The 230,686-nt window shown below is 33.2% G+C and carries 217 protein-coding genes and 4 tRNA genes (1 of these 221 only partly in view); 129 read left to right on the top strand and 92 right to left on the bottom strand.

Translation table 11 applies throughout. The features are described 5' to 3' along the window. From BUA98_RS17900 to BUA98_RS17665, 48 genes are all read left to right on the top strand, one after another. A protein-coding gene (locus BUA98_RS17900) for a glycosyltransferase family 2 protein (protein ID WP_072974768.1) crosses the window boundary here: on the top strand, positions 1-199 show its end. It extends 596 nt beyond the left edge of the window; only the last 199 of its 795 coding nucleotides appear in the window; its start codon lies beyond the left edge, outside the window; the stop codon is at positions 197-199. Positions 200-215: 16 nt separating this feature from the next. Then, positions 216-1,067 carry a glycosyltransferase family protein gene (locus BUA98_RS17895; RefSeq protein ID WP_072974767.1) on the top strand — a complete coding sequence of 284 codons (852 nt, stop codon included), beginning with the start codon at positions 216-218 and terminating at the stop codon, positions 1,065-1,067. 81 nt (positions 1,068-1,148) lie between these two features. Then, positions 1,149-2,315 (top strand): glycosyltransferase family 4 protein, encoded by a 1,167-nt coding sequence (locus BUA98_RS17890; RefSeq protein WP_072974765.1) that lies wholly within the window; start codon positions 1,149-1,151, stop codon positions 2,313-2,315. After that, complete coding sequence (locus BUA98_RS17885) at positions 2,297-2,899, top strand: sugar transferase (protein ID WP_072974764.1); 603 nt, start codon at positions 2,297-2,299, stop codon at positions 2,897-2,899. The genes BUA98_RS17890 and BUA98_RS17885 overlap by 19 nt, the downstream gene beginning before the upstream one ends. 2 nt (positions 2,900-2,901) lie before the next feature. Further along, positions 2,902-3,903 (top strand): ketoacyl-ACP synthase III, encoded by a 1,002-nt coding sequence (locus BUA98_RS17880; RefSeq protein WP_072974762.1) that lies wholly within the window; start codon positions 2,902-2,904, stop codon positions 3,901-3,903. A gap of 4 nt (positions 3,904-3,907) precedes the next feature. Beyond that, complete coding sequence (locus BUA98_RS17875) at positions 3,908-4,138, top strand: acyl carrier protein (RefSeq protein ID WP_072974761.1); 231 nt, start codon at positions 3,908-3,910, stop codon at positions 4,136-4,138. A gap of 1 nt (position 4,139) precedes the next feature. Continuing rightward, positions 4,140-5,192 carry a ketoacyl-ACP synthase III gene (locus BUA98_RS17870; RefSeq protein ID WP_072974759.1) on the top strand — a complete coding sequence of 351 codons (1,053 nt, stop codon included), beginning with the start codon at positions 4,140-4,142 and terminating at the stop codon, positions 5,190-5,192. Between the two features lie 6 nt (positions 5,193-5,198). After that, complete coding sequence (locus BUA98_RS17865) at positions 5,199-6,272, top strand: aromatic ring-hydroxylating oxygenase subunit alpha (protein ID WP_072974758.1); 1,074 nt, start codon at positions 5,199-5,201, stop codon at positions 6,270-6,272. Continuing rightward, complete coding sequence (locus BUA98_RS17860; RefSeq protein WP_072974756.1) at positions 6,269-7,006, top strand: SDR family NAD(P)-dependent oxidoreductase; 738 nt, start codon at positions 6,269-6,271, stop codon at positions 7,004-7,006. Before BUA98_RS17865 ends, BUA98_RS17860 begins: the two co-directional genes overlap by 4 nt. Then, positions 6,984-7,631: a NeuD/PglB/VioB family sugar acetyltransferase gene (locus BUA98_RS17855; protein ID WP_072974755.1), complete on the top strand. Its 648-nt coding sequence runs from the start codon at positions 6,984-6,986 to the stop codon at positions 7,629-7,631. The genes BUA98_RS17860 and BUA98_RS17855 overlap by 23 nt, the downstream gene beginning before the upstream one ends. A 3-nt stretch (positions 7,632-7,634) precedes the next feature. Then, the gene (locus BUA98_RS17850; protein WP_072974753.1) at positions 7,635-8,780 is read left to right on the top strand and encodes a DegT/DnrJ/EryC1/StrS family aminotransferase; all 1,146 of its coding nucleotides are present in this window, start codon (positions 7,635-7,637) and stop codon (positions 8,778-8,780) included. 34 nt (positions 8,781-8,814) lie between these two features. Then, positions 8,815-9,363, top strand: coding sequence for a dTDP-4-dehydrorhamnose 3,5-epimerase (gene rfbC / locus BUA98_RS17845; RefSeq protein ID WP_072974752.1), 549 nt, complete (start codon positions 8,815-8,817; stop codon positions 9,361-9,363). Beyond that, a complete protein-coding gene (gene rfbD, locus BUA98_RS17840) occupies positions 9,363-10,211 on the top strand; it encodes a dTDP-4-dehydrorhamnose reductase (RefSeq protein ID WP_072974750.1) in 849 nt (282 codons plus the stop codon). Before rfbC ends, rfbD begins: the two co-directional genes overlap by 1 nt. Positions 10,212-10,272: 61 nt before the next feature. After that, positions 10,273-11,157: a glucose-1-phosphate thymidylyltransferase RfbA gene (rfbA, locus tag BUA98_RS17835; protein WP_072974749.1), complete on the top strand. Its 885-nt coding sequence runs from the start codon at positions 10,273-10,275 to the stop codon at positions 11,155-11,157. Between the two features lie 84 nt (positions 11,158-11,241). Beyond that, positions 11,242-13,209: a polysaccharide biosynthesis protein gene (locus BUA98_RS17830; RefSeq protein WP_072974747.1), complete on the top strand. Its 1,968-nt coding sequence runs from the start codon at positions 11,242-11,244 to the stop codon at positions 13,207-13,209. A gap of 163 nt (positions 13,210-13,372) precedes the next feature. Further along, positions 13,373-14,239, top strand: a complete 867-nt coding sequence (locus tag BUA98_RS17825; RefSeq protein ID WP_072974745.1) for an ABC transporter permease — start codon at positions 13,373-13,375, stop codon at positions 14,237-14,239. Between the two features lie 41 nt (positions 14,240-14,280). Beyond that, entirely contained in the window at positions 14,281-15,552 is a 1,272-nt protein-coding gene (locus BUA98_RS17820; protein WP_072974744.1) for an ABC transporter ATP-binding protein, read from the top strand. A gap of 6 nt (positions 15,553-15,558) precedes the next feature. Beyond that, positions 15,559-16,254 (top strand): WbqC family protein, encoded by a 696-nt coding sequence (locus BUA98_RS17815; protein ID WP_072974742.1) that lies wholly within the window; start codon positions 15,559-15,561, stop codon positions 16,252-16,254. Then, positions 16,251-16,865, top strand: coding sequence for a class I SAM-dependent methyltransferase (locus tag BUA98_RS17810; RefSeq protein WP_208858000.1), 615 nt, complete (start codon positions 16,251-16,253; stop codon positions 16,863-16,865). The genes BUA98_RS17815 and BUA98_RS17810 overlap by 4 nt, the downstream gene beginning before the upstream one ends. Further along, positions 16,862-17,527, top strand: coding sequence for an acetyltransferase (locus BUA98_RS17805; RefSeq protein WP_072974741.1), 666 nt, complete (start codon positions 16,862-16,864; stop codon positions 17,525-17,527). The genes BUA98_RS17810 and BUA98_RS17805 overlap by 4 nt, the downstream gene beginning before the upstream one ends. Before the next feature lies 1 nt (position 17,528). Further along, complete coding sequence (locus BUA98_RS17800) at positions 17,529-18,449, top strand: glycoside hydrolase family protein (protein ID WP_072974739.1); 921 nt, start codon at positions 17,529-17,531, stop codon at positions 18,447-18,449. Beyond that, the gene (gene rffA / locus BUA98_RS17795; protein ID WP_072975004.1) at positions 18,449-19,582 is read left to right on the top strand and encodes a dTDP-4-amino-4,6-dideoxygalactose transaminase; all 1,134 of its coding nucleotides are present in this window, start codon (positions 18,449-18,451) and stop codon (positions 19,580-19,582) included. Before BUA98_RS17800 ends, rffA begins: the two co-directional genes overlap by 1 nt. A gap of 3 nt (positions 19,583-19,585) precedes the next feature. Further along, the gene (locus BUA98_RS17790) at positions 19,586-20,755 is read left to right on the top strand and encodes a TDP-N-acetylfucosamine:lipid II N-acetylfucosaminyltransferase family protein (protein WP_086065434.1); all 1,170 of its coding nucleotides are present in this window, start codon (positions 19,586-19,588) and stop codon (positions 20,753-20,755) included. Between the two features lie 348 nt (positions 20,756-21,103). Continuing rightward, positions 21,104-22,057, top strand: a complete 954-nt coding sequence (locus BUA98_RS17785) for a glycosyltransferase family 2 protein (RefSeq protein ID WP_072974735.1) — start codon at positions 21,104-21,106, stop codon at positions 22,055-22,057. A 7-nt stretch (positions 22,058-22,064) separates the two neighbouring features. Continuing rightward, positions 22,065-22,937, top strand: coding sequence for a glycosyltransferase family 2 protein (locus BUA98_RS17780; RefSeq protein ID WP_072974733.1), 873 nt, complete (start codon positions 22,065-22,067; stop codon positions 22,935-22,937). 16 nt (positions 22,938-22,953) lie between these two features. Continuing rightward, positions 22,954-23,748 carry a glycosyltransferase gene (locus BUA98_RS17775; RefSeq protein WP_072974731.1) on the top strand — a complete coding sequence of 265 codons (795 nt, stop codon included), beginning with the start codon at positions 22,954-22,956 and terminating at the stop codon, positions 23,746-23,748. Between the two features lie 58 nt (positions 23,749-23,806). Continuing rightward, entirely contained in the window at positions 23,807-24,784 is a 978-nt protein-coding gene (locus BUA98_RS17770; RefSeq protein ID WP_072974729.1) for a glycosyltransferase, read from the top strand. 57 nt (positions 24,785-24,841) lie between these two features. Next, complete coding sequence (locus BUA98_RS17765) at positions 24,842-25,687, top strand: glycosyltransferase family 2 protein (RefSeq protein ID WP_072974728.1); 846 nt, start codon at positions 24,842-24,844, stop codon at positions 25,685-25,687. Between the two features lie 38 nt (positions 25,688-25,725). Further along, the gene (locus tag BUA98_RS17760) at positions 25,726-26,664 is read left to right on the top strand and encodes a glycosyltransferase family 10 domain-containing protein (protein ID WP_072974726.1); all 939 of its coding nucleotides are present in this window, start codon (positions 25,726-25,728) and stop codon (positions 26,662-26,664) included. Between the two features lie 18 nt (positions 26,665-26,682). Further along, complete coding sequence (locus BUA98_RS17755) at positions 26,683-27,537, top strand: glycosyltransferase family 2 protein (RefSeq protein ID WP_072974724.1); 855 nt, start codon at positions 26,683-26,685, stop codon at positions 27,535-27,537. Then, the gene (locus tag BUA98_RS17750; protein ID WP_072974723.1) at positions 27,534-28,295 is read left to right on the top strand and encodes an FkbM family methyltransferase; all 762 of its coding nucleotides are present in this window, start codon (positions 27,534-27,536) and stop codon (positions 28,293-28,295) included. The genes BUA98_RS17755 and BUA98_RS17750 overlap by 4 nt, the downstream gene beginning before the upstream one ends. Then, positions 28,288-29,163 carry a glycosyltransferase family 2 protein gene (locus BUA98_RS17745; protein WP_072974721.1) on the top strand — a complete coding sequence of 292 codons (876 nt, stop codon included), beginning with the start codon at positions 28,288-28,290 and terminating at the stop codon, positions 29,161-29,163. The genes BUA98_RS17750 and BUA98_RS17745 overlap by 8 nt, the downstream gene beginning before the upstream one ends. 2 nt (positions 29,164-29,165) lie before the next feature. Beyond that, positions 29,166-30,185 carry a glycosyltransferase family A protein gene (locus BUA98_RS17740; protein ID WP_072974719.1) on the top strand — a complete coding sequence of 340 codons (1,020 nt, stop codon included), beginning with the start codon at positions 29,166-29,168 and terminating at the stop codon, positions 30,183-30,185. Position 30,186: 1 nt separating this feature from the next. Continuing rightward, entirely contained in the window at positions 30,187-30,819 is a 633-nt protein-coding gene (locus BUA98_RS22560; RefSeq protein ID WP_072974717.1) for a CatB-related O-acetyltransferase, read from the top strand. Positions 30,820-30,890: 71 nt separating this feature from the next. After that, on the top strand, positions 30,891-31,610 hold the full coding sequence (locus BUA98_RS17730) for an FkbM family methyltransferase (RefSeq protein ID WP_072974715.1): 720 nt from the start codon (positions 30,891-30,893) through the stop codon (positions 31,608-31,610). A 158-nt stretch (positions 31,611-31,768) separates the two neighbouring features. Beyond that, positions 31,769-32,428 (top strand): acylneuraminate cytidylyltransferase family protein, encoded by a 660-nt coding sequence (locus tag BUA98_RS17725; RefSeq protein ID WP_072974714.1) that lies wholly within the window; start codon positions 31,769-31,771, stop codon positions 32,426-32,428. A gap of 11 nt (positions 32,429-32,439) precedes the next feature. Beyond that, positions 32,440-33,480: an N-acetylneuraminate synthase family protein gene (locus BUA98_RS17720; RefSeq protein ID WP_072974712.1), complete on the top strand. Its 1,041-nt coding sequence runs from the start codon at positions 32,440-32,442 to the stop codon at positions 33,478-33,480. Further along, positions 33,473-34,609: a UDP-N-acetylglucosamine 2-epimerase gene (neuC, locus tag BUA98_RS17715; protein WP_072974710.1), complete on the top strand. Its 1,137-nt coding sequence runs from the start codon at positions 33,473-33,475 to the stop codon at positions 34,607-34,609. The genes BUA98_RS17720 and neuC overlap by 8 nt, the downstream gene beginning before the upstream one ends. A 33-nt stretch (positions 34,610-34,642) precedes the next feature. Beyond that, positions 34,643-36,076: an MBOAT family O-acyltransferase gene (locus tag BUA98_RS17710; RefSeq protein ID WP_072974709.1), complete on the top strand. Its 1,434-nt coding sequence runs from the start codon at positions 34,643-34,645 to the stop codon at positions 36,074-36,076. After that, on the top strand, positions 36,076-36,957 hold the full coding sequence (locus BUA98_RS17705; protein ID WP_072974707.1) for a hypothetical protein: 882 nt from the start codon (positions 36,076-36,078) through the stop codon (positions 36,955-36,957). Before BUA98_RS17710 ends, BUA98_RS17705 begins: the two co-directional genes overlap by 1 nt. A 6-nt stretch (positions 36,958-36,963) precedes the next feature. Then, positions 36,964-38,340, top strand: a complete 1,377-nt coding sequence (locus BUA98_RS17700) for a hypothetical protein (protein ID WP_072974706.1) — start codon at positions 36,964-36,966, stop codon at positions 38,338-38,340. Positions 38,341-38,344: 4 nt separating this feature from the next. Continuing rightward, positions 38,345-39,490, top strand: a complete 1,146-nt coding sequence (locus tag BUA98_RS17695; protein WP_072975002.1) for a glycosyltransferase family 4 protein — start codon at positions 38,345-38,347, stop codon at positions 39,488-39,490. 46 nt (positions 39,491-39,536) lie between these two features. Then, the gene (locus BUA98_RS17690) at positions 39,537-40,613 is read left to right on the top strand and encodes a glycosyltransferase family 4 protein (RefSeq protein ID WP_072974704.1); all 1,077 of its coding nucleotides are present in this window, start codon (positions 39,537-39,539) and stop codon (positions 40,611-40,613) included. Beyond that, positions 40,613-41,539, top strand: coding sequence for an FkbM family methyltransferase (locus tag BUA98_RS17685; RefSeq protein WP_072974703.1), 927 nt, complete (start codon positions 40,613-40,615; stop codon positions 41,537-41,539). Before BUA98_RS17690 ends, BUA98_RS17685 begins: the two co-directional genes overlap by 1 nt. Further along, the gene (locus BUA98_RS17680; RefSeq protein WP_072974701.1) at positions 41,539-42,654 is read left to right on the top strand and encodes a glycosyltransferase; all 1,116 of its coding nucleotides are present in this window, start codon (positions 41,539-41,541) and stop codon (positions 42,652-42,654) included. Before BUA98_RS17685 ends, BUA98_RS17680 begins: the two co-directional genes overlap by 1 nt. After that, positions 42,651-43,721, top strand: coding sequence for a glycosyltransferase (locus BUA98_RS17675; RefSeq protein WP_072974699.1), 1,071 nt, complete (start codon positions 42,651-42,653; stop codon positions 43,719-43,721). Before BUA98_RS17680 ends, BUA98_RS17675 begins: the two co-directional genes overlap by 4 nt. A 4-nt stretch (positions 43,722-43,725) precedes the next feature. After that, positions 43,726-45,075, top strand: coding sequence for an O-antigen ligase family protein (locus tag BUA98_RS17670; RefSeq protein WP_072974697.1), 1,350 nt, complete (start codon positions 43,726-43,728; stop codon positions 45,073-45,075). A 62-nt stretch (positions 45,076-45,137) separates the two neighbouring features. Then, on the top strand, positions 45,138-46,529 hold the full coding sequence (locus tag BUA98_RS17665; RefSeq protein ID WP_072974696.1) for an exopolysaccharide biosynthesis polyprenyl glycosylphosphotransferase: 1,392 nt from the start codon (positions 45,138-45,140) through the stop codon (positions 46,527-46,529). A gap of 4 nt (positions 46,530-46,533) precedes the next feature. Here BUA98_RS17665 and BUA98_RS17660 read toward each other — a convergent pair whose 3' ends face one another. Further along, positions 46,534-47,670, bottom strand: a complete 1,137-nt coding sequence (locus BUA98_RS17660) for a lipoprotein N-acyltransferase Lnb domain-containing protein (RefSeq protein ID WP_072974694.1) — start codon at positions 47,668-47,670, stop codon at positions 46,534-46,536. A 37-nt stretch (positions 47,671-47,707) separates the two neighbouring features. After that, positions 47,708-48,775: a putative type IX sorting system protein PorV2 gene (locus BUA98_RS17655; protein ID WP_262987439.1), complete on the bottom strand. Its 1,068-nt coding sequence runs from the start codon at positions 48,773-48,775 to the stop codon at positions 47,708-47,710. A gap of 190 nt (positions 48,776-48,965) precedes the next feature. Here BUA98_RS17655 and BUA98_RS17650 point away from each other — a divergent pair, with 190 nt between their 5' ends. Continuing rightward, complete coding sequence (locus BUA98_RS17650; RefSeq protein ID WP_072974690.1) at positions 48,966-49,676, top strand: CDP-alcohol phosphatidyltransferase family protein; 711 nt, start codon at positions 48,966-48,968, stop codon at positions 49,674-49,676. Positions 49,677-49,685: 9 nt separating this feature from the next. Continuing rightward, a complete protein-coding gene (locus BUA98_RS17645) occupies positions 49,686-50,543 on the top strand; it encodes a glycoside hydrolase family 25 protein (RefSeq protein ID WP_072974688.1) in 858 nt (285 codons plus the stop codon). A 39-nt stretch (positions 50,544-50,582) separates the two neighbouring features. Here the strand turns inward: BUA98_RS17645 and BUA98_RS17640 are convergent, their stop codons facing one another. From BUA98_RS17640 to BUA98_RS17620, 5 genes are all read right to left on the bottom strand, one after another. Continuing rightward, entirely contained in the window at positions 50,583-50,804 is a 222-nt protein-coding gene (locus tag BUA98_RS17640; protein WP_072974687.1) for a DUF5808 domain-containing protein, read from the bottom strand. 95 nt (positions 50,805-50,899) lie between these two features. After that, on the bottom strand, positions 50,900-51,640 hold the full coding sequence (gene lptB / locus BUA98_RS17635; RefSeq protein WP_026982881.1) for an LPS export ABC transporter ATP-binding protein: 741 nt from the start codon (positions 51,638-51,640) through the stop codon (positions 50,900-50,902). A 231-nt stretch (positions 51,641-51,871) separates the two neighbouring features. Then, on the bottom strand, positions 51,872-52,225 hold the full coding sequence (locus BUA98_RS17630) for a carboxymuconolactone decarboxylase family protein (protein ID WP_072974685.1): 354 nt from the start codon (positions 52,223-52,225) through the stop codon (positions 51,872-51,874). Further along, positions 52,218-53,033, bottom strand: coding sequence for a twin-arginine translocase subunit TatC (gene tatC / locus BUA98_RS17625; RefSeq protein ID WP_072974683.1), 816 nt, complete (start codon positions 53,031-53,033; stop codon positions 52,218-52,220). The genes BUA98_RS17630 and tatC overlap by 8 nt, the downstream gene beginning before the upstream one ends. Beyond that, positions 53,033-53,998 (bottom strand): KpsF/GutQ family sugar-phosphate isomerase, encoded by a 966-nt coding sequence (locus BUA98_RS17620; protein WP_072974682.1) that lies wholly within the window; start codon positions 53,996-53,998, stop codon positions 53,033-53,035. Before BUA98_RS17620 ends, tatC begins: the two co-directional genes overlap by 1 nt. A gap of 87 nt (positions 53,999-54,085) precedes the next feature. On the opposite strand from BUA98_RS17620, the gene recQ reads away from it, so the two are divergent. Next, entirely contained in the window at positions 54,086-56,281 is a 2,196-nt protein-coding gene (gene recQ, locus BUA98_RS17615; RefSeq protein WP_072974680.1) for a DNA helicase RecQ, read from the top strand. Between the two features lie 129 nt (positions 56,282-56,410). On the opposite strand, the gene BUA98_RS17610 is transcribed toward recQ, so the two are convergent. Further along, the gene (locus BUA98_RS17610; RefSeq protein ID WP_072974678.1) at positions 56,411-56,650 is read right to left on the bottom strand and encodes a hypothetical protein; all 240 of its coding nucleotides are present in this window, start codon (positions 56,648-56,650) and stop codon (positions 56,411-56,413) included. A gap of 449 nt (positions 56,651-57,099) precedes the next feature. On the opposite strand from BUA98_RS17610, the gene BUA98_RS17605 reads away from it, so the two are divergent. Next, positions 57,100-58,659 (top strand): NAD(P)/FAD-dependent oxidoreductase, encoded by a 1,560-nt coding sequence (locus BUA98_RS17605; RefSeq protein ID WP_072974676.1) that lies wholly within the window; start codon positions 57,100-57,102, stop codon positions 58,657-58,659. A 6-nt stretch (positions 58,660-58,665) separates the two neighbouring features. Then, a complete protein-coding gene (locus BUA98_RS17600; protein WP_244279225.1) occupies positions 58,666-59,760 on the top strand; it encodes a DUF6630 family protein in 1,095 nt (364 codons plus the stop codon). 135 nt (positions 59,761-59,895) lie between these two features. Here BUA98_RS17600 and BUA98_RS17595 read toward each other — a convergent pair whose 3' ends face one another. The 3 genes from BUA98_RS17595 to BUA98_RS17585 all read right to left on the bottom strand — a co-directional run bounded on the left by BUA98_RS17595 (position 59,896) and on the right by BUA98_RS17585 (position 63,027). After that, complete coding sequence (locus BUA98_RS17595) at positions 59,896-60,855, bottom strand: quinone oxidoreductase family protein (protein ID WP_072974675.1); 960 nt, start codon at positions 60,853-60,855, stop codon at positions 59,896-59,898. 72 nt (positions 60,856-60,927) lie between these two features. Further along, the gene (locus tag BUA98_RS17590) at positions 60,928-61,590 is read right to left on the bottom strand and encodes a hypothetical protein (RefSeq protein ID WP_072974673.1); all 663 of its coding nucleotides are present in this window, start codon (positions 61,588-61,590) and stop codon (positions 60,928-60,930) included. A gap of 27 nt (positions 61,591-61,617) precedes the next feature. After that, positions 61,618-63,027 carry an aminopeptidase P N-terminal domain-containing protein gene (locus BUA98_RS17585; RefSeq protein WP_072974999.1) on the bottom strand — a complete coding sequence of 470 codons (1,410 nt, stop codon included), beginning with the start codon at positions 63,025-63,027 and terminating at the stop codon, positions 61,618-61,620. A 262-nt stretch (positions 63,028-63,289) separates the two neighbouring features. On the opposite strand from BUA98_RS17585, the gene BUA98_RS17580 reads away from it, so the two are divergent. Then, positions 63,290-63,727 carry an META domain-containing protein gene (locus BUA98_RS17580; protein ID WP_072974671.1) on the top strand — a complete coding sequence of 146 codons (438 nt, stop codon included), beginning with the start codon at positions 63,290-63,292 and terminating at the stop codon, positions 63,725-63,727. Positions 63,728-63,789: 62 nt separating this feature from the next. Here BUA98_RS17580 and msrA read toward each other — a convergent pair whose 3' ends face one another. Next, positions 63,790-64,398, bottom strand: coding sequence for a peptide-methionine (S)-S-oxide reductase MsrA (msrA, locus tag BUA98_RS17575; RefSeq protein ID WP_072974669.1), 609 nt, complete (start codon positions 64,396-64,398; stop codon positions 63,790-63,792). Between the two features lie 7 nt (positions 64,399-64,405). Then, positions 64,406-64,960, bottom strand: a complete 555-nt coding sequence (gene msrB / locus BUA98_RS17570) for a peptide-methionine (R)-S-oxide reductase MsrB (protein WP_072974668.1) — start codon at positions 64,958-64,960, stop codon at positions 64,406-64,408. Positions 64,961-65,257: 297 nt separating this feature from the next. Between msrB and idi the strand changes: the two genes are divergently transcribed. The 7 genes from idi (at position 65,258) to BUA98_RS17530 (ending at position 68,359) form a co-directional block, all read left to right on the top strand. Then, the gene (idi, locus tag BUA98_RS17560; RefSeq protein ID WP_072974665.1) at positions 65,258-65,785 is read left to right on the top strand and encodes an isopentenyl-diphosphate Delta-isomerase; all 528 of its coding nucleotides are present in this window, start codon (positions 65,258-65,260) and stop codon (positions 65,783-65,785) included. A 21-nt stretch (positions 65,786-65,806) separates the two neighbouring features. Beyond that, positions 65,807-66,217: a 6-carboxytetrahydropterin synthase gene (locus BUA98_RS17555; protein ID WP_056195575.1), complete on the top strand. Its 411-nt coding sequence runs from the start codon at positions 65,807-65,809 to the stop codon at positions 66,215-66,217. A 3-nt stretch (positions 66,218-66,220) separates the two neighbouring features. Beyond that, entirely contained in the window at positions 66,221-66,679 is a 459-nt protein-coding gene (locus tag BUA98_RS17550) for a peroxiredoxin (RefSeq protein WP_072974663.1), read from the top strand. Between the two features lie 55 nt (positions 66,680-66,734). Then, on the top strand, positions 66,735-67,703 hold the full coding sequence (locus tag BUA98_RS17545; protein ID WP_072974661.1) for a type I phosphomannose isomerase catalytic subunit: 969 nt from the start codon (positions 66,735-66,737) through the stop codon (positions 67,701-67,703). A gap of 57 nt (positions 67,704-67,760) precedes the next feature. Then, on the top strand, positions 67,761-68,027 hold the full coding sequence (locus BUA98_RS17540; RefSeq protein ID WP_026982865.1) for a hypothetical protein: 267 nt from the start codon (positions 67,761-67,763) through the stop codon (positions 68,025-68,027). Between the two features lie 78 nt (positions 68,028-68,105). Beyond that, positions 68,106-68,179: transfer RNA gene (locus BUA98_RS17535), tRNA-Thr, on the top strand. Between the two features lie 106 nt (positions 68,180-68,285). After that, a tRNA-Thr gene (locus BUA98_RS17530) sits at positions 68,286-68,359 on the top strand. 524 nt (positions 68,360-68,883) lie between these two features. Here BUA98_RS17530 and BUA98_RS17525 read toward each other — a convergent pair. The 3 genes from BUA98_RS17525 to htpG form a co-directional block, all read right to left on the bottom strand. Then, positions 68,884-69,600, bottom strand: a complete 717-nt coding sequence (locus BUA98_RS17525) for a DUF4369 domain-containing protein (protein ID WP_072974660.1) — start codon at positions 69,598-69,600, stop codon at positions 68,884-68,886. A 130-nt stretch (positions 69,601-69,730) separates the two neighbouring features. Beyond that, positions 69,731-70,543 carry a hypothetical protein gene (locus tag BUA98_RS17520; protein WP_072974658.1) on the bottom strand — a complete coding sequence of 271 codons (813 nt, stop codon included), beginning with the start codon at positions 70,541-70,543 and terminating at the stop codon, positions 69,731-69,733. A gap of 125 nt (positions 70,544-70,668) precedes the next feature. Then, a complete protein-coding gene (gene htpG / locus BUA98_RS17515; protein WP_072974656.1) occupies positions 70,669-72,552 on the bottom strand; it encodes a molecular chaperone HtpG in 1,884 nt (627 codons plus the stop codon). A gap of 201 nt (positions 72,553-72,753) precedes the next feature. Here htpG and BUA98_RS17510 point away from each other — a divergent pair, with 201 nt between their 5' ends. The 3 genes from BUA98_RS17510 (at position 72,754) to BUA98_RS17500 (ending at position 75,027) form a co-directional block, all read left to right on the top strand. Further along, on the top strand, positions 72,754-73,257 hold the full coding sequence (locus BUA98_RS17510; protein ID WP_072974997.1) for a lipocalin family protein: 504 nt from the start codon (positions 72,754-72,756) through the stop codon (positions 73,255-73,257). Positions 73,258-73,274: 17 nt separating this feature from the next. After that, positions 73,275-73,970: a YiaD family glycine zipper/OmpA-like lipoprotein gene (locus BUA98_RS17505; RefSeq protein WP_072974654.1), complete on the top strand. Its 696-nt coding sequence runs from the start codon at positions 73,275-73,277 to the stop codon at positions 73,968-73,970. Between the two features lie 106 nt (positions 73,971-74,076). Continuing rightward, complete coding sequence (locus BUA98_RS17500) at positions 74,077-75,027, top strand: ABC transporter ATP-binding protein (protein ID WP_072974653.1); 951 nt, start codon at positions 74,077-74,079, stop codon at positions 75,025-75,027. Positions 75,028-75,139: 112 nt separating this feature from the next. Here BUA98_RS17500 and BUA98_RS17495 read toward each other — a convergent pair whose 3' ends face one another. Beyond that, on the bottom strand, positions 75,140-77,551 hold the full coding sequence (locus tag BUA98_RS17495) for a S9 family peptidase (protein ID WP_072974651.1): 2,412 nt from the start codon (positions 77,549-77,551) through the stop codon (positions 75,140-75,142). Positions 77,552-77,813: 262 nt separating this feature from the next. Between BUA98_RS17495 and BUA98_RS17490 the strand changes: the two genes are divergently transcribed. Both BUA98_RS17490 and BUA98_RS17485 read left to right on the top strand, forming a co-directional pair. Beyond that, positions 77,814-78,821, top strand: coding sequence for a 3-oxoacyl-ACP synthase III family protein (locus BUA98_RS17490; RefSeq protein WP_056195595.1), 1,008 nt, complete (start codon positions 77,814-77,816; stop codon positions 78,819-78,821). A gap of 190 nt (positions 78,822-79,011) precedes the next feature. After that, on the top strand, positions 79,012-79,683 hold the full coding sequence (locus tag BUA98_RS17485; protein ID WP_072974650.1) for a copper homeostasis protein CutC: 672 nt from the start codon (positions 79,012-79,014) through the stop codon (positions 79,681-79,683). Positions 79,684-79,762: 79 nt separating this feature from the next. Here the strand turns inward: BUA98_RS17485 and BUA98_RS17480 are convergent, their stop codons facing one another. Further along, complete coding sequence (locus BUA98_RS17480) at positions 79,763-82,180, bottom strand: TonB-dependent receptor (RefSeq protein WP_072974648.1); 2,418 nt, start codon at positions 82,178-82,180, stop codon at positions 79,763-79,765. A gap of 325 nt (positions 82,181-82,505) precedes the next feature. Between BUA98_RS17480 and argS the strand changes: the two genes are divergently transcribed. Both argS and BUA98_RS17470 read left to right on the top strand, forming a co-directional pair. After that, positions 82,506-84,284 (top strand): arginine--tRNA ligase, encoded by a 1,779-nt coding sequence (argS, locus tag BUA98_RS17475; protein WP_072974647.1) that lies wholly within the window; start codon positions 82,506-82,508, stop codon positions 84,282-84,284. 340 nt (positions 84,285-84,624) lie between these two features. Then, positions 84,625-85,335 (top strand): hypothetical protein, encoded by a 711-nt coding sequence (locus BUA98_RS17470; RefSeq protein ID WP_072974645.1) that lies wholly within the window; start codon positions 84,625-84,627, stop codon positions 85,333-85,335. 86 nt (positions 85,336-85,421) lie between these two features. Here BUA98_RS17470 and BUA98_RS17465 read toward each other — a convergent pair whose 3' ends face one another. Then, on the bottom strand, positions 85,422-86,324 hold the full coding sequence (locus tag BUA98_RS17465; RefSeq protein ID WP_072974644.1) for a DUF6607 family protein: 903 nt from the start codon (positions 86,322-86,324) through the stop codon (positions 85,422-85,424). Between the two features lie 105 nt (positions 86,325-86,429). On the opposite strand from BUA98_RS17465, the gene BUA98_RS17460 reads away from it, so the two are divergent. The 11 genes from BUA98_RS17460 (at position 86,430) to BUA98_RS17410 (ending at position 101,500) form a co-directional block, all read left to right on the top strand. After that, positions 86,430-88,580, top strand: coding sequence for a TonB-dependent receptor plug domain-containing protein (locus tag BUA98_RS17460; RefSeq protein ID WP_072974642.1), 2,151 nt, complete (start codon positions 86,430-86,432; stop codon positions 88,578-88,580). A 21-nt stretch (positions 88,581-88,601) separates the two neighbouring features. Beyond that, positions 88,602-90,011, top strand: coding sequence for an HmuY family protein (locus BUA98_RS17455; protein WP_086065431.1), 1,410 nt, complete (start codon positions 88,602-88,604; stop codon positions 90,009-90,011). A gap of 276 nt (positions 90,012-90,287) precedes the next feature. Further along, the gene (locus BUA98_RS17450; protein WP_072974640.1) at positions 90,288-91,772 is read left to right on the top strand and encodes an SGNH/GDSL hydrolase family protein; all 1,485 of its coding nucleotides are present in this window, start codon (positions 90,288-90,290) and stop codon (positions 91,770-91,772) included. A gap of 82 nt (positions 91,773-91,854) precedes the next feature. Further along, positions 91,855-93,186: a GDSL-type esterase/lipase family protein gene (locus BUA98_RS17445; protein WP_244279224.1), complete on the top strand. Its 1,332-nt coding sequence runs from the start codon at positions 91,855-91,857 to the stop codon at positions 93,184-93,186. Position 93,187: 1 nt separating this feature from the next. Beyond that, positions 93,188-94,867: an MBOAT family O-acyltransferase gene (locus tag BUA98_RS17440; RefSeq protein ID WP_072974637.1), complete on the top strand. Its 1,680-nt coding sequence runs from the start codon at positions 93,188-93,190 to the stop codon at positions 94,865-94,867. Positions 94,868-95,119: 252 nt separating this feature from the next. Beyond that, positions 95,120-96,472 (top strand): signal recognition particle protein, encoded by a 1,353-nt coding sequence (gene ffh / locus BUA98_RS17435; RefSeq protein ID WP_042565987.1) that lies wholly within the window; start codon positions 95,120-95,122, stop codon positions 96,470-96,472. Positions 96,473-96,600: 128 nt separating this feature from the next. Further along, complete coding sequence (locus tag BUA98_RS17430; protein WP_072974636.1) at positions 96,601-97,488, top strand: bifunctional 5,10-methylenetetrahydrofolate dehydrogenase/5,10-methenyltetrahydrofolate cyclohydrolase; 888 nt, start codon at positions 96,601-96,603, stop codon at positions 97,486-97,488. Between the two features lie 216 nt (positions 97,489-97,704). Further along, positions 97,705-98,631 carry a magnesium transporter CorA family protein gene (locus BUA98_RS17425; protein ID WP_072974634.1) on the top strand — a complete coding sequence of 309 codons (927 nt, stop codon included), beginning with the start codon at positions 97,705-97,707 and terminating at the stop codon, positions 98,629-98,631. A 487-nt stretch (positions 98,632-99,118) separates the two neighbouring features. After that, positions 99,119-99,757 carry a hypothetical protein gene (locus tag BUA98_RS17420; protein WP_072974632.1) on the top strand — a complete coding sequence of 213 codons (639 nt, stop codon included), beginning with the start codon at positions 99,119-99,121 and terminating at the stop codon, positions 99,755-99,757. A gap of 8 nt (positions 99,758-99,765) precedes the next feature. Beyond that, complete coding sequence (locus BUA98_RS17415; RefSeq protein ID WP_072974630.1) at positions 99,766-100,056, top strand: winged helix-turn-helix domain-containing protein; 291 nt, start codon at positions 99,766-99,768, stop codon at positions 100,054-100,056. 58 nt (positions 100,057-100,114) lie between these two features. Beyond that, on the top strand, positions 100,115-101,500 hold the full coding sequence (locus BUA98_RS17410; protein WP_072974629.1) for a DUF4153 domain-containing protein: 1,386 nt from the start codon (positions 100,115-100,117) through the stop codon (positions 101,498-101,500). 45 nt (positions 101,501-101,545) lie between these two features. On the opposite strand, the gene rluF is transcribed toward BUA98_RS17410, so the two are convergent. From rluF to BUA98_RS17395, 3 genes are all read right to left on the bottom strand, one after another. Continuing rightward, complete coding sequence (gene rluF, locus BUA98_RS17405; RefSeq protein WP_072974627.1) at positions 101,546-102,370, bottom strand: 23S rRNA pseudouridine(2604) synthase RluF; 825 nt, start codon at positions 102,368-102,370, stop codon at positions 101,546-101,548. A 353-nt stretch (positions 102,371-102,723) separates the two neighbouring features. Beyond that, positions 102,724-103,068: an antibiotic biosynthesis monooxygenase family protein gene (locus BUA98_RS17400; protein WP_072974625.1), complete on the bottom strand. Its 345-nt coding sequence runs from the start codon at positions 103,066-103,068 to the stop codon at positions 102,724-102,726. A 14-nt stretch (positions 103,069-103,082) separates the two neighbouring features. Further along, a complete protein-coding gene (locus tag BUA98_RS17395) occupies positions 103,083-104,234 on the bottom strand; it encodes a cytochrome P450 (protein WP_072974623.1) in 1,152 nt (383 codons plus the stop codon). Between the two features lie 73 nt (positions 104,235-104,307). Here BUA98_RS17395 and BUA98_RS17390 point away from each other — a divergent pair, with 73 nt between their 5' ends. Next, positions 104,308-104,988, top strand: a complete 681-nt coding sequence (locus BUA98_RS17390) for an ArsR/SmtB family transcription factor (RefSeq protein WP_072974621.1) — start codon at positions 104,308-104,310, stop codon at positions 104,986-104,988. A 193-nt stretch (positions 104,989-105,181) separates the two neighbouring features. Here the strand turns inward: BUA98_RS17390 and BUA98_RS17385 are convergent, their stop codons facing one another. The 3 genes from BUA98_RS17385 to BUA98_RS17375 form a co-directional block, all read right to left on the bottom strand. Beyond that, complete coding sequence (locus BUA98_RS17385; protein ID WP_072974618.1) at positions 105,182-106,039, bottom strand: alpha/beta fold hydrolase; 858 nt, start codon at positions 106,037-106,039, stop codon at positions 105,182-105,184. Positions 106,040-106,219: 180 nt separating this feature from the next. Further along, complete coding sequence (locus BUA98_RS17380; protein ID WP_072974617.1) at positions 106,220-106,999, bottom strand: zinc ribbon domain-containing protein; 780 nt, start codon at positions 106,997-106,999, stop codon at positions 106,220-106,222. A gap of 3 nt (positions 107,000-107,002) precedes the next feature. Further along, positions 107,003-108,097, bottom strand: coding sequence for a Nif3-like dinuclear metal center hexameric protein (locus BUA98_RS17375; RefSeq protein WP_072974615.1), 1,095 nt, complete (start codon positions 108,095-108,097; stop codon positions 107,003-107,005). 96 nt (positions 108,098-108,193) lie between these two features. Between BUA98_RS17375 and lpxK the strand changes: the two genes are divergently transcribed. Next, on the top strand, positions 108,194-109,216 hold the full coding sequence (gene lpxK, locus BUA98_RS17370; protein WP_072974614.1) for a tetraacyldisaccharide 4'-kinase: 1,023 nt from the start codon (positions 108,194-108,196) through the stop codon (positions 109,214-109,216). Positions 109,217-109,240: 24 nt separating this feature from the next. Here the strand turns inward: lpxK and BUA98_RS17365 are convergent, their stop codons facing one another. The 3 genes from BUA98_RS17365 to lipA form a co-directional block, all read right to left on the bottom strand. Then, on the bottom strand, positions 109,241-111,415 hold the full coding sequence (locus BUA98_RS17365; RefSeq protein WP_072974612.1) for a tetratricopeptide repeat-containing hybrid sensor histidine kinase/response regulator: 2,175 nt from the start codon (positions 111,413-111,415) through the stop codon (positions 109,241-109,243). A gap of 26 nt (positions 111,416-111,441) precedes the next feature. Further along, complete coding sequence (gene gap, locus BUA98_RS17360; protein ID WP_072974993.1) at positions 111,442-112,440, bottom strand: type I glyceraldehyde-3-phosphate dehydrogenase; 999 nt, start codon at positions 112,438-112,440, stop codon at positions 111,442-111,444. A gap of 75 nt (positions 112,441-112,515) precedes the next feature. After that, positions 112,516-113,382 (bottom strand): lipoyl synthase, encoded by an 867-nt coding sequence (lipA, locus tag BUA98_RS17355; protein ID WP_047774095.1) that lies wholly within the window; start codon positions 113,380-113,382, stop codon positions 112,516-112,518. A gap of 329 nt (positions 113,383-113,711) precedes the next feature. Between lipA and BUA98_RS17350 the strand changes: the two genes are divergently transcribed. Next, entirely contained in the window at positions 113,712-114,578 is an 867-nt protein-coding gene (locus BUA98_RS17350) for a M48 family metalloprotease (RefSeq protein ID WP_072974611.1), read from the top strand. Between the two features lie 62 nt (positions 114,579-114,640). Here the strand turns inward: BUA98_RS17350 and BUA98_RS17345 are convergent, their stop codons facing one another. The 12 genes from BUA98_RS17345 to recF all read right to left on the bottom strand — a co-directional run bounded on the left by BUA98_RS17345 (position 114,641) and on the right by recF (position 125,291). Next, on the bottom strand, positions 114,641-115,021 hold the full coding sequence (locus BUA98_RS17345) for a PH domain-containing protein (protein ID WP_072974609.1): 381 nt from the start codon (positions 115,019-115,021) through the stop codon (positions 114,641-114,643). A gap of 167 nt (positions 115,022-115,188) precedes the next feature. Further along, positions 115,189-116,016, bottom strand: coding sequence for an energy transducer TonB (locus BUA98_RS17340; protein ID WP_072974607.1), 828 nt, complete (start codon positions 116,014-116,016; stop codon positions 115,189-115,191). A gap of 154 nt (positions 116,017-116,170) precedes the next feature. Continuing rightward, positions 116,171-116,722, bottom strand: a complete 552-nt coding sequence (locus tag BUA98_RS17335) for an RNA polymerase sigma factor (RefSeq protein ID WP_072974606.1) — start codon at positions 116,720-116,722, stop codon at positions 116,171-116,173. Further along, positions 116,713-117,819: a glycosyltransferase gene (locus BUA98_RS17330; protein ID WP_072974604.1), complete on the bottom strand. Its 1,107-nt coding sequence runs from the start codon at positions 117,817-117,819 to the stop codon at positions 116,713-116,715. The genes BUA98_RS17335 and BUA98_RS17330 overlap by 10 nt, the downstream gene beginning before the upstream one ends. Positions 117,820-117,902: 83 nt before the next feature. Continuing rightward, positions 117,903-118,517, bottom strand: a complete 615-nt coding sequence (locus BUA98_RS17325) for an FMN-binding negative transcriptional regulator (RefSeq protein ID WP_072974602.1) — start codon at positions 118,515-118,517, stop codon at positions 117,903-117,905. Between the two features lie 9 nt (positions 118,518-118,526). Further along, a complete protein-coding gene (locus BUA98_RS17320) occupies positions 118,527-118,985 on the bottom strand; it encodes a GNAT family N-acetyltransferase (protein ID WP_072974600.1) in 459 nt (152 codons plus the stop codon). Positions 118,986-119,059: 74 nt separating this feature from the next. Further along, positions 119,060-120,073 (bottom strand): UDP-N-acetylmuramate dehydrogenase, encoded by a 1,014-nt coding sequence (gene murB / locus BUA98_RS17315; protein ID WP_072974598.1) that lies wholly within the window; start codon positions 120,071-120,073, stop codon positions 119,060-119,062. A 166-nt stretch (positions 120,074-120,239) separates the two neighbouring features. Continuing rightward, positions 120,240-121,340 carry a histidinol-phosphate transaminase gene (gene hisC / locus BUA98_RS17310; RefSeq protein WP_072974596.1) on the bottom strand — a complete coding sequence of 367 codons (1,101 nt, stop codon included), beginning with the start codon at positions 121,338-121,340 and terminating at the stop codon, positions 120,240-120,242. Between the two features lie 163 nt (positions 121,341-121,503). Further along, positions 121,504-122,565 (bottom strand): glycosyltransferase, encoded by a 1,062-nt coding sequence (locus tag BUA98_RS17305; protein WP_072974594.1) that lies wholly within the window; start codon positions 122,563-122,565, stop codon positions 121,504-121,506. A gap of 110 nt (positions 122,566-122,675) precedes the next feature. Continuing rightward, a complete protein-coding gene (locus BUA98_RS17300; protein WP_072974592.1) occupies positions 122,676-123,353 on the bottom strand; it encodes a DUF2461 domain-containing protein in 678 nt (225 codons plus the stop codon). A 10-nt stretch (positions 123,354-123,363) separates the two neighbouring features. After that, positions 123,364-124,062 carry a thioredoxin gene (gene trxA, locus BUA98_RS17295; protein ID WP_072974992.1) on the bottom strand — a complete coding sequence of 233 codons (699 nt, stop codon included), beginning with the start codon at positions 124,060-124,062 and terminating at the stop codon, positions 123,364-123,366. Positions 124,063-124,211: 149 nt separating this feature from the next. Continuing rightward, positions 124,212-125,291: a DNA replication/repair protein RecF gene (recF, locus tag BUA98_RS17290; RefSeq protein ID WP_072974590.1), complete on the bottom strand. Its 1,080-nt coding sequence runs from the start codon at positions 125,289-125,291 to the stop codon at positions 124,212-124,214. 242 nt (positions 125,292-125,533) lie between these two features. Here recF and BUA98_RS17285 point away from each other — a divergent pair, with 242 nt between their 5' ends. The 7 genes from BUA98_RS17285 (at position 125,534) to BUA98_RS17255 (ending at position 132,593) form a co-directional block, all read left to right on the top strand. Further along, on the top strand, positions 125,534-126,313 hold the full coding sequence (locus tag BUA98_RS17285; protein ID WP_072974588.1) for a tetratricopeptide repeat protein: 780 nt from the start codon (positions 125,534-125,536) through the stop codon (positions 126,311-126,313). An 81-nt stretch (positions 126,314-126,394) separates the two neighbouring features. Then, the gene (ribH, locus tag BUA98_RS17280; protein WP_072974587.1) at positions 126,395-126,967 is read left to right on the top strand and encodes a 6,7-dimethyl-8-ribityllumazine synthase; all 573 of its coding nucleotides are present in this window, start codon (positions 126,395-126,397) and stop codon (positions 126,965-126,967) included. 139 nt (positions 126,968-127,106) lie between these two features. Then, positions 127,107-127,790, top strand: a complete 684-nt coding sequence (locus tag BUA98_RS17275; RefSeq protein ID WP_072974585.1) for a DUF6624 domain-containing protein — start codon at positions 127,107-127,109, stop codon at positions 127,788-127,790. A gap of 171 nt (positions 127,791-127,961) precedes the next feature. Beyond that, positions 127,962-129,878 (top strand): DNA mismatch repair endonuclease MutL, encoded by a 1,917-nt coding sequence (mutL, locus tag BUA98_RS17270; RefSeq protein ID WP_072974583.1) that lies wholly within the window; start codon positions 127,962-127,964, stop codon positions 129,876-129,878. Continuing rightward, positions 129,875-130,624: a rhomboid family intramembrane serine protease gene (locus tag BUA98_RS17265; protein ID WP_086065429.1), complete on the top strand. Its 750-nt coding sequence runs from the start codon at positions 129,875-129,877 to the stop codon at positions 130,622-130,624. The genes mutL and BUA98_RS17265 overlap by 4 nt, the downstream gene beginning before the upstream one ends. 43 nt (positions 130,625-130,667) lie before the next feature. Continuing rightward, the gene (locus BUA98_RS17260) at positions 130,668-131,528 is read left to right on the top strand and encodes a rhomboid family protein (RefSeq protein ID WP_072974582.1); all 861 of its coding nucleotides are present in this window, start codon (positions 130,668-130,670) and stop codon (positions 131,526-131,528) included. A gap of 18 nt (positions 131,529-131,546) precedes the next feature. Beyond that, positions 131,547-132,593, top strand: a complete 1,047-nt coding sequence (locus BUA98_RS17255; RefSeq protein WP_072974580.1) for an endonuclease/exonuclease/phosphatase family protein — start codon at positions 131,547-131,549, stop codon at positions 132,591-132,593. Positions 132,594-132,744: 151 nt separating this feature from the next. Here the strand turns inward: BUA98_RS17255 and BUA98_RS17250 are convergent, their stop codons facing one another. After that, on the bottom strand, positions 132,745-133,590 hold the full coding sequence (locus BUA98_RS17250; RefSeq protein ID WP_072974578.1) for an AraC family transcriptional regulator: 846 nt from the start codon (positions 133,588-133,590) through the stop codon (positions 132,745-132,747). Between the two features lie 178 nt (positions 133,591-133,768). Between BUA98_RS17250 and BUA98_RS17245 the strand changes: the two genes are divergently transcribed. The 7 genes from BUA98_RS17245 (at position 133,769) to BUA98_RS17215 (ending at position 146,246) form a co-directional block, all read left to right on the top strand. After that, the gene (locus BUA98_RS17245) at positions 133,769-134,683 is read left to right on the top strand and encodes a dihydrodipicolinate synthase family protein (protein ID WP_072974576.1); all 915 of its coding nucleotides are present in this window, start codon (positions 133,769-133,771) and stop codon (positions 134,681-134,683) included. A 78-nt stretch (positions 134,684-134,761) separates the two neighbouring features. Then, positions 134,762-136,345, top strand: a complete 1,584-nt coding sequence (locus BUA98_RS17240; protein ID WP_072974574.1) for an aldehyde dehydrogenase (NADP(+)) — start codon at positions 134,762-134,764, stop codon at positions 136,343-136,345. Positions 136,346-136,347: 2 nt separating this feature from the next. Then, positions 136,348-137,358 (top strand): 4-hydroxyproline epimerase, encoded by a 1,011-nt coding sequence (locus tag BUA98_RS17235; protein WP_072974572.1) that lies wholly within the window; start codon positions 136,348-136,350, stop codon positions 137,356-137,358. Positions 137,359-137,428: 70 nt separating this feature from the next. Then, a complete protein-coding gene (locus BUA98_RS17230) occupies positions 137,429-138,664 on the top strand; it encodes an NAD(P)/FAD-dependent oxidoreductase (protein ID WP_072974570.1) in 1,236 nt (411 codons plus the stop codon). A gap of 3 nt (positions 138,665-138,667) precedes the next feature. Next, positions 138,668-139,963 carry an aminopeptidase P family protein gene (locus tag BUA98_RS17225; RefSeq protein WP_072974568.1) on the top strand — a complete coding sequence of 432 codons (1,296 nt, stop codon included), beginning with the start codon at positions 138,668-138,670 and terminating at the stop codon, positions 139,961-139,963. Positions 139,964-139,966: 3 nt separating this feature from the next. Further along, on the top strand, positions 139,967-142,129 hold the full coding sequence (locus BUA98_RS17220) for a S9 family peptidase (protein ID WP_072974567.1): 2,163 nt from the start codon (positions 139,967-139,969) through the stop codon (positions 142,127-142,129). Between the two features lie 271 nt (positions 142,130-142,400). Then, positions 142,401-146,246 (top strand): M43 family zinc metalloprotease, encoded by a 3,846-nt coding sequence (locus BUA98_RS17215; RefSeq protein WP_086065425.1) that lies wholly within the window; start codon positions 142,401-142,403, stop codon positions 146,244-146,246. Between the two features lie 75 nt (positions 146,247-146,321). Here the strand turns inward: BUA98_RS17215 and BUA98_RS17210 are convergent, their stop codons facing one another. Continuing rightward, positions 146,322-147,542 (bottom strand): M24 family metallopeptidase, encoded by a 1,221-nt coding sequence (locus BUA98_RS17210; RefSeq protein ID WP_072974564.1) that lies wholly within the window; start codon positions 147,540-147,542, stop codon positions 146,322-146,324. Between the two features lie 245 nt (positions 147,543-147,787). On the opposite strand from BUA98_RS17210, the gene BUA98_RS17205 reads away from it, so the two are divergent. Together BUA98_RS17205 and BUA98_RS17200 are read left to right on the top strand one after the other, a co-directional pair. After that, positions 147,788-149,077: a S28 family serine protease gene (locus tag BUA98_RS17205; RefSeq protein WP_072974562.1), complete on the top strand. Its 1,290-nt coding sequence runs from the start codon at positions 147,788-147,790 to the stop codon at positions 149,075-149,077. A gap of 29 nt (positions 149,078-149,106) precedes the next feature. Further along, positions 149,107-150,315: a glycoside hydrolase family 27 protein gene (locus BUA98_RS17200; protein ID WP_072974560.1), complete on the top strand. Its 1,209-nt coding sequence runs from the start codon at positions 149,107-149,109 to the stop codon at positions 150,313-150,315. A 71-nt stretch (positions 150,316-150,386) separates the two neighbouring features. Here the strand turns inward: BUA98_RS17200 and BUA98_RS17195 are convergent, their stop codons facing one another. From BUA98_RS17195 to BUA98_RS17160, 8 genes are all read right to left on the bottom strand, one after another. Next, positions 150,387-151,001 (bottom strand): WbqC family protein, encoded by a 615-nt coding sequence (locus BUA98_RS17195; protein WP_072974558.1) that lies wholly within the window; start codon positions 150,999-151,001, stop codon positions 150,387-150,389. 88 nt (positions 151,002-151,089) lie between these two features. Then, positions 151,090-152,652: a signal peptidase I gene (gene lepB, locus BUA98_RS17190; protein ID WP_072974557.1), complete on the bottom strand. Its 1,563-nt coding sequence runs from the start codon at positions 152,650-152,652 to the stop codon at positions 151,090-151,092. Positions 152,653-152,719: 67 nt separating this feature from the next. Beyond that, positions 152,720-153,421, bottom strand: coding sequence for a 4-hydroxy-tetrahydrodipicolinate reductase (dapB, locus tag BUA98_RS17185; RefSeq protein ID WP_072974555.1), 702 nt, complete (start codon positions 153,419-153,421; stop codon positions 152,720-152,722). A 41-nt stretch (positions 153,422-153,462) separates the two neighbouring features. Next, positions 153,463-154,023 (bottom strand): DUF5683 domain-containing protein, encoded by a 561-nt coding sequence (locus BUA98_RS17180; RefSeq protein ID WP_072974553.1) that lies wholly within the window; start codon positions 154,021-154,023, stop codon positions 153,463-153,465. Beyond that, on the bottom strand, positions 154,023-154,931 hold the full coding sequence (locus BUA98_RS17175; protein WP_026982802.1) for a ParB/RepB/Spo0J family partition protein: 909 nt from the start codon (positions 154,929-154,931) through the stop codon (positions 154,023-154,025). The genes BUA98_RS17180 and BUA98_RS17175 overlap by 1 nt, the downstream gene beginning before the upstream one ends. 5 nt (positions 154,932-154,936) lie before the next feature. Continuing rightward, on the bottom strand, positions 154,937-155,704 hold the full coding sequence (locus tag BUA98_RS17170; RefSeq protein ID WP_026982801.1) for a ParA family protein: 768 nt from the start codon (positions 155,702-155,704) through the stop codon (positions 154,937-154,939). A gap of 229 nt (positions 155,705-155,933) precedes the next feature. Then, positions 155,934-156,338, bottom strand: coding sequence for a septal ring lytic transglycosylase RlpA family protein (locus BUA98_RS17165; protein ID WP_072974552.1), 405 nt, complete (start codon positions 156,336-156,338; stop codon positions 155,934-155,936). A 509-nt stretch (positions 156,339-156,847) separates the two neighbouring features. Next, positions 156,848-156,922 (bottom strand) — tRNA-Pro (locus tag BUA98_RS17160). A 175-nt stretch (positions 156,923-157,097) separates the two neighbouring features. Between BUA98_RS17160 and trxB the strand changes: the two genes are divergently transcribed. Then, a complete protein-coding gene (trxB, locus tag BUA98_RS17155) occupies positions 157,098-158,045 on the top strand; it encodes a thioredoxin-disulfide reductase (protein ID WP_072974550.1) in 948 nt (315 codons plus the stop codon). 186 nt (positions 158,046-158,231) lie between these two features. Here trxB and BUA98_RS17150 read toward each other — a convergent pair whose 3' ends face one another. The 5 genes from BUA98_RS17150 to BUA98_RS17130 form a co-directional block, all read right to left on the bottom strand. Beyond that, on the bottom strand, positions 158,232-159,065 hold the full coding sequence (locus BUA98_RS17150; protein ID WP_072974988.1) for a GIN domain-containing protein: 834 nt from the start codon (positions 159,063-159,065) through the stop codon (positions 158,232-158,234). 86 nt (positions 159,066-159,151) lie between these two features. After that, the gene (locus tag BUA98_RS17145; protein ID WP_072974548.1) at positions 159,152-159,889 is read right to left on the bottom strand and encodes a head GIN domain-containing protein; all 738 of its coding nucleotides are present in this window, start codon (positions 159,887-159,889) and stop codon (positions 159,152-159,154) included. Between the two features lie 4 nt (positions 159,890-159,893). Then, positions 159,894-161,630: a PspC domain-containing protein gene (locus BUA98_RS17140; protein ID WP_072974546.1), complete on the bottom strand. Its 1,737-nt coding sequence runs from the start codon at positions 161,628-161,630 to the stop codon at positions 159,894-159,896. A gap of 2 nt (positions 161,631-161,632) precedes the next feature. Further along, complete coding sequence (locus tag BUA98_RS17135) at positions 161,633-161,965, bottom strand: PadR family transcriptional regulator (protein WP_017498072.1); 333 nt, start codon at positions 161,963-161,965, stop codon at positions 161,633-161,635. 131 nt (positions 161,966-162,096) lie between these two features. Next, positions 162,097-162,552 (bottom strand): DUF4870 domain-containing protein, encoded by a 456-nt coding sequence (locus tag BUA98_RS17130; protein WP_072974986.1) that lies wholly within the window; start codon positions 162,550-162,552, stop codon positions 162,097-162,099. A 255-nt stretch (positions 162,553-162,807) separates the two neighbouring features. Here BUA98_RS17130 and BUA98_RS17125 point away from each other — a divergent pair, with 255 nt between their 5' ends. Beyond that, a complete protein-coding gene (locus BUA98_RS17125) occupies positions 162,808-163,260 on the top strand; it encodes a DUF4442 domain-containing protein (protein ID WP_072974544.1) in 453 nt (150 codons plus the stop codon). A 68-nt stretch (positions 163,261-163,328) separates the two neighbouring features. Here BUA98_RS17125 and BUA98_RS22415 read toward each other — a convergent pair whose 3' ends face one another. The 4 genes from BUA98_RS22415 to BUA98_RS17110 all read right to left on the bottom strand — a co-directional run bounded on the left by BUA98_RS22415 (position 163,329) and on the right by BUA98_RS17110 (position 167,161). Further along, positions 163,329-163,490, bottom strand: a complete 162-nt coding sequence (locus BUA98_RS22415; protein WP_157849298.1) for a hypothetical protein — start codon at positions 163,488-163,490, stop codon at positions 163,329-163,331. A 235-nt stretch (positions 163,491-163,725) separates the two neighbouring features. After that, positions 163,726-164,148, bottom strand: coding sequence for a hypothetical protein (locus BUA98_RS17120; protein WP_072974542.1), 423 nt, complete (start codon positions 164,146-164,148; stop codon positions 163,726-163,728). Positions 164,149-164,198: 50 nt separating this feature from the next. Further along, positions 164,199-166,391 (bottom strand): multicopper oxidase family protein, encoded by a 2,193-nt coding sequence (locus BUA98_RS17115; protein WP_244279229.1) that lies wholly within the window; start codon positions 166,389-166,391, stop codon positions 164,199-164,201. Positions 166,392-166,447: 56 nt separating this feature from the next. Continuing rightward, complete coding sequence (locus BUA98_RS17110; protein ID WP_072974538.1) at positions 166,448-167,161, bottom strand: heavy-metal-associated domain-containing protein; 714 nt, start codon at positions 167,159-167,161, stop codon at positions 166,448-166,450. A 229-nt stretch (positions 167,162-167,390) separates the two neighbouring features. Here BUA98_RS17110 and BUA98_RS17105 point away from each other — a divergent pair, with 229 nt between their 5' ends. Both BUA98_RS17105 and BUA98_RS17100 read left to right on the top strand, forming a co-directional pair. Next, the gene (locus BUA98_RS17105) at positions 167,391-167,621 is read left to right on the top strand and encodes a DUF2683 family protein (protein ID WP_072974537.1); all 231 of its coding nucleotides are present in this window, start codon (positions 167,391-167,393) and stop codon (positions 167,619-167,621) included. After that, positions 167,597-167,812: a Txe/YoeB family addiction module toxin gene (locus tag BUA98_RS17100; protein ID WP_244279223.1), complete on the top strand. Its 216-nt coding sequence runs from the start codon at positions 167,597-167,599 to the stop codon at positions 167,810-167,812. The genes BUA98_RS17105 and BUA98_RS17100 overlap by 25 nt, the downstream gene beginning before the upstream one ends. Before the next feature lie 108 nt (positions 167,813-167,920). Here BUA98_RS17100 and BUA98_RS17095 read toward each other — a convergent pair whose 3' ends face one another. The 4 genes from BUA98_RS17095 to BUA98_RS17080 all read right to left on the bottom strand — a co-directional run bounded on the left by BUA98_RS17095 (position 167,921) and on the right by BUA98_RS17080 (position 170,407). Next, entirely contained in the window at positions 167,921-168,481 is a 561-nt protein-coding gene (locus BUA98_RS17095; RefSeq protein ID WP_072974536.1) for a helix-turn-helix domain-containing protein, read from the bottom strand. A 2-nt stretch (positions 168,482-168,483) separates the two neighbouring features. After that, the gene (locus tag BUA98_RS17090; protein WP_072974535.1) at positions 168,484-169,011 is read right to left on the bottom strand and encodes a DUF3347 domain-containing protein; all 528 of its coding nucleotides are present in this window, start codon (positions 169,009-169,011) and stop codon (positions 168,484-168,486) included. 118 nt (positions 169,012-169,129) lie between these two features. After that, on the bottom strand, positions 169,130-169,504 hold the full coding sequence (locus tag BUA98_RS17085) for a hypothetical protein (protein WP_072974533.1): 375 nt from the start codon (positions 169,502-169,504) through the stop codon (positions 169,130-169,132). Between the two features lie 69 nt (positions 169,505-169,573). Further along, positions 169,574-170,407: an AraC family transcriptional regulator gene (locus BUA98_RS17080; RefSeq protein WP_072974531.1), complete on the bottom strand. Its 834-nt coding sequence runs from the start codon at positions 170,405-170,407 to the stop codon at positions 169,574-169,576. A 102-nt stretch (positions 170,408-170,509) separates the two neighbouring features. Here BUA98_RS17080 and BUA98_RS17075 point away from each other — a divergent pair, with 102 nt between their 5' ends. The 4 genes from BUA98_RS17075 (at position 170,510) to BUA98_RS17060 (ending at position 178,860) form a co-directional block, all read left to right on the top strand. Then, positions 170,510-171,676 carry an MFS transporter gene (locus BUA98_RS17075; RefSeq protein ID WP_072974529.1) on the top strand — a complete coding sequence of 389 codons (1,167 nt, stop codon included), beginning with the start codon at positions 170,510-170,512 and terminating at the stop codon, positions 171,674-171,676. Between the two features lie 656 nt (positions 171,677-172,332). Beyond that, complete coding sequence (locus BUA98_RS17070; protein ID WP_244279222.1) at positions 172,333-175,485, top strand: SusC/RagA family TonB-linked outer membrane protein; 3,153 nt, start codon at positions 172,333-172,335, stop codon at positions 175,483-175,485. A gap of 16 nt (positions 175,486-175,501) precedes the next feature. Beyond that, positions 175,502-177,298, top strand: coding sequence for a RagB/SusD family nutrient uptake outer membrane protein (locus BUA98_RS17065; protein ID WP_072974525.1), 1,797 nt, complete (start codon positions 175,502-175,504; stop codon positions 177,296-177,298). 8 nt (positions 177,299-177,306) lie between these two features. Continuing rightward, complete coding sequence (locus tag BUA98_RS17060; RefSeq protein WP_072974523.1) at positions 177,307-178,860, top strand: DUF4957 domain-containing protein; 1,554 nt, start codon at positions 177,307-177,309, stop codon at positions 178,858-178,860. Positions 178,861-178,980: 120 nt separating this feature from the next. On the opposite strand, the gene BUA98_RS17055 is transcribed toward BUA98_RS17060, so the two are convergent. The 4 genes from BUA98_RS17055 to BUA98_RS17040 form a co-directional block, all read right to left on the bottom strand. Further along, on the bottom strand, positions 178,981-179,553 hold the full coding sequence (locus tag BUA98_RS17055) for a pentapeptide repeat-containing protein (protein WP_072974521.1): 573 nt from the start codon (positions 179,551-179,553) through the stop codon (positions 178,981-178,983). A 39-nt stretch (positions 179,554-179,592) separates the two neighbouring features. Next, a complete protein-coding gene (locus BUA98_RS17050) occupies positions 179,593-179,793 on the bottom strand; it encodes a hypothetical protein (RefSeq protein WP_072974519.1) in 201 nt (66 codons plus the stop codon). 71 nt (positions 179,794-179,864) lie between these two features. After that, positions 179,865-180,785: a helix-turn-helix domain-containing protein gene (locus tag BUA98_RS17045; RefSeq protein ID WP_072974517.1), complete on the bottom strand. Its 921-nt coding sequence runs from the start codon at positions 180,783-180,785 to the stop codon at positions 179,865-179,867. A gap of 2 nt (positions 180,786-180,787) precedes the next feature. Next, complete coding sequence (locus tag BUA98_RS17040; RefSeq protein WP_072974515.1) at positions 180,788-181,351, bottom strand: DUF6642 family protein; 564 nt, start codon at positions 181,349-181,351, stop codon at positions 180,788-180,790. A gap of 502 nt (positions 181,352-181,853) precedes the next feature. Between BUA98_RS17040 and BUA98_RS17035 the strand changes: the two genes are divergently transcribed. Continuing rightward, positions 181,854-183,113, top strand: coding sequence for a putative DNA modification/repair radical SAM protein (locus BUA98_RS17035; RefSeq protein ID WP_072974513.1), 1,260 nt, complete (start codon positions 181,854-181,856; stop codon positions 183,111-183,113). 5 nt (positions 183,114-183,118) lie between these two features. After that, positions 183,119-183,892: a TIGR03915 family putative DNA repair protein gene (locus BUA98_RS17030; protein ID WP_072974512.1), complete on the top strand. Its 774-nt coding sequence runs from the start codon at positions 183,119-183,121 to the stop codon at positions 183,890-183,892. Between the two features lie 38 nt (positions 183,893-183,930). Here BUA98_RS17030 and BUA98_RS17025 read toward each other — a convergent pair whose 3' ends face one another. The 5 genes from BUA98_RS17025 to BUA98_RS17005 form a co-directional block, all read right to left on the bottom strand. Further along, positions 183,931-184,407, bottom strand: a complete 477-nt coding sequence (locus BUA98_RS17025) for a hypothetical protein (protein WP_072974510.1) — start codon at positions 184,405-184,407, stop codon at positions 183,931-183,933. A gap of 62 nt (positions 184,408-184,469) precedes the next feature. After that, entirely contained in the window at positions 184,470-184,832 is a 363-nt protein-coding gene (locus BUA98_RS17020; RefSeq protein WP_072974509.1) for a nuclear transport factor 2 family protein, read from the bottom strand. 40 nt (positions 184,833-184,872) lie between these two features. After that, the gene (locus BUA98_RS17015; protein WP_072974507.1) at positions 184,873-185,442 is read right to left on the bottom strand and encodes a helix-turn-helix domain-containing protein; all 570 of its coding nucleotides are present in this window, start codon (positions 185,440-185,442) and stop codon (positions 184,873-184,875) included. A gap of 138 nt (positions 185,443-185,580) precedes the next feature. Continuing rightward, positions 185,581-186,801 (bottom strand): DUF763 domain-containing protein, encoded by a 1,221-nt coding sequence (locus BUA98_RS17010; protein WP_072974505.1) that lies wholly within the window; start codon positions 186,799-186,801, stop codon positions 185,581-185,583. Positions 186,802-186,886: 85 nt separating this feature from the next. After that, positions 186,887-187,144 (bottom strand): hypothetical protein, encoded by a 258-nt coding sequence (locus BUA98_RS17005; protein WP_072974503.1) that lies wholly within the window; start codon positions 187,142-187,144, stop codon positions 186,887-186,889. A 384-nt stretch (positions 187,145-187,528) separates the two neighbouring features. Here BUA98_RS17005 and BUA98_RS17000 point away from each other — a divergent pair, with 384 nt between their 5' ends. After that, the gene (locus BUA98_RS17000; protein ID WP_072974501.1) at positions 187,529-188,446 is read left to right on the top strand and encodes an alpha/beta fold hydrolase; all 918 of its coding nucleotides are present in this window, start codon (positions 187,529-187,531) and stop codon (positions 188,444-188,446) included. A gap of 106 nt (positions 188,447-188,552) precedes the next feature. Next, positions 188,553-189,011: a RidA family protein gene (locus BUA98_RS16995; RefSeq protein WP_244279221.1), complete on the top strand. Its 459-nt coding sequence runs from the start codon at positions 188,553-188,555 to the stop codon at positions 189,009-189,011. Positions 189,012-189,284: 273 nt separating this feature from the next. On the opposite strand, the gene BUA98_RS16990 is transcribed toward BUA98_RS16995, so the two are convergent. Continuing rightward, positions 189,285-189,358 (bottom strand) — tRNA-Met (locus BUA98_RS16990). A gap of 153 nt (positions 189,359-189,511) precedes the next feature. On the opposite strand from BUA98_RS16990, the gene BUA98_RS16985 reads away from it, so the two are divergent. Both BUA98_RS16985 and BUA98_RS16980 read left to right on the top strand, forming a co-directional pair. After that, a complete protein-coding gene (locus BUA98_RS16985; RefSeq protein WP_026984135.1) occupies positions 189,512-189,904 on the top strand; it encodes an START-like domain-containing protein in 393 nt (130 codons plus the stop codon). Between the two features lie 55 nt (positions 189,905-189,959). Further along, positions 189,960-190,799: an aminotransferase class IV gene (locus BUA98_RS16980; protein WP_072974497.1), complete on the top strand. Its 840-nt coding sequence runs from the start codon at positions 189,960-189,962 to the stop codon at positions 190,797-190,799. On the opposite strand, the gene BUA98_RS16975 is transcribed toward BUA98_RS16980, so the two are convergent. From BUA98_RS16975 to BUA98_RS16950, 6 genes are all read right to left on the bottom strand, one after another. Then, positions 190,796-191,356: a YqgE/AlgH family protein gene (locus tag BUA98_RS16975; RefSeq protein ID WP_026984133.1), complete on the bottom strand. Its 561-nt coding sequence runs from the start codon at positions 191,354-191,356 to the stop codon at positions 190,796-190,798. The genes BUA98_RS16980 and BUA98_RS16975 overlap by 4 nt on opposite strands. A gap of 128 nt (positions 191,357-191,484) precedes the next feature. After that, positions 191,485-191,757, bottom strand: a complete 273-nt coding sequence (locus BUA98_RS16970; RefSeq protein WP_017498096.1) for an HU family DNA-binding protein — start codon at positions 191,755-191,757, stop codon at positions 191,485-191,487. A gap of 180 nt (positions 191,758-191,937) precedes the next feature. After that, entirely contained in the window at positions 191,938-192,885 is a 948-nt protein-coding gene (gene fmt / locus BUA98_RS16965) for a methionyl-tRNA formyltransferase (RefSeq protein WP_072974496.1), read from the bottom strand. After that, positions 192,885-194,780: a RecQ family ATP-dependent DNA helicase gene (locus BUA98_RS16960; protein ID WP_072974494.1), complete on the bottom strand. Its 1,896-nt coding sequence runs from the start codon at positions 194,778-194,780 to the stop codon at positions 192,885-192,887. Before BUA98_RS16960 ends, fmt begins: the two co-directional genes overlap by 1 nt. 65 nt (positions 194,781-194,845) lie before the next feature. Next, on the bottom strand, positions 194,846-195,379 hold the full coding sequence (locus BUA98_RS16955) for an AAA family ATPase (RefSeq protein ID WP_072974493.1): 534 nt from the start codon (positions 195,377-195,379) through the stop codon (positions 194,846-194,848). Between the two features lie 511 nt (positions 195,380-195,890). Further along, positions 195,891-196,808, bottom strand: a complete 918-nt coding sequence (locus BUA98_RS16950) for an alpha/beta hydrolase family protein (RefSeq protein WP_072974491.1) — start codon at positions 196,806-196,808, stop codon at positions 195,891-195,893. A gap of 332 nt (positions 196,809-197,140) precedes the next feature. Between BUA98_RS16950 and BUA98_RS16945 the strand changes: the two genes are divergently transcribed. The 4 genes from BUA98_RS16945 (at position 197,141) to BUA98_RS16930 (ending at position 200,568) form a co-directional block, all read left to right on the top strand. Continuing rightward, complete coding sequence (locus BUA98_RS16945) at positions 197,141-197,437, top strand: DUF493 family protein (RefSeq protein WP_042567278.1); 297 nt, start codon at positions 197,141-197,143, stop codon at positions 197,435-197,437. A gap of 3 nt (positions 197,438-197,440) precedes the next feature. Further along, positions 197,441-198,163: a DUF4290 domain-containing protein gene (locus tag BUA98_RS16940; RefSeq protein ID WP_056195845.1), complete on the top strand. Its 723-nt coding sequence runs from the start codon at positions 197,441-197,443 to the stop codon at positions 198,161-198,163. Positions 198,164-198,365: 202 nt separating this feature from the next. Continuing rightward, positions 198,366-199,679, top strand: coding sequence for a UDP-N-acetylglucosamine 1-carboxyvinyltransferase (gene murA / locus BUA98_RS16935; RefSeq protein WP_072974489.1), 1,314 nt, complete (start codon positions 198,366-198,368; stop codon positions 199,677-199,679). A gap of 13 nt (positions 199,680-199,692) precedes the next feature. Beyond that, positions 199,693-200,568, top strand: a complete 876-nt coding sequence (locus BUA98_RS16930) for a cation diffusion facilitator family transporter (RefSeq protein ID WP_072974487.1) — start codon at positions 199,693-199,695, stop codon at positions 200,566-200,568. A gap of 140 nt (positions 200,569-200,708) precedes the next feature. On the opposite strand, the gene BUA98_RS16925 is transcribed toward BUA98_RS16930, so the two are convergent. From BUA98_RS16925 to BUA98_RS16915, 3 genes are all read right to left on the bottom strand, one after another. Then, on the bottom strand, positions 200,709-203,198 hold the full coding sequence (locus tag BUA98_RS16925; RefSeq protein WP_072974486.1) for a DUF5686 and carboxypeptidase regulatory-like domain-containing protein: 2,490 nt from the start codon (positions 203,196-203,198) through the stop codon (positions 200,709-200,711). A gap of 157 nt (positions 203,199-203,355) precedes the next feature. Further along, positions 203,356-203,769: a type II 3-dehydroquinate dehydratase gene (aroQ, locus tag BUA98_RS16920; protein WP_072974985.1), complete on the bottom strand. Its 414-nt coding sequence runs from the start codon at positions 203,767-203,769 to the stop codon at positions 203,356-203,358. 131 nt (positions 203,770-203,900) lie between these two features. After that, positions 203,901-204,467, bottom strand: a complete 567-nt coding sequence (locus BUA98_RS16915) for a porin family protein (protein WP_072974484.1) — start codon at positions 204,465-204,467, stop codon at positions 203,901-203,903. 510 nt (positions 204,468-204,977) lie between these two features. On the opposite strand from BUA98_RS16915, the gene BUA98_RS16910 reads away from it, so the two are divergent. From BUA98_RS16910 to BUA98_RS16885, 6 genes are all read left to right on the top strand, one after another. Next, on the top strand, positions 204,978-205,481 hold the full coding sequence (locus tag BUA98_RS16910) for a hypothetical protein (RefSeq protein WP_072974483.1): 504 nt from the start codon (positions 204,978-204,980) through the stop codon (positions 205,479-205,481). Positions 205,482-205,669: 188 nt separating this feature from the next. Continuing rightward, positions 205,670-206,245, top strand: coding sequence for a porin family protein (locus tag BUA98_RS16905; RefSeq protein WP_072974481.1), 576 nt, complete (start codon positions 205,670-205,672; stop codon positions 206,243-206,245). Between the two features lie 182 nt (positions 206,246-206,427). Next, positions 206,428-206,991, top strand: coding sequence for a porin family protein (locus tag BUA98_RS16900; RefSeq protein WP_072974479.1), 564 nt, complete (start codon positions 206,428-206,430; stop codon positions 206,989-206,991). 174 nt (positions 206,992-207,165) lie between these two features. After that, positions 207,166-207,747, top strand: coding sequence for a porin family protein (locus tag BUA98_RS16895; protein ID WP_072974477.1), 582 nt, complete (start codon positions 207,166-207,168; stop codon positions 207,745-207,747). A gap of 102 nt (positions 207,748-207,849) precedes the next feature. Further along, positions 207,850-208,746, top strand: a complete 897-nt coding sequence (gene xerD / locus BUA98_RS16890) for a site-specific tyrosine recombinase XerD (protein WP_072974475.1) — start codon at positions 207,850-207,852, stop codon at positions 208,744-208,746. A 143-nt stretch (positions 208,747-208,889) separates the two neighbouring features. After that, complete coding sequence (locus BUA98_RS16885; protein ID WP_072974474.1) at positions 208,890-210,410, top strand: PAS domain-containing sensor histidine kinase; 1,521 nt, start codon at positions 208,890-208,892, stop codon at positions 210,408-210,410. Between the two features lie 75 nt (positions 210,411-210,485). Here the strand turns inward: BUA98_RS16885 and rny are convergent, their stop codons facing one another. From rny to BUA98_RS16870, 3 genes are all read right to left on the bottom strand, one after another. Then, complete coding sequence (gene rny / locus BUA98_RS16880; protein ID WP_072974472.1) at positions 210,486-212,048, bottom strand: ribonuclease Y; 1,563 nt, start codon at positions 212,046-212,048, stop codon at positions 210,486-210,488. Between the two features lie 208 nt (positions 212,049-212,256). Beyond that, positions 212,257-212,550, bottom strand: a complete 294-nt coding sequence (locus BUA98_RS16875) for a cell division protein ZapA (protein ID WP_026984116.1) — start codon at positions 212,548-212,550, stop codon at positions 212,257-212,259. 6 nt (positions 212,551-212,556) lie between these two features. Then, positions 212,557-212,847 carry a hypothetical protein gene (locus BUA98_RS16870; RefSeq protein WP_072974471.1) on the bottom strand — a complete coding sequence of 97 codons (291 nt, stop codon included), beginning with the start codon at positions 212,845-212,847 and terminating at the stop codon, positions 212,557-212,559. 180 nt (positions 212,848-213,027) lie between these two features. Between BUA98_RS16870 and BUA98_RS16865 the strand changes: the two genes are divergently transcribed. From BUA98_RS16865 to BUA98_RS16855, 3 genes are all read left to right on the top strand, one after another. Further along, positions 213,028-214,707 carry a M23 family metallopeptidase gene (locus tag BUA98_RS16865; RefSeq protein WP_086065420.1) on the top strand — a complete coding sequence of 560 codons (1,680 nt, stop codon included), beginning with the start codon at positions 213,028-213,030 and terminating at the stop codon, positions 214,705-214,707. A gap of 11 nt (positions 214,708-214,718) precedes the next feature. Beyond that, on the top strand, positions 214,719-217,178 hold the full coding sequence (locus BUA98_RS16860) for a TonB-dependent receptor (RefSeq protein WP_072974467.1): 2,460 nt from the start codon (positions 214,719-214,721) through the stop codon (positions 217,176-217,178). Between the two features lie 143 nt (positions 217,179-217,321). Beyond that, the gene (locus BUA98_RS16855) at positions 217,322-218,044 is read left to right on the top strand and encodes a CREC-EF hand family protein (RefSeq protein WP_072974465.1); all 723 of its coding nucleotides are present in this window, start codon (positions 217,322-217,324) and stop codon (positions 218,042-218,044) included. Positions 218,045-218,236: 192 nt separating this feature from the next. Here BUA98_RS16855 and BUA98_RS16850 read toward each other — a convergent pair whose 3' ends face one another. The 5 genes from BUA98_RS16850 to BUA98_RS16830 all read right to left on the bottom strand — a co-directional run bounded on the left by BUA98_RS16850 (position 218,237) and on the right by BUA98_RS16830 (position 224,312). Beyond that, positions 218,237-218,938, bottom strand: a complete 702-nt coding sequence (locus tag BUA98_RS16850; protein ID WP_072974463.1) for a hypothetical protein — start codon at positions 218,936-218,938, stop codon at positions 218,237-218,239. A gap of 120 nt (positions 218,939-219,058) precedes the next feature. Beyond that, entirely contained in the window at positions 219,059-220,888 is a 1,830-nt protein-coding gene (locus BUA98_RS16845) for an ABC transporter ATP-binding protein (protein WP_072974461.1), read from the bottom strand. A gap of 55 nt (positions 220,889-220,943) precedes the next feature. Then, complete coding sequence (locus tag BUA98_RS16840; RefSeq protein WP_072974459.1) at positions 220,944-222,698, bottom strand: phospho-sugar mutase; 1,755 nt, start codon at positions 222,696-222,698, stop codon at positions 220,944-220,946. A 127-nt stretch (positions 222,699-222,825) separates the two neighbouring features. After that, positions 222,826-223,773 carry a glycosyltransferase family 2 protein gene (locus BUA98_RS16835; protein ID WP_072974458.1) on the bottom strand — a complete coding sequence of 316 codons (948 nt, stop codon included), beginning with the start codon at positions 223,771-223,773 and terminating at the stop codon, positions 222,826-222,828. Positions 223,774-223,781: 8 nt separating this feature from the next. Further along, positions 223,782-224,312 (bottom strand): DUF4199 domain-containing protein, encoded by a 531-nt coding sequence (locus BUA98_RS16830; RefSeq protein ID WP_072974456.1) that lies wholly within the window; start codon positions 224,310-224,312, stop codon positions 223,782-223,784. A gap of 247 nt (positions 224,313-224,559) precedes the next feature. Between BUA98_RS16830 and BUA98_RS16820 the strand changes: the two genes are divergently transcribed. From BUA98_RS16820 to BUA98_RS16810, 3 genes are all read left to right on the top strand, one after another. Continuing rightward, positions 224,560-224,814 (top strand): type B 50S ribosomal protein L31, encoded by a 255-nt coding sequence (locus BUA98_RS16820; RefSeq protein WP_029272307.1) that lies wholly within the window; start codon positions 224,560-224,562, stop codon positions 224,812-224,814. Between the two features lie 377 nt (positions 224,815-225,191). Beyond that, positions 225,192-226,367, top strand: a complete 1,176-nt coding sequence (locus tag BUA98_RS16815; RefSeq protein ID WP_072974452.1) for a GlmU family protein — start codon at positions 225,192-225,194, stop codon at positions 226,365-226,367. Positions 226,368-226,670: 303 nt separating this feature from the next. Next, complete coding sequence (locus BUA98_RS16810; protein WP_072974450.1) at positions 226,671-228,305, top strand: ABC-F family ATP-binding cassette domain-containing protein; 1,635 nt, start codon at positions 226,671-226,673, stop codon at positions 228,303-228,305. 75 nt (positions 228,306-228,380) lie between these two features. Here BUA98_RS16810 and BUA98_RS16805 read toward each other — a convergent pair whose 3' ends face one another. After that, positions 228,381-228,665 (bottom strand): GNAT family N-acetyltransferase, encoded by a 285-nt coding sequence (locus BUA98_RS16805; protein ID WP_072974983.1) that lies wholly within the window; start codon positions 228,663-228,665, stop codon positions 228,381-228,383. Between the two features lie 304 nt (positions 228,666-228,969). Here BUA98_RS16805 and BUA98_RS16800 point away from each other — a divergent pair, with 304 nt between their 5' ends. Further along, positions 228,970-229,629 (top strand): alpha/beta hydrolase family protein, encoded by a 660-nt coding sequence (locus BUA98_RS16800; protein WP_072974446.1) that lies wholly within the window; start codon positions 228,970-228,972, stop codon positions 229,627-229,629. A 499-nt stretch (positions 229,630-230,128) separates the two neighbouring features. On the opposite strand, the gene BUA98_RS16795 is transcribed toward BUA98_RS16800, so the two are convergent. After that, entirely contained in the window at positions 230,129-230,644 is a 516-nt protein-coding gene (locus BUA98_RS16795) for a hypothetical protein (RefSeq protein WP_026984100.1), read from the bottom strand. Positions 230,645-230,686: the final 42 nt, after the last annotated feature.

The following is a 230,686-nucleotide window of genomic DNA, read 5'->3' as shown; positions in this document are numbered from 1 at the left end:
AGTGATAATGGAGCATAATAATAATATGAAACATGCGGGTGGACTTTCAAATAAACTTTGGGCTATGGAGAAGGGAGAACTTATGAATATAAAATATATTTACAATAAGGGACAAATAAATTTTGGAGAATTTATTTTTGCATCAGTATTTTCCTTTTTAAAATTTTTAAGAAGAGGAGTTTTTCATAAAAAGATATAAGGAGTTTGTAGAAAATATGGATTTAGTATTAGTAGTTTTATATAAACAGAAAGTTTCTGAGTCAAGTACTTTATTAACATTGATAAATTGTAAAAATCATTTGACCCAAAAGATGTTGTTTGTGTGGGATAATTCACCCAATCCTTTGGATGAACATGAAATAATTTTTCTCGAAAATCAATTTAAAAATTTTAAGTATTTAAATTCTCAGGATAATAGAAGTTTGTCAGAAGTATATAATACAGTTATTAAACAGATAAAATTCAATAAAATTTTTATTTTTGACCAAGATACCTCTTTGACTGATGAATATTTTGAATTGGTGGATTCTTCTGCTTTAAATAATACCGATGTTGGTATTTTTCTTCCTTTTGTAAAAAATAAAAATAGAGTTGTAAGTCCCTTAAGATTTAGTGTGATAAATTTTGACCACTCTAAGATCATAAAAAAAGGGAGGGTTTTAGCTAAAAATAAAACGGCATTTGCAAGTGGTTTATGTATAAAAGAGTGGATCTTTAAGAGGGACAATATTTGGTTTGATCAAAATCTCAGTTTTTATGGAATAGATTATAAATTCATATTAGATTATGGTGATTTTAATAGATATATGTATGTGATTGATTACGAGTTAAAACATAGTTTGTCGTTTACTGAAGAAGAAACAAAGGAGGTTAAAATAAAACGTTTCGACTCAAACATCGCAGCTAGTTTTTATCTGGCAAATGCGCGATTCAATTTTTTCCAAAAAGTAATTATAGTTATCAGATCTCTTTTTGTCTCATTTAAGATGTCATTAAAATATCGGGACTCTATTTTTTTTATGATACTTTTTAAAAATTTAAAATTTTTCGGTAGGTACAATTTATGATAATTATTTAGTCAATAAATAATTTAAAAAAAACATTAGTATTTTATGTTTTACAATATTTGAAAGAAAATTAATAAATAAATGAAATCCATACTTTTTAGAACGGCAACAATTCCGGTATCTTTAAATGTACTTCTTAAAGGACAATTACAGTTTTTAAATGAATATTATGATGTTACAGCTATATCTGGGAAAGATGAATTTCTTGTAGAATTAAAAGAAAGAGAAAAAGTTAGAGTATTTGGTATAGAAATGCAACGGCAGATAGCCCCAATAAAGGATTTGAAATCTTTGTGGAGGTTATATAGATACTTTAAAAAACAAAAACCATTAATTGTGCATTCAATAACTCCTAAGGCTGGACTTTTAACAATGATAGCAGGAAAAATGGCGGGAGTACCTATAAGAATACATACTTTTACGGGGCTTATTTTTCCTTCTCGTAAGGGATTTATGCAAGTATTATTAATTAATATGGATAAATTATTATGTTATTGTGCTACAGATGTTTACCCTGAGGGTAAGGGGGTTAGGAATGATTTAATAAATTACAAAATTACAAATAAACCGTTAGAAGTAATTGGAAATGGTAATGTCAATGGAATAGATGAAAATTATTTTGATCCTAAATTGTATAACTTAGATGAAAAAAATGAGTTGAGAAAAAAACTTGGGATTTTTGAAGATGATTTTGTTTTTATTTTTGTAGGTCGTTTGGTTAGAGATAAAGGTATTAACGAACTTATTGTAGCTTTTTTAAGATTTCAATCTGTTCGTAAAAACGTAAAGCTGCTATTAGTTGGACCTTTCGAAAATGATTTAGACCCTCTAAATATTGAAACTATAAAAGTCATAAAAGAATGCAATACTATTATTACGGTAGGTTTTCAGCAAGATGTACGCCCTTATTTTGCAATTAGTGATGTTCTTGTATTTCCGAGCCATCGTGAGGGTTTCCCAAATGTAGTATTACAAGCTGGAGCAATGGGTCTGCCGTGCATTGTAACTAATATTAATGGTTCTAATGAAATAATAATTGAAGAGGAAAACGGAATAATTATCCCTGTAAAGGATGAGATCGCTATTTTTAATGCAATGACTAAAATATCGACAGACAAAGATTATTATTCCGTATTGGAAACAAATGCACGGAGTATGATTACTTCTCGCTATGAACAAAAAATTGTTTGGAATGCTATTTTAGCACAGTATAAAAGTTTAGAAAAAAAATGTATAAAACTATTTTAAAAAGGATATTTGATTTTGTTTTGACGTTAATAGGTCTATGTCTATTGAGTCCATTATTTATCATTGTAACTATTGGTTTATATTTCGCTAATCAAGGCAAACCTTTTTTCTTTCAAGAGCGTCCAGGATTAAATGGAAGTATTTTTAAAATCATTAAGTTTAAAACTATGAATGACAAAAAAGATTTTCATGGAAATTTATTGTCAGATGCTGAACGATTGACTAAAGTTGGTGTGTTTGTGAGAAAAACATCTCTTGATGAGCTTCCTCAATTAATTAATGTGTTGAAAGGAGATATGAGCTTAATTGGCCCGAGACCCTTATTACCACAATATCTGCCATTATATAGCAATTTTCAAAAGCAACGTCATAATGTTAGACCAGGAATAACTGGCTGGGCACAGGTAAATGGTAGAAATGCAATTTCTTGGGATAAAAAATTTGAGTATGATGTTTGGTACGTAAATAATTTTAGCTTTTTCTTAGATTTTAAAATATTATTTTTGACGATTTTGAAGGTTTTTAAATCGGAGGGAATTAATGCAAAAGATGTTGCAACAACAGAACCTTTTAAAGGAAATTAATTATGGGTGCGATTATTACGGCAATAGAATATGTTTATCCTGAAAATAAAGTTACTAATGAAGATTTAGGAAAAATATTTCCAGATTATGATTTTTCAAAATTTGAAGAAAAAGTTGGTATAAAAAATAGATATTGGGTAGACGAAGAAACTGCTTTCGATTTAGCTCTAAAAGCATGTAAAAAGCTTTTTCAGAAATATGATAAGCAAGAGATAGATTACATCTTATATTGTACACAAAGTCCTGAATACTTTTTACCTACTACAGCATGTATTTTACAAGATAAATTAGGAATTAAAAAAAATATTGGAGCATTAGATTTTAATCTGGGTTGTTCGGGTTATACTTACGGCGTTAGCTTAGCAAAAGGATTAATTAGTTCAGGACAAGTAAAGAATGTCTTGCTAGTAACAGCAGAAACCTACTCAAAATATCTTCATCCAAAAGATAGGTCTAATAGATCAATATTTGGAGATGCTGCAACCGCTACAATAATTTCTTATTCTGAAATAGATGGGATTGGAGAATTCTTATTTGGTACTGATGGTTCAGGTTACGATAAATTAATTGTGAAAAATGGAGCCAGTAGATTTTCTTATAGCCCAGATGCACCAGAAATTGTCTATGGTACAGATAATAGTTATACTGATAACCATTTATATATGAATGGACCAGAAGTATTTAATTTTACAAATGAAGTTGTACCTAATTTCACAAAGGAAATAATCCAGATAAATAGTAAGGATATTGATAATATAGATCAGTTTGTTTTTCATCAGGCAAATGCTTATATGTTGAACTTTATGCGTAAAAGATTAAAAATTGAAAGCGATAAGTTTTTTATAGATTTGGAAGATGGAGGAAATACAGTTTCCTGTACTATTCCTATTGCTTTAAAAAAATATAGTGAATTTATTAATAGTGAATCAACTATAATAATTGTTGGATTTGGTGTCGGACTTTCTTGGTCAGGAGGACTAATAAAAATTAAAAGTAAATTATAAAATTATGAAAAAAGTTGATTTTATTTCAGGATTAGCGGAAGAATTAGAAATTGAAACTACATTGGAAAGTGCAACGAATCTTAAGGATTTAGACGAATGGGATTCTATGGCGGCTATGGTTTTAATTGGTTATGTGTCTAATGAATTTGGAGTAACTCTAAATGCTGATGACTTAAACGAGATAACCACTGTAGAATCTTTGATAGAAAGAATAGGTTTAGATAAATTCAACTAATATGTTTCAGGAATTTCATGGTGTAGCAATCGAAGCAATTAGTGCTTGTGTTCCAAAAAGAAAAATTTCAAATGATTTCTTTGAAGAATTATTATCCCCAAAAGAGCTTAGGGTCTTTGAAAAAACGGTTGGGATCTTTGAAAGACGTTGGGCTGATGACAGTATTACTGCCTCAGACTTAGGTTATGCTGCTGCTTTAAATTTAATTAGACAAAATCAGGTTAGTAAAGAAGAGATTGAATGTCTAATTTTTTTAAGTCAAACACCAGATTATAAAATTCCATTTACATCTAATATTTTACAAGATAAACTAGGTCTGAAAAAAGAAATTTTATGCCTGGATATTAATGCTGGATGTGCGGGATTTATTCAAGGCTTAAGTACGGCATTTTCATTTGCTAAATCTTTAAAAAAAGGAAAAGTGCTTTTTATTGTAGCAGAGACATTGTCTAAAATAATTTCTGTAAAAGATAGAAGTACTGCCATGTTATTTGGAGATGGTGCAGCTGCTGTTATTGTAAGCGCAGGAGATTTAAATAATAACACAACATTTTTAAATTTCTTTTCAGATGGTCATAATGCCAGTGCAATTGAAATACCAGATGGCGGATATCGAAATCAAATCACAGCAGAAAGTCTTAACGCTATAAAAGATGAAAATGGGAACAAAAAAAATAAGCTTAATTTGACAATGAATGGGCCAAAAGTTTTCGATTTTACTCTGAGAGAAATTTCAATTAGTATTGAAGAGTTATTAAAGAAAAGTAATATAGAGAAGAATGAAATTAATTATTTCCTACTTCATCAGTCCAATCAGTTTATAATCAAGCAAATTGCTTCGCAGTTAAAGGTAGAGAAAGAGAAGATGCTTTTAAATATTAATGATTTTGGAAATACTAGTGGAGTTTCTATTCCGCTTTTAATATGTTCTAATAAAACAATATTAAATAATTCTCAAAACATTTTAATGAGCGGATATGGTTCAGGACTAAATTGGGGAAATTTAATTACAAATTTGTCTAAAACAAAAATCTTTGATATAATTGAAATATAACAGCCAATGAAAGCTTTAATAAAGCCAATTGAATATTTTAAAAAAGAAACTTTTGAAAGCGAAAAAGAAAAACTCTTTTCAGAAGTTTGGAATTTTGTAGGTTTTACGTCAGATTTTACTGAATTGAATGATTTTGTTGTTTCTGATGTTTCGGGAGTACCAGTTGTAGTACAAAATTTAAAGGGAAAAATTAGAGCATTTAAAAATGTTTGTTCTCATAGGCATTCACTTATCCAAACTGAAAAAAAAGGAAACAGGCCTTTAATGTGTCCGTATCATGGATGGGCTTATAATGACAAAGGAATTCCTTTTGGTATTCCTAAAAAACCTTTTTTTAATTTTACAAAAGAGGAATTAGAATGTCTTAAACTTCAAGAATATTCTATTGATATTTGTGGTAGTTTGGTATTTTTAAAGGTAAAAGAAGGTAATATTACCTTGCGAGATTATTTAGGAGAAATCTATACTCAAATAGAAGAGATGTCTAATAATTTTGGAAAGCTTATAGATTTAAATCAAATTGAGATTGACTGTAATTGGAAAATTGTAGTAGAAAACACTTTAGAAAGTTATCATGTAGCCTTAATTCATTCAGAAACTTTTCAAAAATTAGGTGCCGAGGGGTTAAATTTCACGTTTAACAAAGATCATTCAATATGGGATGCACCAGTTTTAGTGAAAGAAAATGAAGGAAAACAAGCAAAAGTTCATAAATCCTTTCAAGAAAGGGATTATAAAATTGATGGATATAAACATTTAATAATTTTCCCTAATATTCTCATTTCATCCACATACGGTATTTCCTTTAATTTGTCTCATATAATTCCAATTAGTGAAGAGAAAACCCTTTTTAAAAGTTACGTATTTACGACAAAGAAACAAGATACTAGTGAATCTATAATAGAAAAAGTTTATGAACAAAGCTTAATAGATTTTAACCGAAAAGTTTTTGATGAAGATAAAGTAATTTGTGAGGAAGTTCAGAAAGGAGTTAGGTATTCGTCTTATGATGGAGAATTAAGTGAAGAAGAGCAACGAGTTCTTTTTTTTCAGCAAAAATATAAAATATATCTGGGATGATACAAAATAAAAAAATATTAATTACAGGTGCAACTTCAGGAATTGGTTTAGCTCTTTGTGATTTTTTAATAGGTAAAGATTGCAGTGTCATTGCAATTGGCAGAGAGAAAAGCAAAATAGCTAATCTTATTGCTAAAGGTGGAAATAAATTAAAATTTGTACTATTAGACTTAAACGAGTTCCATAACTATTCTAAAATATTTGATGAAGCTTTAGCAGGTGAAAAATTTGACGGTTTTGTTCATTGTGCAGGAATTGAAGAAACTTTGCCTTTAACCATGTACAATCCTGACAATGTAAAAAGGATATTTGATATCAATGTTTTTTCTGGAATAGAATTATTGAGAAATTTTTCTAAAAAAAAATATTCAAATGACGGAGCAAGCGTTGTTTATTTGTCTTCAGTGATGGGAGAATTGGGGCAACCAGGTAAAATAGGATACTGTGCTACAAAGGCAGCTGTTTTAGGAGTAGTTAAAGCATCAGCGTTAGAATTAGCAAAAAGAAATTTTAGAATCAATGCAATTTCGCCAGGTGTTGTAAACACGCCAATGACAGAGAAATTATTTTCTCAAATTGACGCAGAAAATATTCAACGAATTAAGGACATGCATCCTTTAGGGATTGGTAATGTGGAGGATATTGTTCCCACAATAGCTTTTTTGCTTTCAGATTTTAGTAAATGGATAACAGGTCAAAATATAAAAATTGATGGAGGATACTCAATACAATAATTCGGAACTTATAATTTTGGGAGCTGGAGGATTAGCAAGAGAAGTTGCAAGTTGGTTTAATATTTCTCCAAATAAGAAAGCATCAATAGTAGGATTCATGGATAATAATTTAGATGCATTAAATGGATTTGAGACTAGTCTTAAAATTTTAGGTCAGATCGATTTAACAAAAATAAAAGATCATCAATCTGTGATTTGTGCAATTTCTGACGGAACTGTTAAAGCCAATTTATTCAAAGAATTAAACCAAAGGAACATATCGATTTCCAATTATATTCATGAATCATGTTATATTGGTGAGCGAACAAAATATGGTATTGGTCTGGTATTATTTCCTTATGCGATCATTTCGTGCGACTCCACAATTGGAAATTTTGTATTTATTAATAATGGCTCACAAATAGGACATGATGTTGCAATTGGGAATTTCTCAAGTATTATGGCAAATGTTGATATTGGTGGCGGAGCTCAGATAGGGAATAATGTATTTATTGGTTCAAATGCAGTTATATTGCCAGGCGTAAAAATACCAGATAATACAAGAATTGGAGCTGGTTCTGTAGTTTTAAAATCTTTAAAAACTGAAGGAACATATTTTGGTAATCCAGCAAAAAAAATATTTTAAAAAATGAATAACGCAAAAATATGGTTATCCTCTCCGCATATGGGTGGAACTGAACAAAAATATGTGCAAGAGGCTTTTGAAACAAATTGGATTGCACCTTTAGGCCCAAATGTAAATGGTTTTGAAAAAGATTTAGAAAATTACTTGCAAGAAGAAGTTCAAATTGGTGCACTAAGTTCAGGAACTGCTGCAATTCATTTAGGATTAATTTTGTTGGGAGTTAAAGCTGGCGATGAGGTCATTTGTCAAAGTATGACTTTCTCAGCATCAGCAAACCCAATAATGTACTTAGGGGCAATTCCTGTTTTTGTTGATAGTGAGGCAGATACTTGGAATCTTTGCCCAAAAGCTTTAGAAAATGCAATTATTGACCGAATTTCAAAAGGTAAAAAACCAAAAGTAATTATAGCGGTACATCTTTACGGAATGCCTTATAAAGTGCAAGAAATCAATGCCATCGCTGTAAAATATGACATTCCTGTATTAGAAGATAGTGCAGAAGCTTTGGGAAGTCATTATAAAAATCAGAAATGCGGCACCTTTGGAGAAATTGGAGTTCTTTCATTTAATGGAAATAAAATTATTACTACCTCTGGAGGTGGAGCAATTGTTACAAAAAACAAGGAAACGAAAGATAAAGCAGTTTTTCTTTCTACACAGGCAAGAGATGACGCTCCACATTATCAACATAGTGAAGTTGGGTATAACTATAGAATGAGTAATATTTGTGCAGGTATTGGCCGTGGGCAGATGGAAATTTTAGATTTGCATGTGGAATTAAGACGAGAGATGCATAATTTTTACACAAGTTATTTTGAAGATATTGATGGCATTGCCATTTTAACAGAACCGAATCAAGATTATTATTCTAATCATTGGTTATCCGCAATTACGATAGATCCTGCAAAGACTAATGGGAAGACTACTGAAGGCTTGAGATTAGCTTTTGAAAAAGCTAATATTGAAAGTAGACCATTATGGAAACCAATGCATTTACAGCCTATATTTTCTAAATATCCTTACTATGGAGAGAATATCGCAGAAAAATTATTCGAAAACGGTTTATGTTTGCCTTCAGGTTCTAATCTAACTGATGGTGAAAGAGAAAGAATTAAATTAGTCGTTTATGATTTTTTTAATAAAAGATAAGATAATTCTAAATAGATACAAGGTTTAAAATAATATGAACATAGAAAAAACATTTATAAAAGATTTAGTAGTAGTAGAGCCGACTGTCTTTGGAGATGAAAGAGGTTATTTTTTTGAATCTTACAGTAAAACTAAATTTGAAGATTTAGGAATCGCTATAGATTTCGTGCAAGACAATCAATCTTTTTCTAAAAAAGGAACTCTAAGAGGTTTGCATTATCAAAACCCACCTTTTGCACAAACGAAATTAGTACGTGTTTTAGAAGGTGAAATTATTGATGTTGCAGTAGATTTAAGAAAAGATTCTCCTACTTTTGGAAAGTCATTTAGTGTATTATTGTCGTCCGAAAACAAAAAACAACTTTTGGTACCAAAAGGATTTGCTCACGGCTTTTCAGTTATCAGTGAAACGGCATCGGTAATGTACAAATGCGATCAGTTTTATAATAAAGCTTCTGAAGGTGGAATCAAGTATCACGATCCTTCATTGAATATTGATTGGGGAATGGATTTAAAAGACGCAATTGTTTCTGAAAAGGACCAAATTCTTCCCTTTATTGAAAAATGTAATAGTTTATTTTAGTGAAAAAAATTCTTGTTACAGGTGCGAATGGCCAATTAGGTTCAGAATTAGCAGTTATTGCAACAAACTATCCAAATTATGAATGGATTTTTGCAGATAGAACTCAAATTACTTTAGATGATTTAATATTACTTCGGGTTCAATTAGGTGCTATTAATCCGGACGTGATTTTTAATTGTGGTGCTTACACAGCAGTAGATAAAGCTGAAACGGAAAAAGAATTGGCTTTTGCAATTAATCATTCAGCTGTTGAATTAATTGCAAAATTTGCAGCCCAAAAAAAAGCAAAATTAATTCATATTTCTACAGATTATGTTTTTGATGGATCTTCTTCTGTTTCTTTAAGTGAGGAAGCTATAACAAATCCAATAAATGTTTATGGAGAGAGTAAAAGAGTTGGCGAAATTGCTTGCTTAAAAGAGGACTCAGATTCAATCATTATAAGAACTTCTTGGGTATATAGCAAATTCGGAAATAATTTTGTTAAGACCATGCAGCGGTTAATGCAGGAAAGAGATGAAATAAATGTAGTTAATGATCAGATCGGTTCGCCAACTTATGCAGCAGATCTAGCTAAGGTAATGATGATTATTTTAGAATCTCCAAATTGGATTCCCGGAATTTACAATTATTCAAACGAAGGTGAAATAAGCTGGTATGAATTTGCTAAGGCTATAAAAGAATTTGGAGGATACACTTGTAAGGTTGGAGGAATTCCATCGGCATCTTATCCAACTCCTGCAAAACGCCCGGAGTTTTCATTATTGGATAAGAAAAAAATTAAAACGATTTATAATTTAGATGTTCCGAATTATAAAGAAAGTTTAAAAAAAATGTTTGTAAAATAGAAGTTAAAAATTTTAGATTTCATTTGAAACGGGTGGAATCTAAAATCTAAAATCGAAAAATATGAAAGGAATTATTTTAGCAGGAGGTTCTGGAACACGTTTGCATCCATTAACACTTGCGATGAGTAAACAAATGATGCCCGTCTATGATAAGCCAATGATTTATTATCCGTTATCAACTTTGATGATGTCGGGAATTAATGAAATATTGATTATTTCTACTCCTCATGATTTACCAAATTTTAAAAAATTATTGGGTGATGGTTCTAGTTTAGGATGCAAATTTAGTTATGCAGAACAGGCTATTCCAAATGGGTTGGCACAGGCTTTTGTTATTGGAGACGAGTTCATTGGAAATGATGATGTTGCTTTAATTTTGGGAGATAATATTTTTTTTGGTTCTAATATGCAAGAACTTTTAAAGTCAAATACTAAACCGGAAGGAGGAGTGGTTTTTGCTTATCATGTCTCTGATCCTGAGAGATATGGTGTTGTGGAATTTGATGAAAATCTAAAAGCTATTTCTATTGAAGAAAAACCAAAAGAACCAAAGTCTAATTATGCAGTACCAGGGCTATATTTTTATGATAATTCAGTTGTAGAAATTGCAAAAAATATAAAGCCTAGTGCTCGTGGTGAATACGAAATTACGGATGTTAATAAAGTTTATTTGGAAAAAGGAGCTCTAAAAGTTGGTATTTTAAGCAGAGGAACGGCTTGGTTAGATACAGGAACTTTCAATAGCCTTATGCAGGCGGGCCAATTTGTACAGGTTTTGGAAGAAAGACAAGGATTGAAAGTGGGATGTATCGAAGAAATTGCCTGGAGACAAGGATTTATATCAGATGATCAATTAGAAAACCTTGCATTACCTTTGGTTAAGTCTGGATATGGTTCTTACTTGATTGAATTTTTAAAACAAAAAAGAAAAGGTGTTAAAGTCTAAATTACCAACAGAAATAATTTTTTAATACCTTTAATTTGTATTTTTGTAAGACATACAAATTTTGCAGAATCAAAATCATAAAAATTGAATACAGATAAACAGACCAAAGTAGCCGATTTGTTGCATAATTCATTTTCTCCAAGGAATCTACGGGCACATATTAATAATCTCAGTTATTTGCCTAGGTGGATTATTGTTGCTATTGACATAATGGTTTTGGCATTTTCTTTTACATTTACCTACATGCTTTTTGAAGGCACAGCATTAGGATATATTATTACTTCGCATGATTTCTATTTTGTAGGTAGTTTGTTGATGGTAAACATATTTTTCTTTTGGTTGTTCAGAACGTATTCGGGAATCATTAGACACTCTTCTTATATAGACGCCATAAAATTGTTGTTTTCCCAAATGTCGGTGTTGGTGTTTTTCTTGTTTTTCAATCTTGTTTTTGAATTATATACAGGGCATAAAGCTTTTTTAAATACTGCTCTTTTTATCAATTTGGTTTTATCATTTTGCGGTTTGTTTTTATACCGTGTGATTGTGAAACAAACTTTTGAATTGTATTTTTCAGAAAAAACAAGCACCAAATTAATAAGAACTGTGATTTATGGAACAGATGCTAATGCCATTTCTGTTGCAAATGCATTGAAATTCGAAACTCCGTCCCGATTTAAAATTGTTGGTTTTGTAGATAAAAACAATCAAAATGCGTCTAAGCGAATGCTGGATTTGCCTATTTTGATTTTAAGAAAAAAACTACCTGCCTTAATGCGCTCTGTTGCTGCAGAAGGTGTGATTATTGCTGATAAAAGTTTATCAAAAGAAGAACAATTAATTATAGTTGATCAATGTTTAGAATTTAATTACAGAGTTTATACAGTGCCCTTGATTTCAGATTGGGAAAATCAAAAAGAAATCTCTCAGAAAGTTAAGAACATCCAAATTGAAGATTTACTAGAAAGAAAACCTATAGTTTTAGATAGTAAGTCCATTTCGAAACAATTAAAGGATAAAACAATTTTGATTACCGGAGCCGCTGGATCTATCGGAAGCGAAATAGTAAGACAAGTTCTTGGATTTAACCCTAAAGTTGTCATTATTTTGGATCATGCCGAAACTCCACTACATAATTTATGTTTAGAAACCTACGCAATGGATTCTGAAACGAAGATAGTTGCGGTAGTTGCTGATGTTCGTAGTAAAAAGGCATTAGAAAAAGTCTTTAAAACTTATAACCCGCATGTTGTTTTTCATGCGGCTGCTTACAAACATGTTCCGCTAATGGAAGAAAATCCTTCACAGGCGATTCTGACAAATATAAAAGGGACTAAGAATTTGGCTGACTTATCCTGTAAATACCATGTCAAGAAATTTGTAATGGTTTCGACAGATAAGGCTGTAAACCCTAGTAATGTTATGGGAGCCAGTAAACGTATTGCCGAAAAGTATGTTCAGTCACTTTTCCTGAAAAATCAGCGTGAAAATAACGGAGGTTCAACAAAATTTATTACAACCCGTTTCGGAAATGTATTAGGTTCAAACGGATCTGTAGTTCCGTTGTTTACCAAGCAGATAGCCGAAGGTGGTCCTGTTACGATAACCCATCAGGATATCATTCGTTATTTTATGACTATTCCTGAAGCTTGCCAGCTGGTGTTAGAAGCTGGGGCGATGGGTAACGGAGGGGAAATTTATATCTTTGATATGGGTAAACCGGTACGAATTATCGATTTGGCTAAAAAAATGATCAAATTGGCAGGATTTATTCCAGAGAAAGAGATCAAGATCAAAATTGTAGGCCTAAGACCTGGAGAAAAATTATACGAAGAATTATTAAATGATACTTCTAAAACGTTGCCAACTTATCATAATAAAATTATGATTGCCCAGGAAATTCAGGATGAATATGAAAATCTTCATACGGAGATTGATGAGTTAATTGGCATTGCTGATTTCTATGACAATGACGATATTGTTACTAAAATGAAAAAAATAGTTCCTGAATTTAAAAGTATGAACTCCGCTTTCGAAGTTTTAGATAAATAAAGGATTATATATAATGTAAATAAGAAGTAAAAGGTGTTTTTTTTAAAACGCCTTTTCGCTTTTTTAGGATTTTTTAAGCGACTAAAAATCCTGTTAATTTAGGTGAATCTGATTCTATATTGGAATTAGCAAAACTTACAACTTAATTTGTGAGCAGCATAAAATGAATAATACCGATAATACCAGTGAATGGCTTTTCGAAATAAAGCCAAAAAATAAATTCTTCTCCTTAAATCTGAAAGAGGTTTGGCAGTATAGAGATTTGTTATTCCTTTTTGTAAAACGGGATGTAATTACCGTTTACAAACAAACCGTTTTAGGACCGCTTTGGTACTTAATTCAGCCTTTATTTACTGCGATAACTTTTACAATCATTTTCAATAATGTTGCCGGAATTAATACGGGATCAGTTCCTCCGTTTTTATTTAACCTTGCGGGTATAACGGTATGGAATTATTTTACATCTTGTTTAAATGGTACATCTAATACATTTGCAAGTAATGCGGGTATTTTTGGGAAAGTTTATTTTCCTAGAATAATTACACCACTTTCAGTTGTAATTTCAAATTTGATAAAATTCGGAATTCAATTTTTAATTTTTGTAGCCTTTTATCTTTTTTATAATTTTCAGGGAGCTGACTTAGGTTTAAATAGTTTGGTTTTATTGTTTCCCTTATTAATAATTATGATGGGGATTCTAGGTTTGGGATTAGGAATGCTTATTTCATCTATGGTAACCAAATATCGTGATTTTAGTTATTTGGTTGGATTCGGAGTACAATTATTAATGTACCTTTCCGCAGTCATGTATCCGATGGAATTGATTAAAGCTAAATTGCCAGGTTATGGCTGGCTTGTTGAATATAACCCATTGGCTTACATTATTGAAAGTGCAAGATACATGCTCCTGAATGTGGGCCAGATTTCACTTTTAGGATTAACTTATACGCTGGCTGTTACAATAACCGTTTTTTTTGTTGGCCTTTTGGTTTTTAATAAAACAGAAAAAAGCTTTATAGATACTGTTTAGACTCCAATTTATTTACATAATTTACAACCTGCAATTCAAAATTGAAAAAAGATATTATTTTAAAAGCCGAAAATATTTCTAAACAATACCGTTTAGGACAAGTTGGTACAGGTACATTAAGCCATGATTTAAACAGATGGTGGCATGAAATACGTGGTAAAGAAAATCCCTATTTAAAAATAGGAGATACCAATGACCGCTCTACAAAAGCTACTTCTGAATATGTTTGGGCTTTACAGGATATTAATTTTGAAGTTGAACGCGGAGAAGTTCTGGGAATTATTGGTAAAAACGGTGCAGGAAAATCGACACTTTTAAAAATACTTTCAAAAGTAACGGCGCCAACGACCGGAAGCATCAAGTCTCGAGGACGCATTGCATCACTTCTAGAAGTAGGAACTGGTTTTCATGGTGAAATGACGGGTCGTGAGAACATCTTTTTAAACGGTGCAATTCTAGGAATGACAAAAAAAGAGATTGCCTCTAAAATTGATGAAATTATTGATTTTTCAGGATGTGAGCGATATATAGATACTCCCGTAAAAAGATACAGTAGTGGAATGACTGTACGTTTGGCATTTGCTGTTGCGGCTTTTCTAGAACCTGAAATTTTAGTTATTGATGAGGTTTTAGCAGTGGGTGATGCTGAATTTCAAAAGAAGGCAATTGGTAAAATGCAGGATATTTCGAGAGGCGAAGGAAGAACGGTTTTATTTGTTAGCCATAATATGGCCGCAGTAGAAACATTATGTACTAGAGTAATTAGTATGAATAACGGAAGTATTTTGGGAGACGGTAGCCCTACAAAGATAATATCAGAGTATTTGCAAAGCAGCTCTTTTTCTCAACGTAAAATTAGCTTTGAAAATAGTGAGGAAGCAATTGGAAATGAAAATGTTAAAATCTTGTATGCGGCAATTGAAAACACTTCAGCTTTAGATCCAGATGAAATTATTGATGTGACTTCTACTATTAATTTTAGGTTGAAGATGGTGAATCAAACCAGAGAAGAAAAAATATCTATTGGTTATGATTTGCGAACTATAAAAGGGGATGTTGTTTTTGGTAGTGGTGGAAAATTTAATTGTTGTATTGGAATGACTACTGAAGTAAGTTGTGAAATCCCAGCCAATTTTTTGAATGATGATGTGTATCAAATACATATTTATTTCCATACTAATGGAATGAGTCAGTTATACAGTAATTTAGAATTATTGACTTTTGAGGTTAAAGATGTAAAAAGAGAATCAGGTTATTTAGGAAAAGTTAATGGGATGATCAGACCTTCTTTACCTTGGACTCTCAAGCAATAATTTGAAATGAAAAGAATCGTAATTACTCAATCCAACTATATTCCATGGAAGGGATATTTTGATGCAATAGCGTTGGCAGATGAATTTGTAATTTATGATGATATGCAATTTACTCGAAGAGATTGGAGAAACCGAAATATTATTAAAACTCCTAATGGAAATAAATGGCTAACTATTCCGGTCGAAGTAAAAGGTAAATATTTTCAAAAGATTAATGAGGCTAAAATTTCGGATAAAGATTGGAATAAAAATCACTGGAATATTATAAAGAATAATTATAGTAAATCTCAAAATTTTGCTGATTATAAAGATCTTTTCGAAGAATTGTATCTGAACTGTAATTCAATTTATCTTACAGAGATCAATTATAGGTTTATTGTTGCAATTTGCGAGTTATTACAAATAAAATCAAATATTAGATTTTCATCTGAATTTGAACTAAAAGAAGAGCGTTCAGAGCGTTTGCTGGATATTTGTTTAAACTTAGAAGGAACAGATTATTATTCGGGACCAGCTGCAAAAGCATATATGAATGAGCAGGTTTTTACTGAAGCAGGCGTAAAAGTTCATTATTTCGATTACTCAAATTACCCTGAATATAAGCAATTACACGATCCTTTTGAGCATTATGTGTCTATTTTGGATTTGATTTTCTGCGAAGGAAAAAGTGCTGTTAAATTTTTAAAAATAGCTGAAAAATGAACAAGATACTTAATCAGGTAAGTAATTATTATACATCAAAAATTAAGGAATTCGGTACTGTTCCTCAAGGTGTTGATTGGAATTCGGCGGAAACTCAACAATTAAGATTTGAGGTATTATCAAATTTGATTCCTAAGCAAGAGCATTTTTCGATTCTGGATTTTGGTTGTGGATTCGGTTCTATGTTGGATTACTTTAATGCTAAATATGATTCATTCGAATACATTGGATTTGATGTGGCAGAAGAAATGATTGTAGCCGCACTAAATAAATTTCCTAACCAGGAAAATGCTAAATGGACAACCAGTCTTCCTGTAAAAAAAACAGATTACATTATTGCTAGTGGTATATTTAATGTAAAGCTTGAAAATACAGATGAAGATTGGCTGACTTATATTTTAGAAACATTGCAAAAGATAGATGAAAGTAGTATCAAAGGGTTTTCTTTTAATGTTTTGACTAAATATTCTGATGCTGAATACATGAAAGAATATTTATATTATGCAGATCCTTCTTTCTTGTTTGATTACTGCAAGAAGAATTTTTCAAAAAATGTAGCTTTACTGCACGATTATAATCTATATGAATTTTCAATAATTGTTAGAAAATGAAAACAAAAAAAGTAGTCATATTTGGAACTGGTGATATTGCTCAATTGGCAAAATATTATTTTGATATAGATTCATCATATGAGGTAGTCGGATTTACTGTCGATAGAGATTATTGTTTAAATTCTTCTTTTGAGGACTTACCATTAGTTCCATTCGAAGAAATCGAGAAACATTTTTCTGCTAATGAGTTTGAAATTTTCATAGCTTTAAGTTACGCAAAAATGAACAAACTTAGAGAGACAAAATATTTGAAAGCTAAGGAAATGAATTATAAAATTGCTTCTTATATCAGTTCACATTGTACTTACCTTTCTCAATTTTCTCCAGGTGAAAATGCCTTTATTTTAGAAAATAATACTATTCAGCCTTATGTGAAAATTGGCGATAATGTTACTCTTTGGAGTGGTAATCATATTGGACATCATTCAGTTATTGAAAGCCATAATTTTATTAGTTCTCATGTAGTGATTTCAGGACACTGTGTTGTTGAATCTAATTGTTTTATTGGTGTCAATGCAACTGTTGGACATCAGGTAATAGTAGCCAAAGAAACTCTTGTAGGTGCTGGAGCAATTATCACAAAAAATACAGAAGAAGCCTCAGTATATGTGCCGGCAAGATCAACGAAGCTTGATAAGAAAAGCAATTTAATAAAATTTTAATATGACTCAAAATTGGAAAAAATTAGGTTTGATATTTAATTTGCAAGATTATGAAGAAAAATATAGATATTCCACTTTACCATCTGGATTTTGGTCGTCAGAGCATATTATAAGATTGTTTTTTAGTACTAGAAATGAAAAAAATCAATCAATCCCATACTATGTTGATTATGATTTTTCGAAACAAAAAATAGTAGGTTGTCCTAAAGTTATTAAGATAAATTTGGGCGAATTGGGTACATTTGATGATAGTGGAATTATGCCTTCTTGTATTATATCAAATGGAAAAGAAATTTGGATGTATTATATTGGATGGAACTTGGGTGTTACAGTTCCTTTTCGTAATTCTATTGGTTTAGCTGTCAGTACCGATAATGGGGTTAGTTTTGATAAAAAATTCGATGGTCCGGTCTTGGATCGATCAAAAAAAGAACCGCACTTTGTTGCTTCAAATTGCGTTCTGTTTGATAATAACATCTATAAAATGTGGTACTTAAGCTGTGTAAAATGGAAAATTATTGATAAAGAAGTTAGGCATTACTATCATATTAAATACGCAACATCTAAAGACGGTATTGATTGGGAACGGAATAATGAAATTGCAATAGATTTTAGATATCAAAATGAGTACGCAATTTCTGTTCCTAGAGTAATTAAAGATAAAGATGGTTATAAAATGTGGTATTCTTACAGAGGTGGTGATAAAAGTGAATATTACAGAATTGGATATGCAGAATCCAAAGATGGCAGAAAATGGAATAGAAAAGATGAAATTGTAAATTTGGATGTTTCAGAGACGGGTTGGGATTCTAAGATGGTATGTTATCCATTTATTCTGGATTACAATGGAGATAGATATTTATTGTATAATGGGAATGATTATGGAAAAACTGGATTTGGCCTCGCAATTTTAGAAAAATGATGAAAATAGGATTTAATAAGCCTTATCTAACAGGAAATGAAGCTAAATATATCATCGACGCAGTTTCATCGGGTAAGATATCTGGAAATGGTAAGTATACACAATTGTGTCAGCAATTCTTTGAACAAAAATATGGTTTCGGGAAATGCCTGCTTACAACATCTTGTACAGATGCTCTCGAAATGGCTGCAATTTTAATAAATATTAAGCCTGATGACGAAGTTATAATTCCGTCATACACTTTTGTCTCTACTGCGAATGCTTTTGTATTAAGAGGGGCAAAAATTATTTTTGCAGATTCTAATGAACAAAATCCAAATATAGATACTAGCAAACTCGAGTCTTTAATTACATCTAAGACTAAAGCCATTGTTCCGGTACATTATGCAGGTACTGCCTGTGATATGGATACGATCATGGAATTGGCTAATCGATATAATTTATTTGTAATAGAAGATGCCGCGCAGGCAGTTGATAGTTTTTATACAGGAAAAGACGGAGTAAAAAAAGCTTTAGGATCAATAGGACATTTAGCAGCTTTTTCTTTTCATGAAACTAAAAATATTATATCTGGAGAAGGCGGAATGTTGACCATTAACGATCTGCAATTTGCTAATCGTGCTGAAATTATATGGGAAAAAGGGACAAATCGTTCTGCTTTTTTTAGAGGGGAAATTGATAAATATGGCTGGGTAGATATCGGCTCTTCATTTTTACCATCAGAAATTATTGCTGCTTTTCTTTGGGCGCAAATAGAGCATTTAGAGGAAATTCAGGAAAAAAGAAAACAAATTTGGAATCACTACTATGAGGGATTATTAGAGATTTCATTGAATCAAAATTTTAAACTACCACAAATACCAGATTTTGCGACTAATAATGCGCACATGTTTTATTTGGTTTTCGAATCATTAGACGAAAGAAATAAGTGCATACACAAATTAAAAGAAAACAATACTAATGCTGTTTTTCATTATCTAAGTTTGCATAAAAGTCCCTTTTATGAGGGTAAATATGAAGGGGAAGAATTGTTTTGGGCTAATCATTATTCAGATAGATTATTACGACTGCCGTTCTATTATGAATTAGATACAGATAAAATAGATTTTATTATTGATATACTAAAAAAATGATTTATGAACTACCATATAATGGCTCAGGATAAATTTCTTGATTCTTTCATTGCTGATGTTCATGCTATTGGAGAAGAAAAAAATAATATCTTTTGGTTTAGAGGTGATAAAGGGGAAAATAATTATGTAAAGACTGATAAAGCGGTAGAATATATTGGATATAATGAAATAACTATAAAAGACAAACTCCAATTACTAAGGCCAACAGATAACATTTTTATACATTGGTATGATATGTGGATTGCTAATTTAGTTTTTGATTTGCCTAATAAATTATTTGTAATTTTTTGGGGAGGAGAATTGTACGGAGATCCTTTTTGGTATCATGCAAAATGGATTCATGATAAAGAGACCTATAAAATTGTAAAGAAACAGTCTTATCCTAAAATTGTTTGGCATCTGAACATTCTAAAAACGATTCGTACTATAAAAAGAGTTTTACAATACCCTACTGCTATAAAAAGACAATATGAATGTAAAAAAAAACATGTTGAAAGAATTGATTATATAATTTGTGGAGAACTGAATACTGGTGAAATAGAAAAAGTAAAAGAATTGTATCCAACAATGAAAGCCAAGCATCTTGGTGGGCACTATGATTTGAATTTTGATTTAGCTAATGAATTAGATATTAAGATAGCTACATCAACCCGAATTAAAATTTTATTAGGTAATTCTGCGGCGGAGTCAAATAACCATCTTGAGGCTTTAAAAAAATTAAAACACTTAAAAAATGTTGAGATACATTGTCCATTATCATATGGTTCGGAGTATTATAAAGGAATAGTTATCAAGGCTGGAGAAAGATTTTTTGGCGAAAATTTTCATCCTATAATGGGGTTTATGCAGAGAAAGGAATATGTTGAATTTCTTAACGAGATGGACATACTTTTTATGTATCATAATCGTTCTCAGGCATGGGGGAACATTGCTACTGGTCTGACTTTAGGAAAAGCTGTTTTTCTTAAGGAAAAAAATCCTCTAAAATCTTATATTTCTGCTATCGGCATTAAAGCTTACGAAGCTGACTTAATAAATCAGTTTAATTTAGAATCTGTTATTTTAGAAGAAAGACAAAATTTAAAATCTAATATTGAAAAGTTAAAAGTAAATATATCAAGAGAAGTACGTTTGAATAATCTTAAAAAAATTATGACTGAATATGCGATCTAACGTTTTTTTAAAATTGTAAAATAGAGTGATTCATAATTTGATATAATTTTATTTTCAATCTTAATCGCTAACGACAATAATGGATTTTTTTTAAAGACTGCTATTTCAGTTTTTTGAGTCAGAATTATCAAAATTTGGAGGTAATTATTGATAATGATTGCCAAACTGATGATGCTGTTTTTAAAATGGAAGACCTAATGCAGACGACAGTAGATTTAATTATGATAACTACTTTTTGCATATTCAATTTAAAAAAGTAAATGAATCAAACAATGCTAATTTTATTGTTTTTTTGCAGTCACCAAATTGCGGATAAGTAATTTAAAGAAAAAAATATTAAATGTATATATGAGCCAGCCTTTAATTTCTATAATCATCCCTACTTTCAATCGTGCCAGTTTAATTGGGGAAACTCTGCAAAGTATTCTGGAACAAACTTATGAAGACTGGGAGTGTATTATTGTTGACGATGGTTCTACTGATAATACAAATGAAGTAGTTGAAAAGTATCTGCGAAAAGATGCCAGATTTCAATATCATCATCGGCCTGAAAATAAACCCAAGGGCGCAAATGCCTGCAGGAATTATGGTTTTGATTTAAGTTCTGGAAATTATATAAATTGGTTTGATAGCGATGATATAATGTTGCAAGATAAATTAAGAATTCAATTTGATGCCTTAGCAGAAAGTGATTTTAATTTTTCTGTTTGTCAAACTTTAGTATTTGAGGAAGATGTTTATAATCTTCTTGGTTTAAGACATAAAAACATTCAATCATATAATCCTTTGCTGGATTATATAAAGCATAATATTGCATTTTTAACTCAAGCACCATTATTTAAAACTAAGTTTTTGAAAGATAAAGATTTAAGGTTTAATGAAGAGCTGCAAGCAGCTCAAGAATGGGAATTTTTATGTAAAGTGCTTTATTTTTCTCCGATATATCATACAGAAAATAGACCGTTGGTTTTAATAAGGAAACATACAAATAGTATTACTTATAATGATAATTCGGAATATAGAGAATGGAATTATTATTTAGCGAGAGAAAAGTTTTTTTATTTTTTAAAAACTAAAGATGATTTTCCGTCAAAATCTAAAATTCTTAATTATTTACAGGAATATTTTAAATATTATTTTAGAGCTATTTTACTTAAAAAGAAGTACAAAAAAATTTTCCGTGTTTTTATAAAAACAATAATTCCTTTCAATAGTTTTTATGAAAATATAAGTTTTTTTGCCATCGTATCTACAATTTTACTGACAGGTAAAGGCCATTACAGGTTCAGAAAAATTTTATAGTTTGATTATGATTTTTCCATTAATTTCAATTATAATTCCTACTTATAACAGAGCACATTTAATTAATATAACTTTAGATTCGATACTCGCACAAACCTATCAAAACTGGGAATGTATTATTATTGATGACGGTTCTTCAGATAATACCGCAGAACTGTTACAAAAATATCAAGATTTAGACAGTAGATTTCAATATTACAAAAGACCAGATACCAAAAAAAAAGGCCCAAATTCCTGCAGAAATTTTGGATTCGAAAAAAGCAAGGGAGAATTTATTAATTGGTTCGACAGTGACGATATTCTTTTTGAAGACTCAATAGCTTTGAGAATTGCAAACTTTAATCAGTCTATAGATGGGGTAGTGGCGAAATGTGAAATATTTGATTCGTCTAATGGTTTAAAAATTGCTGAAAACACTATATTGTCAACGGGCAATATGATTAAGGATTATTTTCTAGGAAATATGACTTTTTATGTTTCTGGCCCTATCTGGAGAAGAAGTTTTTTAGAAAAGCAGCAAGAATTATTTGATGAAGAAATTAGATATCTTGATGATTGGGACTTTAATCTCAGAATGCTGTATCAAAGTCCTAATATTAAATTTTTAGACATACCCGTTTTTAGATATAGATTTCATGCCTTTTCTCTTTCAAAGCAAATTGATCATTCTAATATGGAGGAGTTCAAATCTGAATGTCTGGCACGAAACAAACACTTAAAATTAATTCCGAAAGCGGGTTTCAAAAATATTCAAATTAGAAATTTCATAATAAAGAGACATAAGGTATTTTTGAAGGAAGCATTGGTAAAAAAAGATAAAAATAGTTTTTGGTTCTTTTTAAAATTGATAACATTGCAAATAAGGTTTAAGAAATTTTAAAAGGAGAATTAGAAAAATGGATAGTAAGCAAATTCCAAAAGTTATTCATTATTGCTGGTTTGGCGGAAAAAGAAAACCCAAATTAGTTCGGGATTGTATTAAGTCGTGGAGAAAATATTTGCCAGAATATGAAATTATTGAATGGAACGAAACCAATTCAGATTTATCTCATCCATTCGCTAAACAAGCATATCATTTAAAAAAATGGGCTTTTGTTGCAGATTATGTCAGGCTAAAAATACTCTATCAAAATGGGGGAATTTATTTAGATACTGATATGATGCTTTTAAAATCGCTAAATGATTTTCTTAGTAACGAATGTTTTTTTGGCGCCGAAGAGGAAAATATTATAAGCTGTGGGGTTATAGGTACAACTGAGCACAATTACTTTATTGAAAAATGCTTACACAGTTACGAAAATATAAATTTTAGCAGTAAAATTGTTTGGGATGATTTCGTAATAACATTAAAGATCACAGATCTTTTTAGAGTAGTATATGATTTTCAAGAAGATTTTAATAAAATAATAAGCTTTAATAACATCGAAATTTATCCTCCCAATGTTTTTTATCCATTTCCTTTTAAAAATAAAGATGACATTGCAAATTATAAAAACTACATCTGCGATAATAGTTATGCAGTACATTTGTGGGTTGGTTCTTGGAAAATATACAATGAATTTAATTTTTTAAGAAACGGTGAATATCACAAAGGTTTCAAAACAATTTATCAGAAATTTACATTGGAAAACTTGAATTTTAAATATTTTCGAAAAATAGTGTCATCAATCAAAGAATCACTGACAAAATAAAAACCAAATGTTCGATCGTAATCGCATCATTTAATTTAATATAATTAGAATTTATTCAATGCAATTGGAAAAATGTGATATTACCGTTGTAGTGTGTTGCTTTAACAGCGCTGCCAGATTACAGCCCACATTAGAACATTTGGTAAACCAGCGGTTAAAGCCAGAACTTAATTACGAACTTGTACTCGTAGACAATAATTCTACCGATGAAACTTCAGGATTGGCGGCGAATATTTGGAGAAGTTTTAATACCAACATAAATCTGACCGTTGTTCGAGAACCTGTTCCAGGTTTGTCCTATGCTAGGAAAACGGGAGCAGGCGCTGCTAAAGGGAAAATAATTGTTTTTTGTGATGATGATAATTGGCTCGATGAAAATTACCTTCAGATTGCTTTCGATTTTATGAAAAACCATCCAGAAGTTGGTGTTCTAGGAGGGAAAGGAATGGCAGCCAGTAGAATCGAGTTTCCAGATTGGTTTCCGACATATCAGGGAGATTATGCTGTGGGAGTACAGGCTTTAGAAAGTGGTGATATAAGCAGCAGAGGTTATGTATGGGGTTCTGGAATGGTAGTCAGAAGATATGAAATCCTGTCATTGTATAACGCAGGTTTCAGCGGTTCTCTAACCGGCAGAAAAGGATCTGATTTGCAAGCTGGCGATGATTCTGAAATATGTAAATGGTATTTAATAGTGGGGAAATCTTTGTATTATAATGAGCTTCTGGTTTTTAGACATTATATAGAAGCATTTCGTTTGACAATCGAATACAATAAAAAACTAAATCAAGGTTTCTCCCAATCGCATAAAGCTTTGAATCAGTATAATTTTATTATAAATTTGTTGAAAAGAGAAAGATTGCCGTTCTTGAAAATAGGGTCTCTTTTACTGCTATTTTTATTGGAGAAAAACCGTGTGAAAATTGCCTCTCTCTTAGAATTTATAAATAAGACTCCTATCACATTTCATAAACCAACAAGAAAAATATTAAAGTCGAGAAAGGTTTATCTTGAAAATGAAAAACAAATTCAATAAATACATCAGTAAATTTAACCGCATCCATACAAGAAGATTTTAAAATTAAAATATAAAATGAAAACTGTATTATCAATTATTACGATCAATTACAACAACTTGGGCGGTTTAATGACAACAGTTTCAAGTGTTAAAAATCAGACCTGGCAGGGGTTTGAATACATTGTAATCGATGGGGGAAGCAGTGATGGCAGTAAAGAATATCTTGAATCTCAAACTCAGTTTTTGGATATCTGGGTCAGTGAAAAAGATTCTGGGATTTATAACGCAATGAATAAAGGCATTAAATTGGCAAAAGGGGAGTATTTATTATTTTTAAATAGTGGAGATCATTTATTCAATGAAAAAGTTCTAGAACAAAATTTTGATAAACTGAAACAAAAAGATTTAATCTGTTTTAATTTGCAAATGGTTAGAAACGGATTTTCTAAAATTGCAGCTTCGCCTGCAAGCTTATGTTTTTCTGATATATACACCAGCTCTTTGCCACACCCGGCAACTTTTATCAAAAAGGAATTGTTTAGTACTGTAGGACTTTATGATGAGGGTCTAAGAATTGTTTCTGATTGGAAGTTTTTCCTCTTGGCATTATTTAAATTCAATTGCAGCTATCTGAAAATAGACGAAACAATTGCCACTTTTTATCTTGACGGGATAAGTTCAGTAGAAGATTACTCTGAAGAAAGAAAGTTAGTAATGAAAGAATATTTTGATCGATTTATTTTTGATTATGAAGATTTTATCGAAAACAGAAAATTTGTAAATACAAATCGTTTTGCAATGCTAAAGGAAATGGAAAAAACTACTTTTGGCAAAAAATTAGGATCATTGTTTTTAAGAAGTTATGTTATATTATTTTCTAAAAAGAAGCTCAACGATGTCTTAAATTCTAAAAATATATAAGCTGATTTATTTTTTTAACTCATACAATTACAAAGAAAGTGAAAGATATCAGGATTGAGTTCGTCGATTTTTGGCCAGATTTAAGAAAAACAAATAATTACTTTTATAATTTATTATCAGAATATTACAATGTAATAATTGATAGTGAGCATCCGGATCTTGTGTTTTATTCTTGTTTTGGTTATGATCATCTCAAATACAATTGCAAAAGAATTTTTTTTACTGGCGAAAATAAAAAACCAGATTTCTTAGCTTGTGATTTTGCATTTTCTTTTGAATTCAGCGCAAAGAAAAACCATTTGCGAGTGCCGCTTTACCTGTTTTACATCGACGATCATAAAATGATCAACAAGCTTGAAAATTTGCAGACAAAAGAAACATATCAGGAGATCTGGGCAAAAAAAACTAAATTTTGCTGCATGATTGTGTCAAATCCAAGAGCGAGTAAAAGAATTGAATTTTTCCATAAATTATCTGAGATAAAAAAAGTAGATTCGGGAGGAAAAGTTTTAAATAATGTTGGAGGGAGAATAAAGGATAAGATGGAATTTATAAATGATTATAAATTTGTCTTTTCTTTTGAAAATGAAACTCACGAGGGCTACACAACAGAAAAAATTGTAGAACCCATTTTTAAGGATTGTATTCCTATTTATTGGGGGAACAAAAAGGTACATAAAGACTTTAATTCGGACCGATTTCTTAATTACCATGATTTTAATTCCGAAGAAGAATTGATCGAAAAATTAATTCAAATTGATCAAAATTTTGATTTAGGTGTTGAAATGATAGCGCAGCCTGTTTTTTCTAAAGAGAAGCAAGATTGGATTTCAGAAAGAAGAGAGATTTTTGTAGCTATTGATACTGTTTTTAAATCGAAAAAGAAACCAGTTGCAAAAACATATCGAGGAAAATTGTATCGCTTGAAAATAAAATTGACAGGTGCAAAGAGAAGACTAAAAAAGCTTTTAAAATAGTACTTAAATCCTTTATTAATGATTGTCAAAAGCCCCAAAGTTAGTGTTGTAATACCTTGTTATAATGATAAAAATTATATTAAGGAAACAATTCAGTCGATAGTGCGCCAAACTTATCAGAATTTTGAAATTATTATTGTAGACGACGGCTCTGACAACGCAACAAAACAAATTTTACAAACCTTAATTAATGATCGTACTAAAGTAATAACGCAGACAAATAGAGGACCAAGTGCAGCTAGAAATAAAGGTTTTAATGAAGCTGATGGCGATTATATTTTAACAATCGATGCTGATGATACAGCGGAAGAAAATTTTCTTGAAAAAGCAGTAGCTATTTTAAATGAAAATACAGATGTAGGAGCTGTATCAAGCTATTGCAAGGTATTCATTAAAAATCATGAAGTTACTTCCGAGCACAAACCAAACGGAGGAACTTTAAAAGATTTTTTATTTGACAATAATAGCGTTTCATTTGCTTTAATCAGGAAAGAAACCTGGCAAGATGCGGGAGGATATGACGAAGCAATGATTAATGGATTTGAGGATTGGGAATTTTGGATCAGCACAACAAAAAAAGGATGGAAAGTTGAGATGATTCCTGAATTGTTATTCAATTATCGCATGAAAGATAAAAATTCTGTTGATCAAAATGCGAAGCTTAATTATAGAGAATCGAATTTAAATTATATTTATAAAAAACATCAGGACATTTATATAACCCATTTTCCTGAAACAGTAGATTTTTTAACGAATTTGGCGCAACGGCATAAAAGAAATGAAATTAAGTATAAAACATCATTGGATCATAAAATTGGCAGCATAATTTTGTATCCTCTAAGAAAAATCAATGCCATAATAAAAAGAAAATGACACATACAAATTTTACTGGTCGACAAGAATTATATTTTTCACAATATAAACAAGATCAATTTTTAGATAAAGTCTTGTTCAATAAAAAAAAGAATGGTTTTTTTATCGACGTAGGTGCTCATGATGGGGTGACAATTAGTAACTCAATTTTTTTTGAAAAATATAGAAGCTGGAAAGGAATTTGTATCGAGCCTAATCCAATTATATATGATAAACTTGTAAAAAACAGAAGCTCAGTCAATCTAAATGTTTGTATTGGAAATTCTAATGAAACAGTAAAATTTACGCAAGTAGTTGGTTATTCTGAAATGTTAAGTGGCGTGACAAGTAAATATGATGAGCACCATCTGGATAGAATTAATGATGAAATTAGTCAAAATGGAGGCGAAATTAAATCTATCGAGGTACAAATGATCAGGTTAGAATACATTAATGAAATTGAAGAAAAGAAAATTGATTTTATTTCTATTGATACCGAAGGAAACGAATTTGATATTATAAAGTCGATAGATTTTGAGAAAATCTCCGTTAAGGTTTTGGTTATTGAGAACAATTATAAAAATGTTGATTTATTTAATTTTCTTATAAATAATAATTTTATTTTAATTGCAACTTTGCATACTGATGAGGTCTACATCAATAAAAAGGCACTTTCTTTTAATGTTAAGCTTAATTTATTTGTGTGGAATTCTAAAAGGATAACTAACAGATATTGGAAGCGAATTAAAATGAAACTAAAAAAGATACTGCATGGATAGTAATTCTATTTTAGTCACCGCCATCATAACTACTTATAATCGTACTGATTATCTAGAAAAAGCTATTCAATCTGTCGTCAATCAATCTTATTCTAATATTGAAGTTTTAGTGATTGATGACGGTTCTAAAGTCAATGATGCAAAATCTATTTGTGCCAAATTTTTAAGTTGCAATTACATTTATAAGGAAAACGGCGGTTTGTCCTCTACCAGAAATTTCGGAATTAATATAGCCAAAGGAGAGTTCGTTGCTTTTTTAGACGACGATGACTTCTGGGAAAGTTCAAAGATTGAAAAACAAGTAAAAATATTACTTGAAAATCCTGCTATAGACTGTGTACATTCTTCAGCAGCAGTGGTGGATGAAAATGGAAAACTTACAGGAGAGATTATAGGAGCTGCTCAAAATAAAATACACAAACGTTCAGGATATGTTTTTTGGAATGCATTAGGAAGCTGGGTGGTTAAGTCTCCAACACCTCTGATTCGAAAAAAAGTGTTTCAGCCCGACTTAATGTTTGATGAAAATATCAAGGTTGGTGAAGATGTCGATTTTTATCAGCGTATGTTTTACAGACATAAAGTGTTTTATATCAATGAACCATTGGCTTTTTATAGGCAATATGAAGATGAAAATAGACTTTCAGTGCAGCTTGAAAAGTATATTGGCATCGAAAAAAAAATGTATCTCAATTTTATAAAGATGGGAATTAATAACCCATTTATTCTATACAGAATTGCATTGAGATTATTAAAGAGCGCGGAAAAAAAATGGAATCAGGTATTTTTATTAAAGCCGATTTCAATAAGCAAATTCGATTTTTATTTTCGACCAGTTTATTGTTTGAAAAATTATTTTAATACATAAAAATGCGAGTAGGCTTTAATCCAAATAAAGATAAACCCCAGCCACCTAGTGATTTTTATCATCAGGTAATAGTTCCCATTTATATCCCCAATCAAGATGACTATTTTAAAGATAGTTTCAATATATTAAAGTATTGTCTGGAATCTCTTTTTAAAACATGTCACTCAAAAACCTATATAGCTGTGGTAAACAATGGAAGCTGTATCGAGGTTGTCAATTATTTAGATGATATATATCAACAAGGTAAAATTCAAGAACTGATTCATACTTCAGCCATAGGGAAATTAAATGCGATTTTAAAAGGACTTGCCGGGCATAATTTCGATTTAATTACTATTAGCGATGCCGATGTATTGTTTCTTAATGACTGGCAGAAAGAAACTTACACTGTTTTTGAGAATTTTAAAAAGGCAGGTGTAGTTAGTCCAGTTCCTTCTTCAAAAATGTTAAAACAATTCACAGAGAATATTTATTTTGATAATTTCTGTTCTAAACGTTTTAAATTTACTAAAACAAAAGATAAGCAAAGCCTCCAGATGTTTGCTTCCAGTATTGGGAATATAGATTTTTATAAAGATATTCATTTGAATAAAAATTTAACTATTTCTAATGCTGACGATAGTGTAAGTGCTGTAATTGGTGCAGGACATTTTATAGCGACTTACAGAGGCAATTGTTTTGACGGCTTATACAATAGATTTTCATCTTATAGTCTTGGAGGGGATAGTGAGAAGATGCTATTGGATAAACCAGCGGAAGATAAAGGATATTGGAGATTATCAACGGAAGGAAATTATGCCTATCATATGGGAAATGTATATGAAGATTGGATGTTAGAAACATTTTCTGCAATAAACGAAACTAAAACGGAGATTAAAAGGCCAAAAATTTTTAGCAATAAGCACAGTACCTACTTAAGACCTTTTGCAGCGTTTTTTTTTAGCATACTAAAACAAAAAGCAATTTGGACATTATTTTTAAGATATAAAGGATTGACAAAAGAGGAGGCTAAACAGTATTAGTATGAGACAATTTATAAAGAAAGTTTTGTTTTATTTTTTAAATACACCTACAGTATATGAAAAAGTAACCGTGTCAGGATTTTCAAGAGGCCTTCAAAATGTATCTTTCGAAGGAAAAAATGCAGTGCCAGACCGTTGTAATTTTTCAGGAGAAATTAAGATCGGATATGGAACCACTTTAGGCTATAACAACATCCTAAGCGGAAATATTACGATTGGAAAATATTGCCAAATAGGAGGAGATGTTGCAATGCATGCGACAAATCACCCTGTGCACTACTTGACGACATATATTAACGCTAACTTATTTAAGGGAGAATTAAGTAAATTTAAAGAAAAAAATAAAATAAATATAGGGCATGATGTGTGGATCGGACATAATGTTATTATAGTTGGAAATGTGACTGTAGGAAATGGGGCAATTTTAGCAGCGGGAAGCGTAGTGACAAAAGATGTACCTGCTTATAATATAGTTGCAGGAGTTCCCGCTAAACCTATTAATAAAAGATTTGCGGATTCAATCATTCAGGAAATTGAAGAATTGCAGTGGTGGAATCTTCCTGATTCGGAATTAGAGGAAATAAAACCGTTATTCTTTAAGGATTTTCAAAATAAGAATAGTATTTATGAGTAAAACCATCGCCATAATTGTAGCTCGGGAGAAGTTATAACCAAGAGTTTAAAAAATAAAACGAACAAAAAGAAATGAAAAAAATAGCATCGCGAATCTGGAATGCGATAAAGGTGCGAATTATAGCTCCTTTTCGACATAATTATCTTTTAAAAGATAAAAAAATATTGGTTTATTTGGGAGTACATGCGGGTTCTGGATTGGATGAGTTGTTGCCGTTGCATAGCCATTGCTATGGTTTTGAAGCGAATCCCGAATTGTATACAAGGTTGGTTAAGAAATATAAAAAATATAAAAACATTCACATTATTCATGCTGCAGTAACCGATTATAATGGTGTGATATCGTTTAATATCAGTAGTAACAATGGCGCTTCGTCGTCGGTAGGAGATTTCAAGAAGGGATGGATTGATTCAATAAAAATGGTTCGTACGATTGAGGTTCCGGCTATTCGACTATCTGATTTTTTGAAAGAGCATAATATTAATTTTGTCGACACCTATTGTTCTGATATTCAAGGAAGTGATTTGACAGTATTAAAAACGTTAGAGCCACTTCTAAAAGGTAAAAAAATTGGGAGTATTACTTGTGAAACTGCAAAAGATAATTATAAAAATATTTATGAGTTGGGGGATAATAGTGAATCTGGATTTAAAGCATTATTAAGTGAAAACTATTACTTAGCGGCCAAAGGTTGGGGAATATTAAAGGATGGTGAATTTTTTGAGGTTTATGAGAGCTGGTGGGAAATGGATTGTAAGTGGAATTTGAAACCCGATCCGAAAGCGAATTGATTGCTGCAATATCATTAGCATTTAGATTTAATGAAACAACCTTTTAGTTATAATTCCATTGGTCAGTATTACATTAAAGCATTGATCTAAACGCTAATGAAATCACTAATAATGTAAAAGTTTGCGTTTTGTACTAATTTTTGATAAGGATTTTTAAAATGAAAACTATCGCCATAATTCCTGCTCGCGGAGGATCAAAACGTTTTTCTGGAAAAAATGTTAAGTTGTTGGGAGAACTTCCGTTGCTGTCCCATTCCATTTTGTATGCCCAAGCCAATAATGTAATTATTGACGATATTTATGTTTCCACTGATAATGAGGAAATCAAAAAAATAGCAATACACTATGGAGCAAAAGTTATCGATCGTCCTAACTCTATTTCTGGAGATTTCGAGCCGACCGTTTCTGCTTTAAAACATGTATTGCAGTTTGTAGAACCTGACGTTGAAAATGTCGTTTTATTGCAGGCTACAAATCCGCTTCGGCCACAGCACTTATTAAAAGAAGCTTTTGAAATCTATCAAAAAGAAAACTACGAAAGTTTATTTACGGTTTCCCGAAATCATCAAAAATTGGGTAAAATAGCTAATGATAAATTCATTCCGTTCAATTACTCCATTGGTCAAAGAAGCCAAGATTTAGAACCGCTTTTCTTTGAAAACGGATTATTATATATTACAAAATCTTCTTTGATTTTAAATGATATTATTATTTCAGAAAATGCTTTTCCATTCGAAGTAAATCATATTTTTGCACAAGTTGATATCGATACTCCAGACGATTTGGATTATGCGTCATATTTGTATCAAAAGAAATAAATTCCAAAAAAATGAATCCATTTATAGAAATTGCAGGCCGTAAAATTGGTCAGGATTTTCCACCATTAGTTATTGCTGAAATAGGAATTAATCACGAAGGTTCGCTAAAAGTTGCTAAAGAAATGGTTGATGCCGCATATCGGGCAGGAGTTGAGGTTGTAAAGCATCAAACCCACATTGTCGAAGATGAAATGTCAGGAGCTGCAAAAAAAGTAATTCCTGGTAATGCAGATGTTTCCATTTATGAAATTATGGAACGCTGTTCATTAAACGAAACAGATGAATTAGAACTTAAAAATTATGTGGAGAGTAAAGGCATGATTTTTATTTCTACGCCTTTTTCTCGTGCAGCAGCTGAACGATTGAAGAAATTTGACATTCCTGCTTATAAAATTGGTTCTGGCGAGTGCAACAATTATCCATTATTAGAGCACATAGCTTCTTTTGGTAAGCCGGTAATTTTAAGTACAGGCATGAACACGATTGAAAGTGTGCAAAAAGCAATTGCTATTTTTGACAAACATAACATTTCGGTTGCTTTATTGCATACAACTAATTTATATCCAACGCCAATTCATTTGGTTCGCTTTGGAGCAATGCTAGAATTACACGAAGCTTTCCCTGATAAAGTTTTTGGATTAAGCGATCATACCCTAAATAATAATGCTTGTTTAGGTGCAATTGCTCTTGGAGCAAGTATTTTAGAAAGGCATTTCACAGATCATATGCAACGTACCGGTCCGGACATTGTTTGCAGCATGGATGAAAAAGCTTGCACTGAACTTATAATCGCAAGTGCTGAAATTGCTTTGATGCGAGGTGGAACAAAAAAACCAGCACTTGAAGAACAAGTAACAATTGATTTTGCTTTTGCTACAGTTTGCGCCATAAAATCAATTAAAAAGGGAGAACTTTTAGCCATAGAAAATATTTGGGTTAAAAGACCAGGAACCGGGAAAATATTAGCCGAACATTTTAATGATCTATTGGGGAAAGTTGCTTTAAGGGATATTGATAATGACGAGCAATTAGATTTCACAGATTTTGAATAAGTCACAAAAAAAAATAATATTTCTAACAGGTACTCGTGCCGATTTTGGAAAGATAAAATCATTGATCCAAATTCTGGATAATAACCCTGATTTTGAGGTTTTTATTTTTGTTACCGGAATGCACCTGCAGGAACTGTACGGGTACACCTTGATCGAAATTGAACGATGCAATTTTAAAAACCTTTTTAAATTCGAGAATCATACTCATGAAACCACAATGGATTTGACTTTGGCCAAAACTATTGAAGGTTTGTCTAACTATTGCAAAACAGTACAGCCAGATATGATTGTCGTGCATGGTGACAGGGTTGAAACGCTGGCGGGTGCAATTGTAGGATCATTAAACAATATATTGGTTTCGCATATTGAAGGCGGTGAGATTTCAGGAACCGTCGATGAGCTTATTCGTCATAGTGTGAGCAAATTGAGTCATATACATTTTGTATCAAATGAACAGGCTGCAAAAAGACTACTTCAGATGGGTGAAATAAAAGAATCTGTTTTTACCATTGGTTCGCCTGATATTGATATCATGTTTTCAGATAATTTACCAGACTTAGAAACAGTTAAGGAATATTATAAAATTCCATTTGTAGATTACGCTGTGGTAATGTTTCATCCTGTCACAACCGAATTTCAGACAATGAAACAATATGCTGCTGATTTTGTGGATTGTCTGCTAAGAGATAATCATAATTATGTTGTTGTCTTTCCAAATAATGATCTGGGCAGTCAATTTATAATTGATGCTTATCAACAATTGAAAAGTAACGAAAGATTTAGGATCTTCCCATCCTTACGATTTGAGTATTTTTTAATGCTGCTAAAAAACAGTCAGTTTATAATTGGTAACAGTAGCGCCGGAATACGTGAAGCACCTTATTATGGAATTCCAATCATTAATATTGGAACACGTCAGCAAAATAGAGCGATTCATGCTGATATCATTCATAGTAACTATACTAAAAATGGTATTGACGATGCGCTCTCTAAAATCGGGTCGCGTAAAACTCAAAGTTCAGGTGATGATTTTGGAAAAGGTAATAGTGCTGAATTATTTTTAAAATCACTTCAGAAAGACGATATTTGGCAGCTTAATCATCAAAAACAATTTAGAGATTTAGAATAAACGCTTCTCGCCTACAAATACATGTAACTACCTATGTTTTTTAATTCCTTAGCATTTGCTATTTTTTTACCAATCGTTTTTTTTCTGTACTGGTTCGTTTTCAATAAAAACAAAAGCACTCAAAATGCCTTGTTAATTGTTGCCAGTTATTACTTTTATTCTTGTTGGGATTGGAGATTTCTATTTTTGTTAGTTTTCTCAACTTTCTTAGATTATTATACGGGAATTCAAATAGAAAAAGGGAAATCTGAAAGCAGTAGAAAATTTTGGTTTTGGCTAAGTATTATAGTCAATTTAGGTTTTCTGGGCGTTTTTAAATATTACAATTTTTTTGCTTCTTCCTTTTCAGAATTAGTATCCTCTGCTGGATTTAAAGCAAGTCCCATTTTATTGAATGTAATTCTTCCGGTGGGAATTTCCTTTTACACTTTTCACGGATTGTCCTACGTAATTGATATCTACTTTAAAAGAATAAAGGCCGAATATAATTTTGTAGACTATTCTTTGTTTGTAAGTTATTTCCCTTTATTAGTAGCCGGTCCTATTGAAAGGGCGACACATTTATTGCCGGAAATAAAAGTTAAAAGAGAATTTGATTTTGAAAAAGCCAAAGAAGGGATCTGTCAAATTATTTGGGGATTGGTCAAAAAAATAGTTATTGCAGATACTTGTGCGGTTTATGCCAATGCTATTTTTGACAACTATAACACGGTTAATTCAGCTTCATTAATTCTGGGTGCCGTTTATTTTGCTTTTCAAATTTATGGTGATTTTTCAGGATATTCAGATATTGCATTGGGAGTTTCAAAGTTGTTCGGTTTAGATTTATTGCGAAACTTCAATTACCCTTATTTTTCAAGAGATATTGCCGAGTTTTGGCGGCGCTGGCACATTTCGCTTTCTTCATGGTTTCGGGATTATTTGTATATTCCGTTAGGAGGGAGCAAAGGCGGACTTTGGATGAAAGTTAGAAATACTTTTATCATTTTTGTAGTCAGCGGATTTTGGCATGGAGCCAACTGGACCTACATTGTTTGGGGTTTCATAAATGCTGTTTATTTTCTTCCATTGCTATTGTCCAACAGCAACCGAAACAATATGGATGCAATCATACTAAAATTTAATTTTGATTCGGCAAAGGTGATATTTAGTATTTTATATACTTTTTCATTGATTTGTATTGCATGGGTGTTCTTTAGGGCAAAAACGATAACAGATGCAGTATTATATCTGAAACGGATTATTACCAATGGAGAATTTAGTTCCCAGTATTTAGAAAACGAACGCTATAATCATGAGTTACTCCTTTTGATTGCTTTGTTTGTTTTGGTTGAATGGTATAGCCGAGCTAAAATTGAGCCTCTCTCTGGAAGATACAATATATTGAAAATAGCTTTGGCTATAGTAGCTATTATAGCTTTTGGAACTTATTCAGATTATAAAGAATTTATTTATTTTCAGTTTTAATGAAACAGTTTTTAATTTATATAAGTAAAATTATTGTTGTAGTAATTCTAATAGCTATTGCATTAGATGGACTGTTTACAGCTAGTTTTTTTCGGGCTAAAAATCGAGGAAAAGTTGAGGCTGTTTTCAATTCAACGGCTCAAAAATATGACGTTGTTATTTTAGGTTCTTCCCGTGCGAATAATCATTTTGTTGCACAGATGTTTGAGGATAAAGGAATAAAGGCCTTTAATTATGGCATGAGCGGTGGACATTTATTTGAAGCTTCTCTTATGCTGAAATTAATGATTGAGCGAAAATACGAGATGAAAAATGTTATTCTGGAAGCAGACTTAAATCTTGCAAGTGAAGAGCCTTCTGACGGAATTGCTTCAGATTTTCTTCCATTTATACATAACTCAACTATTATAAAAGAACATTTTAAAACAAGGAAAAATTTTGATGATATATATTATATCCCATTTTATAGATATGTCAAATATGAAAATGTAATTGGTTTTAGGGAAGCTTTTCTTTCCGCAATCAATAAAAGAACTAATGCTTTAGATAATTTAGGATATTATCCATTACAAAAACATAAAAATGGCAATATGAAAAATAATATTGTCAATTTAAATCCGATTCCCCGCAATAAATATTATGAGGAAATTAAAAGTATATGTAAAGCTAATAATATTAATTTTATTGCTGTAATGACACCAATGTGTGAGAATGTTGTTGGTATGAATTATTTTGAAAAGGTAAAAAAAGCTTATCCTGAAATTCATAATTATGAGAATGTTGTTGTTGAAGATAAATATTTTGCTTCATGTGGTCATATGACAGATGCAGGATCAAAATTATTTACAGCTAAAATTTTGAATGTTTTTTTTAGAAAATAAGTTTTAATGGAAAAAAATAAGATTTTATTGTTGTTTCCTGATGGAGTTGGAATTAGAAATTATCTGTTTTCTAATGTTTTTCGAAATACAAATTCAAAATTAGTTTTGTTTCATAATTTTGATTTTGAGACTATATCAGCAATTAAACAATGTACTACACTTGAGGATGAAATTACAATTCCCAATTATAAAGAATCTTTTACAGAAAAGTTTTTGCGAGAACTAATTTGCCTTTCCAGACTTTATCATAATCATAATAAAGTTAATAATATAACTTTATTGAGCAATTGGAATTGGAATCAGAAGTCGTTTCCTAAAAATGTTTTTTATAACCTGATTGAAAAAACAGCACCATTTTTTTCTTCTTATAAAAGTATTTTGAAATTGGAGAAAAATTATCAAAAAGCAATCCGTCGAAATTCTTTTTACAAAGAAGTAAGGGATATTTTAGAAAAATCGCAACCAAATATTGTGTTCTGCTCTCATCAAAGGGCATTAAAAGCTGCTTCAATATTTGCCGCAGCGACCGATTTAGGGATTTCAACGTCAACAGTACTATTTTCCTGGGATAATTTGCCAAAAGCCCGACTTGCATTGCGTGCCGATAATTATTTGGTTTGGTCAGAGTATATGAAAAAGGAGTTATTGTTGTATTATCCGGAGATTTCAACAGATTCCATTCATGTTACCGGAACTCCTCAGTTTGAATTTTATGAAGATGAAAAGAATATTATTGATAAAGAAATTTTCTATACAAGATATAATTTAGATCCAGTCAGAAAAATTATTTGTTTTTCTGGTGATGATACTAAAACATCTCCTGACGACCCTCTTTATTTAAGAGATATAGCTGAAGAACTTATAACGAATAATTTACAGAACGAGTATCAAATTTTATTGCGACGTTGCCCAGTAGATTTTTCAGGGAGATTTGATGCTGTTGTAAATGAATATAAAGATCTGATTAAAGAGGCAACTCCATTATGGTATTTTAATACATCAAAGGAATGGAATGCAGTTTATCCTTCAGTTGATGATGTGAAATTGCTTGTAAGTACTGCTTTTTATTGTGATGTAGTTGTAAATGTTGGTTCAACAATGGCCTTTGATTTTGCAATGTTTAGTAAACCTTGTGTGTTTATTAATTATGATCAGCAAAAGAAAATAGAAGATGAATGGTCTGTAAAAACAATTTATCAATTTCAACATTTTAAAAGTATGCCCAATAAAGATGCTGTTATTTGGTTAAACAAAAAAGAGGAGATTGCAGATAAAATTACTATAAAGCCAAATATTAATTCTGAAATGATGGCATGGAAAGATGTAATACTTGGAGACTATAAAAATGCTTCGTCGAAAATGCAGCAATTTTTTAAAATTTAATAAAATGCATATTTGTTTCTTAACAAACGAATTTCCAAAAGAAGGATTTCCACACGGTGGTATAGGTAGCTTTGTAAAAACACTTGCTATTGCATTAGTTAGAAAGAACGTCAAAGTATCAGTTATAGGAATCAATTATACATCAAATAATGAAACTGAAGTTATTGAAGGAGTAAATATTTATCGTTTAAAAAGAAGTACAGTAAAAGGTTTTTCCTGGTATTTCAATTCGAAAGCAATCAATAAAAAAATTGAAGAAATCAATTATAAGGATCGTATAGATATAGTTGAAGCGTCAGAACTTGGTTTGGCTTTTATTCAAAAAATAACTAGCATTAAATATATTATCCGACTTCACGGGGGACATCATTTTTTTTCTGAAAGTGAAAATAGAGGGATTAACAAGTGGAAGGGATTTCAGGAAAAAAAATCATTCAAAAAAAGTGATGGTTTTATTGCCGTTTCAAAATTTGTTAAAGAACATACAGAAAAATATTTAAGCTATAATAATAAACCTATCGTTTATATTAGTAATCTTATTGATACCAATTTTTTTAAACCAGTAGTTGGAAATGAAATAGAAAACAGAATTGTATTTGCGGGAACGGTTTGCGAAAAGAAAGGCGTTCGACAATTGATACAGGCATTTCCTTTGGTAAAGAAAGAATTTCCAAATGCTACATTAGAAATCTATGGTAGAGATTGGTTTTTTCCTGATGGTAGTTCATATATGCAAATGTTGAAAGAGAAAGAATTACCACAGTTAAAGGAACGCGCAAAAGATGTTCATTTTCACGGAAGCGTTTCGTTCGTAAATATTCCCTTAGTATACTCAGAAGCTGAAGTTTGTGTTTTTCCCTCGCATATGGAAACTCAAGGTCTTGTAGCTCCCGAAGCTATGGCTATGGAAAAAGCAGTTGTATTTACAAAATTTGGTCCGGGACCAGAAGCTGTAGAAGAGTATAAAACGGGATTGTTGTGTAATCCTTATAATCCTGAAGATATAGCGAATAAAATTGTTTGGTTTCTTTCACATAAAAATGAAGCCAGGCTGATTAGGAAAAAAGCAAGAGAATTTGTTGTTTCAAAATATAACTTAGAGAATATTGTTTCTTATAATATTGATTTTTATCTGTTTTTGATAAATTAAATTTTGAATTTATGTATGTCAAAAGTCCCCAATTAATTGAGAAAAAATGAAAAATACAATTTTTCTCTCTTTCTCATTAGCAGAAAGTTCTGTTTCAGATTATTTTCTTTTATTGGCTCATGAATTCAATAAGGAGTATAAGGTTGTTATATTTTCAGATGTTAAGAAGAGCGAAAACATTACCCTTTCTAATGATATTATTGTTAAATATTGGCCCTCTGTTCGTCCTACAAAATTGGTTGATGGAATTTTTTTATATCAAAATATAAAAAAATATAAACCAGTTTTAACAGTATCAATTTTTGGCTCAGTAAATATATTTTTAATTGTTGGCTTTTTGTGTGGTGTTAATAAAAGAGTTGCATGGATAAGAACATTAAGTTCCCAGTTTCCTCAAAAGAAGTTATTAATCGTTCGAAAATCCTTAGTTTATAGACTGTCCACTAATCTTATATCAAACTCGCAGGCAACGAAAGATGATGTTGTTCAAAAATTCGGTGTCGCTAAAAATAAAATAAAGGTTTTGCCTAATTCTGTAGCTGATTCTTATGAACGTATAATTTTAGAGGAAACTAAATATAAAACTATTACCTATGTAGGGAGATTGCACAATTCTAAGGGTGTTGATATATTAATAAGGGCATTTTGGGTTGTTCATACTCAATTTCCGGATTTTAAATTAATAATTGTAGGCAATGGAGCAGAAAAGAATAATATTGAAAACTTGGTAAAAGAATTAAGTTTGGAAAAGCATGTTGAATTTAAAGGCAATTTAAGCAAAAGAAAGGTTCTCGAGGTTTTTAAAAATACTTATCTTGCGGTAATTCCAAGTCGTTCAGAAGCATTTGGATATACAGTTATAGAGGCAATGAGCATGAAAACTTTAGTAATTGGTGCTAATAACACTGGGATTGCAGAAATTATCGAAGACTTAAAAACTGGTATGCTTTTTCATACAGGTAACAGTATTGATTTAGCAAAAAAAATTATTCAGGCGATTGATCAACCTTTATTAAGAGAAAAATTAGCGAATGAAGGGTACAAGCATTTTATTCATAATTATGAGCTTAAAAAAGCAATTGAACGTGATTATTCCTATTTTAAATCTTTAATCAATACTTAATGAATAAATTTTCTACTGCTCGAATGGCTTGCAAATATTTGCCCCCTATAGTTTCTCAAATAGTCAGGACAAAAATTATATCAATAGAAGAAGGTGAAAGACTTTCATTAAGCTTTAAAAGAAAAGCCTTCACGGGTGGCTTTTTTATTGGGAATACGGATGATTTCCATGCTTTAAAATTTGGAGTTCACGGTTTTTTTGATTGGAGAAATATAATTCTGGTAAATGAGATTTTTCGATATCAGAAGGGAGATATAATTGAAGTAGGAGCTAATATAGGTACGGAGACTGTTTCCTTGGCTGATATTGCTAAAAAGAATAGTGTAAACGTAATTGCTTTTGAACCAGTTCCCAAAAACTGTGAATTTTTATTTATTCTTAAGAAGGAAAATGATTTTCATAACTTAAGGATCATTAATAAACTTGTGGCAGAACAAAAAGGAGTTTCTTTTTTCAATATTCCAAAAGGTAATAATTCGGGTTCTGGTTATATTTGTTCAGAGAACACAGAGAATAAAGGGGATTCGTTTGAAGTTACTACACTAGATAATGAATTCGAAAAGGATAAAAAATGTACTGTAGTACTTATAGATGTTGAAGGTTTTGAGTACCAGGTCTTGCAAGGTGGTTTAAATTTATTAAAAAAGGATAAACCTTTTTTAATAATAGAGGTCAATAGGAATTATTTGGAAAAAAGGGGTGGAATAAGTATTGAAAAGTTACAATTGTTTTTAACTTCTTTAGATTATATTCCATTCTATATTGACAAATTAGGAATTCATAAAGTTGATATTACTAACTTTTTTGTAAAGAAGAATAAAAATTGGATATGTATTCCAAAAGAAAAAATGCATTTAAAGAAAAAGTTATCTAATTCAATTTTTTTTAATGCATTCAATCCTTTTATAAGTCATAGAATAATATAATGAAAATTGCCATTATAACAAATGTTATACATCAGAAACAGGAAGGGTATTATTATGGGTATGCTCCGTATGTTGGTGAGATAAATATTTGGCTAAAATATGTAGATGAGGTAATTGTCGTTGCGCCCCTGAATAAGGCGACCCCTTCCAGAATTGATATTCCTTATCAAATCGCTAATGTTGATTTTAGAAAGGTTTCTGAATTTAGTTTTACCAATTTTAAAAATAATATAATCTCGATTTTTAAAATTCCAGTAATCTCATGGAAGATTTTTTGTGCGATGAAAACAGTGGGACACATTCATTTAAGATGCCCCGGTAATACAGGTTTGCTAGCTTGCTTTATACAGATTCTCTTTCCAGGTAAGAATAAAACCGCTAAGTATGCTGGAAATTGGGATCCTAAAAGTAAACAGCCATGGACCTATAAGCTGCAAAAATGGATTTTAAACAATACTTTCATTACCCGAAATATGACAGTTTTAGTTTATGGAGAATGGGAAAATCAATCAAAAAACATCAAATCTTTTTTTACAGCAACCTATTCGGAAACGGAGAAAAGAGTAATTGAAAAAACAGATTTCAAATCAATTATAGAATTCATTTTTGTTGGAAGTTTAGTTTCCGGTAAAGATCCAATGTATGCTGTGAAACTAATTCAGAGCTTAATCGAAAAAGGTAAGAATGTGGTTTTAAATCTATATGGAGAAGGGAAAGAAAGAACTGCATTAGAACATTATATTAAAGTAAATCAATTAGAAAATTCTGTTTTTTTACACGGAAATCAAAATAAAGAAGTGCTAAAAAAGGCGTATCAAAAAAGCCATTTTGTAGTATTACCATCTAAAAGCGAAGGATGGCCAAAGGCAATTGCAGAAGGAATGTTTTGGGGCTGTATTCCCGTTGCAACTAAAGTTTCATGTGTTCCCTATATGTTAGATTATGGCAGAAGGGGTGTCTTGTTAGAAATGGATTTGGAAAAAGATATAATTCAACTGGAGAATTTAATTTTAGATAACGACCAGCTCCAGGATAAAATTAAATTAGCTTCAAATTGGTCACAAGGATATACAACAGACCGTTTTGAGGCAGAAATTAAAAAGCTATTAAAATGAGAATTGTTCAAATAATAGATTCTTTAGAAGCAGGCGGTGCTGAACGAATGGCAGTAAATTATGCTAATGCTTTGGCTGAACGAATATCTTTTTCTGGTTTAATAGCAACTCGTAAAGAAGGGCAGTTGGCTTCTCAAATTGATGAAAAAGTTTCTTATTTATTTTTAGAAAAAAAGAAAAAGATTGATTTAAAAGCTGTGCTCAGATTAAGGGAGTATATAAAAAAAAACAAAGTTGAAATTGTTCATGCTCATAGTTCTTCCTTTTTTATTGCCATTTTACTAAAATTAACATTATTTAGAGTGAAAATTCTATGGCATAACCACTATGGAGGCAGGGTTTATGAGTCCAGGAAAGAGAATAGAATTTTAGTTTTTTCTTCTGTTTTTTTTAGTTCAATATTTGCAGTGAATCTGCAATTACAAGAATGGAGCCGGAAAAATTTATTATGTAAAAATGTAATTTTTATTCCCAATTTTACTAGAGAGCGTAAAGAAAAGCTACAAATAACAAAACTTAAAGGGATTGACGGAAAAAGAATTATTTTTCTTGCCAACCTAAAAAATCCTAAGAATCATATTTTGGTTTTAAGAGCATTTACCGATTTAAAATTATACGAAACAGGCTGGAGTCTGCATTTAATAGGAAGAAATTATCTTGATTCTTATTCGGATGAATTAAAAACGTTTATTAAATCCCGTTCGTTAGAAAATCAGATACATTTGTATGGAGAAAAAAGTGATATAAAGTATATCCTGTCGCAAGCTTCTATTGGTGTTCTGGCTTCTACAGAAGAAGGGTTTCCGGTCGCATTATTAGAATATGCACTAGAGAATTTAGCTGTTGTTTCCACTAATGTTGGCTATTGCTCAAAAATCATAAAAAACGAATTTAGTGGTTTATTGTTTGATCCTAAAAATGATTTTGAGTTAAAGTTACAGCTGGAAAAAATAACTCAGGATGGTTATTTAAGAGAAAAAATGGCTAGTAATTTTAAGGCTTCTGTTATAAAAGAATATTCAGAAGAAGAAGTAATGAAAACCTTAATTTCAGCATACAAAAAATAAACGGATGAAGAATATATCATTATCGTATAGCAAGTTAGTTCTGATTCACGCAATTATAGCATTAGTTATTTTTGCAGTGCCATTTTTATCTAAAATTTATGCGTTAGTAATTCCGGTAGTTGGTTTTTCTTTAATCGCTAAGAATAAAAATAAAAATAATGAAGTATTGTATGTTGCTGCCTATCTTGTGGGAGTTGAGGTTTTCTTGCGAATGACAGGAGGGAATTTTAACAATGAATATATAAAAGTTATCGTCATTTTTTTTATGCTGGTAGGGATGTTGTATAGTAATTTTTCTATAAATGCCTTTATTTATGCTTTTTTCTTGATTTTATTAATTCCGGGAATCTATCTTACAAGTACAGTTGCACATTTTGATACTGATATTAAAAAGGCTATAGTATTCAACGTGTCGGGACCTGTTTGTTTGGCAATCTCAGCTATCTACATGTTTAAAAGGAAGATGCCCTTTTCTGATTTACAGAACATTCTTGTAGTAATGGGACTTCCGATCATCACTACAGCGGTATATTTATTTCTCTATAATCCAAGTGTGAAAGAGGTAGTGCGAAATACTCAGTCAAATTTTGAAACTTCAGGGGGGTTTGGGCCAAACCAGGTTTCGACAATTTTAGGATTGGGAATGTTTATCTTTTTTACTCAGTTGGTTTTATTTTCAAAATCAAAAAAAGAAATGCTATTAAACGGCTTTCTCTTGATTTTTGTAAGTTATCGCGCCATAGTTACTTTTTCAAGGGGCGGAGTAATTACAGGAGCTCTAATGATTGTTTGCTTGTTGTTTTTGATGTATTCTTTTTCTAATGTAAAAGGTAAAACTAAGGTAGGCTTAGTATTGTTATTAACAGGATTGGCAACGGTAGGAATTTGGACGTATACCTCCCTACAGACACGTGGCCTTATTGAAAAGCGGTATGCCAATCAGGATGTAAGAGGAAGGGAAAAGAAAGATCGTCTTGGAGGCAGGGAAGCCATTATGGGCGGCGATTATAAATTATTTATGGATAATCCTATTATGGGTGTTGGCGCCGGAATGGGAAAAGAACTACGAAAAGAAAATTTAGGTCATGAGGCCGCAGCACACAATGAAATAACAAGATTATTAGCGGAACATGGTTTATTTGGTATTTTTGGTTTATTAATACTTTTATTAACTCCGCTTTTGCTCTATATAAATAACAGACAACATCTCTATTTTTTATCCTTCTATGTTTTTTGGTTATTAACGATAAATCACGCTGCAATGCGAATCGCTGCTCCTGCATTTGTTTATGCTTTAGCACTACTTTCGGTTCAGGTTAAACTACCTGAAAAAGCAGAAAATTCGGTAGATTAAATTCTTTTTTTTATAATACATTTGCCCCACCCAAAGGCAGTAAAAACAAAAAAAATACCTACATGAAATCAAATAGAAAAATGCATTTCGAAATTTCAGAAAGGAAAATACTTCTTAGAATTTTTGATATTGCTTTTATTTTATCAGCGCTGTTTTTGCTGAATTATTTATTTGAGGTCCAGTATTTCAATTTAGATAGGACCTATTATTTTAGACCATTGATGTTGATTGTCTACCTGACTGTTTTCGGGTCAATTTTCGAAATGTACAATCTACAGGTTGCCAGTAGTCAGTTTCAGATTCTTCGAAGTGTAATTCTTACTGTCACAACTACTGTTTTAGTTTATTTATTTACCCCCATTTTATCACCAGAGTTACCAAAAAAACGTTTGGTTATTCTGGCTTTTTATTTTACTATTCTTGGAGCATTATTAGCCTGGAGATACTTCTATGTGTATTTCCTGGCATCACATCGTTTTTCGCAAAATGTAATTTTAATTTGTGATCAGAATCAGGTTGAAGAATTGGTTTTAGGACTTGAAAATGTCGATCCGCATTATAAAATTTTAGGATTTGTTAATTCCGATTTAATTTCAAATGAAGGAGCAGATTTCTATTATGTAAAAGAAATTAAGAAGAGTGATTTAGAAGTATTTGTGGCCAAAAATAATATTTCTGAAATTGTAATTGCATCGCAAAAAACAGATGGTATAACTGCTGATTTGTATCAACAGTTACTTCACTTATTAGAGTCCGGAAATATTATTCGTGAGTATACACAAGTATATGAAAGTAAAACACAGCGAATCCCGGTGCACTATATTTCAAAAGATTTTTATCGTTTTTTTCCTTTTAGCAGAAGTAATAGTAATAAATTGTATTTGTCATTAATTCGTTTACTTGAGTTTTTACTTTCGTTTACGGGTTTAGTAATTTGCATTTTATTTATCCCTTTAATTTTTATTGGAAATCTTGTAGCTAATAGAGGAAGTTTGTTTTACACCCAAGAAAGAGTGGGGAAACACGGAGTTGTTTTTGAGATTTATAAATTCAGAACAATGACGAAAAACACGGATGTAAATGGCGCATTTGCTTCTTCAAATGATAAAAGGATAACTCCATTTGGTAAATTTATGCGTAAGTCAAGAATAGATGAATTACCTCAGTTTTTCAATATTTTAAAAGGAGATATGGCCGTTATAGGACCAAGACCGGAACGTCCGTACTTTGTGAACGAAATTGCTAAAGTTATGCCTTTTTACGAGACGCGACACGTTATCAAGCCCGGACTTACAGGTTGGGCACAAGTGAATTATTCCTATGGAGAATCAATTGAGGAAAGTTTAATAAAGTTACAATATGACTTATATTATATTAAACATCGAAGCATTTTTCTCGATTTGAGTATTACTTTCAAAACTATTACTACCGTCTTGTTCTACCGCGGACAATAGTTATCTAGATTATAATCGGAATACGTTTTTTGTTTCTGATCACAACTCTTACCAAAACAAAACCACTTGTTATTATCATTGGTAAAACAATTAAGAAGTGCGCTTTGTTGATCAAAAATAAGGTATAAACGATCAAAAAGAGGATATGTAAAACCGCAAATCGATAGGTCCATCTTTTGTTTTTAAGAATTGATAAAAAGATCAAAATCAATAAAAGAGGACTGAATAAAAGCACATTGTAATTCATCGCCAATTCCTGGTGAAAAGAATAAAATCCCACAACCACAAAAAAGATTCCCATTAAAGATAAAATTAAAAGATAGATTTTGTCGACTATTTTATTATGTGCCAGAACTACAAAGGCCAGTATAAAAAGATAAGTGTACACATTATTCCACCACGAAGTTGGCGTTTCTTTCTCAAAAAGTAGTAAAGTTTTACTTTTATTTGCTAAAGGAAGGTTTTTAAAAGTTGTTTTTTCTAAACTATTTTTCAATTCAAAAGGGAGAAATATTTTGGTTCCTAATTGATCAACTTTGGTTCCGAAAATTATGCTGGTGCCCAATTTATCATAAAAATGGCCATCAAAATAAGGGAACAAAATAGAACGATAAGTGATATCAGTATCTCCTTTTTTTGTTATCACATCTCCGTTCAATGTTTTATTGATAATATCAACTACCATAGAGGTACAGTTTTTATCAATGAATTTATAAGTATAATAACGTTCCTCAGAAAGCAAAGTAGTATTTAAGTTGTCAAATAATTTTTGTTTTGATTCTTGTGGGACAAGAAGTTCTTGTTCAAAAACACTTCTTTTTTCATAATTGTATTCATTTATGAAATCTGCAAAGGGGTGAACTACCACAAAATATTGCAAATCGCCTTTCGCAAACTTGGCAACAAAATTGGGCGTCGAAAAATCAAAAGCACCATAATTATAAACTAAATCAATATTGTTTGAAGGATCCGCAACACGGATAGCGGTGTGCCCAAAGTAAGAATAAGTTTCATTGCCCAATCCACAAGTAAGAACACTTACTTTTGCATCTTTTGATAAAGGTAAATTTTGGCTGAAACCAATAAAATTCAGTAATAATAGTAAACTAAAAAGTGTTTTTTTGAAAATGACATTTTTCATGATCTAAAATTTTAAGAAGTTTAATGGTTTGTAAAAATTATCTAAAGATACCTAAATCTACTTTTAAAGAAAAAATATTCGAATATAGCGCTGTACTTTGATTTCCCAAATCAGTTAGCGCGTAATCAACCTGAATACCTTTGTATTTAAATCCTAACCCAATATTCGGCTGAAAATTCACTTTTTCAGTATTATCCAATTGCATCACGTTCTGGAAATTTCCAGCTCCGGCTCTTAAGAAAACCAAATCGGTATATCCAAACTCAAACCCAACTGCAGGATCAATGCTCACTATTTTTGATGAAATAATATCGTTTGTCTGTTCAAAACGTATGTTTAGATTTGTGGCAACCATAAGGCTGTAATCATTATGAAAATCAAATGTTTTTGAAACTCCCAATTGTGCTTTTGGTAAAGTAATTTCAGTGCTTTCAGGCAATTCGTTATTTTCTCCCGGAATAGCATTGGCAATTTTTGCATATTCTTCTTCATCAATATTCCAGATATTATAAGTTGTTGTAATATCACGAAGCATCAATCCAAACTTCCAGTCGTTTCTTTCAAATTGTAAACCAACATCAAAACCAAAACCCCACGAATTGGCAAATTCTCCAATAATTCTTCGGATCACTTTTGCATTAACACCGTATTGAAATCCTTCTACTGGCAATTTTCTTGCGTATGAAAAGGTAAAACCATAATCGGCCGTTGAGAACAATCGAATTCTGTTGTAATCAATATTTCCCTGGCTATCAATTAATTCAGTTGTGTCCATGATATCGTCAACTCCAAAACGAATCATCGAAATCCCCCAGGCACTTCTGTCATCAATGGGGCTTGCGTATCCTATATAATCATACTGGGCAATATTGGCAAAATAATTGGCATGCATTAATGAAATCTGATGGTCTTCAAGATGTGTAAGACCAGCAGGATTCCAGTAAACAGCATTTACGTCATTAGTTGAAGCAACAACCGCACTCGACATTCCTAATGCAGCAGCATCGACACCAATATTCATAAATTCATTCGAATATTTTCGAACAGTTTGTGCATATTGTTGCGTGCAGCTCCAAAATAATAAAAGCAGTAAGGTTTTCTTCAACGTATATTTTTTTGCAGACTGAGGCCTGTTTTAATTTTTATCAAAAATATAATATTTTACCCATCTAATTTATTCCTTTTGAGAAATATTGCGAAACTCAAAATTTCAAATAAAAAACTCTTAAGAAAACGGCTTGTACATGCAGTTATTATACTAAATTTGTTCCTCACCATTATCAAAATTTATAAAGATGAATATTAAAAAACACATTCCTAATTTAATTACATTAATCAATCTTTTCTGCGGTTGTATTGCAGTTGTTTTTATTTCTGAAGCCAATTATGAAATGGCTTTTTATATGGTGTGTTTAGGAATCTTTTTTGATTTTTTTGATGGTTTTTTTGCCCGATTGTTTAAAGTTTCAAGTCCGCTTGGATTACAGTTGGATTCTTTGGCTGATATGGTAACAAGTGGTGTTGCTCCAGGTTATGTCATGTATAGTTTGTTTACAAACAGTGCTCATGAATTGGGAAACAATCCGGCAATTCCGTTTTTAGGATTTATCGTGACTTTAGGTTCTTGTTATAGATTAGCAAATTTCAATATTGACACGCGCCAAACCGATTCATTTATTGGTTTACCAACACCAGCAAATGCATTGTTTATTTTGAGTTTGCCTTTGGTTTTGAAATATTCCGATTCATTAATGATGTTGGAAATTCTAACCAATCAATGGGTTTTACTGGTTATTACTTTATGCAGTGCTTATATTTTGAATGCTGAAATTCCGTTATTCTCTTTAAAAATCAAGAAATTTAGTTTTAAGGAAAATACACTTCAAATTGTGTTTCTGATAGTGTCTGTTTTAATGGTGCTTTTGTTGCATTATATCGCTATTCCGTTAATTATCATTTTTTATGTGTTGTTGTCAGTTGTCAATAATATGTTTTTGAAAAAGTAGTTTATCCGAATGGCAAGAAAAACGACAAGACGAACTTCTTATTCCCGAAAAACGCAACCAACTCGTTCTGCTTTTAGTAGATTGATTCGCTTTATCGTATACTCTTTTTTAGCATTGCTTTTCATTGGAGCTGTTTATCATTATCGCGCAGGATTGGCTTATTACCTCGGATTTAAATCGGATAAAGTTTTAGAGGAAGATGCCGTTGACAAGCATCTTTCTGATGTTCGAAACATTCGGGTTTTGGAGAATCATAAGGGGAAAGTGATTGGAATTGATGTGTCTGAATTTCAGGGAAAGATCGATTGGGAAGAGGTTGAAATTTTAGAAGAAAAATATCCTGTTCAATTTGTATTTATACGTGCTACTGCCGGAAACGATAGGGTAGATGGACAATTCAAAAAGAATTGGGAAGGGGCAAAAGAGAATAAAATAATGCGTGGTGCGTATCATTATTATCGTCCAAACGAAAATTCAATCGAGCAGGCAAATCTTTTTATTAAAACAGTAAAATTGCAAAAAGGAGATTTGCCTCCCGTTTTAGATATTGAAAAATTGCCAAAAAATCAACCTTTAGATAGTTTAAAAAAAGGCTTAAAAAGATGGCTAACTAAAGTAGAAAAGCATTATCAGGTCCGTCCAATAATTTATACAGGAGAAAGCTATTATGACGATTTCTTAAAAGAGGAATTCAGCGAGTATTTGTTTTGGATTGCCAACTACAATTTTTATAGAGAAAAAATCGAAGACGATTGGCTTTTTTGGCAGTTTACAGAGAAAGCTTCGTTACCAGGAGTTAAGCATAGAGTAGATGTAAATATCTATAATGGCGATTTGGAACAATTGCAGTTTATAACTGTTGAGTAGTAAACAGTTGCAGTTTTCAGTTTCTTACTGACTGAAAACTTATTTAAGTTGTGTCAAAGTATAGATGAAGAAAAGAAAAGCAATCGTAATTAAAATTGCTTTTGTATTTCCAAAGTTAATCGTGAATCCAGCCCATTTAAGTCTTTTAGGAACAAACATTCTTTTGTCTTCTTTGTTATAATAAAACATGCCTAGATGCCAATTATTAGGATCGTTGTGCCAGTTGTTGTAATCCTGCTGAGTTGGTTTTTGTGGGGTCATATCAGAGTTTCTGCAAAATATAATTTATAAGATATAAAAGAAAAAAGGTAAAAAGTAATTTACATTTCACTTTTTACCTTTCACATATAACTTTATTAAAATTCAAGTTTCTTTTTACGCAATTCGAAGTTTTGTCCAAGATAAACGCGGCGTACCATTTCGTCTTCAACCAATTCTTCCGGAATTCCGGCTTTCAAAATCCCTCCTTCAAACATTAGGTATGTTTTATCGGTAATTGCCAGGGTTTCCTGAACGTTGTGATCTGTAATTAAGATTCCGATGTTTTTGTTTTTTAATTGCGCTACAATTCTTTGAATGTCTTCAACTGCAACAGGATCAACTCCTGCAAAAGGTTCATCCAATAAAATAAATTTTGGATCTGTTGCCAAGGCACGTGCAATCTCAGTACGACGGCGTTCTCCTCCCGAAAGTAAATCGCCTCGGTTGGTACGAATATGTTCTAAACTGAATTCTTCAATTAAACTTTCCATTTTTGCAATTTGCTCTTCTTTGGAAAGTTTTGTCAATTGTAAAACGCTCAGGATGTTATCTTCAATGCTTAATTTTCTAAAAACCGAAGCTTCCTGTGCCAAATAACCAATTCCTTGCTGTGCACGTTTGTACATAGGATAATCGGTAATGTTCAAATCATCAAGATAAATATTTCCCTGATTTGGTTTTACCAATCCCACAATCATATAAAACGAAGTTGTTTTTCCAGCACCATTCGGACCCAAAAGCCCCACGATTTCTCCTTGATTTACTTCAACAGAAATTCCTTTTACAACACTACGTCCTTTATAGGTTTTGATTAAATTATCGGCTCTTAGCTTCATTTTTTCAATTAGATAATTAGATAATTAGATAATTAGAAAATGAGATAATTGAAAAACTAACTCAAATTCAATTTTAAAATTTATTATAAGGGACAAATTAAAAGTAAAATAATCAACTAGATAAATGAATTAACAAATTATTGCGTTTTCAGAATTATCTACATGACTATTATGGATTAAATAATTAGAGCATTTTTAGGAAATTATCTAATGATCTAATTGGCACATTTTCTAATTCCCGGCCTCTTCTTCTAAAGCTTCCCAAAATTCGTAAGCTCTCCTTAAATGCGGAATTACAATTGTTCCCCCAACCAAAGTTGCGATACCCATTGCTTCCATCATTTCTTCTTTCGTTACACCTTCTTTATGGCTTGTTTCTAAATGATATTTTACGCAGTCATCACAACGTAAAACTGTAGATGCTACTAATCCTAAAAGTTCTTTTGTTTTTACATCAAGAGCTCCCGGAGCATAAGCGTTGGTGTCAAGATTAAAAATTCGCTTTACAATTTTGTTATTGTCAGCTAATAATTTTTCGTTCATTCTAGAACGATAGTCGTTAAATTCTTGAATTAATTCAGACATTTTCTTTTAATTTATTTCGATAAACAACTTTTGAAATCAGGATACTCACTTCGTAAATAAGCAACATTGGTATTGCTACGATAGTCTGGCTTACTACGTCTGGTGGCGTGACGATTGCGGCAATAATCAAAATGATAATCACGGCATACTTCCAATATTTTCTTAAAAAATCAGGAGTTACTAATCCTAATTTAGTTAAGAAATAAATAGCGATCGGCAATTCAAAAAAGATGGCGCTACCCAAAATACTTGTTTTTACCATTCCCATATAAGAGTCCAACGTAAATTGATTCTTCACAACATCACTCACAGAGAAAGTCGCAACGAAATTTACTGACATCGGAATAACAACAAAATAACCAAATAGTACCCCTAAAAAGAAAAGTAGAGAAGAAGCGAATATGAATACCCTCGCATTTTTTCTTTCTTTTTCATATAATGCCGGACTAATGAATTTCCAGATTTCAAATAAAATGTAAGGGAAACTTAAAATGAAACCAGCCAAAATACACATCCAGACAAAAATGTTTACCTGACCTTCCATCTCCGTATTTTGAATAATGAAATTCAGTTCGGTAATACAGATGCTATCCGCAAATCCTAATTGATGTGATAAATCACAAAACCATACGTAAGTAAAAAAACTAGGTCTGGTTGGACCTAAAATGATTTTGTCAAATAAATAATCACTGATAAAATAAGTTACAAATGCCATTATCAGCGTTGCAGTTGTACTTCTAACTAATAACCATCTTAGTTCTTCAAGATGGTCTAAAAATGACATCTCGCCAAGGTTCTTTTTTGCCATTATACGATTCCTTCTTTTAATATGTCATGTAAATGTAATACTCCTTTGTACTCGCCATTGTCAGCAACAATGAGTTGTGTTATTGAAAAATCTTCCATCATATTCAAAGCGTCTACTGCCATGGTTTCGGAAGAGATTAATTTAGGGTTTTTAGACATAATATCTTTTGCCGTTAAGTCTGCAATAGTATCTACGTCGTTTAGCATTCTTCGGATGTCTCCATCGGTAATAATTCCAATAATTTTGCCCTCTTCGATTACGGCAGTAACGCCTAATCTTTTCTCAGAGATTTCAAAAATAGCTTTTTTGATTGAAGTTTCAGGCGTTACCATTGGTTTTAACGAATGTTCAATCATATCTTTCACACGAAGCAATAGTTTTTTTCCTAAAGCACCTCCAGGGTGATAAACGGCAAAATCTTCGGGCTTAAAATCACGCATTTCCATCAAACAAACGGCTAATGCATCACCCATTACAAGTTGTGCTGTTGTGCTGTTTGTTGGAGCAAGATTAATTGGGCAGGCTTCTGTCTCAACAGTGGTGTTTAGGACATAATCAGAACCTTTTGCTAAAGATGAAGTTATGTTTCCTGTAATCGCAATTAAAATGTTTCCGAAACGTTTTAATAATGGGACAAGGACTTTTATTTCAGGACTGTTACCGCTTTTTGAAATGCAAATAATGATATCTTCTTTTTGGATCATTCCTAAGTCGCCATGAATAGCTTCTGAGGCATGCAAAAACATAGATGGCGTTCCGGTTGAGTTAAAAGTGGCAACCATTTTTTGGGCAATGATGGCGCTTTTTCCTATTCCGGTAACGATCAATCGGCCTTTGGTTTCGTAAATGCGTTGAACAGCTTCGTAGAAATTTTCGTCAAGAAAATCAATTAACTTTATAATTGCCTCACTTTCAGATAGTATGGTTTTTTTGGCAATTGCCAATATATTTTCTTTTGAAATCAAAACAGAATATTTAAAATTTGTATGTATAAAAGAAAGTTGTATCTTTATGTGTTGCAAATTTATACAAAATATCCATTAATATAAAGAATGAATTCAAACGAAATTGAAATACACAAGGAATTAAAGAAGTATTTCGGCTTTAGCCAATTTAAGGGCTTGCAGGAGCAAGTCATTACGAGTATTTTAGATAAGAAGAATACTTTTGTAATTATGCCAACCGGCGGTGGAAAGTCTCTTTGTTATCAATTACCCGCTTTAATTCAGGACGGAACAGCCATCGTTGTTTCTCCTTTGATTGCTTTGATGAAAAATCAGGTTGATGCGATTCGAAGCCTTTCTTCAGAAAACGGAATTGCCCATGTACTAAATTCCTCCCTCACCAAAACAGAAATTGCACAAGTTAAAAAAGACATCACTTCTGGTTTAACCAAACTTTTGTATGTAGCGCCGGAATCTTTGACTAAAGAAGAATATGTGGCTTTTTTACAGAGTGTACCTATTTCGTTTGTCGCTATTGATGAAGCGCATTGTATTTCAGAATGGGGTCATGACTTTAGGCCGGAATACCGAAACCTGAAAAACATAATAAAACAATTAGGTCAGGTTCCTATTATTGGACTAACCGCAACTGCAACCCCAAAAGTTCAGGAAGATATTCTGAAAAACCTTGATATGTCTGATGCAAATACTTTCAAAGCATCATTCAACAGACCGAACTTGTACTACGAAGTTCGCACAAAAACGAAAAATATTGAATCGGATATCATTCGATTTATCAAACAACATAAAGGCAAATCCGGAATTATTTATTGCTTAAGCCGTAAAAAAGTCGAGTCCATTGCCGAAGTTTTACAAGTAAACGGAATCAGTGCTGTTCCTTATCATGCAGGTTTAGATGCTAAAACCCGCGCCAAACATCAGGATATGTTTTTGATGGAAGACGTAGATGTGGTAGTAGCAACAATCGCCTTCGGAATGGGAATTGATAAACCAGACGTTCGTTTTGTAATTCACCATGACATTCCAAAATCATTGGAAAGTTATTATCAGGAAACGGGTCGTGCCGGTCGTGATGGAGGAGAAGGACATTGTTTAGCCTATTACTCTTATAAAGATGTAGAAAAGCTGGAGAAATTCATGTCCGGGAAACCAGTTGCTGAACAGGAAATTGGTTTTGCTCTTTTGCAGGAAGTTGTGGCTTACGCCGAAACCTCAATGTCACGAAGAAAGTTCTTACTGCATTATTTTGGTGAAGAATTCGACAGCGAAACCGGAGAAGGTGCAGATATGGATGACAACGTTCGTAATCCGAAAAACAAAATTGAAGCACAAGATCAGGTCGTTAAATTGTTGGAAATCGTTCGTGATACCAAACATATTTACAAGTCAAAAGAAATTGTCTTTACTTTAATAGGTCGTATAAACGCAGTTATTAAAGCACATAAAACAGACACGCAATCTTTTTTTGGTTCAGGCTCCGATCATGATGAAAAATACTGGATGGCGTTGCTTCGACAAGTATTAGTCGCAGGCTATTTATCTAAAGATATTGAAACGTATGGTGTGGTGAAAATCACCAAAGAAGGTTTGAACTTCATAAAAAAACCGGTATCCTTTTTAATGTCTGAAGATCACGAATACAATGAATCTGAAGATGAAGCAATCGTAACAGCATCAAAATCATCAGGAACCGCTGATGAAGTTTTAATGGGAATGTTGCGCGAACTTCGTAAAAAAGTAGCCAAAAAACTTGGAGTACCTCCATTTGTAGTTTTTCAGGATCCTTCGCTTGAAGACATGGCTCTGAAATATCCAATTACCTTAAATGAATTATTCAATATTCACGGTGTTGGAGAAGGAAAAGCTAAGAAATATGGTGGAGAATTCGTTGCCCTAATAAGTCGTTATGTTGAAGATAATGATATTATTCGTCCAGACGATTTAGTTGTAAAATCAACAGGAGTAAATTCGGCCAATAAACTATATATCATTCAAAATATAGATCGAAAGTTATCTTTAAATGATATCGCTTCCGCGAAAGGATTAACGATGGATGCCCTGATTAAAGAAATGGAGCAAATCGTATATTCTGGCACCAAATTGAATATCAAATATTGGGTTGACGATATGTTGGATGATGATCAACAGGAAGAAATCCATGATTATTTCATGGAATCAGAATCAGATAAAATCGAAGATGCATTGAAAGAATTCGATGGCGATTATGATATTGATGAATTAAGGCTGATGAGAATTAAGTTTATAAGCGAGGTCGCGAATTAAAATTTCAATATTTAATCCCGAAGCTTCGGCACCAAATTCCACAAAAGAAACAAAAAGAAAACAGTAAAATATAAATCCAAATTCCAATTACTAGCGATAGTGTGGAATTTGGATTTTTTTATTTGGAATTTAACCTTCAAACACTTCCCCACGATGTGGTTTCAAAGCATCTCTTACTGTAATCATATTTTCTTCGATAACCACCATAAAAGCTGTGGCATGCATGCCGTTTACAATTTTAAAACCCGTAATATTTAGCGGAAGCTTTTCTATAGCGATATATTCTTTCAAATGAATTTCATGATGTTCTGCTGTTTTTGCAGAAGCAGGACCACGGAAATCCCAAATTAATTTTATTTTTCTAGACATTATTTTTTAAGGTGCAAAGGTTTAGAGTTGCAAAGGTACAAAGTCTATTTTGAAAAAAAGGTTCTAAGGTTCTGAGATGCTAAGGTTCTGAGTTTTTTTTTTAGAGATGCACTGCAGTGCGCTTAATTGTTCTTTAAAAGAAATCTTTTTAACCTAAATAATCTATGGCTAAAAATAAATGGTAAAGATTTTAGGAAGAAGAGAAAAGTTGCTAGATAATGAACCGCAAAGTGCGCTAAGATAATTTTACTTTACGCATAGAAACCACATCCCGAAGCTTCGGGACGCAAAGCTAGATTAACACAAAGCTTTGCGAACTTTGTGTTTTTAAAAACATACCTCTAAAAAATCTTAGCGTACTTTGCGGTTAATTATACAAAGTCATTTCAAAATGTTATTTTTGCATGTTCTTTTCATAGATAGAAAAGCTAATTGAAAAATAAAATACAATGCCAAGAGAACTTTTACTTCAGGTAACTCCGGAAATAGCTGCAAACGAATTGTTGCTAAAAGACTATTTGTCTAAACAAATAAAGGTTTCTCCTAAGGAAATTCAACATATTTCTATTTTAAAACGTTCGATTGATGCGCGTCAAAAAGCGATAAAAATTAATTTGAAAGTAATTATTTATTTGCAAGGTGAACCTTTTCAGGAAACTAAAATCGAATTGCCTTCATATAAAGACGTTTCTTCTGCACAGGAAGTTATTGTGGTTGGAGCTGGTCCGGCCGGACTTTTTGCTGCCTTGCAATTAATTGAATTAGGCTTAAAGCCAATTGTAATCGAACGCGGGAAAGATGTTCGAGGACGTCGACGTGACTTAAAAGCAATCAACGTGGATCATTTGGTGAACGAAGATTCTAATTATTGTTTTGGCGAAGGTGGAGCAGGAACATATTCTGATGGAAAATTATATACACGTTCAAAAAAGCGTGGCGATGTTACCAGAATTTTAGAGCTTTTAGTAGCTTTTGGAGCTTCTGAAGATATTTTGGTAGAAGCGCATCCGCATATCGGAACCAACAAATTACCTAAGATCATTGAAGATATCCGAAACAAAATCATCGAATTTGGTGGTCAGGTTTTGTTTGATACGAGAGTGACCGATATTTTAGTAAAAAATAATGAAGTTGAAGGAATCATAACGCAAACCGGAGACAAGATTCTGGCGAATAAATTAATATTAGCGACGGGGCACTCGGCGCGGGATATCTTTGAATTATTAGATAAAAAGAAAATTTTTATAGAAGCAAAACCTTTTGCTTTGGGAGTTCGTGCAGAACATTCTCAGGAATTAATTGACAGTATTCAATACAGTTGTGATTATCGTGGCGAGCACTTACCACCAGCACCCTATTCAATCGTAAAACAAGTTAACGGTCGTGGAATGTACTCTTTTTGTATGTGCCCAGGTGGTGTAATTGCACCTTGCGCTACAAGTCCGGGTGAAGTGGTTACCAACGGCTGGTCGCCATCGAAACGTGATCAGGCAACAGCAAATTCCGGAATTGTAATCGAATTAAAATTGGAAGATTTTAAACCTTTCGAGAAATTTGGTGCTTTGGCCGGAATGGAATTCCAAAAAAGTATTGAACAAAAAGCATGGCATTTGGCGGGAGAAACTCAGAAAGTTCCTGCACAAAGAATGATCGATTTTACTCAAAATAAAGTTTCGGCAGATATCCCGAAAACATCTTATGTTCCGGGAACAACTTCGGTTGAAATGGGGCAGGTTTTTCCTGGATTTCTATCGCAGATTTTGCGTGAAGGTTTTAAGGAATTTGGAAAATCGATGCGTGGTTATTTGACTAACGAAGCGATTTTACACGCTCCGGAAAGCAGAACGTCGTCACCGGTCAGAATTCCGAGAGATCCTATTACTTATGAGCATTTACAAATAAAAGGTTTGTACCCTTGCGGAGAAGGAGCGGGTTACGCGGGCGGAATTATATCAGCTGCTATTGATGGCGAGAAATGTGCATTAATGATTGCTGAAACTTTAAAATAATATATTTTGATAAAAGATTTCTTTTCTAATTTATTCGGTAGAAATAACGATCCAAAATCGATTGTTTCCTTTGATGTTGTTGATTCAATTTATTCTTATCTATATAATGAAGAGAATAGATTAGAGATTAAACTAAAGGGAATCTATGATACGGTTTCGGTGAATTTATATTCGTTTCCAAATTCATTTAATAATGAAGAAGCGCAAAACGGAATTAAGAAAGCGGGATTAAAAAATGCGTATGAAGTTTTAAATGAATTGTATAAAAAGCTCAATATTGGAGCTATTTCAGAAGAGGATATTCAGGCAGAATTAGAATTCGATTATATTCATATTCAGTTTTACACACAGCCAACTCCGGAAATGAAAAAACATTTAAAACATGTTTTGCATAATTTCGTCATTTTCTTTTGTTGTACCAATAGTTTAGAAACCAATGATTTTAGAATTTTGTATAATAATAATTATTTTCTGGATTATGTTGGAGGAATACTTGATACGGAATATATTGATATCAAGGATCCGAAAAATGATGTTCAGAAATTAGGTTTTAAAGAATTTGAAAGAGTGCTGCAAGGTATTTGCCAATATATGCAAATCGAATTACCCGAAGGTATCCAGCTTCCCTCACAAGAGAGTTTATTACCGGAAGAAGTTGATATAAACCAAGGAACTTTTGAAGAATTTATCAAGCTGGTTTCAAGAGGAAATGTTGAAGAAAAATTACTTCAGAAACAAGCTAAAAAGCTTTTGAAGAATTTTAAAAAAGAAGCAAAAGAATATCATAAGATTGTTAAAAATCATTGGAGTTTTTTTGAAAGCATAGATTGCTGGAACAGCGATTGGAAATTTGATCCTGAAGATGCAGAATATTTTATTTCAGAAATGATAGGTGAAGATTTGAATTTCGAATATCCTGAAGAAACCTACAGCCATGACTTGTTTCCCTATATTCAATCGGCTCTGGAAAAACGTGATCTTGAATTAATGACATATGATACACAGGGAGATAATTATTTGTTTTTTGTTGCCAATAAAAATGAGGTTGACAGAATCTTAGAATTGTCTGAATTGACCAAGATTGAGATTAATCAACTATAAGAGATTTTTTTTGCGTGAGGGATAGGAGGAAGCTACCGAAGTAGCCCGGATAGCCCGACACCAATATAAAAAGGGGCGACTAAGCGATGCTATAGTCAGCCCCTTTTTATATTGGTGGCACGCCCAGATTATTATTTACGGAATCAGAATTATTTTTCCGGTACTTTTTCGGCTTTCTAGATAATCATGAGCCAATTTTCCTTCGGATAATTTGAAAGATGTTGGTGTTGAAAGTGTAATTTTTCCTTCAATAATCCAATTGAATAATTGATTGGCCCTTTTGATTCTTTCTTCTTTGGAGTTTAAATAGCTCCATAAATCGCCGCCTGTTAAAGTTTTAGAACCGTCCATCAGCATTCTTGGATCTACAGGTGCCGGATCGCCGCCCGCCATTCCGAAGAAAACGACTTGTCCGCATTCTTTGGTGACTTCGAAACTTTCCATTAAGGTACTTCCGATGCTGTCGTAAGCAACATCAACACCTTTTGGTGCTATTTTGAAAACTTGCGATTTCCAATCGTCATTATAAAGAAAAACATGATCTGCGCCTTGCTCAAAAGCTACTTTTGCTTTTTCTGATGATGAGGTTAAACCAATTACATTGGCGCCTAAAAGCTTGCTGATTTGAGTTAGTGTCTGACCGACTCCACCGGCAACGGCATGAATTAAAACGGTTTCGCCTTTTTGAGTTTTATGGCTGTCTGTTGCTAAATAATGAGCGGTTAAACCTTGGAGTAAAATTGACGCTGCAGTTTCAAAAGATATCGCTTCCGGTAACGGTAAAACGTGATTTATATTTACGGTAACCAACTCTGCATTGGCGAAAGGAACATCGGCGAAAGCCACACGATCACCAATTTTGTATTCGGAATGATTATTGGCATCAACTACGATTCCAGCACCTTCATAACCGGCAATAAAAGGCGGATTTCCTTTTAAGTGGTAATTTCCCTTTCGTCTGTAAACATCGGCAAAATTTAATCCGATGGCTTTCATTTCGACTAAAATCTCATCGCTTTTTAATTGCGGATTTGGAATTTCGATGTATTCTAAAACATCTGAATCTCCAAAAGTAGAGAAGGTAAGTGCTTTCATTTTTTAAAATTTTGAGGGTACAAAGTACGGTAAAATATAATTTACAGTTTGAAACGCCCTCATTAAAGAGTTTTAGTTTTCAGATTGTATTTCGGTGGTTGTGTTTTCAGTATTACAGTTTAAATTATAGAATTTTACAACTTCATAAATATCATCTTTTTTGTATTCTTTGTTGTTTATCTTTTCAACCAGAACCGGACAATCTTTAAAGTATTCTGAAGCTGTTTTTTTGAAATTTTTGCTCAAACTTCCCAGTGAAGTAATTATTGAAACTTCAAATTCCTCTCCATGTGCAATATAATAAATCGTTACAGAATTGGAAACCATATTCATTCCTGAAAAACCATTAAAACCATTATTTGACATCGTCGGACCAAAATTATGGCCCGAAAATTCATTTTTATATAAACTTACTTTTCCCTCTGTAATGACTTTTAACCAAAAAGGAAATCCGTCTTTTTGCTTTTTGTATTTATAAACCTGTAAAACACCATCATTTTCTATTACAATTCGATCAATTATCATAGGATCATAATCGGTGCTTTTTGCTTCATCATCCAATTTGAATTTGATAAAATTATCACCTTTAATTTTTCCTAAGCCGGTTATAGATGTATTGTCATCAAAGTAAATCGTGCATTTTTGTTTTTGCGAATGTGATGTAAAAATAATGCTGAAAAATAGTAGAAACAATAAGAAATACTTGCTTGTTATAATGTTTTTTTTGGATTTCATTTTTGGTTTTGAATACTTTTTTGCTTTTTATATTTTAGGGAATTTCATGTCATTGAAAGTACTTTTTTGTGCTGCCATTTTTTCGACATCTTCCCATTTTCTTGGTGATTCTGCTGATAGATTTTCATAGGAATCTTTTGTAATCGCGATATCATCTTCGATACGAACACCAATGTTCCACCACTTTTTATCACATTTACTATTTGCCGGAATGTAAATTCCTGGCTCAACAGTAAAAACCATATTTTCTTTTAAGTTTCCTCCATAATTTCCTTTGTCATGAACATCTAAACCAAGAAAATGGGAGCAGCCATGCGGGTAATAAAGTCTGACGTCTTTAGGATCTGTAATGATTCCTAATTTTATTAATCCGGCAGCAATTACTTCTTTTGATTTTTTATTTAAATCCTGAAAAGGAGTTCCTTCTTTACAGATTTTAAAAACTTCTTCCTGAGCATCATAAACCAATTGATAAATGGCTTTTTGTTCTTCAGAAAACTTGCCATTTGCAGGAACTGTTCTCGTTACGTCTGCAGAATAACCATGGTATTCAGAACCAACATCCATTAATAATAATTGATTGTCCATTTTTGTACTGTTGTTTTCGCCATAATGCAAAATACAGCCATTTGCGCCAACACCTACAATTGGTGGATAACCTTCGCCTTCGGCACCATATTTTTTGTGAATGTAAGCATGAATTCCATCAGCTTCATTTTCGCTCATATCCGGGCCAACCGCTTTCATAACTTCGTTGTGGGCAACACAGGAAAGTTTAACGGTTTTGCGCATTAATTCCATTTCTTCAGGAGTTTTGATTTCTCGTAGGGAGTTGGTAATTTTTGTAAAAGTTTTTGCTGAAGCTTTATCTTCACTTACAATACCGGCTTTTGTTTTGAAAATCTGAATTAGATTAAATAAATCTGCAGGATCGTAGGTATTGTCTTGAATTCCAGGTGATGATTCGTCAAAAATAATTTCATCAAATTTTTTGAAGTCAATAGCAAAGGCATTAAAATCAGAACCATTATAGGCTTTTGAAAATCCTAATTTAGATTTAGCACCTTCAACTCCTAAACGTCTTCCTGTCCACATTTCTCTGGCAGCATTTTTTTCTCTTACAAAAAGTACTTCGTTGTAAGTTTCGCCAGTTCCCTGATTTTCTTTAAAAATTAGTAAAACGCCATCTGGTTCTTTGTAGCCAGTTAAATAATACATATCAGGATTTTGATGGTAATTGTAGTTAACGTCTTTTGAGAAAACTCTTTCCGGATAGGAAAAAACGACGGCAACCGAATTAGCAGGCATTAAATTTCTAAAAGCTTCGCGTCGGCCTTTGTGAAATTCTTTTGAAAGATAATCTGTTGGAAGGTTTTCTTGTGCCTGAATATGTATCGCACTAAGTAATAAAGTAAACAATAAAAGAAATTGCTTCATTTTGTTTTGGTTTTTTATTGATGATTTTAGTTTTTTGATCATCGCAAATTACAAAAAAAATGCAATCGTATGTTTTTATTTAAATGTTTGGTTTATAGTTTTTTAAGTAAAATGACGTAACTTAGAAATCAGAAATTGGAATTTAATAATGAAATCTTGGGCCTTTTATTAAATATTTAATATTAATAAAACTTGCGGTCAGGCACGAATATTGAGAAGAGAATATTTTGTAAAACAATTTTAATCTTAAAAAGTAAATTTTATGAAAAAATATACAATTGCAGTCGTTTCAGTTTTAACCTTATTACTTACTTCATGTATGGCATCAAAAGAAGCCAAAAGCACCGCCAATATTTATGATACAACCTGGGAATTAGAATACATTTCAGGACCAAGAATTGCTTTTGAAGGATTGTATCCAAATAAAAAACCACAAATTACTTTTGATCAGAAAGAAACAAAAGTTTATGGTAATAATGGATGCAACGGATACAGCGCACCTTACACTCTAAATGGAAAATCTTTAACTTTTGGAGAACCAGGGCCAGCAACGATGATGTTTTGTGAAGGGGGAGGAGAACAACAGTTTTTGCAGCAAATGAAAAAAATAACAAGTTATGCTATTGATAAAGACGGAAAGTTAAATTTGATCGAGGGCGATGTGCCAATGATGAGATTTAAAAAAGTGGCTAAACAATAGTTTTAAATGGACATAAAAGAAAAGGGAAATGAGTTACTTCATTTTCCTTTTTTTATGAGTTTTTATTTCTTTTTGAGTTTGTCTTTAAACACTTTCTCAAATTTCTCTATTTTCGGCTGAATTACCATTTTGCAATACGGCTGATTTTTGTTGTTTGCATAATAATTCTGATGATAATCTTCGGCTTTATAAAACTTTTTAAAAGGTTCTACTTTTGTCACAATCGGGCTGCTGTAGACTTTTGCTTTATTAAGTTCGGCAATAATACTTTGAGCTGCTTTTTTTTGTGCGTCGTTTTTATAAAAAATTACAGATCGATATTGTGTTCCAACATCGGCACCCTGACGGTTTAAAGTTGTCGGATCGTGAACCGTAAAGAATACCTTGAAAATTTCATTGATATCGGTTACGTTTTTATCGTATGTAATCTGAACGACTTCAGCATGACCAGTTTCGCCAGTGCAAACTTCTTCGTAAGTAGGATCAGCAACATTTCCTCCGGAGAAACCGGAAACAACAGATTTTACTCCGTTTAGATCTTCGTAAACCGCTTCAACACACCAGTAACATCCGCCGCCAAGTGTGATCGTTTCTAGGTTTGAGGACTTTTTAGTTTGAGAAAATCCGTTTAAGGATAAAGCAAATAGGCAAATTAGAATCGTATTTTTCATTTTCGTGTTATTTGTTATCAGGAATAAAGTCCAGGGCAATTGAGTTCATGCAATAGCGTTTTCCGGTTGGTTCGGGTCCATCATCAAATAAATGGCCTAAATGCCCACCACAGCGTCCGCATAAAGCTTCAATTCTTTCCATTCCAAGTGAATTATCTTCTTTGTAAACCACGCTCTTTTTATTGTCTTGTTCAAAAAAGCTTGGCCATCCGCAGCTACTGGAAAATTTGGCTCCAGATCTAAAAAGCTTGTTTCCGCACGATGCACAATAGTAAGTTCCTTTTTCATCGGTATTCCAATATTTTCCTGTAAAAGGTCTTTCAGTATCGGCCTCACGCATTACGGCATAAACATCTTCCGGTAGTACTTTTTTCCAATCTGTATTGCTTACATGTAGTACAGTTGTATCAGTATTTGAATAATAAGGATTTCCGGGTTTATTGATTTTGTTTTCCATAACAATAGTTTTTGTGTTTTGCTTTTTTGTTGATTGGCCGCATGCCTGCAAAATAAAAAGCGGAATTAAAAAGCAAAGGCTGAAAAATTTAGTTCTTGTATTCATAATTTTTGAGAGGCTGTAATTTTGTAAGTCAAAGGTACGACGAGAGTTAGTTTAGAAATGTCGGTTAATTTACAATTGAGATTTTTTTAAGTATGTTTTAACTTTTTTTTATTTACGTAAAAGCAGAGCGTGTAGTTTTTTAAGCTTAATTTTAAACGATTTTAAATAATTAGGTGTTTTTAAAGTTCTGAATTGTAAAGACTTGTGAAAATCATGGCTCGTTAAACTTTTCACAATCTTTTTCAGGATTTTCAAGCCATTTCTTTTTTCGTATTTTTGTTTTGTACAAAATGCCATATGATAGAAGAAAACGTAATATTAGTCAATCAAAATGATGAACAAATTGGCTTAATGCCAAAATTGGAAGCGCATGAAAAAGCACTTTTGCACCGTGCATTTTCTGTTTTTATCTTAAACAGTAAAAACGAAGTAATGTTGCAACAGCGTGCTCATCAAAAATACCATTCTCCGTTGCTCTGGACAAACACCTGTTGCAGTCATCAGCGTGAAGGTGAAAGTAACATTGAAGCCGGAAGCCGAAGATTATTTGAAGAAATGGGTTTTAAAACGGAACTGAAAGAACTTTTCCATTTTATATATAAAGCTCCTTTTGATAATGGATTAACGGAGCATGAGCTTGATCATGTTATGATTGGGTATTTTAATGAAAGTCCTGCGATCAATCATGATGAGGTAGAGGACTGGAAATGGATGAAGATTGAAGACATAAAAGATGATATTGAAAAACAGCCCGAAATTTACACCGTTTGGTTCAAAATAATATTTGATGAATTTTATCATTATTTAGAAGACCATAAAATTTAACCAAGACAACCAAAAACCCAAATGAAAGTAACCATATCAAGAAAAGCACATTTTAATGCTGCACATCGATTGCACAGGAAAGATTGGACGTTTGAGAAAAACAATGCTGTTTTTGGAAAATGTAATAACCCCAATTTTCATGGTCATAATTATGGTTTAACAGTTAGTGTTACAGGAAAAATTGACCCAGAAACTGGTTTTGTTTTAGATGTGAAAGTATTAGCGGATATTATACACGAAGAAGTAGAAATACCGTTTGATCACAAAAATCTGAATCTGGATGTTCCGGAATTTCAAGATTTGAATCCAACTGCTGAGAATATTGCAGTTGTGATATGGAATAAAATTAGAAAAAAAATTCATGCCGACTTTGATTTAGAAGTCGTTTTGAATGAAACGGACCGCAATTTTGTAACTTATAAAGGAGAATAATAAATGTCATTAAAAATAGGAGATATAGTTCCGAATTTTACTGCTAAAGATAGTCATGGAGAAGTTTTTGAAAGCCAGAGTTTTTTGGGCCGAAAGCCACTCGTGATCTATTTTTATCCAAAAGATAATACTCCCGGGTGTACTACTGAAGCATGCAGTTTTCGGGATCAATACGAAGATTTCAAGGATTTGGGTGCTGAAGTAATCGGTATTAGTAGTGATAGCGTAAAATCGCATCATAAATTTGCCAAGAAACATGAGTTGCCTTTTATATTGTTATCAGATCCTGATAAAAGACTGAGGCAGCTTTTTGGAGTGCGAAATAATTTATTTGGTCTTTTACCAGGAAGAGTAACGTATATTATAGATAGAAATGGTGTTGTAATTTATGTTTTTGATAGTATGAATGCAGCCAAACACATTGAGAAAGCCTTAGAAACAATTAGAGAATTAGTATTATAATCATAGAATTTGTATTAGTTCAAAAACAATTTAATAAAGAGATTAGCCAATAAAAATGAAACCAAACTTATACCCTTTACAATTCGAACCCATTTTGAAAGACAGAATCTGGGGCGGAGAAAAATTAAAAACCATTCTGAATAAACCAATAGTTTCTAAAATTACCGGTGAAAGCTGGGAATTATCAACAGTTGAAGGCGATGTAAGTGTTGTTGCTAATGGCGTTTTGAAAGGAAAATCATTAATGGATCTTATTGATGAAAAACCAAATGAAATTTTAGGAACAGCAGTTTACAAACGTTTCGGAAAACAATTTCCATTACTTTTTAAATATTTAGATGCCCGTGAAGACCTTTCTATTCAGGTTCATCCAAATGATAAATTGGCAAAAGAACGTCATAATTCTTTTGGTAAAACAGAAATGTGGTATGTAACACAGGCAGATACCGATGCAAGGATTATTGTTGGTTTTAAAGAAAACTCTAGTAAAGAAGAATATTTGAAACATTTAAATGATAAAACTTTAGTTTCGATTTTAGATACTGTAAAAGCAAAAGCTGGAGATGTTTTCTTTTTAGAGACAGGTACGGTTCATGCCATTGGCGCCGGACTAGTTGTGGCCGAAATTCAACAAACTTCAGATATTACGTATCGTTTGTACGATTTTGATCGTAAAGATGCACAAGGAAATACAAGAGAATTACACGTTGATTTGGCTCTTGATGCGATCAATTATAATAAAGTAGATACTCAGAAGAAATACGATACTAAAGTTAATACTTCAAATACGGTTGTAGACTGTCCTTATTTTACCACCAATTTTATACCCTTAGAAAATAAATTAGAAGTTTCTAAAACAGGTGAGTCCTTTACAGTTTATATGTGTATTGAAGGCAGTTTTGAAATTGAATATGATGGCTTTAAACAAACCTATATAAAAGGAGATACGATTTTGATTCCGGCTGAGATAAATGCATTTATTTTGAACGGAAAAGCTTCTATTTTAGAAATTTACATTTCATAGGGCTAAATATAAAGATTATATGTACTTTTGCAGACGCAAATTAAAATAAAAATAAAAATGGCAAACGTTAAAAATTTAAAGAAAGACATCAACTTCGTATTAGGAGATATTATTGAGGCAATTTACTTATTTGAAATGTCTACTACAGGAAATCCTACTCCAGAAACGAATGCTTTGATCGATCAGGCTATTGCTGCTTTCGATACTTTGATCACAAAAGTGAACGCAAAGAACGTTGAAAACAAAAAAGCACACTTCAAACAAATCAATGTTGAATTGGAAGAAACTGCTAATCAATTGATTGCTAAAATCAACGAATTGTAAGCAAAAAAAAGTATAAAAAAGTGCAAATTTATTTTGGTAAAACGAAAAACCGCTTTATATTTGCACCCGTAATGAGTCGCCAGCGTAGCTCAGTTGGCTAGAGCAGCTGATTTGTAATCAGCAGGTCGTGGGTTCGAGTCCCTCCGCCGGCTCAACATAAAACCATCACTTTTTAGTGGTGGTTTTTTATTTAAATTTATTGCAAATTTATTTTGGTAAAAACGAAAAACCGTTTTATATTTGCACCCGTAATGAGTCGCCAGCGTAGCTCAGTTGGCTAGAGCAGCTGATTTGTAATCAGCAGGTCGTGGGTTCGAGTCCCTCCGCCGGCTCAACGTAAAACCATCACTTTTAGTGGTGGTTTTTTTTTGCTCAAAACTTTTGAAAAAATCCCCAAAAATAAAATGGATCAATACATATTGTTGTGGAGAAATATTAAAATGCTGAGTTTATGTTTTTAAAATCAAATAGAAATGCAGGATCTTTTAGAATCAACGCTAGATGTTTTTGGGAAACATTGAAAATTTCATACATCTTAATTATTTTTTAACACAGAGAACACAAAGCTTTTTCGCAGAGTTCACTAATTTTTAAGTTGTATTTACACAATCTAAGTCCGCAAAGCTTTGTGAACTTTGTGTTTTTACTAAACTTAGAATATTTAAAAAAACGCTGTGTTCTCTGTGGTAATTTTTTTTTCTCTCCACAGCTTTTCGTATTGACCCAATAAAATCCCAAATTCCAATTACAGATATATTATTTCTGTGAAGATTGGAATTTGGGATTTTATTTTTGGAATTTCCATCATAAAAAAAAGTCCTGAATATAATTCAGGACTTTTTTTATGGGGTAAAAACTATTTTTGTTCTTGCTTTTTAATGTCAGCAACATATTTGGTTAGCTTTTTTCCGTAAAGAGATTGTGCTACTTTTGGAGTCATTGATTTTTGAATAGTATCAAGAAACTTAATGTTGATGTCGTAAATCTCAGCTAAAGCAATGTAAGGTGCTATTTCGTGATCTTTGTGGTTAATGGCGAAGTTTGTAGCGTACAGGTATTTTCTCTTGATATTAGATTGCTGTTTTGCGTCAATACTATCAACTGCTTTTTGATCTTGTCTTTTAAGTGCTCTAAATTTTGATTCAACCATATTTAGGTTTTCGTCATTAAAACGAGAATTTATCTTTTTGTATTCTTCATATAATTCCTGGTTTTTTGATCCTGTTATTTTAGCACCGTAAATAAAATTATCCAGATTGGTTTCGATATTAATATTTCCAGGTTCTGCAAAAAAGAGAATGTTATTGTCCATTGAGTTACTTACTCCACGATCCAGGAATAAATAAAGCATTTCTGGAGATTCTAATTTGATATCGCGCTCAAAACTTGAGTTTCCGTCGATTTTGACACTGTCTATTGCAACAAGTGAGGTGTCAACAATTCTTTGAATATATAAAGTTCCGTTTTTTAATCCTTTAATGTTTCCTGTGATGTGCAGGTTGTCAGCAGATTCTTTTTTGCTGCATGATGCTAATAGAGCAAGTGCAACAAAGGCAATAATTGATTTTTTCATTGGTTTTTAGATTTTGGTGCAAAATAAAGAAAATAGTTTGAATGTAGTGTTTGGGATTTAAATTTTAATAAAAATAAATCCCAATTTATTTCTAAATTGGGATTGCTGTATTTTTATAAAAATGAGACTTTTACATTGATAAGTTATAGCCCACTCCGCTTTCGTGTGTGTAAGTAAAATTGCTGTCACAATCATTGTTTCCGTAGTCAATAACTCCTTTAAGGAAACCACCTTCTACTTTTAATTTTCCTTTAGAGATATAATCGCATGATTGTTTTTTGACTAATGTTTCCTGAACTGTCAATGTTAACGTTGCTCCTTTGTCTGTTGTAACAGTATGGGTTCCTTCTGTCATTTCATAAACATTATCGGTTAAAACATAAGGAGTGTCAACACCAGCAGTTTGTTTTACTGTATGCATCCCAGAGTTTGTATAAACTCTTCCCTGAAGATCGGTAAATTTTCCGTTAGTAACTTTTCTGCTCCATTGAGGTACAGTTGGAACAGTAGTAGTGTTTGTATACTCAATTGTTCCTTCCAGTTTTATACCATTAATAGAATAATCAATTCTTTCAATAGTTAATTTACTTCCAGTTGTGATAATTGGTCCTGAAAGTGTAATTTTTAGTTTCCCTTTTCTTATAAGTTGGCTATCTGTACAACCTGTTGTCCCATAATCAACTGTAAATATTTTTGGATAAGATTCTCCGGAAACAGTAATTGTAGCGCAAACGCCTGGAACATCTGTAGCTGATTTTGCAGTTGGTGAACTACTGGTTACTAGTAATCCGGTATTGATATCCATTTCGTTCGCTGCATCAATTACAACAGAGGCTCTTACAGCAGTAGTGTCAGTTCCATTGACAATATCATCATTTGAACATGAAACATAAATTAATGCTGTAGCACAAATACTTAAAAGTAAAAAAGCTGTTTTTTTCATAGTAGTTTTAGTTTAAGATTAGATTAAAAAGGCATTCAAATGTAATAAAAAAAATGAATTCCAATAAAAAAATCCTGTGAGTCAGACCCACAGGATTTTAGAAATTATTTTTTTTTGAAAAATCTTTATTTAATCATTTCAAAACTTCTTTTTACAAAAGCAGTTAAATCCTCACCTTTTAATAAGTTTTGAGATAATTTTGCTAAGTCTAAAGCTTGTTTCACCAGATGTTCCTGATGCGTTTTGTCTTCAGTATTAAGGATATTTGTTGCCAAATCAGAATTTGTGTTTACAACCAAATTGTACATTTCGGGCATATTTCCCATCCCAAACATTCCGCCACCGCCTGACTGACTCATTTCTTTCATTCTACGCATAAATTCTGGTTGCGTAATAATAAATGGAGCGGCTTGGCTATCCATAGCTTCTAATTGTACAGAATATGCTTTTGGAATATAAGCTTCTAATGAAGTTTTTAAGGTTTCTTTTTCTTCGTCAGATAATTTAGAAATTGTGTTTTCGTCTTTCTTGATTAAATTATCAATATGATCAGAATCCACGCGAACGAAAGTTAGATCTTTATTATCACCTTCAATTTTTTGAATCAAATGTGAAATAATTGGAGAGTCTAAAAGCAATACTTCGTATCCTTTTTCTTTTGCTGTTTCAATATAAGAGTGTTGTGCATCTTTGTTTCCAGCATAAAGAACTACTAGTTTTCCGTCTTTATCCGTTTGATTTTCTTTTAATTTCTCTTTTAATTCTTCTAAAGTAAAATACGTATCATCAACAGTTGGATACAATACAAATGCACCAGCTTTTTCGTAGAATTTATCTTCAGAAAGCATTCCATACTCTAAAACAATTTTAATATCGTTCCATTTTGCTTCAAAGTCAGCGCGATTTTCATTGAATAAAGCTTTTAGTTTATCGGCAACTTTACGAGTAATGTAGTTTGAGATTTTCTTCACTGCACCATCAGCCTGTAAACCTGAACGGGAAACATTCAACGGAATGTCCGGAGAATCAATCACACCTTTTAACATAGTTAAAAATTCAGGTACAATTCCTTCTACATTGTCTGTAACGTAAACCTGGTTTTGGTACAATTGAATTTTATCTTTCTGAATTTGCATATCTGAACCTAACTTAGGGAAGTATAAAATTCCAGTTAAGTTGAAAGGATAATCTACATTTAAATGGATGTTGAATAACGGTTCTTCAAACTGCATTGGGTATAATTCTCTGTAGAAGTTTTTATAATCTTCCTCAGATAACTCAGATGGCTGTTTTGTCCATGCCGGGTTTGGGTTGTTGATGATGTTATCAATTTCAACAGTTTCATTGATATAGTCTTCAGGAGCATCTTCCGGTTTTGGAAGTGTTTCTGTTTTTGTTCCGAATTTAATCGGAATAGGCATAAACTTATTGTACTTGTTTAATAAACCTGCAATTTTTGAATTTTCTAAAAACTCAAGAGAATCTTCAGCGATATGAAGAATGATTTCAGTACCTCGTGAAGTTTTGTCAGCTGGTTCTAAAGTAAATTCAGGGCTACCGTCACAAGTCCAGTGTGCAGCTGGTTCGTCTTTGTATGATTTTGTAAGGATTTCTACTTTCTCAGCAACCATAAAGGCAGAATAGAAACCAAGACCAAAGTGACCAATAATTCCAGAGTCTTTAGCAGAATCTTTGTATTTATCAAGGAATTCTTCAGCTCCGGAAAAAGCCACCTGATTGATGTATTTTTCTACTTCGTCAGCTGTCATACCTAAACCCTGATCGATAATGTGGATTTTTTTCCCTTCTTTATCAACTTTAATTTCAATTACGGGATTTCCGTATTCAACTTTAGCTTCGCCAATGCTAATAAGGTGTTTTAATTTTAAAGTAGCATCGGTTCCGTTTGAAACCAGCTCACGCAAGAAAATTTCGTGATCACTGTATAAGAACTTTTTGATTAAGGGAAAGATGTTTTCTACTGAAACATTAATTTTACCTGTTGTCATATTTTTTAATTTTTTAGTTTAATGAGATGATTGTCATTCCTTCAAATAGAATACCAATTGTTTTTTGGGTGACAAAATGACCGAAGTGTTAATTTTGAAAGAAAATAATTAGATTTTGGAACTGTTAATATTTCAATGAATCGTATATTTGTGGTACAGTAATTGTTAAACCTGTAAGTATTAACTTAAAAAATGTACAAAATGAAGAAAATTCTTTTCATTTGCATGATCGCCACAATGGTATTCGCGTGTAAATCAGCTTCGTCAACAACAGCTTCAACAGAAGCACCAACGCTTTCGACTAAACTTGACAAGTCGACTCAAGTAGCGCTTAAAGGAAATTGGGTCCTTACTAATGTATCTTACCCGGGTTCAGAGTATATCAAAGTAAATTCATTTGATCTTGCGGATTCTAAATGTTTTATTGGTAGTACCTGGAGTTTTATTTCAAACAATAACAAAGGTACAATGACATTAACAGCCCCAAGTTGTACAGCATTTACTTCTCCAATTGTTTGGAGTATCAATAATCAAGGGCTTTTTGTACTGAAAATTGTTAATCCTGGAACAAAATCAAAAAATGTTAAGGAAGGCTATTTACTAAAAGTTGCAGGTGTAACAGACAACTCTTTTGAGTTAATAGACAACATTAATGTAGGTGGACAAACTAAAGATGTTACTTACCAATTTCAAAGAGCCAATTAATATTAAAATATATACACATGAAAAAGATAACAGTTTTAGGGTTGAGTAGTTTGCTTGTATTAGTTAGTTTTTTTGCAAGCTGCGATTCAGTTAAAAATGCAAATAACACACAAAAAGGAGCCGGAATTGGAGTAGTTGCCGGTGGTCTTATTGGTGGTATTTTAGGAAATAATTTAGGAAAAGGCGGAAACGCTGCTTTAGGTGCTGCAATTGGTGCTGCCGTTGGTGGTGGAACCGGAGCGCTTATTGGAAACAAAATGGATAAACAAGCGCGTGAAATCGATCAGGCTTTACCTGGTGCAGATGTTGAAAGAGTAGGTGAAGGAATTCACTTAACTTTGAATGAAAATGCAGTTCGTTTTGATACAAATAAATCAACTTTGACTACTCAGGCAAAAGCTAATTTAGATAAATTAATCCCTGTATTTACTGAATACGGAGATACGAATATCGAAATTTTTGGTTACACAGATAATACTGGAAAACCAGAATACAATTTGACACTTTCAGGTCAAAGAGCTGCTTCTGTGCAGGCTTATTTAGTTTCAAAAGGATTAAAATCAAGCCGTTTCAAAACTTCAGGTTTAGGAATTGCTGATCCGATTGCAACAAATGATACTGCAGAGGGAAGAACTCAAAACCGTCGTGTTGAATTTGCTATTACAGCAAATGACAAAATGGTAAATGATGCTAAAACTGAAGCTGGTAAATAGTTTTAGAAAGCAATAAAAATTATTAAAAGCTGTTTCTTAATTGAAGCAGCTTTTTTTTTGACTTTAGAATTTAAACATTGTAAATTTGTACTCTCAAATACAACCCATGCTCGACATTCAGAATATTTCATTTTCATATACCGATAAACCTGTTATTAAAGACGTTTCTTTTACTATAAACAAAGGTGAAAACATTGCTATTATTGGCGAAAGTGGCTGCGGAAAAAGTACACTTCTTAAGCTTATGTATGGTTTGTTCGATTTAGATGAAGGCAAAATTTTTTATAATGAAAAACCAATTCTAGGGCCAAAATACAATTTGATTCCCGGAATGCCTTTTATGAAATACCTGGCGCAGGATTTTGATTTGTCGCCATATGAGACGGTTGCAGAAAATGTTGGAAAATTTCTTTCGAATGGTTTTGCTAACATGAAAAAATTGCGTGTTCAGGAATTATTAGAAATGGTCGAAATGGAATCGTTCTCTAATGTAAAAGCTAAATTTTTAAGTGGAGGACAACAACAGCGTGTCGCTTTGGTAAGAGTGTTAGCTTTGGAACCTGAAGTGATTTTACTTGACGAACCGTTTAGTCAAATCGATGCTTTTCGTAAAAATGCTTTACGCCGAAATTTGTTCCGATATTTAAAACAAAAGGGAATTACCTGTATCATTGCAACACACGATAGTACAGATGCATTATCGTTTGCTGATGAGGCGATTGTAATGAGAAATGGAGAAATTATAGTAAAAGATAATCCAACAAAGATTTACGAGGATCCTCAAACTAAATATGTAGCTTCATTATTTGGTGAAGTAAATGAAATACCAACTCATTTGATGCTTGACTATGAAGATGAAACTCATAAAACATTAGTTTATCCACATCAATTAAAAATGCTTTCAGAGTCTAAATTGCCTGTAAAAATCAGACGAACTTATTTTAGAGGAAATCATTTTCTGATTGAGACCGTTTATAAAAGACAATTAATCTTTTTTGAAAGTGAAATCGATCTTCCATTGGAACAGGAAATTTTCTTAGGCTTGAATTATCTTTAAATGAGATAATGTGCCAATTAGATAATTAGATAATTTTCTGGACCCTTAAAATAGCAAACCCGACAGTTTTTTTAAATCTGTCGGGTTTTTTATAACTACGCTAGTAGGTTGTCTAGTTTTTTAAATACTTCTCCAGAAACTGATCTTGTTCCCAAAGTAAGTGTAGAATGTTTTCTTTGGCAACATAACTGTGTGCTTCTTTTGGTAAAATAACCATTCTTGCATTTGCTCCTAAACCTTTTAAAGCCTGAAAATAACGTTCTGTCTGCAAAGTAAAAGTTCCGGGATTATTATCAGCTTCACCGTGAATTAGTAATAGTGGTGTTTTCATTTTGTCCGCATTCATAAAGGGAGACATTGTATTGTAAACTTCCGGAACTTCCCAATAGTTGCGTTGCTCTGTCTGGAATCCAAATGGAGTCAGTGTTCTGTTGTATGCGCCGCTTCTGGCAATTCCACATGCGAAAAGATTAGAATGTGTCAATAAATTTGCCGTCATAAAAGCACCGTAGGAATGTCCTCCAACTGCTACTTTTTTGCGATTAATATATCCTAAAGCATCTACTGCGTCAATTGCAGCGGCTGCGTTATCTACCAATTGAGAAATGAAATTGTCATTTGGTTCTGTTGTTCCTTCTCCAATAATAGGGAAAGCGGCATCGTCTAAAACTACATATCCTTTTGTTACCCAATAAACAAACGATCCATAATAAGGGAAAGTAAATTCATTTGAATTTTGAGTCGATTGTCCTGCACTGTTTTTGTCTTTGTATTCTGCCGGATAAGCCCAGATCAATAACGGTAATTTTTCTTTTTTTACTTTGTCATAACCTGCAGGCAAATATAAAGTTCCGGATAATTCAACTCCGTCTTTACGTTTGTATTTGATTACTTCTTTGCTGACATTTTTAATACTTTCAAACGGATTTTTGAAAGTAGTTATAGGCGTCAGACTGTTTTGTTTTTTGATGTTTCTGAAATAATAATTCGGATATTCATTCTTCGATTGAATCTGAACTAAAACTTTACCTGATTTGAAATCTTCAATTTCTAATAAATCTTCTTTTTTGTCTTTATATGGAGAAGTATAAATGCGTTTTGACTGATATGTTTTTAAATTGAACTGATCAATAAAAGGAAATTGGCCTTCTTTTGTATAACCATCTCCAATACGGTAAGCATTGTCATTCTCGATCGCTAAAACATATTTGTTGTATTCGTTTTTCTTAGTTTCAAAAACACCCGGATCTGAATAAACATCCTGAGAATTTCTGTCCGTAATTACTTTTGGCAGTTGTGCAGGATTTGACGGATTTATAACATACGTTTTAGTGTTACGCGTGTCATACCATTCGTCAGAAACCATTGCAATATTGTCATTCCCCCAAATAATATCGCTGAAACGCTGAGGTGTTTTTACCAGTGAAGTGGCATCGCTTGTAAAAGGAGCGTCCCACAGAAAAACTTCGTCTCTAAAATCAACTTTATTAGCTGGATCTCCTTCGTCTAAAGCTACAGCATAATATAAAGTCGCTGGTTTATCCGTTCTCCATGCCATATCTCTTTTTCCCTTTCTAACGGCCATGAAACCTTTAGGGATAACTTCGTTAAGCGGAACTTCGTTTACCGTTTTAATTTCTTTTCCTCTCGCATCATAAACAATAGTTTTAGAAGGGAATCTGTATAAAGGAACCACATATGAAAATGGTTTTTGAATCGTAGTTAGCATAATAAAATTTCCGTCTGGAGAAATCTTTTCGCCAAAATACATGGCTGCATCTTTAAATAAAGTGGCAGTTCCGCTTAAATTTACTTTGTATAATTCAGATGTAGTGATGTTCTCAAAGTTGATTTCATCATTCTGATTTTTCAGCATATCAGGATAAGTTCTGTTCTGAGATTTTGTTCCGGATGTGTTTGAGATAATCGGTCCGGTTGGTAAATCTTTTTTAGAATCTAATAATGGTTTTCTGTCTTTCGGAAGCATTTTTACCAAAATCGTTTCATTGTCTAAAAACCAGTTAAACGGATTTCCTAAATTAGCGTTTACAGTTGCTTCTGTAAGTTTTGTGGCTTGAGCCGCTGCAACATCTAAAACCCATAGTTCAACACCAGAAGCCGTCGTGTGTGAGAATGCGATTTTTTTATCATTTGGAGACCAGAGAATATTGCTTATTTTAGGATTGGCTGGTAAGCCAGCAACCTGTACTTCTTCTTTGCCACTAACTTTTCGAACTTTTAAATTATTTAAATACGTAACTGTACTTGAAATATTAGTTATAGGATTAATTCTCAAACCTCCCAAACGAAGCTCTTCCTGATTTAAATCGTCCAGTGTTTTGTATGTGCTCCTATACATGAACAGCATGTATTCTTTTTTAGTATCCATTGATACGCTAGGAGCCCTTTCGTAATCAGCTAAATCTAAAATAGATTTCGATGGTTTTTGGTAGGTTAAATTTTCTTGCGCAAAAGCAAAAAAGCCAACATTTAAGAATAATAATAGTGTAACCTTTAATTTCATAATTTGAATTTTAGTGGTTTAAAATGGTATTCAGGATGTTTGACTAAAGTACTTAAATAATGTTACACTAATTTTGGTGTCTTTTAATAGTTTTGAGGTTTTTATGGTAAAAACTGTTTTTTTTATCAATAAAAGGAGATTATCTAATATATAATTAAACTATATTAAATTGCTAATAACGAAAAAAATAGTAATTTGGGCGCTTATGTTTTAAAGTATACGTAAATTTGCAATCCAATTTTTTAACAAACAATAAAAGAATATGTATCATTCAAAAATAGCGGGCTTAGGATATTATGTTCCTTCAAATGTTGTGACCAACGATGATTTGTCTAAATTAATTGATACTAATGACGAATGGATTCAGGAACGTACCGGAATTCAGGAGCGCAGACACATCATTCGTGGAGAGGATACCACAACTTCAATGGGAGTAAAAGCAGCTAAAATTGCGATAGAACGTTCTGGCGTAGCCAAAGAAGATATTGATTTTGTAGTTTTTGCTACATTAAGTCCTGATTACTATTTTCCAGGTCCCGGAGTTTTAGTACAACGCGATTTAGGATTAAGAACAGTTGGAGCATTAGATGTAAGAAACCAATGTTCTGGTTTTGTTTATGCCATTTCTGTTGCAGATCAATACATTAAAACCGGAATGTATAAAAACATTTTGGTAATTGGTTCTGAAGTGCATTCAACCGGATTAGACATGACAACACGCGGACGCGGAGTATCGGTAATTTTTGGAGATGGGGCAGGAGCGGCAGTTTTAAGTCGTGAAGAAGATTTATCAAAAGGTATTTTATCAACGCATTTACATTCAGAAGGGCAACACGCTGAGGAATTAGCTTTGCAGGCACCAGGAATGGGAGCACGTTGGGTAACTGATATTATTGCTGATAATGATCCAAATGATGAAAGTTATTATCCGTATATGAATGGACAATTTGTATTTAAAAATGCAGTGGTTCGTTTTGCAGAGGTAATCAACGAAGGTTTAGAAGCAAACGGTTTACAGGTTTCGGATATTGATATGTTGATTCCGCATCAGGCGAATTTGAGAATCTCACAATTCATTCAGAATAAATTCAAATTAACGGATGATCAGGTTCATAATAATATCCAGAAATACGGAAACACAACCGCAGCGTCTATTCCGATCGCTCTAACAGAAGCTTGGGAACAAGGGAAAATCAAATCTGGCGATACAGTTGTTTTAGCTGCTTTCGGAAGTGGTTTCACTTGGGCGAGTGCTATTATTAAATGGTAAATTAATTCATCTTGCATTATATTTAAAACCTGCTCTGTTAAGAGCGGGTTTTTTTATAATTTAGTGTTGTCTTATTTAGTCTATGTCATTGCAAGGAACGAAGCAATCTTGTTGCTAAGTCTACAAAAAGTAGTGAGGTTGCTTCGTTCCTCGCAATGACAAACTTTGAGAAAATATAATTGAATCAAAAATGAAAAAAAATCAACTCGAAATAGCATGTTTCAATTACGAATCTGCCATAATCGCTCAGGAAGCTGGTGCGGACCGAATCGAATTATGTGATAATATGAAACTTGGCGGAACAACGCCAAATCCAATTTTAGCGGTTAGAGTGCGCGAAAAGTTATCTATAAAAATGCACGTTATTATCAGGCCTCGCGGTGGGAATTTTGTTTACACAGATGATGAGTTTGTCGAAATGAAACAAGATATTAAACAGTTTAAAAAACTAGGAGTAGATGGTTTTGTTTTTGGTATTTTAAAGGAGAACGGAAATGTAAATAAGAGACGCAATAAAGAATTGGTTAATATGGCTCATCCGCTTCCGTGTACCTTTCATCGTGCCTTTGACGTTGTAAAAGATGTCAAAAAATCGCTCAAAGATGTAATTGAATGTGGTTTTGCATCTATTTTGACTTCAGGCCAGGGAATAAATGTTGAAGAAGGGATATTTGATTTGGAAAAAATTCAAAAATGGGCCAAAGATAAAATTGAGATCATGCCCGGTGGAGGTTTAAGATCGTCTAATATTAAATTATTGCAGGACAAATTGGAACCTACTTTTTATCATTCATCGGCCATAACAGACAACTCGGAAACTGCAAATCCTGAAGAAATAAAAGAATTGCGAAACTTTTTATAAAATAGAAAAGCCTGGAGTTGGCATACTCCAGGCTTTTCTTTTCTACAAGAACTATTAAAATCTACTAATAAAAGCGGGATTAAAACATTCCACCACCACCTTGATTAGTGTTATTTTCTCTTTGTTTACGTTGTAAGTTTTTGATTTTTCCGCCACCAAAGTTATAGGTTAAACCTACATATACGGTTTGGCTTTCCCATGAAAACTGTCCTGTTTGCGGATAAGGATAAATACCGTCAAAAGAATATTTCATGGTATTGAAAACGTCATTAAAACGTACACTTATGTTCATCTTGTTGTCTAACAATGTATAGCGTGAACCAATGTCTATTTTGTACATTTCATTTCTTTTTTGTTGAATTTCATCAACTGGACCTCTGAAAAAACCGAATAATAAAAAGCTTAAACGTTTTGTTGGTTTGAAGTTTGAGTTCATACGCGCATTAAATGCAGCTGTTGTAACACTTCTTTGAAGTGGTGAGCTTGTACTTGTTACAGGATCAAATTCAAAAACTACACCTTCTTGCTTAATGCTCGAAAAATCGATAGACGGCTGAATATCCCACCATTTTGTAAGTTTATAATTTAATGAAACATCAAAACCATAAGCACTGTTGTGATCAAAATTTGTGAAACTTAGAATTTGTTTGTATCCTGAAGGATCATTCGGATCCGGACTTAAAGTTCTGCTGATTTGATCATTGATGCTTCTTACAAAAACTCCTGCAGTGACACTTCCTTTTTCAAGTGTTTTAGTGTAATTTACTTCAACAGAATTTGTAAACTGAGGTCTTAATTCAGGATTTCCGTAAGATGTTACTAACGGAGTAGAGAATTCACGAATTGGTTTTGTCTGCTCTAAACTCGGACGGTCAACACGACGACTGTAGCTTAATTGTAGTACATTTTTCTCATTCAGGTTATATGTTAAATAAGCCGATGGATATAAAGTAATATAATCATCATTAAATTTGTCCTGGCCATGATTTAAATTAGCAACAACTTTATAACTCTCAAAACGAGTTCCTACCTGATAGCTGAATTTTTTGAATTTCTGACCAAAAGTTACATAGGCAGAATAAATATCAGTGTCATACGTATAATTAGAAATCCTGTCTTCAGGAGCCACTAAAGGATTTTCAGTATTATAATCGTTATTTGTTCTTGTTATTCTGGCTTCAGCGCCAGCTTCAAGTGTTGTTTTGTCATTTAACGGATTTACATAATCAATGTTTAAAGTACTAAGTTTTCTTTCATCATTAATAAAATCATTATACACAATGTCACTTGATGTATTGTCAGGTTTAGTTGTTTGAGTATCAAAATTTGAATTTTGAATCTCTTTAGTATCACTGTAGTTCCCTTCAAAATCTAAAGTATGTCCTTCCTTTTTAAAGATATGTTTGTAAGCTAAATTGTAAGTTCCGGTTGTACTTGGACCGTGGTATTTAGAATCTTGGTAGATGTTTAAAATGTTTGGATCACCGTTATTGTAATTAATATCTGTTAGTACAATTCCGGTTCCGGTAGATTTATTTTGGTTGGTATAAAATGACAAAGTATTGTTGTCATTGATTAAATAATCCATACCAATTTTATACAGGTAATTATCATTATCATTTGAAATGTCTAATTTTTGATCTACCGGTTGGTCTAGTCGCACAATATGACCTTCATTTTGATAAGTACCAAAATTTTGTCCTGCGTTTCCAAAGAAATTTACTTTTCCGGTTTTATAATTCAAATCTAAAGATTGATTGTATTTTGCTGTTTTTCCAAAAGTGATACCACCGCTATAGCTTCCGTTGAAACCAGTGTTAGCATTTTTGTGTAAAATAATGTTGATGATTCCCGACATTCCTTCCGGATTGTATTTGGCGCTTGGGTTTGTAATCAACTCAATTTTTTTGATAGAAGTTGATGGAATTTGTTTTAACAATTGAGCAGGATCAATATTTGATGGTCTTCCGTCAATTAATACACGTACATTATCGTTTCCACGAAGTGAAAGTTTTCCGTCCTGATCTACGTTTACTGATGGAATGTTACTCATAATATCAGATGCAGAAGCTCCGGCTGTTGTCAAATCTTTACCTACAGTAATTACTTTTCGGTCAATTTTTTGTTCCATTGTTGAACGCTCAGCTACGATATTTACACCTTTAAGCTGAGTAGCTTCTTCTTCAAGAGAAACATTCACGGTTACAGTTTTTTTATTGTCGCTTAAAATTACTGAACCGATGTATTTTCGAAACCCAATATATTGAATCTCGATTGTATAACTTTTTAAAGCTAAATTTTTAATTGTAAAGTCCCCGTTGTCATCTGTGTTTACTCCTGAAACTACTTTTCCGTTGTCTTTAATAGAAACAGTAGCGTAAGAAATAGGCGCGTTATTCGATTTTTCAGAGATTTTTCCAGACACTGTTCCTGTGTTCTGTGCCTGAGCTGTTGCGATTACTCCCAGTAATGCGAACAGAAAGAGTTTTAATTTCATAATAGTACTAGTTGATTATTTTGATTTGATTGATGATGATTGTTTATTTTGTTTTTGTTAGATTTTTTTGGCTTCAAACGAATTCAAAGTTCCTATTAAGACTCTTTTATCATCGATATGTTACAGAATAAAATGAATAAAATATCTTTTTTGTTTTATTAGTTCTGTTTTGTAGGAGATTAGCATTTTAATTTTTTGATAATTTTAACATTCTATTTAAAGTGATTTTTAAGAAATTCTAAGTGTTTTGTTCAATTTTATATGTTTTTCATTTTCTGTAATTGATGAATAAGCAGTATCTTTGCTCACTTTAAAATAAGTTTACATGTCATTATCACAAATTCTTACACCTTCTATACAAAGCGCCATTCAGTCATTATTTGATGTTACTGTTGATAAAATCGAATTTCAAACAACACGAAAAGAGTTTGAAGGCGATATTACAATGGTAATTTTTCCATTGCTGAAAGTGATTAAAAGCAATCCAGTAGAACTTGGAAGTAAAATTGGAAATTATTTAGTTGAAAATGTTTCTGAGGTTGCCCGCTTTAATGTGGTTTCAGGTTTCCTGAACATTGTAATTGCAGACAGTTATTATTTGAATTTCTTTAATGAAATAAAAGACAATACAAAGTTTGGCTATGTAACGCCAAACCCTGAGGATAAAGCTATAATGGTGGAGTATTCTTCACCAAATACAAATAAACCTTTACACTTAGGTCACGTTCGTAATAATTTGTTAGGATATTCTGTGGCAGAAATTATTAAAGCTTCTGGTAAAAAAGTATACAAAACGCAAATCATCAACGATCGTGGAATCCATATTTGTAAATCTATGTTGGCCTGGGAAAAATTTGGAAATGGAGAAACTCCTGAAAGTTCAAATTTAAAAGGTGATAAATTAGTTGGTAAATATTATGTGGAGTTTGATAAAGCTTACAAAGCAGAAATCAGCCAATTGATTGAAACCGGAAAAACGGAAGAAGAAGCAAAAAAACAAGCGCCTATTATTGTTGAAGCACAAGATATGCTTAAAAAATGGGAGGCTGGTGATGAAAAAGTAATAGAGCTTTGGAAAATGATGAACCAATGGGTTTATGATGGTTTTGCTACAACGTACAATAATCTTGGAGTTAATTTTGATCGTTACTATTACGAAAGCAATACCTATTTATTAGGAAAAGATGTCGTTCAAGTTGGTCTTGATAAAGGTGTTTTTGAAAAAGATCCTGACGGTTCAGTTTGGATAGATTTGACAGATGAAGGTTTGGATCGTAAAATCGTATTACGTTCTGACGGAACTGCGGTTTATATGACACAAGATATTGGAACTGCCATTCAACGTGTAAAAGATATGCCAGATGTTGGTGGTATGGTTTATACGGTTGGAAACGAGCAGGATTATCACTTTAAAGTTTTATTCTTAATTCTGAAAAAATTAGGTTTTGACTGGGCTTCAAGCTTATATCATTTATCATACGGAATGGTTGATTTGCCATCAGGAAAAATGAAAAGCCGTGAAGGAACTGTTGTAGATGCTGATGATTTGATGCAGGATATGACCGATACAGCAAAACAAATTTCTGAAGATTTAGGAAAATTAGAAAGTTATTCTGCAGAGGAAAAAGCAAAGTTGTACAAGACAATTGGTCTTGGCGCCTTGAAATACTACATTTTAAAAGTAGATCCTAAAAAACGTATTTTATTTAATCCGGAAGAATCGGTAGATTTTGCTGGAAATACAGGTCCGTTTATTCAATACACATACGCGAGAATTCGATCGATTATCCGTAAAGCTGATTTTGATTTTTCAGCAAAAACAAATACAGAAGAGCTTCACGAAAAAGAAAAAGAATTGGTAAAACAAATCGAACTTTTTCCTGAAGTAATTCAAAATGCAGCACAAAATCATAGTCCGGCTTTGATTGCAAATTATACTTATGATTTGGTAAAAGAATACAATTCATTCTATCAATCGGTGCATATTTTAGGAGAAGTAGATTTAACTAAAAAGATTTTCAGAGTACAGCTTTCGCAAAAAGTTGCCGAAGTTATAAAATCTGCTTTAACATTATTAGGAATAGAAGTTCCGGAGAGAATGTAAACGTTTGAACATAAAAGTAAAGAGCCGATAATTTAATTGTCGGCTCTTTTTTTATATCCTATTATCAGTTGCAGTTAACACATTAACGCATTTATAAAAGAGTAAAAGAAATAAATTATAATGAATTGGTTAAGGATTTGTTAAGCTGAATTTTCTTCTAAAAATATTGGTTTTAGATTTGCAGATGTGAATTTTATACTTATGTTTACAGTAAGAAAATGATTTATAAAAATACCATGATAAGCCATTAAACAAAGGAGATCCCCAGATCTTTTATGCTTTAAATAATCGAGGAAGCTGAAAATCGTAAGAGTAAGCAAAACCAAAAACATGAAAAATAATGATTAAAAAACCTTTTTTAGTATTAGCATTTTTATTTGCGCTAAATACAATGAATGCACAGGAATTAGTTGCACCTTCTTATGGTTTTTCTCACAGTGAAACAGCCTACATCACTTTGGCAGACGGTACAGAAATCAATGGAACAATTAAAGATATTGACCGAGATGAAGGGTTAATAGAATTTATAAAACTACAAGACGGAGCGGGGAAAAAACATAAATTGAAACCGGAAGATATTAAATTCATGTATTTGCCGCCAAGTGGACTTGATAATTTGGGTAAAAAATTAAATTTTGCTTCTGATTTCAAAAAATGGAATGATGAAAAATTAAACCAAACTTATTTAAATGATGGTTATGCCTATTTTGAAACTGCCGATGTAAAGATTAAAAAGAAAAATAGTAAATTGTTAATGCAGTTACTTAATCCATCATTTAGTAAAGAATTTAGAATTTATTGTGATCCTTATGCAAAAAAAACAACTTCATTGGGAGTTGGAGGAGTTAAATTTGTAGGCGGGGATATTAAATCTTTCTATGTAGCAAAAAAGAATGAACCGGCATTTTTACTTAAGAAAAAAGATTACAAAAAAGAATTTGTACCATTATGGAAAAGCTGTGATAAAGTAATCGCAGAAAATCCTGAACCAAAATGGACAGATTTTACAAAACATGTTGTTACTTATTCTGAGTGCGCAGAATCAAAATAATTGTTTTGTAAACTAAAAGATATAGAATAAAAAAAGCCGATAGCATTAAAAACTATCGGCTTTTTTACAACTAACACAAACCATTTTTATTTTACGAACTTGTCGATAATTTTGTCTGTTTCCGCTTTTGAAGCGTCTGGTTTTAGATCAAACAAAAGCGAATACAATGCTTTTCGATCCACTTTAGCTTCTAAGTTTAAGTCTTGGTGTCTGTCAAACAGCGTTTGCCATTTGTCTCGAACATTTTTCCAAAGTGCATTATTTTCCTTCCACCATTTTTGGGCAGCAGCACATTTACTATCCGGAACTTTAGTATAAACATCAAATCCTTTTTCTTGTGCTAACAATACATCTTTTCCACTGTCATCTCTAACCAGTTTGTCATTGTCTTGCTCATGATTCCATCCAGTAGAAGTGATTTCATGAATATTTCTTCTTTTCAAAACGTTATAGTCATTACGTTTTGTTTGCTCTCTTCTTGGTAGAGGAGCATCAGCAACATTAGCCCAGTAATCTTTTCCGTCAACATGTACCCATGTCGATGATCCTTCATATCTCGGACTATCATCTACCTGATATACTTTTTGAGTCCATTGTCCTTTTACCGCTTTCTTATCTAATTTTTGGTATTTCCAGGATGTTCCTTTATTGAATGAATATAAGTCTGTGTTTTCAAAAAGCCAATCTTGTCTCCAGTGTTTAATGATCATATCGTCACTCACAATCAACAAGTGCTGCATTACGATTTTATTTGGTGTGTCTTCCAGTAATTCAACCCATTCCAAAGCAGACTCGTGTTTAGTCTCTGATGGCTTGTAAGTAAGAGTATCTTTTGAATATTGAAAAGTTTCAGTAAAATTAAATTTCACTTCATAACAACCACACATTGATTTGATCGATTTGATGTCTTGTTGTTTTTTATCCTGGCTAAAACCAAGAGTACAAGTCAAAGCCGTTACGGCCGAAAAGAAGAGGCTTTTTGTAATCATAACTTATTGTTTTGTTTTTAAATTTTTTTGCAAATATATAAATTTTATTTAGAACAAATAAAAATAGTTATATATTTGCAGTCTTATTCAGACTCAATAAAAATAATGAAAATTAAAATTACTCTTTTTATAGCCGTTCTTTTTTGCCAAAGTTCTTTTGCACAGCAAGATAGTATAGCATCAAAAGAAAAGCTTTCGGAAGTAGTTGTTACAGGACAATTAGAACCACAATCGATTAAGAAATCGGTATTTAACGTTCGCGTTATTTCAAAAGAAGATATTAAACAATTAGCAGCAAATAATCTTTCAGATGTTCTTAATCAATATCTAAATATTACTGTTCAAAATAGTGGAAGTGACGGTCGTTCGACAGTTTCTATGTTCGGCCTAGATTCGCAATATTTTAAAATATTAGTAGATAACATACCATTAGTAAGTGACACTGGAATGGGAACGAATGTAGATTTAACTCAGGTTAATCTTGATGACGTTGAACGCATTGAGATTATTGAAGGTTCGATGGGAGTTACTCATGGAGCAAATGCTGTTAGCGGTATCTTAAATATTATTACTAAAAAAGGCGGACCTCATAAATGGGATATTAGTGCGACTGTTCAGGAAGAAACAGTGGGTAATGAATATTCGCTTAGTGATAAGGGACGACATATTCAGTCTGCAAAAGTTGGGCATAATTTTAATGATAATTGGTTTATTAATGTTGGCGGCAATCATAATAATTTTGAAGGTTTTTATGATGATAAGCAAGGAAAAGACTATAGCGTAAATGACGGTTTAAGAGGATACAGCTGGCTTCCAAAAGAACAATGGGTTGGAAATGCCACGTTAGGATATCAAAAAACTAATTTTAAGATCTTTTACAAATTTGATTATTATGGAGAAAATGTGGATTATTATAGTCCAATAGCAATTCCTCAGGATAATTATCCTTTTCCGGAAACCTATTTCTCAAGAGATAAACGTTATCTAACAAATCGTTTTTATCACCATTTGAATGCAAACGGAAAACTTTTTTCTAAATTAAATTATAATGTTTCAATGTCACATCAAAAACAGGAAAGAGATGCTGAGTTGTTTGATTATCAGTTAGAAACGAAGGAAGAGTCAAATAATAACAGATTTACCTACCAATCAAAGGAAGTTTTATATTCGACAGGAACATTGAGTAATTTTTTTAACAATAAGAAAGTTGATTTTCAATTGGGATATGAAATTACAAATGAAAATGGTTTTTACAGTGGTGCTGCGGGAACCTTCTTAGATAATGTACTGCAATCTGTAGACGTTAGGAAGAGATTAGAAAATTATGACATTTTTACAGTTGCCGAAATTAGCTTATCAGATAAATTTTCAATTCGCCCAGGACTTCGTTATTCAATTCAAACTGCTTTTAAAGATCAATATGCTAGTTCTTTAGGTGTACGTTATCTTTTCAAAAAAGGATTAGAAGCTAGAGCTTCACTTGGAAAATCTTATCGTACACCAAATTTTGATGAGTTATATACTTATTTCGTTGACTCTAATCATAACGTACAGGGAAATGCGAATTTAGTTCCGGAAAATAGTACTTCATACGAAGTGAGTTTTAAAAGACTCTGCAATTTTAAGTCTGGTGCACAGGTTGCTAATAATGTAGCGGTAACTTTTTTAGACGTTGATGACAGAATCGATATGGTATTGACACAAATTACGCCCTCTAAATACAAGTACATAAATATTAATAAATATAAAATGTGGAATATTTCGACAACTGAACAGTTCGCTTACAAAAACTGGAATTTAAAAATTGGAGCGGCTTTAGTTGGAATTTCACAAAAACTTGATTTGGCAGAATTGAATATTACTTCAGATGATAAATACTTGTATTCGATACAGTTAAATTCTAGTGTTTCGTATAATATTCCTAAATGGAATACACTATTTGCACTTTATTATAAATATAATGGACAGCAACAGCAATTTGCAGCCGGAACTGATGGAAACGGCAATGCTGAATTTTATTTAAACGAAATAAAACCATACAGTTGGATGGATGCTTCGGTTCGAAAAAACTTTTTTAATAATCAATTTGAAGTAACTGTAGGAGCTCGCAACTTGTTTAATGTTACAGATGTACAAATTACACAAGGCGGTGGCGGGTCAACTGGCGGTGCACATGGAGGTGGAGTCTCTGCCATGATGCTTGGCTATGGACGCTCTTATTTTCTTAAACTTACATATAACCTAAATTTTAATTAATATATAAATACCTTAAATACCATGAAAAAGAACTTCGCTTTAATTCTTTCTTTCGTCTTACTAGCTTTTACAGCTTGTAATAGTGACGACGACCAGCACTCAGATGTTGCTGTTGCATTTGCTGAAGCATCATACAATTTGACAAATGACGCTACCCCGGTTCAAATAAAATTCTCTAAAGCAGCTCCTGTTGCAGGAACAATTACTCTTGATATTACTGAAACTGCAGTAGCTTATAATACAGATTATACTACATCTCCTGCAGGAGCTTCAAAAAAAGTAGTTGTGCCGTTTGCACAGGGAGCAACTTCAGTTGAGTTTACTTTTAATAAAATTAAAAACGCAACTGGAACTGAGGTTAAAAATGTAGTTTTTACTATTTCAGGAACTTCTTTAGGAGCTCAAATTTCAGGAAACAAAACAATTCAATTAAATTTTAATGAAGCAGCTTCTTTGGGTACTGCTTTAGCAGCTGAAGTTGGAGGGCCATTACAGCCAAACCAAGTATATGTTGATTTAAGCAGTGGAAAAATGACAACAGCTATTAGAAATTCTTGGGATTTAGGATTTTATTCTGGTACTGATTTTAGAGTAGTATTGAATAGTTCTGTAAAAATGGCAGCTAAACAATTAACAACTATTAATATTGACGAAGTTCAGGTTGCTGATGAGACTATGATTATTTCTCAAGGAACTGGAATCGCTTCTCAAATTGATGATCCAACTGGAGACATTACAAAAACAACTATTGCTGCTGTTTCTGCTACTGATGCTGATAATAAAGTATATTTACTTTACTTAGGTAATAAGCCTGCAGCAACTGCGCCAGTTTTAGGAAAAGAAGGAGCTGTTGGAGGAGATGCGAGAGGATGGAAAAAAATTAGAGTTTTAAGAAGTGGAAGTGATTACAAAGTTCAATATGCTGATATTGCAGCTACTACTCACGAAGAAATAGTAATTTCTAAAAACAGTGCTTATAATTTTACGTTTTTAAGCTTAATTGATAAAAAAGTAGTGAACGTTGAGCCACAAAAAAATCAGTGGGATATTAACTTTACAACGTTTACAAACATTATTCCCGGAGCGACTCCAACTCCATATTTTTACCCAGATTTTGTTAATAGCAACTTGAATGGTAATGCAAAAGCTTATCAGGTTCTTACTTCTGCATTTACGTATGATGCGTTTACTTTAGCAAATGTTGACAATACTAAATTTACTGCAGATCAGAGAAATATTGGGTCAAACTGGAGAGGTACTAGTGTTACTGGTGCTGACGGAATTCCAGTTTCTCAATTTGTTTTAAGAACAGACCGTTTTTTTGTAATTAAAGATCCAGCAGGAAATGTTTATAAATTGAGATTTACAGGTGGTGCAAAAGCTGATTTAGAAAGAGGTCACCCAACATTCCAATATGCGCTTTTAAAGTAATTTAAGATTGAAAAAAATTAAGATTAGAAAGATCGTCTCACTTTAACTTATGGTGCATTGCATCGATATTTAGTTAATTCATTAGCTTTGTTTTTTTTATTTTTTTTGAGAGAGGTTAGATTTATCTAGCCTCTTTTTTTGTTTTTTATTTTAATGTTAAAAAGGGTTGTAAATTAATGTTTAACCCTATCTTTGCACATGTTTTTTTAATATGGAATTAACAGGAAATTTTAATAATTTTTCAGTCGAGGCCATTCTTCAAATTATAAATAATAAGTGAATACAAAATCCTATTTTTTTCAGTCTTTCGCAATTGTCGCACTGGCATTCATCGCCTTTATTGGATTCAAACAAGTTTTACCGAACAAAATCTTTTCGGATAGTAAAATAGATTCTAAAAATGTATTAATCGATAGTATGCTTTTAGAGTCTGTTGCTAATGACTCATTGTCTCTTGAAAACGACAGTATTGCTCAGGCGGAGCAAGAGGAAGCGCAACAGGAAATTGTTTTTGAAAATACAGAAGGAATTGAATTTCCATCAGAAACTTTCGAAAATTATAAAGGATACCAATACCTGGTTTCTTTTTACGAAAAGTTATATCAACTGGAGAAAAATCCACAAGCTAAAGTCCGAATTGCTTATTATGGAGATTCTATGACCGATGGCGATTTAATTGTTCAGGATGTAAGAACAAATTATCAAGAACGTTTTGGTGGAAATGGAGTTGGGTTTGTATCCATCACTTCAGAATCTGCAGCTTCTAGAGGTTCGGTAAAATCGGTTTATTCTAAAAACTGGAAAACACAATCGTATTTAAATGTAAAAAGACCAACAAGTCCTTTTGGCGTAAACGGTCATGTATTTTTTGCAAATGATAAAAACAATCCAACCTGGGTTCAATACGAAGCTGGAACGAATAAATATTCAACGACCTTAGATAATCCGGTATTGTTTTACGGAAAATCAGCCAAAAGAGGAAACGTAAACTTCATCATTGGTAAAGATACACTTCGAAAAAATCTTGTTCCAAATAATTTAGTTAATAGCCTAAAAGTAACTTCGGGAAGTATAAAAGCATTCAAAGCTAATTTTGTGCATGCCGATTCTATTCCGATTTACGGTTTCAATTTTGATAATGGAAGCGGAGTTCACGTAGATAATTTTTCACAAAGAGGAAATTCAGGATTGCCAATTTCAATGTTTGATGCCGATGTAATGAGAGCTTTCAATAACAATCTAAAATATGATTTGATTGTTTTACATTACGGAACTAACGTTTTGAATTATGGAACCAAAAATTATTATTGGTATGAAAAAGGAATGAAAAAAGCCGTGAATAAAATCAGGGAATCTTTTCCGGGAGTTTCTATTCTAATCGTTTCGACTGCTGATAAATCAACAAAATATGATTTAGAAATGAAAACCGATTCGGCTGTTGTTCCTTTAATGAAAGCACAAAAAAGATATGCTTTAGAATCAGAATCCGGATTTGTGAATTTGTATACTTTAATGGGGGGAGACGGATCGATGGTAAAATGGGCTGATGAAACGCCGGCCAGAGCCAATAAAGATTATACGCATTTTAATCAGCGCGGAGCAAAAGCAATCGGAAGATTATTATACGACCAATTAAATAAAGGTTACGAGGAATATAAAATATTGCGCGAAAAACGTGACGCTGTTACCCGTCAGCAAAGAGCCACACGAAAAACAAATACAGACTCGGTTTCTGTAATAAAAGATAGTGTAAATGAATAAACTAATTATTTTCTTTTGTTGTCTTTTTTTATCTGCAAATAATAAAGTGCAAAAGACAGTCCCACTTCCAATAACTAAGCCTATGAGTAGTAAAACTGATACAACCACAGTTGATTCTTTTTCTGACGATAAGATTTATAACGCAAAAGCATTGGAAAGCATTTTTCAGAAATTAAATGAAAATGAAAACCAGAAAAGTCAGAAGATAAATATGGTTCATATTGGTGACTCTCATATTCAGGGTGATTTAATGACCAATGAAATTAGAAAAAACCTGCAGCAACGATTTGGGAATGCAGGACGCGGTTTGGTTTTTCCGTATCAATTGGCTAAAACAAACGGATCTTATAACGAACGTTTTCGTTCGAACAGAACATGGGAAAGTTACCGAAACATTCATCCTCACAAAAATTACCCAGTTGGTTTAAGCGGAATTGGGCTTTGGCGAGATAATGGTGGTTTTGCAGTGGAACTGAATGTGAAAGATCCTGCTTATAAGTTCAATACAATTAAGATTATAACACCGCAAAACCAGAATATGTTTGATTTGGCAACATCATCTCAAACGAATATTATTCAGTCAACAGAGCGAAAAGTAATTACGCATAAAATCAAAAAAGGAGAAGCAATCTCAACTATTGCCGATAAATACAATATTTCGGTGACTGATATTAAGAAAGCAAATGGTTTAAAATCCAATAATATTCGTGCCGGAAGAACATTGAAAATTCCAACGAACGAAACAAAACCAAAAGCAATCAAGAGTTCGGCGTTTGTTTCTTTAGATATAGAATCAGATTCATTTTGTCATTATTATAATTCTGAAAAAGCATTAGATAGAATTTTCCTAATTCCGAATAAAGATGCTTCGAGATTTGAACTAAACGGAATTGTTTTAGAAAAAGATGCGCCGGGAATACTTTATAGCAGTATTGGAGTAAACGGAGCGAAGTTTTCAGATTATAATAAATATCCGTTGTTTTTTGAACAGTTAAAAGCGTTGCATCCCGATGTATTGATTTTTTCGTTAGGAACAAATGAAAGCTACGATCATATGGAAGCTTCGGCTTACATTAAAGAATTGCGCCAGTTTATAAAAAACATAAAGGATCAAAATATTAATGTTCCGATAATTGTGATGACGCCGCCACCTTCTTTTTTAAAAGCAAGAAGACCTAATATTTACGTTCATGATTATGCGAAAAGTATCCTAGGAATTGCAAAAGAAGATGGTTTTGCAGTTTGGGATTTATACGATGAATTTGGCGGAATGGAAGGTGTCCGACAATTAAAAGAAGAAAAATTGATTGGTCCGGACTATGTTCATTATTCCAAAAAAGGATACGAAAAACAAGGAAACTTGTTTACACAGGCGTTTTTAAAAGCATACGATAATTTTAAATTAAAAAATTAAGTTGATTACAATTGATAGCATAAATAATTGGTTTGTTCAAAACTTTGGGGAAGTTACTTTAGAGCAGGCTAAAAGTTGGTTTATTTATAATCCCGACGAAAAATTATTATTTAATACCGGTTTATTCTTAGGGTTATTTCTGGTTTTTTATTTTGTGTATGGTTTTTTACGCAAAACATTTTATTTGAGATTAACATACGTTATTCTATTCTCGCTTTTCTTTTATTATAAGTCAAGCGGAATTTATTTTTTACTTTTATTGCTTTCCTCTGTAGTCGATTATGGTCTAAGTCAGATTATTTACAACACAGTAAAAGACAGTACTAAAAAAGTGTATTTAGTCATAAGTGTCATCCTGAATTTAGGATTGCTCGGATATTTCAAATACATGAACTTTATGATCGTGACCTACAACGATATGTTTAGCGGTCATTTTGCACTTCATAATGTTTTTCTTCCGGTCGGAATTTCATTTTATACTTTTCAGTCGATGAGTTATATTATCGAGATTTATCGTGAAGAAATCAAACCAACAAAAAACTATATTGAATATCTGTTTTTCGTTTCGTTTTTCCCGCAATTAGTTGCCGGACCAATTGTACGCGCAAAAGATTTCCTTCCGCAGATTTATCAAAAATTAAACCTGACAAAACAAGATGTAAACAACGCTTTGTTTTTGATTATTGGTGGATTGATCAAGAAAACAGTAATTTCAAATTACATTTCAATAAACTTTGTAGATCGTGTTTTTGATACGCCGATGAGTTATACATCATTCGAAAATTTAATGGCATCTTACGGATATGCTATTCAAATTTATTGTGACTTTTCAGGATATTCAGATATGGCAATCGGAATCGCTTTATTGTTAGGATTCAAATTACCAGCCAACTTTAGAACGCCTTATAAATCGGTGTCGATTACTGATTTCTGGAGAAGATGGCACATTTCATTATCAACCTGGCTGAAAGATTTCTTGTATATCTCTATTGGAGGAAATCGTCAAGGTTCATTTGCAGGATATTTGTTCCCAAGTTTATTCTTCTTCGGATTATTGCTTTGGGGAATCTCAAATGTAAATGAAAGCTTTATTCCGCTGGCAATTGGTATCGGGTCAATTGTTGTTTTCTGCCTTTCCTTTTTGCTTTCAAAAAAGAAAAACCAAACCTTGGTAACCAATTTCAATTTGTTTACAACAATGCTTTTAGGAGGATTGTGGCACGGAGCCGGGGCACAATTTATTGTTTGGGGAGCACTTCACGGATTAGCATTAGCCGTACATAAAATTTTCATGGAACTTTTTCCTTCCAAAAAAGAAGGACCAAGTTGGTTATGGACATTCTTTTCAATCCTAATGACATTCCATTTTGTAGTTTTCTGCTGGATCTTTTTCCGTGCCAGAGATTTCGAAACAGCCTTACAGGTTATCAACAATATCGGGCAATTAACTTTCGAACCAGAGAATTGGAAAGCAATAGTTTTAGGATACAAAAATGTATTTTTATTAATGTTGTTCGGTTACGTTTGGCATTTCTTGCCAGAAGTTGTTACAGACAAAATGAAATTCGTTTTCGACAGAACTCCATTACTATTAAAAGCCGTAATTCTGGGCTTCGTTTACTGGATCGTATACGCCACAGCAGTAGCAGGGTCACAACCGTTTATCTACTTTCAATTCTAATTATAAGGTTCAAAGGAACAAAGTTGCAGAGGCGCAAAGGTTTTATTCTTTGCGCTTTTTGTTTCTCGCAGATTTAGCAGATATAGCTGATTTTTTCATACTAAATCTAAAAAAATAATCTGCCTAATCTGCTAAATCTGCGAGCAAAAAAACTTCGTGCCTTAGTGCCTTCGTGGCAAAAACTACATACAAATAAAAATTGCCTGAAATATCTAATTAGATTATCTTTGCACTTCAAATAAAGAAAATAGTATGTTTGATAATTTAAGTGATAAGTTAGATAAAGCGTTCCATATATTAAAAGGACACGGTAAAATTACAGAAGTAAACGTTGCCGATACCTTAAAAGAAGTTCGTCGTGCCTTATTAGACGCCGATGTTAACTTTAAAATTGCAAAGGATTTTACAACCAAAGTAAAAGAAAAAGCAATTGGACAGGACGTTTTAACAACGCTTCAGCCAGGACAATTATTGGTGAAGCTGGTAAAAGATGAGTTGACAGAATTAATGGGTGGCGATGTTGCCGGAATTAATCTTTCAGGAACTCCATCTGTGATCTTAATGTCAGGATTGCAAGGTTCTGGTAAAACAACTTTCTCAGGAAAATTAGCCAACTTCTTAAAAACTAAGAAAAATAAAAAACCACTTCTTGTAGCGTGTGATATCTACCGTCCTGCGGCGATTAACCAATTGCATGTTGTGGGAGACCAAATAGGTGTTGAGGTTTACTCAGAACCAGAAAATAAAAATCCTGTTGAAATTGCTCAAAACGCAATCAAACATGCCAAAGCAAACGGTTTCAATGTAGTTATTGTCGATACGGCTGGTCGTTTGGCAGTAGATCAGGAAATGATGGATGAAATTGCTCGTGTTCATAAAGCAATCCAGCCTCAGGAAACTTTGTTTGTTGTGGATGCAATGACAGGACAAGATGCTGTAAACACTGCAAAAGCTTTCAACGATATCCTGAACTTTGATGGAGTTATCTTAACGAAATTAGATGGTGATACTCGTGGTGGAGCTGCAATTTCGATTAAATCGGTTGTAAACAAACCAATCAAATTTGTGGGTACAGGCGAGAAGATGGAAGCAATTGATGTTTTCTATCCAGATCGTATGGCCGAGCGTATCCTTGGTATGGGAGACGTTGTGTCTCTTGTAGAAAGAGCGCAAGAGCAATTTGACGAAGAAGAAGCAAGAAAACTTCAAAAGAAAATCGCTAAAAACGAATTTGGTTTTGATGATTTCTTAACGCAGATTCAGCAAGTAAAGAAAATGGGTAATATGAAAGACTTGGTAGGAATGATACCAGGTGCTTCAAAAGCCATGAAAGATGTAGAAATCGAAGATGATGCTTTCAAACATATTGAAGCAATCATTCACTCGATGACGCCAATCGAAAGAAGCAAACCTGCCATTATCGACGTAAAAAGGAAAGCCAGAATCGCTAAAGGTTCCGGAACCAAAGTCGAGCAAGTAAATCAGTTAATGAAGCAATTCGACCAAATGAGCAAAATGATGAAGATGATGCAAGGTCCGGGCGGAAAAAACCTGATGAAAATGATGGGAGGCATGAAAGGAATGCCAGGCGGTATGCCGAGATAATAAAATTAAAAGTTTCAAGTTTCAGGTTTCAGGTTTTGAAACAGAAATTTGAAACTTTTTTTAATATAGTAAATACGAGTTTCGTTTAACTTGAAACTTTAAACCTGAAACAAAAATAACAAAACACAATGCAACTACTAGACGGTAAAAAAACAGCAGAAGACATTAAAAACGAAATCGCAGCCGAAGTTCAATCCATAAAAGCAGCAGGTGGGAAAGTGCCTCATTTAGCAGCAGTTATTGTGGGGAGCAATGGAGCAAGTTTAACTTACGTAGGAAGTAAAGTAAAATCTTGCCAGCAAATTGGTTTCGATTCAACTCTGGTAGCTTTACCTGAAGATATTACAGAAGAAGCTTTATTAGCTAAAATCAAAGAATTAAACGAAGATGATAATCTTGATGGATATATCGTTCAGTTGCCTTTGCCAAAACATATCGATGAGCAAAAAATTCTTTTAGCAATCGATCCTGATAAAGATGTTGATGGATTCCACCCAACAAACTTTGGAAGAATGGCATTGGAAATGGAAAGTTTCATTCCGGCAACGCCATTCGGAATTATGGAATTGTTAGAGCGTTACAAAGTTGAAACTGCTGGAAAACATACAGTAGTTATCGGAAGAAGTCATATTGTAGGCCGACCAATGAGTATTTTAATGAGTCGTAAAGGAAATCCTGGAGATTCAACAGTTACTTTGACGCACAGCAGAACTAAAAACTTAGCCGAATTCACTAAAAATGCAGATATTATCATTACAGCCTTAGGAGTTCCTGAATTTTTAAAAGGAGATATGGTTAAAGACGGAGTTGTAATTATTGACGTTGGAATTACTCGTGTAGACGATGCATCAAATGCAAAAGGCTACGTTATAAAAGGTGACGTTGATTTTGACGGAGTAAGCAAAAAAGCATCATTCATTACGCCAGTTCCAGGTGGAGTAGGACCAATGACAATTGCAATGTTGTTGAAAAATACACTTTTAGCAAGAAAAATGAGAAGTGCAAAAAACAAATAATTTGTTTCAAATAAGAACAGAAAGCCTATTCGAAAGAGTAGGCTTTCTTCATTTTAATATTTAATTAATAGTTTAAAGTTTCGGGTTTTAAAAATAAAGGATACTTTTGCCACACTTAAAAAAACTTCTCCAAATGGACGATTATTATTCGTTAGTATTTAATTAAAGTGGCTTTTGAAAATTTCAAAATGCCGCAATAAAACCCTGTATTTTGAAATGAAAGTATTTTACACAAACAACAACGGATTACTAGAAATACCAAAATGGATACCAAACTGCTGGATAAATATTGAAGATCCATCAGAAGCAGAAAAACAATATTTACTCGAAGAACTTCAAATTCCCGAAGCATTTTACAATGATATCGAAGATATCGACGAAAGACCTCGTATCGAAATCGAAGACGGCTGGACGCTAATAATCATGCGCGTTCCCATAAAAAGCAATGACATTAAACTTCCTTTTCAGACCATTCCGCTTGGCGTGATTTTTAAAGGTGATATTTGCGTAACAATCACTTTTTACAAAACAGAAATTATTCATGATTTTATGCTGTATTCCAGACGCAAAAACATTCAGGTTAACGATAATCTCGACTGGGTTTTGAGATTACTGCTTTCATCAAGTGTATGGTACTTAAAGTATCTCAAACAAGTCAATCAGAAAATTAAACTAGCAGAAGATAATTTGGAGAAATCCATTAAAAACGAAGAATTGCAGGCTTTGCTTCAAATCGAGAAATGTTTAGTATTCTTTATCACTTCGCTAAAAGCAAACGATGTTTTGTTTCAACGCATTAAAAATCTAAAAGCCTATAAAGCAGATTATGATTTAGATTTGTTAGAAGACGTCGAAATCGAATTAAGTCAGGCGCAGGATACCGCCAATATTTACAGTAATATCCTGACCGGAATGATGGACGCTTATGCGTCGGTAATTTCAAATAATATGAACAACATCATGAAGCAAATGACTTCAATTTCTATTATTTTAATGATCCCGACATTAATCGCCAGTTTATACGGAATGAACGTCCCAAATGGTCTTGAAGAAAGCAAATACGGTATTTGGATTCTCCTATTAGTTTCTGTCGTGTTATCCGCTTTTGGAGTGTTCTTATTTAAAAGAAGAAGATGGTTTTGATCAAAATTTAAAAGTAAAAAATAGAGAAGCCTGTTCGTTTGGACAGGCTTTGTTGTTTTATAATCTGGGCGTGACCGTATTTACAAAAGGCGCTACTTAACAAACCGCTTATGTGCGCCTTTCGCAAATACGGTCGGGCTATCCATGCTACTTCGGTAGCTTATTCCTATCCCTCACGCGAAAATCACGAATCTATCAAATCCCGGAGGGATGACATGTTTATAGATATGAATGAATTTGTTTAGAAAAGCTCCGTAGGAGTGGCATGATTGTAATTGTAAGTAGAACAATATCGCTCCTAATGGAGCTTTTGATTTAGCTACTTGTAAAGGGCTATAAATATGTTGCTCCGCTGGAGCTCATTGAAACAATATATTTTTATAAATTGCTGATTAACAGATGTGTGGATGTTTTAATGAAATAAAATTAATTTTTCGCTTGTCAATTCAAAATAAAATATAACTTTGCAACACAAAGTACTTTACTTATGAATCAGAAGCACCAAGAAGATTTAGCACATATTCGTTCCATGATGGAGCGCTCTTCAAGATTTATATCCCTAAGCGGACTTTCAGGAGTTTTTGCCGGACTTTCGGCCTTAATTGGCGGATTGTATGTGTATCAATTGTTCAAAATAAACGGGGTCGATTATTTTGGTGAAGGAGATTATGAAAGAGGCTATGAAGGAGTATCTACGATTCCATTTAAATTAGTTTCAGAACTGGTAGTAACCGGAATTGTTATTTTGGTTTGCGCATTTGTGTTTGGATTGGCTTTTACAATCAGAAAAAGTAAAAAGTATAATTTACCTATTTGGACATCGGCTACAAAAAAAATGCTTTTTAATCTGGCAATTCCATTAACAGTTGGTGGTGTATTTTGTTTGTCACTTTTATACCATCAAAATTATGGTTTAGTCGCACCGGCAACTTTACTTTTTTACGGATTGGCACTTATAAATGCTGAGAAATACACTTTTTCGGATATCAAATATTTAGGGTATTGTCAATTGTTTTTAGGCTGTGTTTCTCTTTTTTTAATTGGATATGGTTTAGTTTTTTGGATCATTGGATTTGGTATTTTGCATATCTTGTACGGATTAATAATGTTCAGAAAATATAAATAATCCACGCAATGGGAATCATTGATAAATTAAATAAAGATTTTGAAAGCCGCGTCAGATTGGGAATTATGTCCGTTCTGATGGTGAATGAATGGGTAGATTTTACCGAAATGAAAACCCTGTTAAATATTACAGATGGTAATCTGGCCAGTCACGCTTCCGCACTTGAAAAATCAGAATATATTGCAGTAAAGAAGGAGTTTGTTGGCAAAAAGCCAAAAACATCTTATAGTGTCACCGAAAGAGGTCGTTTGGCCTTTAAAGAACACTTGTCGTACCTTGAAAAATTAATGAAATCCTAATAACCAAAATTTTTTGTCTAATTACTTTGTAATACAAAGTACTTTTAAATTTATAATCATGAAAAAACATCACATTATTTTTGCTTGCAGTTTGATTTTTTTACTGCTTTTTTACAAAGAAGATCTAGGCGTTAACCTTGCCGTTTTCGGGCTGGTGTTAACGGGTTTTGTTTGTTATTTCTTTCAGGATCGTTTTTCTGAAAGATCACATTTGATCTTAGTTGTTACATCGGTTTTATCTTGTCTGGCTTTTGCCTGGTATGGAGATTTTGCTTCTTTTCTGGCATTGGCACTATCTGTTCTTTTTTTACAGTTTAAAACGCAGGATCCAAAACTGAAAATAGTTCAGATGTTTCCACTTGTATTTTTAAACGGAATTACTTCATTGGGGCGTGTTCTAATGTTTAAACAATGGCTTCCGGAACAGAAAATCCATAATAACTTTGCCAAGAAATTAGTTGCATTTTTCGTTATTCCAGCTATTTTCTTAGTCTTGTTTTTTATTGTGTATTCTTTCGGAAGTGATCATTTCTCTTCTTTATTTACAGATTACACTTTAGATATCAATCTTGGAAACCTTATAATAATTGGAATTCTGGGTTTCTATATTTCATTTAGTTTCTGGAATTATTGGGTGCCTGAAGTTTGTTATGAAAAAAATGAGCTACTGGATAATGAATTCAGTAATATCGCTGAAGTTAAAAATCAAAATACATTTTCGTTTCTTGATTTAGATTTCGAAAGAAAAAGCGGTGTTATTACGTTGCTATTATTAAATTTAATGCTCTTGGTATTTATTGTAACCTACAATTACGAGCAGTTTTTTGAAGTAGTTGAAAAATCGAAGTTGAGTTCTGATACACACGAAAGAGTAAATTCAGTAATCTTTTCTATCCTGATGGCGGTTGGTGTAATCATGTTTTATTTCAAAGGCGGTTTCAATTTTGACAAACAGGCAGTTTCACTAAAAAAACTGGCTAAACTATGGATTTTTTTAAATGGTGTTTTAATCGTAAGTACGTTTATCAAAAACTCAGAATATGTTTCTTTTTTCGGTTTGACATACAAGCGTCTCGGAGTTTTTGCTTTTTTGATCTTAGCAATTATAGGTTTGGTTTATGCTTTCTTAAAAATTAGAAGACAAAAAACAAATGCTTATTTAGTGAATCAAATGGTTTGGTATTTTTATGGAACTGTTCTTTTGTGCAGTTTTGTAAATTGGGGAAATCTAATTACAAATTATAATATTTCAGTAAATAAAGGAGTTGAACCAAGATTTTTAAGTGATCTGAATTTTAATGACGATGCGCGCCGTAACTATTTTTTAAAAAATAATTTAGACGGAAAAACTACTGAAATTAGAAGAGAAGAAACAATTGAAGATTATCAAAACACTACGTTTTTATCGAAAGCTTTGTATTACGAGTTTTTAAATAAGAAGTAATAAACAATAAAAAAACCGTTCACTGAACGGTTTTTTTTTATCATTTTAATAATCTCCTTTTTTCTTAAATCGCGGATCGTATTTTGAAATAAATTCGGTTCTTCTGGTTGGAGCAGTTTTAGGACTTTCTACTTTTGGTAAACTCGCTTCTTCCGTTTTACTGGATGGCTCAATCAAATGATTTAATTCTTTAATTTCATCATCAGTCAAATCGCGATAACGCCCAACAGGAACATCCAAAGAAATATTAATAATTCGGATACGTTTCAAAGCTGTTACGTCATAACCCAAATATTCACACATTCTACGAATTTGACGGTTTAAACCTTGCGTCAGAATAATTTTGAAAGTGTATTTGCTGATTTGTTCGACTTTACATTTTCTGGTTACAGTATCCAAAATCGGAACGCCATTTCCCATACGCTCAATAAAACGATCTGTGATTGGTTTATTAACGGTGACCGTATATTCTTTTTCGTGATTGTTTCTGGCGCGCAAAATCTTGTTTACGATATCACCATCATTTGTCATAAAAATTAATCCCTCACTGGCTTTATCCAATCTTCCAATCGGGAAAATACGTTTAGGATAATTAATATAATCGACAATATTATTTCGAACCTCTAAGTTGGTGGTACATTCAATTCCAACCGGTTTGTTGAAAGCCAAGTAGACCAATTTTTCGTGCTTTTCCACGATCAATTTCCCGTCGATGCGTACTTCATCATCAGGAGAAACTTTGGTTCCCATTTCCGGCACAACACCATTTATTGTCACGCGTCCTTCTTCAATTAATTTATCGGCCTCACGACGAGAACAATAACCTGTTTCTCCAATAAATTTATTCAGACGTTTTAAATTCTCTTCCATATTGCAAAAGTAGGTAAAATTTAGACTTCTTAGAATTTAGATCTTAAGATTGTTAGACTTCTTAAAATTTTAGATTTTAGATTGTTGGACTTCTTAGAATTTTGGATTTTGATGCAATATAGCTATAGCTCCATCGGAGCATCATATTTATAGATAATTCACAAGTTCAGTAATAAAAGCTCCAGAGGAGCGATACTTTTTATTATCCCAATAGAACATTTCGCCCCAATGGGGCTTGATAATTCGCTTTAATCATTTTCTATAAACATATTGTCCCGCTGGGACTTTCTTTATTTCTATCCTATTTTTTATCAAAACCTTAGACTCTTAGTATCTCAGAACCTCAGAACCTTCTATTTATGAAAACCCGCGCTGTCTTCCGGCGTCTCTTTCCTGTCAAACATCCCATAATCTCTCACAACATGCGCAATTCTTAGATGATAATCTTTAAAAATTTCATTTCGGCCTTTTGCCTGCGCGTGACGATGCATTTCGAGATTTCTCCATTGCTGAATACTTTCTTCGTCTTTCCAAAAAGACAAAGACAAAACCTTTTCGGGATCACTAAAACTCTGAAAACGTTCTATCGAAATAAATCCTTCAATAAGATCCAGTTCTGGTCGCAAATTGGCAGCGATATTTAAATATTCTTCTTTTTTTCCGTCGTTAGGAATAACTTCAAAAATTACAGCTATCATGGTTTTTATTTTAATTATTGGATGGAAATCCAGATTTCTTTTGGTAATCTCGCGTTTATAAGTGGTTCATATTGAAATTGATTTTCCAACAATGAAATGGTTTTTTTGCTTTGAAATAAAAACCACAAAGCTTCCGTTGCCAAATGAATGGAAAAATATTTTGCCAGACACATATGACCGCCAATTCCGAAAGTGAGATTTTCGGTATTATTTATTCGTTCAATATTAAAATTCATTGCATCCTCAAACTTTTGAGGATCTCGATTGGCTGACGCCAGAACAATTAATATCAAATCGCCTTTTTTAATTTGGCTTTCGCCGATGTAAAAGTCATCAGTTGCAATTCGTCTTGTATTATGTATGGGAGGATCAAAACGTAAAGTCTCTATAACTGATTTTTCGATCTCGGTTCTATTTAAAAACGTTTTGTACAGAATAATTTGTAATAAAGAATTACTTAAAATGCCACGGCCAGCATCAAAACTCTGAATGCATAAACCGATAAAATTACTGACAACAATTGGAATAATTTCTTCTTTTGAAAGATGATATTGATTAGAAGTTTTGATCAATAATGACTTGTAAAATGATAATGAAGAGAGATATTTTTCAACTATTAAATAAAGTTTTTCTGAATTTTCATTAATCACTCTCACTTGTTCTTCCGTTTTCTGCGGAAGCATAATTTTGACAATAGATTCTATTTTCTTTGAAATAAAGTCACAATCATTTTCTTCAAAACCATAACTTTTCAAAAGAACAAGAATCGGCAGTTTTTTGCAAACTGAATTAACCCATTCAATTTTTGTGTCAACTAAATCACTTTCGATTAACAATGAAACGATTTCGCTAATATCAACTGATTTCATGTTTGAAAACAGTAGCATAGCAATTTCTTTCGAGATCTCATGTTGAATTCCATTTGATAATCGGGTTAAATTCTCCAGAATTTTTAAAGCGTATTTATTCAGTTTTTGTTCGTTATATGGATTTACGACAGGAATTTGTGTGCTTGTATTTTTAAGAATTTCGACACAATATTCATAAGAGTAAATAGCCCAGGTTTTGTTGGTTTCATCCCAGTAAACAGGATTTTCATCCAACATTGCTTTATAAATGGAATAAGGATTCTGAACGTCTGATTGAAAGAATAAATTGGAGGTCATTGTATTTTGTTTTTGGCAAAGTTATTTAACTTTACAAGTGAATAGTTCAGTCTGTATTTAACTATGAAATAAAATGGAAGATCAGTTTATAAAAACCGCAACTTTAATTGGCGACGCGACCCGTGCCTCAATTTTGTGGAATTTACTCGACGGAAGAGCTTTTACGGCAACCGAATTAGCCGTCGCCGTTGAGACATCGGCACAAAACATCAGCATGCATTTAGGGAAACTTTTAGAGGCCGATTTGATTTCTGTCGAAAAACAAGGCCGTCATAAATATTACAGATTTTCGAATAAAGAAGTTGCCTACGCCGTTGAAGCAATGGTGAATCTTATTCCCAAACCTAAGGTTGCTGTAAAAAAGAAATCGGAAGAATATCCTCCAATAAAATACTGCAGAACTTGTTACGATCATTTAGCAGGAAAAATTGGTGTTGCCTTAGCCGATAGTTTATTGGAACAAAAAATAATTATCGAAGCGAATGGTGTTTTTGAGATTTCTTCCGAAGGAATAAAATGGTTCTCAGAATTTGGAATTAATATAGAAGAAGCCCAAAAACAAAAAAGAATCTTCTTAAAGCCATGCCTGGATTGGAGTGAAAGACGAAATCATATTGCGGGTTCTGTTGGCGCAATGCTTTTAAATAAAATGATAACAGAAGATTGGGTTAGAAGAATTAAAGATTCGAGAGCGGTAACGATAACGGGAAAGGGAGAAAAGGAATTGTTGCGGTATTTTAAAATTGTTGTTTAGACTTCTTAGACTTTTAGATTTATCATAAAGTTTGTCATTCCGAGGAACGAGGAATCCCCGCAAGTAACTCCATCCAGAGAATTATCAATCTTTGTCGAGCTACTCGTGGGGATTCCTCGTTCCTCGGAATGACAATACTGTGGCTGCCTAAATATAATCAAAGAAAAACCTTAGCGTTTTAGTGCCTTCGTGGCTAAGAAACTTCAGCAAACAAAAAGGCAAGAACCTTCTCATACAATTCATCGTCATGCATTCCGTGCCCCAAACCTTTAGTTTCTATAAACTGACTGTTCTTCCAATTACTGGCGATTTTTTTGCCTTCCTCAAAAGCAACAATCTTATCTGAAGTATCGTGTGCAATTAAACCGGAAACATTAAACTCTGAAGCAAATTTTTGTCCGGAGAAATCTTCGAGTTTAAAATTGAAACGTTTCATGAATTTGCTTTCTAAAAGCGAAAACATTTTAGTGTTCAAACTCAACATCGAAATGTAATTGTCAATCAATGTTTTCAAATCAGATGGCGCTCCCAAAATCACCATTTTATTAATGCTGGTATTCGGAAATAAATATTGATGGTAGACACAAGCCGCGCCGCCAATAGAGTGGCCAATAATAATTTCCGGCTTATATTTCTCAACTGCTTTATTGATAAATTCAGCGTAAAGCGGAACATTAAATTCTTTTCCGCTGCTTTGTCCGTGTGCAGGTGCATCAATTGCGATTATCGTGCTGCCAGATTTTTGAAGATGTGGCAAAGTTTTTTTCCAGCGTGAAGCATTGCTTTCCCAACCGTGAACCAGTAGGATTTTAGTTTCGTTTCCTTTCCAGATGTACGTCTGAAAATGATGTTCGTTATGATGAAACGTTTCTGTTTCTGTGTTTTTTAGGATTTTGGGTAAAGTGTCTTTTTGTAATCGTCCAATTCTTGGCTGGCTAAAAAGTGCGTATGAAAGTTCAACCGCTTTTTGCGGGCGCACGTAACTCAGAAAGTTGATATATTGTCCGACTGATTTTAATGTAATGAAACGAATTCCTTTTTTAAGTCCCAAAGCAGATAGATTTATGATAAAAAATATGTTATTCAAAAGTTGGTAAAAAATATTCGCCACGAATTCCACAAATTTAGCACGAATTTTTTACTCTTAGTAATTAAAAATTAGTGAAATTAGTGGAATTCGTGGCGAAAAATTTTAGCAAAAAAAAATCCCGATTAGATCGGGATTTTATATTTAGAATTTAGAGAACAATTGTTCCATTTTTTCTTTTTCTTCTTCAGCTAATGCGCTGTCAACTAAAATTCTTCCAGAGTGCTCATCAGTGATGATTTTCTTTCTTGAAGCAATTTCTACCTGCGTTTGAGGTGGAATTGTAAAGAAGGATCCTGCAGAAGCTCCTCTTTCGATAGATACTACAGCTAAACCATTACGAACACTGCTTCTGATTCTGTTGTAAGCAGCCAATAATCTTTCTTCAATTTGACCTGAAAACTCAGCAGATTTCTCAGATAAGAAGATTTCTTCTTTTTGAGTTTCAGCCATAATTGCATCAAGTTCAGACTTTTTATGTTTTAAATGAGAACTTTTTGCGTCAAGTTTTTCTTTTAAGTTAGAAATAACTTCTTTTTTATGTTCGATAGAAGCTTTCATTTCTTTGATTTGCTTTTCAGCCAATTGAATTTCTAATTCCTGAAATTCAACCTCTTTAGTCAAAGAATTAAATTCTCTGTTATTACGAACTGATTCTTGTTGTTTTGTGTATTTTTTGATAACCTCTTTGTGCTCATCAATAGCATTTTTCTTTGCTTTGATAAGATCTTCAATCACTTCAAGTTCACTTTTCAGTTTCTCTGAACGAGTGCTCAAACCTGCAACTTCATCTTCTAAATCTTCAACTTCTAAAGGAAGTTCTCCTCTTACGTTTCTGATTTCGTCAATTCTAGAGTCAATAAGCTGTAAATCGTATATTGCTCTTAACTTGTCCTCAACACTTAATTCTTTCGTATTCGCCATATTCTATAAGTACTTAACTGGATTTGTATTTTCTTCTGATAAAATGATGGCAAAATTAAGGATTTTTTTTCGAAGATAATCAACAATATAGTTTTTTGTATAGCGTTCGCTCTCAAAATGACCAATATCTGCTAAAAGTAACTTGTTTTCGGCTTCATAAAACTGATGGTATTTTAAATCAGCAGTCAAAAAAGCATCGGCACCAGCCTGAATTGCATTTTTGATAGCAAAACTTCCAGAACCTCCCAAAACGGCAACTTTCTTTATTTTTTTTCCTCTAAAGACCGAATGACGAATTCCATTGGCAATCATTTTATCTTTTACGAAAAGCAAAAAGTCTTTTTCATTCATTGGAGTTTCAAGTTCACCAATCATGCCAAGACCAATATTTTGATGCGAATTTTGAAGCTCGTATATTTCATAGGCTACTTCTTCATAAAGGTGATTGTCAAAAAGAGCTTTTAAGATTCGTGACTGTAAATGTTTTTCAAAAGTAACTTCAATTTTTATTTCTTCAGTTTCGGTTAATTTATGACGCTTGCCAACAACCGGCTTGCTTTTAGAATTGCCTTTGTACGTTCCAATTCCGTTTGAGTTAAAACTGCAATTATCATAATTTCCAATAGTTCCGGCACCGGCATCAAACATTGCCTGACGTACTTTTTGTGCATTTTCAGGCACAGTATAAGTAACTAATTTTTGTATGAAACTTTGCTTCGGAATTAAGATTTTGGTGTTATCCAATCCCAATATGTCGCAGAATATTTTATTAACTCCTGCCGAATGATTGTCAAGAGCAGTATGAACGGCATAAATAGCAATATCATTTTTGATCGCCTTTAAAATGGCACGTTCGACATAATTTTTTCCGGTAATTTTTTTGATTCCGGAAAACAAAATAGGGTGAAAACAAACTACCAAATTGCATTTTTTGGTTATGGCTTCATTAATTACATTCTCTAAAGCATCATGACAAACTAAAACTCCTGAGCTTTCCATTTCTGAATCACCAATTAAAAGTCCAACATTGTCAAAATCTTCGGCGTAAGCCAAAGGAGCCATTTCTTCCAGAACTGCAATTATATCCTTAATTTTCATCTTCTTTTTGTTTCAGGTTTCAAGTTTCAGGTTTTATGTTTTACGATGCGCCTGAAACTTGAAACAAATTAACGAAAAAAATTATACTTTCGTAAAATGAATGTACTTCGAAAAATACTTTTTCCGTTTGCCATTTTATACGGATTCATTACTTCAATTAGAAATTTTCTTTTCGATAGAGGAATTCTGAAATCAACTTCATTTGAAATACCGGTAATCGCCGTTGGAAATTTAAGTGTGGGCGGAACCGGGAAAACACCTCAAATAGAATATCTGATTCGATTATTGTCTAATAAATATAAAGTGGCCACTTTAAGTCGTGGCTATAAGCGTAAATCTGAAGGTTTTGTTCTGGCTGATGGAACTTCAAATGCTGAAATTCTTGGTGATGAACCTTTTCAGTTTTATCAAAAATTTCCAAAAATTCAGGTGGCAGTTGATGCAAACCGTACAAACGGAATAACGCAATTACTTTCTCAAACGGAAAAACCTCAGATAGTTTTACTTGATGATGCTTATCAGCACCGAAAAGTAAAAGCCGGATTTTACATTCTGCTAACTTCTTACGGAGATTTATACGCAGATGATTTTATGTTGCCAACCGGAAATTTGCGCGAAAGCAGAAGCGGAGCGAATCGCGCTAATATTATTGTCGTAACTAAAAGTCCAAAAGATTTATCGGATCAAAAGCAAGAAGAAATTAGATTGAAATTGAACTTAAATTGTTCACAGCAAATCTATTTTACTTTCATCGATTATGATGACGCAATTTATAATAAAGAAGAGAAAATTGTTGTAAACGAAATTAAAACAGAAGGAAAGGTACTTCTTGCCGGAATAGCAAAACCAAAGCCATTTTTTGATTATTTAAAAAATGAAAATGATGAATGTCTTACTTATCCCGATCATCACCATTTTTCGGATTCTGATTTGAATGAGATTCATAACAAAGCAAACGGTAAAAAAATCATAACTACAGAGAAAGATTATGTTCGCCTAAAAGATTCTAAGTTGGTTTCACAATTGTATTATCTTCCTATAAAGAGTACTTTTATCAACCAGCATCAAAATTTTGATGCGACTGTTTTGGAGTATGTTAAAAAGAACTCAGAATCTTAGCAACTTAGTATCTTAGAAGCTTTGTTAATCAAAAAACTTCGCAATTATACTATAGAATTCGTCTGGTACAAATGGTTTTGTAATCACATCGTTCATTCCAAAAGATAAAAGCATCTCCCTGTTTTCATCAAGAGATATAGCGGTTAACGCAATAATTGGGGTGTTTTTGTCAAACTCCCTGATAAGTTTTGTTGCAGTTGTTCCGTTAATGCCAGGTAAATGTACATCCATTAAAACCATATCAAAACGTTTCACTTTTAAAAGCTCAACCGCTTCTTCTCCATTATCCAGAATTTCGCAGAGTATAGCTTTGTTTTCCAGCATTTTTCTGGTAATCATTTGATTGATTTTGTTATCCTCAATCAATAAAATTGATTTGTGTTTTAATTGCTTGTCGCTATATGGTTTGGCTTCTTCAACAACTTCTAAAGGTTCTTTGTTAATGCTGAAATCTAATTTAAATGTAAATGTAGATCCTTTTCCAACTTCACTTTTTAGTTTTATTTCGCCTCCTAAAAGTTCGATTAACTTTTTTACGATGGTAAGACCTAAACCGGTTCCGCCATATTTTCGATTTACTTCTATAGAACCTTGTGAAAAGCTTTCAAATACCGTTTGCAATTTATCTTCTGGAATACCAATTCCTGTATCAACAATTTCAAAATAAACGGTTGCCGTTTCGTCTTCAATGGCGTATAATTTTGCAATTACATTGACGTTTCCATTTTGAGTGAACTTAAGGGCATTGTTGATTAAGTTCAAAATGATTTGAGATAATTTGGTTGGATCTCCAATTAAATTATCCGGAATAGTTTCGTCGATTTCGAGGTTAAAGTAATTTTTATTGGCGGTTGCCAGTTCTTTCAGGGAGCTTTGAATATTAAATAAAAGTTCTTTTAAATTAAAGCTTATGTTTTCGATCTCCACTTTTGTAGAGTCAATTTTATTGATTTCAAGAATTTCGTTGATGAAGGTAGTAAGGTAGTTTCCTGAAAATTTTAGGGATTCCAGATATTTGAGCTGATTTTTTTTCGGGTTGTCTTCAAGTAGTAAATGAGTTATTCCGTTGATTGCGTTCAACGGCGTCCGCAGCTCGTGACTTACTGTGGATAAAAATTCAGATCTGGCTTTTGAAGCTTTTTCGGCTTTATTTTTAGCCAAAATAAGTTCTTTATTTTTTTCTCTTAAAAGTAAATTATTCTGATTTCGAATAATATTGTTTTTATATAAGGCAAGACTTAAGAGCGATAAAATTGAAATCAAAGCAATTGCCAGGATACTAACCAATTTCGAATAGCGATAGGTTTTCAATTGTATCTTTTCCTCGCTTTCACGTTTAAGCGTATTGTTTATTGATTGTGTTTTTTTGAACTTTTCGAACTCATTCAGGTCTAGTTTAGCATTTTTTAACTTAAGGATGTAATTCTCAAGCTGATAATGTTCGTCAAGATAAGAGTAAGCAAGATCAAAGTTTCTGTTTTTTTTATAATATTGGCTTATGGCTAAAATGATCTTTGATTTTTGAACCAGATTATTGGTTTTGATACTATAATCTAAAGCATTCTGGAAATATACCAATGCCGAATCGCTTCTCTTGAGCTGCGTTTCAATCAGGCCTAGCTGATAATAAGAATCTGTTTTGGTTTTGACGATCTTCGGATTGTCCGGTTTTTTTACTATTTGATGGAAAGTTTTTGCTGCAAGGGGCAGATTTTTACTGGCTTTTAAGGCCATTGCTTTTTGGTAATCCAAAATTTCGCCATAGTCAATAAGTTTTAAATGTTTCAGTAGACTATCTGCTTTTTGATAGTAAACATTGGCAACATCATAATTCCCTTTTGCAGTATTACTGGCGCCAATATAATGTAAGGCTAAAATCTTGGTACAGGTTGGTTTGACTTTGTCGAATAAAGAAACGCTCTTATGAAAGTTTATTAAGGCTTCGTCATAATTTTGTTGATTGTAGAAAATTTTACCCAGCTTAAAAGTTTGATTGGCTAAACTTTCACCCTGACCGCTTGTTTGACAGAAATCGATTGATTTTTTGGTATAAAAAACAGCCTGATTGTACTTTTTCTTATTAAGATTTGAGTTTGCTAACTTATTATAATAGGAAATGCTATCTGTATTCTTTTTTTGAGTTTGAGAATACAAAAATGAATTAAAAAAACAAACAAGAATAAGTAGGTGGTATTTCATGTATGGCTATGCTTTTACAATGAATTCTATGTTTTTCTTATCAGTAAAATCAAATCTATTAATCTTGATGAATAACCAATTTCGTTATCGTACCAACCCACAACTTTTACCATTTTGTCAATAACGGAAGTAAGTTGTGCGTCAAACAAACACGAATGCGAATTGCCAATTACATCGACAGAAACAATTGGATCTTCTGTATAATCTAATATTCCTTTTAAATTTGTTTTTGAGGCTTCTTCAAATGCTTTATTAATTTCTTCAATAGTAACAGCGCGTTTTACATTAAATGTAATATCTGTTAATGAACCGTCAGGAACTGGTACGCGAATACCGCAACCGCCGATTTTTTGATGCAATTTAGGAAAAATTTTTGTTAATGCCTTAGCTGCGCCTGTAGTTGTTGGAACAATTGACTGACTAGCACCTCTCGCCCTGCGTAAATCCTTATGTGGCTGGTCATGAAGACTTTGGTCAGTGGTGTAAGAATGTATCGTTGTAATGTATGCTTGCTCGATTCCGCATAATTCTTCAATGATTTTTATCATTGGTGCAGCGTTGTTTGTCGTACAGCTTGCATTCGAAACAATCAATTCACTTCCGTCTAAAATACTATCATTTACTCCTAAAACTACTGTTTTTATTGTATCAACTTCTGATGGGGCCGAAAGAATTACTCTTTTTGCTCCGGCTTCAATATGTGCATTTAACTCTTCGTGCGTTTTATATTTTCCCGTTGATTCTATTACAAAATCGATAGAATGGCTTTTCCAGTCTAAATTTGAAATACTTTTTTCATGAAAAAAGACAAAATGCTTTCCGTCAACAATAATACCTTCTTCATCGTGACTTACTTTAAAAGGTAAAACTCCGTGAATACTGTCGTATTTTATCAAATGCGACATGGTTTTATTATCAGCAATATCATTAATTGCAACTACTTCAATTTCTGGGTGGTTTATAAGAAGGCGAAACAAATTTCTCCCAATTCTTCCAAAACCATTAATAGCAATTCTAGTTTTCAAATGCATTGTTTATTCGGTAAATCGTTTATTTGTTTAACAGGTTTTATGATTAAACAAGTAAAAGATTAAACTATTTTATAAAATATGTTTTTGTGCTTTGTACGAAGAACGAACCAAAGGCCCGCTTTCTACGTGGCGGAAACCTAATTCAAGACCAAATTTTTCATATTTAGCAAATTGATCCGGGGTTATGAATTCTTTTACAGGTAAGTGTTTTTTACTTGGTTGCAGGTATTGACCAATAGTTACAACATCAACATTTGCATTACGCAAATCGGTCATGGTTTGAAAAACTTCTTCTTCAGTTTCACCAAGTCCGAGCATAATACCCGATTTAGTTCTGTTGATTCCTTTTTCTTTTAAGTAACGTAAAACTTCCAGACTACGATCGTATTTTGCCTGAATACGAACTTCACGTGTTAAGCGACGAACGGTTTCGACATTGTGCGAAACTACTTCAGGATTTGCTTCTACAATGCGGTCAATGTTTCTTTCGATCCCTTGAAAATCAGGTATTAAAGTTTCAAGCGTAGTATTTGGGTTCATTCTGCGAATTGCTTTCACAGTTTCAATCCAGATAATTGACCCGCCATCTTTCAGGTCATCCCTGTCAACACTTGTTATTACAGCATGTTTGATGTTCATTATTTTTATAGAACGTGCTACTTTTTCAGGTTCATCCCAATCTACCGTTTCTGGTCTACCGGTTTTTACACCGCAGAATCCACATGAACGTGTACAAACATTTCCTAAAATCATAAAAGTAGCTGTTCCCTCGCCCCAGCATTCTCCCATATTTGGGCAACTTCCTGAGGTGCAAATAGTATTTAAGCTGTATTTATCAACTAAACCACGAAGTTCAGTATATTTTTGTCCAATTGGAAGTTTAACCTTTAACCATTTAGGTTTTCCAGTTGGTATATTTTCAATGACTGTTTCCATATATCAAAATTCAAAGTACAAAGATAAGCATTGTAGTTTATTTGAGGATTTGTTTGTAGTTTAATTTGAAATTGTATTGTTACAATTTTGCGAAACGGTTTTGATGATTATTTTATAAAATTGTTAAAATATTGTTTTTTGAAGATAACATTCGTCCAAAAGGTATTGTTTTTGGTTGTTTATTAGAAGGGAAAGGCTAAATATGCTAGTCCTTTGACTTTTACTCATTTAAAATTTATATCTTTATTTGTTAAAAAATGGACTTAAAAGAAGTGTAAAAAGGAATGTTGTTGTACTACATTTGTTGTTAAATTGAAATAATAAGAAATATGAAAAAGAAATTTATTGTATTGGGAGTTTTATTTGCCGCTTTTGGTTTTACTAAGATCAGTGCGCAAATTAATTTTGGAGACAAAGCGATTGGTGCTGTCCAAAAAGGGGTTACAGGTTTTACATTTAGTAATGCTGATGCTGCTGCATTGTCTAAAGCAGCAGTAGATAAATTGGATACAGAACATGAAATAGCAGCAGCAACAGACGGATACACTTTAAGATTGAATAGAGTATTTGGAAAATACACTGCTGGCGAAGGTTATACGTTAAATTACAAAGTATATAAATTAAAAGAAGTAAACGCATTTGCAACTGCCGATGGTAGTGTTCGTGTATATTCAGGATTAATGGATATTATGGATGATAATGAATTGCTTGCCGTGATTGGTCACGAAATTGGTCACGTTGCAAATCATGATTCGCAAGATGCCATAAAAGCGGCTTACAAAAAAGAAGCTTTAATGGATGCTGCTGCTTCACAATCTACAACAGTGGCTACAGTTACAGATAGTCAGTTGGGGAAAATAGGAAGTGCTATTATTGATAGTAAATTTAGTCGTAAACAAGAAGCGGAAGCTGATTTGTTTGCGTATAATTTCATGAAAAAGAATGGTTACAATGTAAATGCGGAAGAATCTGCTTTTAGGATTTTAGCTAAAATGAGCGAAGGAAGTCAGGCTTCTTTTATTGATCAGATGATGAGCTCACACCCGGATTCAAAACAAAGAGCTGAAGATGCTAAAAAAAGAGCAGAAAAAGATGGTTTATATAAGCCTTATGTACAGCAAAAAATTGTAAATACAGTTCCGGTTCCCGCTAAAAAAGCTACTACAACTAAGAAAACAACGACTAAAAAGAAATAGTCATTCTTTTAGATAAATAAAAACCGACAGAATTTGAATTTGTCGGTTTTTTTATTTTATGATTAACCTAAAACGTGATGTGCTAATACTTTTTGAACATCATAAACATTTACAGATTTAGTAAATTGTTTTACAATACTTGGTTGTACTTCACTTGATACCCAGATTTTTAATTCGGCTTCCAAATCAAAAGTCCCTGCAGTTTCTACACTAAAGCGGGTAATGCTTTTGTAGGCGATCGATTTGTATTCTGTTTTGCTTCCTGTGATACCTTGTACATCAACTAAGATTAATCTTTTATTAGTAAAGATAAAAGTGTCACGGATTAATTTAAAACCCATTTCAATAGATTCATTATCAGTTAAAAGCTGTCCGTAGTTTTTTAGTAAATCTTCCTGGCTTACAGAACCTGCGTTTCCAAGAAGTGCTGAAAATATTCCCATTTTTTAGTTTTTAATTTTAATAAAATGCTTTTCTTTTATGAATGGTAAAAGTAATTAAAATTAAAAAAATGTGAGATTTATTTTGAGGTAAAGCGAAATTTTAATCTTTATAATGGTAAAAAGAGAACATAAAAAAAGCAGAACCTAAATTCTGCTTTTCTTTTTTTTTATTCTACTTCCGTTTTTATTGTTATCGGAAGGTTATATGCTGTTCTCACCGCTTTACCGTTTAGTATTCCAGGAGTCCATTTTGCTTTTATAGATTTCAAAACTCTAATAGCTTCTTTTCCTAAGCCATAACCAGGGTCATTTAGTACCTTTATATCAGTAATTGAACCGTCTCTTTCAATTACGAAAGAAATATATACTTTTAATGTTCTTTCAACATCTAATTCCGGTCTCTGAAAGTTGTTTCCAACATAAGTATAAAACTTCGCCATTCCTCCAGGGAATTCTGGCATTTTGTCTAATACAGCAGAATTTACAGGGTCATTAGTTGGTGGCGCAATTTCTGTACCACTACCACTACTACCAGTTGATGGCAGAGTATTAACTACAGTACCAGTTCCCGCTGAAGTATTGTCAACAACTGCCGTGTTTTCATCATTAGTTGCAATGTTGTCTACAGCCTGATCAGGAGTCACAATAACCGGATTTGATAATTGAGACAGATCGGTTGCTGGAGCAGCTGGTGCACTTTGTTGTGGAGGTGCAATTGGTTCAGGTGTCACTGGTTTAACATAAGGATCAATTGTAACCGGCGTCATTGGATCGGTAAAGGTGGGTGCGGTTTCTATCGGATCAGGTTGTCCTTTAAGTTTATTAATCAACATCGATACGCTTCCAATACCTGCTAAAAATAGCAGTCCCATAAATAGCGCTGTTACTGTGGTTTTTGAATTCTCCTGGCGTAATTGATACGCGCCGTACTCTTTGTTTTTGTTTTCGAAAACAAGGTCGGTCCAAGTGGTTTCGTAGATGTTTGATTTAGACATGATTAATGGATTTTAAGGTTAAGTAACATTAAATCATAAGCGAAAGGTTTTTGGTTTTAGCAACAATGTAGGTGTTGTTGTTTTAGTATGTGAATAATTGATTGTTTTAAGAAAAAATAAGATAATACTTTATTCTTTACCTAAAGATAATAAATTATCTATTACGTTCAATGATTTCAGCTAATAATTTTTTAGCGCGAAGCAGTTTTACTTTTACATTGCTTAAAGGCTCATCAATTTTAAGGGCAATTTCCTGATAGGTCATTTCCTGAAAATAACGTAACTGAATAACTTCCTGATAGTGGGGTTTTAATTCTTTGATGCATAAAAGCAAACGGGATAAGTTTTGCTCTTTAATTAATGCATCTTCAGCAGATGGAGTAGGATCGGCGATGTTGTATGCCTGTTGATCTTCAGAGTCGGTAATTTCGATAAAAAGATTGGTTTTCTTTTTGCGTAATAAATCAATATAGACATTTTTTGCGATTGCAATTAACCAGGTGTTAAATTGAAACTCTGAGTTGTAAGTAGCAATTTTGTCGAAAGCTTTTGAGAAAGTTTCGATTGTAATATCTTCAGCAATGGTTTCGTTTTCAGTACGTTTTAGCATAAAGCCGTACACTTCATTCCAATAAAAATCTAATAAAAAAGTAAAGGCAACCTGATCGCCTTTTTTTGCTTTTTCTATTTTAGAATTTATTTCCAATGTACAGGTTTTGAAAAGAGATTAGTTATAAAGATATTAATTTGTGTGAATATAAGCACTATCTCTACAATTGGAAACCATATTTTAAGATCATTTTCTTTTAATTTTCCGGCAGAAAATCCCATTACAGTCCACGCAACTGTGTAGCGAGTGGCTAATATTGCCAATACAGCGATCCATTGAAACTGGAAAGCCAGCAAAAGAATAACTAATAAAAAGAATAATAATTGTGTGGTATAAAAAAGTCCAAGCTGCATTTTGTCAAAAAACTTGTAGTATTCTGCAGTAGAAACATGTCTTCTTTTTTGCGTGAACCATTCTTTATATGATTCTTTTGGTTTCGAATAAGTAAAACTTTCCGGATTGTACGAAATGGTAGTGTTGCTTTTATTAGCAGCCTGATTAATAAATAAATCATCGTCGCCAGAGCGAACCTGAATATGGTCTATAAAACCGTTAACATTAAAAAACTCTTCTTTTTTGTAAGCTAAATTTCGTCCAACTCCCATATATGGAGCTCCAATTTTAGCCCATGAAAAATATTGTACAGCTGTTAAAACAGTTTCAAAACGGATAATTTTGTTTAATAAAGAACGCTCAATTTTTTCATAACCGCCATATCCTAAAACAATAGTTTTATTCATGGTAAATTGTGAGGTCATTGATGTTATCCATTCTTTTGAAGTTGGATAACAATCAGCATCAGTAAATAAAAGGTATTCTTTTTTAGAAGCTTTGATTCCTAAAGTTAAGGCGTATTTTTTATTTCCCCAGAAAGCTTCATTATTTTGCACTTTTACCAGACGAATATTTGGATATAGGCTTTCAAATTCTTCAAAAACTTCTAAGGTTTCGTCGCTTGATGCATCGTCAATTAATACAATTTCAAAATCAGGGTAATCTTGTTCTGCTAATAACGGAATGAACTTTTTTACATTTTCTTCTTCATTTTTAGCACAGACAATTACAGAAACAGGAAGTTTTTTTTGTGTAATTTCTTGTGGTTTACTGAAAGCAAACTTTCCAAAAATTCCTAAGTAGTAGAAAATTTGAATAAAAACAATAGCAATAAAGAAGTAAAATAAAGTTATAAGCATCTGATTTTAATGTCTTTTAATTTCTGAATCTTGCGCGTGCAAATGTACTTATGAATTCGTAATTTTCAATGGTTAAATCCAATTTACTTTCTGCATTTCGACATTTCTTTTGCAACAGCAATAGCCTGAGGGTTTTCGGTTTTTTCTAATTCCGATATTATATTTTTATAATTATGATCATCACGATTTTGAGAAAGTTTTTTGGTGGCCTGGATCTCATCGATTTCTATTTCAAAGCCAAATATACCTCTCGCTTCACGCATTGTTTTTGCTGATAAATTCTCGACACGAACAGGATTCTCTGAATTAGCTTCGTACTTGTCAACTAGTTTTTTTAGTTGTTCTATTGTAGCTGTTTCATCGACAATTTTGATTCTTCCATAAACATGTACGGCTATATAATTCCATGTTGGTACATTTTCATGATCATACCAGGAAGAAGAAATATAACTATGTGGGCCTGTAAAAATGGCTAAAACCTGATCGTTTTCAGTAAAACCTTGTGCTTGTGGATTTAGTTTCGAAATATGTCCTTGCAGTATCTCTTTTCCATCAGCATTTACTTCAAGTTCTATCGGAATATGAGTAGCACATAATTTTCCGTTAGTCTGATTAATGAGGATTCCAAAACTGTTTTCTTTCAAAAAAGTTCTGATTGATTCAGGATCTTCGTCTTTGTATATTTCAGGTGTATACATTTTATGTTTTTATTTTAAAGATTTTCCAAAACAAATGGCTTCCGGTCGATCCCTATATTTTCCATAATTCGGAATTACTTTATAATCTTGTTTAATGTAAAAATGCGTAGCTTCCTGATTTTTCACTCGTGTTTCTAAAATCAAATCCGAATAGCCAGTGGTTTTAGCTTTGTTTTCTAAAAAGGCTAAAATGGTTTGTCCAATTTTCTTACCTGGATATTTAGAATACATTCGTTTTACCTCTCCAATAGTTTCAGAAATTGGTCTGATCGCTCCACATCCTACAATTTCATTGTCAATTTCGGCAATAGCAAAAACATACTTTGAATTATTGTTTTCCCAATCGGTAAAAGAATTTCTTCCATCACTTCCAAAACGAAGATAAAGATTTGCTGACAATTCTTCGATAATTGGCAGGACTTTTTCATCAGTTGGATTTGCAATTGTTATGGAAATATTTTCTGTCATTTAGAAAAAAGAAAAGTTGATGTTCTTTATAATGAATTGTCTATAATTACTTCGTCCTGGTGGAAGTAAAATGTTTAAATCACATTAACTTCAGCTTCAATATGAATTCCGAAAGTTTCAAAAACAGTCTTTTGCACATCTCTTGAAACTGCTAATATTTCCTGACCCGTTGCATTTCCGTAATTTACTAAAACCAAAGCCTGATTTTTATGAACTCCTGCATCTCCAAAACGTTTTCCTTTAAAACCGGCCTGTTCAATTAACCAACCCGCCGGTACTTTAACTTCAGTTTCAGAAACTTCGTAATATTTCATTTCTGGAAATTTCTGATGGATCTTTTCGAAATCAGATTTTAGTAAAATCGGATTTTTAAAGAAGCTTCCGCTATTACCCAATTCTTTCGGATCTGGTAATTTGCTTTGTCTAATGGCGATTACAGCGTTACTTACGTCTTTTAAAGTTGGAGAAGCCACGTTATTTTTAGCCAATTCAGCGGTAATATCTCCGTATGAAGTATTGATTTTATGATTGCGTTTGGTCAATTTGTAAATTACAGATGTAATGATATATTGATCTTTAACTTCGTTTTTAAAGATGCTTTCACGGTATCCAAAATTACATTCGGTATTGTTGAAGGTCTTGATTTCCTGTGATTCAATATTGATTGCTTCGCATGAAACAAAAGTGTCTTTTATTTCAGTTCCGTAAGCACCAATATTTTGAACTGGCGTTGTGCCAACATTTCCAGGAATCAGTGACATGTTTTCTAATCCACCAAAATTATTGTCAATTGTCCACAATACGAAATCGTGCCAGGTTTCACCAGCCTGACTTTCAACCCAGACATAATCGTCATCTTCTTTAATGATTTCTTTACCTTTTAAATCGATATGAATTACCAGGGCGTCAACATCTTTAGTTAAAAGCATATTGCTTCCTCCGCCTAAAATAAATTTTTTCTCGTTTTTGTGGGCTTCTAAAATTGTTTTCAATTCAGCAACCGAATGTACTGCAACAAATTGTTTGGCTTTGGCTTCAATACCAAAAGTATTGTAGTTTTTTAAAGAAAAATTGGATTGGATTTCCATAAATAAAAGGCTTTTTTTGATCCCGAAGCTTCAGGATAATTCTGAGCTCAAAAGTAAGGATTATAATTTATTTGAACTCCATTTCTGAAAAATAACAGATTAGAGTTTTGTTAAAAAATAACTTGCCTATTACAGTATTTTTCTTTAGCCTTTTTTAGCGTGTTTTTTATTTTAAAGCGGCAATAAACCGTTGCATTTCTTTCATAGTTCCTATCGTAATTCTCGTCCATTTTCCGTTTTCTTCATAAATTTTTGTTCCTTCTATATTATGTTCTTTCAATTGTTTGAAGTAATCTTTTTTATAATTGTCTAAAGAGAAATAAATAAAATTGGAATAGGACGGAATGCAGTTTAAGTTAAGTAGAGTAAGCTGCTCTATCGTATATTTTTTTACTTCTTCATTGGATGTATATACTTGTTGAATGAATTTTTCATCATTTAAAGAGGCTATGGCTGCAGCTGTTGAGACAACACTAATTGCCATATTCTGTGATGATCTGATAGTATCAAGTTCTTCAATAGTAGTAGCATTTGCAATGGCATACCCAACTCGGGCGCCGGCCAAACCGTACATTTTTGAAAAAGTTTTAGTGATAATCAAATTTTTATTCTCGCTTACTAGATTGCTTAAGGATTGTTCTTTTGTAAAATCGATATAAGCCTCATCAACAAATACAATGGCTTTTTTTGTTGCTTCTTTTACAAAAGATTCTAATTCTTGCCTGCTACATATTGTTCCCGTTGGATTGTTAGGATTGCAGATGTAAATCATTTTGGTATCTGAATCGATAGCTTTCAGCATAGCTGATAAGTCGTGCTTTTTGTCTTTAGTTAAAGGAACAGTAATTTTCTTAAGTCCTAGTTTTTCAAAAGGAGCTGTCCAGTAGTCGAAAGTGGTTTCGGCCATAATGAAATTACCTCTTTTTAATGCAGTAAATTGAAGTACTAAATCTAAAATTTCTGTTGAACCAGCTCCTAACAGAATATTATTGTCTGAAACTGTATTCTTTTTGGCAATCTGGGTGATTAATTCTGCCGAAAGATCCCAACCATATCGATTGCTGTTATTAATACTTTTTGCCATTGCAGCACGAGCTAGCGGAGATGGGCCATACGGATTTTCATTTGACCGAAGTGTTATAGGAGAATTGTCTAAGTGAGGTAAAATAGGTTCTTCAAAAGGTTTTCCAAATGCTTCAACGTTATATAATCCTAATGCGATAGTACCTAAACTTATTTGTTTCAGCCAATTTCTTCTATTATTCATCTCTGTTTTAGATTAAATTAAATAATTCCTTTTAGAGTATGTCGTTGAGATAGAATAAAAGTTACGATTAACTCTGTGCTGATTTAACCGCAATGAACGCAAAGAATTACGCAAGGTTAGCAAAGCTTAGCGTTCATGACTTAATTCTTTGCGTTCATTGCGGTTAAGTTTTAAGTGCATTCAATAACTCATGATATTTATCCGCAATAATCTTCATATTAATATCATAATTTGCATTTTCTTCGACAAACTTTCGATTCTCTAAAATGGCATTATTTCGGGATTCACTATTTTCAAAAGACCAGATTAATTCATCTGCTAGTTGTTCATTATCGTCAATTGTAATCAATTGTCCATTCTCGCGATGTTTAATCCAACTTTGATTTCCGGGAATATCTGATACTACCGGATAACAACTGCAGGCCATTGCTTCAAACAAAGATGCCGAAACGCCTTCGGTAATGGGCATGCTGATGTAAATATTCGATTGTTGTAATAATTTAGGTAGTTCTGTATTCGGAATTCTGCCTTTAAAAATTACTTTGTTTTGGATTTGTAATGTTATTGCTAAATTTTTTAAGAATTGCAATCTTGTTCCATCTCCAACAATGGTCAATGTGAAATCTATTCCTTTTTGATGTAAAATAGCAAAAGCTTTCAAAATAGAATCATGACGATATTCTGGTTGTAAAGAACGTGTTACAATCGCCTCAATTTTGGTTGAATTATTAATAGAAGGAGTAAAAAGGGCTAAATCAATTCCTTTTGGGATCACCAAGACTTTGCTCATGTCAACGCCAATCGCTTTCATTGAAATCGTCATTACAGGACCCCAGGCATGAATCAAATCGGCTTTTTTGAAAGCGTGTTTCTGAATGATTTTTTTAAGTGGTAATAAAACAGAACCTTCCGGCCATAAATCAGTTCGGCCTTGTTGAGCAATGGCAATTGGATGCATTCCAGAAATGGCAGCAAGAAAACCGTAACTGGTGGTTCTCTCTGCAATAATCATGTCCGGTTTTTCGCGTCGGATTGTTTTTCGAATAGAAATAGGAGAGAAGGCGTATTCTAAAATACGTTTGATTCGATTTAGTTTTGAATTGTTTGGAGTTTGAAGTTCCCAGGTACAAATTTCAAAATCGCCAAATTCTTTCAACCCTTTCATCCACGTAATAGCATCGGCACGATACGATTCTCCCAGAAAAAGTATTTTCCTTTTTTTCATTCGGTAAACTTAGTAACTATTTGTGAAGCTATTTATATTTTTCCGCCACGAATTCACGAATTATTTTAAGCTAATTCGTGAATTCGTGGCGGAAAATAGGTAGGGATTGGTTAAAATTCATCTGTTTCTAAAGCACGATTGATGAACTCGTTTAATGGTTTCAATGCGATTAATTTCTTGCTCATTTTGGAAACGAAATCTTTTTGAGTCACTTCGCTAATATCATATTTTTGAGTTGCGGTGAAGCTTTTCAATTTTAAAAAGGCAATGGCTGGATGGTCTTTTTCGTAACCACGCGGCATGCTTTTAAGTGAATTAGTTTCGTTTATATCTAAACTTCCAAATTCCTTTTTGAAGTTTTTATCAGCCAAAATAGCTTCTAAATCATCATGAAAAAAAGCAATTTCTTTACGGACTTTTTTCAAATCTGCAGCTTCAGGCGAATAAAATCCGCCGGCAATAAAACTGGCGCCTTTTTCTATGTGGACATAATATCCTGATCGATTGGCTCCTTTAGCCCCGGACGACATCCAAACGCCTAAATGTGCTTTATAAGGTGATTTATCTTTAGAGAATCGAATGTCACGATTGATTCGGAAAGTACAGTTTTTTACCTCTAATAATTCCAAAGAAGGATCGAGCGGTTTCATTGCATCCAGAAAATCACTCACCAATTGATGATAATCTTTTTTGAAAATCTCGTATCGTTTTTTATTGTCCTGAAACCAATCTCTATTGTTGTTCTTTTTTAAATCGTCTAAAAATTGCAATGATTCTTTCGTTAGCATATTCGGGTTTTTATTGCAGTTGTTCTTTTAAGTTTTGTTCAGAAGTAAGGCCTATTATTTTCTTTTGAACTGCCTTGTTCTCGTAAATCAAAATAGTAGGGAGGGAAGTGATATTCATTGTTTCTGCTAAAGTTTTATTTTTATCCACATCAATTCGGACAATTACAACCTTGTCAGCCATTTCTTTTTGCATTTTCAAAATATAGGGTTCCATTTGTTTGCAGGGCCCGCACCATTCGGCATAAAAATCGACTAAAACTTTTTTGTCGGTATTTAATAAATCGTTGAAATCATTCATTGTCATGCCAACCTGAGCTGTGGATGGATTAGACAATCCAGCTTCGCTCCAGTTTAAGAAGCCACCATCTAATTCATAAATTGTAGTAAAACCAAGTTCCTGAAGTTTTGCGGCTGCTTTTTTGCTTCTTCCTCCACTTAAGCAATATACAAAAATAGGTTTTGATTTGTCGTAAGATTCGGCCTTAGCTGCAAAATCATCGCCGTTCCAGTTTATGTTTACAGCATTATCAATATGTTCCGATCCAAATTCTTCGGGAGTTCTAACATCTAAAATTTGAGGGTTTTCAGTTGTTTTGATTTTATCTGCAAATTCTTTCGGTGCAATCGATTCAAAAGGCTTTGTTTTTTGGTTGTTGCAGGAAAATAGCAGAATTGAAACTATAAGCAATAAAATTTTGGGGAATTTCATGATGTTGAATTTTAAAAATAAGGTATTGCTAAAGTAATGATTTTTCATTTTTGAATTTATAAAAGAATGGTAAAATCAATTTTAGGGATGAGGCTTGCAGTTTCAAACATCATGCTTGGAAACTTGAAACTTGAAACCTGAAACAAAATTTATAAATTGAATATCTTATAACTCTGATGCGTCGATTTTACAATTGCTTCGGTACGCTCCGGATGTGTGTCTGAAATAAAAAGCTGCCCGAAAGTTTCACTGTTTACCATTTCGATGATTTTTGAAACCCGGGTTTCGTCCAGTTTGTCAAAAATATCATCAAAAAGTAAAAGTGGTTTTACCCCGCTTTGTTTCTTTAGAAATTCAAATTGAGCCAATTTCAAAGCAATCAAAAAAGATTTCTGCTGCCCTTGAGATCCGAATTTTTTTATAGGATAAGAATCAATTTCAAAAGACAAATCGTCTTTATGAATTCCGACACTTGTGTAATGAAGCGCTCGGTCTTTATTGATATTTTCTTGTAATAACGTCAATAAGTCTTTTTCATATAAATGACTTTCATAAACCAATTGTACAGTTTCTTCAGATCCTGTAATGGCCTGATGATGTACATTAAATATAGGTATAAATTGTTCCAGGAAATCTTTTCGCTTTTCGAAAATAGATTGTCCAAAACTATTTAGCTGCTCATTATATATAGATAAGGTATCATTGTCAAAAGTATGATTGAGTGCAAAATATTTCAAAAGGGCATTTCGCTGTACAATTACTTTTTGATATTGAATAAGCTGATGAAGGTAAGTTGAATCTAATTGCGAAATTACACTGTCCATAAATTTGCGTCGTGTTTCGCTTCCTTCCACAATTAAATCGCGATCTGCCGGAGAAATAATTACTAGCGGAATAAACCCAATATGATCTGAAAATTTATCGTAAGCTTTGCCGTTTCTTTTTAAAACCTTCTTCTGTCCCTTTTTTAAACTGCAGACAATTTGTTCTGTTCTGTCATTTTTTACTATTTCAGCATCAATTACAAAGAACTCTTCTCCGTGTTTAATGTTTTGAACTGCTAACGGATTAAAATAGCTTTTTCCATAGGCTAAATGATAGATTGCATCGAGCACATTAGTCTTACCAATTCCGTTTTTGCCGACAAAACAATTGATCTTGAGGTCAAAATCGAAACTGACTTCAGAGAAATTTTTATAATTGAATAAAGAAATTTTGTTTAAATGCATTTTTTAAGGAACTCTAAGGTAAAATCTGATGTTTTGGAACAGCAAAAATTTGAGGGTGCAAATTATCGAAAATTATTGATATAAAAGGCTTTTGGCGTGTTTCAAGTTGAATTATTTTAGTGCTGAGGAGAAACGACTTAGGGTTTGAAAAAATATTTTTTTTAAAATAGTGATAAAATTGATTTTTTTTGCCTCAGTTTCAATAAAAATTTTATTTTTGCCGTTCACTAAATTAATTTTAAATGGCTACTTACAATAAAAGAGGATATAAAGCACCAAAAGAAAAGGAAGTTAAAGAAGTAACTGAAGAAACACAGGTAATCATTGACGAAAAAGACAGCACAACAGCTGGAGTTTTTTCTAAATTGGATGAAACTGCTTCAAGAACTGAGGATTGGGTTGCTAAAAATCAAAAAATCATTATTGGTTTAGTTGCTGGTATTGCAGTTGCTACTATTGGATATTTGGCTTACCAAAAATTTATTGAAGCTCCTAAGCAAGATGAGGCTGCAAACGAAATGTTTGTTGCTCAACAAAATTTCCAAAAAGCGACTGATGGTGTTGCAAGCGATTCATTATACAAATTAGCTTTGAATGGTTCTGAAGGTAAATTCGGATTCGTGAAAATTGCTGATGAGTATTCTGGAACTGATGCAGGAAACTTAGCAAATTACTATGCTGGTATGGCATATTTGAATACAGGTAAATTTGATGACGCTATTAAATACTTAGGTAACTTTAAATCTGAAGATTTGATTTTAAGTGCTTTAGCTAAAGGTGCTATCGGAGATGCTTACTCTCAAAAAAATCAACAAAAAGAAGCTCTTGACTATTATGTAAAAGCGGCTGAGTCTAATAAAAATGATTTTACAACGCCTCGTTTCTTATTAAAAGCTGGTAAAACTGCTTTAGCTTTAGGTCAAAAAGAAGACGCTTTAAAATATTTAACTGATATTAAAGAAAACTTCGATGCAACTCCAGAAGCAGCTTCTGTTGATGTATTGATTGGATTAGCGCAATAAAAATTTTAGACTTTAGATTTAAGATTGTAGATTTGTATTTAAGAATCTATATTCTAAAATCAAAAATCTAAAATAGTACAGATGGCTACCGAAAATAAAAATTTATCAGAATACGATAAAAACACGATCCCAAATGCGAAAGACTTTCGATTTGGGATTGTTGTTTCTGAATGGAATGAAACCATTACAGAAGGACTATACAATGGCGCTTTTGATGCCTTAGTTGATTGCGATGTACCGGCGCAGCAAATTATTCGTTGGAATGTTCCAGGGAGTTTTGAGCTAATTTATGGTGCAAAGAAAATGTTGCAAACACAAAACGTAGATGCCGTTATTGTAATTGGATGTGTAATCCAGGGAGAAACAAAACACTTTGATTTTGTATGTGAAGGTGTTACGCAGGGAATTAAAGACCTGAATGTTCAGACTGATATTCCGGTTATTTTTTGTGTCTTGACAGATAATAACATGCAGCAATCAATCGATAGAAGCGGAGGAGTTCACGGGAATAAAGGAACCGAAGCGGCAATTGCAGCAATTAAGATGGCGTATATTCGTCAACAGGCTTCAATGTCACATCCTTTTAACCAGCCTTTGTTGAGTTCAGGTGCGCTTCAGATTGAAGAAACACCAATAAAAATCGAGAACGAATAAAACGCAATTTTTTTAAAAATACAAAACCTATACAGTGTAAATAGTATAGGTTTTTTTTTATGCTTTTTTTGGGAATTTGTTAAGTATAAGTTGGTTGAGAAATATATTACATTTGAAATAATGTGTAAATTAAATTTCTATGACAAAACAATTACTTCTTATTGGTTTTATTTTTCTTTCCTGTGTTGGGTATTCTCAGAATGGTATAAATAAGGATTTAAAAATTGAATTAGATTCAATTATGAAATCAGATCAAATTTTAAGAGAATATATAAATTTTGATACAACTGAAGAACGAAAAAAAGAAATTTTAAAAGAAATTGGACATGAAAACGATCCTACTTTTAGAAAGAGGATATGGAAAGTTATGAATGCACAAGATTCTATTAATTTAATTAAAGTTGAAAAAATTATTTCAATTTATGGTTATCCTGGCAAAAGTTTGGTAGGTGAGCCTACTAATGAATCTGCTTTTTATGTTATTCAGCATAGTAAAGAAATAGCAAAATATTTGCCTTTGATAAAGGAAGCGGCCGAAAAAGAAGAAATTTTATTTACAAAATATGCAATGATGCTGGACCGCTCTTTGGTTCAGCAAGGAAAGGAGCAGATTTATGGAACACAAGGGCAAGGAAAGGAAATAACAAACAAGAAAACAGGAAAAAAGGAATTCTTTGATTATATATCGCCAATACAAAATCCTGAAAAAGTCAATAAACGCAGAAAAAAGGCTGGTTTTACGACTACTGTAGAAGAAAATGCAAAAGAAATAGGTATAGAATATAAAGTTTACACCTTAGATGAAATAGCAAAAATTAATTAAATAGAGGAGCAATTGTATACAATCTTTCTGTTTTATAGTGGATTGTGGTTTTTGTTTTTTTTATGACAGCTTAAGTTTAAAAAGCCAACAGAAATTCATTAAATTTGTACACCTTGATTTAGATTTCAAATCAAAAATCTCAAATCTTTAATCTACAATCTAAAATTTTAAATGTCGAGTATAATTCAATTACTTCCTGATCACGTTGCTAATCAAATTGCTGCTGGAGAAGTGGTTCAAAGACCAGCTTCAGTTGTAAAAGAGCTTTTAGAAAATGCTGTTGATGCTGATGCAACCGACATTAAATTAATCATTAAAGATGCCGGAAAATCGTTAGTACAGGTTATTGATAATGGAAAAGGAATGAGTGTGACTGATGCGCGTTTGTGCTTTGAACGTCATGCAACTTCAAAAATTCGTCAGGCAGAAGATTTATTTTCTTTGTGTACAAAAGGTTTTCGTGGAGAGGCTTTGGCTTCTATTGCGGCGATTGCGCATATGGAAATGAAAACCAAACAAGACCAGGAAGAGCTAGGAACGCATATCGTAATTGAAGGAAGTAAATTCGTTTCACAGGAAGTAGCAGTTTTACCAAAAGGAACTTCATTTGCAGTTAAAAATCTGTTTTTTAATATTCCTGCCCGTCGTAACTTCTTAAAGTCAGATACGGTTGAATTTCGTCATGTTATGGATGAATTTCAGCGTGTAGCTTTGGCACATCCCAATATTCATTTTACGTTTTATCATAATGGCAGCGAAATGTACAATTTGCCTGCTGCAGGATATCGTCAGCGCGTTGTTGGAATTTTCTCCGGAAAAACAAATGAGAAATTAGTTCCGGTTAATGAAGATACAGAAATTATAAACGTTCAAGGGTTTGTTTGTAAACCTGAATTTGCTAAGAAAAATAGAGGAGAGCAATTCTTTTTTGTAAACGATCGTTTCATTAAAAGCGGTTATCTGCATCATGCGGTAATGGCAGCTTACGACGGACTTTTAAAAGATGGCTCTCAGCCAAGTTATTTCTTGTATCTGCAAGTTCCGCCAAATACGATTGATATCAACATTCATCCAACTAAAACAGAGATTAAGTTTGATGATGAGCAAGCATTATATGCTATTTTAAGAGCTTCTATTAAACATAGTTTAGGACAGTTTAATGTGGCGCCGGTTTTAGATTTTGATCGTGATGCCAATTTAGATACACCCTATCATTATAAAGATTTAGAGGCCGAAACACCAACAATTCAGGTTGATGGTACTTTTAATCCGTTTACAGATGATAAAACGAATCAGCATTATACGAAATCGGGTTCTTCGGGATCCGGATCTGGTTATAGTTCGGGTTCGTCTTCTTCTTCAGGTTCCTCTTATTCCGGATATTCAAAAAGAGTAGAACCAACCACAAGTTGGGAAAGTTTGTATGTTGGCCTGGATACCGAAAGTGTCGAAAGCTCACCTTTTACTTTTGAAAATGAAGAAGTAACTTCTTCATTGTTTAACGATGATGAGGTAGAAACAGCGCCTCAGAAGACCTATCAAATTCATAAAAAATATATTGTTTCTCCTATAAAATCCGGAATGGTTATCGTTGATCAGCAACGTGCTCACCAACGTATTTTGTACGAACAATTTTTATTGAATATGACGGTAAATCAAGCTTCGAGTCAGCAATTGTTATTTCCGTTGAATTTGTTTTATTCTTCAGATGAAATGACCTTGATCGAGGAATTAAAGCCTTCACTGGAAACAACAGGTTTTGTTTTTGAAGAGGCTCAGACAGATCATATCGTAATTTCGGGAATACCGGTAAATATTACAGAAAGCGAAGTTTCGTTGGTAATTGAACAATTATTAACTGATTTACAGGACGGAATTCCGGCGAGCAGTTACAGTCAGAATGATACTATTGCCAAATCGATGGCTAAAAGTTTAGCGGTTAAAACGGGATCTTATTTAACCGAAAAAGAACAAGATAATTTGGTAAACGGATTGTTTGCCTGTAAAGATCCCAATATTTCACCTTTTCAAAAACCTACTTTCATCACCATGCGTGTTGAAGATATAGATAAAAAGTTTGCCGTATGATGAACATGACTCCAGTTGTAAAACAACTATTAATAATCAATATTATCTTTTTTATTGGTTCTCAGCTTGTGCCGGTTTCTTATGAATATTTGGCAATGTTTTTTCCTGAAAACCCTCATTTTGGAGGTTGGCAGCCTATTACGCATATGTTCATGCATGGCGGGATTATGCATATTGCTTTCAATATGTTTGCTATGGTTTCTTTTGGTTCTGCGCTTGAACATTTTTGGGGTGGTAAAAAATTCTTGTTTTTTTATATTTCCTGTGGTCTGGGTTCAGCACTATTACATACAGTGGTGAATTATTATTCTTTTCAGGATACTTTAAGTGCTTTGATGGCTAATGGTTTTCAGAAAGATGAAATTTTAAAGCTTTTGAGTGAAGGAAAAATAGATACAAGATGGCAGGATGTAGTTTCTGTTTCGCAATTTAGTGCTTTTACTGATGCGTATATGGGAACAGTTGTTGGAGCTTCTGGGGCTATTTATGGTTTGCTGACGGCTTTTGCTTTTATGTTTCCTAATGCTGAATTGGGTATAATGTTTATCCCAATCCCTGTTAAGGCCAAATATTTTGTTCCGGGAATTTTAGCAATAGATTTGTTTTTAGGATTTAGAGGAAGTTCTTTATTTGGAAGTGGAGGTACAGGAATTGCGCATTTTGCGCATATTGGAGGAGCTTTAACTGGATTTTTAATTATGTGGTACTGGAAAAAAAATCAGTTTAATAGTAATCGTTGGAATTAATTTTTAACTTTAATATCGGAAACTAAAAAACAAAGGAAACTTTATGAATATTTTAGATGATTTAAAACTACAATATAAAATAGGAGGAATCGCGCTGCGTGTTATTTACTGGAACATTGCCTGTTTCCTGATTTCATTGTTCTTTTACCAGTTTTCTATCGGTCAGTTTGACTTTCCAAATTGGTTAGAATTATCATCTAGTCCAGATGTGTTTTTATTTAAGCCCTGGACATTTTTAACGTATGCTTTTTTCCATGCATCATTTTTGCATTTGTTGTTTAATATGATGGTTTTGAATTTTTCGAGCCAATTATTTCTAACCTTTTTTACTCAAAAACAATATTTAGGTTTGTATATCTTAAGTGCTATTTTCGCAGGAGTTGTTTTTGCATTGAGTTATTATTTTTTAGGTTATTCCGGATCCATAGTTGGTGCTTCTGCGGCAATTATGGCCATTTTAGTAGCAGCAACGACTTATCAGCCTCTAATGAACGTTCGATTGTTATTAATCGGAAATGTAAAATTGTGGCATATTACAGCTGTAATTTTAATTCTGGATTTAATGCAGCTTCGTTTGGAAAATATGGGCGGCCATATTTCGCATCTAGCCGGTGCTTTATTTGGATTTATTTACATCAAATTGCTTCAAAACGGATCTGATTTGAGTATTGTAATTTCCAGAACACTTGATTTCTTCTCAAATCTATTTAAAAAATCCCCTTCGACCCCATTCAAAAAAGTTCATAAAAATTATCAAAAACCTACAGAAAAAGTGACATCAAGAATTGTTACGAAAGATAAAACGCAACAGCAAATTGATGAAATTTTAGATAAGATTAGCCAGTCTGGTTATGATTGTCTGACAAAAGAAGAAAAAGAGTTTTTATTTAAAGCTGGAAAATAATCCTTTTAGCAACAAAATATGAAAAACCTTTCGTGGTTTAATAAGATAATGTTCTTTTTGAATATAGTGCTGACTGTGCTTACGTTTAGTGTCTATATTTTACCTTTTCTAGCACCTAAGAGCTTTCCGCTTTTATCGGTGCTTACGCTGTTTATGCCAGCTTTTTTTGTGCTGAATGCATTCTTCTTCGTTTATTGGGCCATTCAGTTTAAAAAACGTCTTATTTTGTCTGGGTTAGTTCTCCTGACTGGAATTACATTTATCAGTAAGTTTTACAAATTTTCTGCAAAAGAATACGTTAAAGACGAAAAAGACTTCTCTGTAATGAGTTATAATGTGCGTCTTTTTAATGTTTTTAAATGGCTGGATCGCGATGATATTCCAGAAAATATTAAAACTTTTATTGATGAAAAAGACCCGGATATTTTGTGTATTCAGGAATATTCGAATTCAGCTCATATTGATTTAAAAGTATATCCGCACCGTTATATTTTTATTGATGGAAATCAGATTAAAACAGGCCAGGCTATTTTTTCTAAATTTCCAATCTTGTATCAGGGGAATATCATTTTTCCAAATTCAGATAACAATGTGATTTATGCAGATATAAAACGAGGTAAAGATGTCATTCGTGTTTACAACATGCACTTGCAGTCGATTAAAATTTCACCTGATGTTGCTAAAATCTCTAATGATATTGATAATGTAAATCAGCAAAAATCGCAATTAATTTATACAAGAATTAGTAAAGGATTTAGACAACAGCAAGAACAGGCCGAAATGTTTAAAGAGAATATTAAGCAATGTAAAAACCCGATTATTATTTGTGGCGACATGAATAATAGCCCTTTCTCCTATGTATATCGAAATATAAAAGGGAAGCTAAAAGATACTTTTGAAGAAGCTGGCGGAGGTTTTGGAGCAACTTATAAATTCCGTTATTACCCGGCTCGAATTGATTACATTTTTGCAGACAGCAATATGAAAGTCAAACAATTTGAAAGTTTTTCTGATTTCGAAAACTCGGATCATTATCCAATTATGACGAGACTTTCTATCGAATAAAGTTTTTTTTTAACCGCAAAGAACGCAAGCCCGAAGCCTCGGGATACGCAAAGGTCGCAAAGCTTAATCTATATTTAGCTTTGCGACCTTTGCGATTTTATACTACCCTCAACTTCAAAAAAACCTTGCGTACTTTGCGGTTAAATGAAGCTTACAAGTTTAACTTTCGGTATTGTAATGGAGATTTTTGTTTTAATTCTTTAAACTTCCTGTTGAAATTGGAAATATTATTAAAACCGCATAATTCGGCAATTTCCAGAACAGACAGTTCGCTATTGTTCGCCAATAATTTTGAAGCATGTTCAATTCTGACTTCAATTAAAAACTGAAAAAAAGATTTGTTCGTCCGGACTTTAAAATACCGGCAAAACGCATTTTTAGTCATATTGGCAATAGATGCAATCTCATCTAAATTAATGTTTTTCTGAAAGTTAGTCATAACGTGTTCAAAAACCGTCTGCATTCTTTTCCCTTCATTATCCGTAATTTTTTTGTCATATAAATGATTAGACAAAAGTTCTTTATCATTATTTGAAAGCCATTTTATAATGCCTAAAAACAAAAGAAAGCGTTCGTAATTATCTGCTTTTTTTAATTTTTTAAAGGACTTGGTGATTTTTTTTGGTGCGTTATGAATGATAAAGCCGTTTTTGCTGCTTTCTAAAAAAGGATGGATATTTTTAAAAGTAGTAAGAGCAAAAAAATCTTTTCCAAATGAATTTGTTGTAAAAAATAAGGTAAGCATTATGGATGGCTCATTTTCATGTACTTCACTCCTGAAAACATGTGGTAAATTGCTTCCAATCACAAGTACATCACCTTCACGATAATGGGAGATAGTATCACCGGCAAAAACAGCACCTTCTCCTTTTTCGATAAAACTGATTTGAATTTCTTCGTGTTGATGGAGCTTGTCGTAGAAAACAATTTCTCTATCTTCTTGATATATAAGGGGATCTTCTCCCGATTTTGGGATTTTAAATGGAAAAACTTTCATGGTTGGTTCAGGTTAGTTAGATCAAATATATTTTATTTGCTCAAAAAAATAGCAATATATTAGTTTGTTTTTTGCTTAAATCTAATATATAGGGTAATATAGTATCAGTTTGAGGTAATTTATCAGCCTCCTGCTTTGTTCAATATAAATAATTTTGATTTTAATAAAAATCGATATTATGAGTATTCAATGGAAAGGCGTAATGCCGGCAGTAACCACAAAATTTACTGCAGATGATAAATTAGACTTCAGAATGTTTGAGGTAAATTTAAAAGCACAACTAGAAGCGGGGGTTGAAGGAATCATTCTTGGCGGTACATTGGGAGAAGCCAGTACACTTCTGGAAGAAGAAAAAAGAGAATTAGTAACAAGCACCGTTAGTATGGTTAACAATCAGGTGCCTGTCATAATGAATATTGCGGAACAAACTACCCGAGGAGCAATTTTAGCGGCTAATAAAGCAGAACAAGATGGAGCAAAAGGTTTAATGATGTTGCCTCCAATGCGTTATAATGCTTCTGATTTTGAAACTATTACTTATTTTTCTGAAGTAGCAAAAAATACATCACTTCCTATAATGGTTTACAATAATCCGGTAGATTATAAAATCGAAGTTACGCTTGATATGTTTGAAGAAATTTTAAAATTTGATAATATTCAGGCTGTAAAAGAATCGACAAGAGATATATCGAATGTAACAAGAATGATCAATCGTTTTGGAGATCGTTTAAAAATATTATCAGGAGTTGATACTTTGGCGTTAGAAAGTTTATTAATGGGTTCTCACGGATGGGTTTCAGGTTTGGTTGATGCTTTCCCGAGGGAGACAGTGGCAATTTATAAATTGGCTAAAGCTGGTCAAATCGATGAAGCATTGAAAATATACAGATGGTTTTTACCTTTATTAGAATTAGATATTAATTCGTTTTTGGTTCAAAACATTAAACTTGCTGAAGTAGCAACGGGTATTGGAACAGAACATGTTCGTGCACCTAGATTACCACTACGTGGTTCTGAGAGAGAAAAGGTTTTGGGTATTATCGCAAAAGCTTTAGAATCAAGACCAACATTACCTGATTATAAAAATTTATAGTTGCCAACGAATAGAATTGATTTTGCAAATTTCTTTTTTTAAGAAGTGTGAAGTATTCATTCAAAAACAAAAAATAGTATGATTACAGGAAAAAATTATGTGGGAAGTACACTTAAAGCTGCAGGAGAAAAAACATTTAAAACATTTAATCCGCAGTTAGATAAGGAAAATCCCTGGGTTTTTACAGAAGCTACTCCCGAAGAAATTGAAGAAACTGTTACGTTAGCTAATCGGGCATTTGGAACTTATAGAAATTGTTCCGGTCTTGAGAAAGCTGTTTTTTTAAATGCTATTGCTGATGAAGTTTTAGCTTTAGGAGATAATTTGTTGGTTCAGTATTGTAGCGAATCCGGATTCCCGATGGGAAGAGCAGAAGGAGAACGCGGCAGAATGGTTGGTCAGTTACGTGCGTTTGCCCAAATGCTTGCGGAGGGAAGCTGGGTTCAGGCTACAATTGATACAGCATTACCAGACAGACTTCCGGCTCCAAAAGAAGATTTACGAAAAATATTGGTTCCATTAGGACCTGTTGTAGTCTTTGGATCCAGTAATTTTCCATTTGCCTTTTCAACCGCTGGTGGAGATACTGCTTCGGCCTTAGCTGCGGGTTGTCCTGTAATTGTAAAAAGTCACTCGATGCATGTTGGTACCGGTGAAATGGTTGCTTCAGCAATTCTTAAAGCCGCACAAAAAACAAATATGCCTGAAGGTGTTTTCTCTAATCTTGTTGGGGGCGGAACAACGCTTGGAGCAAGTTTGGTGAAACATCCGTTGGTTAAAGCAGTTGGTTTTACCGGTAGTATCCGTGCCGGAAGAGCTTTGTTTGACCTTGCTTCACAACGGCCTGAGCCTATTCCGGTTTTTGCCGAAATGGGAAGTATAAACCCGGTAGTTTTTTTGCCAGAAGCGCTAAAAACAAACAGTCAGAAATGGGCCACTGCTTATGCAGGATCAATTACTCTTGGTGCCGGTCAGTTTTGTACCAATCCGGGTTTATTAATTGGGATAAAAGGAGCTGAGTTAAATCAGTTTTCATTAGAATTAGCAGAGGCAATCGAAAAGATAGCACCATTTTGTATGTTGCATCCTTCAATGAAAGATAGTTTTGAAGAGGGAGCAGCAACCATGGTTGCCCAAAGTGGAGTTTCTAAAATTGCTGAGTATAAAGGTGAAGCAGCTCCTAATTATGGAGTACAGAAGGTTTTGACCGTTGATGGTAAAACCTTTTTAGAAAATAAAACGTTAAGCCATGAGGTTTTTGGACCCGTTTCTATTCTTGTACAATGCGATGATGAAGAAGAATTACTAAGAATTGTCAGTCAATTAGACGGACAGTTAACAGGTACAATCATTGGAGAAGCAAACGAATTAAAAGAATATAAGGAACTAATCGAAGGAATGCAAAACAGAGTAGGACGTTTGATTTTTAATGGCGTTCCTACCGGAGTTGAAGTTTGTCCATCAATGATTCACGGAGGTCCTTATCCGGCTTCTTCTGATTCCAGATTTACTGCAGTTGGAATTCATGCTGTTTACCGCTGGGTACGACCATTTAGTTATCAAAATTGGCCAAATGAGTTATTGCCGGTGGAATTACAAGATGAAAATCCATTGCAAATTTTAAGAACGTTAAATAATATTCAAACAAAATCTAAGGTATAATAATGTCAAAGAAAACTTTTTTTTGTGTAGATGCACACACTTGCGGAAATCCCGTAAGAGTTGTAGCTGGTGGCGGGCCTAATTTGGAAGGAGCCAATATGAGTGAAAAACGTCAGCATTTTTTAAAAGAATTTGACTGGATCCGTAAAGGATTGATGTTTGAACCTCGCGGTCATGACATGATGAGCGGAAGTATTTTATATCCGCCAAGTAATCCGGACAATGATTTCGGAATTTTATTTATCGAAACATCGGGCTGTCTGCCAATGTGTGGTCACGGAACAATTGGAACCATCACTATCGCAATTGAAGAAGGTTTGATTACTCCCAAACTACCTGGAAAAATAAAAATGGAAGCGCCTGCCGGTTTGGTTAATATTGAATACCAACAAACCGGAGGTAAAGTAGATTGGGTACGTTTGACGAATGTAAAATCGTATCTGGCTGCCGAAGGATTGACAATTGATTGCCCTGAACTGGGACAGATTACTTTTGATGTTGCTTACGGAGGAAATTATTACGCGATCGTAGATCCGCAAGAGAATTTTTCGGGAATTCAGGATTTTACAGCCAGTAAAATTATTCAGTTTAGTCAGGAAGTCCGTAAACGAATCAACGCAAAATATCCGGATTATTTTATCCATCCACAAAATGATACCATTCGTGATGTGAGTCATATGTTATGGACAGGAGAACCTCTTGATCCGACCTCATCTGGAAGAAATGCTGTTTTTTACGGAGATAAAGCGATTGATCGCTCGCCTTGTGGTACTGGAACTTCAGCAAGAATAGCGCAATTACATGCTAAAGGGAAGCTTAAAATGGGTGAAGATTTTATTCACGAAAGTTATATCGGAAGCAAATTTATTGGGCGGGTTGTTGAAGAAACAACTATTGGAGAGATTCCGGCAATTGTTCCGAGTATTCAGGGCTGGGCAAAAGTGTACGGTTACAATACCATTATGATCGACGAATCAGATGATCCGTATGCGCATGGTTTTCAGGTGATTTAAAAACTAATAAAAATTTCAATTCATTGAAGGAGTATAGTACTTCTTCAATGAATTTTTTAATGCTGCAAAAATGAAAAAAGTAAGTATAATTGGTGGAGGTATAATTGGTCTGTGTTCAGCTTATTATCTTGCTAAAGACGGTTTTGAGGTAACCATTTTTGATCAATCGGCAATGGATGATGGTTGTTCGTACGGAAACGCAGGGATGATTGTTCCGTCGCACATCATTCCGTTGGCACAGCCCGGTATGATTGCGCAGGGAATGAAATGGATGTTTGACAGCAAAAGTCCGTTTTATGTAAAACCAAGATTAAACTCTGATTTGATTAAATGGGGACTTCAGTTTTACAAACATGCGAATGAAAAACATGTCGCAAAAGCAATGCCGGCACTTCGTGATTTATCTTTGTTGAGTAAAGAATTATATCAGGATTTTGCCAAGGAAAATAATTCTTTTTTCTACCAAGAAAAAGGACTTTTGATGTTATATAAAACAGAAAAAGTAGGGCATGAAATGTTTCTTGAGGGAAGAGAAGCAGAAAAGTTAGGACTGAAAGTAGATTATCTTTCAGCAGAAGCGGTTGCGAAATTAGAGAAGGGTACTAAAACAAATGTTTTGGGCGGAGTTCATTATACAGGTGATGCCCATTTATATCCACAGAAATTTATGCAATTTATCAAGCAGGAGCTGGCACGATTGAATGTTGAAATCCATTCGGGTACGGCGGTACAGGATTTTGTTTTTTACCAAAATAAAATCACAAAAATTGTAACAAGCAAGGGTACATTTGCGACTGATGAAGTTGTATTAGCTGCAGGTTCGTGGAGTCCTTTATTGGCAAAGAAGCTTGGAATTTCAGTTTCAATTTTACCAGGAAAAGGATATAGTTTTACTTTAAAAGATAAAAACCACAAACCTTCAATTCCTTCTATTTTGTGTGAAGGAAAAGTAGCGGTAACACCTATGAATACTGATATTCGTTTTGGAGGTACCATGGAGATTACGCATACGGGAGATACTCAAATAAATAAAAACAGATTGCAGGGAATTGTGAATAGTATCAATGAATTTTATCCGGAAATGGAAGTTGGGATGCCTGAAACGCAAGAGACGTGGTTTGGATTCAGACCGTGTACACCTTCGGGGATGCCCATAATAAACCGTTCAAAAAAAGTTGTAAATTTGACTTTCGCCACAGGGCACGCCATGATGGGTTTAAGCCTTGCACCGGCAACAGGTAAAATAATTACTGAAATTATTTCAGGAAAAACGACTTCTGTCGATACTAAAATGTTCCAATTATAAAATATGAGATACGATTCGATTCCAGTTTCTTTATTCGAAAATAACCGAAAACGGTTTGTTGAAAAGCTGCAAAACAATAGTTTGGCAATTTTAACATCAAATGATGTGATGCCCAACAATGCTGACGATGTAATGGGGTTTGCACAAAACAACGATTTGTTTTATTTGTGCGGAATTGAACAGGATGAAACTATTTTAGTGCTTTATCCGGATGCCTTTAAAGAAGAAAACCAAGCCATTTTATTTGTAAAAGAAGTTAGTGAACACACTTTAATTTGGGATGGCGATTTTTTGACCAAAGAAAAAGTTTCAGCTATTTCCGGAATTAAAAATGTAAAATGGATTCATGAATTTGAAAAAAACATACAGCTTTTTGCGTTTGAAGCAGATAAGATCTATTTAGGACACAACGAGCATATTAAAAGAGTGACAACCGAAATGAATACACGTCAGGATCGAATGATTCAATGGTGTAAGCAAAAATATCCGTTGCATCAATATGATCGTGTTGCTAAAATCACGAGAGAACTGCGTCCGATAAAATCGGATGAAGAAGTTGCTTTGATTAGAAAAGCGGTTTCGATTAGTGTGAAAGGATTCAAATCGTTATTAAAAGCCGTAAAGCCGGATGTAAAAGAATATGAATTAGAAGCAGAATTAGCATATCAATATATAAAGAATGGGGGCAATCGACATGCTTTCAAACCCATTATAGCTTCTGGTAAAAACGCCTGTGCACTTCATTATAATACCAATGATTCGGTTTGTAAAGAAGGCGAAATGATTTTGATAGATTTTGGTGTTTGTTATGCCAATTATAATTCAGATACCACACGTTGTGTTCCGGTAAACGGAAAATTTTCAGCACGTCAGAAAGAAGTTTATGAATCGGTTTTGCATTGTTTAAAAGAAGGATCTAAGTTTTTGAAACCAGGAATTTTGTCCAAAGATTACGAATTGCAAATGGCAAAACTAATTGAAGCGGAATTGATTAAATTGCGATTAATTAGTCCTGAAGAAATCGCAAATCAGGATCCTCAAAATCCGGCGTATAAAAAATATTTCATGCACGGAACGGCACATCATTTAGGGCTTGATGTTCACGATGTTGGGTTATATTCAAGACCTTTTGAAAAAGGAATGGTGCTAACCTGTGAACCCGGGATTTATATTCGTGAGGAAGGAATTGGATGCCGTCTGGAAAATGATTATTTATTGACTGAGGATGGAAACATCAATTTATCTGAAGAAATGCCAATTGAAATTAAAGATATTGAACACTTATTAAACAACAAATAAACCATGATTAAAAACCGCTTTTTATTACTTCTTTTTATTTGCACAAGTATTTTTGCACAAAAAGACATTGACATTAATGAATTAAAATGGCTGCCAAATTCGCATTCGTTCTGGGTGAATTCAGACGAGAACATTTTGGTTTATGATGTAGATAAATTAAATCAGAACACTACTGTTTTAACTACTAAGCAATTAAAAGATGCCGGTTTCAACGGAGAAGTTGAAGATTTGGTTTGGAATCAAAATAAGACAAAAGTATTGGTATATACCAATTCAAAAACAGTGTGGCGAGCTAAGACTAAAGGAGATTATTGGTTCTTTGATTTAGCAACGGGAAAAGGAAGAAAATTGGGAGCAAACTTAGAAGAATCTTCGTTGATGTTTGCCAAATTCTCCAATGATAATGAAAATGTTGCTTACGTTTCAAAGCATAATATTTATCTGGAAAATCTAACTTCTAGAAAAATAACGCCATTAACAACGGATGGAACGGACAAGGTTATTAACGGAACTTTTGACTGGGTTTACGAAGAAGAGTTGGCGGCAAGAGATGGATTTCGTTGGAGTCCTGACGGAAAAAGTATTGCGTTTTGGCGCGTTGATGCAACAGATACAAAGTTTCATTTAATGATCAATAATACAGATGCTTTGTATCCGTTTGTGGTTCCTGTTGAATATCCTAAAGCAGGCGAAAGACCTTCAGCGGTAAAAATTGGAGTTATTGATGTTGCTTCTGTAAAAACAAATTGGTTAGATATTCCAGGTGAACCTGATAATAATTATTTGGTTCGTATGGAATGGGTTGCTGCTAACGAAGTAATGGTGATTCAGTTGAACAGAAATCAGAATCAGGCTTCAATTTACAATTGCAACGCACAATCAGGAAAAGCAAATTTAATTTATCAGGAAAAATCACCCGAGTGGATTGATGTTTTCGATATTTCTTCGGGAATTTATGATGGTTTTCCATGTCAGTTTGTAGATAACGGAAAAGCTTTCTTGTGGAGTTCTGACGCTGATGGCTGGATGCATGTTTATAAAATTAGCCGTGACGGAAAAAAGAAAGAGCTAATTACAACCGGAAAGTTTGATGCTTATTTTAAAGCGTATAATGACAAAACAAAATCAATCTATTATATCGCAAGTCCAACAGATGCGACACAGCGTTATTTATATGAAACGAATTTGAATTCGAAGAAAACAAAAAGATTGACGCCTGATGCATTTGAAGGAACTAACGAATATGAGTTTTCTACAGACGGATCATATGCTAAACACACCAATTCTAATATTAATCGTATTTTCAATACTCGTCTGGTTTCGCTTTCTGATCATAAAAAAATACTGCCAAAAGAGGCTGATGTTTTTACGGCTCCGAAGCGTGATTTTTCTTTAGAGAAATTTAAGGTAACAACGGTAGACGGTATTGAAATGGATGGGATAATGGCAAAACCATTAGATTTTGACCCATCAAAAAAATATCCATTGTTCTTTTATGTTTATGGAGAGCCAATGTCTACTGTAGCGAATGATATGCCTTATTTTAATGGTTTTATAGATTTGTTAATTCCGAAAGGCTATATTGGAATTGCGTTGGATAACAGAGGAACCCCATCCCTGAAAGGAACAAAATGGAGAAAATCTATTTATAAAAATATCGGAATTATAAATACGCGTGATCAGGCAATGGCAGCAAAAGAAATCTTGAAATGGAACTTTATTGATAGTGACAGAGTTGCCGTACACGGATGGAGTGGTGGTGGAGCTGTGACTTTAAACCTGATGTTTCAATATCCTGAAATATACAAAACCGGAGTAGCCATTTCTGCAGTGACAGATCAGCATTTTTATGATAATATCTATACTGAACGTTATATGGGATTGCCTTCTGAGAATGAAGCAGCTTATGTTCAGGCATCACCAGTAACACATGCTAAGAATTTAAAAGGAAATCTTCTTTATATTCACGGAACAGGTGATGATAATGTACATTATAAAAATGCCGAAGTTTTGATTAATGAGTTAGTTAAATACGACAGAATGTTTAATTTAATGATTTACCCAAATCGTTCTCATAGTATCTACGAAGGAGAAGGTACGAGAGAACATTTGATCAATACTTTTATAAAATTTATTGAAGAAAAAGCGCCTCCGGGAGCTAAATAATACTCTTTAAAAAGAGAATTAAGAGGGAGAATTTCTGCATAAAGAAATTCTCCCTTTTTGTTTTCTTGAATGTCTTTTAATGAGATTGGTTTTTTGTTAAAAAAATATCTCTATTTACTTGTAAATCCTTAGTTAAGGTGTTTGGTTTTTTAGAATTATGTTTTTTTAAGGTTAAAAAGCTGTTAATTATGTATTGTTTTTAAGTAACATAGTATCAATGAAGTAAGGTCTTTCTTGATAATTTTGATGTTAACAAAAAAAACAAACAAACATGAAAATAAAATTACTTATCCTACTATTTTTTACGATAGTAAAAATGAGTGCGCAAGGGCTTCCTTGCCGGACGACAGAAGAAAACGCTAAAGTGTATCGGTCTAACCCGAATTCACTTAAAGAAAAAAAAGAATTTGATGCTTTTACAAAAAAGTTTGCATTGCAGCGTAAAAGTAAGACTTCAAAAGAAGCTGGGGTTACTTACACAATTCCCGTGGTTTTTCATATTTATGGTGATGTTCAAAGTGGAAAAACCGTTACTTACGAAAAGATTGTAAATCATTTAGCTCAATTAAATGATGATTTCAATGGATTAAATGCAGATTATCAAACAGTAGAATCTTTTTTTCAGGCAAGAAGAGGAACATTGAAAGTCGAATTTAAACTAGCCAAAAAAGATCCTAACGGAGGATGCACCACAGGTGTCGTTTTTCATCCTGCTAAAAATGGTTATGGAAATGGAGGTGGTTATGATGATCAAATTGCTGCAGATGCCTGGGATAACACAAAATACATGAACGTGTACATTCAGAATGATTTGTATAACGAGGGCGTTTTCAATAATTCAGGAGTTGCATGGTATCCAAATTCCGATATGACGGCCAATAATACAGCGCGTGTTGTATTTAATGGAGCGTATCTTTATGATAACTCTTATAGCAAAGAATTTTCTGCAACACTAACACATGAGTTTGGTCACTTTATGAACCTGATTCACACTTTTGAAGGTGGGTGTTCCGGAACGGATGAAGTTGATGATACACCAGCTGAAGATGGTTTACACACGCTTGCCTGTACACCTGGAACAAATTGTACCGGAGATAAGGTAAATTTTGAAAATTACATGGGATATAATGGAGCACAGGGTTGTTACAAAATGTACACACAGGGCCAAATCGACAGAATGTTGGCAGCTTTACAACATCCAGCCAGAATTACCCTTTGGCAACCTCAAAATTTAATTGATACTGGTGTAAACGCAATAGAAAGTAGTTTAGTTGCCAATGCAACCACTTTTAAAGAAACGGTTATAAATGACGGAGCATTTGATTCGGCATCAGTAATAACAATTGGCGGAAGCAAAACCTTTGCACTTAGCTCAGGAACGATGACAGCCGGAACTCATTTTACACATACTTTCCCGGCTGGAATTACACCAGTAGTTACCGTGAATACAAACGGACAAGTAACCGTAACACTTTCAGGGAAAGCGACTAATCATGCCGCGGCTCAAAATACAACTGCCGGAATTACCTTTTTACCAGCGGCTTTCACCGGTGGAACTACAGGTTTGTCATGTACAGCTATATTTTTCAATTTGAAATTTACAGATCCATACGGGATATTTTTTGTTGATATGCCAAACGTTAGTATCTCTTCGGCTTTAACATGGAAAGCTTTTGAAATAGCAAAAGGAGATGATACTTCATTTGGAGGATGGCGTTATGTTGCAAATGCACTAAAAATTGAAACATATGGCAAAAAGTTAGTTTGCGAAAGTGGGACAAGAAATATTTCGTTATTAGGACAAAATGTAGCAGTGGGTCCAGCGAGCAACATGACAGCTCCAGGAGCGTATCCTAATCAGTTAGATCTGAGAGCGGCAAGTTATACAGCTTGGGAAGGGAAATCGGGTTATGTAGGTTTTGAATACCAAATTGACGGACAAACTTGTTATGGATGGTTTAAAGTTGATGTTGCAGCAAATGGTGATGCTTTTACAATTTCTGAATATGCTTATAATACACAACCCAATACACCAATTTATACCGGAATGACAGCGAAAACAGCTGTCGTATTATCTGATAGTACTTTGTATGAAACAGATGCAAATGATGGTGGTTTTGCAACAACAAGTACAATTTCATTATCGACAAACAATGGAACATTTACTAAAACCTCAGGAACTTTAACCCCAGGAACTGATTTTACAGTAACGGGAACACCTTCTGGATTAACAACTGTATTAACACTTCAGGGAAATAATAAAGTAGTGGTTTCTTTTACTGGTAAAGCAACAGCAAATACTCCAACAAATGATGCTGCTGTGGTAATCACTTTTAAAGATGCTGCCATTACAGGTGGAATTGCGACATTGGATAGTGTTTCAAAAACAATCAATCTGAAATTTGAAGCGCCTTACGGAGTAGTTTATGTAAACAATCCTGATTATGTTGCTTCGGCTGCACAAACATGGCAGTATTTTGATTTGGCAATTGGAGATAATACGGAGTATGGAGTGTGGCAATATGCAGCTGCAGCTTTAAAAATGGAAACGTATGGTAAACGATTAGTTGGCCAGGCAGGAACCAGAAATATTACCTTAATTAACGAAGGCACAGCAATTGGTGCATCAAGTAACTTTGTAACTCCGGGTGCATATCCTGATCAATTAGATTTGAGAACAGCAACTTACATAGCCTGGGATAATAAAACAGGATATGTAGGATTTGAATATACAAGCAGAGGGCGTACCTGTTACGGCTGGATGCATGTAAAAGTAGAAGCAGGTGGAGTTGGTTATACTGTTTTAGATTTTGCATACAATACAAAACCTAACGAATTAATTCTGGCAGGAACGCAAACTGGTACAACCGTTTTAGCACCAACAAGTTTAACGGCAACTGCTAATAATACAAATTTAGAAGTACAATTAACATGGGTAAATAATGCTGCAAATGCTACAAATATTGTAATTGAGAGAGCAGGTACTGATAATATTTTTACCGAAATAGTAACATTGCCTGGTACAGCATTAACTTATACAAATACAGGTTTAACAGCCGGAAACACTTATAAATATAAAGTTCGTGCAAAAGCAAATACTATTTATTCTGCTTATTCTAATGAAGTTTCTGCAACAATTACCTCAAATTCATCTTATTGTACAACACAGTCAGATAATAAATACGAGTACATTAATTCAGTAACTATTGGAAGTTTTACTAACGCTTCGGGTAAAGATACAGCAGGTTATGCTGATTATACTTCCAAAGTTGTAACCTTAAATCCAAGTTCAGTTACTAATGTAAGTCTGACACCTGGTTTTTCAGGTGATGCTTATTTGGAATATTGGGGAATCTGGATTGATTACAATAAAAACAATGTTTTTGATCCATCAGAAAAAGTTATTGATGGAATTTCTTCAAACGGAACAGCGACGGGTAGTTTTACAGCGCTTGCTTTTACAGGATCAACAAGAATGCGCATTGTGATGAAATATTATTCAAATCCATCTGCTTGCGGAAATATTACTGACGGAGAAGTCGAAGATTACACGGTAGTTTCCGGAACAGTGAGACCACCAAATCCGGTAACATTGGCAACGCCAGCCAATATTGGGAATTCGGGAGTTTATGCTACAGGATTTTATGCTTCATGGAATACCGTTTCAAATGCAACAAGTTATGAAGTGCAATTGAATAATGCAGCAACAGGCTGGACAACCTTTGGAACTTCAACGATTTATTATTTATGGATTCCAAAACAAGGAACGCAAACAGTTTATCAGTTTAGAGTAAGAGCAAAAAATGCCACTGAAATAAGCGACTGGAGTGCGCCTTTGACTATTGATTTACAAAACGGAAGCGCGGGAGCAGATCAGAAGGATTTTACAAAATCATTTTCAATGTATCCAAATCCTGCTTCAGATATAGTGAACTTCAATTTTTCTAATCTGAACACATCTGTTATAAAAATAACAATTTATGATAGTACGGGTGTTGTTGTTGATGTGGTAGAAAACGTAACTTCTTACCCGGTTCATCGCTTAAGAAAAGGATTTTATATAGTAGTTGCTACCGATGGAAGCTTCACTGCAAGTAAAAAGTTATTGGTTAAATAATTATAGTTTGGTTACTATTAAAAAGGGGAAACGATAGCGTTTCCCCTTTTTAATTGACCTAAAATAAAATAAAATTTACGCTACATCAATCCCAAACGGATTGTCAATGCTGTGCATTGGGGTAGTGAACCATTTGGGACCATTTGCTGTCATGTAAAAATGATCTTCATGACGAATTCCAAATTGTCCCGGAATACAAAGCATTGGCTCATTACTTACCACCATTCCTTCTTGTAAAACAGTAGCACTGCCTCTTACTAAATAAGGATGTTCATGGATGTCTAATCCTGTTCCATGACCAACACGATGAGGTAATCCCGGAAGTTCATAATCAGGACTCAATCCACCTTCTGCAATTACTTTTCTGGCTGCGTCATCTACCGAACCGCAAGTTGCTCCTAATTGTGCAGCATCAAAAGCTGCTTTTTGAGCGGCTTTCTCTAAATTCCAAATTTTTATATGGGCTTCCGTTGGTGTCCCATACACATAAGTTCTGGTAATATCAGACAAATAACCTTCTAAGCGACAGCCTGTGTCAATTAATACGATATCATTGTCCTTTAAATCTTGTGGCGTAGTTACACCATGTGGATATTGTGAGTCATCAGCAAATAATACAATACAAAAATAAGAGCCAGAAGAAATTCCAGCCTTAATGTGCGCCTGATTAATAAAGTCAACGACTGTTTCAGCTTTTATTCCGGGATATAAAATACGTGCGGCAGCTCTTTGAACTACCATAGTGATTTCTTTTGCCTGCTGAATAATAGCAATTTCATTCTCTGACTTCTGAATACGGCATCCGGTAGTAATGGGTTGGGCATTTTCAAAATCATAATTTGAATTGGCTTTGGTTATGGCATCAATTAAAAAATAAGCTGCAGATTCATCCAAAGCAATTTTACCGGCATGGATGTTTTTGCTGTGCAATATTTTTCCAAATAAAATAGACGGAGATTCATGTTCTTCCCAGCAATTAATTTTGCCTTCTATTTGCATAAATTTTTTAAAAGTTCCTTCTTCAAATTTCGGAACAATATATTCTAAACTGCCATCTTCAGATAATAGTGCACCAACCATTCTTTCAGAAGCACTCCATTTGGTTCCTGTAAAATAATACAAATTAGTTCCGGCATTAAGATATAAAGATTTAACACCTGTTTCTTTCATAATTGACACTGCTTTCTGAATCCGCGTTTGGTATTCTTCTGGCTGAATGGCTTTTACATTCAGTGTCATGTTTTGTATTTTTTCCAGTTCTGCTTTTGCGGTAGATCCGCCAACTCCAATTGTCATCTTTTTGTTTTTTTAAGTTTATTATATTTCTTTCAGTGAGTAGTTAATCTTAATGTTGAATTAAATGTATTAAAGATTTCAGGATTTATCATGAATTCTTTGGTTTTGGAACAAAATTAAGTCAATATTTTATCATAGTGATATTTTAGCTTAAACTAGGTAAAATAGGATAATTTACAGATAATATAGTATCGGATGGAGAATTCTAATGCCTGTATTTTTAAAAATTCAATTAAACCTTAAAAATGAAAAGAATACAACGCTTACTACTTTTAGCGGTCATCGTCTTGAACCCTTATTATGGTTCAGCGCAGACCGCATCAATTTTATTTCAAAAGCTAACAGAATTATTTCCTAAAGCTGAAATTACTGCCATAGAAAACTTAGAAGGTTATTCAGAATCCTATCAGTTGATTTTAAACGAACCGTTAGATCATAAAAATCATCAGAACGGAAGCTTTAAACATTATATGTATCTGTCTCATCTTGATTTTAATAAACCAATGGTTATCGAAACACATGGTTATAATACAGGAAATACTAGAAGTGAAGTGAGCAAACTATTAAACGCAAATCAAATTGCGGTTGAATATCGCTTTTACGGAAAATCAAGACCGGAACCACTTCCTTGGGAATATTTAACGAACGATCAGGCCATTGCAGATTATCATCATATTGTAATGAAATTAAAACAATTGTATACTGGTAAATGGATATCGACAGGAATTAGTAAAGGAGGAGAAACGGCGCTGATCTATAAATCAAAATATCCAAATGATGTCGATGTGGCAATGCCTTACGTTGCTCCTTTAATTGATTCGACCGAAGATCCAAGAACAATAAACCATACGAGAACTATTGGTACTACAGAATGCAGAGATAAGATTACTGCATTTCAAAGAGCCATTTTAGGAAATAGAGAAGCAGTTTTACAAGAGTTTCAGCACTATGCAACAGCAAATAAAATGAGTTTTACAGAAGTTCCGTATGGCGAAGCTTTAGAATATGCTGTTTTAGAATTTCCTTTTTCTTTTTGGCAATGGGGCGGGCATTGTAATGAAATTCCGCCAGTATCGGCTTCTCCAAAAGAATTGTTTGATTATTTGAATGTTATAGTTGGTCTGAGGACGTACAATGATCAAACCTATTTTAATGATCTGCCATCTTATTATCAGCATTTAAGCGAATTAGGATATTATGGTTTCGACCTTTCACCGGTAGCAGATTTGCTACAAATAGTAAAAAGCACCTCCAATGATCGCTTTGCGCCAAAGGGAGTCGTAATAAGATATAATTCTCAATACATTAAAGACGTTCGGAAATATGTAGAAAATAAAGGAGATAAAATTTTGTACATCTATGGAGGTTACGATACATGGTTTTCTTGTGCACCAAAACCAGGTCCAAAACTGGATGCTCTGAAAATGGTTCTTCCAACAGGAAGTCATAAAACGAGGGTGAAAGATTTTCCTGAAAAGGATAAAGCACTTATCATGGAAACACTTTCCAGATGGTTGGCTGAAAAAAAGAACTAACTAAAACTAAAATAAAAAAAAGGAAGATTATGAAAATTAATAATTGGATACTAACAGGGATAAGTGTTTTTTGTATGACACTTCAAGCGCAAAATAAAGAGAATTTGTTATTGACTCCGCCTATGGGTTGGAATAGCTGGAATACTTTTCATACGGACATTAGTGAGAAAATGGTAATGGAAACGGCAGATATATTAGTGTCATCCGGAATGAAAGATGCGGGTTATATTTATCTTGTTCTTGATGATGGATGGATGGCAATGGAAAGAGATAAAGAAGGAAATTTGGTTCCGGATCCACAAAAATTTCCACGCGGAATGAAGTTTGTTGCTGATTATGTACATTCTAAAGGATTGAAATTCGGAATGTATAATTGCGCCGGAACGATGACCTGTCAAAAATACCCGGGAACTCGCGGATATGAGTATCAGGACGCAAGAAATTATGCGGCATGGGATATTGATTTTTTAAAGTATGACTGGTGTTTTACTACAGGAATTAATGCAAAAGAAGCGTATCAAACTATGAGTAATGCCTTGAAGAAAACGGAAAGGCCAATCGTTTTTAGTATTTGTGAATGGGGTGTAAATAAACCGTGGGAATGGGGAGAAGGTATTGGTCAAATGTGGCGTACAACCGAAGATATTTATCAAATTTTTGATTCGGTTCACGATGAAGGAACGTGGAATTCGTTAAGCGTAATGCATATTGCTGACTTGCAGTCTAATCTTCGTAAATATTCGGGACCTGGTCATTGGAATGATCCCGATATGTTAGAAGTGGGTAATGGTATGACTTATAATGAAGACAAAGCTCATTTTTCGCTATGGAGTATGATGGCAGCTCCGCTTATGGCCGGTAACGATATCAGAAAAATGAGTAAGCAAACGCTTGAAATATTGACTAATAAAGATGTCCTAGCAGTAGATCAGGATTCATTAGGAATTCAGGGTTTTAGATATTTGGATAAAGATGGTTTGCAGGTTTGGTGTAAACCACTTAAAAATGGAGATTGGGCTATTTGCTTTATCAATAGAAAAACAGAATCTAAGGCAATAACTTTTGACTGGAGTAAAGAAAATATTGTTGATGAGATCTATAAATATTCGCTGGATAAAAACGTTTCGTATAACCTTTTTGACGTTTGGAGCAAAAAAAATGCAGGAACAACAGCCAAAGAACTTAAAGCAACATTAGAACCACATGGCGTTTTAATGTATAGACTAAGTAAGTCTTAATTGATTAAAAAAAAGAATTGGGTTAAATTAGTTAAATTGAAAAAGATGCTTTAGACTTTCTGTAAGATTGGCTAAAGTATCTTTTGGTTTTTTAAATAATCCATAGCGAATTTACCTTCATTAAAAAGCAAATCCAAAACACTCAGGTTGTTTATAAAACCATGTTTGTCATCAAAAACTTGTGGATATTTTTCGAAAGAATTCGGGTCTTTTTTACCATTGGCTAAATATCTGAAATCAGAAATGTTTTCTGCTTCCATAAAATATTCGGTTGTTTTGCTGAATTCTAGTTTCATTCTCAAACATTTGGTAAGAATGTCCAAAACTTCCATATTTAAATCCATTAAAAAAGTATGTTTCTTTTCGAAAACAGGTCGAATATCATCTTCAAAGAATTCAAAAAAAGGCGAACTTCTGTAGCCCGCTTCTAAAGATTTAAAATGCTGTTTTTGCCAGTCAAATTCATTTTCAATTAAAACATCTTTTGTTTTTTGATGCAATGTTTTAGAATGTTTAACAGGAATGTTTAATAACTGAATACCGTTTGGACTATAGATATAGGTACGGTTTCTGTTCGTTTGTTTTTGAAAATTATCTTCCATTTCAAAAGTAATATTTTCAGATTGAGCCATAACTGCAAAGTGGCTAATCGATGGAAAATAAGTAGGAAGTAATAACGAATTCATGACTTTTTTGTTTAAACGTTTCAGGTTTCAAGTTTCAGGTTTTGTATGAACTTGAAACTTGAAACCTGAAACTAAAATAACTATTTTTTTATGCTTTATTTTCTTTTCTTTTTCTCCAGAAATATTCCCCAACAAAATAAGCAGCAAGCACCATTAAGAAATATTTGAAGTACGATTGTGGTTGTCCTTCACCATCAACTGTGGTGAAAACTCTGTCCCAACGAATTTTGTTGATTCCTTTTCCATTCGTATCCCAACTCAACCAGATAAATACCGGTTTCCCTACAATATGATCTTCCGGAACATATCCCCAGTAACGACTGTCTTCAGAGTTATGGCGATTATCTCCCATCATCCAATAGTAGTTTTGTTTGAAAGTATATGAATTTGTTTGTTTTCCGTTGATTATAAAATGAGAACCGTCTATTTGCAATGTGTTATGCTCGTAGTTGGTAATGATTTCTTTGTAAAATGGTAATGATTCATTCGTCAAAGCAACTGTTTTTCCAGCTTCAGGAATATAAATTGGACCGTAATTATCTTCGTTCCATTTGTTAATATGAGGGAAAATTCGATCATCGTTACCCGTTGCAATTTCTCTAACTACACCTGTAATACCAGGAATGGTTTTCATGCGTTCTGCATTAGCTTCAGTTAAGGCACCGATAAACAAAGTATCTCTTTTGTTTTGATCTCTAAAACCTCTTACATCTACAAGGTTAACATTAAGCTCTTTTAAAAGCGCTTCAAGATCTATTGGCGTTTTTTCATCTAAAGCTATTTTGTACGAATATTGAGGTTTCGCTCTTTCAGGTAAAACCAATTTTTTTCCATTGATATAAACATAACCATCTTTTATAGATAGGCTGTCTCCAGGAATACCAACGCATCTCTTAACATAATTAGATCTTTTGTCAATTGGTTTAATAACACCAGGTTTTCCTTTTGGTTCGTAAAAGTAATGTACGGTGTCTACTGGCCAGTTAAAAACCACAATATCTGTTCGTTTTATTTTTTCGAAAGCAGGTAATCTGAAATAAGGTAATTGCGGCCAGCTTAAGTATGATTTTCTTTTTGTTAACGGAATAGAGTCATGAACCATTGGTAACGCAACGGTTGTCATCGGTACCCTTGGTCCGTAGTTTAGTTTACTTACGAATAAAAAGTCTCCAATTAATAATGATTTTTCTAATGAAGAAGTTGGAATCGTATAAGGCTGTACTACATAAGTATGAACTAATGTTGCTACGATTATAGCAAAAAGTAATGAGCTTACAGTGTCGGCTGTTTTGTTTTCAGGAGTTAACGATCTGTTGGCGTTGTATTCTAATTTTTGAGTATAATTTACATAGTAAATGTAAAAACCAAGCGTAAAAATACCCACAAAAGTATCTAAAGTTGATTTTTTACTAAAGGTTCTTAAAGTTTCTACCCAAATAACCGGAAACATAATCAGGTTAATAATCGGAATGAAAAGTAATATTGTCCACCAGGTTGGTCGGCCAATAATTTTCATTAAAACTATAGAATTATATACAGGAATAGCAGCCTCCCAACTTTTTCGGCCAGCAGCCTGATACAATTTCCAGGTTCCCAGAAAATGAATAATTTGAACAGCTAAGAAAAAAATGAACCAAAGATATAGTGTCATAATATTTTGTTTAAAGTTTTAAGGTTAAGGTTGATTCGTTGAAGTGACCTTAACCTTTAAATTTATTTTATTTTAAGTTTAAAACATCTTTCATGTTATAGATTCCCTTTTTGCCAGCTAACCATTCAGCAGCAATTACGGCTCCTAAAGCAAAACCTTCACGGTTATGAGCAGTGTGTTTTAATTCGATGCTATCTACAACTGAATCGTATGTTACGGTATGAGTTCCCGGAACATCACCTATTCTCTTTGCTGCAATATGGATTTCATTATTTTTTGCTTCATCCATTGTCCAGTTTGCATAGTTGCTATTTTCAATAACACCTTTAGCTAATGAAATGGCAGTTCCGCTTGGAGCATCTAATTTTTGAGTGTGGTGAATTTCTTCCATTGTCACTTTGTAGGAATCAAACTGTGACATGATTTTAGCTAAATATTCGTTTAGTTCGAAGAAAATATTTACTCCTAAACTAAAGTTTGAACTCGAAATGAATCCACCTTGTTTTTCGTTGCAAAGTGCAACCATTTCATCAAAATGTTCTAACCAGCCAGTCGTTCCTGATACTACAGGTACATTGGCATGAAAACAATTGGAGATATTATCAACGGCAGCAGTAGGAACGCTGAAATCAATTGCGACATCGGCAGTTGAAAGTCCATCAAAAGTATTAGTTTCATCTTTCTTTAAAACTATTTCATGACCTCTTTCTAAAGCAATTCTTTCAATTACTTTACCCATTTTTCCGTATCCTAAAAGTGCAATTTTCATTTTGTGTATTTTTTTGAATTTTAAACAGTAACAAATGCTATTTAAAAGTGGTAATTAAAAGTTAGTCCAACGTTTGGTTTGAAAGTTACATCGGCCGGATAAATTTCCGGGCGTACTGATAATCTTTCATTTACGTTAAACTGAATTAAAGCAGCGTCAACATTGGCATCGATAATGTTCAAGACATAAAAACCAACGACAAATAAGGCTGATAAATCTCTGTTTCGTTGATAGAATTTTTGACCGGCAATAAGCCTGTCATCATCTAAAAATTGGTAATCATCATCATTGTAACCTTCTAATCTTCGTTTGTAGGCGTCACGATAATTATGGTATTTTTTATTATTGTCAATATAAAAATACAAACTGGTACCAATTGCTCCATAAACTAAAGGAATTTTCCAGTATTTTTTGTTGTATGCCTGACCTAAACCTGGTAAAATGGCCGAGTAAAAAGCTGCTTTTGCTGGGGTAAGCGGGTCTATTTCCGGATACTTAGTAGTGTCTTTAACAACCAAAACCGTGTCTTTTTTTGCCTGGGCAAAAAGAGAAACGGTTCCTATAAGAAAGAACAATAGACTTATGGGGACAATTTTATTCACTATCCGTTTATTAATTTTATAATTCTGTCAAAGTCAGCTTGGGAATTGAAAGGAATTGTGATTTTTCCTTTTCCATTGCCAGCGACTTTTATATCAACTTTCGCACCAAAATAATCGTTGAAAGTGTTTTTTTGCGTTTCTTTAACAAGGAAGGAAGACTCTGCTTTTGCCTTTGTTTCTCCTTCTGGCTTTGGTTTTACACCTTCGTGATAATTTTTTACCAAAGCTTCTGTTTCACGAACAGATAAATTTTGACTTACTATTTTTTGATAGATATCCGTCTGAACATCTAAATCTTCAATATTGATGATTGCTCTACCATGTCCCATACTGATAAAACCATCACGAATACCAGTTTGGATAATCGGGTCTAATTTTAAAAGACGTAAATAATTGGCAATTGTAGAACGTTTTTTTCCAACACGTTCGCTCATTTGTTCCTGAGTTAACTGAATTTCATCAATCAAGCGTTGGTAAGATAATGCAATCTCAATTGGATCTAAGTCATGACGTTGAATGTTTTCCACCAAAGCCATAACCAATGACTCATTGTCATTTGCAATACGAATGTAAGCTGGAACATGAGTTAAGCCTACTAAAGTTGAAGCACGCAAACGACGCTCTCCAGAGATTAACTGATATTTATTGAATTCTAATTTTCGAACAGTAATAGGCTGAATCACACCAAGTTCTTTAATAGAAGTGGCTAGCTCACGTAAAGATTCTTCATTAAAATTGCTTCTAGGCTGAAACGGATTTATTTCGATAGCACTTATTTCAAGCTCTATGATATTTCCAACAACTTTGTCAGCATTTTTGTCTTCTACTGATGTAATGTCGTTTTCCGGATCTTTTAATAATGCTGATAATCCTCTTCCTAAGGCTTGTTTTTTAATTGCTTTTGTCATAAAAACTATTTACTGTTTTTCTTTATAATTTCCTGAGCTAAATTGATATAATTAACTGCTCCTTTGCTTGTTGCGTCATAATTAATGATGCTTTCGCCAAAACTTGGAGCTTCACTCAATTTTACATTTCGCTGAATCACGGTGTCAAAAACCATATCGTTGAAGTGTTTTTGAACTTCTTCAACTACCTGATTAGATAAACGTAATCTTGAGTCATACATTGTAAGAAGTAGTCCTTCAATATCAAGATCCGGGTTGTGTATTTTTTGAATACTTTTAATAGTGTTCAATAATTTTCCTAATCCTTCAAGTGCAAAATATTCACATTGAATTGGAATAACTACTGAATCGGCAGCTGTTAAAGCATTCAGGGTTAATAAACCTAAAGAAGGTGCACAGTCAATAATAATAAAATCATATTCGTCTTTAACACTTTCTAATGCTTTTTTAAGCATATATTCTCTATTTTCTTTGTCAACCAATTCGATTTCGATGGCTACAAGGTCAATATGAGCAGGGATCACATCAACATTTGGAGCTGAACATTTCACGATGGTTTCTTTTGGGGTGTGGCTATGTTCAAGTATTTGGTATGTACCAATTTCTACTGATTCTACGTCAATCCCAAGGCCAGAAGTGGCATTTGCTTGAGGATCAGCATCAATCAATAATACTTTCTTTTCTAAAACACCTAATGAGGCCGCAAGATTTACTGATGTAGTAGTCTTTCCAACGCCTCCTTTTTGATTAGCAATCGCAATGATTTTGCCCATTTATTTTCTGAATTTTGAACCGTAAAAATACAATTATTTATGGTTTTTGAAAATCTATTTTGTTAACATTTGCTAAACTTTGGGAAGCCTTTGTTTTGTGCGTGTTTCGAAGATTTTTATTTTTGTAAGAATAAAAAACAGTAACGAAATTTCATTCTGTTTTATCTTTCTTTTTATGTTCAAAGATAGTCTGATTAGAAAAATTGTAATTTCGGGTTAAATGCGTTTTTTAATTTTTTAAAACTTCAATTTTTACTTTCATTGAGCCGCTTCCTTTGTTTGAGGCGATTTTCATAAAAGCTCTTTTAGTAAGATCAATTTCTCTTTTTTTGCTAAAAGGGCCTCTGTCAATAACTTCTACAATAACAGATTTGTCATTTCGTTCGTTTGTGATTCTTAGTTTTGTTCCAAAAGGAAATTTTTTATGAGCGGCAGTTAATTTGTTATTGTTGAATTTTCTACCACTCGCTGTTCTTTTTCCGTTAAATTTATTATTGTAATAGGAAGCGTGTGCGTGAGTCTTGTATAAGGTATATTTTTCAGTTTTTTCTTTAGGTTCTTTAGAAGCTGATTTTTTTTGTGCAAAAGAGAACGTGGAAATAAATAAAATTAGATAGAGCGCTATTTTTTTCATTTAAAAATTTTTCTATTGGGTGCAAAAAAAGCCTATTTGAAAAATATAACCAAACAGATCATGTTATATTTATGCTAAAGAAACGATTTAATAGGGGAGATAATTTGAATTGATGCTATAATTTTTAAGTGTAATAATTAATTGTCAGTATATAATGATTGAATTCTTAGCTAAGAATTGAAATTTTAGAGGTATGCTGAATTAACACTAAATATTGTGGTCAGTATAAAAACATACTCAATAATTATTTTTACCACAGAGAGCACAAGATTTTTATCTACGAGTGCCGAAGAAAACACAGGAAGTTCACAAAGGTTTATATGAAGTTAATAACACAGCTTTGCGAACTTAATAACGGATCCTGCAAACACAGAGGAAAAAAAACTTGGCGTGCTTTGCGGTAAATTTTTTTTGATCCGTTTTCGTGTTGATCCGCTATGCTTGCTAAATTTTTTATTTTAACTTAAAGCAAAAAAAAAAGTCTTTTCAAATAAATGAAAAGACTTTTGTCGGGGTGGCAGGATTCGAACCTGCGGCCTCCTGCTCCCAAAGCAGGCGCGATAACCGGGCTACGCTACACCCCGATGATGTATTGTTGTACTGCCCGTAAGCGGATGCAAATATAGTAATAAATTCTGTTTACAAAAGGAAAATCTCAAAATAAATAAAACTTATTTTGAGATAGTTATTTAGGATTTAATTTGGTGGTAATTTTTTATAATAAAGTTTACATTTGCATCACAAAAAACTACACATATTATGTCAGATACAATAGAAAAAATTAAATGCCTTATTATAGGTTCTGGTCCAGCAGGATATACTGCAGCGATTTATGCAGCCAGAGCAAATATGAATCCAATATTATATCAGGGAATGCAGCCAGGTGGTCAATTGACTACAACAAATGAAGTGGAAAACTTTCCTGGTTATGTTGATGGAGTTACAGGACCGGAAATGATGATTCAGTTGCAGGAACAAGCGAAACGTTTTGGTGCTGATATTCGTGATGGTTGGGCAACTAAAGTTGATTTTTCAGGAGATATTCATAAAGTTTGGATTAATGATAGCATCGAATTACACTGTGAAACAGTTATTATTTCAACAGGTGCTACGGCTAAATATTTAGGATTACCATCAGAACAACATTATTTAAATATGGGTGGAGGAGTTTCTGCCTGTGCTGTTTGCGACGGATTTTTCTACCGCAATCAGGAAGTTGTAATTGTTGGAGCAGGAGATTCTGCTTGTGAAGAAGCACATTACTTATCTAAACTTTGTAAAAAAGTTACGATGTTGGTAAGAAGTGAAAAATTCAGAGCTTCAAAAATTATGGAAGAACGCGTTCGTAAAACAGAGAATATCGAGATTTTAATGAACCACGATACGGTTGAAGTTTTAGGAGATAGTAATGTTGTTCATGCTATTAAAGCCTTAAATAAAACTACTGGTGAAGTTATCGAAATTCCTGCAACAGGATTTTTCGTAGCAATTGGTCACAAACCAAACACAGATATCTTTAAAGATTATATCACACTTGATGAAACGGGTTATATCATCAATACTCCGGGAACATCTAAAACAAATATTGATGGTGTCTTTGTAGCCGGAGATGCTGCTGATCATGTTTACCGTCAGGCAATTACTGCTGCAGGAACAGGTTGTATGGCCGCTCTTGATGCAGAGAGATATTTGGCTTCTAAAGAGTAAACTTTTAGTTTCAGGTTTTCTTTATTTGCTTCGCCAGTTCGGCTAAAGCCTCGGGTCAAGTTTCAAGTTGTTGGAACGGTAGCCAAAGAGTCATAAAATAAAATCCCGTTCACATTTTGGGAACGGGATTTTATTTTTTAGAATTCCACAACTTGAAACAAGAAAGACCTGAAACCTGAAACTTTTTTACTTTATCTTTTTAATCAATTTTGCTTCTTCAGAAAAACGACTAAGTGTAATTGCAGGGCTTCCAAAAAGCGAAAGTTCTGTTTGGTCTCCTGCTGCTAATTTTAGGGTTGTTTCAGCTAAAACACTTCCTTTTGAAGATCCTTCTGCAGTAATATCAGCATCTTTCATGGTGAATTTAATTCCGGTGAAAGTCGAATTGTTATCTAAACGTATCGTTGCTTTTTCAGCGATTCCTTCAAGGGTAGCAGTAGCTTTTTGATATAAATCGCATTGAAATTTGGTTGCTGCTACTAATGATTTTATGGCAGAAGTTTTGCTCAATTGAAGACTAGCGTCATCTGCTTTTAAGTTTATTTCCGATTTTGATTTGTCATCAGCAATTAAACTGAATTTTTTAGCATTTACGTTCAGGAATAATTTTGAAAAATCGAAGCTATTAAAAGTAATATCATCCAACTGAAGTTCCTGAATGGCATAAACAACCGCTTCATTTTTTGTAATAACTTTGTTAAAAGTATTAGTGTAAGTTACACGTACGGTCAGTTTTTTGAAAATGGTACTTTCTTTTGAAGTATATAAACGAAGTGTTTTCTCTCTTAAATCCATTCCGATAATATCATGTAAGTTATCATCGGCTTCAATTTTAATTTCATTTTTTTCTCCTCGTTCCAGATAAACTTCAATATTATCATCGACCTCAAGAGCATCAAAATTTCCTGTTTCTTTTATTGAAGTAGTTACGATTTTAGTTCCTTTTATTTTCTCTCTTTTTTGGGCAAAAGTTAATGTAGTGACTAATAATAATAGGAGTAGGGCTGTACTTTTTTTCATTAATTCTAGATTTGATTTTGACAAATATAAAAAAATCATCCACTTTTGATGAATGATTTCTTTTATATTTAACAGTAAAGTAAGGTTTATCCCTGGTTGATACTTCCTCCTGAATTAGAAGTTTTTTCGATTGATTTAGGAGATCCTTTGTAATTGATGCTTCCTCCACTATTGGCATTCGCTTTCAAACTCACTATAGGGCTAATGTTTATGCTTGCTCCGCTATCTGCATCAGCTTCAATCTCATTGGCTAATAATTTTTCAGCTTCTATATTTGCTGCGCTCGATGCTGAAGATTTTACTTTTAATGCTTTTCCTTCAATTGTAATAGAACCCGCACTGTCTGTATCCAAAGAGATTTCATCAGATTCTATGTTAACATTCATTGTAGCAGCACTTGAAGCATCTAATTTTATATTAGTAGAATGAATGACATTTGTACTTGTTATAGTAGAAGCGCTTGATGCTTCTAATGCATCTATAACAGGCATTTTTACAATTACCTTTTTCTTAGTAACATTATGGAAAGAAGTAAATTCACAGCTAATTACAAGGGTTCCGTTTTCAACAGTTGTTTTAATTTCTTTCTGCAAATTGTCATCAGCTTCAACAATAATTTCAGTTTTATCTGATTGTTCGATTACCACATCAATAGCATTGCTCACTGACACATTTTTAAAATCTCCCTGCACAATTCGTTTTTCAGTCGTAACATTTCCACTTCCTTCAATCGATTTCATGTTAGTAAAATTACATGAAGCGAACAATAATGCGGTAACAGTGGCAATAATGAATTTCGTAATATGAATGATTATTTTTATCATGGCTTTAGTTTATTTTGATTATAACTCCGTTTTTATCAGTGGTTAGCTTTCCGTTAGTTTTTTTTCCGTTTAAAACTTCTTTTCCGTTAATTTTAATTGAAACTTCTTTTACAGTATCATTGTCAATAGTGTTATCCTCGTCACTATTATAATCTACATCTTCGTGATCATCTTCATCTGCGGGGCAATTCAAACATTTAATTTTAGAACCTTCTACTTTATAATTGTAGTTTCCGCTAAAGTGTAAGTTGAAAAAATCATCTTCAGAGTCATCATAATCTTGGATAGAAGCATCTGGTTTAAATAATTGGCCTTCTGGTAAGTACAAATATACATCAACTTCCTGACCTCTAAATTTATTTTTTACATCTGTAAGAAAATAATTATCCAATACTAAATGATTTCCGTTGATCTGAATTTTATAATCAATTTTTTCAGCTCTTTTTTTAGCATTTGAAAAAGAATTTCCTCTTGCACTTTTTTCTATCTGTAAGTAAGGACTTGCTTCATCAGTGTGTAAAACATGTAAGCGAACATCATTAGAATAAATCAATTGATTGTTTACAGAATCCTGTACAAACTCAAACTCTCTGTGATAGTTATTAAGGTCTTTAGCGAAATAATCATTATATCTGAATTTTACGAAAAGTGTATCTTTCGTAGTAATATTGATCGCTTTTTTCTCTACCGTTTTTCCGTCATAAGAAATTTCAGTTGCTTGTTTGATTCCAATGCTGATAGCAATTGCAACAGCGATAATCCAGATTGCCAATAAAGTGTATTTTGTAATATTACCAATAGACTTTAAGTTTGGCGACAACAATTTGAAACCCAAAAGTGTCAAAAAGAAGAATGGAATTCCAACTGCAAAGAACATTAATAAACCAAATGACCAAATTGGGTATTCTGTAAAGTTTCCTGCTTCAATAAAATTTTGCCACGGAAAATCAATAAAGATATTCGTTCCTAAGGTAAATACTCCAATCAATAACATGATCAAAACTGATATTCCTGACATGATTAAAACTACGCCTAAAAATTTTGCGAAGATTTTAAAAACCGTAATGACAAAGTCTCCAAATGAACTACTTATTCTCTCAGCTCCCGACTTTACCTGGTTTCCCATTTTGTCATAATCTGCACTTTTAAATTTATCAGATAATGATTCTATTTCTTCACGAACTTTTTTTTCAATGTTTGAAATGGTTACCGGCTCACCAGTCATTTCTAATTTCTCAGAAGTTGTAATCGCTTCCGGAGTTACAATCCAAAGAACGAAATAAGCTAAAATTCCAGTTCCAAAACCTGCAAAAACAAATACTAAGAATATGATTTTGATCCAAACAGCGTCAATTCCAAAATAATGTCCTAAACCCGTTGCAACACCACCAATCATACCTTTCTCTTTGTCACGGTATAATTTTTTATGTTTTCTTGTTCCGTAATTGTTAAAAGACTGATTTGATTTTTCTTCATCTTCAATGATGTAATCTTCAGGTTGTCCCATAACGGCAATCACTTCGTCAACATCTTTCAGTCCAACAACATGTTTCTCGCTTTTTTGTTTTTCTGTTAATAATTCAGAAACACGCATTTCGATATCTTTAATAATTTCGTCTTGTCCAGATGAGCTGTTAAGTGATCGTTTTATTGCGTCAAAATAGCGGGTTAATTTTAAGTAAGCATCTTCATCGATGTGAAAAAACATACCTCCTAAGTTAATATTTACTGTTTTGTTCATGACTATTGATTTTGATTGGTGATTAGTTTTACGGCGTCAGATAATTCTGTCCAGGTGCCGCTAAGTTCGTTTAAAAAAGTTTGTCCTATTTCGGTTAATCCATAATATTTTCGTGGCGGCCCTGAGGTCGATTCTTCCCAACGATAATTTAGCAAACCGTCGTTTTTCAGCCTAGTTAAAAGTGGATAAACTGTTCCCTCAACAACTAGTAATTTTGCGTTTTTTAAAGTGTCTAATATTTCTGATGTGTATGCGTCTTTTTCTTTTAATACTGATAAGATGCAAAACTCAAGAACACCTTTGCGCATCTGTGCTTTTGTGTTTTCAATGTTCATAATTTCATTTTGTTTTTTTTAGATTGAACAATTCGTTTTTTGATTGATGATGATTGATTGATGATGATTGATTTCGAATTTATTCTGTTAGAATTATTTCGTATAACTTATAACTTTTAACCTTTTGAGGATTACTTTATAAAAGGAATCGTTAACGGATATTTGTAATATTCTCCGTTTGAAGTTTTTATTGAAGCATAAATCACTAAAAAGAATTCAACAACTTTTAGTAAACCAAAAAGTACAACCGCTGTTCCACCTATAGTAAGTAACCCAATATTACCTTGAAAATCAAAATTTCTGATCACAAAATTATCGTCGTTAAAAAAAGCTTCCATTGGGATGTTTTTTAGAAAAACAGTTACAAAAACCGGAATGGCTATTAGAGCCAGAACCAAAGTGTAAAGCAATAAACTCAATTGAAAATTTAAGGTCTGTTTTCCGTGGTGATTTACAAATTCTGATTTGTCTTTGTAACTCGTCCAGATCAAAATTGGAAAAATATAATTTCCAAACGGAATGAAATACTGTGTTAAAGTACTTAAATGTGTGAACGTTGCAGTGTTCTTTTCTGATGTCTTTTCCATGATTAGTGGTGTTGATGTTTCCATGATTAAAAGTATATAGTAATTTCTTATACAAATATATGGCTAAAAGACAGTATCTTGTTTTGCATAGTACCAAATATTAACAAAATTTTAACAAAGTTGAAATTTTAAAAGGGATTATAACAGGCTGAAAATCATTCGTAAGTACTGGTTTTATTGGTGTTTTAGGAAAGTAATGTCAATTTATTGTGCGTGCATAGTTTTTTTGTATTTTTACATAAAAAAATAAATCTCATGGCAGTTTCAGTTTCCAAACTCAATAAATTTGTATTATTCAAATTACCATCAGCGTACTTTTGTGGTGTGCGTGTCAAAGCAATTGATAAAGACAGATGCGTAGTAAGTGTTAAACACAGATGGATAAATCAGAATCCGTTTAACTCTATGTATTTTGCTGTTCAGGCTATGGCAGCCGAATTAACAACCGGAGCTTTAGTCATTTCTCAAATCCAGGAAAGTGGGAGAAAGATCTCCATGTTGGTAGCAAACAATAAAGGAAACTTTACTAAGAAGGCTACTGGAAGAATAACTTTTGTATGCAATGATGGTCATTTAATCGCCGATGCAATTAAACGAACAATAGAAACTGGAGAAGGACAAACTTTCTGGATGAAATCGATTGGAACAAATGAAGAAGGAGTTCAGGTTTCTGAAATGGATTTTGAATGGAGTGTCAGATTAAAGTAATTAGCTTTAATAGAATATAAAAAAAGACCTCAAGCAATTGAGGTCTTTTTTGTTGAAATAGATTTCTTTTATTTTTTAACGCAGCAAGATTTTTTGTCTTTTTTATCTGTCGACGTTTTTTTACAGCAGGATTCTTTTTTAGCTTTTTCTTTTTGAACTGGTTTTGTTTCTTGAGCCGTTACTCCAATTGAAAATACAGCAGCCGTTAAGAAGGTAATTACTTTTGTCATTTTATATAATTTGTTTTTGTTAGAAATATTGTGTTTTGGTGATTCAAATATACCAACATTTCTTAGAGTTGATTCTTACAATTTGTTAATGTTTTTATAATAATATGTCATTGAAAATTAAACATCCAGGCATCTTCTACTTTTCATCAAATTGCAATTCAGCTTCTTTGTTATTGCATCCTGTTAAGATTATTCCAGAAATAAAAAGTAGTGTAAAATAGATTTTTCTCATACTTTATTTGAAAAAATTGTCATCAATTTTAATATTGAGGGACTTCATGATTATGCCATTATAGTTTTCTTTCAGTAAATTATTTATTGCTTGTTGCGATTTGTAAACAATTTTATAATTATCATTTTCAATTTCAATGCTCTTAATAGATTTGCTGATTTCAATTATCTTTTCATCATCCCATCTTCCTCTTCCAAAATAAATATATCCTTGTTCTTCGTTTGGATTATGGGGAATTAAATTAAAAACTATTGAATCTCCTTTTTTCATCTCATCAATCGGATCGTTTTTAACTTTCGAATTTATAATAAGTTTTACTTTTACATTGCTTTCACCTTTGTTTGTAAAAAGAATACCTTGGGAAGGATCACAGCTTATTAAGAGAAAAGCAGTCAGAAATAAGAATAAGAAATTTACTTTTTTCATTTATGAATATTATGGTTTAGTTTTGATAAAATTTCTATGCTAATATACTATTAATAGTTCAGGTTAACTCCAAAACCAATTCCCATATCACTATCATAATGTGTTGTGATTCCGAAGTTTCTACCGGCTACATATTTTAAACCGGCCATATATTCCTTATCCGTATTCCACATTAAGTTCATTCGCAATCGTCTTGCTAGCGGAATATCTTTTCGCTCAAACTGAACTCTCACATTTCCATCCGTGTAAACTTCAACTTGAGCTTTTACAAGCATTGGCAACGTATATTCAAGTCCGGCGCTAAAAACAGAACGGTTGTCTTTCGTATTGGTTTGCCCAAAAAGGTTTTGTTCCTGTTCGTCCATTCCCATTTTTCGGTAGCGCCAGTCGAAACCTATAAAAGGCATTACCCATTGCATTTTTCCAATGTATCGGCCAATATGGGTTTCGGTTTCATAACCGTGTTTGTCGTTATAACCCAAACGCCATTCGGTTCCAATGCTCCAGCGTGTGTTGCTGTACATAGCCTCTCCGTCATTTCCGTTTGTAGCAAAATCATTTTCGGCCATAAAATGAAACATACGATCGTCCATTTTTAGCATTTTGTACGCCATTTCGGGATGATGAATTAACGGATTTGGCGCTGAATTTTCATAACTAAAAATCCTTCCCATTCCCGCCATCATATGATATAAAATATGACAATGAAAAAACCAATCGCCATCCGCATTAGCCTGAAATTCGATGGTGTCGGTTTCCATTGGCATAATATCAATCACATTTTTAAGTGGAGAATAATCGCCGTGTTCATTCAAAATTCTGAAATCGTGCCCGTGCAAATGCATTGGGTGTCGCATCATCGAAGCATTGTATAATACAATCCGAACGTTTTCTCCTTTTTTAATTAAGATTTTATCGGTTTCAGAAATCACTTTATTGTCCATACTCCAAACATATCGGTTCATGTTTCCGGATAATTCAAAGCGTAATTCTTTAACAGGTGCACCTTTTGGGAGTGTTGTTATTGTTGGAGATTTTAGCATTCCATAATTAAGAGTTGTAATCTCTGCCACTTCTGTTGTATCAGCTGGCATATTCATGCCTTCCATATTATGTTGAGAATGATCTTCAGATTTTACAGATTCTTCTTCGCCTGAAATCTCCGGATACATAACGGCATTCATATCCATTTTGTTCAAAGACATATTCATGCCCATATCGTTCATCTCGCCATTCATCTTCATCATGTCGTTCATCATTTTCATCCCTTCAAAATATTTTAATTTGGGAAGATGAGCAACAGGCTGTTTAGTTCCGTCTCCCAGAAACAAAGAAGCTGATCCGGTTCTGTCTTCGGCTGTAGCCAAAAAAGCAAAGGATTTTTTATCTTCAGGAATTGTAACGACAACATCATAGGTTTCAGAAACAGCGATAATCAATCGGTCAACTTCTACAGGCTCAACATCGTTTCCGTCACTGGCCACAACCGTTATTTTTCCGCCTCCATAAGTCAGCCAGAAATAACTGGATGCACCACCGTTTGCAATTCGTAATCGGACTTTGTCGCCGGCTTTAAATTGTGAAAGCTGCTGTTCATTTTTGCCGTTAATTAAAAACTTCTCATAATAAACATCACTGACATCCATCGCATTCATGCGTTTCCATTCGTTGGTTATTTTTGTTGAAAATTGTCCGTGTTTAATGGCTTCAGCATAACTTTGCGTTGTTCCTTTTTTTATGGCAAACCAATCGTTGGCGTTGTGTAACATGCGCTGAACATTCTCCGGTTTCAAATCGGTCCATTCGCTTAAAATGACGGGAACTGTCGGTAAATCATCAATCCCTTTTCTAAAAGTAGAATCGTCTTTCTTTTTGTTTATGATAAAAAGGCCGTACAAACCTATTTGTTCCTGTAGTCCGGAATGGCTGTGATACCAATAAGTTCCATTCTGAATAATAGGAAAACTATATTTATGAGTTGTTCCAGGTTTAATTGGCATTTGCGTTAAATAAGGAACACCATCTTCTTTATTCGGAAGAAATAATCCGTGCCAATGTAATGCGGTATCTTCTTTATCCAGTTCGTTGTGCACATAAATTTCGGCAACATCGCCTTCCGTAAATGTCAAAGTCGGCATCGGAATTTTCCCATTAACAGTCAAAGCACGTTTTTCTTTCCCGGAAAAATTGACAATAGTATCGCGAACGTATAAATCGTACCGAACGATTTTCTGCGAAAGCATAATCTGCGTGAAGAATAAAAGTAATAATACCGCTGGAAATGATTTTTTATAATTCATTATAACATTGTTGTTAGCATAATTAAACTCATGATAATCATTAAACCGTCTTCTATAATAGTAACAGTGCTCATAGGCAAATTAAAAACGGCACCTAAACAGGCACACTGAATTTTCTTTTTATTTAAAACTGATTGCAGAACACCAATAATACTAATAGTCATTACAATGAAAGTAACAGCGTTTGTGAAAATTGGATTGAAATTCAGGAGATAAGAAATTCCTAAGCCGAATTCGAGAAAGGCATAAATGTATCCCCAAACTGGAATTTTTCTAGCCACAACATCATACATCATATAGCTTTCGGCAAAACCTTTTAAATTCAGCATTTTGAAGAATGAGAAAACTAAAAAGAATCCTGCCATAAAATGCTGCATCGCCTGCATATAATCAAAATGATGATTGGTAGTTTGTATTAAAACTGTAATCAAACTGATATAAAAGAAAATAAGTAAAATGGGTTTATAAGTTTCAAACCAGGATCTCGTTTGCTCAATAGTTTCATTATGCTCAATAGCCGAGATTTTGTATTTAGGGTCTAAAGCATTTTGCAAATCTGCTACGGCAACATGTTTGTTCATAGTTATAGTTGCAGTATTGTTTTCTTTTGAAACTTCTACATTAGCAATATTGTCAACTAATTCAAGTGCTCTTTTTACTTTGTCCTCACAACTTGAACAAGTCATTCCAGTAAGCTGATAGGTATGTGTCATTGTTTTATCTTTTAAAGTATTACAATGCAAATTTCCGAAGTAACGATTAGTTCGGTTTGTATAATTTTGTGAATGATTTGTAATATTTACAAATTCATCTTAATTCTAAAAATTCGAAAATAGGATTGAATTTAAGCAATTTAGATGGATAATTATGTTGTGGTTAAAAATTTGTATCGTAATAAAATAGCATGATTTTTGTATCTTTGTAATATAAATAATTAAGAGTATGACAACTATAACTATAAACGAGCGAACAAAAGCAGGCAAAACATTGCTTGAACTTGCAAAGTTGCTAGCTGTTACAAATAAAGGAGTGAAAATTGAGGAAGAAGAAAGCCCTTATAATCCTGAATTTGTTGCTGAAATACAAAAACGATATGCAGATTATAAAAGTGGAAAATCCAAAAGTATAACCGTTGATCCTAATGATATATGGGGAAGTTTAGGGTTGAAGTAATTCCCGAGGCGCAAGCGGAAATTTCTAAACATTTAAAATCAGGTAATCAGGCGAGTATTAAAAAAATTGCGAAAATTTTAGAAGAATTGAGTGAAACTCCATTTGAAGGAGTAGGTAAACCTGAAGCACTCAAACATAATTTTTCAGGATTTTGGTCCAGGGAAATAAATAAAAAAGACAGACTTATATAGTGTTGAGGAAGAAATTGTAACAGTTGTGGTAATTTCTGCAATGGGACATTATTCAGATAAATAAAAACGTGCTAATTATTAGCACGTTTTTTTATGATATAAATTAATTTACAAATTCTCAATCTGAATGCGTTTTTTATCCTTCAATTGTTTGAAATAAGTAGGAGTGAAGCCCGTAATCTTCTTGAACTGATTGCTCAAATGGGCTACATTACTATAATTTAAAATATCGGCGATTTCGCTCAACGAAAGTTCATTGTAAATTAAAAGTTCTTTTACCTTTTCTATTTTTTGACTAATAAAGTATTTTTCGATTGTTGTGTTTTCGACTTCTGAAAATAAATTGCTTAACGTATTATAATCCTGATTAAGGTTTTGTGCCAGATAATCAGATAAATTGATTTTCAGTTCATTGTTCTTATGATGAACCAAATCAATAATGAGATTTTTTATTTTCTCAATAGTTTTACTTTTTTTATCATCGATTAAGTCGAAACCTAAGGCATGAAGATGCATTAAAAGTTCTTTTTTTTGTTCTTCAGATATGTTGTCTTTGAGTTCGACTTCGCCTAATTCAACAGAAATAGTCTGAAGTCCGAGTTTCTCAAACTCAGACTTCACAACCATTTTACATCGACTACACACCATGTTTTTGATGTAGAGCGTCATATTTATTTGATAGTTTCTACAACATTTCCACAAGTTAGCATCGAAGAACCGTAATACGGATTCTTAACTGCTTTTTCTTTGCTTAACCAATCGGCATCTGCCATTGGACAATATTGCTTGTAGACAACTTGTGCCGATTTTGAAACTTTAATAAGGTCGTACGTGTTTTTTGAAAGAGATTTGAAAGTTTCACGTTGTTTTTTAAGATCTGTAGTTGCCGAAATGCTTTTTGCATCAGCAGTCAGTTTTTTAATAACTTTCATCCATGCCGTATGCTCATCACTTTTTAGTTTATCCATTTTTACAGCCGAAATTGCTGTTAATAAAGCTGCGGCTTTCGCCGAAGTTAATTTACTATCACTTTTAATAAGGGCATCTTTCACTGTAAAATAAGCGTCATAAACGGGTTGTAGCTGATTTGAATCTACAATTTCAATTGATGTTGTTTCAGTTTTTATTGATTTTGCCTGAATGATATTTGCAGTAAATAATGTAAGTACTGCTACTATAGTTGCTATTGACTTTTTCATTTTATATGATTTTATAGAGAGTATAAATTTTTCTCTAAGTTAAATAATTTAAATTTCTAAATTCTTTGGGTCTTGGTGCCTTTGTGGCAAAACCCAATTATGGCTAAACGAAATACAATTATTTTATTTTTGGTGGCGACCAAATAGAAGTAAAGCCAGCTGAAACAGTAGCTTCAGTGTAATATAAAATAGGTTTCTCAGTAGAGAAATTAAAAGAATTAGTATTGAAATCAAATTCATTTTCTGAAATCAAACTGAATTGTAATCCAGAAGTTGTGCAACCTGTATGATCACATTTTCCATTACATCCGTGTTGGTCTTTTTTTGAAGAATGACCTTTTTTGCAACAGTCTTTTTGACAAGAATCTGAATTTGAAGTTTTTCTTTCGTAGGAAATTTTTTCAGAAGACTTATTACATGCAAAACCCGCAGTTGGCATCAAAAAGAAACCAAAGCTTAAAACGAGAAATAGTATGTGTACTTTTTTTGCCAAAGAAATTATGTTAATGATACAAATTTAAGTTTTTTTTTCAAGAGCCAAGATTATTTAAGATTTCGCTAACTACAGTTTTTTATAATCTGTAGGTTTCATGTTCTTTCTTTTTTTGAAATAATTTGACAAATGACTTTCATCAGTAAAGCCAAATTCGTGTGCGATTTGCTTAATTGGTAATTGGTTGTTGTGGAATCTCTTTTCGATTAATGTCGTTCTTAAATTATGAATATAATCACGATAACTAATCGTAAAAGTTCTTTTGAAATAAGCGCTAAAATAGGTTTCTGCAATATTAAAGTGATTTGCAATAGCCTTTATTTGAACTAATTTGGGATTGTAAATATTCTGATGAATGTAAGATGTTATTTGCTCGTTATCAATAGAATTCCCTTTTACAACAAGATTCTGACCGCGCATTGTTTCTTTGATTAATCCAAAAATCGAAAGAATCTGATAAAAAACAATCGGTGAACTTGAAACATCAGTATGACAATTATAGGCAGCAATATTTTCGATAGTATTTTTTAATATGGTTTTGCAGGGATCATCTAATTTAAGAACCGTTTCTTTTAATGTTTTGTTCCGCATGAAACTTTCAGGTGTATGAATTAAAAATTCATCACATGTAAGATTTTGTTTTGAATTAAAATAACTGTCTGTGAACTTAATATAGAAAAAACGGGTACTTTTTTTAATATCAAAATAATGTTCGTCTTCGGGCGAAATCACAAATAAGTCACCTGTTTTATAAGGTAATAAATTGTTGTTTAAGTGGTGAACGCCACTTCCTTTTTTGATATAAATGATTTCATAATAAGTATGAGAATGCAGTGGAAGATGAAATTTCTCATCTTCAAACTCATCTATCATGAGTGTTTTGAATTGATTTAATTTCGGCATAACTTAAATTTACAAGTTTATATCACAAATGTACAACTTATTTCTTGTATTCCAGACGTAAATTTGCCTCATAGAAAATCTATTCCTTTCTTATTAAAACAAATGAAAAAAAGTCTTATTGCCTTGTCTTTAGGAGGCTTAACTATTGGGATAACCGAATTTGTCATGATGGGTTTACTGCCTGATATAGCTTCGGATATGAAAGTTTCGATTCCCGTTGCTGGATATTTAATTTCGGCTTATGCATTGGGTGTTGTTATTGGTGCCCCTTTATTGGTAATCATAGGGAGAAACTTTCCTCCCAAAAAAATGCTTTTAATATTAGCTTTAATGTTAACGGTTTTCAATGCTCTTTCAATAATTGCACCAACTTATAATTTTCTTTTTGCTTCACGATTTCTTTCCGGATTACCACACGGTGCCTTTTTTGGGGTAGGAGCGGTAGTTGCTAGCCGTTTGGCCGATAAAGGAAAAGAAGCGCAGGCAATTTCAATAATGTTTGCAGGTTTAACTTTGGCCAATTTAATTGGTGTGCCAATTGGTACTTATATAGGTCACCATTTTATATGGCGTTATACTTTTGTGTTAATTGCAATTGTGGGAATGCTGACCTTTTTATTTATTTCTTTATGGATGCCAAATCTGGAGAAAAGTGGTAATGTGAATATGAAAACACAATTATTATTTTTTAAAAAGACAGAAGCCTGGTTAATTATCGGAATTACGGCGATCGGTTTTGGAGGATTGTTTGCCTGGATTAGTTATATCGCTCCCTTATTAATAAACGTTTCTAAATTTTCTCCCGAAGATGTTTCCTATATTTTAATATTAGCCGGATTCGGAATGGTAGTTGGAAATTTCCTCGGAGGTAAATTGGCTGATAAGTTCTCTCCTGCGCCTACTGTTTTAGCATTGTTATTTGTAATGGTGATCGATTTGATTATGGTATATTTTTTCTCTTTCAATCAATACATCTCTTTATTTCTGACATTTTTAACCGGAGCAATTTCATTTTCTGTAATTGCACCCATTCAAATGCTAATGATTAAAACGGCTAAAGATGCTGAAATGATTGCCTCGGCGGCACTTCAAGGAAGTTTCAATATAGGGAATGCTTTAGGTGCTTTTTTAGGTGGATTGCCTCTAGCAGCGGGTTATAGTTATGCTTCTCCAAATCTTATAGGTATTGGAATGGCAACTGTTGGAATGGTAATAACTTTGATTTTAATGCAAAAACACAAAACCTCATTGCAGTTGCAAAGCGTGTAACTAGTCTTTATTATATAAACGAGTCAAAAGCCCTTAAGCTAATTTTAGTTTAAGGGCTTTTTTGTGCGCAATACAATTTACTACTTAACATTTGTTGAAGCTTCGTTTATAAGGATGTATATGTGCAAAATTTAAAATAATAGTTTTTTCATACTTTATTTTAACAATGCATTTTACTGCGTTGAGAAATTAAGCCTGATTCCTAATCCTGATGAGGTTTTATTAGTTTTATGTGTAATCGATTGTTTTTTTAGTAAATAGTCAACTTTTGAATGATTAATAAAAATACTTTTGATATTTATTCATTGTATAAATTACACATGTCGTATAAAAAGTTGTCTTTATTTTTTATATATAATTTTTTTTAGGAATTTTTTATGATTTTTAATTTTTTGTATTAAAAAAATATTTATGTTTGTGTAATCGATTACATGATGTTGCAATTACAGTGAACGCTATTTTTTTAATTTAAAAAAAGCCTGTATTTGCTAAGCCGAGGATGATTTCATCACTTAAAAAAAAAAGACATATAAAAAATAAAAAACCACTAAACTAAAACCAATTAATAACTTAAACACTAAACCATGAATTTTAAAGATTTATTTAATAAAAGAACAAATTGTTGTTTGGCAGTTGTTTTCTTATTGTGCTTATTCATGAGCAACCAAGTAAGTGCGCAAAATATAACACTGGAGGGTACGGTAAATGATGCCTCAGGAATGAGCCTTCCAGGGGTTAATGTACAAGAAAAGGGTACAAAAAATGGCACCTCTACTGATTTTGACGGGCATTTTAAATTAAAGCTTACCAATCCTAAAAATGCAGTAATAACTTTTTCCTTTATAGGATTTAAAACTAAAGAGATTTCTGCTGCAGGGAAAACTAAAATTGATGTTGCATTAGTAGAAGATTCTAACAACCTTAATGAAGTTGTTGTCGTAGGATATTCTAGTGTGAAAAAATCAGATTTGACGGGTGCGGTTTCTGTAGTTTCAGGAAATGATTTAAGAAAAAATCCTGTAGCTAATTTAGCAGAAGCACTTACTGGTCGTGTGGCGGGGGTTCAGGTAACATCTTCTGAAGGTTCTCCTGATTCTGAAATTAAAATTAGAATTCGTGGAGGTGGATCGTTAACGCAAGACAGTGCACCTCTTATTTTAGTTGATGGATTTCCTGTAAATAGTATGAATGACGTTCCTGCTGCCGATGTAGAATCTCAAACGATATTAAAAGATGCCTCTGCAACTGCGATTTATGGTTCAAGAGGTGCAAATGGGGTTATTCTTATAACCACAAAAAGAGGTAAAGACGGAGCAATAGCAGTGAACTACAATATGTTCTATGGTATGAAAACTTTAGCAGAACAGATTGATGTTCTTCCGACGGAAGATTTTGTTAAATGGCAATACGAATATGCTTTACTTGACGCTCCAACTCCGGGAGATGTTACGTCTTATACAAAATATTTTGGTAATTGGCAGGATAGAGATTTGTATAATGGTGTAAAAGGTGATAATTGGCAAAAACAAATTTACGGGCGTACCGGAGAAGTGCAAAGCCGTGATTTAGGAATACGTGGTGGTTCTGATAAAATTAATTTCAATTTTAATTACGCACACTATGACGAAAAAGCGATTATGGTGGGTTCAGATTTTGACAGAAACAACTTATCTCTAGCTTTAAACAGTAAAGCCAGTGATAAAATTGATCTTTCTTTTACAATGCGTTATGCCGATACAGAAATTAATGGTGGTGGGCTTAACGAACAAAAAGAAGTTTCTTCGGCAGATGCACGTTTACGTCATGCTGTTGGTTACTCTCCAATTCCGTTACCAGGTTTAACAACAGATAATACAGATGAAGCAGTTTCCAGTTATTTGGTTAATCCTTTTGTTGCTACTGCAGATGCAGATCGTCAACAGTTTAGAAAAGTGTTTAATATGTTAGGAAGTTTCTCCTGGAAAATAGTGGAGAATCTTCAGTTTAAATCTGATTTTGGATTAGATAATTTTTACTATCAGGATTATCGTTTCTATGGACGTAGCACCTATTATGTAAATAACGTACCAACTTCAGAAAATCAAGGTATGCCAGCACTTACTATTGGAGATCGCAGAGATAACAGATTTAGAAATGCGAATACACTTAGCTATGATTTTAAAAAGTTACTACCTGAAGAGCATAACCTTAAATTTCTTGTTGGAGAAGAGATGATTGATACAAAATCAAATCAAAACCTTACGACTATCCACGGTTTTCCAAAATTCTTTGACTTTGATCAGGCTCAAAAACTTACTACTCAGGGTAAACCAAACTCTGTAAATAATAATTATTTACCAGATGATAAATTACTTTCATTCTTTGGTAGTGCAAATTATGATTATAAGGGACGTTATTTAGTTACTGCAACTTATCGTGCCGATGGTTCGAGTAGATTCCTTGAGGATAATCGTTGGGGATTTTTCCCTGCGGCAGCTGTTGCCTGGAAATTATCAGAGGAAAGTTTCCTGAAAAATACATCCTGGATTAATTTACTTAAACTTAGATTGAGTTATGGAGAAGCCGGAAACAATAATATTCCGGTTGGGCAAACGGTTCAAAGTTTTGAGTCTTCAAATACAACCTGGATTCATGGTGTTGAAAACTATTGGTCTGCGTCTAAAACACTGGCTAATCCTGACTTGAAATGGGAAACTACAGTAACGCAAAATTTAGGTCTTGATTACGATTTATTCAAGGGTCGCTTAACAGGATCATTAGAGGCTTACAAAAACGTAACAAAAGATCTTTTAATTCTTTTTCCTGTAGCCGGAACGGGTTATGATAACCAATACAGAAATATGGGAGAGACTCAAAATACAGGTTTTGAGGCTACTGCAAATGTTATTGCAATTGAAAAGCCAAACTACGGATTAAGCTTCTCATTTAATATTGGTGTCAACAAAAACAGAATCAATTCTCTTGGTGTGATGAGTAACTTCGGTATGAATACCAACTGGGCATCTACTCAAATAGGAAACGATTATGCGATAAATGTTGGCTCGCCAATTGGTTTAATGTATGGTTATAAAAATGATGGACGTTATGAAGTTTCAGATTTCGATTATAATGGAACAGCATATACATTGAAATCAGGGGTTGCGGATGCTTCAACAGTTGTTGGAAATGTTCAGCCAGGTTATATGAAATTGAAAGATATTAATGGTGATGGTGTTGTGAATAATAATGACCTTACCATTATTGGAGATGCAAATCCAAAAGCTACCGGAGGTTTTGCAATTAATGCTAATGCTTACGGATTTGATTTGTCGGCAGCATTCAACTATAGCATTGGAAATGATATTTATAATGCAAACAAAATTGAGTTTACAACATCAAATCAAAATGGACAATACAGAAATTTAAGTTCAGAAATGGCTGACGGACAAAGATGGACAAATCTTGATCCTGAATCAGGTACATTGGTGACAGATCCAACTGCATTAGCAGCACTTAATGCTAATACTACAATGTGGTCTCCGTATATGAGTCGTTTTGTTTTCAGTGACTGGGCTGTAGAAGATGGTTCATTCTTAAGACTTAATACACTTACGCTAGGTTATACTGCACCAAATTCTTTTACTAATGCAATACATGCTACTAAAGTAAGATGTTATTTGACGGCAACAAACGTTTTTGTTCTTACGAACTATTCAGGGCCAGATCCAGAGGTTTCTACAAGAAGAAATACGCCACTTACGCCGGGTGTTGATTATTCAGCATACCCACGTAGTAGACAATTGGTTTTTGGTTTAAACCTAAGTTTTTAATTTAATACTTATCACGATGAAACATAAAATAATAATAGCGGGTCTAATTATAACAAGTCTTTTTACTTCTTGTCAGGAAGATTATTTAGATGCTCCTGCACAATCAACACTTGATGAATCAGTAATTTTTTCTACAGCTGGTTTAGCTGAAGGTGCGGTTGATGGAATAAAAGTACCATTTGCAGAAACAAACTCTTACAGAGGTCGTTTTCTTCCTTTTTACGGATTAAATACAGATATCGAATGGTATAATAATTCGCAAACAGCCGGTGATGCTGCAGATTTGTGTGTTTACGATGCAAAACCGATTAATTCGCAAATGAATACAACAAATAATGCCTGGGCAATGATGTATTCAGGAATCGAACGTGCTAATATTTGTATCAGAGGATTACGTTTATATGGTGACCCGCGACCAGGAACGGACCTTGGTTATCTTTTAGGAGAAGCATTAACGTTAAGAGCGATCTATTATGCAGATTTAATTAAAGCCTGGGGAGATGTTCCTGCTCGTTTTGAACCAATTAATTCAGAGACAATTTATTTACCAAAATCAAGTCGCGATGTTGTTTATAAGCAAATAATTAAAGATTTAGGAGAAGCTGCAACTTTGGTACCTTGGCCAAATGAAACTGCGGCTACAAATTCTGTAGAAAGAATTAATAAGGCTTTTGTAAAAGGATTTCGCGCTCGTTTAGCTATGGCGGCAAGCGGATTTCAACAATATCCTGACGGGATTCACAGAAGTACAGATCCGGAACTTTCAGTTGCCGCTATGTATAGATTGGCATTAGATGAATCTCGTTCTGTAATCAATAGTGGAAAAGCCCATTTAGAACCATCATTCGAAACATTTTGGAAAAAATACAATCAGGAAGTTACTACCGCAGGTGGAGAATCTCTTTGGGAACTTCCGTTTGCAGATGGTAGAGGTAGAATGTTATTTAGTTTTGCTGTTCGTCATACCACTAACGACCAGTTTCATGCCAATGGAGCAAACCGTGGAGGTACTGCAGGGCCCCTTCCTTTCGTATTTTATGATTATGATCAACAAGATACCCGCAGAGATGTAACGTGTGTTCCTTATAAATATGGAACAGCAGTAAATAATATTGCAAAACAAGAATTAGGAGCACTGAATACCTGGTATTTCGGAAAATACCGTTACGAATGGATGACTCGTTTCGTTACTTCAACAAATGACGATGGAGTTAATAAAATTTATATGCGTTATGCTGAGGTGCTTCTTATTGCCGCTGAAGCCGCTAATGAATTAGAAGGTCCGGCAGCTGCTGCGCCTTATTTAAAAGAAGTTCGTAAAAGAGCATTTGCTCCTGCTGCCCAAACGGTAAAAGTTGAGAATTATGTAAATGGGTTAACTAGTAAAACAGCCATGTTTAATGCCTTAGTTGAAGAAAATAAATATGAATTTACTGGAGAAATGGAGCGTAAACAAGCGCTTATTCGCTGGAATTTGCTTAAAACAAAATTAGATCAGGCAAAACAAAAAATGGCAAGTTTAGCAGCACACACCGGCGAGTATGCTACTGTACCTGAAACTTTGTATTATAAATTTAAATCAGATAATGTGTCTCTGGATATTTATGGGTTAAACAGAGGGGAAACAACTAATCCGGGTCCTGACTATACTTCTGTTGATTGGACATGGACCGGGGAAGCTGCGGATACTAAAATTAATTCGTTGTATAAACCGGGAGTTAATCCGGATAACAGACAATTCTGGCCAATTTGGCAAGTGTTTATTGATGGAAGTAATGGGCAATTAGTAAATGATTACGGTTATTCTAAATAAGTTATTATATGAAAACAAAATATATATTAAAAGGATTAATAGCGACATTATTACTTGCATTTGTAGTAGCGGGCTGTGAAAGTTATAATGAAGAACTGATGGAAAGTTTAGGGAATACGAGAGAATTTTCTCCACTTGGCGTTACGACAAAAGTGAAAAATCAGACTGTAGTTGAACTTAATTGGACGGTAAATGAAGCTGCCGATCACTATGTGGTAGAATTTAGTGCAGACGATCCGGAGTTTAAAACGATTTTTAAAACCGTGCAGGTTAAAGGGAATCAATTGCCAGTATCCGTTCAACTTGAAGGAGAAACGGTTTATGCAATTCGTGTAAAAGCAATCACAAAGGGATTGGATGATTCTAAGTGGACGATAACATCCGCAACAACATTGTCAGAACAAATTTTATTACCAATTAAGAATGTTGATGTCGAAGGGACAGCTGTTACTTTAAGATGGGCTCCTAATAGTAATGTTACGCAAATTACAATGACTCCGGGAAATATTTCACATACTATTACAGCTGCAGAAAAAACAGCTGGAGTGGCTGTTGTTACAGGACTGACCGGGGAAACAACATACACCGCTACATTGCTAAACGGAACTAAGAAAAGAGGAGTGGCAACTTTTACTACCGGAGTTGATTTGTCAACAGGTACTGTGATTAATCCGACAGATGATTTAAAAGCAAAAATTGCACAGGCACCGGCAGGTTCAAAATTGTTTTTAATGCCAGGTGATTATACAACAGCTTCTGAATTTTTATTGACTAAACCTCTTACTATTAGAGGTGCAAAAAGTTATGATAAGCCAAAAATTCATGGTAAATTTCTTCTTAACACCGGAGCTACTTCATTAAGCTTAATAGATTTAGATATTAATGGAGATGGTGTTCAATCTGATGTAGTTAAATACAATGAAATTAGTGAAGCTTACGGAGCACTTTTAATTAGTGGCTGTAATATTCATGATTTTACAAAATCATTAATTTCACAAAGTGGTACTGGTAGTACAAAAATTGTGTCTGCAACAATTGACAATTCTATTGTTACTAATATATTAACCAATGGTGGAGATTTTATAGATTTCAGAACCTCACATTTAGGAAGCCTTACACTTAAAAACAGTACATTCAATAACTGTTCTGTTGGTCGTGATTTTATTCGTATTGACGCGGCGCCAGGATTATCAGGAGGTAGTTTAACTACTAATGTTTTAATTGATGCTTGTACTATTTCTAATAAGGAAATGAAAGCAACTAATAGAATTTTGTATGTACGTTTTGTAAATAATGCGTCAACTGTGCGTAATACGATATTTGAAACACCATTGGCAATGTATACAAATCAGGCAGGAACTACAGCGCCAACTTTTATCAATAATAATTATTTCAATTCAGCGGCATTGCATACGGCCGGGGATGAAAAAGTTAAATTTGATAATTCAGGAACTTATGGAACATTAGATCCTGAGTTTGCGAGTAGCGCAACGGGTGACTTTACGGTTAAAAATCAGGCAGTAATTGACAAGAAAGTTGGAGATCCTCGTTGGATTAAATAAACAGAATTATATATTTCGAATAGTCGAAAAAGGGATGCAGTTTTGCATCCCTTTTTTGTTTTGTAAATAGTATAAATATAAAATAGTATTTTTATCTGTTTGTGTTTTACAGACAGCAACTTACTCGATATCCAAATCAAATTTCTCTAATAATCCGGCAAGTGCAGCATGTGAAACTTTTGTTCTTTTGATTTTATTTTCAGAAGGATCAAAGGCGTAATTCCTTGAGGATCGGAAATCGGTTTTCTCCAGAATACATTCCGAGAAAGTGGCATTTGCTAAATCACAATTTTTAAAAATGGCGAGAGATAAATCCGTATTTGAGAAATCGACATCTTTTAGTGAGCAATCTATAAAGCTGGTTTTCTTTAGTTTTTTATAAATAAAAGTTGAATAATCTAAAAGACAATCCTGAAAACGCATTGAAAACAAAAAACTATTGCTTGAACTGAAATCTAATCCCATCAGTTTGCAACCAATAAATTGAATGTTTTTAAGTCCGGTATTCTTAAGAATTGCTAGCGAAAGATTGCAATTCTTAAAAGTGCAATCTAAGAAATCAATAGCGCTAAAATCACTTTTGGAGAAATTACAGTTGATGAATTCACAATTTACAAATTCATTATCAGACAATTTTTGTTCCGAATAATCAATGGTATCAAAAGTTTTGTTTTGATGCAGGGCAGTATCCATAATAAATAGGGGAGTTTAGGCAAAGATTGGATTGAGATTTTATTCTAATTCAATACAATCAAAAATTTTGTTTTGTAATACTTTTTCAGAGACTTCAGTTTCACTGTCAATCCGTAAAATGTTATCGCAATCCTCAAGATCAAAATTCCATTTGGCATGAGGTAATAATTCGGTAAGTAATGCTGTTGCGAATTCTAATTTCGATTTTGTATCAACTGAAGTTTTAAAAACATGAATCATAAATCTGCATTTTTTTATGAGGCAAATTTCATAAAATGCTTGAGGATTTGATAGGATTTCGCAATCAATAATTAGGATTTATCAATCATTTTTCGGTATTGAACGGGAGTCATGCCTTCGTGTTTTTTAAAGAATCTGCTGAAGTAAGACTGATCCTCATGGCCAACCTGCATTGCAATTTCACTGACAGAAAATGTTGTTTGATAGAGTAAATATTTTGCTTCAAGCAGTATGGTTTCATCAATCCAATTTGTTGCTGACTTTCCTGTAGCTGCTTTTATTGATTTATTTAAATGATTAGGTGTTACATTTAAAAGTGAAGCATAGTAATTTACCTGATGATTTATTTTAATATGATCATAAATAAGTGCTTTGAATTTTGACGAGAGTGTGGTTGCGGCACTCGTGCTTTTGGTTGTTTTGATATTACTTTTATTCATTTCACAGAATAAAGCCATCAAATACGATTGAACGATTTCTAAATTAACTTTTTCGCTCGATACATATTCATGTTGGAGACGTTTGAATAAGTTGAGAATGAAAGGAAAGTCTATTTCTGAAACCGGAATTTTTGGATTACCACCAATTTTCAGAAAATCAAATTCATTAATCATTTCGCTTCCTCCATATTTTCCAATTAAAATATCAGGGTGAAATTGACAGACAAAACCAATATGTTTATTATTTACATGTTCTACAGAAAAAATCTGACCGGCCGGAACAACTATAATTCCATTAGAATAAGTGAGGTACTCTTCAAAACCAATTTTGATACTATGAATGCCCGAAGTAATGAAAATAATTGTGTGGCAACTGTGTTTTGAGGGGGGAACCGGAAATCGTAGTCCCATCATTTCTTCTATTTTCAGACAAAAAAAATGGTCTGAATTTGATTTAAAAAGTAACTGCATCGGGTTTTCTTCACCAAGAAATCTTTCCCGAAATCCTTTTGCACCATAAGTTCTTATTTTTTCGCCTACTTGTTTTTTCATCCTTAATAATAAAGCCTGAAATCAAGCAATTGGCAAAGTGCATAATGTTTTTGGTACAATTCTTCAACAACTTCAGTAAGATCATCATTGTCCTGATACAAGCTAAAAAAAGCTTTATCAATTGTGCTGCTGCTTGCTATTTTATTATAAGTAGATCCGTAACCTGAGATGGCTCGGGCTCCGGTAATATCCAGAAAATATTGCGCTTCTTCTTCGTTGAGGTCTAATATTTTTTTATTGGCAAAATGAATTACTTTTCCTTTCATCTTTCCTTCAAAAAGTTCGGCTATTTCTTCCAGACTATAATAATAATCATGAAGACAGATGTTGTTAGGCTCGCCTGGCATTACCAAATAGATGATTTCATAATCTTTAAAATTATGGTCTTCGTATAGCAATACATTAAGACTTTCTTCTAAACCTTCAATGGTATCACAGGTTTTATAAATGCTGGCGATGCCCTGATCAATGGCAATTTCTTCTAAGTTTTTAACCACTTGAGTCTCCAAATAAGTATCTACATCAGGAACGCCTTCCAGACAGAAAATAAATTTATCATGCTCCATAATAGTACACTTTCAGTTTCAGGATGAGGGTGAAAAGACTCTCTTTGTTTTCGTTTTAACAAATGTATTTTTTTATGCTGAAAAACTATTACACGTTGCCAATTTTAACTTGCTTTTTGTAATTACACCTAGTTATAGCATAGTTTTGTCATCCTGATTTCTATGATAAAACCAAATTTTTTTTTCAGGAGCTAATCCCGCTATCCGTTACAATCTTTTGTGGCGAACCCCGCCACAAAAGGATTTCCACTTCTATCGGGGCTAGGCCAGTCATTTTCATAAGAATATTTTCGTTAGTTTGTCGAACGAAGAACCACACTAGAAACTCCGCCACTACTTTTGTGATTCTTTGTTCCTCAGTATGAAAAAATGAAAATAATAGTTCAGGAAATGCTTAAAATAGATACAATTTAGAACAATAAAAATAAATAATTTGTAATGATCTATAACTAATTTTGAAATACTGAATTTCATTTCCAAATTCAAATAAAAACAAAGCAAAATGGTGAACGAGAGAGTGATGGAGAAGCTGGGTATACTGGCGGATGCAGCAAAATATGATGTTTCGTGTTCCTCGGCATTAAGTAAGCGAGAGAATAAAGACAAGGGTTTGGGTAATGCCAAAGGTTACGGTATTTGTCACGCTTTTACCGAAGACGGACGCTGTGTGTCGTTACTGAAAATCCTGCTTACCAATCATTGCATTTTTGATTGCGCCTATTGCGTCAGTCGAAAAAGTAACGACGTAAAACGCGCCGCTTTTACGGTGCAGGAAGTCGTTGATCTTACAATAGGTTTTTACCGAAGAAATTATATTGAAGGTTTGTTTTTAAGTTCAGGTATTTTTGATAATGCTGATTACACCATGGAGCGCTTGGTTAGGATTGCCAAGAAATTGCGATTGGAAGAAAATTTTAATGGGTACATTCATCTAAAAGCGATTCCGGGGGCGAGCGATGAACTTTTGAAAGAAGCCGGAATCTACGCCGACCGCTTAAGTGTAAATGTCGAAATGCCAACAGAACAAAGTCTTAAGTTGCTGGCCCCAGATAAAAATCATAAAGACGTAATCAAGCCCATGCACTATCTTAAAAATGAAATTGCCGGCCATAAAGAAGAAAAGAAAAGAAATTATAAAGCACCGCTTTTTGCTCCGGCTGGCCAAAGCACACAAATGGTAATTGGCGCGACAAAAGAAAGCGATTTTGAAATTTTGGGCATGGCCGATTATTTTTATCAGCAGATGAATATGAAACGCGTATATTATTCAGGTTATGTGCCTATCAGTTATGATAACCGGCTTCCTGCTATTGGTACACCAGTTCCTATAATTCGCGAAAACCGTTTGTATCAAGCCGATTGGCTCATTCGTTATTACGGATTTAATGTAAATGAAATAGTAGGATTTAATCAGCCTAATCTGGATCTGGATATTGATCCGAAGCTCGGATGGGCACTTCGAAACCTTAACCAATTTCCTGTTGATATTAACACTGCCGATTTAGAGTTGATAAAACGTATCCCCGGAATCGGACATTTAAGCGCTGCGAAAATTGTTGCGGCACGAAAGTTTAAAAAGCTTTTTCCGGAAGATTTGAAAAAATTAGGAATTGCTTATTCCCGGGCCAAATATTTTCTGGCTTTTGCATCACCGTTTCAATTGCAAAAGGATTTGACTTCTCTCCAAATCAAAGATCAGATTTTAAATTCTCAAAAAAGCAAATACAAAAATGATTTCTCCAATCAGCTGGCTTTATTTTAATCAAAATGACACAGATAATTTACGACGGAACTTATGAAGGCTGGCTCACGGCTGTATTTGAAATTTATGAATATAAATTGAACGATATTGTTTTTGCTAAAAAAGAAGCTTCTGCAACATTGCTTTTTTCAAACAATCATTTGGTTACAACAGATATTGCAAAAGCAAAAAGGGTTTTGGAAGGTTTAAAACCGCGCCTTTCGTCAGAAGGATTTGAAGGGATTTATAAAGCATTTTTATCGGAAGTGAGTCAAATTGAGGAAATCATGTTTCGGTTTGTTCAGTATGTATTTTCGAGTTCAAAAAATGTGGAACAAGATTTTGGAAACAGCATTGTATTAGATCTGAAAAAAGCAACCCGCCTGACCAGAAAAGAAGCACACCGAATGGAAGCTTTTGTTCGTTTTAAACTCACGAAAGATCAATTGTACTATGGCATCATCGAACCAGACTGCGATGTTTTGCCTTTAATAGAAAATCATTTTAAAAAACGTTATGCTGACCAGCGCTGGTTAATTTATGATGCAAAACGGAAGTATGGTATTTATTATGACCTAGAAAATGTTGCTGTAGTAGAATTGCAGTTTAATTCTAAATTTAATTCTGCTCAATACTTAACTGAAATCTGCGATGATCAGGAAGAATTTTTTCAGAGTTTATGGAGAAAGTATTTCAGCAGTGTCAATATTGAATCGCGAAAAAATATGAAGCTTCACGTTCAGCACATGCCAAAACGTTATTGGAAACATATGATTGAGAAAATACCGGAGATTAAATGATTTAAGCAATAAAAAAGAGGCTTAAAGCCTCTTAATTTTTAATGTTTTCCGTTTCCTTTACCGTTGTTTCCTTTGCTGTTTCCGTTTCCATGGTTTCCGTTATCGTGTCCTTGTTTATTATTTCCGTTACCCGGTTTCTGACCAATGGTTTTTTGAGGTTTTCCTTTATAACCTTTAGCATATTTTACTTTATGGGTTTTAAAATTGTCATAAGGAGAATTTCCTCTATAATCTGTTAATACCACTTTATACTCGTTGTAAAGGTCATAATTTCTGTAAACAGATGGAAGTGTTCTCGCTCTTATCCACTTTCCGTTATTGATGTAAATGTAATTAGATGTGCTAACATCATAATAGGTTTGAAGATCTGGTAAGTAATAATAACGTGCGTCATTATAACCAACTGGTCCCCATAGAGGCGGTGTACCTATGTTAACGTTTACATTAACCTGAGCGTTTGAAAAATTAATTGCCAAAAGTGACAATCCCAGAAATAAATATTTTAATGATTTCATGATTTCAATTTTTTAAATTATTATTAAAGATACTAAAACAAAAAGCGTACCTAAAATAAAAATCAATTATTTTCAACCAGTTCAATATCCATCGTTTTTATTAATCCGTCTTGAAAAGTATAAATGTGTTTTACAAATCCGTCAAACATTAGATTGTCTTGCAAATCTTTTACATTTTGATGAACTTTAACTTCTAAGCTTCCATTTTCTCTTTCATTGAAACCAATCGGATCAACTTTCGGATTTATTTCTGTCCATTGTCTGGTCCAATATTGTTTAATTTCATCATGTCCGGAAATGTAACCGCCTTCCCAAGCCTTAGACCATTGTACATCTGGCTGCATTGTTGAAAGTGCATTATCGATGTTTCTTTCGTTAAAAGCTGAGTAGGCTTTTTTGATTGTGTTTTCGAATGTATTGACCATGATATTATTATTACTAGTTCATATTATTTGTATAAAGTTTTTATTTCTCTGCCTTTAATACTGCATTTCCATAGAATAAAACTCCAACAGATACCAGTATACAGGAAAATAACCATGAGCTAAAACCGGCTCTGCACGCGCCTATGAAGCCTTGAGCATATAAGAGTAGTATTGGGTACATTATATAACCGGTTCCGAATTTTAATACTCTTTCTGTCGCTTTCATTTTTTGAGTATGATAAACAATGAAAAATGGAATAAAAAAACTTAATAACACGGCCCCAACTTTGCTGTTTGTCTTATCAGCGTCTAAAGTCATATATCCAGTAATAGACATTAAAAGCAAATTTAAAAGAATTAAGAAGATGCAATTGATAATAAAAGCTATAATTGATTTTTTTTGAGCCAAATTATTTAATTGGTCTAGCTCTGCTTTATTAATTTGAAGCACATCGCATATCAGGCTCAATGTTTTTCCGCGGGGTTCGTTTTTGCTGTTTTCAATTCTTTGAATTGTTCTCAAATTTACTTTTGATAATTCAGCAAGTTCTTCTTGGGTGAAACCTTTTAGTCTTCTTGTTTCACTAATTTTTTTTCCTATAGAATTCATAAATAAAATATCATTTAGTTTACTCCAAAATTATTTTAAAAAGTATCATATGATAACGGTTCTCTCACGACATTTTTACGACATTTGATAAAAATGGAGTGTATTTTGCAATCATAAGTTTTCGAATTGAGTACCATTCTAAAATAATTCCAATTGATTATTCGGATTTGCTGGTTTACTTTTAGGAGGTTTAGCGTCTCCAAAAACGGTTTTTCCGCCATATTTGTATGATTCGTCTCTTTCTCTTTGAATCAGAGCGCCAAAGTTAGAGTTGGGCGTAAAACTTTCTTCCGCTTTTCTTGAGATTTGAGATAATTTTCGAATCGCTTCTATCTTATCATTATTACCAATTTTAGCACGATTAATAGCTCTTTGTAAAGTTTCAATAGTTTCATCATAGATTTTTACCGGAACAGGAAACGGATGCCCATCTTTTCCGCCATGAGCGAAGGAGAAACGGGCGGGATCTTCAAATCGGGTAGGAGTTCCGTAAATAATTTCACTAACCAATGCTAATGATTGTAAAGCCCTTGGCCCCATTCCTTTTAAAAGTAATAATTCCTGAAAATCTTCCGGTTTATTTTCGTGTGTTGTCCAAAGCATTGCACCGAGTCTTTTCATATTCACATCTTCCATTCTAACATCATGATGCGCTGGCATGGAAAGATGCTGCATCTCCTTCATGATTTTTGTTGGAGACTCTTTTGATAATTCTAAAATACCTTCTCTTGATTTTGTCGCTGCCTGAGCGGTAAGATTTAAGATTGTACCTTGATTTTCGCCATAAATAAAGGTATGTGGTTCATTTATGAATGATTTTAAATCTTGTGAATGCCAATGATATCTTCTCGCGGTTTGAGAATTAGGATTCATTCCCTGCTGAATAACGGCCCATTGTCCTTTATTGTCAACAATAAAATTATGCTGATACAATTGAAATCCATCCTGAATAGCAGTATTATCTACTTTGGCCGTAAGTCTGCTGCAATTCGCAAGATTATGACCGTCAAGGCCTGTTTTCTCACCAACAAATAAAAGTTCCTGTGGTGTTGCCATAGAATGTTTTCCTTTACCTCCGCAGATATAAATTCCGAGTTCTTTTGAATGTGGATTAACAGATTTTTTTAAAGCCCCGAGTACAGAAGTTGTAATTCCCGAGGAATGCCAGTCCATTCCCATGACAGCGCCAAAGCTTTGAAACCAAAAAGGATTACTTAGTTTGCTTATTACTTCGGATGTAGAAAATTCCATAGCAATAGTTTCTACAATGGCGAAACCAAGTTTAGACATTCGTTCAGCAAGCCATAATGGAACATGACCATAGTGTAATGGAAGATCTGCTGTGCCTGAACGTTTCATTTAGTGGGATTTGTATTTATACAAAAATAACTAAAATACGTTTAAATGCTGGGAATGCCGAAAAGTTGTTCCAGATTAGAACATTTTATTTCTCCTGATCTAAATTGTCAACAGCCGAAATCTGGTCCAATATATTGGTTTGGTTTGGCGAAATGTAGTTTTTCACCTCTGGGGGAGTTTCTTTTTTAAAAAGAAGGTCTAATGCATGATACAGTCTTAATAAAACATCTTTGTCTTCTTTCTCGATCTCTAAAGCAGTATTGAAATTAAAAACATAATTATTAGAATTACGCACTTCTACTTTTATCGTTTTTGATGTGATTTTAAATTTTACTATATCCATGTTAATGTAAATTGCTTGGTTACAAAAATACAGTTTTAATAATAATTATATAAAATACAGTTGCTTTAAAAGACGTCTTTTTTTTAGAATTATAAGAGTGGGTTTAATTTTCCGCTTCAATTTGATGTTGCTATTCATTTTTAATCCATAGGGATTCATACTATTTTAAAATTTGGTCGGTGTAGAACACTATTGAATACTATTGAATGCTGCTGTGTTCGCTTGAAAATTAATTTTTAAATCAGCAAGATTGTAAATAAAATTAATAATATGTAAAAATTATTAATTTGTTTTATGACTGAACAATGCTCAATTTTGTCCTGTCAATAAGAAATGACAGCGATAAAAATCAAAATTTTAAAATAACAATTAAAACTAAAAAAAATGAAAACCAATTTAAAAACAATCGTAACAACAAGCTTTGCCGTTTTATTATTAGCAGTATCAACTGCATTTTCTCAAAGCCAAAGAAAACCTGCAAGCCTTGGGAGAGAAGAATATATTGAAGTAGAGAAGAATGTAAAACTGCATGTAACAGATTTAGGAGAAGGAAAACCAGTAGTATTGATTCACGGATGGCCACTGAGCGATGCCATGTACGAATACCAATATGCCGAACTTATCCAAAAAGGATATCGCGTTATCGGAATCACATTAAGAGGTTTTGGATTATCAGACAAACCGGGAGGAGCTTATAATTATGATGTGTATGCAGATGATATCAAAGTAATTTTGGACAAGCTTAAAATTGAAGGAGCAACCATTGGAGGATTCTCTATGGGAGGAGCAACAGTAATTCACTATGTAGCCAAATACGATGCGGCCCACGTTTCAAAACTGGCTTTGTTTGGTGCGGCAGCTCCTCTTTGGACAAAAAGAGCTGACTTTAATTATGGTTTCTGGACAAAAGAAGATGTTAACGGCCTTATTTCTCTTAATAATACCAACAGACCACAGTTGTTTGAGAATTTTGGAAAAATTTTCCCAGCCAATGAAACAAGTGTATCTGCAGGTCAAGGTGCATGGTTGGGAACTATCCAGGCACAGGCTTCTCCATATGCAATGGCCGAATCTCTGAAAGCACTTCGTGATACTGACTTGAGAGAAGATTTGAAAAAAATTAAAATTCCAACTCTTATCCTTCACGGTACACAGGACAAAATTTGTTCTTATGAATTAGCTGAACAAATGCACAAATCAATTGCCAATTCAACTTTGGTTCCCTTCGAGAAAAGCGGCCATGCCTTATTTATTGAAGAACTTCCAAAATTTAACGCAGAGTTGATTAAATTCATTAAATAAATAAAATACGGAAAGCTATCTTTAAAGGTGGCTTTCTTTTTTTTAATTTGAAAGAGAAACAATGAAAAATATAATAACATTTGTCGTATTAATACTTAGTCTTAATTTGCACGCACAGACCCCGGATCAAAAATTGAATCAGCTAGGGATTCAGCTGCCCCAAATATCGGAAGCCTTGGGATCTTATGTGGATATGGTGCAGGTTGAAAATCTGGTTTTCCTTTCCGGAAGAGGGCCACTTAAGGCAGATGGAAAATATATTACGGGTAAAGTAGGACAGGACCTAAGTACAGAAGAAGGGTATCAGGCTGCCAGGTTATCGGCTATAAACCAGCTGGCGATACTTGAACAGGCTTTTGGAAGTCTCGATAAAATAAAACGGATAGTCAAAGTAAACGGTTACGTCAATACTGCGGATTCATTTACTGAGCAATCTAAAGTAATAAATGGTTTTTCTGATTTGTTACTTGAAGTATTTGGCGAGCAGGGGAGGCATGCCCGTACTTCTGTTGGTGTATTTACACTTCCGCAGAATATGGCAGTAGAAGTAGAAATGAAAGATTGATAGTATAATAAGGTGAACTGATGAATTTAGTCGGATTTTGACAAATGATCTTAACCTTAGACAAATGGTTTTATTAACATGACATTTATAACGTGTTAACTTTTTTGACTTTTTCTAACATGAGAATTTTAACATGTTAAGTTTTTTTAGTTTTTTTTGCATGAAACTAAATGTGCTGAAAGTGTAAAATTATTTTGAACTTAAACTGTTTGTGCAGAACTGTTTTAAATAAAAAAACCCCTAAACATTTGATGTTTAAGGGTTTGTTTTTTGTAGCGAGGACGGGAGTTGAACCCGTGACCTCAGGGTTATGAATCCTGCGCTCTAACCAACTGAGCTACCTCGCCAAGATTGCAAGTGAACCGTGTTCCTCATTGCGGGTGCAAAGATATAAATATTATTAAAGCTTCCAAGAATAAAATGAAGAAAAAAAAATATTTTTAAAAATGCATTGTTTTTGGACATATATTCTTATATTTCGAAAAAATTAAAAGTAGCACATGGATCCAAAAATACGTTACGAAATCGAGTTTCCTATAAATTCTTCGCCGCAATTATTATATCAATACATATCAACGCCTTCAGGTTTGTCAGAATGGTTTGCTGACAACGTAAATTCAAGGGGTGAATTTTTTACTTTTATCTGGAATGACTCGCAGGAAAAAGCGCGATTAGCATCTAAAAAGACCGGTGAGAAAGTAAAGTTTAAATGGGTCGATGAAAGCAGTAAGGATACAGAATACTTTTTTGAATTGCATATTTTAGTTGATGAATTAACTAAAGATGTATCATTAATGGTGGTCGATTTTGCAGAAAAAGAAGAAGTAGGAGAAGCTAAACAATTGTGGGAGAATCAGATCTCAGACCTGAAACATCTTATAGGATCTGTTTAGTAAAAGTCTATTTTATACCTTATATTTGCCCTGAACAAAATTCAGGGCTTTTTTTATGATCAATTTTAACGGAAACATAGTAGCGCAAGACGAGAATATATTAACTCAAAATCGTGCTTTTTTGTATGGCGATGGTGTTTTTGAAACACTAAAAATAGTAAATAACAGAATTTTGTTTCTTGAAGACCATTACTTTAGATTAATGGCTTCAATGCGTGTGGTTAGAATGGAAATTCCGATGAACTTTACCATGGAGTTTTTTGAAGAAGAAGTTTTAAAACTGGTTCAGGAAAATGAAATTTCTGCTTCGGCCAGAGCACGAATAACCGTTTTTCGAAACGATGGCGGATTATATTTGCCAAAAACGAATGAGGTTTCTTATTTAATTCAGGCAACTGCTCTTGAAAATACTTCTTACACTTTAAATACTGCTGAGTATGAAGTTGATTTGTACAAAGATTTCTATGTGACCAAACAATTGTTATCGTCTATTAAAACGACGAACAAGATGATAAACGTGACCGGAAGTATTTTTGCGCACGAAAATGGCCTGGCAAACTGCCTTTTAGTAAATGACACCAAAAACGTGGTCGAAGGTTTACAAGGGAATTTATTTATGCTAATAGGTAAAAAACTAATTACACCTCCAATTTCTGAAGGATGTTTGAATGGAATAATGCGTAAACAAATTTTAGCCTTAGCTAAGAAACTGGAGGGCATAGAAGTCTTAGAAGAAATAATTTCGCCATTTGATCTTCAAAAAGCGGACGAATTATTTCTGACCAATGTAATCACAGGGATACAGCCGATAACCAAATATCGAAAAAAGGAGTTTACAAGTGATTTGGCGCATTTATTAGTGCAGAAGCTTAACGAATCGATATCTGAAAATTAATTCAGATAAGGATTCTCAGGTGCATTAGACCAAATAAGATAATCTCCGCCAAGCTCAATGATTTGCTCTTTCCAGAAATGCGTGGTTGACTTACCAATAATTTTGTTTTTATAACTATTATCGGTAATGATCCAGGAGTTTCCCTGCATTTCACTCTCGAGCTGATTTTCATCCCAACCGGTATAGCCTAAGAAAAAACGAATATTATTTTTACTAATAGATCCGTCGTTTATTAAGTCTTTGGTCGATTCGAAATCACCTCCCCAGTAAATTCCATTAGAGATCTCGACACTATTCGGGATTAACTCAGGAATATTGTGAATGAAATAAAGGTTGTCTTGTTCTACAGGACCTCCGTTATATATCTTGAAAGTGGCGTCAATTTCAGGTATCAGATCATTAATAGTGTATTTTAATGGTTTATTAATGATAAAACCTATTGATCCTTCTTTGTTATGGTCTGCTAATAAAATTACCGATCTATTAAAAGATAAATCTCCAATTATAGAAGGTTCGGCAATAAGCAGGTGTCCTTTTTTTAATTTTTCTGAAATCATACGGCTACAATTTTTATTAAATTTAATCATAAAATTTCTAAAAACCCAAATAAAATCGTTAAACCGCACAAAAAAACCCTCCATGAGGAGGGTTTTGATTATATTATAAGTTTAGAGAACTTTCTTACTTAGTTCACTGCACCTTCTAATTCAGCTCCAGCTTTGAATTTTACAACATTCTTAGCAGCGATTTGAATAGTTTTTCCTGTTTGTGGGTTTCTACCATCTCTAGCAGCTCTAGCAGATACTGACCATGATCCAAAACCTACTAATGAAACTCTTCCACCTTTTTTCAAAGTAGCTCCTACGTTTCCTAAAAATGATTCTAAAGCCAATTTTGCCGCAGCTTTTGTAATTCCTGCATCAGCAGCGATAGCATCGATTAATTCTGATTTGTTCATAATAATTAGTTATTAATTGTTGGTTAAAAAAAATTGTTAATACACAAATTTAGTAGGAAATCCGTTCCTTGCAAGTGTTTTCTTTAAATTTAGCAAAAATTGTTAATAACTTAGTTTTTTTGTTCATAAAGACAGCTGTTCATCGATCAAAAACAGGTAGAAACCCCTGTTTTACTGACGTTAATACATCTTTGCAGTATTAGAAAAAGTTATCCCATTTAGCAATTCTGCCACCTGCATTCTCTTTTTTCCGGGTAATTGCAAACTTAATAGCTGTAGAAAACCATTTTGAACGGCAACTTTGATTTCTTTTTTACTGCAGATTAGACTTCCCGCTTCGTAAGAATGTGCTTCTGAAACCAATTTTGCTTCATATATTTTAATCGTTTGTTCGTCTTCTTTATCCTTCAAAAAACACCAGGCTGCTGGATACGGACTCAAACCGCGAATCAGATTATTGATTTCATCACCAGATTTTGTCCAGTCAATTTTACAGTTTTCCTTGTTTAATTTATATGCCGTTTTAATTTCTGCATCATCTTCCTGAATTGTTGTCGTTACATTTCCGTTTTCAATTACTTTTAAAGTATCAATTACAGTAATGCTTCCTAAATTCATTAATCTATCATGTAATTGTCCGGCACTTTCTTCTGGTTCAATTGCGATTTCTGAATTTAAAATCATTGCTCCGGTATCAATTTTATCGTCAATAAAGAAAGTCGTAACACCAGTTTTAGTTTCTCCATTAATAATCGCCCAATTAATTGGTGCGGCTCCACGATAATTAGGTAATAAAGAAGCATGAAGATTGAAGGTTCCTAAACTTGGCATTTCCCAAACTACTTTTGGTAACATTCTAAAAGCGACCACAATTTGCAAATTGGCATTCAAGGCTTTTAATTCTTGTAGAAAAGTTTCGTCTTTTAAATTAGTTGGTTGTAATAATGTAAGGTTGTTCGCCAGTGCGTATTCTTTTACTGCCGAATATTTTATTTTTTGTCCGCGCCCTGCTGGTTTGTCTGCAGCTGTGATAACGCCAACAACTTCGTAATTGTTCTTAATAATGGTATCCAAAATGCCGACAGCAAATTCCGGAGTTCCCATGAATATAATTTTCAATTTTTCCATTATGATTTTAAAGTGTATTTATTATTCGCTAATATGGTAATATGGTTGTTTTCTAGTAATTCCTGAAGTACTGAAACAATATCGTTCGCATCCAATTTTATTTGGGTTTGAATTTCTCTGGAAGTCATAGAAGCTGATTTTAACAAATGCAGAATTTTATCTGCAATAGAATCGGCTTCGGTAATTTTTCCTTTTTGAGTGATACAGTAGGAGCAGACACCACAATTTTCGGTGGTTTCTTCTCCAAAATAATCCAAAACCAATCGATTTTTGCAGGTTTTGTTTTCCTTAATATAATATAGGACAGACATTAATTGTTCCTGCTTTAACTGATTTTGTTTTTCAAGATATTTCGAAACGCGATTTATGGTCAGGTCATCTTCACGAACTTCATTAAATAAGATCGTCGCGTCGTTATTTTTTGATTTGTATTCGATGATTTCCTTTTCTTTCAGTTTTTCCAAAACAGCCGTAACTTGCTCTTCTGTATGATGTGATTTTTTAGCAATCAGCGAAAGATTAAAAGGTGTTTTCATTTCATAAACTCCGGGATAGGTTCTTAAAATTGCCAAAATGATTTCTTCATCATTCGGATTTAAACTCATATACCGAATGACTTCTTTAGATTCAATTAAAAATTGCATGGTAATTTTCTCCGAAAATTCCTGAGACATCGTAATAATTCCCTGCTGATTCAAAAATTGTAATGCATTATAGGTTTTTAGAGTAGGGAAGTCATATTTATTGCAAAAATGATTCAGTTTAAAAGAGAAAGAATCGTCCAAACCTTCGCCGTAAGCAATCTGAAAATAATTGCAAAGCTTCACATACATGGTTTTTAAAAACTTTTTATCCGGCAAAACACTCAAAAATTGCTGTTCTGTCTGATTCGCATCTGAATTATTAAAAAGCAAAACCGAAAAAGCTTTTTCGCCATTTCGTCCCGCTCTTCCGGATTCCTGATAATAGTTTTCCAGATTTTCAGGTAACTGCGTATGAATAACTGTTTTTACATTGTCTTTGTCAATTCCCATTCCAAACGCATTTGTAGCTACAATAACCTGCGCTTGTTCCGACATCCACAATTGCATGTTTTTGTCTTTTTCTTTAGCTGAAAGTCCACCGTGATAATAGGTCGCTTTAAATCCTAACGATTGTAATTGCGTCGACATATTCAGGCACGATTTTCTGTTTCGTACATATATAATAGAAGGCTGTGGGTTTTTCTTTAAAATTTGTTCCGTTCGATACAACTTGTCTTCGATTTCAAAAACCATGTACGCAATATTTTTTCTTTCAAAAGATTGCTGGAAAAGTACTGGATCTTTCAAGCCCAATTGGGTTTTAATATCTTCAATAACTCTAGGGGTTGCCGTAGCAGTCAAAGCCATAAAGGGAATCTTTGGGAAATATTTTTTGAGCTCCGAAATTCTCAAATAAGCCGGACGGAAATCATGACCCCATTGCGAAACACAATGCGCTTCATCAATAGCAATTAAATTGATAGGAAGATTTTTAATGCGTTCTACAATCCAGTCAGATTGTAAACGCTCGGGAGAAAGATACAAAAACTTGTAATTTCCGTATTGGCAATTGTCAAGAAGATCAATGATCTCTTCAGTATGAATTCCGCCGGTAAGGGCAATCGCTTTGATATCTCTTTTTTGCAAATTCGCCACCTGATCTTTCATCAGGGCAATCAATGGCGAAACAACTAAACAAATCCCTTCCTGCATCATTGCCGGAACCTGAAAACAAATGGATTTTCCTCCGCCGGTTGGCAAAAGGGCAAAAGTGTCCTGACCATCCAAAACTGAGTCAATAATCTCCTTTTGCAACGGTCTAAAACTGTCGTGTTTCCAGTATTTTAAAAGAATTTCTTGCGCTTCTGGCATTGGTCTTGTTTTAAAGTTAAAAAATTTAGAAATCAGTTTCTAGTTTTGCAACTTTAACCAAATGCCTAAATTTTATCTAAGATATAAAGAATTCTGTTCTCCACCGTATCTTTAGGCACTTCAATTAAGTCGTAACCGTATTTCTTATAGGTTTCAACAAGGTGCTTCTGGATCTTTAATGCCTGTTCAAAATTTTCGTAACGTTCGGTGTCGCTTTCGTAAATTTCTTCCCAGGGCGGTAAAATAAAGGTTTTAGAATATTTAAAATCTTCGCAGGCTTTAGTGAAATGTTCAGGATATTCATCGCCAATATAATCCATATAAGCGACAACATCCGGAATTCCGCGATCTATAAAAACTACATTTTCAGGTTCATCAAGAGCGTTTTCGAATTGTTTAATTCTGCCTTCCAGTAACATTTCGCTAAACAATAAAGGTTGTTCCAGAAACAATTGTTCAATGCCGCGTTGTTGCGCTTCGAGCGTAACTTGTCTTGAAATTTCAGGGTAACAGCAGTAGCCACGAGCTACCAATTCGTTGATCAGAGTAGATTTTCCCGTTCCCGGGCCACCAATGAGAACTATGATTTCTTTTTGCACTTTCTTAAAATAAAGCGCAAATTTACCTAAACTTATTGGTATTTAAAAAGATTATTTTGCCTGAAGCGAATGATTTCGCAATTTTGGTGACATGTCTCAATGTTTTTGGATTATTTCAAATTCATTTTTTATGATGAATCCTGTAAATATTATGATGCTGGATTAAAATCCAGCCCTACAAAATAAAATGTTCCTCCGGAACCAAAACAAAGAAGAATCGTAGATTCAAAAAATATTGTAGGGCTGGACTTTAGTCCAGTTTAAGCCAAAGGAATGTAGTCCCAGCGGGACATTATGTTTATAGAAAAAATCAGATGGTTGTTTCATAAAACCCCATCGGGGGTGGCCATGTTTGAAATCGATATATCGCTCCGATGGAGCTTTTGAATGGCAACGCGAAAATTAGCTATAAACATTTTGCTCCGCTGGAGCATTTGAAACTGAATAGGTGATCACTTTTGCTGCGAATTTGTGATTTGATTTATCTTGGCTTTCGCCGAATTATTTCAAATCACTCACAAAACAAATACTTCCCAGAATCAGCACCCTTCTTCTTAGAAGGAACAATTAAATGCGATTCAAATTTCTTTCCTTTCAAAACATCATTCACGAAATCTAAAACATATTGTTTTCCTTCATGAAAAAGGTAGCCTGAGAATTCATGTCCGCCACCGCAAAATGTAATCAGTTCAATATCTTTATGTAAATCAATCATATGATTGTAAACAGCATAAGATCCAAAAAGAATTAACCAGCCTGAAGCATTTGTCGGGCAGGAGCGATGTGAGCCCGCAGAATAGGGAACTGTGTCATCATTATTTCCATGTGCCAATAACATTGGCATTGCTTTTTCTTTCGTAATCAAATTGATATCCTGAATGGCTCCGGAACCTCCAATAAATCCTGAATATTTAAAGTTTTCGGGTAAATTGCTTTTATATAGATTCATGAGTTTATAATCCCAAAAAGAAGCATGGAAACCAATTTCGGCACCCGCACTAATTCCGGAAATAAATATTTTTGAAGTATCAAGATTGTATTTATTGGCATTTTCAATCAAAAATGAAGTTGCCTGCCACATATCACTTACGCCAATTTGAATTGCTTTTATTTTTTCGGTCAAAGTTCCTTTGCAGCCAAAATCTTTTCCTTTCATATATAAACTGTACGAAATGCTGGCAACCGCATAACCGTTTTTCGCCATAAACATCCCGAATTCTTTCTCGCTCGTACGTTCTCCGCCAGAAAATCCTCCGCCAAAAGCAAAAATGATTAACGGAATTTTTTCATTTGATTTTTTCTCTGGTAAGTATAAGTCTAAATCCAGTTTGATGGTGTCGTTCTGGAAATAAGTCATTGTTTTAATTTCCTGAGAATTCATCAAGTTGGATATAAGTATGATAAAAAATATAAAGATGTGTTTTTTCATAGAATTCGTTTTTAATCTTGCAAAGTCGCGAAGCCGCAAAGAAAGACTTAAAAATAAAACTTTGCGACTCTGCGACTTTGCGAGAGATTTTTATGGCAAAGTTTTTCAAATATAAAGGTTAGCCACGAATTTCACTAATTTACTCGAATTTTTTGTCGGATAATTTGCTCTTAATTAGCTGAAATTTCGGATTTTTTCAGGTTAATTTAATTCGTGAAAATTCGTGAAATTCGTGGCAAAAAAAACCTCTCTTCTTCATCCTAAAAAATCTAAAATCTAAAATCTAAAATCTGAAATCAAAACCGTATATTTGCGTTTATTTTTAATTACGAATGGAGAACGATAAAGAAAAAAACACCGCCGAATTTTACGAAAGATTAAAGGTAGAACTGGATAACGCAAATACCTGGCCTGCTGAATATTTGTACAAATTCATTGTGCCTTCAGTAGCTGATAATGTTGAGCGAGTTGAAAAAGCTTTTGACAGTATGGGCGCGGTTATCAAAACAACAAAATCTAAAACAGGTAAATTTACCAGTGTTTCTGTAGATGTTACGATGAACAGCTCTGACGATGTGATTGGCAAATACAAAGAAGTATCTACAATAGAAGGTATAGTTTCATTATAACTTATGGTCGAAAAATATAAAAAAGAAGTCGCGAATGACGTTGTTTTTAACTTAGAATACAATTCTGAAAGACAACGTTTACTTATTCCTGAATACGGTCGTCATTTGCAAAAACTGATTGATCAGGCTACTATTATTGAAGATGCTGAAACGCGCAACAAAGCCGCGAAATACATCATTCAGGTAATGGGGAGCTTGAATCCGCATTTGCGTGATGTACCCGATTTTCAACATAAATTATGGGATCAGCTTTTTATCATGTCTGATTTTAAATTAGATGTAGAATCGCCGTACCCAATTCCGTCTCGCGATGTATTGCAGTTAAAACCAGATGTTTTACAATATCCTCAAAACTTTCCAAAATACAGATTTTATGGTAATAATATCAAATATATGATTGATGTTGCCAATAAATGGGAAGATGGCGAAATGAAAAATGCATTGGTATTAGTGATCGCTAATCACATGAAAAAATCATACTTAAGCTGGAACAAAGACACGGTAAAAGATGATGTGATTTTTGAGCATTTGTTTGAATTGTCAGGAGGGAAAATCAATTTGTTGCAAAGTACAGAAGAGCTTTTAAACACAACTGATTTATTGCGTACTAATAAACGTATGTCAAACAAAATTACGCCACCGGGACAACCAAAAATTCAAAGCAATAAAAACAATAAAGGCCCGGGAAAGCCAAAACCTTTTCAGAAAAACAATAATCAGAAATAAAAAAGGGACTAAGGCACTAAGTGATTAAGATTCTAAGGTTTTTTTAAACTCAGAATGGCGCACTAACAGTAACTTACAAGCTTTTAAAATAACAATCATAAAAATAAATAAAGTTGCTAAGCAGCTAACTTACTAAGATCTTAATCTCAAAAGAAACCTTAGAACCTTAGAACCTTAGTATCTCAGAACCTAAAAAAGAAATATGGGAGTATTTAAAATCGAAGGAGGAATTCCTTTAAAAGGAGAAATCACTCCGCAAGGAGCAAAAAATGAGGCATTACAAATTTTATGTGCCGTGCTTCTAACGGGGGATAAAGTAAGAATTAATAATATTCCCGATATTATTGACATCAATAAATTAATCACTTTGCTGGGTAATTTAGGAGTGAAAATTCAACGCAATGAACCGGGCTCGATTACGTTTCAGGCCGATGAGGTTAATGTTGGATATTTAGAAACCGAAGCTTTCAAAAAAGAAGGTGGAGCGCTTCGTGGTTCTATTATGATTGTTGGACCGCTTTTGGCTCGTTTCGGAAAAGGATATATTCCAAAACCGGGTGGAGATAAAATTGGTCGTCGTAGATTAGATACACACTTTGAAGGTTTTATTAACCTTGGAGCAAAATTTAGATACAACAGAGAAGATCACTTTTATGGTGTAGAGTCTCCAGCAGAAGGTTTGAAAGGAACAGATATGCTACTTGATGAAGCATCTGTAACTGGAACTGCAAACATTGTAATGGCTGCTGTTTTAGCAAAAGGACAAACTACAGTTTACAACGCTGCATGTGAGCCTTACCTACAACAATTGTGTAAAATGTTGAACTCTATGGGAGCTAAAATCACCGGAGTGGGTTCAAACTTATTGACTATTGAAGGTGTTGAAACCCTTGGCGGTTGTGAGCACAGAATTTTGCCTGATATGATCGAAATCGGTTCATGGATTGGTCTTGCGGCTATGACAAAAAGCGAAATCACAATCAAAAATGTAAGCTGGGAAAATTTAGGTTTGATTCCGAATACATTCAGAAAATTAGGTATTACAATCGAAAAACGTAACGACGATATTTATATTCCAGCTCACAAAGATGGATACGAAGTAAAAACAGATATTGACGGTTCTATTCTGACAATTGCCGATGCACCATGGCCAGGATTTACACCTGACTTATTGAGTATTGTTTTAGTTGTAGCAACACAAGCAAAAGGAGATGTTTTAATTCACCAAAAAATGTTCGAAAGCCGTTTGTTTTTCGTTGATAAATTAATCGATATGGGAGCAAAAATTATGTTATGCGACCCGCACAGAGCAGTGGTTATGGGACATAATTTCGAATCTCAATTAAAAGCAACAACAATGTCATCTCCGGATATTCGTGCGGGAATCTCATTATTAATTGCGGCTCTTTCAGCAAAAGGAACAAGTACAATTCAAAATATCGAACAAATTGACCGTGGATACGAGCGTATCGACGAGCGTTTAAGAGCTATTGGAGCAAAAATCGTGAGAGCGTAAATAAATTCTCATAATGACAGATGAACAAAAAGCTGTAAAAGCTACTATATTTAGTATAGTTGGAAACACCTGCTTAGCCTTGATAAAAGGCCTGGCAGGTTTTTTTGGCAATTCATACGCCTTAATTGCAGACGCAATAGAATCAACTGCGGATATATTTTCGTCTTTTTTGGTTTTATTTGGAATCAAGTATTCTAACAAACCGCCAGATGAAAATCATCCTTATGGACATGGTCGTGCAGAACCTTTAATTACCTTTTTGGTAGTTGGTTTTTTAATTACTTCGGCAACGATTATTGGGTACGAAAGTATTTCTAATATTCAGACTTCTCATGATTTACCAAAATCCTGGACATTATATGTTTTGGGGGCCATTATTATGTGGAAAGAATACTCCTTCCGTTTAGTAATGAAACGAAGTAAAGAAACCAATAGTTCTGCTCTTGCAGCTGATGCCTGGCACCATCGCAGTGATGCAATTACTTCGATAGCGGCGTTTATCGGAATTTCGTTTGCCCTTATAATGGGAAAAGGTTATGAATCAGCAGATGATTGGGCGGCACTTTTTGCTGCTTTTTTTATCTTATACAATAGTTATAAAATTTTCAGACCAGCACTGGGCGAAATCATGGACGAAAATCTAAATGATGATTTGGTTGAGGAAATTCGTGTTGAAGCCTTAACAGTTAAAGGTATTTTAGGTACTGAAAAATGTTTTATCCGAAAAGCCGGAATGAAATACCATGTTGATCTTCACGCAATTGTATCGGCACAAATTTCAGTAAAAGAAGGGCATGACTTGTCACACAAACTGCAAGACACTTTAAAAGAAAAAATACCTCAATTGGGAAATGTTCTGATTCATATTGAACCCGATGATTATCACTGAGAAGAGTTTCTAAGATACTAAGATTCTAAGTTGCTAAGGTTTTCTTGAAATGTAAAAATGAAAATCCGGTTATTCTTTTTTAAGAGTAAACGGATTTTTTTTAGATATAGTTTGTCAGAAGTGACAAAAATGCGCTACATCTAATCCAAGACATTTAAAATTTTCAACCCAAACACAACCCCGTTTTGTTGTATTCCGCCTTGATAAGAATGTACATAATCAACTCTAAACAATTTAAATTTCCCAAAACCTAAATTGTCTAAACCAACTGTAAACTCAGAATACGGTTTTCTATCTGGAATTGCCAGTGAATGAAATCCAATATTCATTGTCGATTTTAACAGATTTAATAACGGAATTTTATTCATAAAAAAACCGGTGTCGTTATATTCTGAATGTATTTCAAGGCAACTATCGTTTGTACTGTTGGCATAATACGGCATCATATTGAAAACATTTAAATAGCGATCGCTGGTTCCAATATGCGTTTGATTTCCGTTAAAATGTCTGTAGTCGATAAAAGAAATGTTTTCAGCATTAAAGAACTTTCCGGCTTTGAAATTCATTCCCAAAAGCCCTTTGTTTCCTAAGGATAAATCATATTGCACTGCAGCACCAATTCTTTCAAATTCGTATTTTTTCTCACTGGCGGCAAAGGCTTTTTCGAAAATTAAAAATACTGTTGGATATTTTTCATCTTTGATATTATATCTACCATCAGGTCTTGAAATATATTTGTTTCCAAAGTTAATTCTGGCAGTCAAAGCAGTTTTAAACAAATGATGCTGATCAAAAGCAGGAGTTGTAAAGTCGTCCGGAGCTAATGGATTGTTAGAGGAATAAATATCATCTTTTTTAAAGAAAGAATAGTCAGTTGTATTAAAAAGAGGTTTTCGTTGTTCGTACGCCACTTTAGCATTCAAATTAATTCCGTTTGCAACATCCTGAGCATAGTTGATTTGGGCAAATTCTAAATTATACAATTTCATATAATTATCTTTAAAAAATAAAGAGCTTATAGAATTGACAAACTTAGTGATAGGCTCAGCACCATTGAACTGAGCTGTTTTTGTTCCTCCGGAGACCCAAATTGTAGCGTAATTGAGATTGTTGAATCGATGGGTAAAATCTCCTGTAACACGGAGACGGTCATCTGAAAATCCGTAATTAAAAGTGGTATTTATAGAAGTATTTTTTCCTTTCTCTTCATTCCATTTTCGAAAGGCGAAGCCAGAGTCCAGGTTAAAACCTTGTACGGTATTAAAACTTAAAGACGAAAGGTTTAGCAGACCTTTGTATTCAAAAGAATGTTTCTTAAAGGTATTCTTGTATTCATAACCCATTATGACATCAAATACTTTAAACTTATTGTTTTTAGCATCAATTGAATCTGTATATTTTTGGGATTTTTTAATGGTTTGTAAACTGTCTTTTTTAGTGTAATCGTTACTTTCCTCAAGAGTCAAAGGAATTGGTCGGATTTCATTCCAAAAAGCGTCGTCTTTTTTATTGGCGTTCGCTTCAAAGGCTACAATTTCATTTCCAAAAGTTTTCTTTTCAAAAGAAGCAGGAAACTCATAATTCGAATAAACATAATTAAATTTCCCTGAGAATTTAACTCCAAAAGCACCTGCGTTGAAAGAAAGTGTCTGTGCATTTTTAGACCAGATTTTGTTCTTCGAATTGTAACTAAAACTCTGTTTTAAAGTCATAATCTCAGTAAATTCATTTTTCATTCGGTAACCTTTGATATCTAAATCGATAGCATAAATCGCAAAACTATCGTCGACAATATAGATATAGCCTTCAAAAACCGGTTCTTTATCCCGTTTTGGTGTTACTTTGATCTTATTAATTTGCTGATTATTATCATCGAAGAAAGTTCCTTCTAATTTGTATTTGTAATAGCTGAAAGCATTATCTGCAATAGGAGAGATAAGTTTAACATCAAAGTCTAAGGTGTTGTCGTAAAAATCATAAGTTGATAAAGAAGCTGTATTATAGCTGTAACCTTTATTGTTTCCGGAGATTTTAGAAGCAATGATTTTCTCTTTTAGTTTGCCGGGTTTTTCAAAAGAAATCTTTGAAATGGTTTCTGATAAATATAAAATTCCTGTTCCGGTTGAGTCTAAATTTGACGCCATTTCGTCGCCAATATCTACCTTCAAGCCCATGATTTTCTTTGGAAGATCTTTTATTTTAAACATTCCCTTTGAATAAAAATCAGCGGTATAACGTGCTGTTTTTTCAGAATTGTCTTTTTTGTTTGCAATTGCACTTCTTATGATTGCATTTGCAGGATTGTTTTTAGGATCAATAACAACTTCATTCAATGCAAAGCTTTCTTCCTGCATTATGATGTTTAAAGTAACCGTTTTTGAATCTGCAGAAACAGTTGATTTTTGAGTTTTAAAACCCAAATATTGAAAGGTAATTTTGTTTTTACCAACTTCTTTTACGTTCAGTTGGTAATTTCCCTGCTCGTTTGAAGTTGTGCTCGTATAAGTGTTTTCTTCAAGAACAGATACAAAAGGCAAAGGATTTCCTTTTTCATCTGTTATAGTTCCTTTGATTTGAGCAAAGTTGGAAATCGAAAAAAATAAAAAGGCAAATAAAGTATAGTTTCTCATGAAAGTTTTTTCTCTCACAAAAATAGAATAACTTAAAAACGAGCTTATTAATAATTTGTTAAATTGTTTGTCAGGCTGACCGGAGTCGAAGCCCTCTCATTTATATTAGCCTTCGACTTCGCTCAGGATGACATTCGTTTACAAAAATGATACTTATTTACAAAAAGGACTGAATCGCTAATTCGTAACTTTTTAAGCCAAAACCTAAAATAACACCTTTTGCATTCCCGGATAAATAGGATTGATGTCTGAAACTTTCCCGTGCATAAGTATTCGAAATATGCACTTCGATTACCGGAGTTGTAATGGCTTTCATAGCGTCGCCTAAACCTATAGAAGTATGGGTATAAGCACCCGCATTTAAAATGATTCCATCAAAAGTAAAACCCACTTCCTGAATTTTTCCAATCAACTCGCCTTCAATATTACTTTGATAATAAGTAAGTTCAATGTCCTGGAATTTTTGTTTCAACGTTTCAAAATAATCTTCAAAAGTTTGACTTCCGTAAACTTCAGGTTCTCTTTTTCCTAAAAGATTTAAATTAGGTCCGTTGATAATACAGATTTTCATAAGTAGTTTAAGTTTTATTAAGTGATTTGAATTCATTTGACATCTTACAGAAAACATTTCACAAGAATGTAAAAATAAAAAAACCGTTCCAATTAATAGAACGGTTTTTATAAAACTATGTGATATTCTTTTTAGAACATGAATCCTGCAGAAAGTTGAACTACTGAGTTTCTAATATCAGCATTAGGAGAAACATCCGTTAATCCTAAACTGTAACGTCCTTGCACAAATATACTTTCGGTGATTTTTAATCCTAAACCTGCGTTAAGAGCAAAGTCAAAAGTATTGGCATCTTCGATATTTACATCATTTTTTTGACTTAATAAAAATGAAGCTTGTGGTCCAACTTCTAAACTTAATGATTTTGTCATGTAGATTTTTGCCATTACAGGAATAGATAAATAGGCTAATTCATTTTTGAAATCTTCCTGAGCATCGGCAAATTTGTAAGTCGCTCCTTGAGTAGAATATAAAAGCTCTGGTTGAATCGCGAATTTTTCTAATAATTTTACTTCTGCAACTACACCAACATGATAGCTGGTAATTCCATCTTTATCAAATGCTACACCATTTAATGTTGCATCTCCAGGCTGGCTTGCAAAGTTAACCCCTGCTTTTACTCCAAGTTTTAATAATTGGGCTTGTATTGTAGCTGATGTTGCAAGGAACAGTACAGCTGCTAAAATTATCTTTTTCATAAAATTGTTTTTAAAAATTGGTATTTTTTTAATGTTATATATAGACCAAAACTACAGAATTATGATTTTATTGTTTTGTGTTTTACATTAAATAATTAATAAAATTCGCATAATTTTTCAAAATACCGGGATAATGAGCTCTTTTTAAGATTGTTATTCTTAGGTATTAGAAATTAGTTAAAATTTTATTTAATAAGAAATAGATGTCTTTTTTTTTAAAATTAATTTAAGATTTCTATATAACATTTTTAGTGTTAAATTTCCGTCAGTAAGCGCAAAATGATAAAACAACAACTTTTTTTGAGTTACGATAATTAAGCATTTTTGTGTTTTTTTTTCGATGCTAAAAGTTGTTATTTGGTCTTTTTCTGTCTTATTAACTCCTCTAAGCTGTTGTCTATATCGTAAGATTTTAGCTCTAATTACTGCTTTATTTATTAAAATACAAGTAATTTTTTAATAAGTATATTTTTATATTTGATCGTTTAATTATAACCAAAAAAATAAAAAATGAAAAAGATTATTTTATCTGTAATTGCAATTATGGCGTTTGGATTTGCAAATGCTCAGGATGGACATTTTAAAGTTGGCGTAAATGTTGGTCTGCCAGTAGGGAATTCTGCAGATGTTTTTTCTATGAATTTAGGTGCAGATGTTGCCTATCTCTGGAATGTAGCGGATCGATTTACTGCGGGAGTAACTACAGGCTATACAATGTATGTTGGTAAAGATTATATTGGCTATATGGGGAATTTTGCCTATGAGATGACGACTACTAATCAGGATTTTGTTCCTGTTGCAGGAACTGCTCAATATTCAGTTACAGACAATTTATTTTTTGGTGCAGATTTAGGATATGCTATTAATACTCATGGAGGTGCAGATGGAGGATTTTTATATCAACCAAAATTTGGTTATCAAAATAATAAAATCGAATTGTTTGTTTCATACAAGGGAATTGCTAGTGATGCAACTATTTCTTCACTAAACTTAGGATTTAACTATAAATTTTAAATGTATTAAAAAGCTTATAACGTTTAAAACCTTCCATTTGGAAGGTTTTTTTATTTAACGGTGATTTCATTTCTCGTATATAGGGTGATTTTTATTATAATTACATTATTATAAAAAAAACAAATTATTTTTTATTAAGTATATTTTTATATTTGGGCTATTAATTTTAACCCAAAATCAAATAAAAAATGAAAAGAATTTTTTTAGTTGCGATTGCAGTAATGGCATTTGGATTTACGAATGCTCAACAAACAAGGTTTGGAATAAAAGGTGGTCTTAACATAACAACATATTCCGGAGGAGATTACTGGGATGCTAATTCGTTAGTAGGTTTTCAGGTGGGAGGTTTCGCTGAGATTAAAGTTATTGAAAGATTAGCGATTCAACCAGAGGTTTTATTTTCTATGCAAGGTGCTAATCTTGATACTCCTTTTGGGGATTATGATGAGAAATTAAATTATATAAATATTCCTGTTTTGGCTAAATTTTATATAACAAAGCAATTTACAGTTGAGGGTGGTCCACAACTAGGATTTTTAGTATCTGCGAAAGCTGAAGGCGAAGATATTAAAGATGATTTTAAATCAGTGGATACAGGTTTTAATTTTGGTGCTGGTTATAATTTTACTGATAATGTTTCTGTGAATCTTCGTTATACTGTTGGTTTATCTAATGTTCTTGATTATGAAGTTGATGATGCAGATGAATATTTTGATAGTCCAAAAAACAGCGTTTTAGCTTTGACTTTGGGATATAAATTCTAAAGATACAATTAGAATATATTTTTAAAACCTTCCTAATCCAGGAAGGTTTTTTTATACAGTATTTTATTTTTTGCATTTATGTTTTTTATGATAGTTGCATTATTATTAAAAAAACAAATATTTTTTTTAATAAGTATATTTTTATATTTGACCTATAAATTTAACCCGGAATCAAATAAAAAATGAAAAGAATTTTTATAGTTGCTATTGCAATAATGGCATTTGGATTTACAAATGCTCAACAAACAAGGTTTGGAATAAAAGGAGGTCTGAATATTACAAAATATGGAGGTGGAGGTTATTGGGATGCTAATTCTTTAGTAGGTTTTCAGGTTGGAGGTTTTGCTGAGATAAAAATTATTGAAAGATTAGCTATCCAGCCGGAAATTTTATTTTCTGCACAAGGCGCTACTTTGAGTCCTCCTTTTGGAGATTATGATGAGAGATTAAACTATATAAATGTTCCTGTTTTGGCTAAATTTTATATTACAAAACAATTTACAGTAGAAGGTGGACCGCAATTAGGGTTTTTAGTATCCGCTGAGCAAGAGGGACATGATGCGAAAGGTGATTTTAAATCAGTAGACACTGGATTCAATTTTGGAGCAGGTTATAATTTTACAGATGATCTTTCTGTAAATTTTCGTTATACAATTGGTTTGTCAGATATACTTGATTACGAATTTGGTACTGCAGGTAGTCCAAAAAACAGAGTTTTGGCATTGACTATGGGATATAAATTCTAAGATTCTGCCAAAAGATATTTTTTAAAACCTTCCTGATCCGGGAAGGTTTTTTTATTGGTTATTTCATTTTGGTCTATAGTTTGTTTTTTATGATAACAAATTATTTTTTAATTTAGTAAGTATATTTTTATATTTGATTAATTAATTTAACCTCACAAAAAAAAATCAATTATAATGAAGAAAATTATTTTATCTTCTCTTGCAGTTATGGTATTTAGTCTTGCATATGCTCAAAGAACAGGGAGTAGATTTGGGATTAAAGGAGGTGTTAATTTTCCAAATAGCTCTGGTGATTTCCATGAAAATGAAACTTTAATAGGGTATCAGGCTGGTATTTTTTCGGAAATTAAAACAGATGAAAAATTTGGTATTCAACCTGAACTTTTATACTCAACTCACGGAGTGAAAAATAAATTTATAAAGGATGGTATAGCGTACGATAATGATATTAGATTGGCCTATTTGAATTTGCCTATTTTGGCTAAATATTTTGTTATTCAGGGATTAAGTGTTCAGGCAGGTCCGCAAATTGGTTTTTTAATGCATGCTGAAGAAAATGGTATAAATATTACGGATCATGTTAAAACTGTCGATTTTGGTCTGGCTTTTGGTATTGGGTATGATTTTCTGGAGGATTGTTCTGTAGATCTCCGTTATAACTTAGGTTTGTCAAATGCCGTGGATTTTCATGTTGCAGATGATAATTATAAAATTAAAAACAGCGTATTTTCTTTAGCTGTGGGATATAAATTATAAATTGAATATTTAATGATTGTAAAAGCTTTCTTCTTTGGAAAAGGTTTTTTTTTATCTCTTTGTATGAGATATTTTTATGTCTAAAATGTTTACTTTGTAATCATGAAGTGGAACAGCTATATAAAAGATTATCAGTCGTATTTGCGAATTGAAAGAGGTATGTCTAAAAACACTATCGAAAATTATAGCTTTGATATTGAACGGCTTTGTCTTTTTTTAGAAATAAATAAAATGGAGGTTTCCCCATTAAAAATTACCGATGAAACAATTCAGCAATTTATCTATCATGTTTCTAAGGAATTGAATCCGCGTTCTCAGGCTCGTATTATTTCAGGGTTAAAAAGTTTTTTTAATTATTTGGTTTTTGAAGATTATAGAACTGATAATCCATTAGAATTAATTGAAACTCCAAAGACAGGCCGTAAATTACCAGATACTTTAGCGGTTCAGGAAATTGATGCTCTTATAGCAGCGATTGATTTAAGCTCAAATGAAGGCGAACGAAACCGTGCTATGCTCGAAACTTTATACGGGTGTGGACTTCGGGTTTCAGAACTTGTTTCTCTCAAAATTTCTGATTTGTTCTTTGACGAAGGTTTCATAAAAATTACCGGAAAAGGAAATAAAGAACGATTTGTGCCAATTGGAAAGTTAACACAGAAATACATTCAAATTTATCAGAATGAAATTAGAGGCAATCTAACTATTAAAAAAGGCTGTGAAGATACTTTGTTTTTGAATCGGAGAGGAAATCAGTTAACCCGCGCAATGATTTTTACGATCATTAAAGATTTGGCCGTAAAAATTGGCCTTAAAAAAAATATTAGTCCTCATACACTTCGCCATTCTTTTGCAACTCACCTCTTAGAGAATGGAGCCGATCTCAGATCAATTCAATTAATGCTTGGTCACGAATCAATTACAACTACTGAAATTTATGTGCATTTGGACAGAAGTTTTTTAAAAGAAGTAATGCATTCTTTTCATCCAAGAAAGTAACTTTTTTTTCAAGAGGCTCTGTTTTTATCTCAAAAATTAATATATTGTATGATAAATTCTATTAAATGCAGATAAAATCGACGAACTGCATTTTTTTGGTTTAAAGGTGATTTTAATCATTCAATTTACATAAAAGGTACTATATGGTTTTTGATTTATATGGAAATGATGATTGCTTAGAGATTAATAATTTTTATAAAAAATTATTAGCTGAAATGCCTGATTTGCTTTTTCAGTTTATAATAGACAGGGATAATAATTATACTTTTCCGCTTGTCAGCAAATCCGCTGATGATATTTTCGAAATTTCTTCGGCAGAGTTTACAAATGATATTAAGCTTCTTATATACAACAGAATTTTTCCTGCTGACAGAGAACTTTTTTTTCAGTCTTTAGTAAAAGCACGCAGGGAGGTGAAGCCTTGGGAAATAGAATTCAGGGCTATTTTACCAAAGAAAGGTTTGCGCTGGTTTAAAATCTCCTCAAAAACAGAAAAGTCTATTGTTGATAGTGTTAGCTTTTTTGGGCACGTTTCTGATATTACTGAACTTAAAGATAAAGAAGAAAAATTACGTATTTCTGAAGAACGATTTCAATTTGCACTAGACGCTTCTACTGTTGGTGTCTGGGATTGGGATATGGTCACGAATAGTGTTTTTTATTCTTCATTGTCTCTTAAAATTCTGGAATTAGAATCAACAGACATCTTTGACGATCCGGAACGTTGGGATAAAATTGTACATCCGGATGATCTTCCAAAATATTATTCTGATATTCAGGAGCATTTTGATAATAAAATACCCTATTACGAAAACTACCATCGTGTAATGACTTCAAGTGGTAATTATAAATGGATTCTCGATCGTGGAAAGGTGATTAAACGCGATGAAAACGGAAAACCATTGCGTGTGTTAGGAACACACACCGATGTTTCTTTACAGAAAGAAAAAGAATTGGAGATTATAAAAACGATGAAATTATACAGTGACCAGAACAGTCGTTTGCTGAATTTTTCGCATATCGTTTCGCATAACCTAAATACTCAGGCCGGAAATATTAAATCAATTTTAGATTTTATTGATGCCGATGTTGATAAACAAACGGTTAGTGAAATGTTGGTACATTTAAGAACCGTTTCTAATGATTTGAATGATACGATCTCAAATTTGACACAAATCGTAAAAACGCAGAGTAATATTAACATTGCCGTCGTTCCTTTAAAACTTTGCGAGTACATTGAAAAAACAATCACTACGATACGAGGATATGACAAACAGAAGAATGTCACTATAGTCAATAATGTGCCCAATTATTTAACGATTAATTTTAACCCGGCTTATCTGGAAAGTGTTTTGTTGAATTTTACAACGAATGCTATAAAATACGCTCATCCGGATCGGGATCCAATTGTTGTTTTTGATTTTGCAATTGAACCTGAAGGTCAAAAATCATTAAAAATTACGGACAATGGTTTGGGGATCGATTTAGCTGTTCATGGTGATTTATTATTTGGAATGTATAAAACCTTTCATAAACACGAAGAAGCACGCGGAATTGGCTTGTATATTACCAGGAATCAAATAGAAGCGATGAAAGGAACTATTTCGGTTGAAAGTGAAGTAGGAGTAGGAACAAGTTTTAAAATTATATTTAGCGATCTATAAGAGCTAAAATTAGTGTAAAACAACAAAGGCTATCTTGAAAAAGATAGCCTTTGTTGTTTTTATAAAGAATGGAGATTACTTCGCAATATTAACTGCTCTGGTTTCTCTAATAACTGTTACTTTAACCTGACCTGGATAAGTCATTTCTGTTTGGATTTTTTGTGAAATCTCGAAAGATAAGTTTGCTGCATTATCATCAGAAACTTTTTCGCTTTCTACAATTACACGAAGTTCTCTACCAGCCTGAATTGCGTAGGCATTTTTTACACCTGTAAATCCGTAAGCTACTTCTTCAAGATCTTTCAAACGTTGGATATAAGAATCTAAAACCTGACGTCTTGCACCTGGTCTTGCTCCTGAAATAGCATCACAAACCTGAATAATCGGAGACAATAATGATTTCATTTCGATCTCATCGTGGTGGGCTCCAATAGCGTTACAAACTTCTTCTTTCTCACCATATTTTTCTGCCCATTGCATACCTAATAAAGCGTGTGGTAAATCACTTTCAGTATCCGGCACTTTACCAATATCGTGAAGTAAACCAGCTCTTTTAGCTAATTTTACATTTAAGCCTAGTTCGGCTGCCATGATACCACAAAGTTTAGAAACTTCTCTTGAGTGTTGTAATAAGTTTTGTCCGTAAGAAGAACGGTATTTCATTCTACCTACAACTTTAATCAATTCAGGGTGTAATCCGTGAATTCCTAAGTCGATTACTGTACGTTTACCAACTTCAATAATTTCATCGTCAATTTGTTTCGCTGTTTTAGCAACAACTTCCTCAATTCTTGCCGGGTGAATACGTCCGTCAGTTACTAATTTGTGCAATGACAAACGGGCAATTTCTCTACGAACAGGATCAAAACAAGAAAGAATAATAGCTTCCGGTGTATCATCAACAATGATTTCTACTCCCGTTGCAGCTTCAAGAGCTCTAATGTTACGTCCTTCACGACCAATAATTCTACCTTTTACATCATCAGATTCAATATTGAAAACAGAAACGCAATTTTCTACCGCTTCTTCTGTTCCAACTCTTTGAATGGTGTTGATGATAATCTTTTTAGCTTCTTGCTGCGCAGTAAGTTTTGCCTCTTCAATGGTATCCTGAATATGAGACATAGCTTTACTCTTAGCTTCGGCTTTTAAACCTTCTACTAACTGTTCTTTTGCTTCCTCAGCAGAAAGCCCTGAAATCACTTCTAATTGCTGTAATTGGCTTTTGTGTAATTTGTCAACTTCTGCTTGTTTTTTATCTAAAACTTCAATTTTGTTGTTATATTCTGCTGTTTTAGCTTCAAAATCATCGTTTACTTTCTTAGCTTTAGAAAGTTCATTTGACACTTGAGATTCTTTATCACGAACTCTTTTTTCTACTTCAGCAACTTTTTTGTCTCTTGCTAAAATAACTTGTTCGTGTTCTGATTTTAATTCGATAAAACGTTCTTTGGCCTGAAGGATTTTATCTTTTTTAATATTTTCTGCTTCTAAATTAGCATCTTTTAAAATGGAAGCTGCTTCTTTTTTTGCGTTTTTTATGAGGTTAGAAATATTACTTTTTTCGATAATCTTAGCTATTCCAAAACCTGCTGCAATACCTATTATACCTGAAATAATGATCGTTATGATGTCCATGTTTGTTTAAATTTATATATAAAAAAAGCCTACATTAATTGCTTGAATAAACTCGTAAAGACAAGTTTTGAGCTAACTCACTGTTCAAGTTTCCAAGCCGAAGCATGGCATACTATAGTAGCGACGATTTGCTCATTCTAAATTGTTAGTGTTGAGTTTACCAATTGTGAACTAATGTAGGCAGTATCTTAGTTTCTGTAAAGAACGTTTAATTTTCGAGATATTGATCTAATAGCGAATTTAATCTTTTAATTCTTTCGATGGTTTCTTCGCCATCAATCGCGTTGTCAATTTGTTTTTGTTCAACCTGTGATGCAAATTGAAGTGCACACATAGCCAATACATCTTGTTTGTCACGAACCGCGTAACTTTCTTCGAATTGCTTAATCATAGCATCAATTTTTTTAGAAGCACTTCTAAGTCCTTCTTCCTGAACAGGTTCAACCGTTAATGGGTAAACTCTGTCTGCAATTGATATTTTAATTCTAAGCTTTCCGTCCATGTTTTTCTAATCTGATAATTGCGCTATACAGTAATCAATTTCGCGAATTAATGAATTTATTTTAAGCTTTGTCTCTCTCTTGTTATTGTCGCTGCCGAGCAACGAATTGGCTATTTTAAGTGTATCATATTGCTTTTTCAAAGCCTCCATTTCTTCAGATTGTTTCTGGATGATTTGCGCAGCTTTGGCTAATTGTAATCGTAATTCCTGATTGTTATTCTCCAGGCCTTTTGATTTTTCAAAAAGCTTTTCGACTTTATATTCAAGAGTATCAATTATTTCTGCAATTACACTCATTATAAATCCTATTCATTACTTAATCATACAAAGTTAGTATTCCTTTTTATTAATGCAATTTTTTATCGATTTTTTTGCATTAAAAATAGACAAATAAATGAAATTCAATCAATTGTATTTTTGTATTAATTATCGTCGGATTTCGCCTGTTATTTTTTTATCTTAGCAAAAATGTTCCTTATGAGATTTTCTATACTTAGCCTTTTATTTTGTCAATTTATTTTTGCCCAGACGCAATATCCCACAGATTATTTTGCTCCGCCACTTGATATTCCGATGCAGCTTTCGGGGAATTTTGGAGAGTTGAGACCGAATCATTTCCATGCGGGTTTTGATTTGAAAACCAATCAAAGAGAGGGTTTAAATGTTTATGCAATTGCTGAAGGATATGTGTCAAGAATCAAAATTTCGACTTTTGGTAACGGAAAATGTATTTATATTACACATCCAAATGGATATACTTCTGTATATGGACATTTGCAAACGACAATTGGCGCCATTCAGGAATATGTTCAGAAAACACATTATAAAGAAAAAGCATTCGAAATTGAAATGTTTCCAAAACCAGGAGAGTTACCAGTTACAAAAGGACAGTTAATTGCGCTTTCTGGTAATACAGGTTCATCTGAAGGACCGCATTTGCATTTTGAAATTAGAGATACAAAATCCGAGTTTGTTATTAATCCAATATTCTTTGGATATGATAAAAAAATAAATGACACTAAAAAACCAACCATTTCGAGTTTGTATGTTTATCCGATGGATAATACAACGGTGAATCAATCGAAACAACCTTTGTTATTGAATCTTGCGCTTCAGAAAGACGGAACTTATCTCGCAAGTAAAGTAAAAGCTAATGGAAAAATTGGTTTCGGAATTAATGCTGTTGATTTTGACAATGTTTCAGGAAATAGAAATGGCGTTTTTAACGTGTCGACTTTCGTTAACGGAAATCCAAATTACAATTATAAGTTTAATACGTATTCGTTTGATGAAATGCGTTATATAAATGCTTTGATTGATTATCCAAGATATAAAAAATCAGGACAACGCGTGCAAAAGCTTTTCATGAAAACACCTTTTGCGTTAAGTATTATAAAAACCGATTCGCTTCGTGGAATTATTCCGGTCGAGCCGAATTTAGCTTCAACATATCGTATTGAAGTTTCTGATTATTTTGGAAATTTAAGCGCCATTACAGTTCCAATCGAATTTGATGCAGCAACTCCAATCATTAATGAGGTTCCCGAAACTTCTAAATATTTTATAAAAGTCAATAAAGATTACAATTTTGAAAAAGAGAATATGTCGGTGTTTTTTCCGGCTGGAACTTTTTACGATGATTTCAATCTGAATTTTGATGTGAAAAATAATAAAATTTATATTCATGATGATGTGGTTCCGGTTCATTCTAATTTTACAATTACAATAAAGGACAGTACTTATTCAGAAGCATTACGAGATAAAGTTTTTATAGGAAGAGGTGGCAGTTATAATGCAACAACCAGAAAAAATGATGTTTTTACGGCGAAATCTAAAACTTTGGGACAATTTGGTTTGGTACTCGATACAATCGCGCCTGTTATTAAAATTGCAAAACCAATTGAAGGCAAATGGGTCAGTGATAAAACAGTTCAGTTTATAATAAGTGATAGTTCGTCCGGAATTAAATCCTATAACGGATATTTAAACGGAGACTGGGTTTTGTTTGAATACGATAACAAAACCAGAAAAATAACACACAAATTTGATGATACTTTATTGGCTGAAGGAGCAAATGATTTAAAAATTGAAGTGATTGATAATGTGGGTAATTCTGCTATCTTTGAAACTCATTTTTTTAGAAGTCAACAAAAATAAAACTACAACATTTGAGCCATCATAAGTTAATACTTGTTTTCCTTTTTCTATGCAGCTGTGTTTCATTTGCTCAGAATGCACATGTAAAAGGTATTATTTTAGATCAGGAAAACCGCCCCGTTTCAGATGTAAATATTACGGTTCAGGGAAATGTGGCGCAGTCAGATTCAAATGGTTTTTTTGAAATTAAAATTCCTTCCAACAAGAAAGTATCCTTGATTTTTACTCATATATCTTTAAAAATGATGAGTTTGACGGTGAATTTAAAACCGAATGAAGTTTTCGTTTTTAATCCCGTAATGAATAATTCCGAGGAACAAATGGGAGAGGTGTTTGTATCTTCTAAAAATAAAAAACGTGTTCAGGGAATTACTACAATAGATGTTGCGACGATTAAAAAGATTCCCGGAGCAAATGCCGGAATCGAAAATATTCTAAAAACTTTGCCAGGTGTAAATTCAAATAATGAATTGAGCACACAGTACGCAGTTCGCGGTGGCAATTATGATGAAAATTTAGTTTATGTAAATGAAGTCGAAGTTTATCGTCCGTTTTTAATACGCTCTGGCCAACAGGAAGGATTGAGTTTTACCAATACTGATTTGGTTCAGAATGTTGATTTTTCAGCTGGCGGATTTGAAGCTAAATTTGGAGATAAATTATCGTCTGTTTTAGATATTACTTATCGAAAGCCAACTCAGTTTAGTGCTGCTTTTGAAGCCAGTTTGCTTGGGGCAAGTGCAGCGGTCGATTTGGTTTCTAAAAATAAAAAATGGTCTGCTGTAACCGGAATCCGTTATCGAAACAATAGTTTGCTGGTGAATAGTCAGGATACAGAAACGAATTATACGCCAACGTTTGCAGATATTCAAACCAATATTATCTATGAGATTTCTAAAAAATGGCAAATGAGTTTTTTAGGAAATATTTCTCAGAATAAATATTTATATCAGCCTTTAACACGTCAGACTAAATTTGGTACTATAGACCAGCCTATGGAGCTGAATGTTTATTATGAAGGGCAGGAAAAAGATCAATACGATACTTATTTTGGAGCTCTGAAAACTACTTATAAAGTTTCTCCTGATTTTACTTTAAAGTTAATTGGTTCGTTATTTCATACAACTGAACAGGAACATTTTGATATTTTGGCACAATATCGTTTAGGAAATGTTACCGATGAAGGTGAGCCTGAAGCAATTGATTTTACACGAGGAATTGGTTCTCAGCTCAATCACGCCCGAAATGATTTGGATGCTTTAATTGCAAATGCCGAAATTAAAGGATTTAAGGAATGGAAAAACGACAGCCAACTAGAATTTGGTTTAAAATATACCCGAGAATCTATTCGTGACAGAGTAGTGGAGTGGGAAGTAATTGATTCGGCAGGATTTTCTATAAATCCTCCTTTGGTTATTTTGCCCAAAAATAATCAGCCTTATCAGCCGTATACAGGACCACTTTTGCCTTATCAGGATGTTCGTGCAACAAATTTTAATACTGTAAACCGAATTGCGGGTTATGCACAGTGGAATCAAAAAACCGCAATTGGTTCAAATCAGGTTTGGTATCATGTTGGAGCTCGTTTTCAAAGTTGGAATGTATCCGGAGCAGCTGTTGAAGGTAAAAATCAGACCGTTTTTAGTCCGCGGGCACAATTTGCTATAAAACCGGATTGGGACATGGATATGGTTTTCAGAGTATCTGGAGGTATTTATTATCAGCCGCCTTTTTATAGAGAGCTTCGTGATGTAAATGGAGTTGTGAATCCAAATGTGAAAGCGCAAGAATCAGTTCATATCGTTTTGAGTAATGATTATAACTTTAAAATGTGGGATCGACCTTTTAAATGGGTCACAGAAGTCTACTATAAATCACTATCTGATGTAAATGTATATTCAATCGACAATGTTAGAATTCGATATATTGCAAACAATAATGCAACTGCCTATGCACAAGGTTTAGATTTTAGACTGAATGGAGAATTTGTTCCAGGAACCGAATCGTGGGTAAGTTTTGGTTATTTGAAAACCGAAGAAAACTACGAAAACAGAGGGTATATTGCAAGACCAACGGATCAGCGTTTAAAGTTTGCTATGTTGTTTCAGGATTATATGCCGAATATTCCAAGTGTAAAATTGTATCTGAATTTAGTGTACAATACTGGTTTGCCAGGCGGTGCACCAGCCTATTCAGATCCGTATTTGTATCAAAACAGATTAAACGATTACAGAAGGGCAGATGTTGGTTTTGCTAAAGTTTTCGTTGATGCCAGTACCAAAACCGCTAAAGCAAATTGGTTAAAAGGTTTTAAAGAATTATCTGTTGGATTTGAAATTTTCAATCTTTTCAATAATCAAAATGCAATTACTAATACATGGGTTCGCGATGTGTATTCTAAAAACCAATATGCGATTCCAAATTATATGACTTCAAGAGTTTTTAATGTGAAAATTAATGCGAGGTTGTAAATCAATAACTGAAGAATATCAATTTCAGCAATAAGAAAAGAGTTTCTTGCGTTTTAGGAATAGTATTACTGTTTTAGAAATTCAATAAAAACCAAAATTACAATCAAAAATAGTATATTTGATAATTGAATATAATCTTGTAAATGAAAAACTATCTAAAATATATCGCCTTAGTAATAATCGGAACAGTAGTGAGTTGTAAAGATGATGCTCAGAAGCCGAAAGTAATTTATGATGCTTCAAATAAGGCAAAAGTGTTAACTAAAACCGATTCTACCCAGATAGAAGTGGCTGATTTGCCTATTCAGATGGAAGGAACGAATTATTTAATTCATCCGGTTGGAGATTTAAGGGTTTTTGAAAAAGGAACAAAAGCACGTTACGGCTCTTCTAGTGTAAATGATGTGAGTTTTACTATTTCAAATTTAGGTGAATATGAAATTACGGGATATTTGCAAAATCTGAAATTTCAAAGAGTGGACTCAGATTCTATCCGCACGCTATCAGATAAACCGGTGTTGATTTTAACGGCTACTTATTTGAAAACAGTTGCAGATCGTACTATAAATAAAATCATGGTCTACACTTTAACGGATTCTGACACGAATAAAGATGGGAAAATAGACACAGGTGATATTAAAACATTGTATTTGAGCGATATTAGTGGAGAGAATTTTACTAAAGTTTCACCGGATCTTCAGGAATTAGTAGATTGGAATTTGATCGAATCTAAAAATCGTATTTATTTTAGAACTATTGAAGATACTAACCAAAATGGACAATTCGATAAAAACGATGTCTTGCATTATAACTATATTGATTTGATGTCTAAAAAGTGGGAAGTTAAAAATTATAAACCGATATAAGGTTCTAAGGTGCTGAGATGCTAAGGGATTAAGGTTTTAAATCTATATACATAAAAAAGCCATTTGAAAATTTATATTTTCAAATGGCTTTTGATTTTTAGTAATTTAAAAAAATCTGTTTTAATTCTTTTAATCTATGGCAAAAAAACTCAGAAGCTTAGTATCTTAGAACCTTAGCAACTTTTTTTTGAACTAAATCAAAATATCGCTTTCCAGATCTGATTTTTCAATTTCAAAACCAAATCCCAATCGTTCTACCAATTCAATAACGAGTTTTTTGTACCAGTTTTCCGATTTTGGGTGAATGTATATTTTTTCAATCAATTGATTGATGTCAACATTGATTTTAATACCATCGTTTAGCTTAATCTTACTTTTTGAAGTATCTGTGATAATTCGCACTTCGCGCTCATACTGAAAACTTTTTCGTTTAAACAGAAATGGGAAAAACAAATCATCAAACGGAATGTATTCTTTTTTATAATCAATGTAATTTACTTCGCCGATATACTGATCAAAATTATTTTCAGGATTCAATGCTTTTTGCATTCTTCCAATAGTCGACTGAATCGCTAAACCTTCACTGTTTTGAGTGAAAATCTGCCACATGGCAAACGATTCGTATTCATTGATATGCCAGCTGCTAATAGCAACTTGTTCGCGCTGCGTTTTGTAATATTTTAAAAAATCAGGATTGTCAATAGCCAGTTTCTTGATCTCTTCAAAAGTAGGCTCGCTAAACGTACCTTCGTACTGATCTTCAAATTTATCAGAACGAGACATGAATAACTTTTTCGAAAGTAGTAAATCAAGAAATTTAGATAAGTCAAGGTATTTCCAGACAATGGTATCGGGGTCGTCAGGAAGTTTTATGTTGGGATTATTAAGATACATTTTTAGAAAGTTAAATAATCTACATAAAGTTAGAAAATTAAACACAGATTAAAGAAATTAAATAGCGTTTTAATATTTCCTTAATCTGCGTCTGTATGAATGCGTTTTTATTTTTAATCTTTAAGACTCGAAAGATTGCATGGTAACCAATTTGTTATAAGTACCGTTATGTGCTATTAATTCGTCGTGAGTTCCTTGTTCGACGATTTTTCCTTTTTGCATTACAACAATAACATCTGCGTTCTGAATTGTAGAAAGTCGATGAGCAATTATAATCGAAGTTCTGTTCTGCATCATGTTCTCTAAAGCAACCTGAACAAATTTTTCACTTTCCGTATCCAATGCAGATGTAGCTTCGTCTAAAATCATAATAGGCGGGTTTTTTAATACCGCTCTGGCAATAGACAAACGTTGTTTTTGTCCACCTGAAATTTTGCTTCCACTGTCTCCAATATTAGTGTAAATTCCTTTCGGTAGATCTTTTACAAATTCGTAAGCATTAGCGATTTTTAACGCTTCGATGATTTCATCGTCAGTGGCATCTAATTTCCCTAATGAAACGTTGGCTTTTATTGTGTCATTAAATAAAGTGATTTCTTGCGTAACAAGTCCGATTAGATTTCTAAGCGAGTACAAACTCATATCTTTGATGTTAATTCCGTCAATAGAAATTTTTCCTTCGTTTACATCGTAAAAGCGAGTTAATAAATTCGCAATCGTACTTTTTCCGCTCCCAGATTGTCCAACCAAAGCAACAGTTTGTCCTTTTTTGATTTGAAGAGAAAAATCGTTTAGAATGCTTGTTTCTTCGTATTTGAAATTAATATTTTGAATGTTGATATTGTCATCAAAAGTTGTTTTCTCGATTGCATCAGGTTTTGAAACAATTGGATTTTCCTGCTCTAAAATTTCAAGAACACGTTCAGCAGCGGCGTTTCCTCTTTTTACTCCGTAAGAAGCTTTAGAAATTGCTTTTGCAGGTGTTAGAATATTATAAGCTAATCCCATATAGGCAATAAATGAAGGGCCGCTCAGCGTTTTGTCGATCAAAACCATTTGTCCTCCATACCATAATAAAATTGCAATAACAGTAATTCCCATAAACTCACTCGCAGGAGAAGCTAAATTCTGGCGATTGCCAATGCTGTTAGATAAAGTAAAAAAACGTTCAGTCGAATTTTGAAAAACTGTATTAAAGTAGTTTTCAGAATTATATCCTTTTACGACTTTCAATCCGCCAATAGTTTCTTCAATAGTAGATAAAAAAGTACCTTGTTCTTGCTGTGCTTTAGTCGATTGTTTTTTAAGTTGTTTTCCAATTAATGAAATAATATAACCGGATACAGGAATAAAAATAAAAACGAACAACGTTAGTTTGGTGCTAATAATTAGCATTGTTGTTATGGTAAAAGCTATTGTCAATGGTTCTTTTACAATAAGTTCCAATATGGCCAAAAATGAGTTTTGAACCTCATTTACATCGGCAGAAATTCTGGAAATAACATCTCCTTTTCTTTTCTCAGAATAAAAAGCCAAAGGAAGTTCCAGTGTTTTTTTATACAACGCATTTCGCATATCTTTTAAAACACCATTTCGCAAAAAAGTGATGAAAAACATGGCTAAATAATCTGCTAAGTTTTTTAATAAGAATATAGAAATTATAATCGCTACCATTATAGATAGAATGTAGCCAGGATCGTGATTGCCTTTTGTTGTGGTGATGTAATAGCTTAAATAATCCTCGCCATATTGCTGGAGTTTTAAAATTCCTTGATATACGGGTTTTACCTTTCTAGCCTTTGTTTGGTCAAATAATACCTGAAGCATTGGTATTAAAGCAACAAACGAAAGGGTGCTAAAAAGTGCATACAAAACATTAAAAAAAATGTTTAGGAATGCGTATTTTTTATACGGATATATAAAAGGAACTATTTTTTTGAAATTACTCATTATGGGTTGTTATTTTACCATTAAAACCCGACAGTTTATTCAAACAATGTCGGGTTTACTTTAAAAGGTATTTATGTTGTGTTTGTCTCAATTGCATTCCTGCAATGATGTTTTCTATTTTTTGATCTAAGAATTTTTCAGCAGCATCAAATTCCTGAACGGATTCTAATTCGGCATTAACGCTAATGTAGAATTTGATTTTAGGCTCAGTTCCGCTTGGTCTGGCGCATATTTTAGAGCCATCTTCAGTATAATAGATCAATACATTCGATTTTGGCATATCCATTACAGATTCTTCACCAGTCAATAAATTTAATGCAATTGATGAGTCGTAGTCTTCAACCATAATTACACGTTGTCCGTTGATTTCTTTTAATGGGTTTTTACGTAAATCAATCATCATCTGATTAATTTCTTCTAAACCTTCCATTCCTTTTTTGGTCAATGAAACCAAATATTCTTTGTAAAAACCATTTTCAACATAAAGTTGTAAAAGTTCTTTGTAGACACTGCTTCCGGCAGCTTTTGCCTGAGCAGCAACTTCACAAATTAATAGGGTAGCAGCAACAGCGTCTTTATCTCTAACAGCATCGCCAACCATAAAACCAAAGCTTTCTTCGCCACCTCCAATAAATTGAAGTTCCGGGAAATCTTTGATCATTTTAGCAATCCATTTAAAACCAGTCAGGCCAACTTTGCATTCAACACCATAGCTCGTTGCCAATTCCATTATCATTGGAGTCGAAACAATAGTAGAACCAACGAATTGTTTTCCGTTAATTTTTCCGGCTTTTTTCCATTGTTTCAATAGGAAAGAAGTCATTAAAACCATGGTCTGATTTCCATTCAACAAAATCATTTTGCCGTCATTATCTCTTACAGCAACGCCTAAACGATCGCAATCAGGATCTGTTCCGACAACAATATCCGAATTTGTTTTATCGGCCAAAGCCAAAGCCATTGTCAAAGCTTCTGGTTCTTCCGGGTTTGGTGATTTTACCGTTGGGAAATCTCCATCTGGAATAGCTTGTTCCGGTACAATATGTACGTTTTTATAACCTACCTGAGATAATGTATCAGGAACAGATTTTATTGAAGTTCCGTGCAATGAAGTAAAAACAATCTGTAAGTTATCTTTTGCTTCAGCCGGAGTATTGAAACTGGCATTTTCAATAGACGATTTCACAAAAGCCTTATCAATTTCAGTGTCAATATATTTAATTAGGCTTTCGTTTGCATCAAATTTAATTTTGTCGTAGCCTAAATTTTCAATTACATTAATAATAGCAGCGTCTTGCGGAGGTACAATTTGTCCACCATCTTCCCAATAAACTTTATAGCCATTATATTCCGGTGGATTATGTGAAGCTGTAAGAACGATTCCACATTGACAACCTAAATATTTAAGAGCAAAAGATAATTCCGGAGTTGGTCGTAAATCTGAAAACAAATAAACCTGGATTCCGTTTGCCGAGAAAACATCAGCTACAACTTTCGCTAAAGTATTACTGTTATGACGGCAATCGTAAGCAATAACAACCTTTAAAGGCTGATTTGGGAAAACTTCATGTAAGTAATCAGACAAACCCTGAGTGTTTTTTCCAAGTGTATATTTGTTAATTCTGTTGTTTCCAACGCCCATAACACCACGCATTCCACCAGTTCCAAATTCAAGATTTTTGTAGAAACTCTCTTCAAGTTCTTTAGGCGATGTTGTCATTAATTCTTTAACTGCCGCTTGTGTTTCTTTATCAAATGTTGGAGTCAGCCATTCGTTTACAGCATTCAGTATATTAGGTGCTATATTCATCATTCGTATGTTTTTATATTTAAGTAATAATAATTTTCAGGAGCTGATCCTGCTGTTCACTATATCTTTTGCGTCCGCCGCAGCGGACATAAAAGGATGCCGTTCCCATCAGGGCTAGGCGTTTATGTTAAAAATTAACCTCTCGGGCAACCTTATAACGTGCTTCGTTGCTTTTAGTGCGTAAAATAATCTCACCAAGAAAACCTGCTAAAAACAATTGCGTTCCTATTATCATTGATGTAATTGATAAATAAAAATGCGGTCTTTCCGTAATTAAACGACTGGTTTTATGAATGAATAATTTATCGATACCTAAATATAAAGCTAATAAAAATCCAATCATAAACATAATGGATCCTAATAAACCAAATAAGTGCATCGGTCGTTTTCCAAATCTTGATAAAAACCAAATGGTAATTAAATCCAGAAAACCATTAATAAAACGATCCATACCAAATTTGGTTTCGCCATATTTACGGGCCTGGTGAATTACAACTTTTTCTCCAATTTTATTAAAACCGGCATTTTTTGCCAAAACCGGAATGTATCGGTGCATTTCGCCAGATACTTCGATGTTTTTTACAACGGTGTTTTTGTATGCTTTTAATCCACAGTTAAAATCATTCAATTCAACTCCTGAAGTTTTTCTGGCTGCCCAGTTAAATAATTTAGAAGGAAGATTTTTTGCCACAACAGAATCGTAGCGTTTCTTTTTCCAGCCCGAAACCAAATCAAATTTTTCTTTGGTAATCATTTCGTATAATCCTGGAATCTCGTCCGGACTATCCTGTAAATCGGCGTCCATAGTAATAATGACGTCACCTTTTGCTTTTGCAAAACCAGCGTGCAAAGCTTGTGATTTTCCAAAATTCTTCATGAAACGAATCCCTTTTACATTCGGATTTTCGTTTGAAAAACTTTCAATAATATTCCAAGAATCATCTGTACTTCCATCATCTACAAAAATGATTTCATAAGAGTAATTGTTAGATTGCATCACTTTAATAATCCACGAATAGAGTTCTTGAAGTGATTCCTCCTCGTTTAGAAGCGGTATAAGTATAGATAAATTCATTTATTTTTTTATTCTTGTATAGTTTTGCTTTTGAAAAATGCTGCCATAATTAAACTGAAAACAGCACCAATAATTATAACAAAAATGGTTCCTTTTAGTATCTGTAGCGTGTCAAAGTTGTTTGTTTCTTTCATTTTGGCTATTGCATCATTTATGGCTGATGCTGGTGTTCCAAGTTTTTGCATGAATTCTACAGTTGATTTAATAACTATATCACTTAAAGTTTCCTTAGCTCCTGGATCTACAAAATTGAATAATATAATGTCAAATAATGTAGCAATTAGAATACCAACAAGGACAGTAATAAAAGATGTAGTGAAAGCTGATTTAAATGGAAAAATATTTCCTAATTCTTTTTTTGTTTTTGATAATACTAAAATGCTAATAGTTAAATAAATAACGATTTTTACCGCTGTAATCCAACCAGAAACAAACAATTTTAGATCAATTGCGTACATTGTGGCAGTAATCAATGCTAAAACAACACCTAAGATAATTCCGTAAGTAATCCCGTTCTTTTTTATAACTTCATTAATCATATTTCTATATGTTTTAAAATTAATCCACAAATATAGCAATTCCCAATATAATCGAGGACAAAAAATGCTTTTTGAATTTTACTAAAAAAAGTGAGCTAAATGTTTGTTTATTAAAAAAGAATTGTAAATTTGCACACTCAAAAATAATTAAATTTTTAAACAAAAAAGAGTAGCCTTTGTTTACACCTTTTTCTAACCATGGAAAAGCTTCAAAATAAAATGCTCTAAACAATAAATAAAAGAAAAGATGAAAAAAGGAATTCACCCAGAAAATTACAGATTAGTTGCATTTAAAGACATGTCAAATGACGAAGTTTTTATTACTAAATCTACTGCAGATACAAAAGAAACAATTGAAGTTGACGGAGTTGAGTATCCAGTTGTAAAAATGGAGATTTCTAGAACATCTCATCCTTTTTATACTGGTAAATCTAAACTTATCGATACTGCAGGACGTATTGACAAGTTCAAAACTAAATATGCAAAACACGTTAAAAACTAATAACTGTTTTTATTCATACAAAAGCCTTCCAATTTGGAAGGCTTTTTTTATGGATTGTAAAATTTAACCGCAAAGTGCGCAAAGATTTTTACTATTAGGTTTTTATAAAAAAGGCAAAGTTCGCAAAGCTAAATCGACTCAAAGCTTTGCGCACTTTGTGTTTTCTAAACATACTAACGGATAAAAAATCTTTGCGCACTTTGCTGTTAAATAATTATAAATATGAAAAGCATGTTTTTTTGCAATTTAACCTTAACTGTAAAAAAGCAATTATTTCATTATTTGAATAAAAGGCTTTTTAGTGAAACTCATAAATATTTGTAACTTTGAACTCGATAACCAAATCAAGATTTTAACAGGTACAAATTTTTTTATTTATGAATTATATTCTTTTTGACGGTCCAGTCCGGAATGCTTTATTGCCTTTTACTTTTACAAGGCCAGTGGCTGATATTTTAATCGGAATTATGACGATTCGTCAAAAATGGGAAGCGCGTTTGGGCTCAACCATAACAACTATTACTGAGGATTATTTATCTGTCAAATTTCCGATGGTGGAAATGGAAGAAAATGTCATGATAAATGCTGCGTATTTACCAAATGATACGCTTGCTGAAATGGTTTCTGATTTAAAAGAAAATCAAGCCATTTTTAAAGGTGATGATGTAATTGCTTTTTTTACAACTGAAAATCAGGAAGAAGTTGATTTTGATTCTTATGAAATCATTCAATATAACGACGATTGTTTAACAGTTGAACACACCTGGGATATTTTTTCTAAAAATGATGCTGCCATTCGTGCAGATTTTGCTTTCTTGACAGAAGATAGAAAGTCGCAGCCAATTCCAAAAAGTGTAAATGTTATAGCTGCTGAAAATATTTTTATTGAAGAAGGAGCAAAATTAGAATTTGTAACGCTAAATGCTTCAAATGGTCCTATATATATAGGTAAGAATACTGAGATTATGGAAGGAACTGTAATTCGTGGTCCATTTGCTTTATGTGAAAATGCACAAGTGAAGCTGAATGCTAAAGTTTACGGTGCAACAACTGTTGGTCCGGGGTCAAGAATTGGTGGTGAAGTGAAAAATTCGGTTCTTTTTGCCAATTCAAATAAAGGGCATGACGGTTTCCTTGGTGATTCTGTTTTAGGGGAATGGTGTAACATTGGTGCTGATAGTAATAATTCAAACCTAAAAAATAACTATGAAGAAGTAAAGTTGTGGAGCTATGAAACAGAGGGTTTTGCTAAAACCGGACTTCAGTTTTGTGGTTTAATGATGGGAGATCATAGTAAATGCGGAATCAACACAATGTTTAATACCGGAACTGTAGTAGGAGTGAGTGCTAATATTTTCGGAAGTGGTTTTCCTCGCAATTTTGTCCCGAGTTTTTCATGGGGTGGAGCAGCTGGTTTTACTACTTATGTAACTAAAAAAGCTTTCGAAACGGCTAAATTGGTTATGGGACGCAGAAATATTGAATTTGATGAAACAGAATCCGCGATCCTGGAACATATTTTTGAGGAAACTAAAAAATGGAGAAAAGATTAATTAGATAATTAGTCAATTAGAAAATTAGATAATTTTAGCAAACCCGACAGGTTTTAAAACCTGTCGGGTTTTGTTTTATTAGGAATTTAAGAAATTGTCTAATTGTCTAATTTTCTAATTCAAAAATTATCTAATTATCTCATTGTCACATTTTCTAATTCTTGAAATTATCTAATTATCTAATTGACAAATTGCCACATTTAGAATTGGCACATTATCTAATTAAAATCTATCTTTGCACCTTCAAAAAAACACTTGCTAAGAAGTCTAAAAATCTAAGCAGTCTAAAATCTAAAAATCTAAATGATTACAGTTAACGATATTTCGGTTCAGTTTGGTGGAACTACATTATTTAGCGATGTTTCTTTTGCTATAAATGAAAATGATAAAATTGCCCTTATGGGTAAAAATGGTGCGGGAAAATCGACACTTCTAAAAATAATTGCTGGTCAAAGTAAACCTTCTACCGGAAGTATCTCAACTCCAAAAGATGCTGTAGTGGCCTATTTGCCTCAGCATTTATTGACTAAAGATGGTTCGACTGTAATGGAAGAGGCATCAAAAGCTTTTGGTGAGATTTTTAAAATGAAAGCTGAAATCGATGAAATCAACGAGCAATTAACGGTTCGTACTGATTATGAAAGTGATGAATACATGAAATTGATCGAAAGAGTTTCTGACTTAAGTGAGAAATATTATGCGATCGAGGAAGTGAATTACGAGGCCGAAGTTGAGAAAATTTTAGTTGGTTTAGGTTTTGAACGTGAGGATTTTACGCGTCAGACTTCTGAATTTTCAGGAGGATGGAGAATGCGTATAGAATTGGCGAAAATCCTATTGCAAAAACCAGATTTAATTTTACTGGATGAGCCAACTAATCACATGGATATCGAAAGTATTCAGTGGTTAGAAGAATTTTTATTAAATCAGGCTAAGGCTGTTGTGGTAATTTCGCACGATAGAGCGTTTGTAGATAATATCACAAATCGTACTATTGAAGTTACAATGGGAAGAATTTATGATTACAAAGCGAAGTATTCTCATTATTTAGAATTAAGAAAAGACCGTCGTGTACATCAACAAAAAGCGTACGATGAGCAGCAAAAAATGATTGCTGATAACAGAGCTTTTATTGATCGTTTTAAAGGGACATTCTCTAAAACCGATGCGGTTCAGTCGCGTGTTAAGATGTTGGAGAAATTAGTTATTGTGCAGGTTGATGAAGTAGATAATTCTGCATTAAAATTAAAATTCCCGCCGGCAGCACGTTCAGGACAATATCCTGTTGTAGTAAAAGATTTATCTAAATCGTACGGAGATCATGTTGTTTTTAAAGATGCAAATATTGTTATTGAAAGAGGGCAAAAAGTAGCTTTTGTTGGTAAAAATGGTGAAGGTAAATCGACCATGATCAAAGCGATCATGAAAGAAATTGGTATCGATGAAGGAAGTGTAGATATTGGTCACAATTCACAAATTGGATATTTTGCTCAAAATCAGGCTTCATTGTTGGATGAGAATGCTACGATTTTTGAAACTATCGATGCTATTGCTGTTGGAGATATTCGTACGCAGATTAAAAATATTTTAGGAGCCTTCATGTTTCAGGGCGATGATATTACCAAGAAAGTAAAAGTGCTTTCCGGAGGAGAAAAAACGCGTTTGGCAATGATTAAATTGTTATTGGAACCTGTTAACTTATTAATTCTGGATGAGCCTTCAAATCACTTAGACATGAAAACTAAGGATATTATTAAAGATGCATTGCGTGATTTTGACGGAACATTAATCTTGGTTTCTCACGACCGTGATTTCCTTGACGGATTAGCAACTAAAGTTTTTGAGTTTGGAAACAAAAGAGTAAAAGAGCATTTTGAAGATGTTGCCGGTTTCTTAGCGCATAAAAAAATGGATTCTATGAGAGAGATCGAAAAATAATTTTTCAATCTATATGAAAACGAAAAAGCACAAGGATTAACTTGTGCTTTTTTATTTTGTGGAGAAATCGAGAAATTAAATTCTAATTCCGGGAGGTAGTAATTCTTTGTACCTTGGGTTTTTCTTGATGAAAAGCACAATTTTTGGATGAATAGGCATTAGTTTGAATTTCTTTTCAATGACAATTTCCATGATGCTTTTGAGTAATGTGTTAATCAATTCTTGATTTTCAAAACCTTCGGGAGTATTGATTTTGGTTAGGAAAATTTTCTTTTCCTGAAATGAATACTCAACAGAAATTAGTCCTTCAGGGGTTATGGTCTCAAATTGTCTTGCGAAAGTGTTGTCTTTGATTTCCATAATTGTTTCAATAGGTTCCATAATTTTACATGTTTTAGTAGGTGAAAAATGTTAATATAGATTCGGGTTTTAATTCGTTCAAACTTCTTTTGAAGAAGATTGAATAAGAATTATTTGGCATACAAAGGTAATCATTTGATTTTCAATATAAAATTATTTTTTTAAGTGCTGGGATTATCCTCCTTTTGTAATTTTATTTGTTTTAATATTGAATTATGGTGTAAGATTTGCTGTGCATATTAGTAAAAAAAGTAAATTTATCTTGAAATTGAAAAACCGTAATTAAAAATTCCTTTTCTGCCAAATGAGTAAAATTCCTGTATATTTTATGCCTGGTTTAGCAGCTAGCTCAAGCATTTTTGAAAGAATTAAATTAGATGAAGCTGTATTTGAAATGTGTCTGTTGGAGTGGGAAATTCCGCAGTCTAAAGAATCGTTGTCTGATTATGCGCTACGCATCACTAAGAACATCAAACATGAAAATCCGGTTTTGATTGGTGTTTCCTTTGGTGGAATCCTGGTTCAGGAAATGGCGAAACATATTCAGGTTCGGAAAATTATCATTATTTCCAGTGTTAGAAGCAATACGGAATTTCCAAGAAGAATGAAAATCGGAAAAACTACAAAAGCTTATAAGTTGATTCCGATGAAGTTGATTCTGAATATTGAAAACCTTGCAAAATATTCTTTTGGTGAAAAAATCAATAAACGTATAAAGCTTTATGAAAAGTTTCTGGCGATGCGAGATCTTCATTACCTGCAGTGGGCTGTAGAAAATGTGATTTTATGGGATAGAGATCAGCGTGATGAAAAGGTAATTCATATTCATGGTGATAAGGATGATGTTTTTCCGATAAAATATATTAAGAGCTGTATTATTGTAAAAGGAGGAACCCATGTTATGATTCTCAATAAATATAAATGGCTGAATGAGAATTTGCCTTCGATTATATTGGAGGATTAGAAGTTTGTAAAATTCCAATTTTTAAATCCCAAATTCCAAATTCCAAACGATTATCGTTATGAGATCTTTGTCAAAGTTTTAAACTTTGACAAAGATAATACGCAAAGATTTTTTCCACAACATTGTTATTTCGACCGAAGGTAGAAATCAGACGGGTGACTCGACAAAGATTGATGATTTTGATTGTGGAGCTTCTAGTGTGATTTGCTTCGCCTGTCGCTATCGCTCAAGTCTCCCTTCGGTCGAAATGACAAAAAAAATGAGAATTAATAATTCAAGGGGATAAATTTTCTTTTGAAAATGAGTGCCCTAGCCCTGATGGGAGGGAAAATCCTTTTGTGCCGGGGTTCGGCACAAAAGATTTGGAAGGACAGCAGGAAATAGCTCCTGATTATTAATGTTAGCTTTAAAAATCTAAAATCTACATTCTAAAATCTAAAATAAAAAATCCCAAACTCTTTTCGAATTTGGGATTTTAAATATAGTAATTTAAAGAAATTTAGATTTTCTTCATTTGCTCTTTCATCATTGTGATTTGCTCTTTCAGCATGCCTTGTTTGTCTAATTTTTTAGCTTCATTCAATAAATTAGTAGCTTCCAATTTTCTTCTGCGTGACATTGCAACTCCTGCAAGGTTTAGTTTTGCTACAGCTAAATCCATATCCATAGATAAACCAAGTTCGATTGCTTTCTTGAAATGTTTCTCTGCCTGATTGATATTAGTCTGAGATAACATGATTCCGTGTAGGTAGTTAAAATATCCTTGTTGTTTTCTAACTAATGCCGATTCCGGATTTTTGATGTATGCCAGCCAGTTTTTAGCTCCTTCAAAATCTTGTTTTCTTAATTTTAGGAAGGCTAAAAGGATAAATTCATTTTTAAAATAAAGAAAAATCGGAATTGCCGTCAATAATATAAGGAAAATACCATTCCCGATATTACTCTCTGTAAATTGCCAAACGCCAGCAACTACAAGAAGTCCGGCCAAAATAAGCTTAATATTTTTGTTAAACATAATAGGTGTATATTTGTGCTTGCAAATATAGTAAAATGAATT

The organism is Flavobacterium saccharophilum (assembly GCF_900142735.1).
Classification (GTDB): domain Bacteria; phylum Bacteroidota; class Bacteroidia; order Flavobacteriales; family Flavobacteriaceae; genus Flavobacterium; species Flavobacterium saccharophilum.
The sequence above is the reverse complement of the archived record's forward strand: the minus strand, read 5'-3'. Positions and strand labels throughout refer to the sequence as shown.

What these genes read in the sequence shown, in the direction of transcription:
- BUA98_RS17895 (WP_072974767.1), top strand. Translation starts at nt 216, where the DNA reads ATGGATTTAGTATTAGTAGTTTTATATAAACAGAAAGTTTCTGAGTCA.
- BUA98_RS17890 (WP_072974765.1), top strand. Translation starts at nt 1,149, where the DNA reads ATGAAATCCATACTTTTTAGAACGGCAACAATTCCGGTATCTTTAAAT.
- BUA98_RS17885 (WP_072974764.1), top strand. Translation starts at nt 2,297, where the DNA reads ATGTATAAAACTATTTTAAAAAGGATATTTGATTTTGTTTTGACGTTA.
- BUA98_RS17880 (WP_072974762.1), top strand. Translation starts at nt 2,902, where the DNA reads ATGGGTGCGATTATTACGGCAATAGAATATGTTTATCCTGAAAATAAA.
- BUA98_RS17875 (WP_072974761.1), top strand. Translation starts at nt 3,908, where the DNA reads ATGAAAAAAGTTGATTTTATTTCAGGATTAGCGGAAGAATTAGAAATT.
- BUA98_RS17870 (WP_072974759.1), top strand. Translation starts at nt 4,140, where the DNA reads ATGTTTCAGGAATTTCATGGTGTAGCAATCGAAGCAATTAGTGCTTGT.
- BUA98_RS17865 (WP_072974758.1), top strand. Translation starts at nt 5,199, where the DNA reads ATGAAAGCTTTAATAAAGCCAATTGAATATTTTAAAAAAGAAACTTTT.
- BUA98_RS17860 (WP_072974756.1), top strand. Translation starts at nt 6,269, where the DNA reads ATGATACAAAATAAAAAAATATTAATTACAGGTGCAACTTCAGGAATT.
- BUA98_RS17855 (WP_072974755.1), top strand. Translation starts at nt 6,984, where the DNA reads ATGGAGGATACTCAATACAATAATTCGGAACTTATAATTTTGGGAGCT.
- BUA98_RS17850 (WP_072974753.1), top strand. Translation starts at nt 7,635, where the DNA reads ATGAATAACGCAAAAATATGGTTATCCTCTCCGCATATGGGTGGAACT.
- rfbC (WP_072974752.1), top strand. Translation starts at nt 8,815, where the DNA reads ATGAACATAGAAAAAACATTTATAAAAGATTTAGTAGTAGTAGAGCCG.
- rfbA (WP_072974749.1), top strand. Translation starts at nt 10,273, where the DNA reads ATGAAAGGAATTATTTTAGCAGGAGGTTCTGGAACACGTTTGCATCCA.
- BUA98_RS17825 (WP_072974745.1), top strand. Translation starts at nt 13,373, where the DNA reads ATGAATAATACCGATAATACCAGTGAATGGCTTTTCGAAATAAAGCCA.
- BUA98_RS17815 (WP_072974742.1), top strand. Translation starts at nt 15,559, where the DNA reads ATGAAAAGAATCGTAATTACTCAATCCAACTATATTCCATGGAAGGGA.
- BUA98_RS17810 (WP_208858000.1), top strand. Translation starts at nt 16,251, where the DNA reads ATGAACAAGATACTTAATCAGGTAAGTAATTATTATACATCAAAAATT.
- BUA98_RS17805 (WP_072974741.1), top strand. Translation starts at nt 16,862, where the DNA reads ATGAAAACAAAAAAAGTAGTCATATTTGGAACTGGTGATATTGCTCAA.
- BUA98_RS17800 (WP_072974739.1), top strand. Translation starts at nt 17,529, where the DNA reads ATGACTCAAAATTGGAAAAAATTAGGTTTGATATTTAATTTGCAAGAT.
- rffA (WP_072975004.1), top strand. Translation starts at nt 18,449, where the DNA reads ATGAAAATAGGATTTAATAAGCCTTATCTAACAGGAAATGAAGCTAAA.
- BUA98_RS17790 (WP_086065434.1), top strand. Translation starts at nt 19,586, where the DNA reads ATGAACTACCATATAATGGCTCAGGATAAATTTCTTGATTCTTTCATT.
- BUA98_RS17785 (WP_072974735.1), top strand. Translation starts at nt 21,104, where the DNA reads ATGAGCCAGCCTTTAATTTCTATAATCATCCCTACTTTCAATCGTGCC.
- BUA98_RS17780 (WP_072974733.1), top strand. Translation starts at nt 22,065, where the DNA reads ATGATTTTTCCATTAATTTCAATTATAATTCCTACTTATAACAGAGCA.
- BUA98_RS17775 (WP_072974731.1), top strand. Translation starts at nt 22,954, where the DNA reads ATGGATAGTAAGCAAATTCCAAAAGTTATTCATTATTGCTGGTTTGGC.
- BUA98_RS17770 (WP_072974729.1), top strand. Translation starts at nt 23,807, where the DNA reads ATGCAATTGGAAAAATGTGATATTACCGTTGTAGTGTGTTGCTTTAAC.
- BUA98_RS17765 (WP_072974728.1), top strand. Translation starts at nt 24,842, where the DNA reads ATGAAAACTGTATTATCAATTATTACGATCAATTACAACAACTTGGGC.
- BUA98_RS17755 (WP_072974724.1), top strand. Translation starts at nt 26,683, where the DNA reads ATGATTGTCAAAAGCCCCAAAGTTAGTGTTGTAATACCTTGTTATAAT.
- BUA98_RS17750 (WP_072974723.1), top strand. Translation starts at nt 27,534, where the DNA reads ATGACACATACAAATTTTACTGGTCGACAAGAATTATATTTTTCACAA.
- BUA98_RS17745 (WP_072974721.1), top strand. Translation starts at nt 28,288, where the DNA reads ATGGATAGTAATTCTATTTTAGTCACCGCCATCATAACTACTTATAAT.
- BUA98_RS17740 (WP_072974719.1), top strand. Translation starts at nt 29,166, where the DNA reads ATGCGAGTAGGCTTTAATCCAAATAAAGATAAACCCCAGCCACCTAGT.
- BUA98_RS22560 (WP_072974717.1), top strand. Translation starts at nt 30,187, where the DNA reads ATGAGACAATTTATAAAGAAAGTTTTGTTTTATTTTTTAAATACACCT.
- BUA98_RS17730 (WP_072974715.1), top strand. Translation starts at nt 30,891, where the DNA reads ATGAAAAAAATAGCATCGCGAATCTGGAATGCGATAAAGGTGCGAATT.
- BUA98_RS17725 (WP_072974714.1), top strand. Translation starts at nt 31,769, where the DNA reads ATGAAAACTATCGCCATAATTCCTGCTCGCGGAGGATCAAAACGTTTT.
- BUA98_RS17720 (WP_072974712.1), top strand. Translation starts at nt 32,440, where the DNA reads ATGAATCCATTTATAGAAATTGCAGGCCGTAAAATTGGTCAGGATTTT.
- BUA98_RS17710 (WP_072974709.1), top strand. Translation starts at nt 34,643, where the DNA reads ATGTTTTTTAATTCCTTAGCATTTGCTATTTTTTTACCAATCGTTTTT.
- BUA98_RS17705 (WP_072974707.1), top strand. Translation starts at nt 36,076, where the DNA reads ATGAAACAGTTTTTAATTTATATAAGTAAAATTATTGTTGTAGTAATT.
- BUA98_RS17700 (WP_072974706.1), top strand. Translation starts at nt 36,964, where the DNA reads ATGGAAAAAAATAAGATTTTATTGTTGTTTCCTGATGGAGTTGGAATT.
- BUA98_RS17695 (WP_072975002.1), top strand. Translation starts at nt 38,345, where the DNA reads ATGCATATTTGTTTCTTAACAAACGAATTTCCAAAAGAAGGATTTCCA.
- BUA98_RS17690 (WP_072974704.1), top strand. Translation starts at nt 39,537, where the DNA reads ATGAAAAATACAATTTTTCTCTCTTTCTCATTAGCAGAAAGTTCTGTT.
- BUA98_RS17685 (WP_072974703.1), top strand. Translation starts at nt 40,613, where the DNA reads ATGAATAAATTTTCTACTGCTCGAATGGCTTGCAAATATTTGCCCCCT.
- BUA98_RS17680 (WP_072974701.1), top strand. Translation starts at nt 41,539, where the DNA reads ATGAAAATTGCCATTATAACAAATGTTATACATCAGAAACAGGAAGGG.
- BUA98_RS17675 (WP_072974699.1), top strand. Translation starts at nt 42,651, where the DNA reads ATGAGAATTGTTCAAATAATAGATTCTTTAGAAGCAGGCGGTGCTGAA.
- BUA98_RS17670 (WP_072974697.1), top strand. Translation starts at nt 43,726, where the DNA reads ATGAAGAATATATCATTATCGTATAGCAAGTTAGTTCTGATTCACGCA.
- BUA98_RS17665 (WP_072974696.1), top strand. Translation starts at nt 45,138, where the DNA reads ATGAAATCAAATAGAAAAATGCATTTCGAAATTTCAGAAAGGAAAATA.
- BUA98_RS17660 (WP_072974694.1), bottom strand. Translation starts at nt 47,670, where the DNA reads ATGAAAAATGTCATTTTCAAAAAAACACTTTTTAGTTTACTATTATTA.
- BUA98_RS17650 (WP_072974690.1), top strand. Translation starts at nt 48,966, where the DNA reads ATGAATATTAAAAAACACATTCCTAATTTAATTACATTAATCAATCTT.
- BUA98_RS17645 (WP_072974688.1), top strand. Translation starts at nt 49,686, where the DNA reads ATGGCAAGAAAAACGACAAGACGAACTTCTTATTCCCGAAAAACGCAA.
- BUA98_RS17640 (WP_072974687.1), bottom strand. Translation starts at nt 50,804, where the DNA reads ATGACCCCACAAAAACCAACTCAGCAGGATTACAACAACTGGCACAAC.
- lptB (WP_026982881.1), bottom strand. Translation starts at nt 51,640, where the DNA reads ATGAAGCTAAGAGCCGATAATTTAATCAAAACCTATAAAGGACGTAGT.
- BUA98_RS17630 (WP_072974685.1), bottom strand. Translation starts at nt 52,225, where the DNA reads ATGTCTGAATTAATTCAAGAATTTAACGACTATCGTTCTAGAATGAAC.
- tatC (WP_072974683.1), bottom strand. Translation starts at nt 53,033, where the DNA reads ATGGCAAAAAAGAACCTTGGCGAGATGTCATTTTTAGACCATCTTGAA.
- recQ (WP_072974680.1), top strand. Translation starts at nt 54,086, where the DNA reads ATGAATTCAAACGAAATTGAAATACACAAGGAATTAAAGAAGTATTTC.
- BUA98_RS17610 (WP_072974678.1), bottom strand. Translation starts at nt 56,650, where the DNA reads ATGTCTAGAAAAATAAAATTAATTTGGGATTTCCGTGGTCCTGCTTCT.
- BUA98_RS17605 (WP_072974676.1), top strand. Translation starts at nt 57,100, where the DNA reads ATGCCAAGAGAACTTTTACTTCAGGTAACTCCGGAAATAGCTGCAAAC.
- BUA98_RS17595 (WP_072974675.1), bottom strand. Translation starts at nt 60,855, where the DNA reads ATGAAAGCACTTACCTTCTCTACTTTTGGAGATTCAGATGTTTTAGAA.
- BUA98_RS17590 (WP_072974673.1), bottom strand. Translation starts at nt 61,590, where the DNA reads ATGAAATCCAAAAAAAACATTATAACAAGCAAGTATTTCTTATTGTTT.
- BUA98_RS17585 (WP_072974999.1), bottom strand. Translation starts at nt 63,027, where the DNA reads ATGAAGCAATTTCTTTTATTGTTTACTTTATTACTTAGTGCGATACAT.
- BUA98_RS17580 (WP_072974671.1), top strand. Translation starts at nt 63,290, where the DNA reads ATGAAAAAATATACAATTGCAGTCGTTTCAGTTTTAACCTTATTACTT.
- msrA (WP_072974669.1), bottom strand. Translation starts at nt 64,398, where the DNA reads ATGAAAAATACGATTCTAATTTGCCTATTTGCTTTATCCTTAAACGGA.
- msrB (WP_072974668.1), bottom strand. Translation starts at nt 64,960, where the DNA reads ATGAATACAAGAACTAAATTTTTCAGCCTTTGCTTTTTAATTCCGCTT.
- idi (WP_072974665.1), top strand. Translation starts at nt 65,258, where the DNA reads ATGATAGAAGAAAACGTAATATTAGTCAATCAAAATGATGAACAAATT.
- BUA98_RS17555 (WP_056195575.1), top strand. Translation starts at nt 65,807, where the DNA reads ATGAAAGTAACCATATCAAGAAAAGCACATTTTAATGCTGCACATCGA.
- BUA98_RS17550 (WP_072974663.1), top strand. Translation starts at nt 66,221, where the DNA reads ATGTCATTAAAAATAGGAGATATAGTTCCGAATTTTACTGCTAAAGAT.
- BUA98_RS17545 (WP_072974661.1), top strand. Translation starts at nt 66,735, where the DNA reads ATGAAACCAAACTTATACCCTTTACAATTCGAACCCATTTTGAAAGAC.
- BUA98_RS17540 (WP_026982865.1), top strand. Translation starts at nt 67,761, where the DNA reads ATGGCAAACGTTAAAAATTTAAAGAAAGACATCAACTTCGTATTAGGA.
- BUA98_RS17525 (WP_072974660.1), bottom strand. Translation starts at nt 69,600, where the DNA reads ATGAAAAAATCAATTATTGCCTTTGTTGCACTTGCTCTATTAGCATCA.
- BUA98_RS17520 (WP_072974658.1), bottom strand. Translation starts at nt 70,543, where the DNA reads ATGAAAAAAACAGCTTTTTTACTTTTAAGTATTTGTGCTACAGCATTA.
- htpG (WP_072974656.1), bottom strand. Translation starts at nt 72,552, where the DNA reads ATGACAACAGGTAAAATTAATGTTTCAGTAGAAAACATCTTTCCCTTA.
- BUA98_RS17510 (WP_072974997.1), top strand. Translation starts at nt 72,754, where the DNA reads ATGAAGAAAATTCTTTTCATTTGCATGATCGCCACAATGGTATTCGCG.
- BUA98_RS17505 (WP_072974654.1), top strand. Translation starts at nt 73,275, where the DNA reads ATGAAAAAGATAACAGTTTTAGGGTTGAGTAGTTTGCTTGTATTAGTT.
- BUA98_RS17500 (WP_072974653.1), top strand. Translation starts at nt 74,077, where the DNA reads ATGCTCGACATTCAGAATATTTCATTTTCATATACCGATAAACCTGTT.
- BUA98_RS17495 (WP_072974651.1), bottom strand. Translation starts at nt 77,551, where the DNA reads ATGAAATTAAAGGTTACACTATTATTATTCTTAAATGTTGGCTTTTTT.
- BUA98_RS17490 (WP_056195595.1), top strand. Translation starts at nt 77,814, where the DNA reads ATGTATCATTCAAAAATAGCGGGCTTAGGATATTATGTTCCTTCAAAT.
- BUA98_RS17485 (WP_072974650.1), top strand. Translation starts at nt 79,012, where the DNA reads ATGAAAAAAAATCAACTCGAAATAGCATGTTTCAATTACGAATCTGCC.
- BUA98_RS17480 (WP_072974648.1), bottom strand. Translation starts at nt 82,180, where the DNA reads ATGAAATTAAAACTCTTTCTGTTCGCATTACTGGGAGTAATCGCAACA.
- argS (WP_072974647.1), top strand. Translation starts at nt 82,506, where the DNA reads ATGTCATTATCACAAATTCTTACACCTTCTATACAAAGCGCCATTCAG.
- BUA98_RS17470 (WP_072974645.1), top strand. Translation starts at nt 84,625, where the DNA reads ATGATTAAAAAACCTTTTTTAGTATTAGCATTTTTATTTGCGCTAAAT.
- BUA98_RS17465 (WP_072974644.1), bottom strand. Translation starts at nt 86,324, where the DNA reads ATGATTACAAAAAGCCTCTTCTTTTCGGCCGTAACGGCTTTGACTTGT.
- BUA98_RS17460 (WP_072974642.1), top strand. Translation starts at nt 86,430, where the DNA reads ATGAAAATTAAAATTACTCTTTTTATAGCCGTTCTTTTTTGCCAAAGT.
- BUA98_RS17455 (WP_086065431.1), top strand. Translation starts at nt 88,602, where the DNA reads ATGAAAAAGAACTTCGCTTTAATTCTTTCTTTCGTCTTACTAGCTTTT.
- BUA98_RS17445 (WP_244279224.1), top strand. Translation starts at nt 91,855, where the DNA reads ATGAGTAGTAAAACTGATACAACCACAGTTGATTCTTTTTCTGACGAT.
- ffh (WP_042565987.1), top strand. Translation starts at nt 95,120, where the DNA reads ATGTTTGATAATTTAAGTGATAAGTTAGATAAAGCGTTCCATATATTA.
- BUA98_RS17430 (WP_072974636.1), top strand. Translation starts at nt 96,601, where the DNA reads ATGCAACTACTAGACGGTAAAAAAACAGCAGAAGACATTAAAAACGAA.
- BUA98_RS17425 (WP_072974634.1), top strand. Translation starts at nt 97,705, where the DNA reads ATGAAAGTATTTTACACAAACAACAACGGATTACTAGAAATACCAAAA.
- BUA98_RS17420 (WP_072974632.1), top strand. Translation starts at nt 99,119, where the DNA reads ATGAATCAGAAGCACCAAGAAGATTTAGCACATATTCGTTCCATGATG.
- BUA98_RS17415 (WP_072974630.1), top strand. Translation starts at nt 99,766, where the DNA reads ATGGGAATCATTGATAAATTAAATAAAGATTTTGAAAGCCGCGTCAGA.
- BUA98_RS17410 (WP_072974629.1), top strand. Translation starts at nt 100,115, where the DNA reads ATGAAAAAACATCACATTATTTTTGCTTGCAGTTTGATTTTTTTACTG.
- rluF (WP_072974627.1), bottom strand. Translation starts at nt 102,370, where the DNA reads ATGGAAGAGAATTTAAAACGTCTGAATAAATTTATTGGAGAAACAGGT.
- BUA98_RS17400 (WP_072974625.1), bottom strand. Translation starts at nt 103,068, where the DNA reads ATGATAGCTGTAATTTTTGAAGTTATTCCTAACGACGGAAAAAAAGAA.
- BUA98_RS17395 (WP_072974623.1), bottom strand. Translation starts at nt 104,234, where the DNA reads ATGACCTCCAATTTATTCTTTCAATCAGACGTTCAGAATCCTTATTCC.
- BUA98_RS17390 (WP_072974621.1), top strand. Translation starts at nt 104,308, where the DNA reads ATGGAAGATCAGTTTATAAAAACCGCAACTTTAATTGGCGACGCGACC.
- BUA98_RS17380 (WP_072974617.1), bottom strand. Translation starts at nt 106,999, where the DNA reads ATGGCGAATACGAAAGAATTAAGTGTTGAGGACAAGTTAAGAGCAATA.
- BUA98_RS17375 (WP_072974615.1), bottom strand. Translation starts at nt 108,097, where the DNA reads ATGAAAATTAAGGATATAATTGCAGTTCTGGAAGAAATGGCTCCTTTG.
- lpxK (WP_072974614.1), top strand. Translation starts at nt 108,194, where the DNA reads ATGAATGTACTTCGAAAAATACTTTTTCCGTTTGCCATTTTATACGGA.
- BUA98_RS17365 (WP_072974612.1), bottom strand. Translation starts at nt 111,415, where the DNA reads ATGAAATACCACCTACTTATTCTTGTTTGTTTTTTTAATTCATTTTTG.
- lipA (WP_047774095.1), bottom strand. Translation starts at nt 113,382, where the DNA reads ATGGAAACAGTCATTGAAAATATACCAACTGGAAAACCTAAATGGTTA.
- BUA98_RS17350 (WP_072974611.1), top strand. Translation starts at nt 113,712, where the DNA reads ATGAAAAAGAAATTTATTGTATTGGGAGTTTTATTTGCCGCTTTTGGT.
- BUA98_RS17345 (WP_072974609.1), bottom strand. Translation starts at nt 115,021, where the DNA reads ATGGGAATATTTTCAGCACTTCTTGGAAACGCAGGTTCTGTAAGCCAG.
- BUA98_RS17340 (WP_072974607.1), bottom strand. Translation starts at nt 116,016, where the DNA reads ATGTCTAAATCAAACATCTACGAAACCACTTGGACCGACCTTGTTTTC.
- BUA98_RS17330 (WP_072974604.1), bottom strand. Translation starts at nt 117,819, where the DNA reads ATGCTTATAACTTTATTTTACTTCTTTATTGCTATTGTTTTTATTCAA.
- BUA98_RS17325 (WP_072974602.1), bottom strand. Translation starts at nt 118,517, where the DNA reads ATGTATACACCTGAAATATACAAAGACGAAGATCCTGAATCAATCAGA.
- BUA98_RS17320 (WP_072974600.1), bottom strand. Translation starts at nt 118,985, where the DNA reads ATGACAGAAAATATTTCCATAACAATTGCAAATCCAACTGATGAAAAA.
- murB (WP_072974598.1), bottom strand. Translation starts at nt 120,073, where the DNA reads ATGGAAATCCAATCCAATTTTTCTTTAAAAAACTACAATACTTTTGGT.
- hisC (WP_072974596.1), bottom strand. Translation starts at nt 121,340, where the DNA reads ATGAATAATAGAAGAAATTGGCTGAAACAAATAAGTTTAGGTACTATC.
- BUA98_RS17305 (WP_072974594.1), bottom strand. Translation starts at nt 122,565, where the DNA reads ATGAAAAAAAGGAAAATACTTTTTCTGGGAGAATCGTATCGTGCCGAT.
- BUA98_RS17300 (WP_072974592.1), bottom strand. Translation starts at nt 123,353, where the DNA reads ATGCTAACGAAAGAATCATTGCAATTTTTAGACGATTTAAAAAAGAAC.
- trxA (WP_072974992.1), bottom strand. Translation starts at nt 124,062, where the DNA reads ATGAAATTCCCCAAAATTTTATTGCTTATAGTTTCAATTCTGCTATTT.
- recF (WP_072974590.1), bottom strand. Translation starts at nt 125,291, where the DNA reads ATGCATTTAAACAAAATTTCTTTATTCAATTATAAAAATTTCTCTGAA.
- BUA98_RS17285 (WP_072974588.1), top strand. Translation starts at nt 125,534, where the DNA reads ATGGCTACTTACAATAAAAGAGGATATAAAGCACCAAAAGAAAAGGAA.
- ribH (WP_072974587.1), top strand. Translation starts at nt 126,395, where the DNA reads ATGGCTACCGAAAATAAAAATTTATCAGAATACGATAAAAACACGATC.
- BUA98_RS17275 (WP_072974585.1), top strand. Translation starts at nt 127,107, where the DNA reads ATGACAAAACAATTACTTCTTATTGGTTTTATTTTTCTTTCCTGTGTT.
- mutL (WP_072974583.1), top strand. Translation starts at nt 127,962, where the DNA reads ATGTCGAGTATAATTCAATTACTTCCTGATCACGTTGCTAATCAAATT.
- BUA98_RS17265 (WP_086065429.1), top strand. Translation starts at nt 129,875, where the DNA reads ATGATGAACATGACTCCAGTTGTAAAACAACTATTAATAATCAATATT.
- BUA98_RS17260 (WP_072974582.1), top strand. Translation starts at nt 130,668, where the DNA reads ATGAATATTTTAGATGATTTAAAACTACAATATAAAATAGGAGGAATC.
- BUA98_RS17255 (WP_072974580.1), top strand. Translation starts at nt 131,547, where the DNA reads ATGAAAAACCTTTCGTGGTTTAATAAGATAATGTTCTTTTTGAATATA.
- BUA98_RS17250 (WP_072974578.1), bottom strand. Translation starts at nt 133,590, where the DNA reads ATGAAAGTTTTTCCATTTAAAATCCCAAAATCGGGAGAAGATCCCCTT.
- BUA98_RS17245 (WP_072974576.1), top strand. Translation starts at nt 133,769, where the DNA reads ATGAGTATTCAATGGAAAGGCGTAATGCCGGCAGTAACCACAAAATTT.
- BUA98_RS17240 (WP_072974574.1), top strand. Translation starts at nt 134,762, where the DNA reads ATGATTACAGGAAAAAATTATGTGGGAAGTACACTTAAAGCTGCAGGA.
- BUA98_RS17235 (WP_072974572.1), top strand. Translation starts at nt 136,348, where the DNA reads ATGTCAAAGAAAACTTTTTTTTGTGTAGATGCACACACTTGCGGAAAT.
- BUA98_RS17230 (WP_072974570.1), top strand. Translation starts at nt 137,429, where the DNA reads ATGAAAAAAGTAAGTATAATTGGTGGAGGTATAATTGGTCTGTGTTCA.
- BUA98_RS17225 (WP_072974568.1), top strand. Translation starts at nt 138,668, where the DNA reads ATGAGATACGATTCGATTCCAGTTTCTTTATTCGAAAATAACCGAAAA.
- BUA98_RS17220 (WP_072974567.1), top strand. Translation starts at nt 139,967, where the DNA reads ATGATTAAAAACCGCTTTTTATTACTTCTTTTTATTTGCACAAGTATT.
- BUA98_RS17215 (WP_086065425.1), top strand. Translation starts at nt 142,401, where the DNA reads ATGAAAATAAAATTACTTATCCTACTATTTTTTACGATAGTAAAAATG.
- BUA98_RS17210 (WP_072974564.1), bottom strand. Translation starts at nt 147,542, where the DNA reads ATGACAATTGGAGTTGGCGGATCTACCGCAAAAGCAGAACTGGAAAAA.
- BUA98_RS17205 (WP_072974562.1), top strand. Translation starts at nt 147,788, where the DNA reads ATGAAAAGAATACAACGCTTACTACTTTTAGCGGTCATCGTCTTGAAC.
- BUA98_RS17200 (WP_072974560.1), top strand. Translation starts at nt 149,107, where the DNA reads ATGAAAATTAATAATTGGATACTAACAGGGATAAGTGTTTTTTGTATG.
- BUA98_RS17195 (WP_072974558.1), bottom strand. Translation starts at nt 151,001, where the DNA reads ATGAATTCGTTATTACTTCCTACTTATTTTCCATCGATTAGCCACTTT.
- lepB (WP_072974557.1), bottom strand. Translation starts at nt 152,652, where the DNA reads ATGACACTATATCTTTGGTTCATTTTTTTCTTAGCTGTTCAAATTATT.
- dapB (WP_072974555.1), bottom strand. Translation starts at nt 153,421, where the DNA reads ATGAAAATTGCACTTTTAGGATACGGAAAAATGGGTAAAGTAATTGAA.
- BUA98_RS17175 (WP_026982802.1), bottom strand. Translation starts at nt 154,931, where the DNA reads ATGACAAAAGCAATTAAAAAACAAGCCTTAGGAAGAGGATTATCAGCA.
- BUA98_RS17170 (WP_026982801.1), bottom strand. Translation starts at nt 155,704, where the DNA reads ATGGGCAAAATCATTGCGATTGCTAATCAAAAAGGAGGCGTTGGAAAG.
- BUA98_RS17165 (WP_072974552.1), bottom strand. Translation starts at nt 156,338, where the DNA reads ATGAAAAAAATAGCGCTCTATCTAATTTTATTTATTTCCACGTTCTCT.
- trxB (WP_072974550.1), top strand. Translation starts at nt 157,098, where the DNA reads ATGTCAGATACAATAGAAAAAATTAAATGCCTTATTATAGGTTCTGGT.
- BUA98_RS17150 (WP_072974988.1), bottom strand. Translation starts at nt 159,065, where the DNA reads ATGAAAAAAAGTACAGCCCTACTCCTATTATTATTAGTCACTACATTA.
- BUA98_RS17145 (WP_072974548.1), bottom strand. Translation starts at nt 159,889, where the DNA reads ATGATAAAAATAATCATTCATATTACGAAATTCATTATTGCCACTGTT.
- BUA98_RS17140 (WP_072974546.1), bottom strand. Translation starts at nt 161,630, where the DNA reads ATGAACAAAACAGTAAATATTAACTTAGGAGGTATGTTTTTTCACATC.
- BUA98_RS17135 (WP_017498072.1), bottom strand. Translation starts at nt 161,965, where the DNA reads ATGAACATTGAAAACACAAAAGCACAGATGCGCAAAGGTGTTCTTGAG.
- BUA98_RS17130 (WP_072974986.1), bottom strand. Translation starts at nt 162,552, where the DNA reads ATGGAAAAGACATCAGAAAAGAACACTGCAACGTTCACACATTTAAGT.
- BUA98_RS17125 (WP_072974544.1), top strand. Translation starts at nt 162,808, where the DNA reads ATGGCAGTTTCAGTTTCCAAACTCAATAAATTTGTATTATTCAAATTA.
- BUA98_RS22415 (WP_157849298.1), bottom strand. Translation starts at nt 163,490, where the DNA reads ATGACAAAAGTAATTACCTTCTTAACGGCTGCTGTATTTTCAATTGGA.
- BUA98_RS17120 (WP_072974542.1), bottom strand. Translation starts at nt 164,148, where the DNA reads ATGAAAAAAGTAAATTTCTTATTCTTATTTCTGACTGCTTTTCTCTTA.
- BUA98_RS17115 (WP_244279229.1), bottom strand. Translation starts at nt 166,391, where the DNA reads ATGCTTTCGCAGAAAATCGTTCGGTACGATTTATACGTTCGCGATACT.
- BUA98_RS17110 (WP_072974538.1), bottom strand. Translation starts at nt 167,161, where the DNA reads ATGACACATACCTATCAGCTTACTGGAATGACTTGTTCAAGTTGTGAG.
- BUA98_RS17105 (WP_072974537.1), top strand. Translation starts at nt 167,391, where the DNA reads ATGACAACTATAACTATAAACGAGCGAACAAAAGCAGGCAAAACATTG.
- BUA98_RS17100 (WP_244279223.1), top strand. Translation starts at nt 167,597, where the DNA reads ATGGGGAAGTTTAGGGTTGAAGTAATTCCCGAGGCGCAAGCGGAAATT.
- BUA98_RS17095 (WP_072974536.1), bottom strand. Translation starts at nt 168,481, where the DNA reads ATGACGCTCTACATCAAAAACATGGTGTGTAGTCGATGTAAAATGGTT.
- BUA98_RS17090 (WP_072974535.1), bottom strand. Translation starts at nt 169,011, where the DNA reads ATGAAAAAGTCAATAGCAACTATAGTAGCAGTACTTACATTATTTACT.
- BUA98_RS17080 (WP_072974531.1), bottom strand. Translation starts at nt 170,407, where the DNA reads ATGCCGAAATTAAATCAATTCAAAACACTCATGATAGATGAGTTTGAA.
- BUA98_RS17075 (WP_072974529.1), top strand. Translation starts at nt 170,510, where the DNA reads ATGAAAAAAAGTCTTATTGCCTTGTCTTTAGGAGGCTTAACTATTGGG.
- BUA98_RS17070 (WP_244279222.1), top strand. Translation starts at nt 172,333, where the DNA reads ATGAGCAACCAAGTAAGTGCGCAAAATATAACACTGGAGGGTACGGTA.
- BUA98_RS17065 (WP_072974525.1), top strand. Translation starts at nt 175,502, where the DNA reads ATGAAACATAAAATAATAATAGCGGGTCTAATTATAACAAGTCTTTTT.
- BUA98_RS17060 (WP_072974523.1), top strand. Translation starts at nt 177,307, where the DNA reads ATGAAAACAAAATATATATTAAAAGGATTAATAGCGACATTATTACTT.
- BUA98_RS17055 (WP_072974521.1), bottom strand. Translation starts at nt 179,553, where the DNA reads ATGGATACTGCCCTGCATCAAAACAAAACTTTTGATACCATTGATTAT.
- BUA98_RS17050 (WP_072974519.1), bottom strand. Translation starts at nt 179,793, where the DNA reads ATGATTCATGTTTTTAAAACTTCAGTTGATACAAAATCGAAATTAGAA.
- BUA98_RS17045 (WP_072974517.1), bottom strand. Translation starts at nt 180,785, where the DNA reads ATGAAAAAACAAGTAGGCGAAAAAATAAGAACTTATGGTGCAAAAGGA.
- BUA98_RS17040 (WP_072974515.1), bottom strand. Translation starts at nt 181,351, where the DNA reads ATGGAGCATGATAAATTTATTTTCTGTCTGGAAGGCGTTCCTGATGTA.
- BUA98_RS17035 (WP_072974513.1), top strand. Translation starts at nt 181,854, where the DNA reads ATGGTGAACGAGAGAGTGATGGAGAAGCTGGGTATACTGGCGGATGCA.
- BUA98_RS17030 (WP_072974512.1), top strand. Translation starts at nt 183,119, where the DNA reads ATGACACAGATAATTTACGACGGAACTTATGAAGGCTGGCTCACGGCT.
- BUA98_RS17025 (WP_072974510.1), bottom strand. Translation starts at nt 184,407, where the DNA reads ATGAAATCATTAAAATATTTATTTCTGGGATTGTCACTTTTGGCAATT.
- BUA98_RS17020 (WP_072974509.1), bottom strand. Translation starts at nt 184,832, where the DNA reads ATGGTCAATACATTCGAAAACACAATCAAAAAAGCCTACTCAGCTTTT.
- BUA98_RS17015 (WP_072974507.1), bottom strand. Translation starts at nt 185,442, where the DNA reads ATGAATTCTATAGGAAAAAAAATTAGTGAAACAAGAAGACTAAAAGGT.
- BUA98_RS17010 (WP_072974505.1), bottom strand. Translation starts at nt 186,801, where the DNA reads ATGAAACGTTCAGGCACAGCAGATCTTCCATTACACTATGGTCATGTT.
- BUA98_RS17005 (WP_072974503.1), bottom strand. Translation starts at nt 187,144, where the DNA reads ATGGATATAGTAAAATTTAAAATCACATCAAAAACGATAAAAGTAGAA.
- BUA98_RS17000 (WP_072974501.1), top strand. Translation starts at nt 187,529, where the DNA reads ATGAAAACCAATTTAAAAACAATCGTAACAACAAGCTTTGCCGTTTTA.
- BUA98_RS16985 (WP_026984135.1), top strand. Translation starts at nt 189,512, where the DNA reads ATGGATCCAAAAATACGTTACGAAATCGAGTTTCCTATAAATTCTTCG.
- BUA98_RS16980 (WP_072974497.1), top strand. Translation starts at nt 189,960, where the DNA reads ATGATCAATTTTAACGGAAACATAGTAGCGCAAGACGAGAATATATTA.
- BUA98_RS16975 (WP_026984133.1), bottom strand. Translation starts at nt 191,356, where the DNA reads ATGATTTCAGAAAAATTAAAAAAAGGACACCTGCTTATTGCCGAACCT.
- BUA98_RS16970 (WP_017498096.1), bottom strand. Translation starts at nt 191,757, where the DNA reads ATGAACAAATCAGAATTAATCGATGCTATCGCTGCTGATGCAGGAATT.
- fmt (WP_072974496.1), bottom strand. Translation starts at nt 192,885, where the DNA reads ATGGAAAAATTGAAAATTATATTCATGGGAACTCCGGAATTTGCTGTC.
- BUA98_RS16960 (WP_072974494.1), bottom strand. Translation starts at nt 194,780, where the DNA reads ATGCCAGAAGCGCAAGAAATTCTTTTAAAATACTGGAAACACGACAGT.
- BUA98_RS16950 (WP_072974491.1), bottom strand. Translation starts at nt 196,808, where the DNA reads ATGAAAAAACACATCTTTATATTTTTTATCATACTTATATCCAACTTG.
- BUA98_RS16945 (WP_042567278.1), top strand. Translation starts at nt 197,141, where the DNA reads ATGGAGAACGATAAAGAAAAAAACACCGCCGAATTTTACGAAAGATTA.
- BUA98_RS16940 (WP_056195845.1), top strand. Translation starts at nt 197,441, where the DNA reads ATGGTCGAAAAATATAAAAAAGAAGTCGCGAATGACGTTGTTTTTAAC.
- murA (WP_072974489.1), top strand. Translation starts at nt 198,366, where the DNA reads ATGGGAGTATTTAAAATCGAAGGAGGAATTCCTTTAAAAGGAGAAATC.
- BUA98_RS16930 (WP_072974487.1), top strand. Translation starts at nt 199,693, where the DNA reads ATGACAGATGAACAAAAAGCTGTAAAAGCTACTATATTTAGTATAGTT.
- BUA98_RS16925 (WP_072974486.1), bottom strand. Translation starts at nt 203,198, where the DNA reads ATGAGAAACTATACTTTATTTGCCTTTTTATTTTTTTCGATTTCCAAC.
- aroQ (WP_072974985.1), bottom strand. Translation starts at nt 203,769, where the DNA reads ATGAAAATCTGTATTATCAACGGACCTAATTTAAATCTTTTAGGAAAA.
- BUA98_RS16915 (WP_072974484.1), bottom strand. Translation starts at nt 204,467, where the DNA reads ATGAAAAAGATAATTTTAGCAGCTGTACTGTTCCTTGCAACATCAGCT.
- BUA98_RS16910 (WP_072974483.1), top strand. Translation starts at nt 204,978, where the DNA reads ATGAAAAAGATTATTTTATCTGTAATTGCAATTATGGCGTTTGGATTT.
- BUA98_RS16905 (WP_072974481.1), top strand. Translation starts at nt 205,670, where the DNA reads ATGAAAAGAATTTTTTTAGTTGCGATTGCAGTAATGGCATTTGGATTT.
- BUA98_RS16900 (WP_072974479.1), top strand. Translation starts at nt 206,428, where the DNA reads ATGAAAAGAATTTTTATAGTTGCTATTGCAATAATGGCATTTGGATTT.
- BUA98_RS16895 (WP_072974477.1), top strand. Translation starts at nt 207,166, where the DNA reads ATGAAGAAAATTATTTTATCTTCTCTTGCAGTTATGGTATTTAGTCTT.
- xerD (WP_072974475.1), top strand. Translation starts at nt 207,850, where the DNA reads ATGAAGTGGAACAGCTATATAAAAGATTATCAGTCGTATTTGCGAATT.
- BUA98_RS16885 (WP_072974474.1), top strand. Translation starts at nt 208,890, where the DNA reads ATGGTTTTTGATTTATATGGAAATGATGATTGCTTAGAGATTAATAAT.
- rny (WP_072974472.1), bottom strand. Translation starts at nt 212,048, where the DNA reads ATGGACATCATAACGATCATTATTTCAGGTATAATAGGTATTGCAGCA.
- BUA98_RS16875 (WP_026984116.1), bottom strand. Translation starts at nt 212,550, where the DNA reads ATGGACGGAAAGCTTAGAATTAAAATATCAATTGCAGACAGAGTTTAC.
- BUA98_RS16870 (WP_072974471.1), bottom strand. Translation starts at nt 212,847, where the DNA reads ATGAGTGTAATTGCAGAAATAATTGATACTCTTGAATATAAAGTCGAA.
- BUA98_RS16865 (WP_086065420.1), top strand. Translation starts at nt 213,028, where the DNA reads ATGAGATTTTCTATACTTAGCCTTTTATTTTGTCAATTTATTTTTGCC.
- BUA98_RS16855 (WP_072974465.1), top strand. Translation starts at nt 217,322, where the DNA reads ATGAAAAACTATCTAAAATATATCGCCTTAGTAATAATCGGAACAGTA.
- BUA98_RS16850 (WP_072974463.1), bottom strand. Translation starts at nt 218,938, where the DNA reads ATGTATCTTAATAATCCCAACATAAAACTTCCTGACGACCCCGATACC.
- BUA98_RS16845 (WP_072974461.1), bottom strand. Translation starts at nt 220,888, where the DNA reads ATGAGTAATTTCAAAAAAATAGTTCCTTTTATATATCCGTATAAAAAA.
- BUA98_RS16840 (WP_072974459.1), bottom strand. Translation starts at nt 222,698, where the DNA reads ATGAATATAGCACCTAATATACTGAATGCTGTAAACGAATGGCTGACT.
- BUA98_RS16835 (WP_072974458.1), bottom strand. Translation starts at nt 223,773, where the DNA reads ATGAATTTATCTATACTTATACCGCTTCTAAACGAGGAGGAATCACTT.
- BUA98_RS16830 (WP_072974456.1), bottom strand. Translation starts at nt 224,312, where the DNA reads ATGATTAATGAAGTTATAAAAAAGAACGGGATTACTTACGGAATTATC.
- BUA98_RS16820 (WP_029272307.1), top strand. Translation starts at nt 224,560, where the DNA reads ATGAAAAAAGGAATTCACCCAGAAAATTACAGATTAGTTGCATTTAAA.
- BUA98_RS16815 (WP_072974452.1), top strand. Translation starts at nt 225,192, where the DNA reads ATGAATTATATTCTTTTTGACGGTCCAGTCCGGAATGCTTTATTGCCT.
- BUA98_RS16810 (WP_072974450.1), top strand. Translation starts at nt 226,671, where the DNA reads ATGATTACAGTTAACGATATTTCGGTTCAGTTTGGTGGAACTACATTA.
- BUA98_RS16805 (WP_072974983.1), bottom strand. Translation starts at nt 228,665, where the DNA reads ATGGAAATCAAAGACAACACTTTCGCAAGACAATTTGAGACCATAACC.
- BUA98_RS16800 (WP_072974446.1), top strand. Translation starts at nt 228,970, where the DNA reads ATGAGTAAAATTCCTGTATATTTTATGCCTGGTTTAGCAGCTAGCTCA.
- BUA98_RS16795 (WP_026984100.1), bottom strand. Translation starts at nt 230,644, where the DNA reads ATGTTTAACAAAAATATTAAGCTTATTTTGGCCGGACTTCTTGTAGTT.